Origin of the sequence: Leclercia sp. CFBP8987, from assembly GCF_034044995.2 — a bacterium.
GTDB classification, from domain to species: Bacteria; Pseudomonadota; Gammaproteobacteria; order Enterobacterales; family Enterobacteriaceae; genus Enterobacter; species Enterobacter tamurae.
On sequence record NZ_CM188255.1, the window covers coordinates 4,409,794 to 4,637,725 of the forward strand.

Here is a 227,932-nt window from a genome sequence, read left to right on the forward strand (position 1 = left end):
GGGGTACGATGTACCACCAGGCGAGTTGCACCCAGCTCTTTGAGCTTGCGGCGTGCGCGGGTCGCACGACGGATACGAGCAGATTTCTTATCCATAGTGTTACCTTACTTCTTCTTAGCCTCTTTGGTACGCACGACTTCGTCGGCGTAACGAACACCCTTGCCTTTGTAAGGCTCAGGACGACGGTAGGCGCGCAGATCTGCTGCAACCTGACCGATCAGCTGTTTATCAGCGCCTTTCAGCACGATTTCAGTTTGAGTCGGACATTCTGCAGTGATACCTGCCGGCAGCGGATGCTCAACAGGGTGTGAGAAGCCCAGAGACAGGCCTACTGCATTCCCTTTGATCGCTGCACGATAACCTACACCAACCAGCTGAAGCTTTTTAGTGAAGCCTTCGGTAACACCAACAACCATTGAATTCAGCAGGGCACGCGCGGTACCAGCCTGAGCCCATCCATCCACGAAACCATCACGTGGACCGAAGGTCAGTGCATTGTCTGCATGAGTAACTTCAACAGCTTTGTTGAGGGTACGAGTCAGCTCGCCATTTTTACCTTTGATCGTAATAACCTGACCGTCGATTTTTACATCAACGCCGGCAGGAATAACGACCGGTGCTTTAGCAACACGAGACATTCTTTCCTCCGATTAGGCTACGTAGCAGATAATTTCGCCACCAAGACCAGCTTGGCGCGCTGCACGATCAGTCATAACACCTTTTGAGGTAGAAACAACTGCGATACCCATGCCGGCCATAACTTTTGGCAGCTCATCTTTTTTCTTATAGATGCGCAGGCCTGGGCGGCTGACACGCTGAATGCTTTCTACAACAGCTTTACCCTGGAAATACTTAAGAGTAAGTTCCAGTTCCGGCTTGGTGTCGCCTTCAACTTTAAAATCTTCGATAAAACCTTCTTCCTTCAGCACGTTGGCAATTGCCACTTTCAGCTTGGCGGAAGGCATGGTGACCGCAACTTTGTTCGCGGCCTGACCGTTACGGATACGGGTCAGCATATCCGCGATCGGATCTTGCATGCTCATCTGTCTTTACTCCCGTGATTCAATTGGTAATTACCAGCTAGCCTTTTTCAAGCCTGGTACTTCACCGCGCATGGCGGCTTCACGCAGTTTGATACGGCTCAACCCGAACTTGCCCACGAAACCATGTGGACGACCTGTTTGACGACAGCGGTTACGCTGACGAGACGGGCTGGAATCACGCGGCAGAGACTGCAGCTTGAGAACAGCATTCCAACGATCTTCGTCGGAAGCGTTCACATCAGAAATGATCGCTTTCAGTTCAGCGCGTTTAGCGAAGAATTTATCAGCTAAAGCTACGCGTTTTACTTCGCGTGCTTTCATTGATTGCTTAGCCATTCAGTAACCCTACCTTACTTGCGGAACGGGAAGTCAAACGCAGCCAGTAGAGCACGGCCTTCTTCGTCAGAGTTCGCAGTAGTGGTAATGGTAATATCCAAACCACGCACGCGATCGACTTTATCGTAGTCGATCTCTGGGAAGATGATCTGCTCACGGACACCCATGCTGTAGTTACCACGACCGTCGAAAGACTTAGCGGACAAGCCACGGAAGTCACGGATACGAGGTACAGCAATAGAGATCAGGCGCTCAAGGAACTCCCACATGCGTTCGCCACGCAGAGTTACTTTACAGCCGATCGGATAGCCCTGACGGATTTTGAAGCCTGCAACAGATTTGCGTGCTTTGGTGATCAACGGCTTTTGACCGGAGATTGCTGTCAGATCAGCTGCTGCGTTATCCAGCAGTTTCTTGTCAGCGATCGCTTCACCAACACCCATGTTCAGGGTGATCTTCTCGACCCGAGGGACTTGCATGACAGAATTGTAGTTAAACTCAGTCATGAGTTTGTTAACTACTTCGTCTTTGTAGTAATCATGCAGTTTCGCCATCGTACTACTCCAAATTACTTGATAGTTTCGCTATTAGATTTGAAGAAACGGACTTTTTTGCCGTCTTCGAATCTAAAGCCTACACGGTCAGCCTTACCGGTTGCCGCATTGAAGAGTGCAACGTTAGAAACCTGAATAGCAGCTTCTTTTTCAACGATGCCACCTGGTTGGTTCAGGGCCGGAACCGGCTTCTGATGTTTCTTAACCAGGTTGATACCTTCAACAATGATCTTGCCGGAAGACAGAACATTTTTTACTTTACCGCGTTTACCTTTATCTTTACCGGTTAACACGATAACTTCGTCATCACGACGGATTTTCGCTGCCATGATTCGCTCCTTAGAGTACTTCTGGTGCCAGAGAGATAATTTTCATGAACTTTTCAGTACGAAGTTCACGAGTTACCGGCCCAAAGATACGCGTGCCGATAGGCTGCTCGCTGTTATTATTTAAAATAACGCATGCATTACCATCGAAGCGAATGACAGAACCGTCAGGGCGACGAACACCCTTCCTGGTGCGCACCACTACCGCTTTCAGCACATCACCTTTTTTGACCTTACCACGTGGAATTGCTTCCTTGATGGTGATCTTGATGATGTCGCCTACGCCTGCGTAGCGACGGTGCGAGCCACCCAGAACCTTGATACACATTACGCGACGTGCACCGGAGTTGTCGGCGACGTTCAGCATAGTCTGTTCTTGGATCATTTCAGTGCTCCGCTAATGTCAACTACTACCTGAGACTCTAAAATCAGAGCCGTTAAAAAGCCCCATATCGAGGGCGCGGCATTATAACACCGCTTCTACAATATGGGTAGAAAAAATAAACGGCTCATTGCTGAGCCGTTTATTCGTATCGAGAAGGCTACTCTATTACAGAACCGCTTTCTCTACAACGCGAACCAGCGTCCAGGACTTAGTCTTGGACAGTGGACGGCATTCACGGATTTCAACCTTGTCGCCGATACCACATTCGTTGTTCTCGTCATGTACGTGCAGTTTGGTCGTACGCTTGATGAATTTACCGTAGATCGGGTGTTTCACAATACGTTCGATAGCTACAACGATGGATTTCTCCATTTTGTCGCTAACAACACGACCTTGCAGAGTACGGATTTTATCGGTCATTACGCACCCGCCTTCTGAGTCAGTAAAGTCTTAACGCGTGCAACATCACGACGCACTTGCTTCAGCAGGTGAGTCTGTTGCAGCTGGCCACTTGCAGCCTGCATACGCAGGTTGAACTGCTCACGCAGCAGGTTCAGCAGCTCAGCGTTCAGCTCTTCTACGCTTTTTTCACGCAGCTCATTTGCTTTCATTACATCACCGTCTTAGTTACAAAGGTGGTTTTGATAGGCAGTTTCGCTGCTGCCAGACCGAAGGCTTCACGGGCCAGCTCTTCCGGAACGCCGTCCATTTCATACAGGACTTTGCCCGGTTGGATCAAGGCAACCCAGTACTCCACGTTACCTTTACCTTTACCCATACGAACTTCCAGCGGCTTCTCGGTAATTGGTTTGTCCGGGAATACACGGATCCAAATTTTACCTTGACGCTTAACTGCACGGGTCATAGCACGACGTGCTGCTTCGATCTGACGTGCAGTCAGACGACCACGGCCAACAGCTTTCAGACCGAAAGTGCCGAAGCTAACATCCGTACCCTGCGCCAGACCACGGTTGCGGCCTTTGTGCACTTTACGGAATTTTGTACGCTTTGGTTGTAACATCAGCGACGCTCCTTATTTACGGCCTTTACGCTGCTGCTTTTTAGGTTGCGCAGCCGGTTTTTCCGGTTGTTCAACAGCAGCCATACCACCCAGGATCTCACCTTTGAAGATCCATACCTTAACGCCGATTACACCGTAAGTGGTGTGCGCTTCAGAGGTGTTGTAGTCGATGTCAGCACGCAGAGTGTGCAGCGGTACGCGACCTTCGCGGTACCATTCGGTACGTGCGATTTCCGCGCCGCCCAGACGGCCGCTAACTTCAACTTTGATACCTTTAGCGCCCAGACGCATTGCGTTCTGTACAGCACGCTTCATAGCACGACGGAACATAACGCGACGTTCCAGCTGTGAAGTGATGCTGTCAGCAACCAATTTAGCGTCCAGTTCAGGCTTACGAACTTCAGCGATATTGATCTGTGCAGGAACGCCAGCGATATCCGCTACGACCTTGCGCAGTTTTTCTACGTCTTCGCCTTTCTTACCGATTACGATGCCAGGACGAGCAGTGTGAATGGTCACACGGATGCTCTTAGCTGGACGCTCGATAACGATACGAGATACAGACGCTTTAGCCAGTTCCTTAGTCAGGTACTGACGTACTTTAAAATCGCTGTCCAGGTTGTCAGCGAATTCTTTGGTGTTCGCAAACCAGGTTGAATTCCATGGTTTTACAATACCCAGGCGAATACCATTAGGATGTACTTTCTGACCCATTGCTAGTCTCCAGAGTCTCAGCGATCGGACACAACCACAGTAATGTGGCTGGTGCGCTTCAGGATGCGATCTGCACGACCTTTCGCACGCGGCATAATGCGCTTCATGCTTGGGCCTTCGTCTACGAAGATTTTCGCGACTTTCAGATCGTCAATGTCAGCGCCATCGTTGTGTTCAGCGTTAGCAATGGCAGATTCCAGTACCTTCTTAACCAATACCGCAGCTTTCTTGTTGGTATAGGTCAGGATGTCCAGGGCCTGCGACACTTTCTTACCGCGAATCAGGTCAGCAACAAGGCGAACCTTCTGAGCAGAAGAACGAGCATGGCGATGTTGAGCTAAAGTTTCCATCTCTTCCTCCTACCTTATTTCTTCTTCGCTTTTTTATCAGCAGCGTGGCCGCGATAAGTACGAGTCGGTGCGAATTCACCCAGTTTGTGACCGACCATTTCGTCGGAAACAAAGACTGGAACGTGCTGACGACCATTATGGACAGCGATGGTCAAACCGATCATGTTAGGAAAGATCGTTGAACGACGGGACCAAGTGCGCAGGGGCTTCTTGTCTCCGCTTTCCACCGCTTTCTCTACCTTCTTCAGCAAGTGCAGGTCAATAAAAGGACCTTTCTTGAGAGAACGTGGCATGGCTTATCCTCTAATATTATTTGCTACGGCGACGTACGATAAATTTATCAGTACGCTTGTTGCTGCGGGTCTTCTTACCTTTGGTCTGAACGCCCCACGGAGTTACCGGGTGCTTACCAAAGTTACGACCTTCACCACCACCATGTGGGTGGTCGACTGGGTTCATCGCAGTACCGCGAACGGTAGGACGAACACCACGCCAGCGTGCAGCACCTGCTTTACCCAGAACGCGCAGCATATGCTCAGCATTGCCAACTTCGCCCAGAGTAGCGCGGCAGTCTGCTTCGACTTTACGCATTTCACCAGAACGCAGACGCAGGGTGACATAAGCACCATCGCGCGCAACGATCTGAACGTAAGTACCAGCGGAACGTGCCAGCTGACCGCCTTTACCTGGTTTCATTTCTACGTTATGAACGGTAGAACCAACCGGGATATTGCGCATCGGCAGGGTGTTACCTGCTTTGATTGCAGCATCAACGCCAGACTGAATCTGGTCGCCAGCTTTCAGGCCTTTAGGGGCCAGAATGTAACGGCGCTCGCCATCTTTGTACAGAACCAGCGCGATGTTCGCGGAACGGTTCGGATCGTACTCAAGACGCTCAACAACAGCTGGGATACCGTCTTTGTTGCGTTTAAAGTCAACAATACGGTAAGCCTGCTTGTGACCACCACCGATGTGACGAGTGGTGATGCGGCCATTGTTGTTACGACCACCGGATTTGCTGTTTTTTTCAACCAGCGGAGCAAAAGGTTTGCCCTTGTGCAGCTCTGGGTTGACCACTTTAACGACGTGGCGACGACCCGGAGATGTCGGTTTACATTTAACAACTGCCATTGTATTACTCCTCCGACTTACTCAGCGCCGCCAACGAAGTCCAGGTTCTGGCCTTCTTTCAGGGTGACGTAAGCTTTTTTCCAGTCGCTACGACGACCGATACGCTGTCCGTGACGTTTAACTTTCCCTTTAACTACCAGGGTGTTAACGACTTCGACTTCGACTTCAAACAGTTTCTGCACAGCAGCTTTGATTTCTGCTTTGGTCGCGTCTTTAGCAACTTTGAGAACGATGGTGTTAGTTTTTTCCATCGCAGCAGACGCTTTTTCAGAAACGTGCGGTGCACGAAGCACCTTCAGCAGACGTTCTTCACGAATCATGCCAGCATCTCCTCAACTTGCTTAACAGCATCAGCAGTCATTACGACTTTGTCGAAGGCGATCAGGCTAACCGGGTCGATACCAGTCGCATCGCGTACGTCAACCTTGTGCAGGTTACGTGCGGCCAGGAACAGGTTCTCGTCCAGCTCACCGGTGATGATCAGCACATCTTCCAGAGCCATGTCTTTCAGTTTCTGTGCCAGCAGCTTAGTTTTAGGCGCTTCTACAGAGAAAGATTCGACAACGATCAGACGATCCTGACGTACCAGTTCGGACAGGATGCTTTTCAGCGCGCCGCGGTACATCTTTTTGTTAACTTTTTGACTGTGGTCCTGCGGGCGAGCAGCGAAGGTCACGCCACCGGAACGCCAGATCGGGCTCTTAACAGAACCTGAACGCGCACGGCCGGTACCTTTCTGGCGCCACGGCTTTTTGCCGGAACCAGTTACTTCAGCACGAGTCTTCTGAGCACGAGTACCCTGACGAGCACCAGCTGCATAAGCAACAACAACCTGGTGAACCAGCGCTTCGTTGAAATCACGACCGAAGGTAGTTTCGGAAACAGTCAGCGCGCTCTGCGCGTCTTTCAATACTAATTCCATTGCTATCCCCTTACGCCTTCACAGCTGGTTTAACGATCAGGTCGCTACCGGTTGCACCCGGAACAGCACCTTTAACCAGCAGCAGGTTGCGCTCAGCGTCAACACGTACTACGTCCAGGCTCTGAACGGTCACACGTTCGTTACCCAGCTGACCTGCCATTTTCTTGCCTTTGAACACTTTGCCCGGAGTCTGGTTCTGACCGATAGAACCCGGTACGCGGTGGGACAAGGAGTTACCGTGCGTAGCATCCTGAGTACGGAAGTTCCAGCGCTTAACGGTACCAGCAAAACCTTTACCTTTAGAGGTACCGGTTACGTCAACTTTTTTAACTTCTGCAAACAGCTCAACGCTAATGTCCTGACCTACGGTGAACTCTTCGCCTTCAGCAAGACGGAATTCCCACAGACCACGGCCAGCTTCAACGCCAGCTTTAGCGAAGTGACCCGCTTCCGGTTTGGTTACACGGTTAGCTTTTTTAGCACCAGTGGTAACCTGAACGGCACGGTAGCCATCGTTAGCCAGGTCTTTAACCTGAGTAACGCGGTTTGCTTCAACTTCGATTACGGTTACTGGGATAGATACGCCATCTTCAGTGAAGATGCGGGTCATGCCCACTTTTTTACCGACTAAACCAATCATTGTATCAACCTCTCAATCGCTCGATGACCTGATTAACCCAGGCTGATCTGCACGTCTACACCGGCAGCCAGATCCAGACGCATCAGAGCATCAACGGTTTTCTCGGTTGGCTCAACGATGTCAACCAGACGCTTGTGAGTGCGGATTTCGTACTGATCACGCGCGTCTTTGTTAACGTGCGGAGAGATCAGAACGGTAAAGCGCTCTTTGCGGGTCGGCAGCGGGATCGGACCACGGACTTGCGCACCAGTGCGCTTAGCAGTCTCGACGATTTCCGCGGTTGATTGATCGATCAGACGATGATCAAACGCTTTAAGACGGATACGGATTCTTTGGTTCTGCATGAGACCAGAGCTCCAATTATTTTATAAACGAAAATGATTACTACTCAAACCCATTACGATTGATGGGAGAGTGTAACCGTTCTTACGTAGCTCCCCAATTGGGAGCATTGTTAGGCAACGAAAAACAGTATTGCCTGGGTTCAGATTGAACCAGCTGTCAATTACGACAAGCCCGCGCATTATACGTAAATCTGAGCAGGACGCAAGCCCCGTTTAGGAAATAGACGGGACAGGTCAGTTTTGCATGGCGGCTCGTAAAAACGATGTAACGTTGCGACGGTAAGACGTTAGTCGGGAAGGCTTCACGCAGGGTTGAGTTTTGCGGTTTGTTTAACCCCAGGAATTGAGTGGAGTATGGCCGTACAGATTTCATAGAGGCCATTAACGATGCTCACTACCCTCCCCTTCCTTGTTGTCTACCTGGGTTTAACCTGCTTATTAGTTCGTGAGGATATCCGTTCGCATCTGCTTCCGGACAGATACCTCTGTCCACTACTCTGGGCAGGTCTGCTCTATCACCTCTGTCTTCAACCCGATTTTCTGGCCAGCGCGGTCTTAGGTGCAATAACGGGTTACGCCGGCTTTGCGATTATTTATTGGGCTTACAAACTGATACGTAAACGTGAGGGGCTGGGATACGGCGACGTGAAATATCTGGGGGCGCTGGGCGCATGGCATGGCTGGTGTGTGCTTCCTGCTCTGGCCTTATCGGCAGCTTTGCTGGCGATTCTCTATCTATTGATACGCTCCCTGTTTAAACCCGAAGAACAGATATTAAAAAACCCACTGCCCTTTGGACCTTTCATGGCGGCAGCAGGTTTAATTATGGGTGGGCCAAGCCTGATCAGCTTTCCACTTTAATCTGCGACTGGAGATAATTCTGCAGACCGATTTTACCGATTAGATCCAGCTCCGTTTCCAGCCAGTCGATATGTCCTTCTTCATCAGCCAGGATCTGAATCATCATATCGCGGCTGACGTAATCGTGAACGCTGTCCGCGTAAGCGATAGCTTCACGCAGATCTTTTGCGCCTTCGAGTTCCAGCGTCAGATCGGATCGCAGCATCTCTTCGACATCTTCACCGATACCCAGCTTGCCGAGATCCTGCAGGTTGGGGATCCCCTCAAGAAACAAAATACGCTCGATGTACTTATCGGCGTGTTTCATTTCATCAATGGATTCATGGTATTCGACGTCGTTGAGGCGAGTCAGACCCCAGTTCTTGAACATTCTCGCGTGGAGAAAGTATTGATTGATTGCGACAAGCTCATTTCCCAATAATTTATTGAGATAACTTATGATTTTAATATCACCTTTCATTATAGTCCCTCCGCTTCCACTTATTGAAGCGTAGATGGGGCTACAGAGATGTCAAAAAAAAGAATGAGCCTCAGGCAATCTCTTTGAATTCCGGGATCTGCATCAATTCGTCCTGCATGATCTCGCGGGCAGCGCGAACGCACTTACCGCATTGATTTCCCACCGGAACAAACTTACGCAGCTGCTGAAAAGATTGTGGTTGAAACTGGCGAACGGCCTGACGGATTTTTTTATCACTCACACCATTACATAAACAAACGTACATAACCACTCCCGTTCAAAATATGCGCAAAGTGTAAGTGAGAATAATTATGATTACAATAGCACAAGCACGAAGAGGCGGGGCGGGAGCCAACAAAAAATGCGAAAATTTGTGACAGGGAGAAATGTAAGACAACAAAAAAGGACGCCGAAGCGTCCTTTTTAATTCAGGGATAATTAATTAGCCCAGAACTTTAGCAACAACACCCGCGCCAACGGTACGGCCACCTTCGCGGATTGCGAAGCGCAGACCATCGTCCATCGCGATTGGGTGGATCAGGGTAACAACCATCTTGATGTTGTCGCCTGGCATTACCATCTCAACGCCTTCTGGCAGTTCGATGGTACCGGTCACGTCAGTAGTACGGAAGTAGAACTGTGGACGGTAGCCTTTGAAGAACGGAGTATGACGGCCGCCTTCGTCTTTGGACAGGATGTACACTTCAGATTCGAACTTGGTGTGCGGCTTGATAGAGCCTGGCTTAGCCAGAACCTGGCCACGCTGGATCTCTTCACGCTTGATACCACGCAGCAGAACGCCGCAGTTCTCGCCTGCACGACCTTCGTCCAGCAGTTTGCGGAACATTTCAACGCCAGTACAGGTTGATTTCGCAGTATCTTTGATACCAACGATTTCAACTTCTTCACCTACTTTGATGATACCGCGCTCTACACGACCGGTAACAACAGTACCACGGCCGGAGATAGAGAATACGTCTTCGATAGGCAGCAGGAACGGCTTGTCAATCGCACGCTCTGGCTCTGGGATGTAGGAATCCAGGTAGCCAGCCAGTTCGATGATTTTCTCTTCCCACTGTGCTTCGCCTTCCAGCGCTTTCAGTGCAGAACCACGAACGATTGGGGTGTCGTCGCCCGGGAAGTCGTACTGGGACAGAAGTTCACGAACTTCCATCTCAACCAGTTCCAGCAGCTCTTCGTCATCAACCATGTCGCATTTGTTCAGGAACACGATGATGAAAGGAACGCCTACCTGACGACCCAGCAGGATGTGCTCACGGGTCTGAGGCATAGGGCCGTCAGTCGCAGCAACAACCAGGATCGCGCCGTCCATCTGCGCAGCACCGGTGATCATGTTTTTAACATAGTCGGCGTGGCCCGGGCAGTCTACGTGTGCGTAGTGGCGAGTCGGGGTGTCATATTCAACGTGGGAAGTGTTGATGGTGATACCACGAGCTTTTTCTTCTGGTGCGTTATCGATCTGGTCGAATGCACGAGCAGAACCACCGTAGGTTTTAGCCAGAACGGTAGTGATTGCAGCGGTCAGGGTAGTTTTACCGTGGTCAACGTGGCCGATAGTACCAACGTTGACGTGCGGTTTTGTACGTTCAAATTTTTCTTTAGACACGGCTATATTCCTTACTATAGTGCCCCCTCACCGAAGGGGCACGGGACTTAGATTTTAACCCTACGGCTTATTTACCACGGGCTTCAATTACGGCCTGAGCAACGTTGTTCGGCGCATCATCATACTTCAGGAACTCCATGGAGTAAGAAGCACGACCTTTGGTCAGAGAACGCAGCTGAGTTGCATATCCGAACATTTCAGACAGCGGAACTTCAGCATGAATCTGAACACCAGTAGCGTTAGATTCCTGACCTTTCAGCTGACCACGACGACGGCTAAGGTCACCGATAACGTCACCGGTATTCTCTTCCGGAGTTTCTACTTCAACCTTCATGATCGGCTCAAGCAGAACTGGTTTCGCTTTCTTAAAGCCTTCTTTAAAGGCGATAGAAGCGGCCAGTTTAAACGCCAGTTCAGAGGAGTCAACGTCATGGTAAGAACCGAAGTGCAGACGAACACCCATGTCTACAACCGGGTAACCAGCCAGTGGACCAGACTTCAGCTGCTCCTGGATGCCTTTATCAACGGCAGGGATGTATTCACCAGGAATTACACCACCTTTGATGTCGTTGATGAACTCGTAACCTTTAGGGTTAGAGCCCGGCTCCAGTGGGTACATGTCGATCACAACGTGACCATACTGACCACGACCACCAGACTGCTTAGCGTGTTTACCTTCAACATCGGTAACTTTCTGACGAATCGCTTCACGGTAAGCAACCTGAGGTTTACCTACGTTAGCTTCAACGTTGAATTCACGCTTCATACGGTCAACGATGATGTCGAGGTGCAGTTCACCCATACCAGCGATGATGGTCTGGTTAGATTCTTCATCAGTCCATACGCGGAATGATGGGTCTTCTTTAGCCAGACGGCCCAGAGCCAGACCCATTTTTTCCTGGTCAGCTTTGGTTTTCGGTTCTACTGCGATGGAGATTACCGGTTCCGGGAATTCCATACGCTCAAGAATGATCACGTTATCCGGATCACAGATGGTGTCACCTGTAGTCACGTCTTTCAGGCCGATTGCCGCAGCAATGTCGCCCGCGCGAACTTCTTTGATCTCTTCACGCTTGTTAGCATGCATCTGAACGATACGGCCAAAACGCTCACGAGCTGATTTAACCGGGTTGTATACGGTATCACCAGAGTTAACCACGCCAGAGTACACGCGGAAGAACGTCAGGTTACCTACAAACGGGTCGGTAGCGATTTTGAATGCCAGTGCAGCAAACGGCTCGTCATCACTAGCATGACGCTCGGATGGGGTATCTTTACCGTCATCCAGCATACCGTTGATTGCAGGTACGTCAGTCGGAGCTGGCAGGTAATCAATTACCGCATCCAGCATCGCCTGAACACCTTTGTTCTTGAACGCAGAACCACAGGTTACCAGGATGATTTCGTTGTTCAGAACGCGCTGACGCAGAGCTGTTTTGATCTCTTCTTCAGTCAGTTCTTCGCCACCCAGGTATTTCTCCATCAGGTCTTCTGAAGCTTCTGCAGCGGACTCGATCAGGTTCTGGTGCCATTCGTCAGCCAGGTCCTGCATGTCAGCCGGGATATCTTCATATTCGAAGGTAACGCCCTGATCAGCATCGTTCCAGTTGATGGCTTTCATTTTCACCAGGTCGATAACGCCGGTGAAGCCTTCTTCAGCACCAATTGCCAGCTGCAGCGGAACAGGGTTCGCGCCCAGACGGGATTTGATCTGACCAACAACTTTCAGGAAGTTTGCACCCATGCGGTCCATTTTGTTAACGAACGCAATGCGTGGAACTTTGTATTTGTTTGCCTGACGCCATACGGTTTCAGACTGTGGCTGAACACCACCAACTGCGCAGTAAACCATTACCGCACCATCAAGAACACGCATGGAACGTTCTACTTCGATAGTGAAGTCAACGTGCCCCGGGGTGTCGATGATGTTTACGCGATGCGGTTCATACTGCTTAGCCATACCAGACCAGAATGCAGTAGTCGCTGCGGAGGTAATGGTAATACCACGCTCCTGCTCCTGCTCCATCCAGTCCATGGTAGCGGCGCCGTCATGAACTTCACCGATTTTATGGTTTACACCGGTGTAGAACAGAATACGTTCGGTGGTAGTGGTTTTACCGGCGTCGATGTGCGCACTGATACCAATGTTACGGTAGCGTGCGATGGGTGTTGTACGAGCCATTTGATTCCTCGTTTATCTTTTTAGGCGTTCAGTTAAGTAACCCAAAGCGGGCTGCTTCGCTGAAGCGCCCGCCTGGTGACTATGACTCCGAAGGGATTACCAACGGTAGTGTGCGAACGCCTTGTTGGCTTCTGCCATACGGTGAACGTCTTCACGTTTCTTAACTGCAGTACCTTTGTTGTCTGCAGCATCAGAAAGTTCGTTCGCCAGACGCAGAGCCATGGATTTATCACCGCGTTTACGAGCAGCTTCAACGATCCAACGCATTGCCAGAGCATTACGACGGACCGGACGAACTTCAACTGGAACCTGATAAGTAGAACCACCTACGCGGCGGGACTTAACTTCAACAGTCGGGCGAACGTTGTCGAGAGCGACTTCGAAAGCTTCCAGTGAGGTTTTACCAGAGCGCTGAGCCAGGGTCTCAAGCGCGCTGTATACGATTGCTTCTGCAGTAGATTTTTTACCATCTACCATCAGGATGTTTACAAATTTTGCCAGCAGTTCTGATCCGAATTTCGGATCTGGAAGAATTTTACGCTGACCAATGACGCGACGACGTGGCATGGGAATACTCCGTTGTTAATTCAGGATTGTCCAAAACTCTAAGAGTTTAGTGTGACATTAAGATAAATCAGTTTGGCCTTACTTAACGGAGAACCATTAAGCCTTAGGACGTTTCACGCCGTACTTAGAGCGAGATTGCTTACGGTCTTTAACGCCGGAGCAGTCAAGCGCACCACGAACGGTGTGGTAACGAACACCCGGAAGGTCTTTTACACGACCGCCACGGATCAGGATCACGGAGTGTTCCTGCAGGTTGTGACCTTCACCACCGATGTAGGAAGTCACTTCAAAACCGTTAGTCAAACGCACACGGCATACTTTACGCAGTGCGGAGTTTGGTTTTTTAGGGGTAGTGGTATACACACGAGTACATACACCACGTTTCTGCGGGCAGGCTTCCAGCGCAGGCACGTTGCTTTTTGCAACTTTGCGAGCGCGTGGTTTGCGTACCAGCTGGTTAACTGTTGCCATTAAATAGCTCCTGGTTTTAGCTTTTGCTTCGTAAACACGTAATAAAACGACCTCATACAATATGAGGACGCGAAATTTTAGGGCTACGTCGAAAAGGTGTCAAGAAATATACAGCGATCTCACATCACCAGTTCATTTGACCGGCGTGCTGGACGGCCAGATTAACGAAATCAGTATAGCTAACCACGTCAATCTTGGTTGAAATTTGACCAGTAAGACCGCGAGCATCGATATCATCTTTAAGCGCAGAGACTGAGATGGGGGCATTACTGAGAATATCAACAAAGCGGTTGCCTTCTACCGCCGCCAGAACGCCATCCTGGATCAGCAGCAGGGCATCACCTTCCCGCACCATTCTCATCAGGCTATCGATGTCGCAGTGCCAGGGGGAGCGGCTCAAAGTATGGAGCATGACGGCCTCAGAATGTCAGGATGGTATCGAAGTGGGAGAGATGTTCACGCAACACCTCCGGCACCACCACCGTAGCGTCGAGAACAAAGGGGGTGCTTTCACTCAGACCGCGCTCCTGCAGGGAGGCGGCACAGACGTAGAACGTCTCGATGTCATACAGCGGCAAGACCTTAAAGGTCGCGATGTAGTCGCGCGCCAGCACGGCCTGCGGTTGCTGGCCGGCCAGCAGCTGAAACACGCCGTCGCCGATAAAGAATACGCCGATCTCTTCTGTCAGCGCGGAGGTCGCCAGTAACGCATCCAGCCCTTCCCTGCCGGCGGCACTGCCATGCGGAGCAGAGGCAAAGACAAAAGCCACGCGGTTCATCAGAATTGCACCATTCTGTCGCAGGTTAATGCGGCTTGAGCCAGCGCCCCAAGGCCACTGAGTGAAAAGCCGTCATTAAGATTGGCGGCTGACAGGCCCAGACGCTGCGCTTCATTTGCATCGCTCACGCCGCGACGGAGCGCTGCCGCCACACAAATATGAAGCTCAACCCCGTGCTGCTGGTTCAGGGATTGCCATGCGCGCACCAGGTCAAACTCATCGGAAGCGGGGGACGTCAGCTGGTTGGCGTTATAAATGCCTTCACGATAAAAAAAGATACTGACCAGTTCGTGTCCGGCGCCCAGCAGCGCGCGCGCAAACTGCAACGCACTGCTGGCTTGCTGCGTACCGTAAGCCGGGCCTGTCACCATTAATGCAAAACGCATTACTTCTCGTGCCCCAGGAAGTCGCCGCTTTTGAACTGACGGATGTAGAGATACACCGTGTGCTTAGAGATATTGAGACGATCGGCCACCTGGTTAATCGCATCTTTGATATCAAAAATGCCTTTCTCGTAGAGGTTAAGCACGATCTGACGATTCTTGGCGTTGTTAGACACATTGCGATCGGCATTCACTTCTTCGATGGTGAACTCCAGCGTCTGGGTGACGAGGTCTTCTACCGAGGAGGCAAAGTTAACAGCGGATCCGACATCCGGCGTTTCTGGCGGAATAAAGGTGTTCATGATCTGGGAGAACGGCACATCGAGATTCATGTTGATGCACAGCAAACCAATTACCCGATGATCGCGGTTGCGGATGGCAATCGTCACGGACTTCATCAGGACACCGCTCTTGGCGCGGGTGAAATAACATTTCGAGACGCTGCTGTCCGCACCGGTCATGTCGTGCAGCATACGCAGTGCAAGGTCGGTGATTGGCGAGCCAATTTTACGGCCAGTATGCTCACCATTGGCAATGCGGATGGCAGAACATTTCAGATCTTGCAGGGAGTGCAATACGATTTCGCAGTGGGACCCAATGAGCATCGCTAACCCGTCCACTACCGCTTCGTAGGATTTCAGAATATCGAAATCGGTCTGATCGAAAGGACGTTGATCCAGCAGATCAAGTTCGCTGGTTTCGTTGGTTAAAAGCGACCTGGTCATGAAAAAAACACTCCTTTTCAGGAGCCTGTCGGTAGGTTTTCAGGGCAGGCTCATTATTTACACGGGCAACTAAATTAATACAGCGTAGGTAGCGCTTCCAGTGTTAATTATATCTGCACCATAATAAAAAAACCGCCGCTTCAGGAGCGGCGGTTGTTACCGATTTACTTCTTGGTGGCTTCAGCTGGCGCTTCTGGCTTCGCGTCCGGCTTAGCATCCGCCTTCGGTGCTGGTTTGATATCCAGCAGCTCTACGTCGAATACCAGGGTGGAGTTAGCCGGGATACCCGGGACGCCAGTTTTGCCGTAGGCCAGATCCGGTGGGATGACCAGCTTGATTTTACCGCCTTTCTTGATGTTCTTCAGGCCTTCAGTCCAGCCAGGGATAACACCATCCAGACGGAAGGAGAGCGGCTCACCACGGGTGTAAGAGTTATCGAACTCTTTACCGTCGGTCAGGGTACCTTTGTAGTTTACCACTACGGTATCGCTGTCTTTCGGTGCGTCGCCGGTACCTTCTTTCTCTATTTTATAGACCAGGCCAGTTGGAGAGGTTTTTGCGCCCTTCTCTTTAGCGAAAGCTTCACGGTAGGTTTTGCCTTTCGTTTCGTTTTCAGTCGCGTCTTTCTCCATCTTCTCCTGCGCTGCGCCTTTCACGCGCGCTTCGAAAGCCTGCAGAGTTTGCTCGATTTCCTGGTCTGACAGTTTGCTCTTATCAGCAAATGCATCCTGAACACCGGCGATCAGCTGAGCCTGATCCAGCTTGATGCCCAGTTTTTCTTGCTCTTTCAGAGAGTTTTCCATGTAACGGCCCAGAGATGCGCCCAGCGCGTAGGCTGACTTCTGGTCGTCATTTTTGAACGCCGCATTGCTGTCAGCAGTCGCAGCAGGCTTTGCTGCAGTATCGGCAGCGAAAGTCAGCGGCGCATGCAGAGCGACGGCCATCGTGGTCGCCAGCAGCGTTACTTTAAACAGTGATTTCATCCATTTCTCCAGGGCCGGGGACTCTCACCCCGTATTAAGCGTAATTGAGAAGCGTACTATAAAACGTTGAGGAACAAATCTACAGGTAGACACCCCTGATTCGCACCACATTTCAGACTATTTTTGTTTAAATTAGTTTCGCAGCAATGGGATGTTTACTGCGCGCGAAGATAATCTCGGGTAAAATTCGCCGCCGCCAGCCCCGGACGGGGCAACAGAGACCAACGAGGTGAATCATGCAGAATACAGATATGGAAGCACGACTGGCTGAACTCGAAAGCCGCCTGGCTTTTCAGGAGATCACCATCGATGAGCTGAATCAGACCGTAACGGCCCACGAGCTTGAAATGGCCAAGTTGCGGGATCTGCTGCGTCTGTTAACCGAAAAAGTGAAAGCGTCGCAGTCATCACACATTGCGTCGCAGTCGGAAGAGACGCCGCCGCCCCATTATTGAGACGTAAAAAAAGCGGGATATTCCCGCTTTTTTGAGCCTTAAGCCGTGAAGCTTAGTGGCAACCGCAACCGCCATTACCGCAACCACCTTTACCGTGGTCGTGACCATGGTCGTGATCGTGGCCGTGACCGCCGCAGCAACCGTCGTGACCGTGATCGTGGTCGTGGTCGTGACCGTTCGCACCGTGAACGTGGCCGTGAGCCAGCTCTTCTTCAGTGGCTTCGCGGATAGCTACCACTTCAACGTTGAACTTGAGGTTCTGGCCAGCCAGCATGTGGTTGCCATCAACCACAACGTGGTCATCTTCAACTTCAGTGATTTCTACTGGAACTGGACCCTGGTCAGTTTCAGCCAGGAAACGCATGCCAACCTGCAGTTCGTCAACGCCCATGAACACGTCTTTAGGAACGCGCTGCACCAGGTTGTCATCGTACTGACCGTAAGCGTCGTTTGCGCCTACAGCAACGTCAAATTTATCGCCAACTTCATGACCGTCCAGCGCGTTTTCCAGACCGGAAATCAGGGAACCGTGACCGTGCAGGTAGTCCAGCGGCGCACTCACCGGAGACTCATCAACCAACACACCGTCTTCTGTACGTACCTGATAGGCCAGGCTGACCACCAGGTCTTTTGCTACTTTCATGATATCTCCTGAGCGTGGGAAAATTGCTGGCGCAGATTGTAACGGAAATCTGCACCCGTGTACCCTTTAGCTTAAAAAAACTCAGGGCATATCGCTAGTCCGGATGAAAAATCCCGATCACTTGCTCTTCTTTGCGAACATGCTCGCGAGCCTCTTTATCCGCCTCACGCATCTGGTGTCCGCACTTAACACACTCAACAATATCGATATTGTTCTCTCGCCACATCGCCAGCGTGTCCTGAGCCTGGCAGGCCGGGCATTTCGCACCGGCGATAAAGCGTTTACGAATCGCCATCATCTACCTCTTTATTCAAATTCATCCCAGCCATCCAGCTGTCGACGCTCCTGCTGCATCTCGCGCTGGAAGATCTCTTCCAGCTCGCGTCGCGCCTCCCGCACCCGGGAAATTTGCACCGTGTCGGTATGCACCGGCATCAACTCGCGCAGCATCATCATATCCAGACGGCGAAAGTGTAACTGCGCGCGCTGGGCCTGATGCGGATGCATTCCCAACGTCACTAAGGTTTTGCGCCCCAGCTCCAGCGCACTGGAGAAAGTCTCACGAGTAAATTGCTTCACCCCGGCCTGGAGCAGTTCATGGGCCTCTACACGCCCGCGCGCCCGCGCCAGGATATGGAGATGCGGAAAATGCTGCTGGCAGATCTGCACCAGCTTCATGGTGTCTTCCGGATCATTACAGGTGATGACGATCGACTCCGCCGCCTCTGCCCCGGCGGAACGTAACAGTTCCACCTGGGTGGCATCACCGTAATACACTTTGTAGCCATATTTTCGCATCAGGTTCACCGCGCTGATATCACGCTCCAGAACGGTGACACGCTTTTTGTTCGCCATCAGCAGGCGGCCAATCACCTGACCAAAGCGCCCGAAGCCCACCACGATCACCTGCGGTTTGTCATCGTCCACCCAGGGCGCTTCATGCTCATCTTCCGGCGCATTGATGCGCCGGGAAAGCTGCCTGTCGATGAGCTTCATCAGCAGCGGCGTGGTCATCATCGACAGCGTGACGGTGACCAGTAGCAGCGCCATCTGGTCATGCTGGAACAATCTCTGGGACGATGCTGTGGAGAAGAGCACAAAAGCGAACTCTCCCCCCTGGCTCAGCACCCCGGCAAGCTGCGCGCGTTCCGGGTGACGCAGACCGTATACCCGCGCCAGCCCGTACAGCACCAGCATTTTGACGGTCACCAGCACCGCAACGCCCAGCAGCACGACCAGGATATGGGTATAAAGCACGCCAAGATTCAGGGCCATGCCGACCGAGATAAAGAACAGCCCTAACAGCAACCCTTTAAACGGATCGATGGCGATTTCCAGCTCGTGCCGGTACTCACTCTCTGCCAGCAGCACGCCGGCAATAAAAGTTCCCAGCGCCATCGACAACCCCAGCGCATCCATAAACAGCGCCGAGCCCAACACCAGCAGCAGCGTGGCGGCGGTAAACACCTCCCGCACCCCGGACGCCGCAATAAAGCGGAACACCGGACGCAGCAGATAGCGCCCGCCTACCAGCATGCCGGCAAAGGCCAGCACCTTCATGCCGATTTTCATCCAGTCGAAATGCTCGTCGCCCGACCCCGCCAGCAGCGGCACCAGGGCCAGGGCCGGGATCACCGCCAGATCCTGGAACAGCAGCACGGAGAAACCGAGCTGTCCCGTTTCGTTACGGTTCATGCCTTTGTCGCGCATTAGCTGTAACGCCATCGCAGTGGAGGACATCGCCAGCCCAATCCCGCCGACCACCGCCGCCTGCCATGAGAAATGGCCCAGCATCAGCAGGCCGCCGAGGATCACTGCGCTAAACAGCACCTGCGCGGCGCCCACGCCGAAGATGGATCGCCGTAGTTGCCAGAGCTTCGCCGGATTCAGCTCGAGGCCGATAATAAACATCAGGAAGACGACGCCCAGCTCCGAAAAGTGCAGGATTTCGTCCACATCGCTGATAAACCCCAGCCCCCACGGGCCAATGGCGATACCCGCCAGCAGATAGCCGAGCACCGCGCCGATACCCAGACGCGAAGCCAGCGGCACCGCCACCACGGCAGCGAGCAGAAACAGCACCCCCGCCAGCAACAGATCGGAACCTTCCATCAGCGACCTCCCGTCAGATTAGGCGCAGCCAGCCAGTCGCCGTAGGCTTTGGCATGGCTGGCCAGTTCACTCTGCTGCTGCCGACGCGCCCAGTAGACCACGATCGGTCTCAGCCAGTGCATGTGGCACATGGCCGCCGTCAGCTCGAACGGGCGTAAAATATCGTTCATCGAGTAGCGGTTAAGCCCGTCGTGACGATAGGCACTCTCCGGCTCGCCGGTGGTAATCACGTTCCGCCAGTACTTTCCCGCCAGCTGGTTTCCTCCCGGGCCACTGGCAAAACCGCGGCTCAGTACGCGATCCAGCCACTCTTTCAGCAGTGCCGGGCAGCTGTAAGTGTAAAGCGGATGCTGGAACACGATGACGTCATGCTGACGCAGCAGCTCTTGCTCATAAGGGATGTCGATAAAAAAATCGGGGTAGTGCGCGTAAAGATCGTGCACCGTCACATTACTGAGCCGTAATGCCGGCTGGAGCAAAACCCGGTTGGCGACCGAGTCCTGCGACTCCGGATGGGCATACAGCAGCAGCACTTTTGCTGTCTGGGACATCATTCCTCTCCCGGGTCGTCATCACTGTTATTTTGGGCTACCATGGCACACCCACGCGGCGCGTGGCGGCACATTTAACCTGATTATAATGACAACTTAACATAGTCGGAACACACGGCGCTCTATGATTGTTTTCTCCTCATTACAAATTCGTCGCGGCGTACGCGTCCTGCTGGACAACGCTACAGCCACCATTAACCCGGGCCAGAAAGTGGGCCTGGTGGGCAAAAACGGCTGCGGTAAATCCACGTTACTGGCATTGCTGAAAAACGAGATCAGCGCGGACGGCGGTAACTTTACCTATCCGGGCAACTGGCAGCTGGCCTGGGTAAACCAGGAGACGCCCGCCCTGAGCATACCGGCGATGGACTATGTGATTGACGGCGACCGGGAGTACCGCAAGCTGGAAGTCGAACTGCACGCCGCCAACGAACGCAACGACGGTCACGCGATTGCCACCGTCCACGGCAAACTCGATGCCATCGACGCCTGGACCATCCGCTCTCGCGCCTCCACGCTTCTGCACGGTCTGGGTTTCAGCAATGAACAGCTGGAACGCCCGGTCAGCGACTTCTCCGGTGGCTGGCGGATGCGTCTCAACCTGGCCCAGGCGCTGATCTGCCGCTCGGACCTGCTGCTGCTCGATGAACCGACTAACCACCTCGATCTGGATGCCGTCATCTGGCTGGAGAAGTGGCTGAAGAGCTATCAGGGCACACTGATCCTGATCTCCCACGACCGTGACTTCCTCGATCCGGTGGTGGACAAAATTATTCATATCGAACAGGAATCGATGTTCGAATACACCGGCAACTACAGCTCGTTTGAGCGTCAGCGCGCGGTGCGTCTCTCCCAGCAGCAGGCGATGTACGAAAGCCAGCAGCAGCGGGTGGCGCATCTGCAAAGCTTTGTCGATCGCTTCAAGGCCAAGGCCTCCAAAGCCAAACAGGCCCAGAGCCGCATCAAGATGCTGGAACGGATGGAGATGATTGCCCCGGCGCATGTCGACAACCCGTTCCACTTCAGCTTCCGGGCACCGGAGAGCCTGCCCAACCCGTTACTGAAAATGGAAAAGGTCAGCGCCGGTTATGGCGACCGCATCATTCTCGATTCCATCAAGCTCAACCTGGTTCCGGGTTCCCGTATCGGTCTGCTCGGGCGCAACGGCGCCGGTAAATCGACCCTGATTAAGCTGCTGGCGGGCGAGCTGGCTCCGGTCCGCGGCGATATCGGTCTGGCGAAGGGCATTAAGCTGGGTTATTTCGCCCAGCATCAGCTGGAATTTTTACGCGCGGATGAATCCCCGCTGCAGCACCTGGCGCGTCTGGCACCCCAGGAGATGGAGCAGAAGCTGCGGGATTACCTGGGCGGCTTTGGCTTTCAGGGCGATAAAGTCACCGAAAACACCGAGCGCTTCTCCGGCGGCGAGAAAGCACGTCTGGTGCTGGCGCTTATCGTCTGGCAGCGCCCGAACCTGCTCCTGCTCGATGAACCGACTAACCACCTGGATCTGGACATGCGCCAGGCCCTGACCGAAGCCTTGATCGAGTTTGAAGGCGCGCTGGTGGTGGTCTCGCACGACCGTCACCTGCTGCGCTCCACCACCGACGATCTCTATCTGGTCCATGACAGCAAAGTGGAACCTTTCGATGGCGATCTGGAAGATTATCAGCAGTGGCTGAGCGACGTGCAGAAGCAGGAGAGCCAGCCTGCCGAAGGCGCCAAAGATAACGCCAACAGCGCCCAGGCACGTAAAGATCAGAAGCGTCGCGACGCGGAGCTGCGCACCCAAACCCAGCCGCTGCGCAAAGAGATCACCCGTCTGGAAAAAGAGATGGAGAAGCTCAACGCACAATTGGCTACCGTGGAAGAAAAACTGGGTGACAGCGGACTGTATGACCAGACGCGTAAAGCCGAGCTGACCGAATGCCTGCAGGTGCAGGCCACGACCAAATCCAGCCTTGAAGAGTGCGAGATGGCCTGGCTGGATGCGCAGGAACAGCTCGAAGGGATGCTTCAGAACGAATAACCCGGTGGAGGAGCGATGATACCTGACCTGACCAGCGAGATTACCTTTCGCAAACTGAGCATCTTCATGACATTTATGGAGACGGGCAATATCGCCCGGGCCGCTGAGGTGCTGAACCTCAGCGGGGTCAGCGTCCATCGCGCCCTGCACACGCTGGAAGAGAACGTCCGCTGCCCGCTGTTCACCCATAAAGGCCGGAATCTGATCGCCCTGCCCGCCGCCTGGACGCTGCTGGAGTACTGCCAGGAGGTGATGCAGGTCATGGAGCGCGGGCTGGAAGAGGCGCGTAAAACGGCCGGTATCGGCCAGGGCCGTCTGCGGGTGGGGACGCTCTACTCCCTGACGCTCGAGACGGTGCCGCAGTTGATTATGGGCATGAAGCTACGCCGCCCGGATCTGGAGATGGATCTCACCATGGGCTCCAACGAGACCCTGCTGCATATGCTGGAAGAAGGCTTGCTGGATGCGATTCTGATCTCCATTTCTGAAAGCGAAATCGACCGCAACAACCTCGAAGTGCTGCCTCTGTTCCACGACGATATCTGTCTTGCCGCCCCCGCCTCGGCGCAGCTCAATACCGACGCGCTGGCGGATTTACGTGACTACAAAGACCAGAAGTTTGTCGCCCTGGCGGAAGGTTTCGCCACCTACGCTGGTTTCCAGGAGGCGTTTCATATCGCCGGATTTGAGCCGGAGATCGTCACCCGGGTTAATGATATTTTCTCGATGCTGAGTCTGGTGCAGGCGGGTGTCGGCTTTACGCTGATGCCGGGCAGGATGAAAAAAGTGTATGAAAACTCGGTGCAGCTGTTAAAGCTGGCCGAGCCGTATCAAATGCAGCAGATGATCGCCATCGTCTTTGCCCGCAACCGCGAGCAGGACCCGAGCCTGCGGGCGCTGGCGGCAGAAGGCCGCATGTACGCCCGCCGCCTTGAGCAGAACGCTACGCCTTAAGACGCCGGGCGAGATGCACCGCAACGTCAATGCCGCTGCGTTCCAGAGAGACAGACTCCCCTTCCCAGGCCGCCTGACGCGTCAGGCAGGTCAGCACCCCGCCGGGAGGCATCTCGATCGCCAGCCGCGCTTCACGCTCGTTCGCGGCAATCACCGCCTCCTGCCAGCGCACCGTCCGGGCCATGTTCATGGCCAGATCGTCGGCAATTTTCTCTGGCTGCCAGAGCACGCGCCCGGTGCTGCCGCTCAGGTATGCACAGCGGGGACGAGAGAGCGTAACCCGGCTGAACGCCTCAACCAGTTTTTGCGCCGGTTCCGCCAGCAGTTCGCAGTGCGACGGGACGCTGACCGTCAGGCGGCGGGCTTTATTGGCCCCTTTCGCCAGCGCGCGCGTCGCCACTTCTGCCATGCCATCATCGGCACCAGCGATCACAATCTGTGTCTCGGCATTCAGGTTGGCGATATAGGTGCCGGTGCCTTCCATCAGGGTTTCTACCTGGGGAAGCGTTAACCCCATAATCGCCGTCAGGCCGTAGCCCTGAGGATAAGCCTGCTCCATCAGATCGCCACGCAGGGCCACCAGTTTCAGGGCATCAGCAAAATCGAGCGCCCCGGAGATGACCGCCGCAGGATAGGCGCCGATTGAGAGGCCGCTGACGATATCCGCCGCGACGCCGCGACGCGCCAGTTCACGCCCCCAGGCGACACCCGCGATCAGCAGCGCGAGCTGTACCGCGCGGGTGTGTTGCAGCGCCGCCGGGGAGTCCAGCGCGTCCACCTCACTGGCGCCCAGCACTTCACGCGCCTGAGCCAGCTCGGTTCCCGGCAGGTTTTGCAGCATACCGGGATGCTGCGTCCCCTGCCCCGGAAAGGTAAACAGGATCTTCATTGTTCCTCCCATGCCCAGGGGTTGGCCGTCAGGCGCGGCCCCCGGTCGGTTTTCAGCAACGTTTTGCCATCACGTAGCCATTCGTTGAGCGCAAAGCCGCCCAGCGGCGTCTCGACCTGGGTATCGGCCCGACAAAGCGCCCCTTCAAGGTGCGACTGCCAGGTCAGCAAAACATCGGGAGAGAGGGGCTGCGGGACGCGGATCAGCAGATCGAGATCGCTGTCGGCGTGGATCACCGCAATGCCGGTCGCCAGCGCATAACCGATGCTGCCGGTAATACCCCAGGTCCAGGGCCAGGGTGTGCGGGAAAGTTGTGCAGCCACCTGAACCGGTGGCTGAGTGATAAAGGGCGAGCGCAGCAGATTTGCTTCTGCGCTCAGCTGTTCGGGGGAGATGACACGAACAATCTGGTCCGGGTTAACCCAGCCCGCCGCGCGCTGATCGCGCTTCAGGCCACGTACGCCCACCGGAATACGTCCGTTACCATCAACATCACGCCGCACCACCACTGGCAGGCCGGTGTGCCAGGCGCCATCTACCCAGGCGTCGGCAATCCCTTCCAGCGCGTCACGCGCATTAAGCCAGATAAGGTCGTGGGGGCGTAATGTTGTGGTCATGATTACATTCCTGAAGTCAGCGAGATAAACAGCGGCAGAGACAGGATACACAGGACGGAGCTTAACAGCAGCACGGCTTCTGCATCCGGCGACTGCACGCCAAAGCGGTTACCGAACACCACACCGAAGAAGCCGGCGGACAGGGCAATCATCAGGATCGCGGTGATCGCCACCGAACCGTGGAGACCAAACACCAGCACAATGCCCCAGGCAATCGCCGGCTGAATCAGCAGCTTGGTGATGGTAGCGCTAATCACCATGGTGTTGATCTGCAGCTTACGGGCCGACAGGATCACGCCGGTCAGGAACAGTGCCGCCGCGGTGGCCGACAGGCCCAGAGGCTTGATGGACGCCAGGACCAGGTCCGGCATTTTGATGCCAATCGCGGACAGAATCACACCCAGCAGTGGCCCCATCACAATCGGTTTCTTGATTGAGCGCCACATCAGAACCGGCAACATCGCCAGCGTAGACCCACTGTTTGTCCCTTCCGCACGGGCTTTTTCGCGTTCCAGAATCAGCAGACAGAACGGCGTCATCAGGACAGAACCACAGGCAATGGAGACCGCCACCGAGAGCGAGGTCGCCGGGCTTTCACCCAACACGCTGCCCAGAATCGGCAGACCCAGCGCCGCGTAGTTCGGCAGTGCCACGGTCAGGGTCAGCACGGCGGCATCCTGCGGGGATTTTTTGAAGACGTTAGTGGCGAGGAAGTAGATGGCCGCATAGGTGATCCACATCGCCAGGGTCAGGACGAGGATCAGCGGCGACTGGGCAATGATACCTGCCCAGGGCGTTTGCACCGTGGCGCTGAACAGCGCGGCGGGCAATGCAAAATCCATCACGAAGATATTAAGCAGAGAGACATTTTTGTTATCCACCATTTTGGCTTTACCGGCCCAGAAGCCGAGCAGCATGATGACAAAAATGGGTGCAAGGGCATGAACAATCACATAAGTCATAAATCACCTGTAAAAAAAGAAGTTTAAGCACTGACGCGATGGTTATTATTTTCAGGATGCAGGTTTCCGCGTGGGCGCAACGGGTGCGCCCACGGGGCGTGCATCTGGCAGGTCTTTTCTTTTTAGTATTACCAGCTGGCTCGCATACGTTCGCGTACAAGAGCTGAGCTATGGCGATTGTCGGCACCCAGACGGCTTTTCAGCGTCGGATCCCGGCGAGCGTCATCAATGGCCTGTTGTAAGGTGGTTTTCACCAGCGCCAGATCGAGAGAAGAAGGTGCGTCCGGATTGCTGATATCCAGCAGGTTTTCCAGCAGCCCCAGCGTGGCATAGTTACTGATGTCATACGCCATTGGCGGAATGGTTGCCGCCAGTTTTTCCAGTGCGTCCAAGGTACGCAGCGTGATGCGTGCGGCAGACTCTTTACCCATCGCGTGGATCAATACGCCCTGGTCGTTAAAGGCGATCAGCCGGTTGGCCTGATAACCGTGGGCCAGAAACGCCCCGGACATCGCTTTCCCGACGATAAGGCCAATCACCGGATGGCCCGCCAGACGCGCGTTAGCATAGGCCGCAGCAGCACCGGCCAGCGCCTGGTGAATACCAAAACCCTCTTCACGACGACCATAGGCCTGGCTCGGTACGTCGATGACCGCCACAATCGGGCGTTTCACCGCGTTGTCAGCATCGGCCGCGACGGTTTCGCTTACCACTTTGGCCAGGGTCCAGCCTTCCAGCAGACCCACTTCGCCACGTGCGGCACGCGGGTAGTGGTTATTAGCATCCGGCACCACCGCAACAAAGCGCACCGCTTCGCCATTCAGCTCGCCGTCTGCCGCCTGCACCGACGGGCAGAGCCCTTCCAGATGTTTGGCATGCGGCGCAAGGGTTTCCAGCCAGAGCTCACCACGGCTAATTGAAGTACTCATCATTTCACCTCCCGGGCAAAGAGCGCGTGAATCTGTTCGGTATCCGCCTGTTTGCGGGTGTCGAATTTGGTCAGGCGTTCGAGATACCAGTCGTAATTGTCGGTGCGGTGTTTAGCCGGCACGCCTTTCGCAATCGCGTCGTTCATCGCCGCTTTCACCGCGTTCACGCCGTCGCCCACCAGGGCGTCCACCAGCCCGCTTTGATAGCGAATTTCGCCCCCGGTCATGCTCCAGATAAACGGACGGTCGCGGGAGTCGTATTCTTCAATCCCGGCTTCCTGCTCGATAACCTGTGGGCCGTTGAGGCCGAGACGCGCTTCGCGGGTCACAATCAGATAGCTGCACAACGCGGCCGCAATGGACATCCCGCCGAAGCAGCCGACGGTACCCGCGACAATGCCGATGACCGGGGTATAGCGACGCAGATCGACAATCGCAGCGTGAATATCCGCAATCGCCGCCAGGCCAAGGTTAGCTTCCTGAAGACGGACGCCGCCGGTTTCCAGGCTCAATACTGCCTGGGTTGGAATACCGTTGCGGTTATCTTCCGCCGCCAGCTCCAGCGCTGCCGCCATTTTGGCCCCGGACACTTCGCCCATGCTGCCGCCCTGGAACGCCCCTTCGATGGCGACCACCACCGCGGGTTTGCCGTTGATGGTGCCTTTCGCCACCACCATGCCGTCATCAGCCTGCGGCACAATGCCCTGCGCGCCCAGCCACGGAGAGATAATCTCTTCGAACGGATCCAGCAGTTCGCGGAAGCTGCCCTCGTCGAGCAGAGCCTGCGCACGCTGGCGCGCTTTTAATTCGATAAAGCTGCTGTCATCACGCATGGCTCACCCCCTCAAAGACCTGTTCGATACGAATGCGTGCCACGCCCGGCGTGGCGCCAAAGTCGTGGATGGTCAGTTTGCCCGCCGGCAGGCTGCTGACGGTCTGCAATCTGTTGAACAGCGCATCCCAGCGGCCACGGCTGTTATCGACGGAGGTGGTGATTTCAATAGCCAGCGTCTGGCCCTGGTCGGCGGTAAATAACACCTCCATATCCCCGGAGCCAACAACGCCTGCCAGCGCTTTGCCGTTCAGGGTACGGCTGGCGGGCAGAGTTAATGTAATTTTTTCCATAACATCCTCTTAATTCGCTAAATAAGGCGTCTCTATGCGGTCAAGGAACAGCGTGGCGGCCAGCAGGTCGGCCGCGCCGCCCGGAGAGGCATTGAGCAAGAGCATCTGTTTGTCTAATACGGCTAAGATGCGTTGCCCCTCAGGGTGAGCGGTGCCGCCAGCGGCTAATACCGCCCGGGCGCCGTTCTGCATGGCGTCCAGCCCCTCCATACCGGCGCGGGAGAGCACGCAGGTATCGGTTAACGAGGTCATGATCGCCATTAACGCATCGAGCCGGGCGTGGGCTTCGGTACCGCCGTTAAGCCGGCTCAGGCGAAGCTGCGGCAGCGCCCGCTGCATAATGTGCGGAAACGCCTGCTGCGCCTCTTCGCGCGCGCCCGGCACCCGATAGCGGTGGGTGGCGCGCAGCCCTTTACTGAATACTTTCGGCGCGGCGTCATCCGGCAGTTTCGCCAGCTGCGCGGCGGTATCGGCTACCGTCCGGGCTTGCGCATTGCCGCCGAGCATCGCCACGGCGCTGACTAACAAGCCCAGCGCCCAGATAGCGCCCCGGTGGGTATTCACCCCGCCGGTGGCGGCCATCATCCGCTGCTCGCCTTCGCGGCCCAGCCGACCTACGGTCTGCCGTAGCGCGATATCGGCCGGACGCTGCCAGCTTTGCAGCGCCAGCGCCTGAAACGTGGGGGTCAGGCTGTGCGCCGAACGCTCCATCAGCGCGAGCGAGAGATCGTGATGCGCGCCATTCCCCCGACTGTCCACCAGACCGGGTTTCGGGCTCAGTCGCGCTTCGTCAATCAGACACTGCGTGGCGGTTCGCGCCAGCCATTCGGCACCGCCTTCAACCTGGATCCGGGGGAGTAGTTTCATTACCAGCTCCGGAATTTCGCAGGTGGGTTGTACAGACCGCCCGACCATTCCACCAGGTCAGACACGCTGCCAGCCGCCAGCAGAGAGCGGGTCGCGTCAGTGCGGCGAATCCCCATGTCTTCCGGGTAGACCACTTTGCCACTCTGGCGCAGCTCGGCGACGCGTTTGGCGTCCACACCCAGACCGATATCGGTGATCCCTGCTACCGCAGCGACCATGGCCCGACGTTCCTCAAGATCTTTGGCCCGGTAGAGGTAAGCAATCCCCTCTTCCGTCAGCACGTGAGTGACGTCATCCCCGTAAATCATGACCGGGGCCAGCGGCATACCGGAGGCTTTCGCCACCTCCACAGCGTCGAGTTTTTCCACGAAGGTCGGTTTCACGCCCGCCTGGAAGGTTTCGACCATCTGCACCACCAGCTTTTTACCGCGCTGCATCGGATCGGGTTCAGTGATCATGTTCAGCCAGGCCGGGGTGGCATGACGACGACCGTGCGGGTCGTGGCCCATATTTGGCGCCCCACCGAAGCCGGAAAGACGACCGCGGGTCACGGTTGAGGAGTTGGCATAGCCATCAACCTGCAGCGTAGAACCGATAAACATATCCACCGCGTACTGGCCTGCCAGCTGGCAGAAGGCGCGGTTAGAGCGCATGGAGCCGTCGGCGCCGGTAAAGAAGATGTCAGGACGGGCACGAATGTACTCTTCCATCCCCAGCTCACCGCCGAAGCAGTGCACGCTCTCGACCCAGCCGCTTTCAATTGCCGGGATCAGCGTCGGATGCGGGTTCAGCGTCCAGTGTTTACAGATTTTGCCTTTCAGGCCGAGCTGTTCACCGTAGGTCGGCAGCAGCAGTTCAATGGCGGCGGTGTTGAAGCCGATACCATGGTTCAGGGACTGAACCTGGTGTTCCGCATAGATGCCTTTGATGGCCATCATCGCCATCAGGATGTGTTCCTGTTTGATCAGGCGTGGGTCACGGGTGAACAGCGGTTCGATGAAGAACGGCTTATCGGCCACGACCACGAAATCAATCCAGGAGCCAGGGATATCCACGCGCGGCAGATCGCACTCATCGTCCACCAGCTCGTTGACCTGAGCGATAACGATACCGTCGTGGAAGGCGGCGGCTTCGACCAGCGCCGGGGTATCCTCGGTGCTGGCACCGGTATAGAGGTTACCTTTACGGTCCGCTTTAAAACCGGCAATCAGCGCCACGTTTGGCGACAGATCAACATACAGGCGGGAATAGAGTTCGATGTAGGTGTGGATGGCACCAATTTCCAGTTGCCCGTCTTCCAGCAGCTGCGAAATACGCAGGCTCTGGGTACCTGAGAATGAGAAGTCGAGTTTGCGGGCGATACCCTTCTCAAAAATATCCAGGTGCTCGCTGCGACCGACGCTCGGCATAATCATATGCAGATCGTGAACAATTTGCGGGTTCACTTCGGCCAGAGAACGGGAAAGAAAATCTGCCTGTTTCTGGTTATTCCCTTCCAGTACGACTTTGTCGCCTGGGGCGATCAGTTTTTCCAGCATGGCGACAAGGTCGCCTGTTGGCAGTACTTTGCCCTGCACCGGGACGGAAGCCAGGCGGCGCGCTTTTTCAGTGCGACGCGTGTTCCAGTTCCGGGCTGGCATTTGCCCTGATAACATTGTTAACCTCCTGATTCAGCTCATCTTTAGATTTGCTTAACGTTGAGTTAAGTGTGCCCCCTGGCGATAAAGTCATCAATTAAGCGTAGAGAGGAATCATTAGCATGAGAGTAATAATCAAGGTAAATATTTGTGATCGGGATCAGTTCATGTTTCGGAAAACTAGGCTAAACGGGGTACAATTCGGAAGGTATCGTAAATAACAGACAATAATTAGCATCACCTTTATGACCCAAATCATCCCCTCAGACTTCAACATTGCAGCCGACGAAAGCGCGGAATTTGTCCCCATGCGGGGCGTGTCGAACCGACACCTGCAGACCATGCTGCCGCGTCTCATCCGCCGTAAAGTGCTTTTTACCCCCGTCTGGCAGCGCCTTGACCTGCCGGATGATGACTTCGTTGATTTAGCCTGGAGCGAAGATCCGCAGCAGGCCCGGCACAAACCCCGACTGGTGGTCTTCCATGGTCTGGAGGGCAGCCTGCACAGCCCCTATGCGCACGGCCTGATTCAGGCGGCAAAAGCGCGCGGCTGGCTGGGCGTGGTGATGCACTTCAGAGGGTGCAGCGGCGAACCCAATCGCCAGAAACGCATCTATCACTCCGGTGAAACTGAAGATGGCACCTGGTTCCTGCGCTGGCTGGCAGAGACTCACGGCCCGGCCCCTACGGCGGCAGTGGGCTATTCGCTGGGTGGAAACATGCTCGCCTGCCTGCTGGCAAAAGAGGGCGATACCATCCCGCTGGATGCCGCCGCCATCGTCTCTGCCCCGTTCATGCTGGAGCACTGCAGCTATCATATGGATAAGGGCTTCTCGCGAATCTATCAGCGTTATCTGCTTAACTTGCTCAAAGCCAATGCGGCACGCAAACTTAAAGCTTACCCGGATACGCTCCCGGTCAGTCTGCGACAGCTGAAGAAAGTGCGCCGCCTGCGCGAATTTGACGATCTGATCACCGCCAAAATTCACGGTTTTGCCGATGCGATTGACTACTATCGCCAGTGCAGCGCCATGCCGGTGCTGAGCAACATCACCAAACCGGTACTGATTATTCATGCTAAAGACGATCCCTTTATGGATCATCACTCGATACCCGCGCAGGAATTTTTGCCCGCTAACGTACAGTATCAGCTGACCGAACACGGCGGACACGTGGGCTTTGTCGGTGGCACGCTGCGCCGCCCGCAGATGTGGCTGGAAACGCGTATCCCGGACTGGCTGACCACATACCTGGAACCGATAAGATGATTATTCCCTGGCAAGATCTGGCTCCCGAAACGCTGGATAATCTGATTGAAAGCTTTGTGTTACGCGAAGGCACCGATTATGGTGAACAGGAGCTTTCGCTTGAGCAGAAGGTCGCCGACGTCAGGCGCCAGCTGCAAAGCGGTGAGGTGCTGGTGGTATGGTCTGAGCTGCACGAAACCGTCAACATCATGCCTCGCAATCAATTTCGCGGTTAACCGCGACCTCTTTCCATTCAGGGAGTTGCTATGTCCGCCAGACATCCGGTTATTGCCGTTACAGGGTCGAGTGGTGCGGGTACCACTACCACCAGCCTCGCCTTTCGTAAGATCTTCTCGCAGCTGCATCTGCGTGCTGCGGAAGTAGAAGGCGACAGCTTTCACCGCTTCACCCGCCCTGAGATGGACATGGCCATCCGCAAGGCCCGCGATCTCGGCAAACACATCAGCTACTTTGGCCCGGATGCCAACGACTTCGGCCTGCTGGAGCAAACCTTCGCCGAATACGGGCGAAGCGGCACCGGCCAGGCACGCAAATACCTGCACACCTATGACGAAGCGGTCCCCTGGAACCAGGTGCCGGGCACCTTCACCCCCTGGCAGCCGCTGCCGGAACCGACCGACGTGCTGTTTTATGAAGGCCTGCATGGCGGAGTGGTGACGCCGCATCACGACGTGGCGCGCCATGTCGACCTGCTGGTGGGCGTGGTACCGATCGTCAATCTGGAGTGGATCCAGAAGCTGACGCGGGATACCAGCGAACGCGGTCACTCCCGCGAGGCGGTGATGGACTCGGTGGTGCGCTCGATGGAGGATTACATTAACTTCCTGACGCCACAGTTTTCCCGCACCCATATTAACTTCCAGCGCGTCCCGACCGTGGACACTTCTAACCCCTTTGCCGCAAAAGGCATCCCGTCCCTTGACGAGAGCTTCGTGGTGATCCACTTCCGCAATCTGGACAATATTGACTACCCCTGGCTGCTGGCGATGCTGCAGGGTTCATTTATTTCGCACATCAATACGCTGGTGGTGCCGGGCGGGAAGATGGGGCTGGCGATGGAGTTGATCATGATGCCGCTGGTGCAGCGGTTGATGGAAGGCAAGAAGATCGACTGAGGTTTTGTTGCCCGGTAAGCGCAGCGCCACCGGGCAAGGCGCTTAGGCCTCGATCACTTCATACGAATGCGTAATGTTGACCGCTTTCTCCAGCATCAGCGCCACGGAGCAGTACTTCTCCGCAGAGAGATCCACCGCGCGGGATACCGCCGCATCTTTCAGCGCTTTGCCGGTGACCACGAAGTGCAGGTTGATATGGGTGAACAGGCGCGGCGCCTCTTCACGGCGCTCTGAGGTCAGCTTCACTTCACAGTCGGTCACATCGTGACGCCCTTTTTGCAGGATCGACACCACGTCGATGGCGCTGCATCCGCCTGCCGCCATCAGGACTACTTCCATCGGGCTTGGCGCTTTATCACCGGAGTTGCCATCCATCAAAATCTGGTGCCCGGAAGCGGACTCACCAAGGAACGTTAACCCTTCTACCCATTTCACACGTGCTTGCATTTGTATTAACTCCAGGAGTGCATTTTTGCTGACAGATTACGCGTCAGTAACAATTCTGACAACGGAAGTCGACCTGCATCAAGCTGAAGCGAGACACCAGGAGACACGCGGCAAAAGCTATGCTAAAACAGTCGGGATGCTACAGTAATACATTGACGTTGCACATGTATGCAGAGGACATCACACATTCCAGGCTGCTAATTATTGTGCCAGCCAGACCCCAGGCAGGGGAAAGAATTCGATTGCAACCCCAGAGTACAGGTACATAGCCAGACTCTGGAGACAGCTTATAACAGAGGATAACAGCGCATGGTGCTTGGCAAACCGCAAACAGACCCGACTCTCGAATGGTTCTTGTCTCATTGCCATATTCATAAGTACCCATCGAAGAGCACGCTGATTCACCAGGGTGAAAAAGCGGAAACGTTGTATTACATCGTCAAAGGCTCAGTGGCAGTGCTGATCAAAGATGAAGAAGGCAAAGAGATGATCCTCTCTTACCTGAATCAGGGAGATTTCATCGGCGAGCTGGGCCTGTTTGAAGAAGGTCAGGAGCGTAGCGCCTGGGTGCGTGCGAAGACCGCGTGTGAAGTGGCTGAGATCTCCTATAAGAAGTTCCGCCAGCTGATCCAGGTTAACCCGGATATCCTGATGCGCCTCTCCTCGCAGATGGCTCGCCGTCTGCAGGTCACGTCCGAGAAAGTGGGTAACCTCGCCTTCCTCGACGTAACGGGCCGTATCGCTCAGACCCTGCTGAACCTGGCGAAACAGCCAGACGCCATGACCCACCCGGACGGTATGCAAATTAAAATTACCCGTCAGGAAATTGGTCAGATCGTCGGATGTTCGCGTGAGACAGTCGGTCGTATTCTGAAAATGCTGGAAGATCAAAACCTGATTTCCGCCCACGGTAAAACCATCGTGGTTTACGGAACACGTTAATTCCGCTCAAACGGCGTGGCATCGCAGGATGCCACGCCGTTTTTGTCTCTAGCATCCATGTGGCGCAGGCTCATTTATCACCCGGAAGTTAACTACGCACTGCGGCAAACCCTGGTGTTGTGTCTCCCCGTGGCTGTGGGTTTGATTTTCGGTCATCTGCAACAGGGACTCCTCTTTTCTCTGGTTCCAGCCTGCTGCAACATCGCTGGCCTGGACACACCGCATAAACGCTTTTTTAAACGTCTGACTATTGGCGGCTGCCTGTTTGCCGGATGTAGCCTGGCCGTCCAGCTGTTGCTGGCGCGGGATATTCCACTGCCGCTCATTCTGACGGTACTGGCAATGACCTTAGGCGTCACGGCAGAAATCAGCGCTCTCCATGCGCGACTCCTGCCCGCCTCGCTGATTGCGGCCATCTTTACCCTGAGTCTTGCCGGGAACATGCCGGTCTGGGAACCGCTGCTCCTCTATACGCTGGGCACCCTCTGGTACGGGCTGTTTAACTGGTTCTGGTTCTGGATGTGGCGCGAACAGCCGCTGCGCGAGTCGCTGAGCATGCTCTATCAACAGCTGGCGGATTACTGCGAAGCGAAATATACCCTGCTGACCCAGCACACTGACCCTGAGAAATCGTTGCCACCGCTGCTGGCCCGCCAGCAGAAGGTAGTGGATCTGATCAGCCTCTGTTACCAGCAGCTGCATATGCTGGCGGCCAACAGAAATCACGAATACAAACGCCTGCTGCGCACCTTCCAGGTGGGGCTGGATCTGCAGGAGCATATCTCCGTCAGTCTGCACCACCCGAAGGAGGTGCAAAAGCTGGTGGAGCGCAGTCACGCCGAAGCGGTGATCCGCTGGAACGCACAGACCGTGGCGGCCCGCCTGCGGGTGCTGGCTGATGACATCCTCTATCATCGCTACCCCACTCGCTTTAGCATGGACAAACCGCTCGGCGCGCTGGAAAAAATCGCCCGTCAGCACCCGGATAACCCGGTGGGACAGTTCTGCGCCTGGCACTTCAGCCGTATCGCCCGGGTGCTGCGCACCCAGCGTCCGCTCTACCCGCGCGACCTGATGGCCGACAAGCAGAAACGCCTGCCGCTGATCCCCGCCCTGAAAAGCTATCTGTCGCTGAAGTCTGCCGCCCTCCGTAATGCGGCGCGTATCAGCGTGATGCTGAGTATCGCCAGCCTGATGGGCATAGCGCTGCACCTGCCGAAACCTTACTGGATCTTAATGACCGTCCTGCTGGTAACGCAAAACGGCTACAGCGCGACGCGGGTGCGTATTTTCCACCGGGCGGCCGGCACCATGGTGGGGCTGATCATCGCCGGTGTCACCCTGCACTTCCACGTTCCGGAAGGCTATACCCTCGCCGGGATGCTGGTGATCACTCTGGTAAGTTACCTGTTTATTCGTAAGAACTACGGCTGGGCGACGGTGGGCTTTACGGTCACGGCGGTATATACCCTGCAACTGCTGACCCTGAACGGTGAGCAATTTATTATCGCCCGGCTGGCCGATACCCTGATTGGCTGTCTGATTGCCTTCGGCGGCATGGTCTGGCTGTGGCCGCAGTGGCAGAGCGGGCTGCTGCGGCAGAATGCCCACGACGCGCTGGAGGCCGATCAGGAGGCCATCCGCCTGATCCTCAGCGACGATCCGCAGCCGACGCCGCTGGCCTGGCAGCGCATGAAGGTCAACCAGGCGCACAACGCCCTGTTCAACTCGCTCAACCAGGCGATGCAGGAGCCGGGCTTCAATTCGGCGTATCTGGCGGATATGAAACTGTGGGTAACGCACAGCCAGTTTATCGTCGAGCATATCAACGCGATGACGACCCTGGCGCGGGAGCATACGATGCTGACGCCAGACCTGGCGCAGCGTTATCTGCAGTCGTGTGAAATTGCGCTTCAGCGCTGTCAGCAGCGTCTGGAGTATGATTCGCCGGGTGAAAGCGGCGATGAGAATATCCTGGAAGCTCCCGAAACCCTGACCTACGGGCCTATGAGCACCCTGGAGCAGCATCTGCAGCGCATCCTGGGGCATCTGAATACCATGCACACCATTTCGTCAGTGGCGTGGCGACAGCGTCCGCATCATGGGATCTGGTTGATCCGGCGTTTGAAACGGACGCCGTATTAGCTTTTGTGCCCGGCGGCGCTACGCTTGCACGGGCCTACGCCTGAACCACGCGCTTCACCGCGGCGGCAAAACGGCTCATCCCTTCGTCGATATCCTCGCTCTCCACCAGCAGCGACGGCGCAAAGCGCATCACATCCGGCCCGGCATTGAGCACCATCGCCCCTTCGCTGGCGGCGGCGTAGAGGAAATCGCGCGCCCGGCCTTTGTATTGCGGCTTCAGCTCGGCACCAATCAGCAGCCCCATGCCGCGAATATCACTGAAGAGATCGTACTGAGCATCGATCTGCTGAAGGTGCTTCACAAACTGCTCCCGCTTCGTGTTAACGCCGCTCAGCACTTCCGGGGTGTTGATAATATCGAACGCTGCCTCAGCCACCGCGCACGCCAGCGGGTTACCGCCGTAGGTGGAGCCGTGAGAGCCCACGTGGAACGCCGAAGCAATATCCTGAGTGGTCAGCACCGCGCTGACCGGGAAACCGCCGCCGAGCGCTTTAGCGCTGGTCAGGATATCCGGGGTCACGCCGTAGTGCATGTAGGCAAACAGATCCCCGGTACGCCCCATGCCGCTCTGCACTTCATCAAATACCAGCAGGGCCTGGTGCTGATCGCACAGCTCGCGGAGCCCCTGCAGGAACTCGGGGGTTGCCGCCATCACGCCGCCTTCACCCTGAATCGGCTCAACTACCACCGCGCAGGTGTGATCGTCCATCACCGCTTTTACCGCATGCAGATCGTTAAACGGGACGTGGATGATGTCGGCCGGTTTCGGGCCAAAGCCGTCGGAATATTTTGGCTGACCGCCCACGGTCACGGTAAACAGCGAACGACCGTGGAAGGCGTTGTGGAAGGCGATGATTTTGGTTTTGAACGGGCTGTGGCGAGTGGAGGCGTAGTAGCGCGCCAGCTTAAAGGCCGTTTCGTTGGCTTCGGTGCCGGAGTTCATGAACAGCACGCGCTCGGCAAAGGTGGCGTCGATGATTTTACGCCCCAGACGCAAAGCCGGTTCGTTGGTAAAGACGTTACTGGTGTGCCACAGGGTCTCCCCCTGGGTTTTGAGCGCCTCGACCAGCGCCGGGTGACAGTGGCCTAACGCCGTCACCGCAATGCCGCCCGCAAAATCAATATACTCTTTACCCTGCTGATCCCAGACGCGGCTGCCTTTTCCCTTCACCGGGATAAACTCGGCCGGTGCATAAATTGGCAGGATAACTTCATCGAATGTTGCGCGCGTAATTGCAGATTGTTCAGTTGCCATGTAACCCCACCCTTTTTTAAGCAAAAAGCAGAAGTGAAAATATAATCACGAAATATGCTTAAAAAATCACTTTATGGCAACTAAAAAACAACGATTGAGGAAATTAGCCAGCAGCTGGTGGCCCTGTTCGCTGAGAATGCTTTCCGGGTGGAACTGCACCCCTTCCAGATCCCATTCGCGATGGCGGATACCCATGATCTCCTGAGTCTCGCTCCAGGCGGTGACCTCAAAGCAGTCGGGTAAGGTGGGCGGGTCAATAACCAGCGAATGATAGCGGGTCACGGTGAGAGGATTATTCAGGCCAGAGAAGACCCCCGTGCCGTTGTGGGTCACCGGGGCGGTTTTGCCGTGCATCACTTTGGCGGCACGAACGATCGTTGCGCCAAAGACCTGACCGATGGCCTGATGCCCGAGGCAGACGCCGAGGATCGGCAATTTACCGGCATAGTGTTGGATCACCGCCAGCGAGATCCCGGACTCATCCGGTGTGCAGGGGCCGGGAGAGATAACAATTTTCTGGGGATTCAGCGCCGCGACATCCTCCAGAGAGAGCACGTCGTTGCGCCGGACCACCACCTCCGCCCCCAGCTCGCAAAAATACTGGTACAGGTTCCAGGTGAAGGAATCGTAGTTATCAATCAGCAGAATCATGGCGGCTCCTGAAAAAATGGCCGCCCTATTCTACTCAGTTTCCCGGGCTTCGCTTACCACTTTGCTGAAGATTGTGTTCAGCGCGCTCAGATCGCCCATCGCACCGCTCTGGTTGGCCTGGGCCCACTCCTCCGGGTCGATACCGCGCCAGTCGAGCTGATAGCCCGCATGGATCGCCAGCTGTTCAAAGAAGATGCGCTGAACAATACCATTGCCGATGCGGAACGGGTGCAGGACGTTGATTTCGCAGTAGTAATGGCTAAGGCGATTAATAAAATCCGCTTTCTCCAGTCCGACGAGATACCCCTCCTCCTCCAGATCCTGCATCAGGGCATTGCCCTCTTTTTCGATATAGGCGAAGTGACAGAACCGGGTATCCCCCTGATAAATATCCATTTCGCGAATATCGCCCGCCCAGTCAAAAATATCCTGGTAGAGATGCTGGTGGATGGCGCACAGGTGCGGCAGTCCGCGCAACAGCGGCCCCAGAGGCAAGGTCGCGGCGCGCAGCGCGGTGAATTCATATGCGGCCTGCGCAAGGCGTTCCGCCTGACGAATGCCCAGCCGGTTACGCATCACGTTCAGTTCCGGGTAGAGATAGGGGTCGCGATCGTTGCCGTATTTATCGCTCATGCTGCCTCCCTAACTCCTCAAGACGATGCTGCGCCTCATCTGCGCTGAGGGTGACTAATGGACTGTCGACCCCTTCAAGGCGGCGGCTGGCCTGAAAATTCGTGTTTCGCTGTTGTTCCCAGAGACGGGATTTTTGCTTATCAGTGAGTTTTTTCACCTGTTACCTCCCTGCTTGTGCCCGTGTTGCCACAAGTATAAGCAGCAAACTGCGGTTTCGCAGGGAGGTAAAGGTAACGCGGGCAAAACCTGCCCGCGCTATGAGGGATTAAGGCAGGACTTTCGCAGAGAGGATAACTACCGGTTTTGTCGGCACATTCTGGTACGGACCGACATCGTGAGTCTGCACCTGAGAAATTTTATCGGCCACATCCATGCCTTTCACAACTTTACCAAACACCGCATAGCCAAAATCACGCTGGCCGTGGTCGAGGAAGGCGTTATCCGCCACGTTGAGGAAGAACTGGCTGGTGGCGCTGTCTTTATCGGCAGTACGCGCCATCGAGATGGTGCCGCGGCTGTTGCGCAGGCCGTTATCCGCTTCGTTCTTGATTGGCGGGTTCGGCTGTTTCTGCTGCATCTGCTCGTTGAAGCCGCCACCCTGCAGCATAAAGCCCGGGATCACGCGGTGGAAGGTGGTGCCGTTATAAAAACCGCTGTTCACATAATCGAGGAAGTTTTTCACAGAAACAGGGGCTTTCTGACTGTTCAGTTCCAGCTCAATGTTACCGGCAGAGGTGGTCAACAGAACGTGCGGGTCTCCTTTTGCTGCCAGCGCAGCAGGAGAGAGGGCTGAGAGAGCGAGTACAGCCGCGACAGCCGCCAGAGTTGATTTGAGCATGAGAATTCCTTAACAAAGCGCAGTAAAGAAAGCGAATGGCTTGATTCTAAAGAGCAGTATGGATCCAGGCCAGCCATTTACCTAATTTTACGCATTTGAAACAGTTGTAACCGCCGGGCAAACTGACGACACCGATGTTAACGTGATCTAAATCACATCAAAAACTGCAATTTTTGTTTAATTAACCATAAAAGATTTAAATAGATCACATTCACGCTTAAAATCTGGCCGCCCGCAGCGCCGTCAACGCGCTTTACCTTTCTATTCACAGGCCAGTCATGACTAACAGCAATCGTATCAAGCTCACATGGATCAGCTTCTTCTCCTACGCCCTTACAGGTGCGTTGGTGATTGTCACCGGGATGGTGATGGGAAATATCGCAGACTATTTTAATCTGCCGGTTTCCAGCATGAGTAACACCTTCACCTTCCTTAACGCCGGGATCCTGATCTCCATCTTCCTGAACGCCTGGCTGATGGAAATCGTCCCCCTGAAAACCCAGCTGCGTTTCGGCTTTGTACTGATGGTCGCCGCCGTCGCTGGCCTGATGCTCAGCCACAGCATCGCCCTGTTCTCTGCCGCCATGTTTGTGCTCGGGCTGGTCAGCGGGATCACCATGTCGATCGGCACGTTCCTCATTACGCATATGTATGAAGGCCGCCAGCGCGGCGCGCGTCTGCTGTTTACCGACTCCTTCTTCAGCATGGCAGGGATGATCTTCCCGATGGTGGCTGCGGCTCTGCTGGCTCGCAGCATTGAGTGGTACTGGGTTTATGCCTGCATCGGCCTGGTCTACGTGGCAATTTTCGTCCTGACCTTCGGCTGTGATTTCCCGGTACTCGGCAAAAAAGCCCAGGCCACCAGCGAACCGGTGGCGAAAGAGAAATGGGGTATCGGCGTGCTGTTCCTCTCCGTTGCCGCCCTGTGCTACATCCTCGGCCAGCTGGGCTTTATCTCCTGGGTGCCAGAGTATGCCAAAGGGCTGGGCATGAGCCTGAACGATGCCGGTCAGCTGGTCAGTGATTTCTGGATGTCGTACATGTTTGGTATGTGGGCGTTCAGCTTTATCCTGCGCTTCTTCGATCTGCAGCGGATCCTCACCATACTGGCAGGTGCCGCCACCGTCCTGATGTATCTGTTCATCAACGGTTCGCCGGAGCAGATGCCGTGGTTTATCCTGACGCTCGGCTTCTTCTCCAGCGCCATTTATACCTCAATCATTACTCTGGGCTCCCTGCAGACCAAAGTGGCCTCGCCGAAACTGGTTAACTTCGTGCTCACCTGCGGCACCATCGGCACCATGCTGACCTTCGTGGTTACCGGCCCGATTGTGGCCCACAGCGGCCCGCTGGCGGCGTTACACACCGCTAACGGTCTCTACGCCGTGGTGTTCGTGATGTGCCTGGTGCTGGGCTTCGTGACCCGCCACCGCCAGCATAACGTGGCAGCAGCGTCTCATTAATCCCTCACGCCCCTTTGCTTCCTGCAGAGGGGCTGTTTCGGGTAAAGCTCACCTCTTCTCCCCCGTTATCCATCTGGATCCAGGTCTGCGCCAGCTGCGTGGTGGCAATCACCCGCCCCTGACGAATCGACCAGCGTACCGGCACCTGGCACCGCACCGCATCAAAGCCCGTCTCCGCAGGCAGGATCACCAGGTTAGCCGGGTTGCCCGGTTCGATACCGTAATCGGCCAGACCAAAGGTCCGCGCGCTGTTATGGGTGATCAGATTCAGCCCGCTGTCGATCTGCTGATAACCCATCATCTGGCAGACGTGCAGCCCCATATGCAGGACCTGCAGCATGTTGCCGGTGCCCAGCGGATACCAGGGGTCAAACACGTCGTCATGGCCGAAGCAGACGTTAATCCCCGCCTCCAGCAGCTCCTTCACACGGGTGATGCCCCGGCGTTTTGGGTAGTCGTCAAACCGCCCCTGCAGATGGATATTCACCAGCGGATTGGCGACAAAGTTAATCCCGGAGAGCTTCAGCAGGCGGAACAGCCGGGAGGTATAGGCCCCATTGTAAGAGTGCATGGCGGTGGTATGGCTGGCGGTGACGCGTGGGCCGATCCCGGCCTCATACGCCAGCGTCGCCACCGTTTCGATAAACCGCGACTGCTCGTCGTCGATTTCATCGCAGTGAATATCCAGCGGCCGGTCGTACTTCTTCGCCAGTTCAAAAGCGATATGCAGGGACTGCACGCCGTACTCGCGGGTGAACTCAAAGTGCGGGATAGCACCCACCACGTCAGCCCCGAGCCGTAACGCCTCCTCCAGCAGGGCGGCGCCGTTGGGATAAGAGAGGATCCCCTCCTGCGGGAAGGCGACGATTTGCAGCTCAACCCACGGGGCGACCTCTTGTTTCACCTCCAGCATTGCCTTCAGGGCGGTAAGCGTGGGGTCGGAGACATCCACATGGGTACGCACAAACTGGATGCCGTTGGCGATCTGCCACTTCAGGGTTTTCCACGCCCGGGCTTTGACATCCTCATGGCTGAGCAGCGCCTTGCGCTCTGCCCAACGTTCGATGCCCTCAAACAACGTGCCGGACTGGTTCCAGTTCGGCTCCCCGGCGGTCTGGGTGGTATCGAGATGAATATGCGGTTCGATAAACGGCGGAAGGGCCAGCCCACCGCGCGCGTTTAAGACTTCATGGCTCTCGTTCTGCCCTTCGCCCATCGGGGTGATTTCGCCAAAACGACCGTTCTCGATAGCCAGTTGCCATAACCCGTCCCGACCCGGTAACCGAACGTTCTGGATAAGCCAAAGCGGTGCTGTAGACATCGTATTCTCCCGAAAAAGAGCGCTGAAATTTAGGAGTAGCGGATCAATAAGATTAGCCCCCTAATTTGTACACAAAATCGGCTATCACGAAAAGCCTGCGATTTCCGTTACTTAGAAAAAACCTGACAAATCAGCAATCTACTCACTAAGGAGTAGTCTAAGGCGTATTTGATTTGCATCAATAAGTGCCGTTGCTGAATCGTTAAGGTAGGCAGTAATAGAAAAGAAATCGAGGCAAAAATGAGCAAAGTCAGACTCGCGATTATCGGTAACGGCATGGTCGGTCACCGCTTTATTGAGGATCTTCTTGATAAAGCCGATGCCGCCCAGTTCGACATTACCGTGTTCTGTGAAGAACCCCGTAAAGCGTACGACCGCGTACACCTCTCCTCCTACTTCTCTCACCACACCGCCGAAGAGCTCTCTCTGGTGCGTGAAGGTTTTTACGAGAAACATGGCGTGAAGGTGCTGGTGGGCGAACGCGCTATCACCATCAACCGTCAGGAAAAAGTGATTCATTCCAGTGCGGGACGCACGGTTTTTTACGACAAACTGATCATGGCGACTGGCTCTTACCCGTGGATCCCACCGATCAAAGGGTCAGAAACTCAGGATTGCTTCGTCTATCGTACCATTGAAGATCTCAACGCCATCGAATCCTGCGCCCGCCGCAGCAAACGCGGCGCGGTGGTTGGCGGCGGTCTGCTCGGCCTCGAAGCCGCTGGCGCACTGAAAAACTTAGGCGTTGAAACCCACGTCATCGAATTTGCCCCGATGCTGATGGCAGAGCAGCTCGACCACATGGGTGGCGATCAGCTCAAACGCAAAATTGAGAGCATGGGTGTGAAAGTTCACACCAGCAAAAACACCAAAGAGATTGTTCAGGAAGGCACCGAGGCGCGTAAAACCATGCGCTTTGCCGACGGCAGCGAGCTGGAAGTGGACTTCATCGTCTTCTCCACCGGTATTCGCCCGCGCGACAAGCTGGCTACCCAGTGCGGCCTGGCCGTTGCCCAGCGCGGCGGTATCATGATCAACGATAACTGCCAGACCTCCGATCCGGATATTTATGCCATCGGTGAGTGCGCCAGTTGGAATAATCACGTCTACGGTCTGGTTGCCCCTGGCTACAAAATGGCGCAGGTCACCGCTGACCACATCCTCGGTAATGATAACGCCTTCGCTGGCGCAGACATGAGCGCCAAGCTGAAACTGCTGGGCGTGGATGTGGGCGGTATTGGTGATGCACATGGCCGCACACCAAACTCCCGCAGCTACGTCTACCTCGATGAAAGCAAAGAGGTTTATAAGCGTCTTATCGTCAGCCCGGACAACAAAACCCTACTCGGGGCGGTGCTGGTGGGTGATACCAGCGACTTCGGCAACCTGCTGCAACTGGTGCTGAACGCCATCGAGCTGCCGGAGAATCCGGACGCACTGATCCTGCCAGCCCATGCGGCCAGCGGTAAGCCGTCGATTGGTGTCGATAAACTGCCGGACAGCGCGCAGATTTGCTCCTGCTTCGATGTCACCAAAGGCATGCTGATCTCCGCCATCAACAAGGGCTGCCATACCGTGGCGGCGCTGAAAGCCGAAACCAAAGCCGGGACCGGCTGCGGCGGCTGTATCCCGCTGGTCACCCAGGTGCTCAACGCCGAACTGGCGAAACAGGGTATCGAAGTGAACAACAACCTGTGCGAGCACTTCGCTTACTCTCGCCAGGAGCTGTACCACCTGATCCGCGTGGAAGGCATCAAATCCTTCGACGAACTGCTGCAGAAACATGGCCAGGGCTACGGGTGTGAAGTCTGTAAACCGACCGTCGGTTCTCTGCTGGCCTCCTGCTGGAATGAGTACGTGCTCAAGCCGCAGCACACTCCGCTGCAGGACACCAACGACAACTTCCTGGCTAACATCCAGAAAGACGGGACCTACTCGGTGATCCCACGCTCTGCTGGCGGTGAAATCACGCCGGAAGGTCTGGTGGCCGTGGGCCGCATCGCCCGCGAATTTAACCTCTACACCAAAATCACCGGTTCCCAGCGTATCGGCCTGTTCGGCGCGCAGAAAGACGACCTGCCGGAAATCTGGCGTCAGCTGATTGAAGCGGGCTTCGAAACCGGTCATGCCTATGCCAAAGCGCTGCGTATGGCGAAAACCTGCGTGGGCAGCACCTGGTGCCGCTACGGCGTGGGCGACAGCGTCGGCTTCGGCGTCGAGCTGGAAAACCGCTACAAAGGCATCCGTACTCCGCACAAAATGAAGTTCGGCGTCTCCGGCTGTACCCGTGAATGTGCCGAAGCGCAGGGTAAAGACGTGGGCATCATCGCCACCGAGAAAGGCTGGAACCTGTACGTCTGCGGTAACGGCGGGATGAAACCGCGTCATGCGGACCTGCTGGCGGCGGATATCGACCGCGAAACGCTGATCAAATACCTCGACCGCTTCATGATGTTCTACATCCGTACCGCGGACAAACTGACCCGTACCGCGCCGTGGCTGGATAACCTGGAAGGCGGCATCGACTACCTGAAGTCGGTCATCATCGACGACAAACTCGGCCTGAACGCAACGCTGGAAGAAGAGATGGCGCGCCTGCGTGACGCCGTGATTTGTGAATGGACTGAAACCGTCAACACCCCGGCGGCGCAGGTTCGCTTCAAACACTTTATTAACAGCACCCAGCGCGACCCGAGCGTGCAGGTGGTGCCAGAGCGCGAGCAGCATCGCCCGGCGACACCTTATGAACGCATTCCGGTCATGCTGGTGGAGGAAAACGTATGAGCCAGTGGGTCAACATCTGCAAAATCGACGAGATCCTGCCTGCCACCGGCGTGTGCGCGCTGTTAGGCCATGAGCAGGTCGCCATTTTCCGTCCACGCCACGACGAACAGGTCTTTGCCATCAGCAATATCGACCCGTTCTTCGAGGCCAGCGTGCTCTCCCGCGGGATCATCGCTGAGCATCAGGGCGAGCTGTGGGTTGCCAGCCCGCTGAAAAAGCAGCGTTTCCGCCTGAGCGACGGTCACTGTATGGAAGATGAGAGCCGCTCCGTGAAGCACTATGACGTTCGCGTCAAAGACGGCAAGGTGCAGCTGCGAGGCTAACAAATATGGGAGGTGCAATGCCTCCCATTGTTTTATCAAAATTGATTTAATTTATTTATTTTTTCTTTTTAATATTACGGGTAATCAAATGTTTACAGACACTATTAATAAGTGTGCGGCTAATGCTGCCCGCATTGCACGTCTCAGCAAAAACAGTCCTCTCGGCTTCTGGATCAGCTCCGCCATGGCGGGCGCCTATGTCGGCCTCGGGATCATTTTGATTTTCACCCTCGGTAATCTGGTCGATCCGTCCGTGCGTCCGCTGGTGATGGGCGCCACCTTTGGTATTGCCCTGACCCTGGTGATCATCGCCGGTTCTGAACTGTTTACCGGTCACACCATGTTCCTGACCCTGGGCGTCAAAGCGGGCACCATCACGCAGGGCCAGATGTGGGGCATCCTGCCGCAAACCTGGCTGGGTAACCTGGTGGGCTCGGTGTTTGTCGCCCTGCTCTACAGCTGGGGCGGCGGTAGCCTGCTGCCGGTGGATACCAGCCTCGTGCACACCGTCGCGCTGGCAAAAACCTCCGCACCGGCGATGGTACTGTTCTTCAAGGGCGCGCTCTGTAACTGGCTGGTCTGTCTTGCTATCTGGATGGCAATCCGTACCGAAGGCGCCGCGAAATTTATCGCCATCTGGTGGTGTCTGCTGGCCTTTATCGCTTCCGGCTACGAGCACTCCGTCGCCAACATGACCCTGTTTGCCCTCTCCTGGTTCGGTCACCACAGCGAAGCCTATACGCTGTCAGGTATCGGTCATAACCTGTTGTGGGTAACGCTTGGCAATACCCTTTCTGGGGTTGTATTTATGGGTTGGGGTTACTGGTATGCTACCCCTAAAGCGGAGCGTCCGACTCCGGCTACCATCGCAACCGTTCAGGCGAAAGCCAACCAGTAAGAAGAGGTAATGTCGTGGATCACCTGCCAATATTCTGTCAATTACGCAATCGCGACTGCCTGCTGGTAGGGGGTGGCGATGTAGCTGAACGTAAAGCCCGCCTGCTGTTAGAGGCAGGTGCCCGACTCACCGTCAATGCCCTCGACTTCGCCCCGCAATTCACCGTGTGGGCGCAGGAAGGGATGCTCACTCTCGTCGAGGGTGAGTTCCAGGAATCACTGCTCGATACCTGCTGGCTGACCATTGCGGCCACCGATAACGATGCGGTTAACCAGCGGGTCAGCGACGCCTGCGAAGCGCGACGGATCTTCTGCAACGTGGTGGATGCGCCGAAAGAGGCGAGCTTTATCATGCCGTCGATTATTGACCGCTCCCCGTTGATGGTCGCCGTCTCCTCCGGCGGGACCTCTCCCGTGCTGGCGCGTCTGCTGCGCGAAAAGCTGGAAGCGATCCTGCCGCAGCATCTGGGCCAGGTGGCTCACTACGCGGGGCAGCTGCGCTCCCGGGTGAAAAAGCAGTTCGCTACCGTAGGTGAACGCCGCCGCTTCTGGGAAAAATTCTTCGTAAACGATCGGCTGGCGCAGTCGCTGGCGAATCAGGATCGGAAAGCCGTGGAAGAAACCACCGAGCAGCTGATCAATGCCCCGCTCGATCACCGGGGCGAAGTGGTGCTGGTGGGTGCTGGTCCGGGCGATGCCGGGCTGTTAACCCTGAAAGGGTTACAGCAGATCCAGCAGGCGGATATCGTGGTTTATGACCGTCTGGTCTCCGACGACATCATGAACCTGGTGCGCCGGGATGCGGATCGGGTGTTTGTTGGCAAACGTGCCGGGTATCACTGCGTCCCCCAGGAAGAGATCAACCAGATCCTGCTGCGTGAAGCGCAGAAGGGCAAACGCGTGGTGCGTCTGAAAGGCGGGGATCCCTTTATCTTCGGGCGCGGCGGTGAGGAGCTGGAGACGCTGTGCGAGGCGGGCATTCCGTTCTCGGTGGTGCCAGGCATTACTGCCGCCTCCGGCTGCTCGGCCTATTCTGGTATCCCGTTGACCCACCGTGACTACGCTCAGAGCGTGCGCCTGGTTACCGGCCATCTGAAAACCGGCAGCGAGCTGGACTGGCATAACCTGGCCGCAGAGAAACAGACTCTGGTGTTCTATATGGGGCTAAACCAGGCGGCGACCATTCAGGCTAAACTGCTCGACCACGGTATGGATGCAGAGATGCCGGTTGCGCTGGTGGAGAACGGCACCTCGATTAAACAGCGTGTGGTCAGTGGCCTTTTAACCCAGTTGGGCGAGCTGGCCCAGCAGGTGGAAAGCCCGGCGCTGATCGTGGTGGGCCGGGTGGTGGCGCTGCGTGACAAGCTTAACTGGTTCTCAAACCACTAAGCCAGACTGAACATATTCCCCGCAAAATGAGTAGTCCTGTTATGGACTACTCCTCTCTTACCGCTATCGATAACATACCTTCCGCGAAAGCACATTCTCTATATATTCCCTCAAGTTACACACAAGGAAGCGTTATGTTCAAACTGGCAAAGATTGCCCTGGTTGCAGGCATCTTAACTACCCTGACGGCGTGCACCGGCCACGTGCAAAACACCAAAAATAACTGCAGCTACGACTACTTGCTGCACCCGGCGATCTCGATCTCCAAGATCATCGGCGGCTGCGGCCCGGCAGCAAATCAGTAAGCCTTTTTCAGGCATAAAAAAACCGGGAATTTCCCGGTTTTTTTATTGGCGAGAGCATCGCGGCCTGATGCCCTCACCCTGGCCCTCTCCCACAGGGAGAGGGTACAAACCCTAAAAACGGTAACCATGTTACCGTTTTACATTTACCTACGGCTTAGCTACAAACCCAATCGCTTCGTACACCGCTTTCAGCGTTTCAGAGGCGCGCGCGCTGGCTTTCTCGGCGCCGTCTTTCATTATCTTCTGCAGGAAGGCTTCGTCGTTACGGAACTGGTTATAGCGCGCCTGCAACTCGGTCAGCATGCCGGAGACCGCATCAGCCACTTCACCTTTCAGGTGGCCGTACATTTTGCCTTCGAAGTGCTGCTCCAGCTCAGGGATGCTCTGGCCAGTCACGCCCGAGAGAATATCCAGCAGGTTAGAGACGCCCGCTTTATTCTGCACGTCGTAACGCACCACTGGCGGCTCGTCAGAGTCGGTGACCGCACGCTTAAGCTTCTTCACCACCGCTTTCGGATCTTCCAGCAGGCCGATTACGTTGTTGCGGTTATCGTCCGACTTGGACATCTTTTTGGTCGGCTCCAGCAGGGACATCACGCGGGCACCGGACTTCGGAATGAACGGCTCTGGCACCTTGAAGACATCGCCGTAAATCGCGTTGAAACGCTGGGCAATATCGCGGCTCAGCTCGAGGTGCTGCTTCTGGTCTTCACCCACCGGGACCTGGTTGGTCTGATACAGCAGAATGTCCGCCGCCATCAGTACCGGATAATCAAACAGGCCAGCGTTGATGTTTTCAGCGTAACGGGACGATTTGTCTTTAAACTGGGTCATTCGGCTCAGTTCACCGAAATAGGTGTAACAGTTCAGGGCCCAGCCCAGCTGGGCATGTTCCGGAACGTGAGACTGAACGAAGATGGTGCTTTTCTCAGGATCGATACCGCAGGCCAGATACAGCGCCAGGGTGTCGAGGGTCGCTTTACGCAGTTTTTCCGGATCCTGACGGGCGGTGATCGCATGCAAATCCACGATGCAGTAGATGCAATGATAGTCATCCTGCATGCCCACCCACTGACGCAGCGCACCCATATAGTTGCCAATGGTCAGTTCACCTGAGGGCTGTGCGCCACTAAATACGATGGGCTTAGTCATTTTTCAATTCCTGATTTTCACTGTGCGAAAGCCCGAGAACGGGCAGTAAATCTTTGAAGTGGTCGAAGACGAAATCCGGCTCACTCAGCGTAATGGATTCACCGTAGTTATAGCCATAGGTCAGGCCAACGGACGGGCAACCTGCAGCCCTGGCCGCCAGAATATCATTGCGTGAATCCCCGACAAAGAGCAGCGCGTCCGGCGTTAAGGATAATTTTCCTGCCACCAGCAACAGCGGTTCGGGATGCGGCTTCTTATTCTGCACGTCATCGCCGCCGACAATTACCGAGAAGTATTTGGCGATATCCAGCGCTTCCAGCAAGGGTGCGACAAAGGCCGTCGGTTTGTTGGTCACCAGCGCCAGCGGCATGCCTTCAGCATGCAGCGCGCTCAGCGTGCCGGCCACATCCGGAAACAGGAAGCTGCCCTCTTCCACCGTCTCTTCATAGAAACGGTTGAACAGCTTACGCAGCACGCGAAGTTGCTCTTCCTGCGGAATATCCGCGTGATCGACGCCAGGTTTGCCCTGCGCTGCACGCTGAATGGCACGCTCCTGACGCGCCCAGGTCAGCGCGCGCTCCATCAGCACGTCTGCCCCGTTACCGATCCACGTGATCACGCGATCTTCGCCCGCTACCGGCAGCTCCAGCGCATACAGCGCCTGATCTACCGCCGCGGTTAAGCCTGGCGCGCTGTCTACCAGCGTGCCGTCGAGGTCAAACGCCACGCCCCGAATTGCCTGCAAATTATTCATGACTTACCTTCGCCAGTTCACTGCGCATTTCATCAATAACTTTTTTGTAGTCCGGCTGATCGAAGATCGCAGAACCGGCCACAAACATATCTGCGCCTGCCGCGGCGATTTCACCGATGTTGCTCACCTTCACGCCGCCGTCCACTTCGAGACGGATATCAAAACCGGATTCGTCGATGCGACGACGCACTTCGCGCAGCTTATCCAGAGTGTGTGGAATGAAAGACTGGCCGCCGAAGCCCGGGTTCACGGACATCAGCAGGATCACATCCAGCTTGTCCATCACGTGATCGAGATAGCTCAGCGGCGTGGCCGGGTTAAACACCAGGCCAGCTTTACAGCCGTGCTCTTTGATCAGCTGCAGGGTGCGGTCAACGTGTTCGGAAGCTTCAGGATGGAAGGTGATGATGCTGGCACCCGCGGCGGCAAAATCCGGCACGATGCGGTCGACCGGCTTCACCATCAGATGCACGTCAATAGGGGCGGTCACGCCGTAGTTGCGCAGTGCCTTGAGGACCATCGGGCCGATGGTCAGGTTAGGCACGTAGTGGTTATCCATAACGTCGAAATGAACGACATCCGCACCGGCAGCGAGGGCTTTCGCGGTATCTTCGCCCAGCCGGGCAAAATCAGCCGAAAGAATTGAGGGTGCAATCAAATACTGTTTCATCCGCATCTCCTTGAACTTTGTTTAACGGCGGGCGAAACGGCTCAGGGGAGATAGAGAGCCAGCAGTTCGTCCACCTTTTTACGTGTACCGCCGTTGCTGCTGATGCTGCGCCGGACTTTGACCTGATAATGATCTGCGGCCTTGTACCATTCGCGCGTATCAGGCGTGTCGTGATTCGAAATTAACACCGGAATTCTTTTGCTGACCAGCTTTTCCGCCATTTCCGCCAGACGTGCCTGCTCGGCAGGGCTGAAGCTGTTGGTGTGATAAGCGGTGAAGTTCGCCGTTGCCGACAGAGGGGCGTACGGCGGATCGCAGTAGACTACCGAGTCGGCGTCCGCTTTATCCATACACTCTTCATACGAGAGACAATGGAACTCCGCATTCTGCGCTTTTTCAGCAAAGTGATACAACTCGGCCTGAGGGAAATACGGACGCTTGTAGCGACCGAAAGGCACGTTGAATTGACCACGCAGATTATACCGGCACAGGCCGTTGTAGCCATGGCGGTTGAGGTAGAGGAACAGTAGCGCACGACGGAACTTATCCTCGCACTGATTAAACTCAGCGCGGAGCTGGTAGTAAACGTCCGGGTTGTTGTTCTCTGGGGTAAACAGCTTACGCGCCTCATCTACGTACTCGTCGGTACGCAGCTTTACGATGTTATAGAGGTCGATAAGGTCGCTGTTGATATCCGCAAGGATATAGCGGGAGTAGTCGGTATTGAGGAATACCGAGCCCGCGCCCACAAAGGGTTCGACAAGACACTCGCCCGCAGGCAGGCGTTGTTTAATATCATCGAGCAGGGGGTATTTCCCCCCTGCCCATTTCAGAAAAGCGCGATTTTTTTTCATGCTGACTAACTGATTACACCTTCTCCGGCTGTGGAGAAAGCTCCGACAGCATCCTGCGCTTCACAGATTACTTCAAATCGGACTGAACCTGACGGATCGGCTTCGCCCATGGGTTTTTCGCCTGAACATCGGCTGGCAGTGTGGCGACCGCGCGTTTTGCTTCATCTTTCGAAGCATACACGCCGCTTACCAGCACATACCACGGCTGACCGTTACGGGTGGTCTCATAGACGACAAAGTTCTTCAGGTTCGTCTTTTTCGCCCAGCTGTTCAGGTTGTCATAGTTGGAAGAACTGCTCAACTGCAGCGTGTAGTTGCTGGATGACGCAGACTTCAGTGAACTCACATTCCCTGACGATTTACCGGTGCTGGCAGTGGCCGCAGGTGCAGCTGCCGCTGGTGCCGCGGCTGTCGCCGTCGGTGCTGGCGTTGCGGTCGCTTTCGGTGCCGTTGCTGTCGCAGCAGGGGCTTTCGCTGGTGCGCTGGCTGCAGTTTCAGTGTGCTTCGGCTGGGCGACGGCTTTTGGCGTTTCCGCTTTCGCCACTGGTTGCGGCTTCACTTCACGCTTCGGCTCAATCACCGTCTGCTTACGTTCCTGATGCTGGGCAGGCTTAGTCTGACGTGGCGCAGTTTCTGTCGCCGCGGTCTGCTGTTGCCCGGTCGCACCACGGATTGGCGCTACGGTGGCAGGCTCGGTCGGCAGCGTGGAGTTGACCACCACGTTGTTAACCTGCTGCTGATTCTGCTGTTGCGTCAGCGCATTGTTCAGATCGCCCTGCACTTCAACACGCTGCTGGCCTTCCGGGGTTGCCGGTGCCTGGCCCTGGGTTGGTGTGGATGCGACCGGCGGCAGAGAGATCTCCTGCTGAGTATTCTCGGCGGAGGTGGTCCCTGGCGCAGGCTGGGTGCCGTTGGCCTGATCGGCAGCATTACCGGAAAGATCGACACTCTTCTCAGTAGAGGCGCGCTGATCGGCTGGATTGCTCGACGGGGCTTTAAGTGCGGAGCCGACGCCGATAATCAGCAGCAGCAGGACCAGCACCCCCAGCCCCATCATAATATACTGGCGGGAAGCGGGTTTCGCCGGAGCGGCTTTACGCTTACGCGGGCGGCGCTCTACGGGCGCTTCGTCCACTGAATCATCTTCAGACTCAAAATCTTCTTCACGCTCGTCGCGGGCAGCACGGCCACGCGAAGGACGAGGGTCGTCGTTTTCTACATCGACCTCGTCAAAGTTAATTTGCGGCTCGTTATCGCGTTCTGAAGCCTGGCGAGTACGACCAGTACGACGATCGCTGGGATCGGGTTTCAGCTCGTCTTCTGGTTTGAATTCATCCATTTAACACCCCACTAAAAGGCTTATGCCTACGACTTTGCACATCACCTGAAGCAAAATGGCTACGTTTACCGCAGCCGGACCTTTCTAATAGTTACGCCTGCTGACAATCAGCAATAGCGCCAAGAACTACATCGTGCGGCACACCGCCACGCACTTCACTCTTACCTATCGCAAGCGGGAGTACCAGACGCATCTCGCCTGCTAATACTTTTTTATCACGCATCATATGCGGCAGGTAGGCCTGCGCAGACATTTCACGCGGCCCCGTCACCGGTAACCCGGCACGCTCAAGCAGCGTGATAATGCGTTGCGTATCCGCCTTGCTGAACTGACCCAGACGTTCCGAGGTGCGCGCGGCCATTACCATTCCCGCCGCCACGGCCTCGCCATGCAGCCAGTTACCGTAGCCCATTTCGGCTTCGATAGCATGACCGTAGGTGTGCCCCAGATTCAGTAAAGCACGTAAGCCTGTTTCGCGCTCGTCTGCGGCCACGACTTCTGCTTTCAGCTCACAGCAGCGGCGAATACAGTACGCCATCGCCTGACCATCCAGGCGCAATAAGGCATCCATATTCTCTTCCAGCCAGCCAAAGAACGCGCCGTCCAGAATAATGCCGTACTTGATCACTTCCGCCAGGCCCGACGCCAGCTCACGCTGAGGCAGGGTTTGCAGACAGTCGAGATCCACCACCACCGAAGCGGGCTGGTAGAACGCGCCAATCATGTTTTTGCCAAGCGGATGGTTAACGGCTGTTTTGCCGCCAACAGAAGAGTCGACCTGCGACAACAGCGTGGTAGGAATTTGAATAAAACGTACGCCACGCTGATAGCTTGCCGCAGCAAACCCCGTAAGATCGCCAACAACACCGCCGCCTAACGCCAGCAGTGTAGTATCGCGACCATGCGGTTTTTGCAGTAATGCGGTAAAGACGGTATCCAGTACCGTCAGGCTTTTATACTGCTCGCCATCAGGCAGAATCACACTGTCGACCTTCACGCCAGCCTGTTCAAGGCGCTGACGCACAGAGTCGAGATAAAGCGGAGCCAGCGTCTCGTTGGTGACCAGCATTGCCTGATCACCCGCTTTCAGTGGTAAGAAGGAAGCTGGGTCGTTAAACAAACCAGCCGCGATAGTGATAGGGTAACTCCGTTCACCGAGAGTGACTGTAATCCTCTCCATAGCGCGACATCCACCTTAAATGCTTTTACCCGCAGGCGAGTGTATATAAAGCCAGAATCAGTTGCTTTCCAGCATATGAATAATCTGGTTTGCGACCACTTTAGCGCTCTGGTCGTCTGTGCGAATGGTGACGTCGGCAATCTCTTCGTACAGCGGATTGCGTTCACCAGCCAGGGCTTCCAGAACTTCGCGTGGAGGTGTCTCAACCTGCAGCAACGGGCGTTTTTTATCACGCTGCGTACGCGCCAGCTGTTTTTCGATGGTCGTTTCGAGATAGACCACGACACCGCGGGCGGAGAGACGGTTGCGAGTTTCGCGAGATTTTACAGAGCCGCCGCCAGTAGCCAGCACAATGCCCTGTTTTTCCGTAAGTTCATTAATGACTTTTTCTTCACGGTCACGGAAACCCTCTTCGCCTTCTACATCGAAGACCCAGCCCACATCAGCTCCGGTTCGTTTCTCAATCTCTTGATCAGAATCGTAAAATTCCATATTGAGTTGTTGAGCTAACTGGCGCCCAATAGTGCTTTTGCCGGCACCCATAGGCCCAACCAGAAAGATATTGCGTTTCTCTGCCATTTTTTCGGTACTACTAAGACTATTCGTTAATGGTAAACCCGCTGCACCGATATCGTGCGTAGCAGGACATGAACTGAAACCTCATATGCGATAGAGCGAGAGTCAGACTAAAAATTATCTCAATACTCTTGCTTGTTTGGCAACAGATTAAATCACCCTGCATGCCGCTTAAGTTATTAAGGAGTGAGATTGAGTAAGCTGATTCTCAAATCGGTACTCCTTGTATGCTAATTCATGCCCCACGTCAAACATCTGCAACAAACAGTATGCAAAATCACGCGGGGCATTGTGGGACATTAAGGCGTCGCAACCAGACGAGGCGTGATAAAAACCACTAACTCCCGGCGTTCGTTGTCTTTTCCCTGATGACGAAAAAGTTGCCCCAGTAAAGGAATACGGCTCAAGCCTGGCACAGTTTCGCTGCCGGTTTTATGCCTCTGAGAAAAAATTCCGCCTAAGGCCAGCGTTTCACCGCTTTTGACCTCGACCTGAGTTTCAATCTCCTGCTTATCGATCGCCAGCGTTTCGCCATCGGCCTGCTGTAGAACCTGGCCCGGGGCGTTCTCACTGATGCGCAGCTTCAGGCGTACCCGTCCGTTGGCCAGCACCACCGGCGTCACCTCCATCCCCAGCACCGCCTCTTTAAATTCAACCGACGTCGCGCCGCTCTCGCCGCTGGAGACCTGATAGGGGATCTCGCTGCCCTGTTTGATGCTGGCGGGCTGCATGTGCGACGCCAGCAGGCGCGGGCTGGCAATGATATCGACCTGCTGCTTCTGCTCCAGGGCGGAGAGTTCGAGATCCAGCAGGCGGCCGTTGATCCGCCCGATATTAAACCCCACCTGGGTAGTGGCATTGTTGACAGACAGATCGCTGCTGAGCATCGTCAGCTGTCCGGACTTACCGGGCTGCTGCCCCTGAGCCAGATTCCACTTCACCCCCAGCTCGCGCAGGCTTTTCTCACTCATGCTGACGATATGCGCGGCCAGCTCTACCTGAGCCACGGGGAGATCCATCTGCGCTATCCAGTGCTGGAGCGCCTCCAGTGCAGCCCGGGTATCACGCACCAGCAGGCGATTGGTGCGTTTGTCTACCGCCAGGCTGCCTTTTGGGCTGAGGAGCTTTTCGGCAGCCGCCTGTAAATCTCCTGCATCGGCATAAGAGAGGGGAAAACTCCGCGCCTCCAGCGGCGCGCTGAGCTGCCGTTTTGTTCGCTCGGCCTCTTTTCTGGCCTGCTGTTGCTGCTGCCAGTCGGCGGTATGGATATAAAAAATGCCCGCCTGCTGGCGCATGACCAGCCCGGCGCTGGTGACTACCGTCTGGATCGCCTGCTGCCAGGGCACCTCCTGCAGACGCAGAGAGACATTGCCGCTGACGCCCGGGGAGATAATCATGTTGCGGTTCTCCTGCTCCGCCAGCGCCTGCAGAAGCTGGGCGACCGGCACCTCATCCACCACCAGGCTCACCGGTGCTGGCTCCGCGGCCAGCGCCTGGCTGCCCACCAGCAGTAATGCTACGATCCCTGTTTTCATCCTGATTCGTTCCTTGTCGTTGCCATCGCCACTGCGCCGGTTCACACGTCCCGGGCATATCGATGACCAGTTCTGTTTCATCCAGCGCCGCCACCCGTCCGCCTTGCGCCAGCGTGTCGCCGTAACGAAGGCGCAGCCAGCGCGACCTTTCATCCCTGACGATCGCCACCGGCACCTTACCCAGCACCACCCCGACATAACGCCACTGCCGCAGCGTGGCAGTCGGGCAGCGTGATTCCGGGGCCTGAAAGGGATCGCGCAGGCCAAGAAGCAGCGGCAGTAATAGCAGCACTCCGCACTTAACCCGCATTCTGGCGCTCCAGCTGCATGACTATCTGTAACCTGTTCTGCCCGGGCTGAATGCTAAAACGCCCCACCGCAACGTCGCGCCGGGCGAGAGTGGCAAACAGGGAGGGGATCTGCGCCCACGTCGCCTCCATCACCAGTTCGCCCCCTGCTCCCCCGGGCTGCCAGCGAACCATCCGCAGCGCATCGGTATCAAACGCCAGCGGCGAAAATGGCTCTGCTGCCACGGCAGATTGTGCGTCGTCAGGGGGTGAGAGCTTACGCACGGCGGTCCACAGCCGGGCATGGGCCTCGACATTGCGCGTGTGCTGAGCCTGCTGCGCCGCGGTCTGCCGATCCTGCATTCGCCATTGCATTCCGGTGAGGCAGCTCAGCAGTAGCGCTGAACTGAGCCCCCAACACAGGCAGCGGCCGCGCGGCGTCATGGCATACCAGCTGTCAGGAGGGATCCGCATCACCACTCTCCTTACGGGTCAGCGTCCAGCTAAACTGCCAGCGGCCCTGGGCATCCTGTCGCATCTCCCCCGGAGCACCGGGGGTGAAGCCTGGTATCTGACGTAGAGCCGTCTCCAGCGCCGCAAGGGCGGACTGCGTGGCGGCGTAGCCGGTCAGCGAGAGGGTTGGATGCTGGAAGCGCAGCTGCGCCAGCCACGCCTGCTCCGGCAGGAGGCGGGATAAGGCGATTAATGCCGATTGCCAGGCTTCCGTCTTCGCTTTGTGAACTGCCCACCGCTGCTGTTGCTGCTGCCGGGCCTGTAACGCCGTCCACTGCTTTTGCCGCTGCTCCAGCCCCTGACGCAGGGCCAGATCGCTTTGTTGTCGTAGCGCGTAAGCGCGTGTCACCAGGGGATTGCTGGCCCGAATAGCGGCGCAGAGCATTAGCACCAGCAGCAGCGAGCCGGTAAACATCAGCCCCCAGAAGCGCAGGCAGCGACGCCGTTGCTGCTGACGCCACGGCAGGAGATTGGCGGTCCTCATCGGGAGTACTCTCCGGTCGCCAGCGCCAGCGCGACGCTGAAGTCCGCCCCGTTTTCCGGCAGCGGCGGCTGGGTGCGGGATAGCACGCTCCAGGGATCGAAGTTGCCCGCCCCACAGCAGGCGATTTCGTCGACCCTGAGCGCCAGCAGGGCGGCCAGCCGATCGACGTCCGGGGCCTCCGCCAGCCCGCGTCGGCCCCACTGGTGGCGCATCGCCCAGAGCCACTGGTCCCGGTCGCGCCAGGCAACGCACTGGGCCGGAGCTTGCACAAAGGGCAGCAGGTGCGCCAGCGCCCCGGCATCAGGTGTGACCGTTGCCAGCCGCAAACGCAGTACCCGGGCCAGCTCCAGCAGCGTCGCGATCTCCTTATTCTGCGCCGCCGTCACGTGATACGCCTGGCTGAAGGTATCTTCCGCATAGTCAAACCGCAGGGCATCGGGAGGCATCTCCAGCTCACGGCTTATCGCCGCGGCGATCCAGGCGGCCTGTTCGCTGTCCCGCAGGGTCATCGACGGGCGCGGCAGCGTGCGCTGTAGGGTACGGGCGGCTGGAAAGGCGAGAAAAATGTGATGTTGATGAGGCAGCATCTGGCGCCACTCGCGCAGCGCCGCAGCCAGTTGTTCGGGCTGAAGAATTTGCCCGTCGCGGATAATGCCCGCCGCCAGGGGGAGCTGCCACCAGCGGCGCAACCCCCACCCCGACTTTTCGCGCACCAGCGCGACGGCCAGCACCTTATCCTGTTGAATATGAACGCCTGTATGCCATGTTTTAAACGCCATGTTTCACGATCTCCTTATCGTCCCGGGGGATAACGGCTATATCAATGCTACAGGCTTGCCTTTATACTACCGCGCGATTGTTTAGAAACTGCCCAGTTCAAACTAAATGGGAAATCTCCAGTGAAGTTCGTAAAGTATTTATTGATCCTTGCAGTCTGTTGCATTCTGCTTGGAGCAGGCTCGATTTTTGGTTTGTACAAATATATTGAGCCGCAACTGCCTGATGTCGCCACGCTTCGTGATGTACGACTCCAGATCCCGATGCAGGTCTACAGCACGGATGGCGAGCTTATCGCCCAGTACGGTGAGAAGCGCCGTATCCCGCTGACCCTGGATCAGATCCCACCCGTCATGGTGAAAGCCTTTATTGCCACCGAGGACAGCCGCTTTTATGAGCACCATGGCGTCGATCCGGTGGGGATTTTCCGTGCCGCAAGCGTGGCGCTGTTCTCCGGCCATGCCTCTCAGGGTGCGAGTACCATCACCCAGCAGCTGGCACGTAACTTCTTCCTGAGCCCTGAAAAAACGCTGATACGTAAGGTGAAGGAAGTGTTCCTGGCGATCCGCATTGAGCAGATGCTGAATAAAGATGAGATCCTGGAGCTGTACCTCAACAAGATCTATCTCGGCTACCGTGCCTATGGCGTGGGTGCGGCAGCGCAGGTCTATTTTGGCAAATCCATTGAACAGTTAACCCTGAGTGAAATGGCGACCATCGCCGGTCTGCCGAAGGCGCCCTCCACCTTCAACCCGCTCTACTCGCTCAATCGCGCTACCGCCCGCCGCAACGTGGTGCTGTCGCGTATGCTGAGCGAAGGCTATATCAGCCAGACCCAGTACGATCAGGCGCGCAATGAGGCGATTGACGCCAACTACCATGCGCCGGAAATTGCCTTCTCCGCGCCTTATCTTAGCGAGATGGTGCGCCAGGAGATGGTCTCCCGCTACGGCGAGCAGGCCTACGAAGATGGTTACCGCGTCTATACCACCATCAGCCGCAACGTCCAGCAGGGCGCGCAGCAGGCGGTGCGTAACAACGTGATTGATTACGACATGCGCCACGGCTACCGCGGCCCGTCAAACGTGCTGTGGAAAGTGGGCGAGCCCGCCTGGGACAGCAAAAAGATCACCGATACCCTAAAACCGCTCCCGGGCTACGGGCCGTTTGTGGCGGCAGTGGTGACCCATGCCAATCCGCAGGAAGCGACCGCGATGCTCGCGGACGGCACCTCGGTGTCGCTGCGCATGGAGGGCATCCGCTGGGCGCGGCCGTATCGTTCAGATACGCAGCAGGGCGCAACCCCGCGCAAAGTGACCGATGCGGTACAGGCGGGTCAGCAGATCTGGGTCCGTCAGGTGAACGACGCCTGGTGGCTGGGGCAGATCCCGGACGTTAACTCCGCGCTGGTCTCCATCGACCCGCACAACGGCGCGGTGCTGGCACTGGTGGGCGGCTTCGATTTCAACCAGAGCAAATTTAACCGTGCCACTCAGGCGCTGCGCCAGGTCGGCTCCAATATCAAGCCGTTCCTCTACACCGCGGCAATGGATAAAGGCCTGACCCTCGCCAGTATCCTCAATGACGTGCCAATCTCCCGCTGGGACGCCGGGGCCGGTTCCGACTGGCGGCCAAAAAACTCACCGGCCGAGTACGCCGGACCGATTCGCCTGCGTCAGGGGCTGGGGCAGTCGAAGAACGTGGTGATGGTTCGCGCCATGCGCGCCATGGGCGTCGATTATGCGGCGGAGTATCTGCAACGCTTCGGCTTCCCGGCACAGAACATCGTGCATACCGAGTCGCTGGCGCTGGGCTCTGCCTCCTTTACCCCGCTGCAGGTTGCGCGCGGTTATGCGGTGATGGCGAACGGCGGCTTCCTGGTCGATCCGTTCTTCATCAGCAAAATCGAGAACGATCAGGGCGGCGTCCTGTTCGAAGCGAAACCGAAAATTGCCTGCGCAGAGTGTGACATTCCGGTGATTTATGGTGATACGCCAAAATCAGAATCCCTGAACAACCAGGACATGGAAGATGTCGCCATTTCTCAGTCGCAACAAAACGCGGCGGTGCCGATGCCGCAGCTTGAGCAGGCTAACCAGGCGCTGGTTGCGCAGACCGGTGCTCAGGAATACGCCCCGCATGTGATCAATACGCCGCTGGCGTTCCTGATCAAAAGCGCGCTGAACAGCAATATCTTTGGCGAGCCGGGCTGGCAGGGTACGGGCTGGCGTGCCGGTCGCGATCTGCAGCGCAAGGATATTGGCGGCAAGACCGGGACCACCAACAGCTCGAAAGATGCCTGGTTCTCAGGTTACGGTCCGGGTGCGGTGACCTCGGTGTGGATCGGCTTTGACGATCACCGCCGTGATTTAGGCCGTACCACGGCGTCCGGGGCGATTAAGGATCAGATTTCCGGTTACGAAGGCGGCGCCAAAAGTGCTCAGCCAGCGTGGGATGCCTTTATGAAGATGCTGCTGGACGGCGTGCCGGAGCAGCCATTAACGCCACCGCCAGGCGTAGTGACGGTCAATATCGATCGCTACAGCGGTCAGCTGTCCAATGGCGGCAGCAGTCGGGAAGAGTATTTCATCGAAGGCACGCAGCCAACGCATCAGGCGGTGCATGAGGTGGGTACAACACTGATTGATAACGGCGAGACACAAGAGCTGTTCTAAAACGTCTGCCCCCTTTCCCGTTGGGAAAGGGGGGATCCTGCTACAACCTGCCCTGCCCTTTCAGCCACTCCCGCACCAGAAACAGCGCGCTCACGTTCCGGGCTTCGTTAAAATCAGGCTCTTCCAGCAGGTCCATCAGATGCGCCAGCGGCCAGCGCACCTGCGGCAGCGGCTCGGGTTCGTCCCCTTCCAGCCATTCCGGATAGAGATCTTCCGCTAACACGATATTCATTTTGCTGGAAAAATAGGAGGGCGCCATGCTCAGCTTTTTCAGGAAGGTTAACTCCTTCGCACCAAACCCCACCTCTTCTTTCAGCTCACGGTTCGCAGCTTCAAACACCGATTCACCAGGATCAATCAGCCCTTTGGAGAAGCCGAGCTCGTAAGATTCGGTTCCCACCGCGTATTCGCGGATCAGGATCAGATGCTCGTCAACAATGGGCACAATCATGACGGCTTCGCGCGTGGAGGGACGCATACGCTCGTAGACGCGGCGCACGCCGTTACTGAACTCCAGGTCCACACTTTCAACATTAAACAGACGCGATTTAGCGACGGTTTCAACATTCAGGATGGTGGGCTTTTGTAAGGGTTTGCTCATTTTGACGGGTCTTTGCTGGGTGAACTGCCCTCATTGTGCGATACGCCGCACGGTTTCGGCAATGTCAATCGCGCTTTATTTACATTTATGTAACCTATGCAGATTCATTCCTTAATTCAGGTCAAAAGTCAAGAGCTTGAAATTATTCCAGGAATTTGCTGATATCCCGTCAGGTTTAGCTTTGCTATCATCAGCGATCACTGGGATGCGCTTCAATTTGCTCAAGTTCAACGCCTTACATGCCGATAGCCAACCACAGACACGCGTTCACTGTTAAAAAGGTGCTACTGACTACACCTGTAAGAAAAAGTAAGATGGGGAAAGCATGAGCACCATTTTGATTGTCATCGCTGCTGTGCTGGCCTGCGCATGCATTGCAGGGTGGTTGTACAGACGTCGGGCGCAGCGTCGATATCGCCTGCCTTATCATAATGCCTTTGCCGGGGCGAATACCCGCAAGCTCACCGCTGAAGAACGCAGCGCGATTGAGCAATACCTTGAGTCTTTCAACCGTATCCAGCAGACGCCGGCGACAGGTGCCAGCGCCGCGCCGGTCTCGTTAAGCCTCAATGCTGAGAGCAATACCGTGCTCTGCGTGACGCGCTCCATTACCCGCTACGGTATTACCACTGACGATCCCAATAAATGGCGTTACTACCTCGACTCGGCTGAGGTGCATCTCCCGCCGTCCTGGGAGCAGTACATCAATGATGAAAACAGCGTTGAGCTGATCCACACCGACTCCATCCCGCTGGTGATCGCCCTCAATGGTCACTCCATCGCGGAGTATGTTCAGGAAGCACCGAACTTTGTGCTGGAGCACGTCAGCTCAACCCAGGCCTCGATTCGTGGTGAAGAGACCGAGCAGATTGAGCTGCTGAATATTCGCCAGGAGACGCACGAAGAGTACGCCCTGAGCCGTCCGGACGGCATTCGCGAAGCGCTGCTGATTGTCACCGCATTCCTGCTCTTTTTCTTCTGCCTGATGAGCCCGGATGTGTTTGCCCCGTGGCTTGCCGGGGGTGGCGTGCTATTGCTGGCGGCCGGACTCTGGGGATTATTCGCCCCACCGGCTAAAAATGCGCTGCGTGAGATCCACTGCCTGCGCGGCACACCAAAACGCTGGGGCCTGTTTGGCGAAAACGATCAGGACCACGTCAACAATATCTCGCTCGGTATTATCGACCTGATCTACCCCCGCCACTGGCAGCCGTGGCTGGCCCAGGATTTAGGGCAAAAAACCGATATTGATATCTATCTGGATCGGCACGTCGTGCGTCAGGGGCGCTATTTATCCCTGCATGACGAGGTCAAAAACTTCCCGCTACAGCACTGGCTGCGCAGCACGGTAATTGCCGGCGGTGCCGGGCTGGTACTGGCGATGCTGGTTTTCCTCGTCCCGCTGGATATGCCGATCAAATTTACCCTGTCGTGGATTAAAGGCGCTCAGACCATCGAGGCCACCAGCGTCGGGGAGCTCGAAAGCGCGGGCGTACGCATTGGCGATACGCTGCGTCTGAAGGGGACCGGGATGTGTAATATCCATGCCCCTGGCACCTGGAATGCACGCCAGAGCTCACCCTTTACGCCGTTTGATTGCTCACAGGTGATCTGGAATGACGCAGCACCCCTGCCGCTGCCGGAATCCGATATCGTCAACAAAGCCACGGCCCTGACCCAGGCGCTGTCGAGCCAGCTGCACCCTAAACCGGAAGATAACTCCCGCGTCAGCCCGGCATTACGCTCCGCCATTCAGAAATCGGGCATGATCCTGCTGGATGACTTTGGCGATATCGTGCTGAAAACCCAGGAGCTGTGTGCCGAGCAGGATGAGTGCATCAGGCTGAAAAATGCGCTGGTGAACCTCGGTAACAGCAAAGACTGGGAGGCGCTGGTTAAACGTGCCGATGGCGGCCGTCTCGATGGCGTCAACGTCCTGCTGCGTCCGGTCAGCGCCGAGTCGCTGGAAAACCTGGTCGCCACTTCTACCGCACCGTTCGTCATGCGCGAAACCTCACGTGCCGCTCAGGCGCTTAACAGCCCGGCCCCCGGCGGCTTTGTGATCGTCAGCGACGAAGGCAGCGAGCTGGTGGATCAGCCCTACCCGTCGGTGGCGCTGTATGATTACCCGGCTCAGGAGCAGTGGGGCGAGTTTCAACGCCTGGCGCAGATGCTGATGCGCACGCCATTCAGCGCGGAAGGGATTGTGACGGGCCTCTTTACCGATGCCAACGGCACCCGCCATGTCGAGCTGCACAGCATGCCGGACAGCGCCGGACTATGGCGCTACATCGCCACCTCCCTGCTGATGCTGACGATGGTGGTGTGCATGCTCTGGAACGCCTTTATGGCCCTGCGCCGCTACCAGCGCTCGCGTACCCGCCTGGCCGATATTCAGCAATACTACGAAAATTGCCTCAACCCGAAGCTTATCCCCGCGCCTGAGAGCCTGATCGGATAACGCTCCCGCGCGGCAGGATATGCTACCCTGTCGCGCACGTTTCCTCTGGCTGGAGTATTCCCCGATGCATTTTGATATCGCCTGGCAGGAGGTCGATACCGTCCTGCTGGATATGGACGGCACACTGCTCGATCTCGCGTTTGATAATCACTTCTGGCAAAAACTGGTACCGGAAACCTACGGCGAGCAGCAGGGGATCTCCCCGGCAGAAGCGCAGGAATTCATCCGCCAGCAATATACCGCCGTACAACATACGCTAAACTGGTACTGCCTGGACTACTGGAGCGAACGCCTCGGTCTGGATATTTGCGCGATGACCACCGCTCAGGGCCCGCATGCCGTGCTGCGTGAAGATACCGTTCCCTTTCTCGATGCCCTGAAAGCGAGCGGCAAGCGGCGCATACTGCTGACCAACGCGCATCCGCATAATCTGGCGGTGAAGCTGGAACATACCGGACTGGCTTCACACCTTGATTTATTACTTTCCACCCACACATTTGGTTATCCGAAAGAGGATCAGCGTTTGTGGCAGGCGGTGGCAGAAGAGACCGGCCTGCAGCCAGAACGTACGTTGTTCATTGATGACAGCGAACCGATTCTGGATGCGGCGGCAACCTTTGGCATTCGTTATTGCCTTGGCGTCACCAATCCTGATTCTGGCCTGGCTGAAAAAAGCTATCTGCGGCATCCGGGGCTGAACGACTATCGCCGGATGATCCCCTCACTCACCGTGAAGGAGAAGCCATGAAAGAGAAACCCTCCGAAGGGGTAAGACTGGATAAATGGCTGTGGGCTGCCCGCTTTTACAAAACGCGCGCCCTCGCCCGGGAAATGATTGAAGGCGGCAAAGTGCATTACAACGGGCAGCGCAGCAAACCGAGCAAGCTCGTGGAGCTGAACGCCACCCTGACCCTGCGTCAGGGCAACGACGAACGGACGGTGATCGTGAAAAACATCACCGAACAGCGTCGCCCGGCAACGGAAGCCAGCACCCTGTATGAAGAGACGGCCGAAAGCGTTGAAAAGCGCGAGAAGATGGCGCAGGCGCGTAAGTTAAATGCCCTGACCATGCCGCATCCCGACAGGCGACCGGACAAGAAAGAACGTCGCGATCTGATTAAATTTAAAAATGGCGAGAATGAGTGATTCTTGCTGAACGAGAGATGACTATGGCCCAACACGACCAATTACACCGCTATCTGTTTGAACAATTTGCCGTTCGCGGCGAGCTGGTAACGGTATCCGAAACCTGGAAACAGATCATGGAAAACCACAACTATCCGCAGCCGGTGAAAACCGTGCTGGGTGAGTTGCTGGTAGCCACCAGCCTGCTGACCGCCACCCTGAAATTTGCCGGTGATATCACCGTGCAGCTGCAGGGCGATGGCCCGATGAACCTGGCGGTTATCAACGGCAACAACCAGCAGCAGATGCGCGGCGTGGCGCGCGTACAGGGGGAGATCCCCGAAGGCGCAGACCTGAAAACGCTGGTCGGTAACGGCTACCTGGTGATCACCATCTCTCCGGAAGAGGGTGAACGCTATCAGGGCGTGGTCGGTCTGGAAGGCGATACTCTGGCGGCCTGCCTGGAAGATTACTTCATGCGTTCCGAACAGCTGCCAACCCGCCTGTTCATCCGTACCGGTGAAGTGGATGGCCAGCCTGCAGCCGGCGGTATGCTGCTCCAGGTTCTGCCTGCGCAAGATGCTCAGACCAATGATTTCGAGCATCTGGCCACGCTGACCGAAACCATCAAAGCGGAAGAGCTGCTCACCCTGCCAGCGAACGACGTGTTGTGGCGTCTGTACCACGAAGAAGAGGTGACGCTGTACGATCCGCAGGACGTGGAGTTCAAATGCACCTGTTCCCGTGAACGCTGCGCGGGCGCGCTGAAAACCCTGCCGGATGAAGAGATTGACAGCATCATGGCGGAAGAAGGCGAGATCGACATGCACTGCGATTACTGCGGTTCGCATTACGTCTTCAACGCGATGGACATTGCCGAGATCCGCAATAACGCCTCCCCGGCCGATCCTCAGCTGCACTAAGTTGTTCCGTTAACTGCCCTCTCCCGGGGGCAGTTGACCTTTCTCTCCGCTCCGCTACCCTTTCATTTTACTCACTATTCCTTCCGCTCCTGCTGAATCGTTATCAGTAATGTAAGTCTTTCGTAATTTACTTTCATGTATGCGCTTACACTCACATTCTCGCAGTTAAATTTACCAGCAATTAACCTTTTCAGAACATTTTCACCAACCAAAAAGTGATTCCTGCCATAATCTGCTCCGCGAAGTGACAGGAGTCACAGCGTTTTCCGTCATAAAGGGTTTTTGTCCAGATACGCAAATCTATGAGCCCGGTCGCGGTTAACATTCGAGGAAAAACCCTACAATTTAAGGCAGTATATATTGGCTAAGGAGCAGTGATATGCGTGTTAATGGTTTAACCCCGCAAGATCTCAAGGCTTATGGTATCAACGATGCTCACGATATCGTCTACAACCCCGATTACGATACGCTGTATCAGGAAGAGCTCAATCCAGCACTGGAAGGATACGAACGCGGTATATTGACGACCACCGGCGCTATCGCTGTCGATACCGGTATCTTTACCGGCCGTTCGCCAAAAGATAAGTACATTGTCCGTGACGACACCACCCGCGACACCCTGTGGTGGGCGGATAATGGTAAAGGGAAGAACGACAACAAAGCGATCTCCCCGGAAATCTGGCAGCAGCTGAAATCCCTCGTCACCCAACAACTCTCCGGCAAGCGTCTGTTCATTATTGATGCTTACTGCGGCGCTAACGCCGACACCCGTCTTTCCGTCCGCTTCATCACCGAAGTCGCCTGGCAGGCGCATTTCGTGAAGAACATGTTCATTCGCCCCACCGATGAAGAGCTGCAGAGCTTCGAACCTGACTTTGTGGTGATGAACGGTGCGAAGTGCACCAACCCGAACTGGAAAGAACAGGGGCTGAACTCAGAAAACTTTGTCGCCTTTAACCTGACGGAACGTATCCAGCTGATCGGCGGGACCTGGTACGGCGGCGAAATGAAGAAAGGGATGTTCTCGGTGATGAACTACCTGCTGCCGTTACAGGGCATTGCCTCCATGCACTGCTCGGCAAACGTCGGCGAGAAAGGCGACGTGGCGGTGTTCTTCGGCCTGTCCGGCACCGGGAAAACCACCCTCTCCACCGACCCGAAACGCCGCCTGATTGGCGACGACGAACACGGCTGGGATGATGACGGTGTGTTCAACTTCGAAGGTGGCTGCTATGCCAAGACCATTCGTCTGTCGGCAGAAGCGGAGCCGGATATCTTCCAGGCGATCCGCCGCGATGCGCTGCTGGAGAACGTGACGGTGCGTGCCGACGGCTCGGTCGATTTTGACGATGCGTCAAAAACCGAGAACACCCGCGTCAGCTACCCTATCTATCACATCGACAACATCGTTAAGCCAGTGTCGAAAGCCGGCCACGCGACCAAGGTGATCTTCCTCACCGCCGACGCGTTCGGCGTGCTGCCGCCGGTTTCACGTCTGACCGCCAGCCAGACCCAGTATCACTTCCTCTCCGGTTTTACCGCCAAGCTGGCCGGGACCGAGCGCGGCGTGACTGAGCCGACCCCGACCTTCTCCGCCTGCTTCGGCGCAGCCTTTCTGTCGCTGCACCCGACCCAGTACGCTGAAGTGCTGGTGAAGCGCATGCAGGCCTCTGGCGCCCAGGCGTACCTGGTCAACACCGGCTGGAACGGCACCGGCAAGCGTATCTCGATCAAAGATACCCGCGCCATTATCGACGCCATTCTGAATGGTTCCCTGGATGATGCAGAGACCTTCACCCTGCCGATGTTTGATCTGGCAATCCCGACCGAACTGCCGGGCGTGGACAGCCATATCCTCGACCCACGCAATACCTACGGTTCACCGGAGCAGTGGCAGGAAAAAGCCACCCAGCTGGCGAAACTGTTTAAGGAAAACTTCGAGAAGTATACCGATACGCCAGCAGGTGCGGCGTTGGTGAGTGCGGGACCAAGGTAAAAGCAAAAAGGCAACGCAAGTTGCCTTTTTTAATGTGTGCGCCCTCTCCCTGTGGGAGAGGGTCGGGGTGAGGGCATCAGGCCGCACCCCTTTTTTTAACTCTCTTTCACCTGTCGCGTAAACGGAACCGGTAGCCACGCGCGGATGCATAACCCGCCCCGCTCGCTGGTACCAATCTCCAGCAGACCGTTATGGTTATCCACGATACGCTGAACAATCGCCAGGCCTAAACCGGTGCCGCTGGTGCTGCGCGCGCTGTCGCCACGCACAAAAGGCTGGAACAGATGTTTACGCTGCTCCGGCTTAATGCCCGGACCGTCATCTTCCACCTGGAACCAGGCGCGGTTCAGTTCAGACCCACTGCTGACCTTGATCCAGCCGTTGCCGTAGCGGGCGGCGTTAACCACCATATTCGCCACTGCACGCTTGATGGAGAGTGGATGCATGCGCACGGTGATATCCCCCGGCTGCAGATCGGTTTCGATCTCACGCTCATAACCGCTCTCGGCCGCCACCACTTCGCCCAGCACCGCGTTCAGCTCGGCGATCTCCATCGGCATCTCCTGCCCGGTGCGCAGGTAGTCGATGAACTGCTCGATAATGGCGTTGCACTCTTCGATGTCTTTATTGATGGACTCCGCCAGGTAGCCGTCCTCCTCGCCCATCATTTCAGTGGCGAGGCGAATACGCGTCAGCGGTGTGCGCAGGTCATGGCTGACCCCGGCCATCAGCAGGGTTCGATCGTCGGCCAGCTGTTTAACGCCTGCCGCCATATGGTTGAAGGCGCGGGTCACCGATCGCACTTCCGACGCGCCATACTCGCGCAGCGGAGGCGGGATAATGCCTTTACCGACCTGAAGCGCCGCATGCTCCAGGTCGACCAGCGGTCGGTTCTGGATACGGATAAACAGCCAGGCGCCGCCTATCGCCAGCAACATAATCGCCAGGGTGTAACGGAACAGCGGCGAGAAGTCGCCCTGATGGATTTCGGTCAGCGGCACGCGCACCCAGATGTTGGGTGACAGCCAGGTTTTCAGCCAGACCACCGGCGAGCTTTTGTTGACCTCAACGCGAACTTCCGTCGGGCCACCCAGCTGCTGCGCCATCTGCTGGCTGAGGAATTCGTAATGCTGTGCCCAGCGCAGGCCTGCGTCTTCCGCCGCTTCGTTGGAATAGAGCGATATCCCCAGCTCACGGTAGATTTCACGGCGAAACGCCGGTGGCACCACCAGCTGCGTGCCGTCCTCCAGCTGCAGTTTATCGGTCATCAGCATACGTACTTCGTAGGCCAGGACCTTATTAAACTGCTGGAGGCTCGGCAGGATCGCAAAGTTCAGCACCACCAGATAGGTCGTCACCAGGCTGACAAACAGCAGGGTGACGATCAGTAACAGGGTGCGGGCAAACGAGCTACGCGGCGAGAAACGCATTCGCCTCATGCTTTAGAGCCGTCCGGGACAAACACGTAGCCCAGACCCCAGACGGTCTGGATATAGCGCGGATGCGCCGGATCCTCTTCCACCATGCGACGCAGGCGGGAGATCTGTACGTCGATGGAACGCTCCATCGCGGAGTATTCACGGCCACGCGCCAGGTTCATCAGCTTGTCGCGGGAGAGCGGCTCACGCGGGTGGCTGACTAAGGCTTTGAGGACCGCAAATTCACCGCTGGTCAGCGGCATCGGCTCGTCTTCACGGAACATCTCGCGGGTGCCGAGGTTCAGCTTGAACTTACCGAAGGCGATCACCGCCTCTTCCTGCGACGGCGCGCCCGGCAGTTCGTTCGCCTGACGACGCAGTACGGCACGAATACGGGCCAGCAGCTCACGTGGGTTAAACGGTTTTGGAATGTAGTCGTCGGCGCCAATCTCCAGGCCCACGATACGGTCAACTTCTTCCCCTTTCGCCGTGACCATAATGATCGGCATCGGGTTGCTTTGGCTACGCAGGCGGCGGCAGATGGAGAGCCCATCTTCGCCCGGCAGCATCAGATCCAGCACCATCAGGTGGAAGGATTCGCGGGTCAACAGGCGATCCATCTGTTCGGCGTTGGCGACGCTACGAACCTGGAAGCCCTGCTCGGTCAGATAACGCTCGAGCAGCGCACGCAGGCGCATGTCGTCATCCACCACCAGAATCTTATAATTCTCTTGCATTGTCAGTACTCCCAAAGGTTCGGATAATCTTGAACAGCGTATTCTAAAAAAGTGGGCGTTCACGACCAGCTAATTCTGGTATAAATTCTAGTCGAAATTGTTACAAAGCATATTTTACAGCAGCTTATCTGCACAATTCGTCACATAACTCATTATTAATCTTGTCTGTTAAGCTAAGTGATACGTAATGTGCGCAAGGTATGCAACCAAAGTCGTAAGGCCAGAGAATGAAAACGCCCCTGATCACCCGCGAAGGGTATGAAAATCTGAAGAAAGAGATGGACACGCTGTGGCGGGAAGAGCGCCCGGAGGTGACAAAAAAAGTGACCTGGGCCGCCAGCCTCGGTGACCGCAGTGAAAACGCCGACTACCAGTACAACAAAAAGCGGCTGCGGGAAATCGATCGCCGGGTGCGTTATCTGACCAAATGCCTCGAGCACCTGAAAATTGTCGATTATTCCCCGCAGCAGGAAGGCAAAGTCTTCTTCGGCGCGTGGGTGGAGATCGAAAACGACGACGGCGATCTGAAGCGCTTTCGGATTGTCGGCTACGATGAAATTTTTGGTCGTAAGGATTACATCTCGATCGACTCGCCAATGGCCCGGGCGCTGCTGAAAAAAGAGGTTGGCGATCTGGCCGTGGTGCATACCCCCGCCGGGGAAGCGACCTGGTATGTGAACGCCATCGACTATGTGAAATAACCCGCCGGAACAATCCGAGAGCCTGGCGCGGCGGCTGGCATTTTGCCGTGTCAGTCCGTATAACTATCCCCTGATTTTTTCGACCCACAAGATGAAATAGCCATGATGAAAGATTCGCTCTGCCGCATTATTGCGGGTGAACTTCAGGCAAGGGCGGAACAGGTAGAAGCTGCCGTTCGCCTGCTTGATGAAGGGAACACCGTGCCGTTTATCGCACGTTATCGTAAGGAAGTGACTGGCGGTCTGGATGATACGCAGCTGCGTAACCTGGAAACCCGCCTTGGCTATCTGCGTGAACTGGAAGACAGGCGTCAGGCGATCCTGAAATCCATCGGTGAACAGGGCAAGCTGACCGACGATCTGGCCAAAGCCATTAACACCACCCTGAATAAAACCGAACTCGAAGACCTCTACCTGCCGTACAAACAAAAACGCCGCACCCGCGGGCAGATTGCCATTGAAGCCGGCCTCGAGCCGCTGGCGGATCTGCTGTGGACGACGCCGTCCCACGACCCGGAAACCGCAGCCGCGACGTTTATCGATGCCGATAAAGGCGTGGCCGACACCAAAGCCGCCCTCGATGGCGCACGCTACATTCTGATGGAACGCTTTGCCGAAGATGCTGCCCTGCTGGCAAAAGTGCGTGACTACCTGTGGAAGAACGCCCATATCGTCTCTACCGTCGTCGCCGGTAAAGAGGAAGAAGGGGCGAAATTCCGCGACTACTTCGATCACCACGAACCGATTTCGACCGCGCCGTCGCACCGCGCGCTGGCGATGTTCCGTGGCCGCAATGAAGGGGTGCTGCAGCTCTCCCTGAATGCCGACCCGCAGTTTGACGAGCCGCCGAAAGAGAGCCACGGCGAGCAGATCATTATCGACCATCTCGGCCTGCGCCTGAACAATGCCCCGGCGGACAGCTGGCGCAAAGGGGTGGTGAGCTGGACCTGGCGCATCAAGGTGCTGATGCACCTCGAAACCGAACTGATGGGCACCGTGCGCGAACGCGCCGAAGACGAGGCGATTAACGTTTTTGCCCGTAACCTGCACGATCTGCTGATGGCCGCTCCGGCGGGCCTGCGCGCCACCATGGGCCTCGATCCAGGCCTGCGTACCGGCGTAAAAGTGGCGGTCGTGGACGGCACCGGCAAGCTGGTGGCCACCGACACCATCTACCCGCACACCGGCCAGGCGGCCAAAGCGGCCGTCGCCGTGGCGGCGCTGTGTGAGAAGCACAACGTCGAGCTGGTGGCGATCGGCAACGGTACCGCCTCGCGTGAAACCGAGCGTTTCTTCCTCGATCTGCAGAAGCAGTTCCCGAAAGTGACGGCGCAAAAGGTGATTGTCAGCGAAGCGGGCGCCTCGGTGTACTCCGCCTCTGAACTGGCCGCACTCGAATTCCCGGATCTGGACGTCTCCCTGCGTGGCGCGGTCTCTATCGCCCGCCGCCTGCAGGATCCGCTGGCCGAGCTGGTGAAGATCGACCCGAAATCCATCGGCGTGGGCCAGTACCAGCATGACGTCAGCCAGACGCAGCTGGCGCGTAAGCTGGATGCGGTGGTAGAAGACTGCGTGAACGCCGTCGGCGTTGACCTGAACACCGCTTCCGTCGCCCTGCTGACTCGCGTGGCCGGCTTAACCCGCATGATGGCGCAAAACATCGTTGCCTGGCGCGATGAGAACGGTCAGTTCCAGAACCGCCAGCAGCTGCTGAAGGTGAGCCGTCTGGGGCCGAAAGCGTTCGAACAGTGCGCAGGCTTCCTGCGTATCAACCACGGCGACAACCCGCTGGATGCCTCCACCGTTCACCCGGAAGCTTACCCGGTTGTTGAGCGCATTCTGGCGGCCACCCAGCAGGCGCTGAAGACGCTGATGGGTAACAGCAGCGAGCTGCGTAACCTGAAAGCGGTCGACTTCACCGATGAGAAGTTCGGCGTGCCGACGGTGTCCGACATCATCAAAGAGCTGGAGAAGCCGGGCCGTGACCCGCGTCCGGAATTCAAAACCGCAACCTTTGCCGACGGCGTGGAGACGATGAACGACCTGCTGCCGGGCATGGTGCTGGAAGGCGCGGTCACCAACGTCACTAACTTTGGTGCCTTTGTCGATATCGGCGTGCATCAGGACGGTCTGGTGCATATCTCCTCTCTGGCCGACAAGTTCGTGCAGGATCCGCACACCGTGGTGAAAGCCGGCGACATCGTGAAGGTGAAAGTGCTGGAGGTGGATCTGCAGCGCAAGCGTATCGCCCTGACCATGCGTCTGGACGAGCAGCCTGGCGAGACCAACGCCCGTCGTGGCGGCGGGAACAGCGATGCCCGTCAGCAGCAACGTCCGGCGGCGAAACCGCGCGGGCGGGAAGCACAGCCATCCGGCAACAGCGCGATGATGGATGCGCTGGCGGCGGCGATGGGTAAAAAACGCTAACATATGTAATGTCCGGTGGCGCTTCGCTTACCGGGCCTACGGTTTGTAGGCCCGGTAAGCGAAGCGCCGCCCGGCAAGCAGACCGCAAGAATTAAAATAAAAACATACTCACCTATTTTATAAATATGAAACCGATTGCATATCCGTATTTAAACTAATAATTATCACTCCATTAACAATAAATCTTTTTATCTCTTACCATCATTGCCCGCAAATATTGAGCAAGGTCAATCAGGCCGCAAATTAATAGCCGTATCTACATTCCGTCACATATTAATTATTGATGACGGAAACCATTCTCATTACCATTGTGCCTGTTGATTATTTAACCGTCCGTTAAGTAGGCACTATGCAATTCACTCCAGACAGCGCGTGGAAAATTACCGGCTTCACCCGCGACATCAGCCCGGCCTATCGGCAGAAACTGCTCTCTTTAGGGATGCTACCCGGCTCCTCTTTCAATGTGGTGCGCGTTGCTCCACTGGGCGATCCGGTGCATATCGAAACCCGACGTGTGAATCTGGTTCTGCGTAAGAAAGATCTCGCCTTAATAGAAGTTGAAGCCCTGTCTCAATAACACGCCAGCTCCCGTAGCGAGTCGAAAAGAATGAAAAAATTAACCATTGGCTTAATTGGCAATCCCAATTCCGGCAAGACCACCTTATTTAACCAGCTTACCGGCGCGCGCCAGCGGGTCGGTAACTGGGCCGGTGTCACCGTCGAACGTAAAGAGGGTCAGTTCGCGACGACCGATAATCAGGTCACCCTCGTCGATCTGCCCGGCACCTACTCATTAACCACCATCTCCTCCCAGACTTCGCTGGATGAGCAGATCGCCTGCCACTACATTCTGAGCGGCGACGCCGACCTGCTGATCAACGTGGTGGATGCCTCGAACCTCGAGCGCAACCTCTACCTGACCTTACAGTTGCTGGAGCTGGGTATTCCCTGCGTGGTGGCGCTGAACATGCTCGATATTGCGGAAAAGCAGCAGATCCGCATCGACGTCGACGCCCTCTCCGCCCGTCTCGGCTGCCCGGTGGTGCCGCTGGTCTCTACCCGCGCCCGCGGGATCGACGCCCTTAAGCTGGCGATTGACCGCCACAGCCATAATGCCGACGTAGAGTTGGTGCATTACGCCCAGCCGCTGCTGCGGGAAGCCGGGATCCTCGCTCAGGAGATGGCGCACAGCATGCCGTTCAAACAGCGTCACTGGCTCGGCCTGCAGATGCTGGAAGGGGATATCTACAGCCGCGCCTATGCCGGTGACGCCGCCCAATATCTGGATGTCTCCCTCGCGCGGTTAAACGATGAGCTGGACGATCCGGCCCTGCACATTGCCGATGCCCGCTATCAAAGCATCAATGCCATTTGCGACGTGGTCAGCAACGCCCTCACCGCTGAGCCAAGCCGCTTTACCCGGGCGATGGACAGCGTGATCCTCAACCGTTTCCTTGGCCTGCCGGTATTCCTGCTGGTGATGTACGTGATGTTCCTGCTGGCCATTAACATCGGCGGCGCGCTACAGCCGCTGTTTGATGTCGGCTCGGTGGCGATCTTCATTCACGGCATTCAGTGGCTGGGCTACACCCTGCACCTGCCGGAGTGGCTGACCATTTTCCTCGCCCAGGGGCTGGGCGGCGGCATCAACACCGTCCTGCCGCTGGTGCCGCAGATCGGCATGATGTATCTGTTCCTCTCCTTCCTGGAGGACTCCGGTTACATGGCCCGTGCGGCCTTCGTGATGGATCGCCTGATGCAGGCCCTCGGCCTGCCGGGCAAATCGTTCGTGCCGCTGATTGTCGGTTTCGGCTGCAACGTGCCGTCGGTGATGGGTGCCCGCACCCTGGATGCGCCCCGTGAACGCCTGATGACCATCATGATGGCGCCGTTTATGTCCTGTGGCGCCCGGCTGGCAATCTTCGCGGTGTTTGCTGCGGCCTTCTTCGGCCAGGAGGGGGCGCTGGCGGTCTTCTCGCTGTACGTGCTGGGCATCGTGATGGCGATCCTCACCGGCCTGATGCTCAAACACACCATCATGCGTGGCGAAGCATCGCCGTTCGTGATGGAGCTGCCGGTCTACCACGTCCCGCATCTGAAAAGCCTGCTGATCCAGACCTGGCAGCGGCTGAAAGGCTTTGTCCTGCGGGCGGGTAAAGTAATTGTGGTGGTCAGTATCTTCCTCAGCGCCCTGAACAGCTTTACGCTCAGCGGCCAGGCGGCGGACAACATTAACGACTCGGCGCTGGCCTCCGTCAGCCGCGTCATCACCCCGCTGTTCAAACCGATTGGCGTGCATGAAGACAACTGGCAGGCCACCGTCGGGCTATTCACCGGCGCGATGGCAAAAGAGGTGGTGGTCGGCACACTGAACACCCTCTACACCGCAGAAAATATTCAGGACGAGGAATTCAACCCGGCGGAGTTCCACCTCGGGGACGAACTGTTCAGCGCGGTGGATGAAACCCGGCAGAGCCTGAAAGAGACCTTCAGTCTGAGCGTGCTGGCCAACCCGATTGAAGCCAGCAAAGGCGATGGGGAGATGGCAACCGGTGCGATGGGCGTGATGAGCGAGAAGTTTGGCAGCGCCTCGGCGGCCTACAGCTACCTGATCTTCGTCCTGCTCTACATTCCATGCATCTCGGTGATGGGGGCCATCGCCCGCGAATCGAGCCGCGGCTGGATGGGCTTTTCTGTCCTCTGGGGGCTGAATATCGCCTACTCGCTGGCAACGGTGTACTACCAGACGGTGAACTTCAGCCAGCATCCGCACTACAGCCTGGTCTGTATCCTGGTGGTAGTGCTGTTTAACGTGGTAGTGATGGGCCTGCTGCGCCGGGCGCGCAGCCGCGTGGACGTCAACCTGCTGGCGAAAGGCAGAACCGCAGCGGCCTGCTGCGACAGCCCGGCCAGCGACTGTCATTAGGAGGCGGCATGGCATCGTTAATTGAGGTTCGTGATTTACTGGCGCTACAGGGAAGAATGGAAGCCACCCAGCTCAGCCAGATGCTGCGCACGCCGCAGGCGATGATCGAGGCGATGCTGGAGCGTCTGGAGGCGATGGGCAAAGCGAAGCGCATCCAGGAGGATGCTGACGGCTGCTTATCCGGCAGCTGTAAAAGCTGTCCTGAAGGAAAAGCCTGCCTCAGGGAGTGGTGGGCGCTGCGTTAATCGTCAGTAAAGCCGGGCAAGTCTGCCCGGCTTTATCTCATTATTTGTAGACGTCTGCGGTCGCGCGGATGTCTTTCTGATCTTTGTTAGCGCTGGTAACGACATAGTACTTACCGCCCAGCTCATCAGCTTTCTTGGAAAGCTCTTTTCTCGCATCCATTGGCGCGGTGGTATCAGATGTAGAAATATCGCCAACCTTCGTCAAATTCATCTCTTTCACTTTATCTTTCTGGATCTCTTCTGCCGCCATCACGCCAAAAGAGAGTGAACCAATAACCAGAGAAGCAACAATACCTGTAACAAGTTTCATAGCCATGACTCCCAAAGAGGATTGTAGTTTTGATTATCGAAGGCGGGATACCCGCAACGATATATTGAGTATTGTTGCGGTACGTCACTTTTTCCAGCGGGAATGAAAAATAATCAGCCTAAACGCTGACTTAAGGCCATCAACGCCGCGCAAAACTCGGCAGGGTGCGAGATAAAGGGCGCATGCGCTGCTTTGGCGATGATCAAGGCTTCGCTCTGCGGCCATTGCTCATCCAGCAGCGGCACGATCTTGCGCGGTACCAGCCCGTCGAGATAACCATAAATACGCAGATGCGGCAGCGTCAGGGACGCCAGCGGCTCCCGCAGATCGGCCGTTTTCAGGATCTCCAGCCCGCCATTCAGCACTTCTACATCCGGCATCGGTAATGACAGCACCGTCGTCTTCAGCGTCCGGGCGTCCTGGCGCGCGGTTTCCGTCCCCATGGTCTGCAGAGCGAGGAAACGCTCCACCGTACGCTGGAAATCGTTGCTTAACTGCTGCTGAAAACCGGCCAGCACCTCGGATTTGATCCCCGGCCACTCCCCCTGGGCGCTAAAACAGGGGGAGGAGGCGACGGTCACCAGGGCCTGCACCCGTTCGGGATGGGTCAGGGCAATCTGGCTCGCTACCAGCCCGCCCAGACTCCAGCCCAGCCAGATCGCCTTATCCGGCGCCTGAGCCAGCACCTGCTCCGCCATATCGGCCAGCGGCATCGCACCAAAATCGCGGCTGCGGCCAAAGCCCGGCAGATCCACCAGGTGCAGCGTGAACTGCGAGGACAATTCCTCGCTGATGCAACGCCATACTTCGGCATTCAGTCCCCATCCGTGCAGCAGCACAAGATGACAATTTCCTGTCCCAACGGTCTGCCACCAAAGCGTGTTCATCGATTACTGTTCTCTTTTTTCACAAGGAGGTTGTCTATGCTAACAGTGCCCGGCTCGTGCTGGCTATGCCGGATGCCGCTTGCACTCAGCCACTGGGGGGTCTGTTCCGTGTGCGAAAAGGGGATTACACCCCGCGAGGGTATGTGTCCGCAGTGCGGCTTACCGGCCATTCATCCTCACCTGCCCTGCGGCCGCTGCCTGCACAGACCGCCGCCGTGGCAGGCACTGGTGGCGGTCTGCGACTACACCCCGCCGGTGAGCCAGCTGGTGCATCAGCTGAAGTTTTCCCGCCGCAGCCAGCTGGCAAAACCGCTGGCCAGACTGTTGCTGCTGGCGCTGCTGCGGGCCAGGCGCAGCCGTGGGTTGCCAAACGTTGATATGCTGGTCTGCGTGCCGCTGTGGTCCCGGCGTCACTGGCGCCGCGGGTTTAACCAGAGCGACCTGCTCTGTCGCCCGCTGGCCCGCTGGCTGAACTGCCGCTATGTTCCGGAGGCTATTCGCCGGATCCGCGCCACTCCGGCTCAGCATCAGCTCAGCGCCAGATTGCGGAAACGTAACCTGCAGCACGCTTTTACGCTTGAATTACCGGTCGCCGGGCGCCATATCGCTGTGGTGGATGATGTCGTGACAACAGGCGCTACCGTCGCGGAACTCTCCCGCCTGCTTTTGCGAAGCGGCGCGGCGTCGGTTCAGGTATGGTGTCTGTGTCGAACCTTGTAGCGCCCTCAGGTTGGGCGTATTATACCCAGGTATTTTAGTCAACTATTAGGCCAATGCTATGATCCGTATTTCCGATGCTGCACAAGCGCACTTTGCCAAACTGCTGGCAAATCAGGAAGAAGGGACCCAGATCCGCGTGTTCGTGATCAATCCAGGCACCCCGAATGCAGAATGCGGCGTCTCTTATTGCCCACCGGATGCTGTGGAAGCAACTGACACTGCCCTGAAATTTGAGCAACTCACTGCCTATGTCGATGAGCTGAGCTCCCCGTATCTGGAAGATGCGGAAATTGATTTTGTGACCGACCAACTGGGTTCTCAGTTAACCCTGAAAGCGCCAAACGCCAAAATGCGCAAAGTAACCGACGATGCCCCACTGATGGAGCGCGTTGAGTACCTGCTGCAGTCCCAGATCAACCCGCAGCTCGCGGGCCACGGTGGTCGTGTCTCCCTGATGGAGATCACCGAAGACGGTCTGGCGATTCTGCAGTTCGGCGGCGGCTGTAACGGCTGTTCCATGGTCGACGTTACCCTGAAAGAGGGGATCGAGAAGCAGCTGCTGAACGAGTTCCCGGAGCTGAAAGGCGTGCGCGATCTTACCGAACACCAGCGCGGCGAACACTCCTACTACTGATTGCCCGTCTGTTTGCCCGGGGGCGCTGCGCTTACCGGGCCTACAACCCTATCTCTCCTCGTTTACCCTGCCTCATAACATGACCTGCGTCTCAGAATTCACATTTTGCCCGCCAGGGTCATTCTCAACCTGACCATGTTACCCGTATCATTCTCGCGGGCACTTAAACACCTTTACGCCGACCGACTAAGCTTAATGATTTAGAAGGCAGCCTGTCTTAGTGCCGTAAGTACGCCGTTCCCAGTTGGGGCAACATTACTATGTCGTTGAAATAATGACGTTACCCATAACAATATTTAAGGCCAGATAATCATGCCATTAGTCATCGTCGCTATCGGTGTCGTCCTGTTACTGCTCCTGATGATCCGTTTCAAAATGAACGGCTTCATTGCCCTTGTCCTGGTGGCACTTGCTGTCGGCCTGATGCAGGGTATGCCGCTGGTAAAAGTTATCAGCTCGATTAAAGCCGGCGTGGGCGGTACCCTCGGTAGCCTCGCGCTGATCATGGGCTTCGGCGCTATGCTGGGCAAACTGCTGGCCGACTGCGGTGGCGCACAGCGCATCGCAACCACGCTGATTGCTAAATTCGGTAAGCAGCACATCCAGTGGGCCGTGGTATTAACCGGTTTCACCGTCGGTTTTGCGCTGTTCTACGAAGTGGGCTTCGTCCTGATGCTGCCGCTGGTGTTCACCATCGCCGCCTCTGCCAGCATTCCGCTGCTGTATGTGGGTGTACCGATGGCCGCGGCGCTGTCCGTGACTCACGGCTTCCTGCCGCCGCACCCGGGCCCGACCGCTATCGCTACCATCTTCCATGCGGACATGGGTAAAACCCTGCTGTTCGGTACTATCCTGGCGATCCCGACCGTCATTCTGGCCGGTCCGGTGTTTGCCCGCACCCTCAAAGGCATCGACAAGCCGATCCCGGAAGGTCTGTACAGCGCGAAGACCTTCACTGAAGCAGAAATGCCAAGCTTTGCCGTCAGCGTCTGGACCTCTCTGGTGCCGGTGGTACTGATGGCCCTGCGTGCGGTCTGCGAAATGGTGCTGCCGAAAGGCCATCCGGTTCTCGGCGTGGCTGAGTTCCTCGGTGACCCGGTCATGGCAACGCTGATTGCGGTCCTGATTGCGCTGTTCACCTTCGGTCTGAACCGTGGCCGCTCCATGGATCAGATCAACGACACCCTGAGCTCCTCGATCAAAATCATCGCCATGATGCTGCTGATCATCGGCGGTGGCGGTGCGTTCAAACAGGTTCTGGTTGATAGCGGCGTGGACAAGTACATCGCCTCCATGATGCATGATACCAACATCTCCCCCATCCTGATGGCGTGGTCTATCGCGGCGGTTCTGCGTATTGCTCTGGGTTCGGCCACCGTTGCGGCGATCACCGCGGGCGGTATTGTGGCGCCTCTGATTGCCACCACCGGCGTCAGCCCTGAGCTGATGGTTATCGCGGTGGGTTCCGGTAGCGTGATCTTCTCTCACGTCAACGATCCGGGCTTCTGGTTGTTCAAGGAGTACTTCAACTTGACCATCGGTGAGACCATCAAGTCCTGGTCGATGCTGGAAACCATCATCTCCGTCTGCGGGCTGATCGGCTGTCTGCTGCTGGGTATGGTTGTTTGATGTGACAGTTGCCACCGGGCAATAAAAAACCCGCCATCTGGCGGGTTTTTTTATCACTTCTTCGCAGCCGCTTTTCGCCGCTTATCGAGATCCTTAATCAGCTTATTTACCCCGTCATCGGCAAACATCGCCTCAAGAGAAGTTGAAAGCTTGCGACGCCAGTTCTTGTACTGATAGCTGGTCCCCGGGATGTTCACCGGCTCCGCCATATCAATCCAGTCTTCCGGCTGTAGCCCCAGCAGGGCGCTGTTGCTGTCGGCAATGTAGCGCTGCAACCCGCGGTTAAGTGTCGGAGTCATCGACATCAATGACGCCTTGTGCCCGGTGCGTTTCGGCAGGCAGCCGTGCTCGTGCAGTGCATCCAGCAGCCCCTGCTTGGACAGCTCGCGATCCTGATACAGCCCGCGCAGCATCACTTCGTCAGGGTAGAGCCCCAGCGTTTTGCCCAGGGTAAGGTCGCCGCTGTCCCACCAGCCACGAAGCGTAGGAAGGTCATGCGTCGTCGCGACTGCCATTGATTGTTCTGGATACGCCTCCGGCGCGCGGAAGTTCTTCTCAAGGTCGTTTTCAAAATAGAGCACTTTGTAGGAGTAAACGCCGCTGTCACGCAGCTTGCTGACAATTTCCACCGGGACGGTGCCGAGATCTTCCCCGATCACCATGCAGTTATGGCGCTTACTCTCCAGCGCAAGGATGGAGAGCAGATCGTCTACCGGATAGTGAACGTAAGCCCCATGGTCGGCGGTTTCACCGTACGGGATCCACCACAGACGCAGGACCGACATCACGTGGTCGATACGCAGCGCACCGCAGTTCTGCATGTTGGCACGCAGCAGCTCGATAAAGGGCTCATAGGCGCGGGCGGCGATGACGTGCGGGTCCATCGGCGGCAGGCCCCAGTTCTGACCCAGCGGGCCAAGGATGTCCGGCGGCGCCCCGACGGACGCTTTCAGGCAGTAGAGTTCGCGGTCACACCAGGTCTCCGCCCCGCCCTCGGCCACGCCGACCGCCAGGTCACGGTACAGGCCAATCGGCATGTCGTAGCCCTGACTCTCCTGCCAGCAGGCGGCAAACTGGCTGTACGCCAGCCACTGCAGCCAGAGGTAGAAATCGACCTCGTCGGTATGCGCTTCGCAAAACGCTTTTACCGCCGGGGAGTCAACGGACTGGTACTGCTCAGGCCACACCGGCCAGCCCCAGCGCATTTCGTCCTCTTTCACCTGATACGCATGCAGCGCATCAAACGCCGCCTGCCAGTACAGGCTCTCCCCTTCCCGGGCCACAAACGCCCGGAAGGCCGCCATCTGCTCGTCGTCACGCTGAGCAAAGCCTTTCCACGCCATGCGCAGCGCGGCCATCTTCAATGCGGTAACGGACGCATAATCGACCCACTCGGCATCGCGGGCGCGTTGCAGCGCCTGCCGGGTGGTGTCCATCTTCCACCAGGCCTGCGCCTCATCGCTGTTGCGGAAATCCTCCACGGCGTTCACGTCGATATAAATCACGTTCAGCCAGCGGCGGGATGACGGGCTGTACGGGCTGGCGCTCTCCGGGTTCGCCGGATAGAGGGCATGAATCGGGTTGAGGCCGATAAAGGCCCCGCCGCGTTTGCCGATATCGGTCAGCATCTTCTGCAGATCGCCGAAGTCGCCAATGCCCCAGTTCGCCTCAGAGCGCAGGGTGTAGAGCTGCACGCAGGCACCCCACAGCTTCTTGCCCTCTTTCAGCGCCTGCGGCTCGTAGCAGCGTTTTGGCGCGACGATCACCCGGCAGTGCCAGCGATGGGCATCCTGGGTCAACGTCAGGGTGTGATAACCCTCCGGCAGTTTTGCCGGCAGGTTGAGATTTTTGCCGCCCGTGGCGTGGCCTTTATGCTGATGCCCCTCTTCTGTGGTCAGCAGCCAGCTAAAGTCGCCGCTGCCTTCAATCATCAGCGGCATCTTTTTGCCCGCGGTATAGACCATCACGTTCGGGACGGCGGTAACCGCCGCTTTCGCGACGGGTTTGGCTTTGTGCATGGCATCCAGCAAACGCCTCTTGGTCTCAGCACCAATAGACTGCGGTTTACCATGAGCATTGATATAGCTGGGGCTGATCCCCGCCGCCAGGGCGGCATTATCGAGACGTTTACTTTCCATCGCGCTTCCTTAGCGTTTTGCCTGCCAGATACGGGCCTGGTAGTCGCGGATTGAACGGTCAGAGCTGAACATGCCGCAGCGCGCGGTATTCAGAATGCACGCCCGGGTCCAGGCTTCCCGATCGCGATACAGGACGTCGACCTGTTTCTGGGCCTCAACGTAGCCCGCAAAATCGGCCATCAGCAGGTACGGGTCGCCGCCCTGTTTGCCGATGCTGTGCAGCATCTGGTCAAACGCGTGCTTGTCGCCGTCGCTGTATTTGCCGCTCTCCAGCTCCTTCAGTACCGCATCCAGCAGCTTGTCTTTTTTACGCCATTTCACCGGGTCGTAACCTTTGGCTTTAATGGCTTTCACCTCTTCCACAGTATGGCCGAAGATAAAGATGTTCTCGTCGCCCACCTGCTCAGCAATCTCAACGTTAGCACCGTCCAGCGTCCCGACGGTCAACGCACCGTTCAGGGCCAGCTTCATGTTGCCGGTGCCGGAGGCCTCTTTACCCGCAGTGGAAATCTGCTCAGAGACATCCGCCGCCGGGATCAGCAGCTCCGCCGCCGAGACACAGTAATCCGGCAGGAAGACCACTTTCAGCTTGTCGCCCACTTGCGGATCGTTGTTTACCGCGTCGGCCACTTTATTAATGGCGAAGATGATGTTTTTTGCCAGGTAATATCCTGGTGCCGCTTTCGCACCGAACAGGAACACGCGCGGTACGCGGTCGGCCTGCGGGTTCTCGCGGATCTCTTTGTACAGCGCCAGAATGTGCAGCAGATTCAGGTGCTGACGTTTGTACTCGTGCAGACGTTTAATCTGGATATCAAAAATCGCGTTCGGGTTGATCTCAATCCCGGTACGGGTTTTGACGAAGGCTGCCAGACGCACCTTGTTGTCCAGCTTGATGGTGCGGTAGGTCTCGCGGAACGCCGCATCGTCGGCATATTTTTCCAGGTTGATCAGCTGGTCGAGATCGTTGGCCCACTCGTTATCCAGCGTCTTATCCAGCAGCTCAGCAAGCTGAGGGTTGCACTGTTTGATCCAGCGACGCGGCGTGATGCCGTTGGTGACGTTGTGGAACTTGTTAGGCCACAGCTGGTGATATTCCGGGAACAGATCTTTCACCACCAGGTCAGAGTGCAACGCGGCCACGCCGTTCACCGCAAAGCCGCTGACCACGCAGAGGTTAGCCATGCGAACCTGCTTGTCGAATACCACCGCCAGCTTCGCCCAGACGGCTTTATCGCCCGGCCAGGTTTTATCCACCAGTTTCTTAAAGCGGTTGTTGATCTCGTTGATCAGCTGCATATGGCGCGGCAGCAGGGTTTTAATCAGCTTCTCGTCCCAGCACTCCAGCGCCTCTGGCATCAGGGTGTGGTTGGTGTAGGCGAAGGTCTTGCTGGTGATCGCCCAGGCGTCGTCCCAGCTCATCTGATGCTCGTCGATCAGCACGCGCAGCAGTTCCGGGATGGCGATGGTCGGGTGGGTGTCGTTCAGCTGGATCACTTCGTAATCCGCCAGCTCAGACAGCTTGCGGCCCGCCAGATGATGACGACGCAGAATATCGGCCACGGAACAGGCGCACTGGAAGTACTGCTGCATCAGGCGCAGCTTTTTGCCCGCCAGATGGTTGTCGTTCGGGTAGAGCACCTTAGTCAGCTTGTCGGCGTCGATGCCCTGCTGCTCAGCACGCAGGAAATCGCCGTCGTTGAATCTGGTCAGGTTGAACGGGTGAGCATGTGTCGCCTGCCACAGGCGCAGCGGCTGTGCCACGCCATTACGGTAGCCCAACACCGGCAGATCCCAGGCCTGGCCGGTAATGGTAAAGCCCGGCTCCCACTGGCCCGCTTTCGTCACTTTACCGCCGATGCCAACCTGCACGTCCAGCGCTTCGTTGTGGCGGAACCACGGGTAGCTGCCGCGATGCCAGTCGTCCGGGGCTTCCATCTGCTGGCCGCCGGCAAAGGACTGGCGGAACAGGCCATACTGATAGTTCAGACCGTAGCCGGTGGCCGGCTGGCCCACGGTTGCCATTGAGTCGAGGAAGCAGGCCGCCAGACGACCCAGCCCACCGTTGCCCAGCGCTGGATCGATCTCCTCTTCCAGCAGGTCGGTCAGGTGGATGTTATGGGTGTTCAGCACCTCGCTGACCTCCTGATACCAGCCGAGGTTCAGCAGGTTGTTGCCGGTCAGACGGCCAATCAGGAACTCCATGGAGATATAGTTAACGTGGCGCTGGCCTTGCACGGGCTTCACCGCGGGTTGGGCGCTCAGCAGCTCGGCGAGCGCTCCGCTGACGGCCTGCCACCACTGGCGGGAGGTCATGTCTTCGGCGGCGTGCAAACCAAAACGCTGCCACTGACGCGTCAGGGCAGCCTGGAATTGAGCTTTGTTGAAAGTAGGCTGTGACATAGGGAATCTGCATCCTGTAGAGAGAAAATAAGGCGTTGGTGCTAGTGTGCCTGGCTCATCAGGGCTCTTCCTCCTCCTGCCGGGGATTAGACAGGGAGGAGTAGCAGGGATGAGCGATAAACTGTGATCGCGGCCACTTTCTGCAGCGGGAGTGTGGGGCATTCACCGGGAGATTTCCCGGAAGGGGTTCAAAAAAATGAAATGCGGTTTCGCCTGAAATATATACGCGCGGAAATAATTACTTACCCGAAGTAATAACACTCAGAATTTACTCTATCCTGGAATGTTATTTTACGCGCGCAACCATCCCGGGACTTAATTAACTTTTCACCGCCTATACGCTTCTCTGTTCCTTTTTATGCTTAACCTCCCGGAAACGCGCCATCCCAGTATCCATGCGCTTTCGAGGCCCATCGGAAAAGTTCCCTCACCCCTGCATATATTTTTGTGACCCAGTGCAAATTAAGGGACATAAAACCCCGACATAACTTGCAATAAAAGTCTTTCTGACCGACCTTATAAGGATTAATTACGAAGCGCAAAAAAAATCAAAAATCTCGATTTCCACACAGTGAAGTGAAACCTATGTTGATTCCGTCCAAATTAAGTCGCCCGGTTCGTCTTGACCATACTGTGGTCCGCGAACGCCTGCTGGCGAAACTTTCCGGCGCGAACAATTTTCGACTGGCGCTGGTAACGAGCCCTGCAGGCTACGGCAAAACCACGCTCATTTCACAGTGGGCTTCCGGCAAGACCGATCTCGGCTGGTACTCCCTCGATGAGGGCGATAACCAGCAGGAGCGTTTTGCCAGCTATCTGATCGCCGCCATTCAGCAGGCGACCAACGGACACTGTGTGACCAGCGAAGTGATGGTGCAAAAGCGCCAGTACGCCAGCCTCTCTTCCCTGTTTTCGCAGCTGTTTATCGAGCTCGCCGAATGGCATCGCCCGCTCTATCTGGTTATTGATGACTACCACCTGATCACCAACCCGGTTATCCACGAGTCGATGCGCTTTTTCTTGCGCCACCAGCCGGAAAACCTGACCCTGGTGATCCTGTCGCGCAACCTGCCGCAGCTGGGCATTGCCAACCTGCGGGTGCGCGATCAGCTGCTGGAAGTGGGCAGCCAACAGCTCTCCTTTACCCATCAGGAGGCAAAGCAGTTCTTTGACTGCCGCCTGAAATCCCCTATCGAGGTGGCTGAGAGCAGCCGCCTGTGCGACGACGTGGCAGGCTGGGCGACCGCCCTGCAGCTGATTGCCCTGTCGGCCCGGCATAACAACAACTCGACGCAGCAATCTGCCCGTCGTCTGTCGGGGATCAATGCCAGCCATCTCTCCGATTATCTGGTGGATGAGGTGCTCGACAGCGTCGATCAATCCACCCGTCAGTTCCTGCTGAAAAGCTCCCTGCTGCGCTCGATGAACGATGCGCTGATCGTGCGCGTCACCGGGGAAGATAACGGCCAGATGCGTCTGGAAGAGATCGAGCGTCAGGGGTTGTTCCTGCAGCGCATGGACGACTCCGGAGAGTGGTTCAGCTACCACCCGCTGTTTGGCAGCTTCCTGCGCCAGCGCTGTCAGTGGGAGCTGGCCACCGAATTACCGGAAATCCACCGCGCCGCCGCCGAGAGCTGGATGGCGCAGGGCTTCCCGAGCGAGGCCATTCACCACGCCCTGGCAGCGGGCGATGCCCATATGCTGCGCGATATTCTGCTCAATCACGCCTGGAGCCTGTTTAACCACAGCGAGCTGGCCCTGCTGGAGGAGTCGCTGCGCGCCCTGCCGTGGGAGAGCCTGCTGGAGAACCCGCGTCTGGTGCTGCTGCAGGCCTGGCTGATGCAGAGCCAGCACCGCTACAGCGAAGTGAATACCCTGCTGGCCCGCGCCGAGCAGGAGATGAAAGGCGAGATGGACGCCGCCCTGCACGGCGAATTCAACGCCCTGCGCGCGCAGGTGGCCATCAACGACGGCAACCCGGAAGAGGCTCAGCGCCTGGCCCTGGGTGCGCTGGAGGCGCTGCCGCTGGCGAACTTCTACAGCCGTATCGTCGCCACCTCGGTACATGGCGAAGTGTTGCACTGTAAGGGCGATCTTACCCGCTCCCTGTCGCTGATGCAGCAGACGGAACAGATGGCGCGCCGCCATGACGTCTGGCATTACGCCCTGTGGAGCCTGATCCAGCAGAGCGAAATTTTGTTTGCCCAGGGATTCCTGCAGGCCGCCTGGGAGACCCAGGAGAAAGCCTTCACCCTGATCCGCGATCAGCACCTGGAACAGCTGCCGATGCACGAGTTCCTGCTGCGCATTCGCGCTCAGTTGCTGTGGGCATGGGCCCGACTGGACGAAGCGGAAACCACCGCCCGTCATGGGGTGAACGTGCTCTCCACCTATCAGCCGCAGCAGCAGCTGCAGTGTCTGGGCCTGCTGGTGCAGTGCTCGCTGGCACGCGGCGATCTGGACAACGCCCGTAACCACCTTAACCGTCTGGAGAACCTGCTCGGCAACGGTCAGTATCACAGCGACTGGGTATCCAATGCCGATAAGGTACGGGTGATTTACTGGCAGATGACCGGCGACAAAAAATCGGCGGCCAACTGGCTGCGCCAGACGCCGAAGCCGGAGTTTGCCAATAACCACTTCCTGCAGAGCCAGTGGCGCAACATTGCCCGGGCGCAGATCCTGTTAGGCGAATTTGAACCGGCCGAGATGGTGCTGGAAGAGTTAAATGAAAATGCCCGCAGCCTGCGTCTGATGAGCGATGTGAACCGCAACCTGCTGCTGCAGAACCAGCTTTACTGGCAGGCCGGTCGCAAGAATGACGCCCAGCGCGTGCTGCTCGAAGCGCTGCAGCTGGCGAACCGCACCGGGTTTATCAGCCACTTTGTGATTGAAGGCGAGACCATGGCGCAGCAGCTGCGCCAGTTGATTCAGCTCAACACCCTGCCGGAGCTGGACCAGCATCGCGCCCAGCGCATCCTGCGGGAGATTAACCAGCATCACCGCCACAAGTTTGCCCATTTCGATGAGACCTTCGTGGAGCGTCTGCTGACCCATCCGGAAGTGCCGGAACTGATCCGCACCAGCCCGCTGACCCAGCGTGAGTGGCAGGTGCTGGGGCTGATCTACTCAGGCTACAGCAACGAGCAGATTGCCGGGGAGCTGGCCGTGGCGGCCACCACCATCAAAACGCATATCCGCAATCTGTATCAGAAGCTGGGCGTCGCCCACCGTCAGGATGCGGTGCTGCATGCGCAGCAGCTGTTGAAGATGATGGGGTACGGAGTGTAATTCATTGCCCGGCGGCGCTGCGCTTGCACGGGCCTACGGTTTTGTAGGTCGGGTAAGCGCAGCGCCACCCGACATGAATTCAGCACAATTCTAACTGCAAGTTATTATCTTTAATGACCTTCAACACACCCGCTGGCGGCATCACGTCGGTATAGACCGCGTTCACCATGCTGATGCTGCCCATATTGACCATCGCGTTACGGCCAAACTTCGAGTGATCCACCACCAGCATCACGTGGCGCGAGTTCTCAATGATCGCCCGCTTGGTGCGCACTTCATGATAGTCAAACTCCAGCAGTGAACCGTCGGTATCGATGCCGCTGATGCCGAGGATGCCGAAGTCGAGGCGGAACTGGGAGATAAAGTCGAGGGTCGCTTCGCCAATAATGCCGCCGTCACGGCTGCGCAGCTCGCCGCCTGCCAGGATGATGCGAAAATCCTCTTTCTGCATCAGGGTGGTGGCTACGTTAAGGTTGTTGGTGACGACCCGCAGGTTCTCATGGTTCAGCAGGGCGTGGGCCACCGCTTCCGGCGTGGTGCCGATGTCAATAAACAGCGTCGCGCCGTTCGGGATCTGGCTCGCCACCTTGCGGGCAATACGCTCCTTCTCGGAGGTCTGCGTCGCCTTGCGATCGTGCCAGGGGGTATTCACCGAGCTGGACGGCAGCGCCGCGCCGCCGTGGTGGCGCAGAATGCGGTTCTGGTCGGCCAGATCGTTGAGGTCCCGACGGATGGTCTGCGGGCTGACGGCAAACTGCTCCACCAGCTCTTCGGTGCTGACGTATCCCTGCTTTTTCACCAGATCAATAATGGCGTCATGACGTTGTGTTTGTTTCATCAGAGTTCCCTGCCAGAATTATGTTCGTTTTCGCGCATGTAGCGTATCGGCAAACGCCATCGCCAGCCCGACCGCCAGTCCGGCCATGTGGGCACCGTTGGCAATCGCCATTCCGAACAGATCAAACCATCCGGCAATAATCCAGATTAACGCAAAGGCCATTAACCCGCGCTGCAGGTAAATCCCGCTCTGCGGATCGCGCTCGCCGCGCAGCCAGACATAGCCCATCAGGGCGTAGACCACGCCGGAGAGGCCGCCAAACCACGGGCCGCCAAATTTATGCTGGATAAAGCCGCTGAGCAACGCGCTAATAAGGGTGAGGACGATGAGCTTGCCGCTGCCGAGTCGTTTCTCCACCGCCCCGCCGAGATACCACCACCACAGCAGGTTAAAGAGGATATGCATAATCGAGAAGTGCATCAGCGCGTGGGTGAAGTAGCGCCAGAATTCGAACTCAACGGAGGCGTCATACGGCCAGGCCAGCATCAGCAGCGTCGGCTGATCGCCTACCACACTCATCAGAATGAAGACCAGGATACAGGCCGCCATTAACACCAGGGTGAACGGACCCGCGCGTTCACGCAGGGTGGCCAGGAAAGGAAAGCGCTGGTAATGCAGCCCGCTGCCGGTATGGCCGGACTGCCAGCTTGCCGCCAGATAGCGCGCATCGCCGGGGTTTTCCAGAAAACGCGCCAGCTCGGCGTTAACCCGGGAAGCCTGGCTTTCATCCGCCAGCCAGACGTCGGTCTGGTTATGTTGTTGAATGGTGAGGATAACACCCTGCGTCGCCATGTAGTCGACAAACGCCTGGGCGACGCGCGGGTTGGTAAAAGAGGTAATCATCAGCATCGGCGACAGTCGCTTATTCCACACAAAAGGGGACAGTATATACCCTAAATGCCGGCGTGCTCGACTTCTGCCGGGAAATGACGGTGCCAGGCATCGAACCCACCGTCCACGCTGTAGACCGATTCAAAGCCCTGCTGGAGCAGGTATTGCGCCGCGCCTTTGCTGCTGTTGCCGTGATAGCACATCACCATCACCGGGGTCTCGAAGTCGTTATCGCGCATAAATTCACTCAGGGAGGCGTTGGTCAGGTGAAACGCGCCCGGCGTATGGCCCATGGCAAAACTTTGCGGATCGCGGATATCCACCAGCACCGCCAGTCCCTGGTGCATCTTCTGGTGGGCTTCTTCTACGTTAATACATTCAAATTGTTCCATGGTGCTCTCTGTTGTCTATTCAGGTGCAGTGCGGCCTGATGCCCTCACTATATTATCGGCTAGTGTACGTCCTGGCGGCGGGTAAACGCCATTATGTTAGCTGTATCACTCAAAATTGTTTTTTTGATGTTACTAAAATCCATTTCCTTTGCTAATATGAGCGATATCGAACATTTTTGAGCTTTAACGAAAGTGCGTGAGGATACAATGGAAACCAAAGATCTGATTGTTATCGGTGGCGGAATTAACGGGGCGGGCATTGCGGCGGACGCTGCCGGCCGCGGCTTATCTGTCCTGATGCTGGAAGCGCAGGATCTCGCCTGCGCCACCTCCTCCGCCAGCTCTAAGCTGATCCACGGTGGCCTGCGTTATCTGGAGCATTACGAGTTCCGCCTGGTCAGTGAAGCGCTGGCCGAGCGAGAAGTGCTGTTGAAAATGGCTCCCCATATCGCTACCCCGATGCGTTTTCGTCTGCCGCACCGCCCGCATCTGCGTCCGGCGTGGATGATCCGCATCGGTCTGTTTATGTACGATCACCTGGGTAAACGCACCAGCCTGCCCGCCTCTGCCGGTGTGCGTTTTGGCGCAGACTCGGTACTGAAGCCTGAAATCGTGCGCGGATTCGAATATTCCGACTGCTGGGTGGACGATGCCCGCCTGGTGCTCGCTAACGCGCAGATGGTTGAACGCAAAGGCGGTGAGGTGAAAACCCGCACCCGCGCGGTCTCCGCGCGTCGTGAAAACGGACTGTGGATCGTCGAGGCCGAAGATATTGATACCGCCGAGCGTTTCAGCTGGCAGGCGCGCGGTCTGGTGAACGCTACCGGCCCGTGGGTGAAGCAGTTCTTTGACCAGGGGATGCAGCTCCCGTCGCCGTATGGCATTCGCCTGATCAAAGGCAGCCATATCGTGGTGCCGCGGGTGCATACCCAGAAGCAGGCCTATATCCTGCAAAACGAAGATAAGCGCATCGTGTTTGTGATCCCGTGGATGGATGAGTTCTCTATCATCGGCACCACCGACGTGGAGTACAAAGGCGATCCGAAAAATGTCGAGATCGACGAGAGCGAAATCAGCTATCTGCTGAAGGTCTATAACGCCCACTTTAAGAAAACGCTGGGGCGTGACGATGTGGTCTGGAGTTACTCCGGGGTGCGTCCGCTGTGCGATGACGAGTCGGACTCACCGCAGGCCATCACCCGCGATTACACCCTGGATATTCACGATGACCACGGTAAGGCCCCGCTGCTGTCGGTGTTTGGCGGCAAGCTGACCACCTATCGTAAGCTGGCTGAGCACGCGATGGAAAAACTGGCTCCGTTCTATCAGGATATCGGCCCGGCGTGGACCAAAGGCGCAGTGCTGCCCGGCGGTGACATCGGCGGCAACCGCGATGACTACGCGGCGAAATTGCGCCGTCGCTATCCGTTTATCAGCGAATCCATGGCCCGGCACTTTGCCCGCACCTACGGCAGCAACAGTGAGCTGATCCTGCGTGACGCGAAGGATCTCAGCGATCTGGGGGAGCATTTCGGTCACGAGTTCTACGAGGCGGAGTTGCGCTATTTAGTCGACCACGAGTGGGTACGCCGCGCGGACGATGCGCTGTGGCGTCGTACTAAGCAGGGGATGTGGCTGAATGCGGAGCAGGAGTCCCGCGTGGCGCTGTGGCTGGCCCAGCGTGCGGGAAAGCGTGAGCTGTCGCTGGCATCGTGAAAAAAGCCGGGTGGCGGAGGTAAAAGCAAAACGGTAACGCATGTTACCGTTTTTTGTGTTTGCACCCTCTCCCCGTGGGAGAGGGTTGGGGTGAGGGCATCAGACCGCACCGATCCTTTTACAACCTAACCGGATCAATATGCCAGATGGTGTCGGCATACTCTTTGATGGTTCTGTCTGACGAGAAGTAGCCCATGTTGGCGATGTTGTGCATCGCTTTGGTGGTCCACTCTTCCGGCTTGCGATACAGCTCATCAACCCTGTCCTGACAGTCCACATAGCTGCGGTAGTCCGCCAGCACCTGGTAGTGGTCCCCGAAGTTAATCAGTGAATCCACCAGGTCGCGATAGCGGCCAGGCTCGTCCGGGTTGAACAGGCCGGTGCCGATCTGGGTCAGCACCTGACGCAGCTCTTCATCCTGCTCGTAATAATCCCGTGGCGAGTAGCCTTTGGCACGCAGCGCTTCAACCTCTTCCGTGGTGTTACCGAAGATGAAGATATTCTCTTCACCCACGTGCTCCAGCATCTCGACATTCGCGCCATCCAGCGTGCCGATGGTCAGCGCGCCGTTAAGGGCAAATTTCATGTTACTGGTGCCGGAGGCTTCAGTGCCCGCGGTGGAGATCTGCTCGGAGAGATCGGCCGCCGGGATGATCAGCTGGGCCAGACTCACGCTGTAGTTCGGGATAAAGACGACCTTCAGCTTGTCACCAATCTGCGGATCGTTGTTGATCACCTTCGCCACGTCGTTGATCAGGTGAATGATGTGCTTCGCCATGTAGTACGCCGAGGCGGCTTTACCGGCGAAGATGTTCACGCGCGGCACCCAGTCGGCATCAGGATCGGCCTTGATGCGGTTGTAGCGGGTGATCACGTGCAGCACGTTCATCAGCTGACGTTTGTACTCATGGATACGTTTGATCTGCACGTCGAACAGCGCTTTCGGGTTGGCCACCACGTTCAGGTGCAGCGCCATCCACACCGCCAGCCGCTTTTTATTCAGCAGCTTGGCATCACGCACCGCTTTATTCACCGTCGGGAAGTCAGAGTGCTGTTCCAGCTCGCTCAGCTGGCTTAAATCGGTACGCCAGTTGCGGCCAATGTTTTCGTCCAGCACCTCGGAGAGCGGCTGGTTCGCCAGCGCCAGCCAGCGACGCGGCGTCACGCCGTTGGTCACATTGCAGAAGCGCATCGGGAAGATTTTGGCGAAGTCGGCAAACAGCGACTGCACCATCAGGTTGGAGTGCAGCTCCGACACGCCGTTGACCTTGTGGCTGATCACCACCGCCAGCCACGCCATGCGTACCCGACGGCCGTTGGACTCTTCAATGATGGAGGTGCGGCTCAGCAGACCGGTGTCGTGCGGATACTGCTCCTGCAACGTTTTCAGGAAGAAGTCGTTAATTTCAAAGATGATCTGCAGGTGGCGCGGCAGGATTTTGCCGAGCATGTCCACCGGCCAGGTTTCCAGCGCTTCGCTCATCAAGGTGTGGTTGGTGTAAGAGAAGACCTGGCAGGTCACCTCAAACGCCTCGTCCCAGCTGAATTTGTGCTCGTCGATCAGCACGCGCATCAGTTCCGGGATCGACAGCACCGGGTGGGTGTCGTTGAGGTGGATCGCGGTTTTTTCCGCGAGGTTGGCGTAGGTTTTGTGCAGCTGGTAGTGGCGGCTCAGGATATCCTGGATAGTCGCCGAGACCAGGAAGTACTCCTGACGCAGACGCAGCTCACGCCCGGAATAGGTCGAGTCATCCGGGTACAGCACGCGGGAAACGTTCTCGGAGTGGTTTTTGTCTTCCACCGCCGCGAAGTAGTCGCCCTGGTTGAATTTACCGAGGTTAATCGCGCTACTGGCCTGGGCATTCCACAGACGCAGCGTGTTGGTCGCGTCGGTGTCGTAGCCGGGGATAATCTGGTCGTAGGCTACGGCAAGGATCTCTTCGGTTTCGACCCAGCGGACTTTTTTACCTTCCTGCTGGATACGGCCACCGAAGCGGACCTTATAGCGGGTGTTGTGGCGCTTGAACTCCCACGGGTTACCGTACTCGAGCCAGTAGTCCGGGGACTCTTTCTGCCGTCCATCGACGATATTCTGTTTGAACATGCCGTAATCGTAGCGAATACCATAGCCACGTCCCGGCAGGGCGAGGGTCGCCAGCGAATCGAGGAAGCAGGCCGCCAGGCGACCAAGACCGCCGTTGCCTAAGCCGGGGTCGTTCTCTTCGTCAATCAGCTCTTCTAAATCCAGCCCCATCTCTTCCAGCGCGGTTTTGACGTCGTCATAGATACCGAGCGACAACAGGGCATTGGAGAGGGTACGGCCAATCAAAAACTCCATCGACAGATAGTAAACCTGACGGGTCTCCTGTGAGAGCTGGGCGCGGTTAGAGCGCAGCCAGCGCTCAACCAGCCGGTCGCGTACCGCAAACAGGGTGGCGTTGAGCCATTCGTGTTTGTTGGCAATCACCGGATCTTTGCCGATGGTGAACATCAGCTTGTAAGCGATCGAGTGCTTTAACGCCTCAATGCTCACCGTGGGAGACGCATAGGAAAAAGGTGCATTCATATCTCTGATTCCAGCATTGTTACATCAAGCGTTGATAAAGATCGCGGTAGGACTGCGCCGCAACTTGCCAGCTAAAATCCATGGCCATCGCCTGGCGCTGAACAAAACGCCACAAAGAAGGACGAGACCACAATACAAAGGCACGACGAATCGCGCGTAACAGCGACCAGGCATTACTGTCCTCAAAGACAAATCCGCTGGCGATTCCGTCTGCCAGGTTCTCCAGCGAGGTGTCGGATACGGTATCCGCCAGCCCGCCAGTACGCCGCACCAGCGGCAGCGTGCCGTACTTCAGGCCATACAGCTGGGTTAAGCCGCAGGGCTCAAAACGACTCGGCACCAGGATAACGTCGGCACCCGCCATGATGCGGTGCGAGAAGGCTTCGTGATAGCCAATCTGCACCCCAACCTGGCCCGGATGCTCGGCGGCCGCCGCGAGGAAGCCCTCCTGCAATACCGGATCGCCCGCGCCCAGCAGCGCCAGCTGCCCGCCCTGCTCCAGCAGGCCCGGCAGCGCCTCCAGCACCAGATCCAGCCCTTTCTGGCTGGTCAAACGGCTCACCACCGCAAACAGCGGCACCTTGTCGTTGACCTTCAGCCCCATGGCGACCTGCAGCTGACGTTTGTTCTCGGCCTTATCTTCCACGGAATCACGGTTGTAGCGTGCGCCCAGCAGCAGATCGGTCTCCGGACTCCAGATTTTTTCATCCACGCCGTTGAGAATTCCCGACAGGCGCCCTTCCCGTTGACGTTGCGCGAGCAGCCCTTCCATGCCGTAGCCAAACTGCGGCTCGGTGATCTCCCGCGCGTAGGTCGGGCTGACGGCGGTGATGTGATCCGCGTAGTACAGCCCGGCCTTGAGGAACGAAATCTGCCCGTTGAACTCCAGCCCATGGATATTAAAGAACGACCATGGCAGATCGATGTCATCCATATGTTTGGCTAAATAGAGCCCCTGATAGGCCAGGTTGTGCACGGTAAAGACCGATTTTGCCGGATGGCCACGCGCCGCCAGGTACGCGGGTGCGAGCCCGGCGTGCCAGTCGTGGGCATGCACTATATCCGGGCGCCAGAACGGATCCAGCCCGGAGGCCATCTCCGCCCCGACCCAGCCGAGCAGCGCGAAACGCAGCACGTTATCGGTATAGGCAAATAAGTTGGTGTCGTGGTACGGGCTCCCTGGGCGGTCATACAGATGCGGCGCGTCAATCAGGTAGATGCCCACGCCATTGTAATGACCAAACAGTAATGTGATGCGCCCGGCAAAGGTATCGCGGCGGCTGACAATCTGGGCGTCAGGGATGCCGCGACGAATATCGGGAAAAGCGGGTAACAGCACGCGAGTATCGACCCCACCGGCAATTTGCGCCGCCGGTAGCGCACCAATCACATCCGCTAACCCGCCGGTTTTCAGCAACGGGAACATCTCAGAACAAACGTGTAAAACCTGCATCATCGCTCCTGTTTGATCTGCAGTTTACGCAGCATTTCACGCGTAACCAGCACGATGCCTTCTTCTGAGCGGTAGAAACGGCGCGCGTCCTCTTCCGCATTTTCTCCAATTACCATGCCTTCCGGAATGATGCAGGCACGGTCGATAACGCAACGACGCAGGCGGCAAGAGCGGCCAACCCAGACGTCGGGTAACAATACTGACGAATCAATATTGCAGAAGGAGTTCACCCGCACGCGCGGGAACAGTACCGACTGCACCACCACCGAGCCCGAGATAATGCACCCGCCGGAGACCAGCGAGTTCAGCGTCATGCCGTGGCTGCCCGAGCGGTCCTGGACAAATTTTGCCGGCGGCAGCGATTCCATATGGGTACGGATCGGCCAGTTATGGTCGTACATATCCAGTTCAGGGGTTACCGACGCCAGATCGAGGTTCGCCTTCCAGTACGCCTCCAGGGTGCCGACATCGCGCCAGTAAGGTTCTGAATTCGGATCGGACTGCACGCAGGACAATGGGAACGGGTGTGCATAGGCCATGCCAGATTTGGTGATTTTCGGGATGATATCTTTGCCGAAGTCGTGGCTGGATTTTTCATCCTTGTCGTCTTCTTCCAGCAGCTGGTAAAGGTAATCTGCATCAAAGACATAGATACCCATACTGGCCAGCGCTTTGGTGTCATCCCCTGGCATTGATGGCGGGTTCGCCGGTTTTTCAACGAACTCGATCACTTTGTCGTTTTCGTCTACTGCCATTACGCCAAAGGCCGTCGCTTCAGCAACGGGCACTGGCATACAGGCCACGGTGCAGCGCGCCCCTTTTTCGACGTGGTCGATGAGCATGCGCGAGTAGTCCTGCTTGTAGATGTGGTCCCCGGCGAGGATCACTACGTACTCGGCGTCGTAGCGACGAATGATATCGAGGTTTTGCGTCACCGCATCGGCAGTGCCGCGGTACCAGTTTTCACCGTGAACGCGCTGTTGGGCAGGTAACAGGTCGACAAACTCGTTCATCTCCTCACTGAAGAACGACCAGCCGCGCTGAATATGCTGCACCAGAGTGTGTGACTGGTACTGGGTGATCACGCCAATACGGCGAATGCCTGAATTCAGGCAGTTTGACAGGGCAAAATCGATAATACGGAATTTACCGCCGAAGTGAACGGCGGGCTTGGCGCGCTTAATGGTTAAATCTTTTAATCGGGTACCGCGGCCGCCAGCCAGAATCAGGGCAACAGATTTTAATGGCAGCTGGCGCGCCAACATTAGAGGGTCGTTCTTATCTAACCTAACCATGATCAACTCCTTTTATTATCATCTCTGGAATACACATACACCGTGCGCAGGCCCATGCCAGGCAGTCATAACGACCGGATTATCCTCTCCGGCAAATGGGGGGATAGCCCGCCACTCCCCTTCGGGTAAAACTATTTCTGCGACCTCATCTGTGGCGTTAAGCGTGATAAGCCAGCTATCCGAAAGCAGGATTTGCAGGCACGGCACGCCGCTTTGCCACTCACGCGCTTCCAACGGTTGCGCCTTTTTATTTAACCAGCGAACATTGCTGTCGCCCTCTTCCCACCACTGATTCAGGGTGAGCGCCGGGATCTGCTGACGCAGATGGATCAGCGCAGCGGTAAAGTCGGCTAATCCACTGTTGGCCTGTTGCCAGTCCAGCCAGGTTAACGGGTTATCCTGGCAATAAGCATTGTTGTTGCCGTGCTGGCTGTGGCCATGTTCATCGCCTGCCAGCAACATCGGCGTTCCTTGCGACAAAAGCAGCGTGGTGAGCAGCGCGTGCACGCTGGCGCGGCGTCGCTCAATCACATTCAGATTGCCACTTAATCCTTCTATACCATGGTTAAAACTGTGGTTATTGAAGGTACCGTCACGATTTTCTTCGCCATTGGCTTCATTGTGTTTCTGATTGAAACAAACGCAGTCACGCAGGGTAAAACCGTCGTGCGCCGTAACCAGATTGATCGACGCGGAGGGCAGACGCCCGTTGCGCTTGAACAGATCGCTGGAAGCGGCAAAACGCCCGGCAAACTGACCGAGTGACAGATCGCGTGCCAGCCAGAAGCGGCGCGCGGTATCACGATAGTGGTCGTTCCACTCGGCAAACGGCGGCGGGAAATTCCCCACCTGATAACCGCCAGGGCCGATATCCCAGGGCTCTGCAATCAGCTTCACGCCCGACAGCAGCGGGCAGTTCTTAATCGCCTCAAACAGCGGCGCCTGCTGGCTGTATTCCGGCGTGCGTCCCATCACTGACGCCAGGTCAAAACGAAAACCGTCTATGTGGAACGTCTCCACCCAGTACTTCAGGCATTCATACGCGTATTGCGTCACCGCCGGATGGCTGAGGTTGAGCGTGTTACCGCAGCCGGTCCAGTTGTGGTAATCGCCATCTTCCCTTAACCAATAATAGCTAGGGTTATCAATTCCGCGCAGGGAGAACGTCGGGCCTTCCAGATCCAGTTCCGCGCTGTGGTTCAGCACGATATCCAGAATGACCTCAATACCCGCTTCGTGCAGCGCCTTCACCGCATCACGAAACTCATCCCGCGCCTGCTCGGGATGCGAGGCGTAGCGCGGATCGAGGGCAAACATGGCCATCGGGTTGTAACCCCAGTAATTGCTCAAACCGAGGCGCTGCAAACGCGGCTCAGAGGCGAAATGGGCTACCGGTAATAATTCCAGGGCGGTGATCCCGAGATGCTTAAAATAGGCAATCATCACCGGGTGACCGAGCGCCCGGTAGGTGCCGCGGATCTCCTCCGGAATGCCGGGGTGCAGATACGTCAGCCCCTTAACGTGGGCCTCATAGATAACCGTCCTGCCCCAGGGAATATTGGGGGCGGCGTCCTCTTCCCAGTCGTAACGATCGTCGCAGACCACCACGCTTTTGGGTGCCACCGCGGCACTGTCCCGGTGATCGGGAGTATGTTTGCCGGCATGCAGCAGGACGTCATCGTCCAGCGTGCCTTCGACCTGATACGCGCAGGGGTCGAGCAGCAGTTTGGCCGGGTTAAAGAACAGCCCTTTTGCCGGATCCCACTGGCCATGAACCCGGAAGCCATACCGCGTGCCGGGTCTGGCATGTTCAAGGTAGCCATGCCAGATATCGCCACTGCGGGCCACCAGATCGTAGCGGTGTTCAATGCCATTGCCGTCAAACACGCAGAGTTCAACCCGATCCGCATGGGCGGAAAAGAGGGTGAAGTTCACCCCTTTGCCGTCATAGCGTGCGCCGAGCGGGGCCGGGTTACCTGCAGCGAGCTGCGTCATTCCCCCTCCCGCACCAGCCAGATCGTGGAGAGCGGCGGCAGAGTGAGGCTCAGGGACTGTGGTCGACCATGGCTCTCCTGCTCATCACTCTGCACCAGCCCGCCATTGCCCGCGTTGCTGCCGTGGTAATGCATGGAGTCGGTATTCAGCACTTCACGCCATTTGCCCGGCTGATTGATGCCGAAACGGTAGTGATGACGCGTGACCGGGGTGAAGTTACTGGCGACGATGATTTCGTTGCCCACCTTGTCACGACGGACAAAGATCAGCACCGAGCGCTCGTTGTCGTCCACCACCAGCCACTCGAAGCCGTAGTCGTCAAAGTCCAGCTCGTGCAGGGCCTTGTGGTGGCGATAGGTATGGTTAAGGTCGCGGACCAGGCGTTGCACGCCGTGGTGCCAGTTGTCGCCCCCTTCCAGCAGGTTCCAGTCGAGGCTGGTGTCGTGGTTCCACTCGCGGCCCTGGGCGAACTCGTTGCCCATAAACAGCAGTTTTTTGCCCGGGAAGGCGAACATCCAGCCGTAGTAGGCGCGCAGGTTGGCAAACTTCTGCCAGGCGTCGCCCGGCATGCGGTCGAGAATCGATTTTTTGCCGTGGACCACTTCGTCGTGGGAGAGCGGCAGAACAAAGTTTTCGGTGCTGTTGTAGAGCATCCCGAAGGTCAGTTTGTTGTGATGGAACTGGCGATGGACCGGATCCAGCTTCATGTAATCCAGGGTGTCGTGCATCCAGCCGAGGTTCCACTTGAACCAGAAGCCGAGGCCGCCCATCGAAGGTGGTCGGGAGACGCCCGGGAAGTCCGTGGACTCTTCCGCCATTGTCACCGCGCCAGGTGTCTGCTCCCCGAGAATACGGTTGGTGTTACGCAGGAACTCAATGGCTTCGAGGTTTTCACGCCCGCCGAATTCGTTCGGGATCCACTCCCCCTCTTTACGGCTGTAGTCGCGGTAGATCATCGAGGCGACGGCGTCCACGCGCAGGGCATCAATACCGAAACGCTCGATCCAGTAGAGCGCGTTGCCCACCAGATAGTTGGTCACTTCCCGACGGCCATAGTTGTAGATCAGGGTGTTCCAGTCCTGATGATAGCCTTCGCGCGGATCGCTGTGCTCATACAGGTTGGTGCCGTCGAACTCCGCCAGACCAAAGTCATCGGACGGGAAGTGGCCCGGCACCCAGTCGAGGATCACATTCAGCCCGGCGGCGTGGGCGGCGTTGATAAAGTAACGGAAGTCATCCCGGGTGCCGAAGCGGCGGGTCGGGGCATACATGCCGGTCGGCTGATAGCCCCAGCTGCCGTCAAACGGGTGTTCGTTAATTGGCAGCAGCTCCAGATGGGTAAAGCCCATCCATTTCACATACGGGATCAGCTGGTCGGCCAGCTCCCGGTAGCTGAGCCAGAAGTTGTTATCGGTATGACGACGCCAGGAGCCAAGATGGACTTCATAAATGGAGATCGGCATATCGAACTGGTTGGCCCGGATGCGCTCTTCGCTCTGGGCAACCTTCTCCGGCAGACCACAAATGAGTGATGCAGTTTCCGGGCGCATCTGCGCTTCGAAGGCATAGGGGTCAGCTTTGATCCGCAGCTTGCCGTGGGCATCGATCAGCTCGTATTTGTACAGCTGGCCGTTTTGCGCACCGGGGATAAACAGCTCCCAGATGCCGGTCTCGCCACGCAGGCGCATCGGGTGGCGACGGCCATCCCAGTAGTTGAACTGCCCCACTACAGAGACACGGCGGGCATTCGGTGCCCAGACGGTAAAGCGGGTGCCGGTCACGCCGTCCATGGTATCGGCGTGGGCACCGAGCGTCTCATAAGGACGCAGGTGTGTCCCTTCCGACAGCAGCCAGGCATCCATATCCTGCAACAGCGGACCGAAGCGATAGGGATCGTCGATCAGGTTTTGCTGGCCATGCCAGATGACGGCGAGCTGATAACGGAAGACATTTTTACGGCGGGCCATCACGCCAGCGAAGAAGCCGCGTGAATCAATACATTCGAGTTTACCGACCTTGCGACCGGTTTTGGGTTCGATGACCCACACTTCCGTCGCGTCAGGTAGCAGTGCCCGGACTTCCAGTCCAGCGTCAGTGCGGTGCATGCCAAGTACAGAAAATGGATCCGCAAAGTGACCCGCAATAAGCGCATTAATCACGTCTCTATCAATACGAACGGACATGGTATTCATCCTGTTTTTCTAGTTGCCGCCCCTGTCGCGCACCGGGTACGACCTTAATGTGACCTGAACGGAACAGCACCTTGTGCATCCTCTCTGTTCCATTCAACCTCCAGGCGGAATATGTGACATCCCGCATAAAGCATAGCCAACGCTTTATATGACTCCCGAAAAATAATGAATCATTTGCGTTTTCGTCCTTTAGTACGCAAAAAAAGGGGTGATAAATCACCCCTAAGTATTAAGTATTTATTACGCCAGTTGGCGTAGCATCCGGCGCAGCGGCTCGGCGGCACCCCACAAAAGCTGGTCGCCGACGGTAAAGGCGGAAAGGTACTCCGGCCCCATATTTAGTTTACGCAGGCGTCCTACAGGGGTAGATAATGTGCCGGTGACCGCAGCCGGGGTCAGTTCACGCATGGTGATGTCGCGGTCGTTAGGGATGACTTTTGCCCACGGGTTATGCGACGCGAGCAATTCCTCCACAGTTTGTATGGATACATCTTTTTTCATTTTAATTGTGAATGCCTGGCTGTGGCAGCGCAGCGCGCCGATGCGCACGCACAGACCGTCAACCGGGATCACCGAAGAGGTACGCAGGATTTTGTTGGTCTCGGCCTGGCCTTTCCACTCTTCGCGGGTCTGGCCGTTGTCCAGCTGCTTGTCGATCCACGGGATCAGGCCACCGGCCAGCGGTACGCCGAAGTTATCCACCGGCAGCTCGCCGCTACGGGTCAGCTGAGTAACTTTACGCTCGATATCGAGAATAGCGGACGCCGGGTTGGCCAGCTCTTCCGCCACGCTGTGCTGCAGCTGGCCCATCTGGGTCAGCAGCTCGCGCATATGACGCGCACCGCCGCCGGATGCCGCCTGGTAGGTGGCGACAGAAACCCACTCCACCAGATCCTGGGCAAACAGACCGCCCAGCGACATCAGCATCAGGCTGACCGTACAGTTACCGCCAACGAAGGTTTTCACGCCGTTATTCAGGCCGTGCGTGATGACGTCCTGGTTGACCGGGTCAAGAATGATGATCGCATCGTCTTTCATGCGCAGCGAAGAGGCCGCGTCAATCCAGTAGCCCTGCCAGCCGCTTTCACGAAGCTTTGGGTAAATTTCGTTGGTATAATCGCCGCCCTGGCAGGTGACAATAATGTCCAGCGCCTTCAACGCTTCCAGATCGTAAGCATCCTGCAACGTGCCTGTGGTACCACCAAAGGACGGTGCAGCCTGGCCGAGCTGGGAAGTGGAGAAGAAGACCGGGCGGATAGCGTCGAAATCGCGCTCTTCAACCATGCGTTGCATGAGTACAGAGCCGACCATACCGCGCCAGCCGATAAAACCAACGTTTTTCATAGCATTTTTTTCCTGCAGAGGGTGTGTGCTGTTTATGCAAGCCAGTATTGAACTGGGATATGCTTCACATTACAAAATGCTGCCAAAGTCGCAAGCGAAATTAATCGATGATTGCCCGGCTATCAGAAAAAGAGCTAATCATCGGGATAACCATACAAGTATCAGGGATAATCTACGATGAGTGAAATCATTTCCGCCGCTGTTTTATTGATCCTAATTATGGATCCACTCGGAAACCTGCCTATTTTCATGTCGGTACTGAAGCACACCGAGCCGAAGCGCCGTCGGGCGATCATGATCCGCGAGTTGCTCATCGCCCTGCTGGTAATGTTTATCTTCCTGTTTGCCGGCGAGAAAATCCTCGCATTCCTGAATTTACGCGCTGAAACGGTCTCCATTTCCGGCGGGATTATTCTGTTCCTGATTGCCATCAAAATGATTTTCCCGAGCAGCGAAGGGAGCAGCAGCGGCCTGCCTGCGGGTGAAGAGCCGTTTATTGTGCCGCTGGCGATCCCGCTGGTCGCCGGGCCGACGATTCTGGCAACCTTGATGCTGCTGTCGCATCAGTACCCGAATCAGATGAGCCATCTGGTGATTGCCCTGCTGATTGCCTGGGGCGGAACCTTTATCATCCTGCTGCAGTCGTCGCTGTTTTTACGCCTGCTGGGGGAGAAAGGGGTCAATGCGCTGGAGCGGCTGATGGGATTGATTCTGGTGATGATGGCGACGCAGATGTTCCTGGATGGGATCAGGGCGTGGATGAAGGGCTAGCAAGGTAAAAGCAAAACGACAACGAAAGTTGTCGTTTTTAGTGTTTGCACCCTCTCCCTGTGGGAGAGGGCCGGGGTGAGGGCATCAGGCCGCACAGACTTCCCAGCCCCCAGCCATGCCGGGTGGCGGCTTCGCCTTACCCGGCCTACGGTTCGAGGTTTTGTAGGCCCGGCAAGCAACGCGCCGCCGGGCACTGCTGCTAGCTCAGCAGCGTAAACGCAATCATCCCGACAATCGCCCCGGTGGTGCCGAGGATGGTTTCCATCATCGTCCAGGTCTTGAGGGTTTGCGCTTCGCTGGCGCCGGTGAATTTACCGAACAGCCAGAAGCCCGCATCGTTGACGTGGGACACCACAATCGACCCACCCGCGATACAGATAGACAGCGCTGCCATCTGCGCGCCGGAGTAATTCAGCTGCTCAATCACCGGCATCACCAGCCCGACGGCGGTTAAACAGGCCACGGTCGCGGAGCCCTGAATGATACGCACCGCCGCAGCCAGCACAAAACAGGTGATCGCAATTGGCAGGCCCATTCCGGTGAGCGCTTCGCCCAGTGCCGGGCCGACGCCGGAATCCACCAGCACCTGCTTGAACACCCCGCCCGCACCGATCACCAGCAGAATAATCCCTGCCGGTTGCAGCGCCGCGCCGCAGATCTCCATCACCCGATCCTTCGCCATACCCTGACGCATCGCCAGGCCATAAATGGCAACCAGACAGGCGACCAGGATCGCGGTGAACGGATGGCCGATAAACTCAAACCACTCGTAAGCGCTTGAACCGACCGGCACAAAGCGCGCAGCGATAGTTTTCAGCCCCACCAGCACCAGCGGGAGCAGGATCAGCGCGAGGCTAAAGCCAAACGACGGCATTTTGCCCTCGCCCAGGTGCGGCTCGGTGATGTCGTCAGGAATGTGCAGCTCAACGTAACGGCTGATAAAGTTGCCCCACAGCGGACCGGCGATCAGCATGCCCGGGATCGCGGCGCAGAGACCAATCAGGATCATCCAGCCGAAGTCAGCGTGCATCTGGGAAGCCAGCAGCATCGGCGCAGGCCCTGGCAGTAGAAAGGCCGCCGCTGCTGCCACACCGGCAAACAGAGGAATAACCAGCTTCACCAGGTTTGTACCGGTATGGCGCGCCATAGAGAAGGCCACGCTAATCAGCAGCACCACCGCCACCTCGAAGAACAGCGGCAGCGCGCAGATCAGACCGGCCAGACCAATCGCATAGTGCGCCCGGCTGTGGCCGAATGATTTCAACATTTTGACGGCGATCTGATCGACCGCGCCGGTTTCATGCAGGATTTTGCCAAACATCGCGCCAAGGGCGACGACAATGGCCAGGAAGCCTAGCGTGCCCCCCATCCCCTTTTCCATGGTCGCGGCGATTTTGTCGAGCGGCATTCCAGAAAAAAGACCTGCACCAATAGATACCACCATCAAAGCAACGAAGGCGTGCATACGGGCCTTCATCACCAAAAACAGCAGCAACAGCACGGAGCCGACTGCTGTTAAAACAAGCGTTAACGTACTCAAAACTTACTGCCTTTTATTAATGACCTCAATGGTGCTGGCAACAACACCGTCCAGCGGCTGATCGATATCCACGACCAGGACATCGCTTTCATCCGCGCCCGGTTCCTGCAGGGTTTCGAACTGCGTCACCAGCATCTGGGTTTTGAAGAAGTGGCCTTTACGCGCTTTCAGACGGGTTTCGATCACGTCGAAATCGCCCTTCAGGTAGATAAAGGAGAGATTAGCGTTGCCTTCACGCAGCTGGTCGCGGTAGGTCTTTTTTAATGCGGAGCAGACGATCAGCGACACTTTGTTGGTGCGCTGCATAGCAAAGGCGGCATCATTCAAAGCCTGCAGCCACGGCTTACGATCGTCGTCGTTCAGCGGCTCGCCAGAGGCCATCTTGGTGATGTTGCTGCGCGGATGGAGAAAGTCACCATCAAGAAACGCGGCATGAATTTGATGCGCCACTTCGCTGGCAACGGCAGATTTACCGCTACCGGAAACGCCCATCAGGACATAAACGTGGTGATCTGGATTTGTGGTGCTCAAGGTATGTCCCTCAGTCGATTGTTACGGGTAACAGTTATCGGTAACATTGTCCTGCCGGGGCTGACGAGAAGCAATATCCAAACGTGTGCGAAGTGAATAAGTGTGAGCTAGTTCAAACTTGTCAGGTTAAATCGATCCACCCGGTGACAATGTGAAACCTAAATCTAACATCTTAGGCGTCACCGCCTCACCACGAATGCGCGCCAGCAGGCGTTCTGCACCGATACGGCCCATGCGCTCACGCGGCGTCAGAACGCTCGCCAGACGCGGTTCCATGACCTGACCGATGTCGTGGCCGTGGAAACCGGCAATCGCCATATCACCTGGGATAGAAAGCCCCAGACGCTGGCACTCAAAGGCGGCGCCGACCGCGAGGTCATCGTTGGTACAGAAGATGCCGTCAAGCTGCGGGTACTCGCGACGGGCCTGACGCATCAGCTCAATGCCGGAGGTGTAGGAAGAGGACTGCTCTACCATCACGCTGTAGGGCGTTAAGTTGGCGTCGAGCATCGCCTGCTCGTATCCCTTCTGTTTGATGATAGTACGTTCATCCAGACGTGCGCCAAGATAGGCGATATGGCGATGACCGCGGGCGATAATCGCCGCCGTCATCTGGCGGGCAGCTTCGAAGTTATCGAACCCGACGGCGATGTCGAGGCAAGGCGACTGGCTGTCCATCAGCTCGACCACCGGAATACCTGCCACCTCGATCATCTTCAGCGTGCGGGCGGTGTGGGTGCGTTCGGTGAGAATCAGGCCGTCAATGTTCCAGGAGAGCATCGACTCCAGACGTTCCTCTTCCAGTTCCGGTTTGTAGCCGTAGTGAGCGAGCATGGTCTGATAGCCAAAGGCGTCGGTGACGCTTTCGATGCCGCGGAGCACTTCCGCAAAGACCTGGTTAGTTAAGGAGGGGAGCAGGACGCCTACCGCACGGCTGGTGGCATTGGAGAGAATATCGGGGGCGCGGTTGGGGATATAACCCAGTTCATCAAGAGCAGCGGCAATCTTGCCACGTAACGCCACGGAAACCTGTTCCGGGTTACGTAAGAAACGGCTGACCGTCATTTTAGTCACACCGACGCGATCGGCTACATCCTGAAGTACGGGTCTTTTCTTTTTCATCGTCCTGAGAGAAACCGGTAGTGATAGATTCCCTCAGTTTATCACGGACAAAGGCCAACCTTCCCCTGGGAATGGGGAAGGCTGGTTATTTATTTAGACCGGCGGCAGGTCGAACAGCAGAATCTCAGCGGCGCTGTCGGCATGCACGGAGATCGCCTGCTCATCCCAGATGGCCAGACCATCGCTGGTGGTCGCTTTGGTGCCGTTGATGGTCACTTCGCCTTTCACCACCTGGATCCACACTTTGCGGTTCGCGGCGATCTGATGCACAGACTGCTCGTCTTTCGCCAGCGCCCAACGGTAAAGCTCCATGTCCTGATGCACTTTCAGCGAGCCGTCACGGGCATCCGGTGACAGTACCAGCTGTTTCCCCTGCTCGGCGTCAAAACGACGTTGCTCGTAGCGCGGGGTAATGCCTTTTTCTTCCGGAATGATCCAGATCTGGTACAGACGCAGACGGTCGGTTTTGCTTGGGTTGTATTCGGAGTGACGCACCCCGGTACCCGCCGTCATAATCTGGAACTCACCCGCCGGAACCTGCTCTTTGTTGCCCATGCTGTCCTGGTGCTCAACAGCGCCTTCCAGCACATAGGTCAGGATTTCCATGTCTTTATGCGGGTGGGTACCAAAGCCCTGACCGGCATCGATCACGTCATCGTTAATGACTCGCAGTGCCGAGAAACCCATAAAGTTCGGGTCATAATAATCGGCAAACGAGAAGCTATGCCATGAGTCCAGCCAACCATGATTTGCGTGACCGCGGTCGTTTGCTTTGCGTAAGAAGATCATTGTTTTTACCCTCAGTTCGTTTCGATGGAGTAAGTGTGGACGCAATCGACCTGGGATCATAGAGGGTGAAAATTGACTCCTCTGTTCAAAATAACTGAACAAGCACAGAGGAGTCGTTCAGGCTTATCTGGCAAGGGTTACCGTGGCAGGTGAGGCCTGTTCAAAGGCCCGTTCAAGGATTTCCAGATTGGTCATCACTTCAATTTCCTTGACGTAATTAGGGGTACCTTTTGTGAGGGTCTCATACAGCGCATCGTAGACCTGTCCGTAGTCGCCGGTGCCCGGTTTGATCTCCTCTTTCACCGTCACCCCCGCGTCGTTGACATACTCCAGCACGCCCACGGATGCATCTGCCGCAAATCCTGGTTCACCCGGCATGATGTTGGCCTTCAGGCTGGTCTCCTGCTGGTCGATGCCGTACTTGATAAACGAGCCTCTGGTGCCATGGACGATGAATTTCGGGTAGTCGGTCTTCACCAGATGGCTGGTTTTGACGATCGCCTTGAGGTCGCCGTAGAACAGCTGAGCTTCAAAGGTATCGTCCGGGTTGGCTTTATTGCGCAGGCTGCGAATGTCGTAGGCCACATGGTCCGGACGGCCGAACAGGCTGATGACCTGATCCATAGTGTGCACACCCAGGCCATAGAAAGAGCCATCCTGCGGCAGGCCGGGTTTGGTCTCTGCCACCGGGCGGTAGTAATCGAAGTGGCTTTCGAACTCGACGATCTCGCCCAGCTTGCCGCTCTCAATCGCCTGTTTAGCAGTCAGGAAGCAGGTATCAAAGCGACGGTTCTGATACGGGCTGACGGTCAGCCCTTTGCTGCGGGCCAGTTCGAACAGCTCTTTCGCCTCGGCCATCGTCGGGGTGAAGGGTTTTTCCACCAGCACGTTTTTCCCGGCTTCCAGGGCGCGTTTCGCATACTCAAAGTGGCTGTCGGCGTGCGTGCAGACGATCACCAGCTTGACCTCAGGGTCGTTCAGCACCTCATCGAGATCGCTGGTGAAATGAATATGGGAGTACTGCGGTGACTGCTCTTCCGGCTTCGGGTGACGGCGGAAGATGTGCGCCACATGCCAGCTGGCTTTACGGGTGAGAACGTACGGAAGGTGATAGCGGGTGGTGCTTTTGCCAAATCCAATAAATGCGCAGTGTAGTGTCATAGTGGTTTTCCTGGCTTAGGTCTCTGCTTTCAACCATAGCGCAACCTGGCGGCGAAATATATTTCTATAACGAATCCTAAAATGGCGGTCGAAAGCTTGATCCTGGGTGAAATTACCAGGATAAGAAGACGGCCAAATCCCCCTGCTCGCGAAAGGAGTCGCGCTCATTTTCTATGGACAGAAAATATCTCGCGTTAAATAGCGCCCTTCTCTTCTGGCTGCTCGCGCTGGTCGCCTGGTGCTCAGGCGCCCTCTTCCTGACGTGGCTGTTCGCTGCAGTCTCTTTGCTGAGCTTTGGCATCTCCCTTCTACTCAATCAGGTTAAGACCATGTTTAAAAAGAGCAAAACCCCCGAGGCTGGCAAGCCAGAACTCATCCTTCCCCCGGTGCCCGTCATTGAAAAAGAGCCCACCGCTACGGAGAAACACGGCACCACCGTTATCGCCAGCGATGTGCGTTTTGAAGGCAATATCGTTTCCGGTGGTCATGTCTACGTTCACGGGACGCTTATCGGCAATATCGACTCCAAAGAGAGCCTGATAAAAATCATGCGTGGGGGTCAGGTGGAGGGAAATATCACCTGCCGGGAGCTGATCGTTGATGGCAAGGTGCTCGGCCAGTGCAGCAGCGATGTGATTGAAATCTGCGAGAACGGCCAGGTCACCGGAACCCTTGCCTACCGCACCCTGGCGGTGAAAAAAGGCGGGCTGTTTTCCGGCCAGGCAGAGGTGTTACCCGCCGTCGCGGAAAAGACCAACGTGGTGGGCCTGATGAAAGAGAGCGCGCCAGACCCGCTCGATCTCGTGCCGCTGCAAAAGCTGTAGGGCAAAAAAAAAGCCAGCGATAAGCTGGCTAAAATAATACTGGAAGCAATGTGAGCAATGTCGTGCTTTCAGGTTCCCGTGTCGGTTCTCCTGAAGGCAAGACAATAATAATCATTCTCATTCGCACTTGTCTACTGATTTTTTGCAAAAAATGCTTGTTGACTCACATTTCAAACTCATGGATGTTGAAAGGGAACCTAACTAACTGAGGAAGAAGGAATGAGTGAGATAGTGATACGCCACGTTGAAGCCGCCGATGCCGAAGCTTTACGCCTGCTGAATGCCCATCCAGGGGTTTATCACGACACTCTACAACTTCCTCATCCTGCGATGGATATGTGGAAAGAACGCGTGATGCAAAAGCCGGGCAGGCGTCATCTGGTGGCCTGCCTGGACGATAAGGTCATCGGTCACCTGGTGCTGGACGTGATGGAAAATCCACGCCGCAGTCATGTGGCGACGTTCGGAATTGGTGTGTCAGCCGAGGTGCAGGGCCGCGGCGCGGGCAGCGCGTTAATGCGCGAGATGATCAACCTGTGCGACAACTGGCTGCGCATCGAGCGTATCGAGCTGACGGTTTTTGTCGACAACGCCTCTGCCATTGCCCTGTATCGTAAATATGGCTTTGTGGTGGAAGGCACCGGGAAGAAGTTCGCCCTACGTAACGGTGAGTTTGTCGATGCGCACTTTATGGCGCGCATCAAGTAAGCATGGATACCTCTCCCCATTGGGGAGAGGTAAAAGGTTTAATATCCTGCCGTCAAATCATCCACCGACCGCGGATCCGATGCGCCATACAGCGCGCCATCCGGCCCCACCATAATGCTCTGGGTGCTGCCCATCGCCTCTTTCACCACCACTTTTTGCCCGCGCTGTTCCAGCAGCTTCAGGGTATCCGGGCTAAAGCCCTTCTCCACCCGCAGCTCATCCGGCAGCCACTGGTGATGGAAGCGCGGCGCGTTGGTGGCCTCTGCCACGTTCATCCCGTAGTCGATGCTGTTGACCACCATTTGCAGCACGGTGGTAATAATGCGGCTCCCGCCAGGGCTGCCGGTCACCAGCCAGGTTTTGCCGTCCTTCACCACGATGGTCGGTGACATCGACGATAGCGGACGCTTCTTCGGCCCGACAGCGTTGGCATCCCCGCCCACCAGCCCGTAGACGTTCGGCACGCCCGGTTTGGCGGAGAAATCATCCATCTCGTTATTGAGCAGAATGCCGCTGTTGCCCGCCACGATCCCGGTACCAAACACGGTGTTCAGCGTGTAGGTGACCGCCACCGCGTTACCGTCTTTATCCACCACCGAGAAGTGGGTAGTCTGGTTGCTCTCGTACGGGGCCAGTTTGCCCGGGCGGATCTCGCTTGAGGGTTTAGCTTTGTTGATATCGATCTGATCGGCCAGAGTTTTGGCATAGGCTTTATTGGTCAGCGCCTGCCACGGAACCTTGACGAAATCGGGGTCGCCCAGATACTCCGAGCGGTCGGCGTAAGCATATTTTTCCGCCTCGGCCATCACCTGCATGGTATCGGCACTGCCGAAACCAAACTTATGCAGATCGAAGTTTTCGAGGATATTGAGGATCTGCACGATGTGGATCCCGCCGGAAGACGGTGGTGGCATGGAGTAGACCTGATACCCGCGATAGTCCCCGCTAATCGGCGTGCGCTCCACCGCTTTGTATTCGGCGAGATCGGCTTTGGTGATCAACCCGCCGTTCTTACTCATCTCTTCGGCAATCTGGTCGGCAATCACCCCTTTATAGAAGGCATCCGGGCCGTTCTCGGCAATCATCTCCAGACTTTTGGCGAGGTTGGTCTGCACCAGCTTGTCACCCTTCTTCAGCGGCTCGCCCTCCTTCCAGAAGATCGCTTTGCTGTTCTCATGGTTGGGGAGCACTTCGCTGCCGTAGGTTTTCAGATCGTCAGCCAGGGCGTCGTTGACCTCAAAGCCGTCGCGCGCCAGCTTGATCGCTGGCTGCACCACTTTGTTCAGCGGCAGGGTGCCGTACTTATCCAGCGCCAGCGAGAAGCCCGCTACCGTACCCGGCGTGCCGGTCGCCAGATGGGAGGTGAGAGATTTTTTACTGTCTGCGTTACCCTGGTCGTCGAGGAACATGTCGCGCGTGGCCTGGGACGGCGCCATTTCACGGAAGTCGATCGCCGTGGTCACGCCATCTTTGGTCCGCAGCATCATAAAGCCGCCGCCGCCGAGGTTACCCGCCTGCGGGTGCGTCACCGCCAGCGCATAACCCACCGCCACCGCCGCATCCACCGCATTACCGCCCTGCTTGAGGATATCCACCCCCACCTGAGTGGCAAGGGCATCCACCGAAGAGACCATTCCCTTTTGCGCCCGCACGGGATGGAACACATCTTCCTCCACGCCATAGGATACCGGGGGTGCGGCAGGCGGATTTGCTGCCACGCCAAACGTACCGCCTGCCGTCAGGGCAGCAATCGCTACCCAGCGTAAAAACGTTGGTTTGATCATTCTTATTCTCCAGGTACAGGGACTCATGCTCCCGCTTAAGCCTGGTTCATAACTCTTAAAAAATCATCGTAGTGCGGGATTGGAGGTAAACTTAGAGGAGGCCTCAGAAGGAGGGAGTAACAATGAAACGACTAATTCTTGTTGCGGCGTTACTGCCGTTTGCCGTGCTGGCGCAACCCATCAATACCCTGAACAACCCAAACCAGCCGGGGTACCAGAACCCCAGCCAGCAGCGGATGCAAAATCAGATGATGATCCAGCAGCAGCAGCAGACAGGGATGCTCAATCAGCAGCTGCAGACGCAGACCCGCGTTCAGCAGCAGCATCTGCAAACGCAGATGAACAACGATACCCTGCGGGTTCAGCAGAGCCAGCCGGGCGTGCAGGTTCTGCCTAACACCAGCGGCGGGATGCTTAGCGGCGTAGAGTCGTCGGGCGGTGTGCAGCAGCAACATATGCTGCCGCAGCAGCAGAACGGCTCAATGCTGAATAACCCTTAGGGCTGGAAGTCCGGACCAATCAGGGCAATCGCATCGGTACAGATGCAGTCCACGCCCCAGCGCAGCAGTTCCGCTGCCCGCTGGGGCTGGTTAACGGTATAGACCAGAATATGCAGGCCGGCGGCCTTAATCGCCTTCACCCGCGCCTCATCCAGCAGACGATGGTTGAGATGCATCGACACGCAGCCCAGCCGGGTCGTTAACTCCCGCCAGTCTTCACGCCACTCATCCAGCAGTAAACCCCGCGGCAGCTCGGGCACTGCAGCCTGCGCCGCCTCCAGCGCGTCGATCTCAAACGACGACAGCAGTGGTGGGGTCATCCCTTCCCACAGTTCGCGTGCCGCCAGCGCGATGACTTTACCGGTGAGCGGCCCGGTGCCGGTGGTCGGTTTGATTTCGATATTGGCCATCATCCCGTGCTTCCTGCAGCGGTCGGCCACCTCGGCCAGCAGCGGCAGCGGCTCGCCTTTAAACTCCTTGCCAAACCAGCTCCCGGCATCCACCTTCAGCAGATCGCGCCACGGCAGTTGTCCTGCCACGCCCCAGCCGTTGCTGGTGCGCTCGAGGTTGTCATCGTGCAGGAGGAAGATCTCCCCGTCCTGAGAGAGCTTGGCGTCGAACTCGATCATCGTGTGGCCGTAGCGCGCCCCGACGTCAATCGCCGCCAGGGTGTTCTCCGGGGCCAGTTTACCGCCGCCCCGGTGGGCGACGATGCGGGGATAAGGCCAGTTACTCATACGCGTTGTCCTGTTTCACCATCGAATAAGTGCAGATGATTTTCCGGCAGATGCAGCCACAGCGTGCTGCCCGCTTGCGGGCGCTCCTGATGCGACATGCGCACCACCAGCTTCTGCTCGCCCCGGCGTCCGTGCGCCAGGTTATCGGCACCCAGCATCTCGAGGGTGTCCATCACCAGCGGCACCCCGCCTTCCGACTGGGAGCTTAGCGCAATATGTTCCGGGCGGATACCCAGCGTCATTTTGCGTCCGGCGTAGCCGCGATAGAACCAGTTGATCGGCAGCGCCATGCCGCTCTCCAGCTCAAAATGAGTACCCGCAGCGCTAATGCGCCCCTCCAGCAGGTTCATGGCCGGGCTGCCGATAAAGCTCGCCACAAAGCGGCTGGCGGGCTTTTCATACACCTCCACCGGGGTGCCGATCTGCTCGGCAATGCCTTTGTTCATCACCATCACCCGCTGGGCGAGGGTCATGGCTTCGACCTGATCGTGAGTCACGTACAGGGAGGTGGTTTTCAGGCGACGGTGCAGGTGCTGTAGCTCAAGGCGCATCTGCACGCGCAGTTTGGCGTCGAGGTTGGAGAGCGGTTCATCAAACAGGAACACCGCCGGGTCACGCACGATGGCGCGGCCCATCGCCACGCGCTGACGCTGGCCGCCGGAGAGTTCACGCGGCCGGCGCTTCAGCAGACCGTCCAGCTCCAGAATTCGCGCTGCCTCTTTGACGCGCTCGTCGATATGGCTTTTGCCCATCCCGCGAATTTTCAGTCCCCAGGCCATGTTCTCCTCCACGCTCATATGCGGGTAGAGGGCGTAGTTCTGGAACACCATCGCGATGCCTCTGTCTTTCGGTTCCATCTCGGTGACGCGCTGGCGGTCAATCCAGATATCGCCCGACGTGACGCGCTCGAGCCCGGCGACCATCCGCAGCAGGGTCGATTTGCCGCACCCGGACGGGCCGACCATCACGATAAATTCCCCGTCCGCCACGTCGAGCGTTAACGGCTGAATGACCTGGGTTTTGCCATCCCAGCTTTTGGTGACTGCCTGAAGTTTTAAACCTGCCATTTTATTTCTCGCTATCGACCAGGCCGCGGACAAATGCACGCTGCATGGCTAAAACAATGACTACGGGTGGGATAAGGGTAAGCAGCATCGCCGCCATCACCTGGTTCCAGAGGGTGGTGCCTTCGCCGGTTGAAATCATCCCTTTGATGCCCGCCACGGCGGTGCCGAGGTTGACGTCCTGCACGATCAGCAGCGGCCACAGGTACTGGTTCCAGCCGTAGATAAAGGTGATGACGAACAGCGCCGCGAGGTTGGTGCGGGACAGCGGCAGCACGATGTCGCGGAAAAAGCGCATCGGTGAGGCGCCGTCGATGCGCGCGGCTTCAATCAGCTCGTCCGGCAGGGTCATAAAGAACTGGCGGAACAGGAAGGTGGCGGTGGCCGAGGCCATCAGCGGCAGGGTTAAGCCCGCGTAGCTGTCGAGCATGCCGAGCCTGGCGATCACCTCCACCGTCGGAAAGATACGCACCTCCACCGGCAGCATCAGGGTGATAAAGATCATCCAGAAGAACAGATTGCGCAGCGGAAAGCGGAACCAGACGATAGCGAAGGCCGAGAGCATCGACACCGTAATTTTGCCGACGGTGATGCCAAACGCCATGATGAAGCTGTTGAGCATCATCAGCCAGAACGGCGCGCTGTTCACCCCTACGCCCTGGGTCCAGATGGTCGCCATGTTCTCGAAAAGATGACCACCCGGGATGAGCGTCATCGGGGTTTCAAAGATGGCGTTGCGGTCCAGCGTGGCGGCGACAAAAGCCACGTACAGCGGGAACAGGATCACCAGAATGCCCAGGATCAGCATGGTGTGGCTGAAAATCGTCAGCCCGCGACGGTTCTCAATCATTGGTAGCGCACCTTACTTTCAACATAGCGGAACTGCACCACCGTGAGGATGATGACGAGGAACATCAGCACCACCGACTGGGCGGCAGAGGCCGAGAGATCCAGACCGGCAAAGCCTTCGCGGTAGATCTTGTAGATCAGCGTGGTGGTGGCCTGCACCGGGCCGCCCGCAGTGGCGGCGTCGATCACCGGGAAGGTGTCGAAGAAGGCGTAGACCAGGTTGACCACCAGCAGGAAGAAACTCACCGGGGCGATCAGCGGTAGCGAAAGCTTAAAGAAGCGGCGGACCGGGCCTGCACCGTCAATCGCCGCGGCTTCCACCAGCGAACGCGGAATGGACTGCAGCGCGGCAAAGAAGAAAAGGAAGTTATAGCTGATCTGCTTCCACACCGAAGCGAACACCACCAGGAACATCGCCTGGCCGCTGTTCTGGGCATGGTTCCAGTCGTAGCCAAACTCGCCGAGGAAATGGGTGATCAGCCCGCGGCCGGGGTTAAACAGGAAGATCCACAGCACGGCGGCGACCGCGGGGGCCACGGCATAGGGCAGCAGCATCAGGGTCTGATAGAGACGGCTGCCACGCACCACGTAATCAACCAGCGCGGCGAAGAACAGCGAGGCGAGCAGGCCGCTGACGGTGACCAGGGTGCTGAATTTGATCGTCGTCCAGAAGGCGTCGAGGTAGTAGCTGTCGTGCCACAGGGCGGCGAAGTTATCCAGGCCGACGAACTGGCTGGAGAGCCCGAACGGATCGACGCTCTGCACCGAGTACCACAGCGCTTCGCCCGCAGGCCAGATAAAGAAGATAACGGTGATGACCAGTTGCGGCGCGACCAGCAGGTACGGCAGCCAACGGGAACGGAACACCGGACGGGAAGATGACATAGGTTAGCTCAAGTTGGTTTCCCCTCACCCCGGCCCTCTCCCCAAAGGGGCGAGGGAGAAAAGACGGCTCCGCGCAGTCCCCTCTCCCCTATGGGGAGAGGGTTAGGGTGAGGGGTAAGGTGTTAATTACGATTTGGTCGACTGCTCGAAGCGGCGCAGCAGTTGGTTGCCACGCTCTACCGCTGAATCCAGCGCCTGCTGTGGAGTTTTCTTACCGGTCCACACGCTTTCCAGCTCTTCATCCACGACGGTACGGATCTGCGGCATGTTGCCCAGACGCAGGCCTTTGGTGTACGGCAACGGTGGCTTGTTCAGCATCTGACGCGTGGCGATATCTGCCCCCGGGTTCTTGTCATAGAAGCCCTGCTCGCGGGTCAGGTCATACGCGGCTTTGGTGATCGGCAGGTAGCCGGTCTTCTGGTGCCATTCGGCGGCGTTTTCTGGTTTCGCCAGGAAGTCGAGGAACTCCGCCACGCCTTTGTAGGTGGTGTTGTCTTTGCCCTGCATCACCCACAGGCTGGCCCCGCCGATGATGGCGTTTTGCGGCGCGCCTTTCGAGTCGGCGTCGTACGGCATCATGCCCACGCCGTAGTTGAATTTGGCGTAGTGACGGATATCCGCCAGCGAGCCGGATGAAGCAGTAGTAATGGCGCAATCACCGCTGTAGAACTTCTCAGTGGATTCGTCTTTACGCCCGAAGTAGCTGAAATCGCCCTTCTTGTTCAGTTCCTGCAGCAGCGCGATGTGCTTCACCTGCTCCGGCTTATTGAATTCCAGTACCGCGTTGGTGCCGTTGAAACCGTTGTTCTCGGTGGCAACAGGCTGACCGTGCCAGGCGCTGAAGTTCTCGATCTGGATCCAGCCCTGCCAGCCGCTGGCGTAGCCGCACTTCATGCCCGCCGCTTTCAGTTTGGCGGTGTACGCGGCGAGATCCTGCCAGGTTTTTGGCGGCTGCTCAGGATCTAAACCAGCTTTCTTAAAGGCGTCTTTGTTGTAGTAGAGCACCGGGGTGGAGCTGTTAAACGGCTGAGAAAGCAGGTGCCCGGTTTTGGAGTCGGTGTAGTACCCGGAGACGGTCGGCACAAACTGGGATTCGTCGAAGTTGATGCCCGCGTCCTTGAACACTTCGTACACCGGCTTGATGGCTTTGGAGGCCATCATGGTAGCGGTGCCCACTTCGTAAACCTGCAGCAGCGCCGGGGCGTTGCCGGTACGGAACGCGGCGATACCGGCGCTCAGGCTCTGCTCGTAGTTACCTTTGTACACCGGCACAATTTTGTAATCCGGGTGGGTGTCGTTGAAACGCTGCGCCAGGGAGTCAACTTCTTTACCCAACTCCCCTTCCATGGAATGCCAGAACGGAATAGTGGTGACGGCCATTGCGTTGCCCGCAAAAACCAGACCCATTGCCAGACCCAAAGCTGTGTGTCGTAACGATGTCATTGTCATCTCTCTTATTGTGCCGGATGCGCGATATCACGCGTTTTCTGCTCGCGAGGTAACATGACATGCGCGAATTACAGAAAAATAACCGTTTGTTTACAGAGATGTGACAACAAGGCGTCAGGGGGATGATGGAAATATGAAGGGGGGCGGCCAAAAAAAGCCGGGTGGCGGCTTCGCCTTACCCGGCCTACTCCGATCCCGTAGGCCCTGTAAGCGTAGCGCCACCGGGCAATACAGACGGCTCAACCGCCTAAATACGCACTCCGCACCGCTTCGTTAGCCAGCAGCGCGTCGCCGGTATCTTCCAGCACCACGCGGCCGTTCTCCAGCACGTAGCCGCGATCCGCGAGCTTCAGCGCCTGGTTGGCGTTCTGCTCCACGAGGAAGATGGTCATCCCTTCACTACGCAGCTGTTCGATGGTGTCGAAAATTTGCTGAATAATGATCGGTGCCAGTCCGAGCGAAGGCTCGTCCAGCAGCAGCAGACGCGGCTGGCTCATCAGCGCGCGGCCGATCGCCAGCATCTGCTGCTCCCCACCGGACATGGTGCCCGCCCGCTGAATACGACGCTCAAACAGGCGCGGGAACAGATCGTATACACGCTTGATGCGGGTCTGGAACTGCTCGCGCTCGGCAAAGAAGCCGCCCATCGCCAGGTTCTCTTCCACCGTCATCCGTGAGAAGACGCGACGCCCTTCCGGGACAATCGCCACCGCTTCGCGCATGATTTTCGCCGTCTGCCAGTCGGTAATGTCTTTACCATCAAAGACGATACGCCCGCTGCTGGCGCGCGGGTCGCCGCACAGGGTACCGAGCAGGGTGGTTTTCCCCGCGCCGTTGGCCCCGATCAGGGTCACAATCTCCCCCTGATTGATGTGCAGGCTGACGTCGTGCAGAGCCTGGATCTTGCCGTAATGCGCATTGACCTTGTCGAACGTTAACATCGCTTTTTCCATCTTATGCCTCACCAAGGTATGCGCGGATCACGTCCGGGTTGTTGCGAATCTCTTCCGGCGTACCGTTCGCCAGCGGCGTGCCCTGGTTTACCACGTAGATGCGGTCAGAAATGCCCATCACCAGCTTCATATCATGCTCAATCAGCAGGATGGTGGTGTCGTGATGGTTACGCAGCTCGACAATCAGCTCGTCCAGCTCTTTGGTCTCTTTCGGGTTCAGCCCTGCCGCCGGTTCATCAAGCATCAGGATCTGCGGCTGGGTCACCATACAGCGAATGATCTCCAGACGACGCTGGTCGCCATAGGCCAGGTTGCTGGCCTGACGGTTGGCGTGCTGGAGCAGGCCGATACGGTCGAGCCAGGTGGCGGCGCGATCTAATGCTTCATCCTGCGCCCGGCGAAACGCCGGGGTTTTCAGCAGGCCGGCGAAGAGCCCGGTTTTCAACTGCTGATGTTGCGCCACCAGTAGGTTCTCAATCACCGTCATCTCGCGGAACAGACGCACGTGCTGGAAGGTACGCACCACGCCCATGCGGGCAATCTGCTGGCCCGGCAGCCCTTCCAGATGTTTGTCACCCAGCATGATGGTGCCGCCCGTCGGCTTATAGAAGCCGGTCAGGCAGTTGAACACCGTAGTTTTACCCGCGCCGTTCGGGCCGATCAGGGAGACAATCTCTTTTTGATGCAGATCCAGCGACACGTTGTTGACCGCCAGCAGGCCGCCAAAACGCATCATCAGGCCGTTAACGGATAATAATGGCTGACTCATGCCTGCTCTCCTTTCGCCTGAGTGCGTTTCAGCTTCAACTGTGGACGGGTCATCGGCAGCAAGCCCTGCGGACGCCAGATCATCATCAGTACCATCAGACCACCCAGCATCAACATGCTGTATTCGTTAAAGTCACGCATCAGCTCACGGGAGACCACCAGCAGGATCGCCGCGAGAATCACCGCGAACTGCGAGCCCATCCCGCCGAGGACCACAATCGCCAGCACGAAAGCGGATTCCGCAAAGGTGAAGGATTCCGGGCTGACGAAGCCCTGGCGCGCGGCAAACAGCGTCCCGGCGAAACCGGCAAACGCGGCGCTGATGGTAAAAGCGGTCAGCTTGATGCGGGTCGGGTTCAGGCCCAGAGAGCGACAGGCGATCTCATCTTCACGCAGCGCTTCCCACGCACGGCCCAGCGGCATACGCAGCAGACGGTTAATCACGAACAGGGTGAGGACCACCAGCAGCAGGGCCACCAGATAGAGCCAGATCACGCGGTCGGACGGGTCGTACTTGATACCAAAGAAGTTGCTGAAGGTATCCCAGCCGCCTTCACGGGCGGAACGGCTAAACTCCAGACCAAAGAAGGTCGGTTTCGGGATCTGGCTGATACCGTTCGGCCCGCCGGTCACTTCGGTATTGTTGAGCAGCAGGATACGGACGATTTCGCCGAAGCCTAAGGTCACAATCGCCAGATAGTCGCCGCGCAGGCGCAGCACCGGGAAGCCAAGCAGGAAACCCGCTGCGGCAGAGACCAGTCCCGCCAGCGGCAGACAGGTCCAGAAGCCGAGGCCGTAATAGTGGTTCAGCAGGGCGAAGGTGTAAGCGCCGATGGCATAGAAACCGCCGTAGCCCAGCACCAGCAGGCCGGACAGGCCCACCACCACGTTCAGACCAAGACCGAGGATCACATAAATCATGGTCAGGGTGGCGATATCCACCGTCCCGCGTGAAACCATGAACGGCCAGGCTACGGCCGCCACCAGCAGCGCCACGAGGAACAGCTTCTGTTTGATGGTCGAGCCGTCGATGGCCGGCAGCACAAACTTCGGTCCGGAGACGTTTTTCAGTGTCTTCTGGAAAATCGGACGCAGCAGCTGGAAGAAGAAGACCACCGCCGTACCGACAAACACCCACTGCCAGCGGATATCAGACGCGACATCCACTACCAGTTTGGTGCCGCTCAGCTCCAGCTGAACGCCCATAAAAACGCCCGCCAGCACGAAGAACATGACCGCCGAGAGCAGCGCCATTGCAAAATGCATCGGTTTCATACTTTCTCTACCTCCGGACGACCCAGGATCCCGGTCGGCATCACCAGCAGCACCAGAATCAGCAGCGCGAAGGAGACCACGTCTTTATATTCGGTACTCAGGTAGGCAGAGGAGAGGGCTTCGGCCACGCCCAGAATCAGGCCGCCGATCATCGCCCCCGGAATACTGCCGATCCCGCCCAGCACCGCGGCGGTAAAGGCTTTCATCCCGGCCATAAAGCCGATGTACGGGTTGATTACGCCGTAGAACTGACCGAGCAGCACGCCCGCAACCGCCGCCATCGCCGCACCAATCACAAAGGTCAGGGCGATCACGCGGTCGGTGTTAATGCCGAGCAGGCTCGCCATCTTCAGATCTTCCGCGCAGGCGCGGCAGGCGCGACCCATGCGGGAGTAACGGATGAAAATGGTCAGGGCCAGCATGGCGAGGAAGGTCACAATCCAGATCACCAGCTGCATGGTAGTAATCGACGCCGAGAAGTTCTCGCTGGCGCCAACAATCCACTGGCCGTTGAACAGGCTTGGCAGCGCCACGTCGCGCGACCCTTCGGTCAGGCTGACGTAGTTTTGCAGGAAGATGGACATCCCGATGGCGGAGATCAGCGCGATCAGGCGCTTAGAGCTACGCACCGGGCGATAGGCCACCCGCTCGATGCTCCAGCCGTAGGCGCTGGCAATGATAATCGCCCCGACAAACCCGGCGGCCACCAGCAGCCAGCTGCTGTCGATCCCCATCATCATCAGCGCGGCGATAATCATAAAGGAGACATAACTGCCGATCATGTACACCTCGCCGTGGGCGAAGTTGATCATGCCGATAATGCCGTACACCATCGTGTAGCCGATGGCGATCAGTGCATAGGTGCTTCCCAGCGTGACGCCGTTAAACATCTGCTGCAGGAAATAGAGAAACTGCTCGGACATAAGGTAACCTTTCTATTCCCGCCCGGTCATGCCGGGCGGTGGGATAATGATTATTTGGCGACCGAGGATGAACCGTCGGCGTGCCACTTAAAGACACCAAACTCAAATCCCTTCAGATCGCCTTTCTCATCCCAGTTCAGCGGCCCAATCACGGTGTTTGCCCCGTGTGCTTTTAAATCTTTAATCAGATCCTGCGGTGCTTTGCTGCCGGTACGATCCATTGCGGTCGCCAGAGATTGCACGGCGGCATAGGTGATCCACACGTACGGACCACTCGCGTCTTTCTTCTCTGCTTTCAGGGCATCGACGATAGCAGCGTTGGCCGGATCCTGGTCATAGCGTTTTGGCATCGTCACCAGCATGCCTTCGCCCGCGTCGCCGGCAATGTTCGACAGCGAGGCGTTACCCACCCCCTCCGGCCCCATAAACTGGGTTTTCAGACCGACAGCGCGGGCCTGACGCAGCATCTGACCCATTTCCGGGTAGTAACCACCGTAGTAGACGAAGTCGATGTTCTCTTTCTGCAGACGTGCCAGCAGCGCGGAGAAGTCTTTCTCGCCCGCGGTGATGCCGTCGAAGAAGACCACGTTGGCGCCGCCTTTTTTCAGGCCATCCTGCACCGAGCGGGCCAACCCTTCGCCGTACTGCTGCTTATCGTGAATGATAGCGATACGCTGCGGCTTGACGCTGTCGATGATGTACTTCGCCGCGGTCGGCCCCTGAGAGGAGTCGAGCCCGGCGGTACGCATGATGTACTGGTAGCCGCGCTGGGTCAGCTCCGGGTTAGTGGCGCCTGGCGTGATCATCAGGATGCCTTCGTCTTCGTAGATGTCAGACGCAGGCTGGGTGGAGGAGGAGCAGAGATGGCCAATCACATACTGAATGCCATCGTTAACAATTTTGTTGGCGACGGCGACGGCTTGTTTCGGGTCACAGGCATCGTCATATTCCACGCCGACCAGTTTGTCGCCTTTAATGCCGCCTTTGGCGTTGATGTCTTTAATGGCCTGGCGCGCGCCGTTGAACTCCATATCGCCCCACTGGGCAACAGGGCCGGACATCGCCCCTACAACAGCAACTTTAATATCTTCCGCCGCAGCGGTATGGGTGATCGCCAGTGCAACCATCCCCGCGATGATAGTTTTCGCGTTCCTTTTCATCTGTGAATCCCCATTCGTGACGTGGTGTATATATTTTGTTTTATTATGGTTAAAAAGCATTCTGTACTTTTATTAAACAACGCAACTTTTGCTATTGCCTTTAATGGTTTAGCGAGGTTTTTTGCCTAAAACCAGACTAAAATCTCTATATTTCAGGCTATTAAGCAAAGATAATATTCTGAAATCTGGCAGAGATAAACAAATAAAAGTGCAGTTTGCAGCATAAAATAACGGACGAATAAGCGGAATAAATCACTGCCATTTAGGTTAATATTCTGCTTATTTTTCGATCCCTGCGTTTTCTGGCTGCGCTTTTCTCTGCTAAAAAAGCAATCACCTGGGGAATGGATTTAAAAAGTGGAAGCGTCTGGCTAAATAAATTGAGTACACTGCCCCTACTCTTTTTGATTTGGACACGCGGCTAATGAAACTGACTATCCACCGTCTGGAGAACTTTAGCGACCAGGATCATATCGACCTCAACAAGATCTGGCCGGAATATTCCCCTTCCTCACTCACCGTTGATGAAACACACCGTATTTATGCAGCGCGCTTTAATGAGCGACTGTTAGGGGCGGTGCGGGTGACGCTGAGCGGTACGCAAGGGGCGCTGGACTCTCTGCGCGTGCGCGAGGTCACCCGCCGTCGCGGCGTAGGGCAATATTTGATTGAAGAGGTGATGCGCGATAACCCGAGCGTAGCCTCGTGGTGGATGGCGGATATCGGCGTGGAAGACCGGGGCGTGATGGCGGCGTTTATGCAGGCGCTGGGATTTGCAGCGCAGAGTAACGGGTGGGAGAAGCAGTAAAAAACCACGGGTGCGGCCTGATGCCCTCACCCCGGCCCTCTCCCACAGGGAGAGGGAGCACACATTAAAAAAGGCAACTTACGTTGCCTTTTTGCTTTTATTTGGCGTCGGTCGCGGTACCGTTAGCATGCCAGTCGAATACGCCGAACTCGAAGCCTTTCAGATCGCCCTTCTCATCCCATGACAGCGGCCCCATCACGGTCTCAACGGAGTTGGCTTTCAGCCAGGTCGCAATCTCAGCCGGTTCAGCAGACTGATTCAGACCCGCCTGCAGGGTTTGCAGTGCGGCGTAGGTGGTCCAGACGAATGCGCCGCTTGGATCCTGTTTCTTGGCTTTGATCGCATCTACGATCGGTTTGTTGGCTGGAACCTGGTCGTAGTTCTTCGGTTTGGTGACCAGCAGGCCTTCAGCCGATTCACCAGCGATATTAGACAGCGACACGTTTGCCACCCCTTCCGGGCCCATAAACTGGGTTTTCAGACCGGCAGCACGCGCCTGACGCAGGAGCTGGCCCATCTCAGGGTGGTAACCACCGTAGTAGACGAAATCGATGTTCTCTTTCTTCAGACGCGCCACCATGGTAGAGAAATCTTTCTCACCGGCGGTAATACCGTCGAAGAACACCACGTTGGCGTTGGCTTTCTTCAGGTTGTCCTGCACGGAACGCGCCAGGCCTTCACCGTACTGCTGCTTGTCATGGACAATAGCGATACGCTGCGGCTTCACTTTATCAACGATATATTTCGCGGCGGTTGGGCCCTGGTCAGAGTCCAGGCCAGTGGTACGCATTACCATCTTGTAGCCACGGGCGGTCAGTTCCGGCGCGGTGGCAGCAGGGGTGATCATCAGAATGCCTTCGTCTTCGTAGATGTCAGACGCAGGCTGCGTGGAAGAGGAGCACAGGTGGCCGATCACGTATTTGATGCCGTCGTTGACCACTTTGTTGGCTACCGCAACCGCTTGTTTCGGGTCACAGGCATCATCATATTTTACGATCTGCAGCTTTTCGCCTTTGATACCGCCCTTGGCATTAATGTCGGCAACCGCTTGTTCTGCGCCGGTAAACTCCTGGTCGCCGTACTGCGCTACCGGACCGGACATGGCGCCAACCACGGCCACTTTAATATCAGCCTGAGCCATGGTGCTGAATGCCAGCGCGATACATCCTGCCAGTAAGGCTTTGCCCTTCATATTCATCCTGAGAATCCCCATTGTGATGGTTATTGTGTTTGTTGTGATGTTGTTTTATGGCGCTTTATTTCGATTATGCGTCTGCCGTGCGCGCCTTTTCAGCATACTCTGCTAAAACATACCCCATTTTTATCTATTTGGAATAGCTATTTTGAAATGTATATAAGGTAAGGAAGGCTTTAACGAGTCAGCGCACAACACAGGGGTAAGTGTTTGCCGGCAGGGGGGAAAACGCCCGGCGGGCGCTAAAAAAACAAAACCCCCGAATTTGCATTCGAGGGTTATCGGGGTACTTCGCGGGGATTAGGCTTCGATAGCGGCGCGAAGTTTTTTCATGGCGTTCTTCTCAAGCTGACGCACACGTTCAGCGGAGACGCCGTAGCGGTCGGCCAGCTCCTGCAGGGTGGACTTGTTGTCTTCGTCCAGCCAGCGGGCACGAATAATATCCTGGCTACGCTCGTCCAGGCCTTCCATTGCGAAGGTCAGCTTGTTGGCGGCCTGCTCTTCCCAGTTGTCATCTTCGATGCCGTCGGCAAAGTTGGACGACTTATCCTGCAGATACAGGACCGGGGCCATCGGCTGGCTGTCGGACGCATCATCGTCAGAGGACATATCAAAGGTCATGTCCTGCGCGGCCATACGGGATTCCATCTCGCGCACATCTTTGCTGGAGACGCCCAGCTCGCGGGCAACCATTTCCACTTCATCCTGGTTAAACCAGCCCAGACGCTGCTTGGTTTTACGCAGGTTAAAGAACAGTTTACGCTGAGCTTTAGTGGTCGCGACCTTCACGATACGCCAGTTACGCAGCACATATTCGTGGATTTCCGCTTTAATCCAGTGCACGGCGAAGGAGACCAGACGCACACCCACTTCCGGGTTGAAGCGACGCACCGCCTTCATCAGGCCGATGTTGCCTTCCTGAATCAAATCCGCCTGCGGCAGGCCGTAGCCCGCGTAGTTACGAGCAACGTGAACAACAAAGCGCAGGTGTGACAGGATCAGCGTCTTAGCTGCTTCCAGATCGCCCTGGTAATGCAGCTTTTCAGCGAGCTCCTTTTCTTCCTCGGCCGTCAACATCGGCCAGGTGTTCGCAGCCCGGATGTAAGACTCCAGGTTACCAACAGGGGCTAAAGCTAAAGTTTGCATTTCTTTGGTCATTCATTCCTCTCAATCGATTCTTTCTGGCGGCGGTTTGTCCCCATCAGGCAACGAACATGCCAGAATTAATGAGCAACGAGAATATCATTCACTCTTTTATCAGACAGTGATTTTATCCACAAGTTCCGAGTGAAACTGTGAATAAATTACGCACAAAATGTGACACGGGGATGATTATGCGGGACAGAGTCAACAGGGGACTCTTTCCCTGCACGGTGATTCTCAATGCAGGGAAAGATTATACCAGAGATTTTTTAGTCAGGGGTAAAGTGACGTAAATGTTGCACGGTTGCTAACCATGCTGCGATCCAGCCGATCATCGAGCACACCAGCAGCAATAACAGGCACTCATCGAAGGCTAAGCCACTGATATTAAACTTCGTTCCAAATACCTGCGCCACATCGGTGACGGCCGCAGAAAGTCGCATCACCAAAATTTCTGACAATATCAGTGAAAGAAATGCGCCGGAAAAACCGAGCAATGCGCCGCCATACAGGAAGGGACGCAGGATGAAACCGTCGGTGGCACCGATCAGCTTCTGTACGTTAATGGTGTCGCGACGGGCGAAGATACTCAGCCGCACGCTGTTGCCGATAACGAGGAACACTGCCGCCACCATCAGTACGCCAATCATGGCTGCGACGCGCCCGACCAGGCCGGTCAGCGCCGTCAGACGGGCGAACCAGCTGTCGTCCATCCGCACTTCATCGATACCGTTGATGCGGGAGACGCGATCGCGCAGGGTGTTCAGCGACTCGGTGCCCTGAAAATCCAGTTTCGGGATCACTACCGCCACCGCGGGCAGAGGGTTCTCCTCCAGCATATCCAGCGCGCCGCCAAACCCGGACCAGTTACGGAACTCGCCTAACGCCTCATCCCGTGACAGGTAGTTTACCTTCTCAACGCCCTGCTCTGCCTGCAGCTGCCCCACCACCTGCGCCGCCGCGTTATCGTCGAGCGCTTTGTCGAGATAGACGGTGATCTGCGGGGAAGGATAGTACTGCGACGCCGCCTGGTTTACGTTTTTGTAGACCATGTAGCAGACGCTGGGCAGGGTCAGGGAGATGGCAATCACCATCACCGTCAGGAAGGTGGCCAGTGGTTTGCTTTTCAGATCCTGCAGCGCGCCCTGGAAGGCGTACCGCACCTGTTCGTTAAAGACGTTGGTTTTGCGCGAGTTGGGTTTTGGCGCGGATTTGCTGCGCTTCGGCGCATGGCGGTTACCGTCACCCGGGCCGCCCGCCGATTTACGAAAACGGTCGAGCTTGCTGCCAAACTGCCGCATCTGGTTCATTGCATCACGCTTATTCACCGAGGCCTCCGTGCAAATGACCGTCGCTCAGCGTCAGCATGCGGTACGACCGACGGGAGATAAGCCCCATGTCGTGCGTCGCCATCAGTACTGTCACCCCAACGCGGTTAAACTCCTCAAACAGACGCAGGATCCCTTCGGAAAGGGCGTCGTCCAGGTTACCGGTAGGTTCATCCGCCAGCAGCACCGCCGGTTTGTTCACCACCGCGCGGGCAATGCCCACGCGCTGCTGTTCACCGCCGGAGAGCTGAATCGGAAAGTTCTTCGCTTTGTCCAGCAGCCCGACCTTATCCAGCGCCGCGGACACGCGACGACGAATATCATCCCCGCTGGCACCCGCAATAATCAGCGGGATCGCCACGTTGTCGAATACCGTGCGGTCCATCAGCAGATGGTGATCCTGGAAAATCATGCCGATCTGCCGACGCAGGAACGGCACTTCACGGTTTTTCAGGCGGCTAATGTCGTGGCCGCTAAACCAGATTTTCCCGGCGCTGGGCCGTTCGATCCCACAGATAAGCTTGAGCAGGGTACTTTTCCCGGCGCCGGAGTGACCGGTCAGGAATGCCATCTCGCCCGGCTGCAGATGGAAGTTAATCCCCTGCAGCGCTTGTCTCCCACCGAGATAGGCCTTGCTGACGTGTTCAAAGCGAATCATTGTTAATCCTCTCGGGCAAAAAGTGCCTCAATAAAGTCGCCCGATTTAAACGGACGTAAATCTTCGATACGTTCGCCAACACCGATGTAACGGATAGGGATCCCGAACTGGTCCGCCACCGAGAAGATCACCCCGCCTTTCGCGGTGCCATCCAGCTTGGTCAGCGTGATCCCGGTCAGTCCTACCGCTTCATGGAACAGCTTCGCCTGACTGATGGCGTTCTGCCCGGTGCTGGCATCAATAGTCAGCATAATTTCATGCGGTGCATCTTCGTCCAGCTTCTTCATTACGCGGACGATCTTCTTCAGCTCTTCCATCAGGTGCGATTTATTCTGCAGGCGCCCGGCGGTATCGGCAATCAGCACATCCACGTTACGCGCTTTCGCGGCCTGGATGGCGTCGAAAATCACTGATGCAGAGTCGGCGCCGGTATGCTGGGCAATCACCGGAATGTTGTTGCGCTGGCCCCACACCTGCAGCTGCTCAACGGCGGCGGCACGGAAGGTATCCCCCGCGGCCAGCATCACCGATTTGCCCTGCTGTTCGAACTGACGCGCCAGCTTGCCGATGGTGGTGGTTTTACCCACGCCGTTCACGCCGACCATCAGAATAACAAAGGGCATTTTGCCTTCAATATTAAGCGGTTCGTCAACTTTTGCGAGGATTTCACCCATCTCTTCTTTCAGCAGGCCGTACAGCGCCTCGGCGTCGCGAAGCTGTTTACGGCTGGCGCTCTCGGTCAGACTGGTGATGATTTTGCGGGTAGTCTCCACGCCAACGTCAGCAATCAGGAGCTGTTCTTCCAGCTCTTCAAAGAGATCATCGTCGATTTTCTTGCCGCGGAACAGACTGATAAATCCGGAACCGAGGTTCTCTTTGGTTTTGACCAGGCTGCGTTTCAGGCGGGCGAAGAAACCTTCTTTGGTTGGTTTTTCCTGCTCCTGGGCAAGCTCTTCAACCGGCTCTTCCTCTTCAGCTACCGGGACGACAAGCACCGCTTCTTCCGCGGCTGCGGCCGCCAGCGCCTGAGCTTCGAGCTCTTCATCGCTAATGGGCTCTTCAACGTCGGTCTCTGGCAGGTACTCTTCCGGGATCGCTTCCTCAATTTCGTCGAGGATCTCTTCCGGCAGCGGTAATTCTTCATGCTCAACCGCCTGCGGAGGTTCCACCTCAGCCACCGGCTCGACAATTTCTTCCACTACCACAGGTTCCGGCTCAACGGCGACAGGCTCGGGCTCAACCGGCTGTGGTTTTTCGCTCTCCTGGACCTGCTCAGTAACCTCAACCACCTCTTCGGCAAAGGCTTCTGTCTCTTCTTTGCTGTGGGCAGGCGTTTCTGCTTCTACGTCAGCGACGGTCTCAACAGGGGTTTCAGGCTGCGGCTGTTCAACAACCGCCGGCTGTTCAGCGATCTGTTGTTCTTCGTTCTGCTGCTCGGTTTCCTGCTCTTTTTGACCAAAGCCCAGCCAGGAAAAGAAGCCACGTTTTTTCTCTTTTGCCATCTGCGACTACACCCCTCGCGGTTAATTACTGGCGCTATATACATGGAAGCTAAAAAAATGATGAAATAGTTTATCACTTAACTTAACGCACATCACCGCCTGCAAGCGCAGGCCGTCGGTGTACCCGAGCAAAGATATGAAGAAACCCAACCGTGCCGCAGCGGGCCAGATACGTATTATCGGCGGTCAGTGGCGAGGCCGTAAACTGCCGGTACCGGATAGCCCCGGTCTGCGCCCGACCACCGACCGCGTTCGCGAGACGCTGTTTAACTGGCTGGCACCTTCAATGGTAGATGCCCGCTGTCTGGACTGCTTCGCCGGAAGCGGGGCCCTTGGCCTCGAAGCCCTGTCGCGCTACGCCGCCAGCGCCACGCTGCTGGAGATGGACCGCAGCGTTTCTCAACAGCTTCAGCAAAACCTGGCCTCGCTGAAAGCGACACACGCCAACGTGGTCAATACTAACGCTCTCGCCTTCCTTGCGCAGGCGGGCACGCCGCACGATGTGGTGTTTGTCGATCCACCGTTCCGCAAAGGGCTGCTGGAAGAGACGCTGACGCTGCTGGAAAACAACGGCTGGCTGGCGAATGATGCGCTAATCTACGTCGAGAGTGAGGTAGAAAACGGTTTACCGCCGGTGCCTGCCCACTGGGATCTGCACCGGGAAAAAGTGGCCGGACAGGTCGCCTATCGCCTTTATCACCGTCAATCTCAAGGAGAGACCGATGCCGGTACTGATTAATCTGGGTCGTTTGCTGATGCTGGGGGTCTGGGCGTTTCTGATCCTCAACCTCGTCCATCCCTTCCCGCGTCCGATGAATATTTTCGTCAACGTGGCGCTGATTTTTACCTCATTTATGCATGCCCTGCAGATGGTGATGCTGAAAAACGGTATGCCAAAAGATGGCCCGAAAATGACCGGCTGGCAGCAGCTGCGGGTATTTATTTTTGGCGTGTTTGAGCTGCTGGTGTGGATGAATAAGTTTAAGGCGCAGGCGAAGAAATAATTTTTCCCCTCACCCCGGCCCTCTCCCCAAAGGGGCGAGGGTGAAAAGACGGCTCCGGGCGATCCCCTCTCCCCTGTGGGGAGAGGGTTAGGGTGAGGGGATATCACGGCGTCGGACTAAACCCCTCAAACTGCGATCCCTTGTAACTCAACGTCCCTTTATCCCCCACCGTCAGCTGATGGTACTGCTTCTCGTCCAGACGAAACGTCATCTCCAGACCACCGCTTTCCGGCTTAAAGCTCGCTTCATAGCGCATGGCGGTGCCGGCGGGCGTCACCTGCTGCTGGCGGGAAAGGCGGTCGTTAATCGGTTTTTCCCGTTTATTGCTCACCACCACCCGCTTTTGCAGGAGCGGGGCGGCGTCGTTATCCGCCTTTTCACGGCGCTGCTGCACGAAGCGGAATGAGGCCGCAATGACGATAATCGCCAGTACGATAATAAAAAAAAGCGGCATCTTGCTCATTGAACCATCCTTTAAGACCAGGCTGAAATCAGGATAGCGTGCCACGCTGTGCATTGCTATTGGCCCGTCTGCACCACTACACTGAAGTGAAACTGTTTATCCAACAATAACAGATACAGGGACTTAATATGCTTTGGTCATTTATCGCTGTCTGTTTCTCCGCATGGCTGTATGTCGATGCGTCCTACCGCGGCCCTGCCTGGCAGCGCTGGCTGTTTAAACCCGTCACCTTGTTGCTGCTCCTGCTGCTGGCCTGGCAGGCGCCGATGTTTAACGCCATCAGCTACCTGGTGCTCGCCGGGCTCTGCGCGTCACTGGCCGGTGATGCCCTGACCCTGCTGCCGCGCCAGCGATTGCTGTATGCCGTGGGGGCGTTCTTCTTATCGCATCTGCTCTATACCATCTATTTCGCCAGTCAGATGACGCTGTCGTTCTTCTGGCCGCTGCCGCTGGCGCTGCTGGTGATTGGCGCGCTGTTGATCGCCGTAGTCTGGACACGACTGGAGGAGCTGCGCTGGGCGGTGTGTACCTTTATCGCCATGACCCTGGTGATGGTCTGGCTGGCGGGCGAGCTGTGGTTCTTCCGTCCGACGGCGCCGGCTCTGTCGGCCTTCATCGGCGCTACGCTCCTGCTGCTGGGTAATATCGTCTGGCTGGGCAGTCACTATCGCCGCCGTTTCCGCGCCGATAATGCCATTGCCGCCGCGTGCTACTTCGCCGGGCACTTCCTGATTGTGCGCTCGCTGTATATTTAAATAGCGCTTGACTCTGGAGTCGACTCCAGAGTGCATACTGCGGCTAATGAGAAAATTATCATTACCGGAGAGTGCCATGTCGACTCCAGAAACACCTAAAAAAGTGCCGCAATTTTCGGCACTTAAGCTCGCCCCTCTTCCCGCCAAAGAGACCTGCTGCGCTGCGGATCACGCCCCGGTGCAGGCCGAGCCTGTGCCTCCCGTTCAGGGCCAGCGTTATAGCTGGGTGGTAAACGGCATGGACTGTGCCGCCTGCGCCCGCAAAGTAGAAACCGCCGTCAGACAAGTGGCGGGCGTTAATCACGTCCAGATCCTGTTTGCTACCGAAAAGCTGCTGGTGGATGCGGGGAGCAACGTCAGCGCTCAGGTCGAAGCGGCGGTGATCAATGCGGGCTATACGCTGCGCAATGAGAACGTCCCGGCAGAAAAAACGTCCCCGCTGCGCGACAACCTGCCGCTCATCACGCTTATCCTGCTGATGGCCCTGAGCTGGGGGTTGGAGCAGTTCAACCATCCGCTCGGCAACCTCGCCTTTATCGCCACTACCCTCGTCGGGCTCTGGCCGGTGGCCCGTCAGGCGCTGCGCCTGATGAAAAGCGGAAGCTGGTTCGCGATTGAAACCCTGATGAGCGTGGCCGCCATCGGAGCGCTGTTTATCGGTGCCACGGCGGAAGCGGCGATGGTTCTGCTGCTGTTTTTGATTGGCGAAAGGCTCGAAGGCTGGGCGGCAAGCCGGGCGCGGAAAGGGGTCAGCGCGCTGATGGCGCTGAAGCCGGAAACCGCCATCCAGGTCATTCACAATGAGCGCAAAACCGTACCCATCGCCGCGTTGCGTCCGGGAGATGTGATTGAGGTTGCCGCCGGGGGACGTCTGCCTGCCGACGGGACGCTGCTGACCGCGACGGCCAGCTTTGATGAAAGCGCCCTGACCGGGGAATCCATCCCGGTCGATCGTTCGGCGGGGGAAAAAGTCCCGGCCGGGGCCACCAGCGTCGATCGTCTGGTGCAGCTGACGGTCCTGTCCGAACCGGGCGACAGCGCCATCGACCGCATCCTGAAGCTGATTGAAGAGGCAGAAGAGCGCCGTGCGCCGGTGGAGCGTTTTATCGACCGCTTCAGCCGGATCTATACCCCGGTGATTATGCTGGTCGCGCTGCTGGTGGCCGTGGTACCGCCACTGCTGTTCAGCGCTGCATGGGAAGGCTGGATCTATAAAGGGCTGACCCTGCTGCTGATTGGTTGTCCCTGTGCGCTGGTGATCTCCACCCCGGCGGCCATCACTTCCGGGCTGGCGGCCGCCGCACGCCGTGGAGCGCTGATTAAGGGCGGCGCGGCGCTGGAGCAGCTGGCGCAGGTACAGCAGGTGGCGTTCGACAAAACCGGCACCCTGACGGTGGGCAAACCGCAGGTGACGGGCATTTATCCGCATGAGATCCGCGAGCAGGACCTGCTGGCGCTGGCCGCCGGGGTGGAGCAAGGTTCGACTCACCCGCTGGCGCAGGCGATTGTGCGTGAAGCGCAGTCTCGCGGGCTGACCGTTCCGGCGGCTACTGCCCAGCGTGCGCTGATGGGGTCGGGGATTGAAGCCGAGGTTGCGGGCAGCAAGGTGCTGATTTGCGCCGCGGCTACCTTCCCTGCCCCGCGCTTTACGGCGCAAATCGAGACCCTGGAGCAGGCCGGACAGACGGTGGTGATGGTGGTTCAGGACGGCGAGGCAAAAGGCCTGATCGCGCTGCGGGATACTCTGCGGGACGACGCGAAAGAGGCCATAGCCGCACTGCATCAATTGGGCATCAAGGGAGCGATCCTGACCGGCGATAACCCGCGCGCTGCCGCGGCCATTGCCGGGGAGCTGGGGCTGGACTTCCGGGCGGGCCTGCTGCCGGCGGATAAAGTGCAGGCGGTGACGACCCTGAATGCGGAAATGCCGCTGGCGATGGTCGGGGACGGGATTAACGACGCCCCGGCGATGAAGGCGGCGACGATAGGTATTGCGATGGGCAGCGGCACCGACGTGGCACTGGAGACCGCCGATGCGGCGCTCACCCACAACCGTTTGACCGGGCTGGCGCAGATGATCAGTCTGGCCCGCGCCACCCGCGCCAATATCCGGCAGAACATCGCCATTGCGCTGGGGTTGAAGGGGATTTTCCTGGTGACCACCCTGCTGGGAATGACCGGATTGTGGCTGGCGGTACTGGCAGATACCGGGGCGACGGTGTTAGTGACGGCGAACGCGCTTCGGCTATTGCGTCGAAAATAAAAGCAAAACGGCAACCAGGTTGCCGTTTTTAGTGTTTGCACCCTCTCCCTGTGGGAGAGGGACGGGGTGAGGGCATCAGGCCGCACACATCACTGCATCCCCAACATCCGCGGTAACCACAGCGATATCGCCGGGATGTAGGTCACTAACCCCAACACCACCAGCAGCATGCCGTAGAACGGCAGCATCGCGCGCACCACGGTTTCGATCTTCTGCTTACTCACCGCACTGGCAACAAACAGCACCGATCCCACCGGCGGGGTAATCAGCCCCATTCCGAGGTTCACCATCATGATCATCCCGAAATGCACCGGATCGATCCCCAGCGCATTGGTCACCGGCAGCAGCACCGGGGTCAGGATCAGAATGATCGGCGCCATGTCCATCAGGGTGCCAATCAGTAGCAGCATGATGTTGATGTACATCAGGATCACATACTTGTTGTCCGACAGCGAGGTGAAGAACTCGGTGATGCGCATCGGCAGCTGCATGTAGGTCATCACCGCGCCAAACGCCGCCGCAAAGCCGATCAGGATCATCACGATCGTTACCGTCTTCACCGTGCGGCACATCAGCTTCGGCAGTTCGTTCCACTTGTAGTCACGGTAGATAAACATGGTGACAAAGAACGCCCACAGACAGGCGACCGCCGCAGATTCGGTGGCGGTAAAGATCCCCGACAAAATGCCGCCGAGAATAATCACTACCGTCATCAGCCCCCACAGGGCATCGAAGAAAATCTTCAGCGCCTGCTTAAAGGGGATCCTTTCGCCTTTTGGATAACCCCGCTTATGGGCAAAGCCCAGGCACAGCACCATCAGACAGACCCCGAGCAGCAGGCCCGGCAGGACGCCCGCGATAAACAGCGTCGCAATCGACACCGTACCGCCTGCTGCCAGGGAGTAGATCACCGAGTTGTGGCTGGGCGGGATCAGGATCGCCTGCACCGAGCCGCTGGCGGTCACCGCCGCCGCGTACTCACGCGGATAACCCTTCTTCTCCATCTCCGGGATCATCACGCTGCCGATGGAGGCAGTATCCGCCACCGACGAGCCCGAAATCGCACCGAAAAAGGTCGAGGCGACGATATTCACCAGCGACAGCCCGCCGCGAATAAAGCCGACAAAGATATAGGCAAAGTTCACCAGTCGGCGGGCAATGCCCCCTTCCGCCATGATCGCCCCCGCCAGGATAAAGAACGGGATCGCCAGCAGGGTAAATTTATTCACCCCGCTGGTGATCTGGATCATCAGCGCCTCCAGCGGCAGGTCAATCCACAGCGCACCAGCCACCGCACTTAACCCGACGGCAAAGGCCACCGGCATCCCCAGCGCCAGTAAAATGGCGAGGGTGAAGAGCAAAACAAACGCATCCATGATCCACCCCTTAACCGTGGTTGCCGATCATCACGACCGGGCGATGTTCCTGAGAGCCAAACATCAGGCGCTCGAGGACGAACAAAATGAGGATCGCCGAGCCGATAGGCAGCGGCAGGTAGCTCTCACCCGAGGTGAGGACCGGGAACTCGGCCACCGGCTGTTCCCACAGTTCGATGCAGAGCAGGTAGCTGTACCAGAAGATGATCAGCGAGATCAGCAGCATCAGCACATCCACCACCTTCGCGCAAAGCGCTTTCAACGCCGCAGGCAGGCGGTCGGTGAGCATGTTCACCGCGATATGCGATCCGGCGCGATATCCCACCGCTGCGCCGATAAAGGTAAAGGTCACCATGCAGATAATGGCTATCGGCTCTGGCCACGACTCGCCGCGGTTAAGGACGTAGCGGGAAAAAATCCCAATCGGGATCACGATGGTCATCACCAGCAGCGAAATGCCCGCCACCGCCATGGCGAGCAGGTACAGGCGATCCATCCATTTCAAATAGCGTTCGGACATACGTCCTCCACAACGAGGGGGTTACTGAACGTCAGCGATGGCTTTCATCAGATCCTGATGCTTGTTGCCATACTGGGCGCGCACCGGCTCTGTCGCCTTCACGAAGACCGCTTTATCAATGTCGTGGAACTGCACGCCGCCCGCCTTCATCTTCTGCAGCGCTTCGTCGTTATAGGCCTGCCACAGCTTGCGCTGCTCGAACTGCGCTTCACGGGCCAGGGTCAGGATTTTTTGCTGTTCGTCGGCGCTCAGCTTGTCCCATTTCACTTTGGAGTAGAGCAGCATTTCCGGGGTGATAAAGTGGCCGCTGAGGGTGTAGTTTTTGGCGACAGGCATGTAGTTGTGAGCGATGTAGGTTGGCGGGTTGTTTTCGGCTCCGTCGATAACGCCGGTCTGCATGCCGCTGTAGACTTCACTTACCCCCATCGCCACGGAGTTGGCCCCCATATCTTTCAGCGTGGCCAGCGCCACCGGGCTGCCCTGAACGCGGATTTTCTTACCTTTCAGATCTTCCGGTTTCACAATCGGATCTTTGGTGATCAGGTTACGGGTGCCGGAGTCCATCCAGCCGAGGAACACCAGCCGCGATTTCGGGTTGGCGGTGAGTTTGTCGCCGATGGATTTACCGATATCACCGTCGATGACTTTGTGCATGTGGTCTTCGTCACGGAAGACGTAGGGCAGCGTAAAGACCTCGATATCCGGCAGGATGGCGGCAACCGGGGCCATGGAGACGCGAATCATGTCAATCGCCCCCATCTGCGCCTGCTCAATCATCTGCTTTTCATCGCCCAGCACGCCGCCCGGGAAGACTTTGATATCCAGCTTGCCGTCGGTTTGTTGTTTGAGTTTTTCACCCATGTGCTGCACTGCCACCACGTTCGGATAGCCTTCAGGATGCACATCGGCAGCTCTGATGGTTTGCGCGGAAACAGAGCAGGCAAAAGCAGACAGGCACAGAGCGGCCAGCAACGGCTTGAGGGTCGTTTTCATTGAGTCAACTCCAGGGTAGTGAGGTAAGTATCGGAACGTTGTTTTAGTTTTGAACGTTTAAAAACTAGCCCAATGCCTGGAAAGCGTAGGTGAAGCGCCTCACAAAAAGCGCTAAATAATGAAATGGTGGTTCAGATTTGTGCGGGATGTCATGCCTGATGCCCTCACCCCGCATACAAGCATTAGCCTTTGCGTAACAGGTAACGGTAAGGCAAAGCGTCAGTCTCCTGCGCCAGCAGCTCATGTTCCATAAAGGTACAGAAGCCCGGAATATCGCGGGTCGTGGCCGGATCGTCGGCAATAATTAACAGCGTTTCACCGGATTGCATATTGCGCACGGTTTTGCGCACCATCATCACGGGTTCCGGGCAGCGCAGGCCCTGAGCATCAAGGGTATGGTCCGGGTGGGTAAGCAGATCGGTCATCTCGGTCTCGTCCAGATAAAAACGGCAGTAGTTTACGCCGCAGGCGGAGCAAAGCAAACCAGGTTAACGATTGCGTGAAAATTAGCCATTGCAAACTGTCGTTAAAGCAGTATGATGCGGCGGCTTTATTGGGTTCCCTCACCCCAAATACTAATCAAAAAGGTCACAATATGACGCAGTTCTCTCAATCGCAGCGCGTAAAAGCGTTGTTCTGGCTTTCGCTTTTCCATCTGTTGGTGATCACCTCCAGTAACTACCTGGTGCAGCTACCGATCTCCATCTTTGGTTTTCATACCACCTGGGGCGCGTTCAGTTTCCCGTTTATCTTCCTTGCGACCGATCTCACCGTCCGTATCTTTGGCGCCCCGCTGGCCCGACGCATTATTTTTGCCGTCATGCTTCCGGCGCTGTTTGTTTCGTACGTGATCTCCTCGCTGTTCTATATGGGCAGCTGGCAAGGCTTTGAGGCGCTGACGCACTTCAACCTGTTCGTCGCCCGTATCGCCGCCGCCAGCTTTATGGCCTATGCGCTGGGGCAGATCCTCGACGTGCATGTGTTTAACCGCCTGCGACAGAACCATCTCTGGTGGATGGCACCCACCGCCTCCACGCTGTTCGGCAACGTCAGCGATACGCTGGCCTTTTTCTTTATCGCCTTCTGGCGCAGCCCGGATGCGTTCATGGCGCAACACTGGATGGAAATCGCCCTCGTGGACTACGCCTTTAAGGTGCTTATCAGCCTGGTGTTCTTCCTGCCGATGTACGGCGTGCTGCTGAATATGTTGCTGAAAAGATTCGCGGATAAATCTGAAATCCCGGGATTGCAGGCTGGTTAAAGGTTCCCCTGAACAGTTGTGATAAGATGGATTGATGCGCCGTTATGGCCGTTTATCGAAAGGAAGAATGTAATGCGCAATCTGGTTAAATATGTCGGGATTGGCCTGCTGGTGATGGGGCTGGCAGCCTGTGATAACAGCGACACCAAAACGCCTGCTCAGGCTGCGTCTGCTGAAAGCAACGCGACGGGTCAACCGGTCAGCCTGATGGATGGCAAACTCAGCTTCTCTCTGCCAGCCGATATGACCGATCAGAGCGGCAAGCTGGGCACCCAGGCGAACAACATGCACGTCTATTCCGATGCCACCGGGCAAAAAGCGGTGATTGTGATCGTCGGGGATGACACCAATGAAGACCTGGGCGTGCTGGCAAAACGTCTGGAAGATCAGCAGCGCAGCCGTGACCCGCAGCTGCAGGTGGTGACCAACAAATCCATCGAGCTGAAAGACCACAAAATGCAGCAGCTGGACAGCATTATCTCTGCCAAAGGCCAGACCGCTTACTCCTCCGTGGTGCTGGGCAAAGTGGACAACAAGCTGCTGACCCTGCAGATCACGCTGCCTGCTGACGATCAGCAGAAAGCGCAAACTGCCGCAGAGAACATCATCAATACCCTCGTGATTCAGTAAGTTCTCACGATGACATGGCCTCCGCTGGAGGCCATTTTTTTAGCCGCCACGTCAGCAGTAACGCCACCGCCACCAGCCCCGCGGCCGCCAGATAGATAACCGGCACCCCGGCCCACGCCATCACCAGCCCGGCCAGCGGCCCGGTAATCCCCAGCGACATATCCATAAACACCGTGTAGGTCGCCAGCGCCGCGCCCTGGTTCTGCTGCGGCACCGCTTTGACCGCCACCACCCCCAGCGCCGGGAACACCAGCGAGAAACCCGCCCCCGCGAGGAAGACGCCGATCCGCGCCATCCACGGCGCATCGGCAATACCGGTCAGCAGCAGGCCGATAATCTCAACGCCAAAGCAGATAATGGCCACGTTCAGCCCGCCCAGCCGATTGATACCGTTCGGGAACAGCAGCCGCGTCCCGACGAAGGCACAGCTAAATAGCGTTAACGCAAAGGCTGCGCCGTCCCAGCCTTTATCGGCGTAAAACAGCGTAATGAAGGTGGCGATCACCCCAAAGCCTGCCGAGCCGAGGGCCAGCGCCATGCCGTAGGGCCAGACCCGCCCCAGCACCGCGCGAAACGGCATCGGCTTGCCTTTGCTGGCTTTGACTTTTGGTCGCGGCAGCGCAAATAAAATCGCCAGTAGCGCCACCACCATAATGGTGAGCGCCAGCCCGCTCAGGCCGGTGTAGCGATAGCAGAGCACCCCCAGCGGAGCGCCCATCGCCATCGCGCCGTAGGTCACAATCCCGTTCCAGGAGATCACCCGCCCGATGTGCGATGCCCCTACCACTCCCACGCCCCACAGCGTGGAGCCGGTTCCGGCGAGACTTTGCCCGACGCCGAGGATCACCCGGCCCAGACAGAGCAGCACCAGGCTCACCATCGGCCAGGCGCTGGTTAACCCGGCGAGAAAATAGCTCACCCCGCTCAGGAAGCAGCCGCAGAGTCCCAGCACCACAATGCTTTTCGGGCCAAACAGGTCGGCATAGCGTCCGGCATAAGGGCGACTTAACAGGGTGGCGAAGTATTGCAGGCTGATCACCAGGCCTGCCCAGAAGGCGCTAAAGCCCATGATGTCATGGACATAGCCCGGCAGGACGGCGAGCGGCAGACCGATGGTCAGGTAGCTGGCAAAGTTGAAAATAACGACGGAAACAATACGCAGGTTGAGGCGTAATCCACTCAGTGCCGGTTCGGCGGCGGGTTCGGGCATCAGGTTCACCAGAATTTTTACAACAGTGTTTCACTATTACCATGCCAGGGGCAGAAATGCAGCAGCGACTTTAAGATTAACGGCCTCCGCCGAAGCGCTGCGCGCGCACTACACTTATGAGCATCTTAGAAGAGGAAACACTATGTTAACCACCCCACCCGCTAAACCGGGTCTTACACAGCCTGATAAATCCGGTCTGCACATTCTGCTCAAACTGGCCTGCCTGGTGGTGATCCTCGCCGGCATCCACGCCGCAGCGGATATTCTCGTGCAGCTATTGCTGGCGCTTTTTTTCGCCATCGTCCTTAACCCTCTCGTCACCTGGTTTTTGCGCCGCGGGGTGAGCCGCCCGCTGGCCATCACCATTGTGGTGGTGGTGATGCTGATTGGCCTGACGGCGCTGTTTGGGGTGCTGGCGGCTTCGCTCAATGAATTTGCCGCCCTGCTGCCGAAATACAATAAAGAGCTGACGCGCAAACTGGTCGATCTGCAGGAGATGTTCCCGTTCCTCAACCTGCATATCTCCCCCGAGCGAATGCTACGACGGATGGATTCGGAAAAGGTGATGACCTTTGCCACCGCGTTAATGACCCAACTCTCAGGGGCGATGGCCAGCGTTCTGCTGCTGGTGATGACGGTGGTCTTTATGCTGTTTGAAGTCCGCCACGTGCCGTACAAAATGCGTTTTGCCCTCAATAATCCGCAGATCCACATCGCTGGCCTGCACCGGGCGCTGAAGGGCGTCTCCCATTATCTGGCGCTCAAGACGCTGCTCAGCCTGTGGACGGGTGCCATTGTCTGGCTGGGGCTGACCCTGCTGGGGGTGCAGTTCGCGCTGATGTGGGGCGTGCTGGCCTTCCTGCTCAACTACGTGCCCAACATTGGCGCGGTGATCTCCGCCGTCCCGCCGATGATCCAGGCGTTTCTGTTCAATGGCCTCTATGAGTGTGCCATGGTGGGGGCGCTGTTCCTGATCGTCCATATGGTGCTGGGCAATATCCTGGAGCCACGGATGATGGGCCACCGGCTGGGGATGTCCACCATGGTGGTGTTCCTGTCGTTACTGGTCTGGGGCTGGTTGCTTGGGCCGGTGGGGATGCTGTTGTCCGTTCCGCTTACCAGCGTCTGTAAGATCTGGATGGAGACCACTCAGGGGGGCAGCAAGCTGGCGATCCTGCTCGGGCCGGGCCGACCAAAAAGCCGCTTACCGGGGTAACGCTGCACATGTACGAAAAGGACACCCTCAGTGCGCTTGAGGCCATCACCGAAGCGCAACGCATCGCCTTTGCCCCGATGCTGTTTCAGACCGCGCTCTGTCTGCGTAACACCGGCGTTCTCGCCTGGCTGGACCAACAGGGAGAGCGCGGCGCTTCAGTTGATGAGATCGTGGCGAACAGCACGCTCAGTGAGTATGGCGTGGGCGTATTGCTGGATATGGGATTGAGCGGGCGAATAGTGACGCGCCGGGAGGGGCGCTATTATCTGGCCAAAATTGGTCATTATCTGCTGCATGACAGCATGACCCGCATCAATATGGATTTCACCCAGGACGTTTGCTATCAGGGCCTGTTTCATCTTGCCGATTCACTGAGCGCGGAGAAACCGGCTGGCCTGGCAGTCTTTGGCGAATGGCCGACCATTTATCCGGCCCTGTCGGCGTTGCCAGAGCAGGCGCAGCGGAGCTGGTTTGCGTTCGATCACTTCTATTCCGATGGCGCATTCGACGCCGCATTGCCCCTTATATTCGCAAGCTCGCCGACAAAATTGTACGATGTCGGCGGCAATACGGGTAAATGGGCGCTACGCTGCTGCAGATACGATGAAAACATCGCCGTGACGCTGCTCGATCTGCCGCAGCAAATTGCACTGGCCGAGGCAAATATCGCAAATGCAGGATTATCTCATCGTATTGGATTCTATCCTGTCGATATGCTTAGCGACGCTGCTCTGCCGGTTGAGGCTGATATCTGGTGGATGAGCCAGTTCCTGGACTGCTTCTCACCCGATCAGATTGTTACCCTGCTGGGCAAGGTAGCGAAGGTAATGAAGCCCGGTGCCCGTTTGTGCATTCTGGAACCGTTCTGGGATGCGCAAAAATTCGAAGCGGCCTCCTTCAGCCTGAACGCCACCTCGCTCTATTTCACCTGTATGGCGAACGGCAACAGCCGTTTTTATAGCGTAGAGAAATTTTACCACTATCTGGAGAGCGCAGGCTTCCGGGTAGAACAACGGCATGACAATCTCGGGGTGGGCCATACCTTACTGATTTGTCAGAAAAATGAACAATAACGCGGTCTGATTGTTGGCGGCGTTACCGAAAGACGGATTGATCGCGGACGCGCGCAGATGAAATTTGCACTTAACATTCTCGACTGGCATGCAAGAGCGCCAGGCCTTTGCGATGCCAGTCAATGGCAGGCATGGTCGCAGGGCTTGCACGCTATCGATCCTGCTGCGCCGCAGGCCAAACTGACCGATCTGCCGATGATGACCGCCCGCCGCCTCAGTTCCGGCAGTAAGCTGGCGGTGGATTGCGGCCTGGCGCTGGTGCGAAAACACGCCGTTGATGCCGTGGTCTATACCAGCCGTCACGGCGAGCTGGAGCGGAACTATCGCCTCCTGCATGCGCTGGCCACCGGGCAGGATGTTTCCCCGACCGACTTTGCCATGTCGGTCCACAACTCCGCGGTGGGCAATCTGACTATCGCCGCGCGTCAGCCGATTGTTTCGTCGTCCCTTTCCGCCGGCATGGATACTTTTCAGCAGGGTTTGTGCGAGGTGCTAAGCCTGCTGCACGCCGGGTATTCCCGGGTGTTAATGGTCGATTTTGATGGCGCCCTGCCCGATTTTTACCGCCCCGCGCTTCCGGCTCAGATGCCGACCTGGCCCTATGCCCTGGCGCTGGTCATCGAAGCCGGTGACACCCTGCGCTGCGAAACCCAGCCCGTCGGTGGCAACCAGGAGCCGTCCCTGCCGCAGAGCCTGCAGTTTCTGCGCCACTATCTGCGTGACGATCGGCAGTTTGCGGTGCCCGGCGAGCGCCTGCGGTGGCAGTGGACGCGTGCATGACAGGGCTTATGACAATCTTCAACCGCGGCTGGCGACGGCTGATGACCGGCTTGTGCTTCGTACTGTTTGGCGTGGGCGGGCTGCTGCTGTCGCTGGTGTGGTTCAACCTGTTGAACTTGGTCCAGCGCGATCGCGCGCGTCGTCGTCGCCTCGCCCGACGCAGTATTGCCGCCAGCTTCCGGGCATTTTTAACCGTCGCCCGTGCTCTGGGCGTGCTGGATTATCGCGTCGATAATGTCGACGCGCTGCGCCACGAGCGCGGTTGCCTGGTGGTGGCGAATCATCCGACGCTGATTGATTACGTGCTTATCGCCTCGGTGATGCCGGAAACCGACTGTCTGGTGAAAGGTGCCCTGCTGCGTAACCCCTTTGTCAGCGGGGCGATCCGCGCGGCGGATTACCTGATCAACAGCGAAGCCGATACCCTGTTAAGCACCTGTCAGCAGCGGCTGGCGCAGGGTGAGACGTTACTGATTTTCCCGGAAGGCACGCGCACCCAGGTGGGAAAAGCCATTAAGCTGCAACGCGGTGCGGCCAATATTGCCGTGCGCTGCGGCAGCGATCTGCGGGTGGTCATTATCCACTGCAGCGAGCATCTGCTCGATAAACAAAGCCGTTGGTATAACATACCGCCGAACAAACCGTTCTTTACGGTCGATGTCCGGGAGCGAATAGGTATTCATGATTTTTACGATGCAGCAGTACATGAACCGGCTCTGGCGGCAAGAGAACTCAACCGGCACCTGCAGCATCGCTTAACTGCCGGTCTTCAATCTTTGTCAGGAATTAATGATGCAAGCGCTCTACCTTGAAATTAAAAATCTAATCATTACTACCCTCAATCTGGACGAATTGACCGCAGAGGATATCGATACGGATGCCGCGCTGTTTGGCGATGGGTTGGGCCTTGACTCGATCGATGCCCTTGAGCTGGGCCTGGCAGTAAAAAACCAGTACGGCGTGGTGTTATCTGCCGAAAGCGAAGAGATGCGTCAGCATTTCTACTCCGTCGCCACCCTGGCCTCTTTTATCACCGCTCAACGCGCCTGAGATCGAATTTAAAATGACTACAGAACACAACGCCGTTTATCAGGAAGTCTCCACTCTCCTGATCACCCTGTTTGAAGTTGCCCCGGACGCCATCACCCCTGAAGCGCGCCTGTATGAAGATCTGGAGCTGGACAGCATCGACGCCGTCGACATGGTTGTTCACCTGCAGAAGAAAACGGGTGCCCGGATCAAACCGGAAACCTTCAAGTCGGTACGTACCGTTCAGGACGTAGTGGACGCGGTAGAAAAACTCCTGCGCGAAGCGTAAGAGACCATGCGTGGCGGACGGTCGTTTCCGGCGCTTCCCCTGCTGACAGGGTTGATGCTGGTCGCATGGCCCTTTCTGATTGGCTTTGGGCTGACCCATAACAGCCTGCACTGGCTGCTGCCGCTGCTGGCGGTCCTGCTGCTGTTCCGTTTTCGTCAGGCGCGGCATAACGCCGGGCCCATGCGCTATGCGGTACAGGGCGTCGCGCTGGTGGGCATCGCCCTGTGTACGGCAAGTTACCTGCTGAAAGCGCATCAGTGGCTGCTGTTCTACCCGGTGGTGGTCAACCTTGTGATGCTGGCCGTCTTTGGCGGATCGCTGTGGACGACGATGCCCATCGTCGAACGGCTTGCCCGGCTGCGCGAACCGAATTTACCCCCTTCCGGGGTGCGCTATACCCGCGTTGTTACCCGGATATGGTGCGGCTTTTTCATCCTGAACGGCGGGATAGCGCTGTTCACCGCGTTGCGGGGCGATATGCGACTCTGGACGCTGTGGAACGGCATGATTGCCTACCTCCTGATGGGCACGTTAATGGCCACCGAATGGCTGGTGCGTCAGCGAATGATTAAAAAAGAGCAGCACGATGCATAAGCCTCTCCCTGTGAGCCAGTGGCTGAACGCCCCTCGTCCGGACGACACCCCTGTCGCCTGGTCTGGCGATCGCGGCTGGACGCTCGGGCAGTTGCGCGATGACGTCAGCGCCCTGACGGCCTGTTTACAGCAGCAGGACGGCGATCGCTGGGCGCTCTGTTTTGACAACAGCTATCTGTTTATCGTCGCCCTGCTGGCAACGCTGCATGCGGGCAAAACTCCGGTGCTGCCCGGCCACAGCCGCGAGTCGCTGCTGGATGAGCAGCACGCGCTGTTCAGTGGCGTGCTGAGCGACAGAATGCTGAACGTCCAGGGCCGTCTGATTGTGGTCGACGCTGCCCGCCGCAGTACCACTCGCTTTACGACGCTGCCCGCCATTCCTGACACCCAGGTTATCGAGCTGTTTACCTCCGGCTCGACCGGCAAGCCTGAGCGTATCATCAAGCATATTGCCCAGCTCGACCAGGAGGCCATGCTGCTGGCGGCACGGTTTGGCGAGCGCCTGAGCGGCTGCCGCGTGGTGGCCTCTGTGGTGCCCCAGCATCTGTACGGCCTGACGTTTCGTATTGTGCTGCCGATGGCACTGGGGCTGCCGCTGCATGCGGAGATGCTGACCTATGCCGAACAGGTGGCGGCGCTGGATCACACTCAGCGTTACCTGTTTATCACCAGCCCGGCGTTCCTCAAGCGGCTCGATACCCGGCTCGTGCCGCCGCCCGTCGCCGTGCTGGTCTCGGCCGGTGGCGTGCTGACGTTGGAGTCGGCCTGCGTTACCCATCGCTGGCTGGGGCTCTGGCCGGATGAAATATATGGCAGCAGCGAAACCGGGGTGCTCGCCTGGCGTCATCGTCAGGGGGACGCCGTTCTCTGGCACCCCTTCCCGGGGGTGAAGATGAGCCCCATCGATGACGCCGTGCGCGTTATTTCTCCCCTGATCCGCGAGCCTGAAGGTCTCCTGCTCGACGACATCCTGCACCTGGAGGATAACGGCCAGTTCAGCATCATCGGTCGCCGGGGTCGGGTGGTGAAAATCGAAGACAAACGCATCTCGCTGACCGAAATCGAACAGCGCCTGCTGGCGCTGGAGGGCGTTTGCGAGGCGGCGGCGCTGCCGGTAACGCGCGACGGACGCCAGACCATTGGCGTGCTGCTGGTACTGAATGACGCCGCGCGTCAGCAGCTCTGCCAGCGCGGGCGTAACGCGCAGATCCTTGCCTGGCGACGCGCCCTGCAGCCGTGGCTCGAGCCGGTCGCCCTTCCCCGTCACTGGCGCATCCTTGATGAAATGCCGGTGAACAGTATGAACAAGCGTGTCTATGCGCAGTTACAGGAGTTATTTCATGAGAATCCATGAAATCGGGCGCCATCAGGCACAACCGCAGCAGCTTGAGATTGTCCTGCACCTCGATCCGGCGCTGTTCTGGTTCCAGGGCCATTTTGCCGTACAGCCCCTGCTGCCCGGCGTCGCCCAGCTCGACTGGGTGATGCACTACGCCACCGGGGTACTGGCACCAGACCACCGTTTTCACAGTATCCAGAATGTGAAATTCCAGGCACCGCTGCTCCCGGGGGCCACCGTGACGCTCGCCCTCGACTGGAACGCGGAGCGCGAGATGCTGATGTTTAGCTATCAGTGCCATGACGGCGAACACCGCCACACCGCCAGCAGCGGGAAGATTCGCCTATGTCGCTAACCTTCCGTCCCTGCATCCTGATCCCCTGCTACAACCATGGGGCGATGATGGCGAACGTGCTGGCGCGTCTGGCCCCGTTTCAGTTGCCCATTATTGTGGTCGACGATGGCAGCGATGCCGATACCCGGCAGACGCTGGACCAGCTGGCCAACGAACATCCCCATGTGACGCTGGTGCGGCTGACGCACAACAGCGGTAAAGGCGGGGCGGTGATCCGCGGGCTGAAAGTCTGCGCCGGGGCGGGGTTTACCCATGCGGTGCAGGTGGATGCCGACGGACAGCATGCCATTGAGGACATTCCGCAGCTGCTGGCGCTGGCAGAGCGCCACCCGCAGGCGTTGATCTCCGGCCAGCCGGTTTATGATGACTCCATTCCCCGCTCGCGCCGGTATGGCCGCTGGGTCACCCATGTCTGGGTGTGGATCGAAACCCTGTCATTGCAGCTCAAAGACAGCATGTGCGGCTTTCGGGTCTACCCGGTGGCGCCGACGCTACAGGTCATCAACTCTGCGTCGCTCGGCAAGCGGATGGATTTTGATACCGAAGTGATGGTGCGCCTCTACTGGCAGGGCAACCCCAGTTATTTTCTGCCGACCCGGGTGACCTATCCCCGGGATGGCATCTCCCATTTCGATGCCCTGAAAGACAACCTGCTGATCTCCTGGATGCACACCCGGCTGTTCTTCGGCATGTTACCGCGCATCCCTTCCCTGCTGTTTCGCCGCCGCAGTCGGCACTGGGCGCAGCAGGAGGAGGTGAAAGGGCTGTGGGGAATGCGCCTGATGCTGCGGGTCTGGCAACTGCTGGGCCGCAGGGCTTTTAACCTGCTGCTGTGGCCGGTGATTGGTATCTACTGGCTGACAGCCACCACCGCCCGCCAGGCCTCGCGACAGTGGATCACCCGGGTGAGCGAGACCCTGGAACAACGCCACCAGCCTAAGCCCGCGCGCCTGAACAGCTTTTTCCACTTCATGCGGTTTGGCAACGCGATGCTCGATAAAGTGGCCAGCTGGCGGGGTGAGCTCAAGTGGGATCGCGATGTGGTGCTTGCACCGGGCGCACGGGAGGCCCTAGCGATCGACGCTCCCGCCGGGAAACTGCTGCTGGCCTCGCACCTTGGCGACGTGGAAGCCTGCCGGGCGCTGGCGCAGCTGGAAGCAGGCCAGGTCATTAATGCGCTGGTGTTCAGCGATAACGCCCGTCGCTTTAAACAAATTATGGATGAGATGGCTCCCCAGGCCGGGCTGAATCTGATCCCGGTGAACAATTTCGGACCAGAAACAGCCATCGATCTGGTCGAGAAGCTGGACCGGGGGGAGTGGGTGGCCATTGTCGGCGACCGTATCGCCGTGACCCCGCAGCGTGGCGGAGACTGGCGCGTCACCTGGAGCCCGTTTATGGGCCAGCCCGCGCCGTTCCCACAGGGGCCATTTATTCTGGCCTCGATCCTGGCCTGCCCGGTGGTGTTGATATTTGCTCTGCGCCAGCACGGGAAGCTCACTGTTCACTGCGAACCCTTCGCCAACCCGCTGACGCTGCCGCGCGGCGAACGCCAGCAGGCGCTACAGGAGGCGGTGGATCGCTATGCGCAGCGGCTGGAGCATTACGCCCTGCAGGCCCCGCTCGACTGGTTCAATTTTTTCGATTTCTGGCGTCTGCCGGATGCAAAAGAGAAGGAGTAAAGGGTGCTGACCGATCCCCGCTTTACGACCGAAGTAGAGCTGACCGTACCGTTTCACGACGTCGATATGATGGGCGTGGTCTGGCACGGCAACTATTTCCGCTATTTTGAAATTGCCCGCGAGGCCCTGCTCAACCAGTTCGATTATGGCTATCGCCAGATGAAAGCCTCCGGCTATCTCTGGCCGGTGGTCGATACCCGGGTGAAATACCGCGATGTCCTCACCTTTGAGCAACGGATCCGCGTCCGGGCCCATATCGATGAGTTTGAGAACCGCCTGCGTATCGCCTATCAGATTTTTGACGCCACCAGCGGCAAACGGACCACCACCGGCTACACCATTCAGGTGGCGGTGGAGGAGAAGAGCCGCGAGCTCTGTTTTGTCAGCCCGGCGATCCTGTTTGAACGTATGGGAGTCACGCCATGAAAGGGTTACTGCTGCTTGCCCTGCTGATAAGCCCGTTCGTCAGCGCCGTCACGCTGGACGAACTCCAGCAGCGCTTTACCGAACAGCCAGTGGTGCGCGCCCACTTTGAGCAGACCCGCACCATTAAGGATATGCCGCAGCCGCTGCGATCCAACGGCGAGATGCTGATCGCCCGCGACAGCGGGCTGCTGTGGGATCAAAAGGCCCCCTTCCCGATGACGCTGCTGCTGGATGACAGCCGGATGGTGCAGACCATCAACGGCCAGCCGCCGCAGACCATCACCGCCGACACCAATCCGCAGATGTTCCAGTTCAACCACCTGCTGCGCGCCCTGTTCCAGGCGGATCGCAAGGTGCTGGAGGAGAACTTCCGCATCGACTTTAAAGACCTCGGCAATGGCCGCTGGTCGCTGGTGTTGACCCCCACTACCACCCCGCTGGACAAGATTTTCGCCTCGATGGATCTGGGTGGCGCGACCTATCTGGAATCCATCGTGCTAAACGACAAACAGGGCGACCGGACCGATATCGCCCTCTCCCGCCACCAACTGACGCCCGCCAGCCTGACCGATGCCGAACGCCAACGCTTTGCCGCGCCATAATCGCCGCCCGGCGCTGCTGTGGGCGCTGATCTGCGCGATCCTGCTGGGTGTGCTGCTGTCGCTGCTGCCCAATGCACGGTTGAACAGCAGCGTGCTGGCGATGCTGCCGAAACAGAGCCTCGGGGCGATCCCCCCGGCGCTGAACGACGGCTTTATTGAACGCCTTGACCGCCAGCTGGTGTGGCTGGTCAGCCCCGGTAAACAGCCCGATCCGCAGGTGGCGCAGCAGTGGCTGAGCCTGCTGCAAGGGTCGGGGTCGCTGCACGAGGTAAAAGGGCCGATGGACGCCGCCGGGCAAAAAGCCTGGGGAGAATTTTTCTGGCAGCACCGCAACGGCCTGATCGACCCGGACACCCGGGCACGTCTGCAAAACGGCGGCGAGGCACAGGCGCAGTGGATTTTGTCCCAGCTTTATTCGGCCTTCTCCGGCGTCAGTGGCAAAGAGCTGCAAAACGATCCGCTGATGTTGATGCGCGGTTCCCAGCTGGCGCTGGCGCAAAACAGCCAGAAGCTGCGGCTGATAGACGGCTGGCTGGTGACCAAAGACGAGGCGGGCAATTACTGGTATCTGCTGCACGGCGAGCTGGCCGGTTCGTCGTTCGATATGCAACAAACCCACCGGCTGGTCACGACGCTGCACGGGCTGGAAGGCCAGTTGAAAACGCAGTATCCGCAGGCGCAGCTGCTGTCGCGCGGGACGGTGTTTTACAGCGACTACGCCAGCCAGCAGGCGAAGCGGGATATCTCGACCCTCGGCGTGGCCACTATTCTGGGGGTGATCCTGCTGATTGTGGCGGTGTTCCGCTCCCTGCGTCCGCTGCTGCTGTGTCTGATCTCCATCGCCACCGGCGCGCTGGCAGGCACGGTGGCGACCCTACTGCTGTTTGGTGAACTGCATCTGATGACCCTGGTGATGAGCATGAGCATCATCGGTATTTCAGCGGATTACACCCTCTACTACCTGACCGAGCGGATGGTTCACGGCGGGCAGAGCTCGCCGTGGCAGAGCCTGGCGAAGGTGCGTAACGCCCTGCTGCTGGCGCTACTCACCACCGTGGCGGCGTATCTCATTATGATGCTGGCCCCGTTCCCGGGCATTCGCCAGATGGCGGTATTTGCCGCCGTGGGGCTGAGCGCCTCCTGCCTGACGGTGATCTTCTGGCACCCGTGGCTGTGTCGTGGCTTACCGGTGCGTCCGGTTCCGGCGATGGTGCTGATGCTGCGCTGGCTGGCGGCATGGCGACGAAATAAAACGCTGTCAGTGGGGCTGCCGGTGTTGCTGGCCCTGCTGGCTGTGGCGGGCATGGCCACGCTGCGGGTGGATGACGATATCGCCCAGCTTCAGGCCCTGCCGCAGGATATCCTGGCCCAGGAAAAACGCATCACCGCCCTGACCGGGCAGAGCGTCGATCAGAAGTGGTTCGTGGTGCATGGCACCTCGGCCCAGCAGACGCTGGAGCGGCTGGAGGCCTTTACCCCGGCGCTGGCGCAGGCGCAGCAGGCGGGTGACCTGAAATCCTGGCGCACCCTGCCGCTGAACTCGCTGGCACGGCAGACAAGCGATCTGGCCCTGCTGAAAAATGCGACCCCGGCGGTAACGAAGGTGCTGCAAAATGCCGGGCTGACAACGGTGTCGCCGGATCTCAATGCGACCCCGGTGCAGGTTGAGACCTGGCTTGCCAGCCCGGCCAGCGAAGGCTGGCGGCTGTTGTGGCTGACGCTGCCCGACGGGGAAAGCGGCGTCCTGGTACCGGTCAATGGGGTAAACAACAGCCCGGCCCTGGCGGCGCTGGCCGACAAGCATCCGGGGGTGGTGTGGGTGGATCGCAAGGCCAGTTTCGACAGCCTGTTTGCCCTCTACCGCAGCGTGCTCACCGGTTTGCTGGCGGTCGCGCTGGCGACGATCGCCAGCGGTGCCATGCTGCGCCTCGGCTGGCGTAAGGGACTGATCACTCTGGTACCCTCGTTGCTGTCGCTGGGCTGTGGCCTGGCGGCGCTGTCGGTCACAGGACACCCGGTTAACCTGTTCTCGCTGCTGGCGCTGGTCCTGGTGCTCGGCATTGGTATCAACTACACGCTATTCTTCAACAACCCGCGCGGTACGCCGTTGACCTCCATGCTGGCCATCACCCTGGCGATGATGACCACCCTGCTGACCCTCGGCATGCTGGTTTTCAGCGCCACGCAGGCGATCAGCAGCTTCGGGATTGTGCTGGTCAGCGGTATTTTCACCGCCTTCCTGCTGGCGCCGCTGGCGATGCCGGCTAAAAAAGAGAGAAAACGATGATCGCCCCTTTTTACCACGCTGCCGTGCTGATCGGCGCGCTGCTGTTGGCCGGTTGCAGCCACACCACGCAAAACAGTGACAGTACGCGCCCGCAGGCCTGGCTGCAGCCGGGCACCAAAGTGACGCTGCCTGCGCCGGGCATCACTCCGGCGTTGAACTCGCAGCAGTTGCTGACCGGGAGCTTCAACGGCAAGACTCAGTCGCTGTTGGTGATGCTGAATGCCGATGCGCATAAAATTACCCTTGCCGGGCTGTCCTCGGTGGGTATTCGGCTGTTCCTCGCCACCTACGATGAAACGGGCATCCATACTGAACAGTCGATTGTTGTGCCGCAACTGCCACCAGCCAGCCAGGTGCTGGCGGATGTGATGCTCAGCCACTGGCCGATCGACGCCTGGCTGCCGCAGCTGCCGAAGGGCTGGACGCTGAAGGATAAGGGCGACCGGCGCGAACTGCGCAATGCAGACGGCGAGCTGGTGACGGAGATCGTCTACCTGCAACGCAAGGGCAAACGCGAGCCGATCAGCATCGAACAGCACGTGTTTCACTACCACATCACCATTCAATATCTGGATGACTGAGATGATCTACATTTCTGCCGTGGGCCTGGTCAACGCGCTGGGCAATTCGCCTGATGAGATAGCCGCTAACCTGACGCGGGGCGTGGCCCCGGGGATGCGTCTGCGCAGCGGCTGGCTGCAGGGTCAGGACGCGGTGCTCGGCGGCGTCGACGGCGAGCTGCCTGCGATCCCGGATAGCGCTGCCGTGCATCGCTCGCGCAACAATCAGCTGCTGCTTGCCGCGCTGGCGCAGATCCAGCCTGTCGTCGATGAGGCCATTGCCCGTTACGGCCGCGACCGGGTGGCGGTGGTCATGGGCACCAGCACCTCCGGGCTCGACGAGGGCGACGCGCATGTGCGCCTTACGCATAACGGTGAAACCAGCGTTAACTGGCGGTACGCGCAGCAGGAGCTGGGCGATCCGTCGCGCTTTCTGGCGAACTGGCTGGATCTGCAAGGCCCGGCTTATACCCTGTCGACCGCCTGCTCCTCCAGCGCGCGGGCGATCATCAGCGGGCGTCGGCTGATTGATGCCGGGCTGGTGGATATCGCCATCGTTGGCGGGGCAGACACGCTGAGCCGGATGCCGGTGAATGGCTTTAGCAGCCTCGAATCGCTCTCCACCACGCTGTGCGAGCCGTTTGGCCGTGACCGACGGGGGATCACCATTGGCGAAGCGGCAGCCCTGATGGTTCTCACCCGCGAGCCGCAGCCGGTGGCGCTGCTGGGAACCGGTGAGTCGAGCGATGCGTATCATATTTCTGCCCCGCACCCGCAAGGTGAAGGGGCGATCCGCGCCATTACCCAGGCGCTGAACGACGCCGGATTAACCCCGGATGAGGTGGGCTACATCAATCTGCACGGCACCGCGACCCCGCTTAACGATCAGATTGAATCCCGGGTGGTGCATGATCTGTTTGGCGAGGCGGTGCCCTGCAGCTCAACCAAACATTTGACCGGCCACACGCTGGGCGCGGCGGGGATCACCGAGGCCGCGCTGAGCTGGCTGATCCTGACCCGCGACCTGCCGCTGCCCGCCCAGGATTTTGATCGCTATGCGCCGGATCCGACCCTCGCAGCCTGCGGCGTGCTGCATCAGCCCATCGCGCTGAAAAAAGCGGTGATTTTGTCCAATTCATTCGCCTTTGGCGGCAATAACGCCAGCATCCTGCTGGGGAGAGTGTCATGAATTATTTATCACCGGTGGCCTACCTGCCCCATGACGCGCCGATGCTGCTGCTGGAGTCGGTCGAACACATCACCGAAGAATCGGCGGTCTGCCGGGTGACCGTCAACAGCCAGGGCGTGTTGGCCCCGTTCCTCAATGCCACAGGCGATCTGCCGGGCTGGTACGCGCTGGAACTGATGGCCCAGACCGTGGGGGTTTGGTCTGGCTGGCATCGTCAGCAGCAGGGCCAAAGCACCATCACACTCGGCATGGTACTGGGTGCCCGCGAACTGGTATGCGCCGCAGGCCAGTTTGCGGCCAACAGCCTGTTGACCGTCACCGTTAAATTATTGATGCAGGATGAACGCTTTGGCAGTTTCGAGTGTGCGATATCTGCCGATGATGCCATTCTGGCGACCGGTCGGGTGAATACCTTTCAGCCCAGCCAGGAAGAATTAACCTCGCTTTTCAATCAGGGAGCACGCGCATGAGTCGTTCCGTTCTGGTCACCGGTGCCAGCAAAGGCATTGGCCGGGCCATCGCCATGAAACTGGCTGCTGACGGATTTACCGTCGGCGTACACTATCACCGTGATGTCGCAGGCGCGCAGGACACCCTGAGCGCCATCGAACAGGCGGGGGGGAACGGGCGCGTGCTGTCGTTTGATGTTGGTAACCGTGAACAGTGCCGCGAGGTGCTGGAGCAGGAGATCGCCACCCACGGTGCCTGGTATGGCGTGGTCAGTAACGCCGGGATTGCCCGCGATGGCGCGTTCCCGGCGCTCAGCGACGATGACTGGGATAGCGTGATCCATACCAACCTCGACAGCTTTTACAATGTCATTCACCCCTGCATGATGCCGATGATAGGTACCCGTAAGGGTGGACGTATTATTACCCTGTCGTCCGTTTCCGGAATGATGGGCAATCGCGGCCAGGTGAACTACAGCGCAGCGAAAGCGGGCATTATCGGGGCCACCAAAGCGCTGGCGATTGAGCTGGCGAAGCGCAAAATTACCGTCAACTGCATTGCGCCCGGGTTGATTGATACCGGGATGATCGAAATGGAGGAAGCCGCGCTGCAGGAGGCGATGGCGATGATCCCGATGAAACGTATGGGTCAGGCGGATGAAGTCGCCGGGCTGGCCAGTTATCTGATGTCTGATATCGCGGGCTATGTCACCCGCCAGGTCATTTCCATTAATGGAGGAATGCTATGACACGTCGCGTGGTGATTACAGGCATGGGCGGCGTCACCGCCTTCGGTGAAGACTGGCAGTCGGTTTCGGCCCGCTTACTGAACTATGAAAACGCGGTGCGCAAGATGCCGGAGTGGACGGTATATGACGGTCTGCACACCCTGCTGGGCGCGCCGATCGACGATTTTACCCTGCCGGAGCACTACACCCGCAAGCGTATCCGCGCCATGGGTCGCGTGTCGCTGATGTCGACCCGTGCCACCGAACTGGCGCTGGAGCAGGCCGGATTGATTGGCGATCCGGTGTTAACTAACGGCGAAACCGGGATTGCCTACGGCTCGTCCACCGGCAGTACCGGCCCGGTGAGCGAGTTCGCCACCATGCTCACCGAGAAGCACACCAACAACATCACCGGCACCACCTACGTGCAGATGATGCCGCACACCACAGCGGTTAATACCGGGCTGTTCTTCGGCCTGCGCGGTCGGGTGATCCCGACCTCCAGCGCCTGTACCTCCGGCAGCCAGGCGATCGGTTATGCGTGGGAAGCCATTCGTCACGGTTATCAGACGGTGATGGTCGCGGGAGGCGCAGAGGAGCTGTGTCCGTCAGAGGCCGCGGTATTCGATACCCTGTTCGCCACCAGCCAGCGCAACGAGGCCCCTAAAACCACCCCTTCGCCGTTCGATACCCAGCGCGACGGGCTGGTGATTGGCGAAGGCGCCGGGACCTTGATCCTGGAGGAGCTGGAGCATGCGAAGGCACGTGGGGCCACCATCTACGGGGAAATTGTCGGCTTCGCCACCAACTGCGACGCGGCACATATTACCCAGCCGCAGCGGGAGACAATGCAAATCTGTATGGAGAAGTCGCTAAAGATTGCCGGGCTGGGTCCGCGGGATATGGGCTACATTTCCGCGCACGGTACGGCGACCGATCGGGGTGATATTGCCGAAAGCCTGGCGACTGCAGCGCTGTTTGGCGACAACGTGCCGATTTCATCCCTGAAGAGCTATTTCGGTCATACTTTGGGGGCCTGCGGGGCGCTGGAAGCCTGGATGAGCCTGGAAATGATGCGCGAGGGCTGGTTCGTTCCGACCATCAATTTAAGACAACCAGATGAGCAATGCGGTGCATTAGATTATATTATGGGAAAAGCCCGTCATATTGACTGCGAATATCTACAAAGCAATAACTTCGCGTTCGGCGGCATCAACACTTCTATAATCATTAAACGCTGGGCGTGACTATGTACCAGTTTGTACTGGGAAAAATTTCTACCCTCAGCACTGACCCTCTGGCGTCAGTGCTGGCCGAACAGGCGCCCCAGGGGGCGCGTCGCAACCCCTGGCTGGCCGGGCGAACTCTGCTCGCCCGGGCCTTGTCGCCCTCCCCTGTGCCGGAAATCATCTTCGGAGAACAGGGGAAACCCGCGTTCGTTGATGCCCATCCGTACTGGTTTAACCTGAGCCACAGCGGGGATGATATCGCCCTGCTGTTAAGCGATGAGGGGGAAGTGGGCTGCGACATCGAAGTGATCCGCCCCCGGGATAACTGGCAGGCGCTGGCGAATGCCGTCTTTAGCGTCGCGGAACATGACGAGCTGGAGCGGGAGGCGCCGGAGGCAAAACTGTCGGCTTTCTGGCGCATCTGGACCCGCAAAGAGGCGATTGTTAAACAGCGCGGCGGCAGCGCCTGGCAGATTGTCAGCGTCGACAGCACCTTTACCTCTGCGCTGAGCGTCAGCCATTTCCAGCACGGCGAACTCAGCCTCGCCGTCTGTACGCCAACGCCCTTCACTCTTCATAACGGTGCACTTCAGGTTCTGTAACCCGCTTATTTCAAATTATTCGGAAAGTCTGCCGGCAGCTCGCTGGCAGCACAGTCAATGACAGCATCGTTATTGGCACCGCAGTCGCGCACAAAGGTAATGGTGGCGAACTCATCAATGACCTCGGTTGGGTAGGCCGGGCCCGCCTCGCGATAAGAGACCATCAGCGGAATATGATCGTTCTGAAAACAGTGCCCCTGAACCACGGCACGCGCCGAGCCACACCGCTGCATCTGATTGTAAAACGCACGCTCGCCCCGCTCGACGAACAGGTTGAAACCTTACTGCACCTCTTCAGCCAGCCGTCGTAAAGGTGAACTGCTACGCTTAACGGTCTGAACTTCAACTATGACATGGAGCAGACCATGAAAATCGATCTTACGGGGAAAGTGGCGCTCGTAACCGCCTCCACCGGCGGCATTGGCTTCGCCATCGCCAGAGGGCTGGCGGAAAGCGGCGCAGAGGTGATTGTTAACGGACGCAGCATCGACTCGGTCAACCGGGGCATCCAGGAGCTGCAGCAGGCGATACCCGGCGTGCAGGTGCGGGCGGCGATGGCCGATCTCAGCACCGCTGACGGCGTGGAGGAACTGCTGAAGGTCGCCTCTGGCGTCGATATTCTTGTGAACAACGCCGGAATTTACGGGCCGCAGGATTTTTACGCCACCGACGACGAGACCTGGAATAACTACTGGCAAACCAACGTGATGTCCGGGGTACGTCTGTCCCGCGCCCTGCTGCCCGGCATGGTGCAAAAAGGCTGGGGCCGGGTGGTGTTTATCTCTTCAGAGTCGGCCTGCAATATTCCGGCAGACATGATCCACTACGGCGTGACGAAAACCGCCCAGCTGTCACTGGCGCGCGGGCTGGCCAAATTTGTCGCCGGCAGCGGTGTCACCGTGAACAGCGTCTTGCCAGGCCCGACGATGTCGGACGGCTTCGCGGAGATGATGAAAGACGAGATAGAGAAAACCGGGAAATCGCTGGAGACGCTGGCGAAAGAGTTCGTCATGGCTCACCGCCCAAGCTCGGTCATTCAGCGGGCTGCCACGGTAGACGAGGTGGCGAACATGGTGGTCTATGTCTGTTCCCAGCAGGCGTCTGCTACCTCCGGCGCGGCGCTGCGCGTCGATGGCGGCGTGGTGGACGATATTATCTAGCCGTGCCAGTAGCCGCCCGTCCGCTGGCGGGTGGCATCTGCTGCTAAAGCAGGTAAACTGGGGGCAGAATCTATATTTCAGCTAAGACTTCGTTATGACCAATATGATTGCCGATGAGGCAGTGGCAAAATCCAGCGTGCTTTCCGTATTTGATTTCGACGGCACGCTGACGCATCACGACAGCTTTATCCCTTTCTTACGCTTTGCGTTCGGCAAACGCTATTTTGCCGGTCGCCTGGTGCGAATGGCCTTACCGACCATTCACTGTGTGCGCCGCAAGCTGACCCGTGACGAGCTGAAAGAGGTGCTGATTCGGACCTTCCTGACCGGCGTGGATGAGCGCTGGCTGCGTCAGCAGGCAGAACTGTTCTGCGAGAAATACTGGAACAAGCTGATGCGCCCGCAGGGCGTACTGGCGGTGGCCGCGGAAGTGAACTCCGGTGCGGAAGTGACGATTTGTTCGGCATCACCGGCGCTGGTATTGCAGCCCTGGGCCGACAAGCTCGGCATTAAGCTTATTGGCACCCAGCTGGAAGTGAAAGACGGCAAGCTGACCGGGCGGATCACCGGGCATAACTGCCGCTGTGCGCAGAAAGTGGCGCGGCTGGAGAACGTCTACGGCAGCCTGAACAATTACCATGTGCGCGCCTGGGGCGATACCCGCGGCGATCATGAACTGCTGGCTGCTGCGCAGGATCCGCACTGGCGCCATTTCCACCCGCCGCGTGCGCGCCGGAATTCACCCATTAAATAAAAGCAAAAAGGCAACGTAAGTTGCCTTTTTTAATGTTTGTGCCCTCTCCCCGTGGGAGAGGGGCAGGGTGAGGGCAACAGCCCGCACGTTTCCCTTGTAGGCCCGGCAAGCGCAGCGCCGCCGGGCAATAGCACTCAGGCTTCCCGTTTCCCCGGGAACAGCAGGCTCGCCACAATCCCCATCGCCAGCACGCCCAGCACCACTAACAGACTCGCCGTGGCCCCGATGCCATAGCCGTGATGCCAGAAGTGATCCGTAGCGTTCAGGCCGAGCTTAAAGGCCACGAAGAACAGCAGCGCGATCACCGCTTTCTCCAGATGCACCAGGTACTGCTTCAGCGCCTCAAGTACAAAATAGAGGGTACGCAGGCCGAGGATCGCAAACATCATCGCGCTGTAGATGATCAGCGGCTCGCGGCTGACGGCGATGATCGCCGGTACCGAGTCAAAGGCGAACATCACGTCGGAAAGCTCCACCACCGCCACGCAGAGCAGCAGCGGCGTGGCATAGCGCTTCGCCTTCTTCACCCGTCCGACCATCACATCCTGGTTCTCCGGTTTTTCCAGCTCGGCATCCACCTCTTTCTGGCTCAACAGGAAAGCGTTGCCGGTGATTTTCGGCCAGATCGGATAGAAGCGTTTGACCGCCCGGTAAGCCAGGTGCTGAGAGTAATCTTCGATCGCGTCCTGCTCTTCGCCGCGCTTGAGCATCATTACCGCCGTCCAGGCCACAATCAGGGCAAAGACTACTTCCACGTACGGCCCGAGGCTCAGCAAGCTGGTGCCGATGGCGACGAAGATCCCGCGGAAGACGATAGCGCCAATCACCCCCCAGTAGAGCACCCGGTGACGATACTGATCCGGCACGCCGAACCAGGCGAAAATCGCCATCATCACGAACAGGTTATCAACGGAGAGCACCTCCTCCAGCGCATAACCGGTGAGGAACAGGCTCGCCACTTCGGCACCGTGATGAACGTACAGGAACCCGGCAAACGCCATCGCGGTCATTACCCAGAAGATCGACCAGAGCGCGGCACTTTTCAGTGAAATCGGTTTGTCATGGCGATGCATGAAGAGGTCGATAAACATCGCCCCGACAGCCATAACCACAAATACAACAACGGTTTCCGTCGGGAAACCGAGATGAGCAGATGACATACACAACCCTTTTTGAAGACAAAATACAAACCATGCAGACTGGCGAAGCCAGTAAAGAAAAAGGGGGGACCGTTAACGACCTTCTCCCCTTAAAAAGTAAACCGCCGTATTTTACCTTACATTAACGTAGTTCTGCGTTTTTATTCACCCGCTGCCAGGGCTTCAGCACAGGCCCAGGCGCTGGCCCACGCCCACTGGAAGTTATACCCGCCCAGCCAGCCGGTCACGTCCACCACCTCCCCGATAAAATAGAGTCCCGGCACATTGCGGGCCTCCATGGTGCGGGACGAAAGCTCGTTAGTGTCGACGCCGCCGAGGGTCACTTCCGCGGTGCGATAGCCTTCGGTGCCGTTGGGCTGCACGCGCCAGGCGGTTAAGGTTTCCACCAGCGCCTGCTGGTCACGGCTGTTGAGTTGCTTCAGCGACACATCGGGAATCTGCCCCAGCAGCTGCAGGCACTCCACCAGCCGCTTCGGCAGCTGCATGGCTAAGGTGTTTTTCAGGCTCTGGTTAGGGTGCGCCGCGCGCTGTTCGTCGAGGAAATTCTGAAGATCGCAATCCGGCACCAGATTGACGGTGACGAACTCCCCCGGCTGCCAGTAGCTGGAGATTTGCAGTACCGCCGGGCCGGAGAGACCGCGGTGGGTAAAGAGCAGGTTCTCACGAAATACGGTGCCGTCTTCAGCGGCAATCACCGAAGGTACCGAGACGCCGGAGAGCGTTTGCAGCTGCTCCAGTAAGGGTTTATGCAGGGTGAACGGCACCAGACCGGCACGGGTCGGGAGCACCTTCAGGCCAAATTGTTCGGCAATTTTATAGCCAAACGGCGACGCGCCCAGCCCTGGCATTGAGAGCCCGCCGCTGGCGATCACCAGCTTTTCCGCACTCACCGTTTCACCGTTCAGCTGCAGGGTATAACCCGTCTCATCGCGGGCAACTTCCAGCACTTCGCTGCGCAAACGCAAGGTAACCTGGCCTTTTTCGCACTCGGCTACCAGCATATCGACAATCTGTTGCGCCGAGTCGTCGCAAAACAGCTGGCCGAGAGTTTTCTCATGCCAGGCGATACCGTGTTTACCTACCAGGTCAATAAAGTCCCACTGGGTGTAGCGTGCCAGTGCAGATTTGCAGAAATGACGGTTCTGACTCAAATAAGCCGCGGGTTCGATATAAAGATTAGTAAAATTACAGCGGCCCCCGCCAGACATCAGGATCTTACGACCTGGTTTTTTGCCGTTATCGAGCAGCAGAACCCGGCGCCCTGCCTGTCCGGCCATCGCCGCACAGAATAAACCTGCCGCACCGGCGCCAATAATAATGGCATCATACTTTTCCACGTCTCGATTCTCCTGATTTTGAGGGCGCGAATTGTAAAGTTTCCTCAAGAAGCGTTCCAGCTTAAATATCCGCGATCTCATTCATTTAATTGAAATTTAATAAATAATTCTTTTACTGCTACGCTTATGTCAGTAGGCAAATCAAAAAAAGTCTATATTTCACTTTGCCCGTTGCGCATTTGTCCTGGATAATGCGCCGCGTTCATGTCCTCAAGATGGCGTAACGTCCTATGCTACATTTGTTTGCTGGCCTGGATTTTCATACCGGGCTTTTACTCTTGCTTGCTCTGGCCTTTGTATTGTTCTACGAAGCGATTAACGGCTTCCATGACACTGCGAACGCAGTCGCAACGGTTATCTACACTCGTGCTTTACGATCGCAAGTTGCGGTTGTGATGGCCGCGGTGTTTAACTTCTTTGGTGTTCTTCTGGGAGGTCTGAGCGTAGCCTACGCCATTGTGCATATGCTGCCAACGGATCTGCTACTCAATGTCAGTTCCGGCCATGGCCTGGCCATGGTGTTCTCGCTGCTGTTTGCTGCAATTATCTGGAACCTCGGTACCTGGTATTTCGGCCTGCCAGCATCCAGTTCTCACACACTGATCGGCGCCATCATCGGTATTGGTTTAACCAATGCGCTGATGACCGGTACGTCTGTGGTGGACGCGCTGAATATCCCTAAAGTCATAGGTATCTTCGGTTCACTGATTATTTCTCCGATTGTCGGTCTGGTTGTCGCGGGTGGTTTGATCTTCCTGCTGCGTCGTTACTGGAGCGGCACCAAAAAACGTGCCCGTATCCACCTGACGCCAGCCGAGCGTGAAAAGAAAGACGGTAAGAAAAAGCCGCCATTCTGGACGCGTATTGCCCTGATCGTCTCTGCTATCGGCGTGGCCTTCTCTCATGGCGCGAACGACGGTCAGAAAGGGATTGGTCTGGTAATGCTGGTGCTGATCGGCGTGGCACCGGCGGGCTTCGTGGTGAATATGAATGCCACCGGCTACGAAATTACCCGTACCCGTGACGCAATCAACAACGTCGAAACCTATTTCCAGCAGCGTCCTGACCTGCTGAAAAAAGCGACCGGCGTTGATCAGCTGATCCCTTCTCCGGAAGCAGGCGCAACCCAACCGGCTGAGTTCCATTGCCATCCGGCCAATGCGATCAACGCGCTGGAGCGGGCGAAAGGCATGCTGACCGATGTTGAAAGCTACGACAAGCTCACGCCTGAGCAGCGTGGCCAGATGCGTCGTATCATGCTGTGCATCTCCGACGTGACCGAAAAAGTGTCCAAACTGCCGGAAGTTTCTGCTGACGACAAACGTCTGCTGAAGAAGCTGAAAGTCGACATGTTGAATACCATCGAGTACGCACCGATCTGGATCATCATGGCGGTGGCGCTGGCGCTGGGTCTCGGTACGATGGTCGGTTGGCGTCGCGTGGCGACAACGATTGGCGAGAAGATCGGTAAGAAAGGCATGACCTATGCCCAGGGGATGTCTGCTCAGATGACGGCAGCGGTCTCTATCGGTCTGGCAAGCTACACCGGTATGCCGGTATCCACTACCCACGTTCTCTCCTCGTCCGTGGCGGGTACCATGCTGGTTGATGGCGGCGGTCTGCAGCGCAAAACCGTGACCAGCATTCTGATGGCCTGGGTGTTTACCCTGCCGGCTTCCATTCTGCTGTCTGGCGGTCTGTACTGGACCTCCCTGCAATTCCTCTAATCGCAGGCAGATAACAACGCTAAAAGCGGGTCAGGTAACTGGCCCGCTTTTTTTGCGCTCAATGCCAGATGAGGAGAGCCACCATGCTCACCACCACCAGGCCGCACAGCGCGCTGGTCAGAATGAACTGACGGCGCAGGCGCTCGCAGCGGCGGATAAACTCATCATCATGATGATCGCGATAACGCTGGGCATAGATATACCACACCAGGCGCATCTGTTTACTGGGTTGCCCATGCGAGGTGAAGAAGCCCCCACCGTCGACATACTGATAAAGCAACGGATCGCAGCCACGAAGTACTACTAATAGCGCGCGTAAGGACGAGAAATAACGCGCCATATTCACGATGCAAACCACACATAACGCCCAAAACAATGCGACGGTGCTAATCATACTTCCTCCCCGGCGTCCGCCCGCGAAGCAATGCTTCGGGACTACCGCACCCATGCCCTGACAGACGGTTCAGTGAAAGAGAGACTCAAAAGCCGATCGGCTTCACATTTTAGTATCCGAACGGCTTATTCATAGTGTAGGAGATCCGCTAATTTTTTTGCCACAAGGTTAATCGTTATCAACACCAATGCTTGAAAATTTTGTTTAACTGGGCCGTAATGAAAGCAGGTAGACGACTGCTAAACGCATTGGTCATCGATAACTTAAGGAAGGAGTAACACTATGGCTTATAAACACATTCTTATCGCGGTTGACCTCTCCCCGGAGAGCAAGGTGCTGGTTGATAAAGCGGTATCCATGGCGCGTCCGTACAATGCGAAAGTTTCCTTAATTCACGTGGACGTTAACTACTCCGATCTCTATACCGGCCTGATTGATGTGAATCTGGGCGACATGCAGAAGCGTATCTCCGAAGAGACTCACCAGGCGCTGACCGAGCTCTCCACCAACGCGGGCTATCCAATCACCGAAACCCTGAGCGGCAGCGGCGACCTGGGTCAGGTGCTGGTCGATGCAATCAAGAAATACGATATGGATCTGGTGGTCTGCGGCCATCACCAGGACTTCTGGAGCAAGCTGATGTCCTCAGCGCGTCAGCTGATTAACACCGTGCACGTAGATATGCTGATTGTGCCGCTGCGCGACGAAGACGACGAGTAAGTGCGAAATGCCCGGTGGCGCTAACGCTTACCGGGCCTACAAAACCAAACCGTAGGCCGGGTAAGGCGAAGCCGCCACCCGGCTTTTTTATTCCGGGGTACCGGAATAAATATCAAACCGGTGCCCTTTGGTCACCACCGCATTGGTCGTCGCGACCTCCGCCAACGGCGGGGCATAGTCCGGACGTTTAACCACTACCCGCTTCGTTGCCAGCAGGCGAGCAGGTTCCAGCAGACCATCTGCGTCTAAGTCCGGCCCCACCAGCGACTGAAACACCCGCATCTCTTTCTTCACCAGCGCGCTTTTCTGCTTATGCGGGAACATGGGGTCGAGATAGACCACCTGCGGACGCGGGGTGATATCCGTCAGCGCCGTCAGGCTGGAGGCATGGATCAGCTGTAACCGCTCCTGCAACCATGAACCAATCTCCGGATCGGCATAGCCGCGGGCCAGGCCGTCATCCAGCAGGGCGGCGACCACCGGGTTACGCTCCAGCATCCGCACCCGACAGCCCACCGAGGCCAGCACAAACGCGTCGCGCCCCAGTCCGGCGGTGGCATCCACCACATCCGGCAGATAGCTGCCTTTGATCCCTACCGCTTTGGCGACCGCTTCACCGCGACCGCCGCCAAACTTGCGCCGGTGGGCCATTGCGCCACCGACGAAATCAACAAAAATGCCGCCGAGTTTCGGTTCGTCGCGTTTACGTAATTCCAGATGCGCTGTCGTCATCACCAGCGCCATCAGGTTTTCTTCATCGTGTTCCAGCCCCCAGCGGGCCGCCAGAACAGATAAGGCGCCGTCTCCGGCGCCTGTCTCATCTACTAAGTGAATCTTCACGAATCAACTAACCCTTGATGCCGTAATGCTCAAGCATCGCATCCAGCTGTGGCTCGCGACCACGGAAGCGTTTGAACAGCTCCATTGGCTCTTCGGAACCGCCGCGGGTCAGGATGTTATCGAGGAACGACTGACCGGTTTCGCGGTTGAAAATCCCCTCTTCTTCGAAGCGGGAGTATGCGTCTGCCGCCAGCACGTCGGCCCACAGGTAGCTGTAGTAACCCGCCGCATAACCACCCGCAAAGATGTGGCTGAACGCATGCGGGAAGCGACCCCAGGCCGGGCCAGGGATCAGGGCAACCTGCTTCTTGATCTCCGCCAGGGTTTCGAGCACCTTCGCGCCCTGCTCCGGGCTGAACTCAGCATGCAGACGGAAATCGAACAGGCCGAACTCCAACTGACGCAGGATAAACATCGCCGCCTGGTAGTTTTTCGCTTCCAGCATTTTATCCAGCAGCGCTTTTGGCAGCGGCTCGCCGGTCTCGTAGTGGCCGGAGATAAAGGCCAGCGCGTCCGGCTCCCAGCACCAGTTTTCCATAAACTGGCTTGGCAGTTCGACCGCATCCCACGGCACACCGCTGATACCGGCCACGCCTGCGGCTTCGATACGGGTCAGCATATGGTGCAGACCGTGACCGAACTCGTGGAACAGGGTGATCACTTCGTCATGGGTGAAGAGCGCAGGTTTGCCGCTGACCGGACGGTTAAAGTTACAGGTCAGGTAGGCCACTGGCTTTTGCAGCGAGCCGTCGGCTTTACGCATCTGGCCCACGCAGTCGTCCATCCAGGCGCCGCCGCGTTTGTTTTCGCGAGCATAGAGGTCGAGATAGAAGCTGCCGCGCAGTTCGTTTTTATCGTCATACAGTTCGAAGAAACGGACATCGTCGTGCCACACTTCCACATCGTTGCGCTCTTTGGCGGTGATGCCGTAGATGCGTTTCACCACTTCAAACAGGCCGTTAACGGCTTTGTTTTCCGGGAAGTACGGGCGCAGCTGTTCATCGCTGATGCTGTAAAGATGCTGCTTCTGTTTCTCGCTGTAATACGCGATATCCCACGGCTGCAGCTCATCGACGCCGAACTCCGCTTTGGCAAAGGCACGCAGCTGGGCCAGCTCTTTCTCGCCCTGAGGACGGGCGCGTTTGGCCAGATCGGTTAAGAAGTCCAGCACCTGTTGTGGATTTTCCGCCATTTTGGTGGCGAGGGATTTATCCGCGTAGCTGTCAAAGCCCAACAGCTGCGCCAGCTCGTGACGCAGGGCGAGGATTTCCGCCATCACCGGGGTGTTATCCCACTTACCGGCATTCGGACCCTGATCGGAGGCGCGGGTGCTGTAGGCGCGGTACATCTCTTCACGCAGGGCCTGGTTGTCGCAGTAGGTCATCACCGGCAGATAGCTCGGGATATCCAGGGTCAACAGGTAACCTTCCTGCTCTTTCGCCTCGGCCTGGGCTTTCGCCGCCGCCAGTGCGCTCTCAGGCATACCTGCCAGTTCGGCTTCGTCGGTAATCAGCTTCGTCCAGCCCATGGTGGCGTCCAGCACGTTGTTGCTGTACTGATTGCCCAGCTCGGACAGGCGGGTGGCGATTTCGCCGTAGCGCTGCTGTTTGTCTTTCGCCAGACCGATGCCAGACAGTTCAAAATCGCGCAGGGCGTTATCAACCGCCTTTTTCTGGGCAATGTTGAGGGTGGCATAGTTATCGCCCTCACGGAGATCGCGGTACGCCTGGTACAGCCCTTCGTGCTGCCCAACCCAGGTGCTGTATTCCGACAGCAGCGGCAGGGTTTGTTCGTAGGCTTCGCGCAGCTCCGGGCTGTTTTTCACTGAGTTCAGGTGGCTGACCGGGGAGAAGATGCGGCCAAGCACATCATCCACTTCCGCCAGCGGCTGACACAGGTTTTCCCAGCTGTAAGGGCCCCCCTGCGCAACCACGCTTTCGACGGCGGTACGGCAATCGTCCAGTGCTTTGGTGACAGCGGGAACAACGTGTTCAGGCAGAATGGAGGAAAACGGTGGCAACGAAAAAGGCGTCAGTAATGGATTGGTCATTAGCACTGTCCTGTTAAATGAGTGAATGAAGCGCGCATCCTGCGCGAGCATATTGTTTCCAGGATGGGGTTAAGTGTAGTGAATTTCAATGGCTGAGGTGACAGAAAAACGCCCGCCAGGGCTGCGCTTACCAGGCCTGCGGGTAATCTGCACCTTTCTGCTGTAAACTGTGGCCAATCGACATTATCGGAACACATTTACCCATGCTCAGTTATCGCCACAGCTTTCACGCGGGCAACCACGCCGACGTTCTTAAACATACCGTTCAGAGCCTGATTATCGAGGCCCTTAAAGAGAAAGATAAACCTTTTCTCTATCTGGATACCCATGCTGGCGCGGGCCGCTATCAGCTGAGCAGTGCACACGCCGAGCGTACCGGGGAATACCTCGAGGGCATCGCCCGTATCTGGCAGCAGAACGATCTGCCGGCAGAGCTTGAGCCGTACATCAACGTGATTAACCACTTCAACCGCAGCGGCCAGCTACGTTACTACCCGGGCTCACCGCTGATTGCCCGCCAGCTGCTGCGCGAGCAAGACAGCCTTCAACTGACCGAACTGCACCCGAGCGATTTCCCGCTGCTGCGCTCTGAATTCCAGAAAGACAGCCGCGCACGCGTGGAAAAATCGGACGGTTATCAGCAGCTGAAAGCGAAGCTCCCGCCGGTATCCCGTCGCGGCCTGGTGCTGATCGACCCGCCGTATGAGATCAAAAGTGACTATCAGGCGGTGGTCGCGGGCATCCACGAAGGTTACAAACGCTTTGCCACCGGCACCTATGCCCTGTGGTATCCAGTGGTGCTGCGCTCGCAAATCAAGCGCATGATCAAAGACCTGGAAGCGACCGGCATCCGTAAGATCCTGCAAATTGAGCTGGCGGTTCTTCCGGACAGCGATCGACGCGGCATGACCGCCTCCGGCATGATCGTGGTTAACCCACCGTGGAAGCTGGAAGCGCAGATGAATAGCGTCCTGCCATGGCTGCACAAAAAGCTGGTTCCGGCCGGTACCGGCCACGCCACCGTCAGCTGGATCGTGCCTGAGTAATTACAGCAATCGGTGGAAGCTATTGATTTCAGGTATACAATCGCGGCAATTAACGATTAAGGATAAGACCATGACTAAGCATTATGACTACATCGCTATCGGCGGCGGCAGCGGCGGCATCGCCTCGATTAACCGTGCGGCCATGTATGGCCAGAAGTGCGCCCTGATTGAAGCGAAAGACCTCGGCGGCACCTGCGTCAACGTCGGTTGTGTACCGAAAAAAGTGATGTGGCATGCGGCGCAGATCCGTGAGGCCATCCACCTGTATGGCCCGGACTATGGTTTTGACACCACCATCAATAACTTCGACTGGGATCGTCTGATCGCCAGCCGTACCGCCTACATTGACCGCATTCACACCTCTTACGACAACGTGCTGGGTAAGAACAACGTCGATGTGATCCGCGGTTTCGCCCGTTTCATTGATGCGAAAACGATCGAAGTGAACGGCGAAACGATCACTGCCGATCATATCCTGATCGCCACCGGCGGCCGTCCGAGCCACCCGTCTATTCCAGGGGCGGAATACGGCATCGACTCCGATGGCTTCTTTGAACTGCCTGCTCTGCCAAAACGCGTTGCCGTTGTGGGCGCGGGTTATATCGCCGTAGAGCTGGCAGGCGTGATTAACGGCCTCGGCGCAGAAGCGCATCTGTTTGTGCGTAAACACGCTCCGCTGCGCAGCTTCGACCCGCTGATCGTTGATACGCTGGTGGAAGTGATGAATGCAGAAGGTCCGCATCTGCATACCGAATCTATTCCAAAAGCAGTCGTCAAAAACGCCGACGGTAGCCTGACCCTGGAGCTGGAAGATGGTCGTAGCCAGACCGTTGATTGCCTGATCTGGGCCATTGGCCGCGAACCGGCAAACGACAACTTCAACCTGGCCGCCACTGGCGTGAAAACCAATGAGAAAGGCTACATCGTTGTCGATAAGTTCCAGAACACCAGCGTGCCGGGCATTTACGCGGTGGGCGATAACACCGGTGCGGTTGAGCTGACGCCGGTCGCCGTTGCCGCGGGTCGTCGTCTCTCCGAGCGTCTGTTTAACAACAAACCGGACGAGCATCTGGACTACAGCAATATCCCGACCGTGGTCTTCAGCCACCCGCCAATCGGCACCGTCGGTTTAACCGAACCGCAGGCGCGCGCGCACTATGGCGATGACCAGGTGAAAGTGTATAAATCCGCCTTCACCGCCATGTATACCGCCGTAACCGCTCACCGTCAGCCGTGCCGCATGAAGTTAGTCTGCGTCGGGCCGGAGGAGAAGATCGTCGGTATTCACGGGATTGGCTTCGGTATGGATGAGATCCTGCAGGGCTTTGCGGTGGCGCTGAAAATGGGTGCGACCAAGAAAGACTTCGATAATACCGTGGCGATCCACCCGACGGCGGCAGAAGAGTTTGTCACTATGCGTTAATGCAAAGTAATAAGCCCGGCGCCTTGCGCATACATGAAAACTGGCAGTTTACTGCCAGTTTTTCATTTACGATCTCAGTAAAACGTTAATTCACCGGGTCGACACGTCATTATAAAAAATTATTACGACTCGTTAAAACGTATTATTTAATAAAACAAAGAGTTCTGAATCAGTTTGTACCCCGAGTTTACGCATTGCATTACATTTATGCGCGCTGATAGTTTTGATACTTAATTGCTTCATACTGGCAACTTGCTGCAAATCCATTCCGTTAAACAGATGCTTTAGCACATCCGTTTCACTTGGCGTTAATCTGGATAACACTGTCTCATTTTTCTGATTAATACGGCTGAGATCGCTGCAGATTACAGGGCTTAATACCCGCTTGTGGGCAAACGCTTTTTTGAAGAACCCTTCTGTATCTTCCATTGACTCACCGCGCGCGATCACGCTGAAGTTTTGTTGATTGAGTAACTTCCACAACGCGTTGCAGTCATGGCAGAACGTGTATACCACTACGTTCAAGTCGGGATAATGCGACCCCAGACGTAAGAGAATATCCAGGCCTTGCTGCAGATCTTCTTCTGCGCTTTGAAGATCGGTAACGAGAATATCCACGGACTGATACATCATTGCTTCTGCGATTTTGCCCAGGCTCGACTCTTTGATCTGGATATCGCATGTCGAATCAATGGTCTGAATGAGTGTCGATAGTCCGAAAAGTGACAGAGGTTGGCTATCCATCAATGCGACCGTTCGCGCAGGTGAGTAAGATAAATTCATAATGTCGTTACTCCTGACTGAGCCGGAGTTTCCCCCACAGGTTCATATGCACAATCTTTAATGGCAAACAACGGGGCCAACTTTTGCCATCCAGGTGCCCTGAGCAAAGAGTTCGCTGTCATTGTGAAAACCCAGTTTCACCATTGCATTACGCTTATGTGTGCTCACAGTTCGAATATTGCGATGCATCGTCTGTGCCACTCGAGAAACACTCTGACCTGAAAAAAGACAGGCAAGCACGTCCAGCTCCCGGGCGGTCAGCGACGGATAGGCTGGGGTCGCTTTAGAGAGCAGCAGTTTTGCTCTTGGGCTCAGCCACTGAGGTTTTCCGGACAACGCGTTGGTGACACACTGTGCCAGAGCCAGTACTGGCTCTTGCTTCAATAAAATGCCGCTGACCTTCGATGACACCAACAGTTCAAGAACACGATGATCGCTAAAATCAGTACAAACTATAATTTTCATTAAAGGATGTGAGTCGTGCAGATGGGCTAACAAACGCAACCCATCAAGCATAAGTTCCTTTTCACCACAGAGATCCATGATAAGCAACTTTGGCAACATGCTGTCGATGCAATGCGGGATCCCGGCAAGATTTTGGACATAGCTTACAGGCTCTGTGATCCCACAGGACTGCGTCAATACGCGTTTGATACCCATTGCAGTGACGGGACATGCGTCCATGATCAATACGCCTTTCCTTACTGTATCGAAGGGTGAGGTGCATGATGCAAAAGGGTCAGATGTTGAGCTATCTACACTGCTCATCTTACTTTCCTTGAATTCGTAGTAGCGTTCCGCGCGGAAGTTTGACCGAGAATGCTGCTTTAATTTACGTGCGGAAACGTCCTGTTTCCGCACTGACTTCTTTTACTGGTATACAAAGCTAAGCTGTACGACACCGTTGATGTCACCTGGTGTCGCTTTACCCGCCGAGCTGTAAGCACGGGCTTGCATATTAAAGGTTGTGCCATTGGTCTTGGAATCAATGTCCTGAACCATCGTCGAGCCATTTCCCAGGGATGCACCTGCAGCGCTTTGCAGCTCGATTTGCACCTCAGTTGCTGATCCGGTGTTCTTGTACATTTGGGTTTCGGTGTTATCCGGCGTACCGTTCAGCGTCATGGTGGCTGACGTCGTCGTTGCAGGGCAACTATTCACTTCAATTGCAATAGGTTTCCAGGCAGTTGCCGAGCCTGCCGTAATCAGGGATGAAGCTTCAATACTCTGCCCCAGATCCACATTTACCCCGCCAGTAGGTACGTTGATAGTGCACGGCGAGGCTTTAATGGTACCTGTAATGTTCAGCTGAGTATCAGCAATAGCTGAATGCGACGCTATAACGGCCACCAGACCCAGAAGTAACGCTGGCGCTTTTCGCTTGTTCTTCAATAAAAACGTTGATTCCTTCATCATTTTCCCTTACCGGTTTTCCGGGTTTATTGTATTTCAGCACGGATAGTGGCTGTTGCGGTGAAGTCACCCGTCTCAGGGGCTTTACCAGTGGTATTAAATGGAAATAAGCTGATCGCCGATGTTCCCACCTGACTGCTGTAGTCCATTGTCAGCGGTAGTTCCCCGCTCTGAGGGGCGACAGGCGCTCCGGCAGGGTCCTGAATTCTGACACCAACATCTTTATTGGTTGTGGCCAGCGCAGTGGGGTCGGTCGCATCTGGGGTGCCCTGGAAAGTGAGGCTGACTTTCACCCCGTCTGAAATGTTGGTGCACGCAACATCAAAGTTGACGGTTTTTGGTGTGAAGTTTTTGGCCTTTTCCCCTTTAGTGGCAATATTCCCGGACAGGATGTCGCCGAACGGCACGTTAATTACGCCACCGCCATTAATGACGCACGACTGAGGCACTGTCACCGTTCCGCTCATCCAGACGACTGAGACTGGTGTAGACGATTGCGATGTGGGGTCAGTGGCAACATACACATCAACCACTTTGGTCAGAGGAATAGTTTGTACCCCTACAAATGGTCGTATGAAGTAAAGGGATACAGACCCTTTCGATCCCGTACCGTAAACAGCGAAGCTACAGTTTTGCGCTACCGTTTGTTGATTACTGAAGCTTTGGAACGGCGTTGCTTTAGATCTTTTATACTCCCCTGCGATATATACCGAAGTGGCTGCCGCCAGATAATCGTTAATACGGAAATAATGGAGATTACCATCGCTATAGACCTCCCCGGTATCCGGCACTTTTGCCGTAATATAAGCTTCGGTATATTGGCCAGCACAAGCACAGATGACGCCGTAGCTCCCGTTTAGATTCCATTGATAGGCATCCTGGACCGTCCTTCCTGCGGTGTTTTCCGTCGGATTGTCTAACCTGTAGTCCATTATGAAATTAAAGGCTTTTGTTCCTCCTTGCGCCTCACACGTTCCCGCCCTGGCGGCCGTGCTTAACATCCCACCCGCCAGCATCAGGCAGATCAACGCACCGTTTTTTCCACCCAGATAACGGCGAAATAGATTGCGGCGTGAAGTTGCCTCTGCGAAAAATTGATTCGTACAATCGTTCATTTCCATATCCCGCCTTACCGGCAGTCTCCGTTGATAAGTTGAATTCCCGGTGTGGTTGATACGCTGTAGCTCACCCGGCAGGTCTGATCCGCTCTGCTGCCCCATGTCACCTTAAGCGTTCCGCTATCGGACATACCCGACAGATAAACCTGTCCACCATCGCCGACAATGCTGCCATCGTTCTTTTTGTCGTCTTCACGACTCACGGTTGCACCAAAAGGAACAGCCTCACCGTTAGCACGGATCAGCGTCATCAGTGCACGTTGACCAACGTTCGGATTAAAGTCTGCACGCACCACCGCCCCGCGGGTTGGGATCACCGACGCACTGGTCAGGGTCATATCCACATCGTCTGGCAAGGTTGCGGTATCGAGAGAAATTTGGTTACGACGGTACGCCGTGACGTAAGGGACAACTGCATAGCCACGCCAGTCCGTTTTCACACCGGTATTGCTGGTGATACTTACATCGTCTGCACCCGGAGCCTTAACTAATGCCACCGTTTCGCTCAAGGGTTGTGAAAGGGTCACGCCGTTTTCATGCAGCAGAATGCCGCCTTGCAGGCCGTAATCCATGCGTTGCTGGCTGCGGTCATATCCATAACCCACATTCACTTCACCGTAGCCGCCTTTATAATCTGCACTGGCGTAACCGTTAGCACCTTCCCCTTGAGAGGTGTATCCCTGACTGATGCTGTAATTCAGGTTGTTATCAGGCAGCGCCGTACCACTGAGGCCGATGTTTTGTGAAGTGTTACCATTTTCACTGCTATTGAGGTTGTAGGTGGCGTAACTGCCTGGTAACCATTGGTCTAATGAGACACTGACGTTTACCGCTACAATTTGATCGGTGTAGTAAGTCCGTTTGTTTCTGCTATCCAGACCATTGCGGTTATAGGTGTAGTTAATTCCATAAGCGATCCCTTTCCAGGAGTTGTTGTAACCCACACCGGCAGATTCGGTAGAACGGTTGTTGTTCCAGTATTCTTCTTTCACCAGATTCAACGAGAGTGCCCCTCCCTCTTTCCACAGGTTCTGGCTAAGGGTCAGTTCAGCACGGCTCTTTTTATGATCGCTGGAATAATTGTTTCCTCCGGCATAGCTATCCAGCGCCTCTTGCAGGGTATAAAACCCGGAAGTGGAATAGCGATAGCTGGCAAGACTGAAGTTAGTACCGGTTTCAACGAAGCTTTTGCCATAGCGCAGTCGGTAAGATTGTCCGCTGTCTTTGGCCATATGCTCTTGCTTGGCCCACGCCTGCGTGATATCGGCAGACAGTGCACCGATAATGCCAAGGTTTTTACCAAAACCCATTGCCAGCGACTGGTATTTACTCGCGGCCTGCGCCCCACCATAGATAGTGACACCGTGCGGCAAACCGTAAATTGCAGTCCCTTGGGTAAACATGGTCTTTTCGACATCATCGTTATATGAGCGGTACTGGCCACTGGTGATACTGTATTTCAGATGTCCTTCACGCTGAAGTACTGGCACGGAGGCAAAAGGCACGACCATGGTGCGTTCGGTACCATCGGCTTCTTTAATTGTTACGTTAAGGTCACCACTGCCCGCCGTCGGATAGAGGTCAGAAATGGCAAATGCGCCGGCAGGAACGTAGCTTTGGTAGATGACGTAGCCGTTCTGGCGAATGGTGACTTGGGCGTTGCTCTGGGCAATACCACGAACCACGGGCGAATAGCCCTTCATGCTATCTGGCAGCATGTCATCGTCAGAGGCCAGCTGCACGCCGCGGAATGGCACAGTATCGAAAATATCCGTGGGTGAGTTGCTGTCGCCCAGGGTCAGCTGAGCTCTTAATATCTGAATGTCACGCTGGAGATAGGTATTGATTGAATCCCAGTGCTCATTGCCCTTGCTGTCACGGTTCCAGGTTGAATAATTTCGAAGGCGCCAGGCACCCAGATTCGCCCCTGAACGCAAGTTCAGGTAATAGGTATCAGAGTCACTACCGTCACTATTTCGCGCATCCGTGTTTGCGCCGCTGAAGCTGTAATTCATCAGCAAGGCAGGGATCCCTGAATCCCATTTATCAGGAGAAACGTAACCGCGGGCCTGAGAGCTTAGCGCCGCCTGAGGTATGCTCAGATCCAGGCGTTGCTGGTTGAAGCGGAAATCAGCAGAGGATTTCGCTATCGCGCCGGTAAAATCGGCGCATTCATCAGAAGCCTTCAGGCTGCGGAACATCCCTATTCTTACGCCCATATTCTGAAGCAACTCACCGCTCAGACATGGCTGGAGACTTTGTTTCCCGGAAGCATCTGTCGCCAGAACAAATTTTACATCCCGACTGTCGACTTCCATCCCATTAAGGTAAATATCGACACGGTAGGTACCCGGAGGCTGCACCGCCCCGTCTTCAAATATAGATAAATCCGCATTGCCCTAGTTTGGATTATCAATTTCAAGTAAAGCGGGGTTAAAATAGCCCGCAGCGTTAGCCAGCCCCGTCCCGCTCATTAACATGGCTATCTGGCATGTTACCAATAAGGCAAGACGAGAACGTGAAAAACCTCTCGAAGTATGGCTCTTCGTTATATTGTTCATTTTTATTTTTCCATTTGTTAACGCAGTTTGGATGACTAACGTTTTACTGACTTCCTTGTTTAATCAACGAAACAGAATTCCGACAATGGAGATCAGAGACTGGCAGACAGAACTTTACTGATGCCACCGTAATCATTGATAAACTGCCAACTCAGCGAACCTCCCGCAATATTGGCTGGTAAATCAAAACTGGCATCCGATTGCGGCGCCACCATGGTGACGTTTTTCAGCGTAGAACCATTGATTTTAACGTTGAAAAAAGTGATGTAATGCGGAGAGGGATTGGTTACCTGAAGCCGGTTCCCTGCCCGTTTCCAGGTCAAGCTTTTCGCTGACTCATCCAGCGTGCTTTTAACCCCGGCAGGACGGAAAATAAGTTTGATACGGGTTTTCACCGCAATTTGCAGCGTGTTTTCTCTCTTCTCTGCTGAAGGAATCGATTTGATGTTTAACCAGAACAGAGATTCTTTATTCTCTGGTAGATTGCCCCCGGCACGCACTACACGCAAAATATTTTGCTGGTTAGCGTCCAGTCGGAATAAAGGTGGAGTAACAACAAAGGGAGCGTTTGCCGCTCGTGTGCCCTGCGGTGTATCCCCACTATCCACCCATGATTGAATGAGATAGGTATTATTATCAGGATTACCGACATTAATGGATGACTCTTTCTTTCCGCCGTCATAGACCAGACGTGTGCCACCTACGACAATACCAGCCTGCGCCGTTGTACCAAAGGCGATTAATAATGCTGCCGCTACTGTAGCGCGCCATGTTTTCATGCTGTCCCTGCCTGTCTTAACCGTTTAAAAAAGACCAGAGGCAGGAAATGCCCCCGGTCTGATTTAGCTCAGCGGAAATTACTGATAATCGATAGTGAACTGAGTTACAGCGTTCGCTTTACCTACTGTAACGCTGTCAGTCAGGGAGATATAACGTGCGGTGAAGTCCAGTTTGTTTTCGCCAGTGCTCACCAGGGTATAAACGGATGAGTCTTCGTACAGTGGCATCACTTTGTTCTGGTTGTCAGAAATCTGGATACCCACGCCAGTTGCAGTATCGGCACCAGCAGTCAGTGCCAGTACGCTGTTATCACCAGGGACCTGGTTACCGTCGAAACGCACGGTCGCGCCGGTCACGGATTCTGGGCAGTTTTTCAGTACCAGTGTGAATTTCTTAGCAGCTGCCGTAGCACCCGCAACAGGGAATTCGAGACGATCAATATTACCCATCTGAACGTCCTGGTTTTTTGACGCAGCATCAACCACACAGACGTTATCGGTGATGGTACCGATGAAATTCACAGAACCACTAGCAGCAATAGCAGAAGAAGCAAATACAGAGGTAGCCATCAGTGCAACAGCAAGAAGATTCTTTTTCATTAAATGTATCCCTATTAACAATGTATATCGATGTGCCTGAAACCGGATATCGAATTACTTTTGACAAAGCCGTATGTCATTCCTTTTATTTAGCTCATGAAGCTTCCGACTTCATTCAATAAATTCAATGTATGGAATTATCCAAACACACAATCCATTTTGAACTAAATTGGCGCTAAATGTAGTGAGCTGGATAATTGATGTCAATACTGACTCCCGCAACCCGGATTAATTTATTTTTAAGATATAAACTTCAATGCGTTACAGCACTCCACTGTATCGTGTCATTATTAACCCTCTCGGTTATTTCTTATATTCACCAAGCTTATTTATCCATTAAAATTCAAACCACTCGCCCTTCAAGATAACTACCCGCACATCATCACTATACATGCTCTACATTTTTACTTTCCTTTCGTATATCCACTACACTCTGAACATTTCGATAATATATAGCGCTGTATTATATATGAATTATCCTTCGTCTTTAAAACCTGTCAGCTTAGTGAAAATCATCTTCACACAGGAACCGTTTAACCCGATGACCTTACACACCTGCCGGTGTCAAAAGTGAAAAATAACAACCATGCTATTACTGTCTGTCACATAGTAAAAGCATTAATAATCCCCCCTGGTTATAGATATAACGGAATTTAAAAATCCATTATTTTAATCAATGGCTGGAAATAGTACTTTCTACTACATTATCTAACAGCGCTACCGCTGGTCTCACAGACGCAATATTCACTTTAAAATCCCATTAAAATCAATAGAAAAAACAACTTCAAAGGGTGTTTTGCACCATAACATTACGCAATCCCGTGACCGCAGATGGAGCCGGATGGTATAGATTTTTTTCGTTTACCTGATGATTTAGAAAAATGCTTAATATTACTTTTGCGCAATGGAGTTTTAAGATCTTAGTATTGCTATTACCCTCTCTGCTCAGCCGCTTTCTAAACCTCCCTTTGAAGAGAAACAAAAAATCATCTACGTTACATATTAATACTTATCAAGGTCGTGTAAAAAAATAAAACAACCAATGACGATGAAAACTGTTAATCAACCTGTACGAAACAGGATTGCTAATTACAATAAAAATATGATTTTAAACTTCTTAAATTTAAGATAGAGAGATTTGGTGGTGTTAACAGCCTGGTTAAAACATCAAATAACAATCAAACCACCTCTTTATCTTCCATACTGCAAACAAATAGATGGTATTTACTCCTTATGAATGGCGCGTTACGCAAGGAAATTTCTTAGAGGTTTGCTGCTTTTTTTGTGATTCAGCAGCTTATTTTCTTCAAATTAAGGCGGTTTTCGCAGGCAGGGACTTTACACATCAGTAAAAAAAGGACGCATAGCGTCCTTTTTATGAAAAATATTCTGTCAAGGTCCGGATCAGGCGGAAAGACCCCCGTCCAGAATAAGCGTTTGCCCGGTCATATAAGTACTGTCATCGCCGACCAGCCACGCCACCGCCCCGGACACTTCTTCTACTTTTCCGAAGCGTTTCATTGGAATGGTCTGACGCAGCGCTACCCGCTTTTCTTTGGGCATATCGGCCATAATTTCAGTGTCGATATAACCGGGCAGCAGGCAATTGACCCGCACGCCAAAACGCCCTAACTCCACCGCCATTGTCCGTGCCAGACCAATCATTGCTGCTTTGCTCGCCCCATAGGCGCTTTGCCCACTGTTACCTTTCACACCGGTAACGGAAGACATCATCACCACAGAACCTCTGCCCTGCATCATCATCGGTTCGATCAGCTGATGGTTCCAGTAGAAGATGGCGTTCAGGTTGGTATCCAGCACTTTGCGCCAGTTATCGGAGTTTTGGTGGATGTGCAGAGCGTCGAGCGTGATACCCGCATTGTGCACAATCGCATGAGGCGCACCATATTGCACCAACAACTCGCCAGAAAGACGAAATACGGCCTGTTCGTCACTTCCGTCACATTGATAGCTTTCTACCCTGCCCGGTAATCCCGCGCAGGCCTGCTCTACTTCCAGGGCCGCATTTTCATTCTGACACCACGTGAACACCACGTTCCACTCTTTTGCCAGGCGCAGCACCGTGGCACGCCCGATCCCCCGGCTTCCACCGGTCACTAAAACCCATTTATTGCTCATGATTTAGTGACTTTTATCGCTGAGGTACTGGCATAACTCACGCAGCGTCATGTTGATGTTATCCACGAACAGCTCGGATTCCACGGTGACACCAAACTCTTTTTTGGCCAGCACCATCAGTTCCACATAATCCAGGCTATCGAGTTTCAGTTGATAGAGCGGCATATCCGGATTCAGATCGTCCATCTCCAGGTCCTTCGCGTCGCATAACATCTCACAAACCTTGCTGTAAACTTCATCAAATTGCGTCATGTTTTATTCCTTTAATTCAGACATCTCAGATGTATGTTGAGATTGATTGTTTTTTGTTGAAGATCCGGGTCGGTTAACCCACCAGCGGACTGGCTTTTAAGGTAACTGTGACAGACATGAGCGGCTCACCGGCGCTCCAGGCCTGAATGTTGGCCAGTAAAACCAGCCCAGTGTTTTTTTCACCCATCACCAGCGTCGGCTGGATACAGTAATCCAGGGATTCAAGTCGCTGACTTTCCTGCCACGGGCTCAACAGACGTGGAGAGAAATGCGTTTCATGGTGGGTCTGTACGACCTGTACCTGGCTGAAAACGTCACTCAAACTGGCAGCCTCAGACTGAGGGATAATACTGTGCACGGTTTCCAGCGTAGCCGGGTCATTTACCATCTGGCGGAACAACAGCGCGTCAAGAAAGTTCCACAGGGGTGCGGCCTGGCTCTGCACGGCAAGAAAGGGGGCGTAAAGCGCTGCCAGTGTTTCTCCATCGAGCGTTTTCACCTGCGTGATGGGCGATAAATCCAGTGCATGGTTACTGGTCAGTTTGCTGCTCATACCGATCTGCTGCGTATGAGCATTCAGCAATTTCCCGCTAACCTGCACCTGTTCATTGCGGCATGTTTCACCGACGGATAATTGATAGGGCGTTCCGCACGCCACCGGCTCACGCAAACGACAGCTAAACACCAGGCCGCAGGATGCTGACGCGTGTTTTTCCAGCGAAGCACTGAGCGCAGATTTTACATCCAGCATCGCGCGCATACCGTGTACGCATAATCCGTCCATGCCAAGTTGCTTCGCCTTCGCAACGTCAAAATGAATCGGATTATAGTCACCGGAAAATTCCGCCCAGCGTTCGGCATCACGCAGACTGTAGTTCAGGAACATTATTTTCCTCGCCCGATAACCAACGCCGCGTTTGCCCCACCAAACCCAAAACTCAGATTGAGCGTGGTATTGAGTTTCGCCGGACGATGCACATTCGGGACATAATCCAGATCGCATTGCGGGTCGGACGCATCAAGGTGACAGGTCGCAGGCACTATCTGATGTTCCATGGCCTGAAGGCATAAAATCGATTCAAAACTGCCTGCTGCTGCGATCAGATGGCCAGTGTAGGATTTGGTGCTCGAACATGGCGTCACATAGGCCGCCTCACCCAGGGCAATCTTGATCGCCTCAGTTTCATTAAGATCGTTGAGCGGTGTTGAGGTGCCGTGAGCGTTGATGTAATCCAGATCGCTCGCAGTAATGCCGGCCTGTTTAAGCGCATTGCGAATAGTCTGTACCCGCGCAATTTTATCCTCAGCCGGTGCGGTAAAATCACAGGCATCAGAGAAACTTCCGTAACCCAAAATTTCGCCCAGAATATTAGCCCCGCGCGCGATAGCAGATTCACGCTCCTCCAGACACAACACCGCCGCGCCCTCACTCAGCACAAAGCCGTTGCGATGGGGGCTGAACGGGCAGCAGGCACGCGTGATGTCCTCCTGCTCGCTGGCCAGCGCGCCCAGCACATCGATATTCCATACTGCTGAATCGGAGCGTAGAGATTCACCCGCGCCAGCCAGCATCATGCTTGCGCGGCCATTGCGGATCACTTCGAATGCATCGCCAATCGCGATCGTGCCCGTCGCGCAAGCCGCCACCGGTGTATTTTGATAGCCACGCAGCCCCCAAAGAAGGCTGACCGCTGCCGTGGATACGTTAGGCATCGAGAAAAAACAGCCAAAGGGTGAACCGACACCGGTACGCAGGTAGTCATCGTAGTATTGCTGCGTCTCGTCCTGGCCAGCCCAGCCGGTGCCCATGATGACGCCGCAGTCGCGCAGATCGTAATGCTGCTCTGGCTTCTCATCGCCAAACGCCATCTGCATGGCTTCACGCGCAGAGGCCAGAGTCAACCGCGCATAGCGAGGCAGCCGACGTCTGATCGCGGCAGGTACGCCTTTGAGCGAAGGCTCCTCATCAATGAGGCCATAAAAACGGGATTTAATCCCGGCGGCTGATTTATCGCAGTAACGATAACCAACCTGGTAATCCATGATGGCTGCCCAGCTCTGGGTGGAATTCATACCCAGCGGCGTCACCGCACCATAACCGGTGACCACAACCCGACGCGGCGCGCCCCTTGTCTGTGAAACGTCGATGTCCATAACTTATCCTTGTTTCTTCATCGTACTATTTTCCCCGCCACCCAGCGCCAGCCAGAGTTTCATCGTGGAATACAGATAGTTATATTGAATTTGTACCAGCGTGTTCTCGCTGTTCAGTAATGCATTCTGTGCATCAAGCAGCGTCTGATACGCCACGGAACCATGACGATACTGGCTTTCCACCAGCGCCAGACGTTGCTTGCTCAACGCCAGATCCTGCCATTGCCGCAACTTTTCCTGCTGCCAGGTCAGGCGCTGTGACATCGCGTTGTCGATGTCCTGCAGTGCACTGTAAGAAGCACTTTTGAACTGAATCGCCGCAGTTTGTACATCCAGACCAGACTTTTCGATGTTCATCTGCACCTGATTCCACTGAATAAAAGGCAGATCGAGTGCAGAACCGAGCGTTCTGGCCGGATTGCTGAACCATTGCTGGAATATTGCGGCTCCCGCATTCAGGGACGCATTCAGCGTCAGGGACGGATAAAAACTCAGTCGCGCAACATCAGAACCCGCCAGCGCAGCACGCAGTCTCATTTCAGCCGACTGCACATCCGGCCTTTTAGCGATAACCTCCAGCGGCAAACGCTGCGCCACCGGCACGCTTTGTTGAAGATCCAGCGCCTGCCGCTCCGCAGGATATTGCCCTGGGGGGCGGCTGAGTAAGATTGCCAGCGCATTACGCGTCTCATCACGCTGTTGAGATAAATCACGAAGGCTATTTTCACGGCTCAACACCGTCTGCTGCGCCTGCAAATAATCAAGCTGCCCCAGGTCGCCCGCCTTCCAGCGGGAGGTCACCGCGACCAGGGTTTCCCTGGCAATAGCCACACTTTGCTGAAGATTACCGATCTGTTGATTCAGGCTTGCTATCTGCCAGTACAGTTGCGCAGTGGTGCCAATAAGCGTTAATGCAGTAGCGTGTAAATCCTGTTCGGATGCTTTTGCCAGCCACTCGGACTGCTCACGCGTGCGGGCCAGTTTTCCCCACAGATCCAGCTCATAAGAGGCCGAAAGTGAGCTATCGTAGCTTTCCGTTGGGGTTGTGGCGTGATCCAGATTTTTGCTGTTGCGGGCCGCGCCACTGACAGCAAAATCAGGCGTCAGATTAAGGTTGGATAACCCCGCAGTCAGCCGCGCCTGGCGCAGTTTTATGCCTGCCAGCGCCAAATCGTTATTGCTTTGCAAGGTGGCTACGATCAGCCGCGACATCTGCGGGTCGCCAAAATTATCCCACCAGTGCGGGGAAAATTGCGCAACGCCCTCGCCAGTATCCGGTACCCGCCAGCCGTCCGGTATCGACAGCAACGGCTGTTGATAGTCACTTTTCAGCGCCTGACCACATCCGGTCAAAATAAGTGCCGTCGCCACCAGTGAAAGTACATGTCGTTTTTTCATTCGCGAGCCAGCGCCTCTGTCGGATGCAGACGTGCAGCATTGCGCGCCGGGAAAAAACCAAATCCGAGGCCGATCAACGCGGAGAACCCGCAGGCCAGAAGGATGGGCGGCCAGGTGAAAATCATGGTGAATTCCTGGGTAACCTGAGAAAAAATCAGCCCCGCGACACCGGATCCAATAATGCCGATCACGCCGCCAAGCGTACAAATCACCATCGCCTCAATCAGAAACTGACGCATTATGTCTGCAGGCCGGGCACCGACCGAGAGGCGAATACCAATCTCATGCGTCCTTTCCGTCACCGACACCAGCATAATGTTCATCACGCCCACGCCGCCCACCAGCAGCGAAATACCTGCAATCGCGGTGATCAGCAGCGTCATGGATTCCGACGCCTTGCGGATCGTCTTCGTCAGTTGATCGTTGGTCATAGTGAAGAAATCTCGCTTGCCGTGTACTGAATCCAGCAGTTGCTCGACGTTCCGCTGGGCGAGCTCTATCGGATAGTCTTCGGCGATGCGTAAGGTGATGGACTGCAACGGCATATCACCCGACATACGCTCCAGCATTGAGGTGTAGGGGATCCAGGCGCCGGGCTGCTCACCGATATGCTTCGGTCCTTTTTTAGCCGCCACACCGATAACCCGGTAAGGCACGCCGGAAAGTTGAATAATTTCGCCCACGGACGCCTTTCCATCAGGAAACAGCGTGCTGCTGACGTTCGGATCGATGATGATCACCGGCTCACGTTCGTCCAGATCGCGGGAGGAAAACGAATTTCCACTTATGAAATTCAGCCCCTGCACGCGAAAGAATCCGTTGCTGACACCCGACAGGGAGACAAGAACCTGCTTCCCTCCCTCAACCACCACTACCCTTTTACTTACCACCGGCGAAAGGCTGTCGATGTACGCCTGCTTGCTAAGCAGATCCACATCATCCAGGGTCAGCGAACGCTCAAAATCCGGACGAGGTTTATCCCAACCCTGGCCAGGCCGAATTTCGATGGTGCTGGTGCCGAGCTGACTTATCTGACTGAGAATGCTTTGCCGCGCCCCCTCGCCCACGGCCATGGAAGACACCACGGAAGAGATGCCGATAATGATGCCGAGCATAGAAAGAAAGGCGCGGACTCTGTGTCCAAGTAAAGAGCGCCACGCCATGCGCACCGCTTCTTTTATACTCTCCCCGACAGGCGTTCGCCCGGTAGTGGCAATCGCCGGTAATCCCTGAGATTTCACCTGGGTCATGACGGGATTAATGTGGTCAGCGACAATCTTGCCGTCGTGGATTTCGACAATGCGCTGGCACTGTTCGGCGATACTGCGGTCATGGGTCACGATGATCAGCGTGTGTCCGGCCTGATGCAGGCCATGCAAAATGGTCATCAGTTCCTGGCCGCTCGTACTGTCGAGCGCGCCAGTCGGCTCATCCGCCAGAATCACCGACGCGCCGTTCATCAGGGCGCGAGCAATACTGACGCGCTGCTGCTGTCCGCCGGACAGCTGGGCAGGCCGGTAATGCATACGTTCACCGAGACCCAAACGCGTCAGCAGGTATTCCGCGCGCGCTTGCCGAGCAGCGGCGGGCATGTCGGTATACAGCGCAGGAATAGTGACGTTTTCACTTGCCGTCAGATAGGGCATCAGATGATATCGCTGAAAGATAAAACCCAGATACTGACTGCGCAGCTGCGCCAGCTGCTCGCTGCTCGCCACCTGCGCAGGGATACCCATGATGCGCATTTCGCCTTCCGACGGTTGATCCAGACAGCCGAGAATATTCATCAAGGTGGATTTACCGGAACCCGATGCGCCGATGATGGCCACCATTTCACCGGCATCCACGCGCAGGGAGATATCGTTCAGCACAGTGACCGCCGCGTTGCCCGAACCAAAATGGCGTGAGATATGTGAAAGTTCAATGACCGGGGAATTAGCCATTTGCCGTCCCCGCCTCATTTTGCACGATCACCACATGCTCACCTTCGCTGAGGCCATCCTTCACTTCAACAAACTGACGATCGTTGATACCTACCTGGATCAACCGCTTCTCGATCGCATCACCTTTTATGACCTGCACATAATAGCTATCGCGCCCTTGCGGCTGGCCAAGCGCTATCATCGGCAGACGCAGCACATTTTTTGCCTGCTCGGTAACAATAAAGACCTGCGCCGTCATTGACGTGCGCAGTAGATGCTCCGGGTTGGGCACGCTGAAAACACCATTGTAATAGACGGCAGAAGATTGCTGCGACTGAGCACGGGTGTTGTCGTCCTGCAGAGCCTCGTTCGGCGCATCCTGCAGGATACCCATTACGCTTTGGTAGCGACGTTTAGGATCGGCGACAACGTAAAACCACAGCGGCTGGCCGGGACGTACTTTCAGAATGTCCGTTTCTGAAATTCGCGTTTGCACGGTCATCGTATCGACATTCGCCAGAACCAGAATGGTCGGGGCAGTCTGTGAGGAGACGACGGTTTGCCCCTCTTTGGTCACGATGCCCAGAACCTGCCCGTCCACGGGCGCCAGGATCCGCGTATAGCCGAGATTGGCTTTTGCCGTTTCCAGCGCCATCTGCGCCTGTATGATCTGTGACTGGTTAACCTTAATCTGCGCTTTCTGGGTATCGACCTTGGTTTGCGCATCCTCGAGATTGCTCTTTGTCCCCGAACCGTCGCGATCCATCCGCAACTGGCGTTTCAGCTCAAGTTGATACTGGATAAGCGTGAATTGTGCGGCCTCTTTTTGCGCGACCGCGCTGACCAACGCGGCTTCAGATTTCCGCAGTTCACTCTCTTGCAGGGTCGGGTCGATTTCAGCCAGTAACTGACCTTTGGTGACACGATCGCCAGCGTTAACATACAGTTTTTTTAACTGACCGTTGACCTGCGCCCCGACATTCACTTGCACAGAAGGTTTGAGGATCCCGGTTGCCAGTACGGTCTTTTCAATATCGCCACGCTCAATCACCACGGACGCCTGAGGGGCAGCGGTACTGGACACCCTGACGTACAGAGCAACTGCGCCAGCAACCAGCAGAATAAGCACCAGCGTCGCCAGTGCATAGAATCCCTTGCGGTGGCGGGTGACCATCAGGAGTATCCGCTTGATTGAGTCGTTCACGCCGGTACTCCGTCAGGCACGGTAGCGGAGATAAACGCATCCTGCGCCGCGTGTACACGGCCATTTTTCATTGTGAAAACACGGTCAAACAGGGGGAGCGCAGTTTCACTGTGAGTAACAGTGATCAGGGTTTTTCCGTATTCATGGCAATGGTCAATCAGGGTTCGCAACACCTGCTGCGCAGTCTGCTCATCCAGATTCGCGGTCGGCTCATCCAGCACCATCACCGGGCAATCGCTATACATCGCGCGCGCCAGCATCAGGCGCTGACGCTGACCCAGGGACAGCGCGGGATGGCTTTCGCGGATCAACGCATTTTGTTTCCCTGGCAGACGGTCAATCACCTCTGTCAAATTCAGCCCGTGCAATGATTTATCGATACGCAGCTGCTTTTTCGCATCGTACTCACGATCGAACAACGAGATGTTTTGCAGCACGCTGGCGTTAAATAAGATGTCCTCCTGACTTTGCAGGAAGAACAGCTTCTGCGCCTGACGGCTGGTGACGGGATGCCCATCCACACGGATTTCGCCTGCCTGAGGTTCGATCAACCCGGTGATGACTTTCAGTAACGTACTCTTCCCGGCGCCAGACTCACCGACAATAGCCAGGGTTTCCCCCCGGTGCAGCATCACTGACACCTGGTCGAGAACCGGTTTACCGGGATCGTAAGCAAACTGCAGGGCACGGTAGTTGAGCTGCTGACTAAAGTGCACGGGCTGCAGGACGGGGTCGTGACCCTCTTCTTTAACCGGCGGGAACAGATCGGCCGCGCGCGTATCGATCACGTGCAGCTGATTTTTGCGCAGTACCGAAAAGAAAATTTGCGTGATGTAAGCCGTGAAAATCTGGCGTACGAAGCTATAGGCAAAGAACTCGCCTAGTGAGATGAGGTTTTCTTTCAGCAGTGGCAACGCCAGCAGCATGAAGAAGACCATCTCAAGACTGCCGATTAACTGATACAGACTGCTCTTAACCTGCTCATACACTTTCTGTCTCTGACGGCAGTCAAACAGGGATAACGCATACTGAGCAAAGACGGTTTGACGATAGCTGTGTAATCCGGCGGATTTCAGCGTGGCGAAACCCTGAATGGTTTCCAGAAGAAAGTCGCTTTGTTCGGCACTCTTTACCTGGATTTGCTGGGTGTAATAGCGGTCACGGAAAATCGCCCATACGCTGACTAATCCCATCAATGTCACACCAATGGCGGAAATGCCTGCAAGCAACGGACTGATGTAACACATCACCGCCAGCGCAATCACGCCAACCACCCAATCCACGCGCAGGCCATTATCCAGCTCAATTTTTTGGGCTGCCGCTAGTTGCCAGTTCGAGAAGCGACTGTAGATCTCGCCGGGACTGCGCTTTTCGAAGTAAGACAGTGAGTTAGTCAGAAGACGAGCAAAACCACTTACGCTTTGCATGACCACAAAACGTTTGATAACGCGTTCGGTTACGCTGCGGACAATGAAGGCCAGCAGCGTCGAGACGACGAAGGCCAGCAGATAATAAAAATACGGAAAGTCTATTTTACCGGCGGAAGAAAAAACGTTGTTAATCGCAGAACTGACCATCACCGGCATAATGAATAAGGTCAGCGAGACCAGAAATGCCAGCATCATTAACCGGTAAATGCCGGGAATGTCTGCCGTCTGCTTCAGGCTCATGCACTCCAGCGCACGAAAACGCCGCGTACGTTTATCTTTCTCAACGGAGGGAGTAGCGATCCCGGCTTCCCTGTCGAGCACCAGCGCATAACCGCTGATTTCAGATTTCAGCGCGGCAACAGGTAATAGCTGTTCGCCAATAGCTGGATTCATCACACACACGTAGCTCCCCTGGCGATAGGCCAGCAGAACATAATGGCTCGCACCGTAGTGCAGAATGGCGGGTAAAGGGATTTCGGCGAGTTCATGCAGATCGAAAGCCACCGGACAGGCAGGGATCGCCAGCTCAGACAGGATGTCGCACATGGTGGAGAGCGCGGTACCGTGGGCAGATGCCGGGAAACTTTCGCGTAGCGTTTCAAGAGGGGCATTGATGCCCTGGGTTTCCGCCAGCATAGAAATACAGGCCAGCGCACATTCGTTGGTTTCTGCCTGATAAACCATTTTAGGAATAATATTGTCCATAATCGACATCTCAGAACGCCCTGTTCTCTTTAGTAATATCTCAGCACTGCTTTTTATTCATATTCAATCATTAATGAAAAACAGCGAGTGTGAATGCCATAGCATCCAGTCAGTTGAATGATCACGAATGCTTTGTTCGATAATGCGCGGCATTTCATCTTTTAATTTTTTAGCCGAAACAGGCTCATGAATATAAATCTTCAAACCTTTATCATAATAAAGATGATAAAAGACTACCTTTGCTGACATTATTCTCGCCAGACGGATAATACCGCTGTGTAAACTGGCTGCGCGATCAAATAGCTGACAGCTTAATTTCTCTGCTTTATCTTTGCTGGCAAACTGCGTAAAGTCCGGGGTAATATCCGGAAATAAAATAATATTCCGCTGGTTATCCGCCGCGTCCATTACCGAAGCCATCAGGTTTCCGGCAATGTTCTTGTTGCCTTCATGAATTGAACAATAGGTGATATCCAGACCACCCAGCTGACGTTCGGCCGCCGAATGGGCGTCGGCACTGCGTGACGTAATAACCGTTGCTTTCCCCGGGAAAGTCGAAGCACCGACCATCGTACTCAGAATATCCGAAACCATGTGCAGCGGCGCGAGGATCACTGGCTGGCCTGCGCGTTGCAGGGGTTCGACGATAGCATTGAGCTGTGCAGAACAGTCGGCAAGCTCTTGCAATGCCCGTTGATTCTGCCCGTACGTCACCGCCTGCACCAGCAGCTGCCGTCGCTGAGTCAGCCAGATGTAGTCAAATTTCTTGTTATCATTCAGCAGGCAGTGTCGGTTAGACTGCGCAACGATAGCCCGCAATTTCAGATCGCGTGATGTTAGCCCCAGAAAACGGCTGACATGTGAGAAGGCAAAAACGACGCGATAATGCAGGTGCCGGAATAATAAACAATGTCCCCTGTAGGCAATTACTTTGAGTTTATAAAAACACCACTGACATCTGACAGTGATGTTTTTCCAAAACATGGCGCACCACAGGGCGAAGAATTTCATTATTCCTCCGGCACCTGATGGGTTTCTAACATGGAAATTAATTTATCAGCGAATGACGGAAAGTCCGTATCCTGAAGAGCAACCCATTTTTTATCCACAATGTATGCCGGAGTGGCATTCACATTATAATATTTGGTAACGCGAGTCATATAATCAAGAAGGTTTTTTACCTTCTCGGATTGGCTCACTTTGTTATATTCATCGATATTTATTTTATTGTCTTCCAGCCACGCCGTGCGTTTTTCCGGATCGCCTAAATCAATCTTTTTCTTGATAACCGCATCATAAGCGCTTTGGCGATACGTCTCTTCAATACCCATTACCTGCAAGGTGGCAAAGACCGGTGCAAAGCGCGCTAACCCATTTTGGGTATCGAGGCTGTAATGAAGGCGTACCAGCTTCGTGCCTGCTGGCATACGTTTTTCCAGCGCGTCCACATTCTTTTCATTGCGTTCGCAAAAATGGCAACCATAAGAGAATATTTCAATAATATCCTCCCCGGCGCCGATCGGGCTCGCGTCGACCTCTTTCGCTGACAGTGACACCAGTGAATTCTGGCTGGAATCATTTGTTTGATTTAATACAAAATTTTGGAACCAGGCAGTGGTAATCAGCGCTGAAATAACCGCGACAAAAACAGTATAAAGCAGAATGGGAAGTATTCTTTTTTTCATAGAAGGTTGTTCGCTCTGAAAACAATATTACGATTCACTCAATGAAATGATTAAACAGGCGTTGCACAATGATGCAACGCCCTGACAGAATAAATATGGTTTACTCTGCCCTAATTAAAAAAATACTTCTTAGTTTTCACCACCGCAATCACCCAGCGTGGCCGGGGTATAGGTCTTAGACTCTACGCCATTTTTATCAGTACAGGTTTTAACGGCGAAGCAGGCATTCTGACCGTTTACTAATGCTAATGCATAGGTATCAACACAAGTTTGAAAAGTACCACCAACGATTGAACTTGCTTCTGTCATTGTCATCTTTTTCATCTTATATATCCTTATTTAGAATGAATATTTGGAAATAACATCCACTGGAATATTTCCAGTGTTATGTCACTTAGAGAGGGTTTAAGCAACACATCCCTAAATACCGTAACAATAGCCCACGCAAAAGATGCTCAGGCTGCTATTATCGGATTCGTCGCATTGTAACGAGGGTTTTTTAATAGAGCAATACATACAAAAAAAGGCAGGTTAATTTACATATGCCAACACAATGGATATATCGCGGGACTTTTCTTAGAAAAATATAAGATATTAATTAGCGCACTGAATATTATCTTCTTCTTCACTCAATTTACGCATCGATATATCAGGATTATTCTTAGGAAAATCTTGGATAACAGGTTTGCGTAATAGCATTTATTTTTAATAAAATGAGAAGAAAGACTTTCGAAAAGGTGGGGCCTGGTTAACGCTATGACTCACATGTTACTTCTGTTTATGCACAGAAGTGACAGTCTGTTGCACCGATGAGTACAAGCCGATGATTCGACAACACATCACCTGACATTGCTGCAGAGCCCACGTGAGAGTGATAAATCGCTGCTAAACGAATGCTCTGAATTTTATTCTCACTCGGTTACGTATCAGTCTCCTTTTTTTGCCACGAAATCATAACGATGTTGGCAGTTCATGTGATTTTGCTCTGACGTTAAATGTGATCTTCCGCACGTTTCCCTCCGCGGAGACCGAAGCGAGTGTCTACGCTTATAGATACCGGGAAACACCCTTATTAGAGATAACGCTAACCGGAGGTCCTGACCACCATGTTCAACCAGAATATACGCACTGTAGAGACCGTAGAGTTCGATATAGAACAAGAACTTCTCTACGAAATCGATCCCTGCGAGTTAAAACTGGATGAAATGCTCGAGGCGGAGCCGGAACCTGAAATGATTGAAGGGCTGCCCGCATCCGATGCGCTCACCCCTGCCGATCGCTACCTTGAACTCTTTGAGCATGTTCAGTCGACGCGACTGTTTGCTGACAGCAAAACCTTCCCCGACTGCGCACCAAAGATGGATCCGCTGGATATCCTCATCCGCTACCGTAAGGTGAGACGCCATCGGGATTTTGACCTGCGCCAGTTCGTAGAAAATCACTTCTGGCTGCCGGAAGTCCTGTCGAGCGAGTATGTTTCCGATCCATCCCTCTCGCTCAAGGAACATATCGACAACCTGTGGCCGGTGCTGACCCGCGAGCCGCAGGATCACATCCCCTGGTCGTCGCTGCTGGCGCTGCCGCAGGCCTATATTGTGCCCGGCGGGCGATTCAGCGAAACCTACTACTGGGACTCCTACTTCACCATGCTGGGGCTGGCCGAAAGCGGGCGCCACGACATGCTCAAATGCATGGCGGATAACTTTGCATGGATGATTGAGCGCTATGGCCATATCCCCAACGGGAACCGCACCTACTATCTGAGCCGCTCTCAACCACCGGTGTTTGCCCTGATGGTTGAGCTGTTTGAAGAGGACGGCGTGCGCGGGGCCAAGCGCTATCTGGATCACCTGAAAATGGAGTACGCCTTCTGGATGGACGGCGCGGAGTCGCTGCTGCTCAATCAGGCCTACCGTAGCGCGGTGCGTATGCCGGATGGCTCGCTGCTCAACCGTTACTGGGATGACCGCGACACGCCGCGGGATGAATCCTGGATAGAGGACGTCGAAACCGCTCGTCACTCCGGTCGTCCGCCCAACGAGGTCTATCGCGATCTGCGCGCCGGAGCCGCATCCGGCTGGGACTACTCCTCCCGCTGGCTACGGGATCCGAGCCGGCTGGCGAGTATTCGCACCACTCAGTTTATCCCTATCGATCTCAACGCTTTCCTGTTTAAGCTGGAGAGCGCCATCGCCAATATCTCGGCCTCGAAAGGGGACAAAGAGACGGCAGAGATCTTCCGCCAGAAGGCGAGCGATCGCCGCGCGGCGGTAAACCGCTATTTATGGGATGACGAAAACGGCTGCTATCGCGATTACGACTGGCGTCGGGAGGAGCTGGCACTCTTTTCTGCCGCCAGTATCGTGCCGCTGTATGTCGGTATGGCGACCCACGAGCAGGCTGAACGTCTGTCGGATGCGGTAAAAGCCCGTCTGCTGACGCCGGGGGGTATTCTGGCCACCGAGTACGAAACCGGCGAGCAGTGGGACAGACCCAACGGCTGGGCGCCATTGCAGTGGATGGCGATCCAGGGGTTCAAGCAATACGGCAACGACTCGCTGGGGGATGAAATCGCCTGGAGCTGGCTGCACACCGTGAATCATTTTTACAAGACGCACTATAAGCTGATTGAGAAGTACCACATCGCCAGCAGCCAGCCTCGTGAAGGGGGCGGGGGTGAGTATCCCCTGCAGGACGGATTTGGCTGGACTAACGGCGTGGTACGCCGCCTGATTGGTCTGTACGGGGAGCCGTAGCTCCCCGCTCTGTCAGCGGATCACTTCATAAATCGCCGTCTGGATCGACTGCCATTTTTTGGTGCTGTCGTTCGGCTGCGCCTGTGCCCGCCGCTTCGCCTGGTCCATCTCGCGTCGCTGGCGTTCGACTACCGCCGGGACGGTACAAAATGCCTGAAGATACTCCTTACGCAGGCCCGTCAGGGATTGGCCTGCTGACATTGCGTGGCCGAGGTTGGTAATAAACTGCCGACATGGCTTCTCCTGCGTCATTTGCAGACGATAGCGCATCAGTAAATCCAGCACCTCACGATGGTTGACGGCGAGCGCATGCTCCGTCCAGGAGAGCTTCCAGTCCATTCCCGCTTTCAGGAACAGCAATGCCACCCGGGTATCGTTGCGGTCTATCGCCGCGCGGAAGTTATTCTCATCCCAGGTGACCCCCATCCGCGTCAGCGTCTCGCGGGAGGAAGGCGTCTCACGCATCTCTTCCGCCACCGTCTGGACGGGCGCTACGGTGCTGGCCGCCTGGGTCGGGGTGCTGCTTTCAATGAGCAGCCAGGTGCCCATCATCAACATCCCCATCACCATGACCCCCACCGCGCCCCACAGCACCACCGAAATCAGGTGATCGCGTTGCTCCGGGGTACGCACAGGCCGACGGTTCGGTTTATCGATGGTGTCACGCACCTCAAAAATGTCGTCGCCGGTGGCGTTGTTTTTTTTCCGCGCGCTCTCCCAGAAGAGATTCAGCTCGTTAAGATCCTCTGCCATCAACCCCGCCGGGTTGACGGTGGTGCGGCCTTCATTAAATGCGCGCTGCACGGGGCTGGCGATCTGGGCGTAATAGTTGTCCAGAAGCAGGATCTGCGTGGAGGTCAGCGGCTGTTGGGCAATAATTTTATTACGGATCAGCCGGATATCATCAAGGAAGGTCTGGAGCGTTTTGCGCGGTTCCACCATCAGCGTCAGCAGGGTCGGATCGCTGAACAGCGCCGAATAGGAGCGGGAGTACTCTTTTTTATCCACCAGCATCAGGGCCAGCTCGCTGAACATCATCCCGCCGAGGGCGTCGTTACGTTCACCCTGCTGCAGCCAGCCGCGCACCCGATCGGCGTTGAACAGCGTTTTCAGGTGATTGTTCAGGCGCGTCGGATCCGGCCACGCCTGCATAATCAGCCCTTTAATCATCAGCTCGAGCGTGCGCACCTGCTTTTGCGCCTGCTGCTGGCGAAGCTCATCGCTGGGGCCCATTTCGGTGCTGTAGGTCAGTAGCGGCTGCTGCAGGCGGAGATGTTCAAGCGCCGTCACAAAACGCGTCGCGGCGATCAGCTGGTTGTCGCTCACCTCCTGCCCGCTCTCATACTGCGGCACCCGCTGCTGTAACAGCCGCAGTTGCAGGGTGAACTGCGACAGCTCAGCATCATTCAGATTGAGCCGCTTAGCCACCCTCGCCCAGCCCCCCAGCGCCAGCCTGGCGGAATCAAGCTGCTCAAGGAACCAACGGGGATCTTTGCCTTCGGCAACATGCACCTTTAACAGGAGCAGGATTTCCACGGAGGCCTGACGAATAATTCCCAGACAGCGTTCAAACTGCTCGCGGATCAGGTGCGATTTACTGAGGGTCATCATATTCCTTTAAATGCTGCGCACCCAGGCAGGGGCTGCTGTCGGAGAGTGTTTTTTATTTCAAGTGGTTATACCAGATTAAACATACCCGATAACGGGTACTATTTCAGTGATAATGTTAAAACCATTTACAAAAGTTCCCGGAGATCTGGCATGCCCGTGTTGCACACCCCGCGTTTAACCTGCTCCCCGCTGCAGGACGAAGACTGGCCCTTTTTTCTCTCGCTTCAGCAGCACCCCGACGTGATGCGCTACGTGGCCGAAGCCCGCCCGGAGGCCGCCATCCGTGAGGCTTTTACCGCGCGTCTGCCGGCGTGGACGCCGGGCAGCGACCACTGGCTGTGCCTGGTAGTGCGCGATACCACCAGCCAGATGCCGCTCGGGGTCACCGGGTATATTCATCATGATGATGATTGCGCCGAAGTCGGGTTTTTATTCGCCCCGCAAGCCCAGGGAAAAGGCTACGGCTATGAGTCTTTACAGGCGGTATGTGATTACGCTTTCGGCCAGGGCGGCATTCGCCGCTTAACCGCCACGGTAACGGCAGGCAATGTGGCCTCGAAACGCCTGCTGGAAAAAGTGGGGTTTGTGCTGGAGGGAGAACTGCGCGAAAGCTACTGGCTGGCAGGTCAGTGGCATAACGACTGGCTGTTTGGACTGTTAAAAAAAGAGTACCCCTGAGCGTGCCGCGGGGATCCCTCCCCGGCACCGTCTTACAGGAACATCCCTCCGGAGACTTCAATCCGCTGCGCATTCATCCAGCCAAGCTCATCGCTGAGCAGAGCTGCAATCGCATCGCCAATGTCGTCCGGCAAGCCGACGCGCCCCAGCGCCGTCTGGGAGGCAATATGCTGATTGATCTCCTTGTTATCACGCACGCGCCCGCCGCCGAAGTCGGTTTCAATAGCACCGGGGGCAATGATATTGGCGGTGATGCCGCGTGCGCCCAGCTCCTTCGCCTGATAGCGAGTGAGCACTTCCATCGCCCCCTTCATCGCCGCGTAAGTGCTGGAACCCGGCTGAGCAAAACGCGCGAGGCCGGAAGAGACATTCAGGATTCGCCCGCCGTTTTTCATCAGCGGTAACAGGCGCTGGGTCAGGAAGAAAGGGCCTTTAAAATGGATGTTCATTACCTCGTCAAATTGCGCTTCGGTGGTATCAACGTAGGGAGCATATAAACCGACGCCCGCGTTGTTCAACAAATAATCGAAGCTGTTGCGTTGCCATACCGCATGCAACTTTTCTTCCATCTGCCTGGCAAACAGTTTGAAGCTGGCAATATCCCCGACGTTTAACTGTAATGCCGCCGCCTTTACCCCTTTTTGCTCAATTTCGCGCACGACATCCAGCGCCTCCTGCTGGCTGCGGTTCCAGGTCAGGAGGATCCCGACACCTTTGTCTGCCAGCTTCAGCGCCGCGTTTTTACCGAGCCCGCGGCTACCGCCAGTCACTAATGCAATACGTTCAGTCATAAGAAACCTCGTTTCGGCTGTGGTGGTGATTGAGAAAGAGCTTATTAGGTGATAGAAAATCAATAAATATGGCAAACAACGCTTCACTGTTTCATAGATAACAACAATGAGCGCTCCCTATGGATAAAATTCAGGCAATGCAGCTGTTCATTCGCGTCGCGGAACTGGAGAGTTTTTCCCGCGCTGCGGACTCTATGGGCCTTCCTAAAGGTAGCGTATCCCGTCAGATCCAGGCCCTTGAGAACGGGCTGGGCACTCAACTGCTGCACCGCACCACGCGGCGCGTCAGCCTGACGCAGGACGGGATGGTCTATTACGAGCGGGCCAAAGATCTGCTGGCTAACATGGATGAACTGGATGGTCTTTTTTTGCACGATCCCACCAGCGTCAGCGGAAGAATTCGGGTGGATATGCCCACGGGCGTTGCGCGAAATTTAGTCATCCCCCGACTGCCGCTTTTTTTACAGCAGTATCCTGGAATTGAACTGGAGCTGAGCAGCAGCGATCGTCTGGTGGATGTGGTGCGGGAAGGGTTTGACTGTGTGGTGCGCGTCGGCATGCTGAAGGATTCTGGCTTAATCGCCCGTCCGCTCGGCCGGCTGTCGGTGATCAACTGCGCCAGCCCGGATTATCTGTCGCGTTTTGGCTATCCCGACGGGCTGGATGATTTATCTTCCCATGCCGTGGTGCACTACGCGACGCATCTCGGCACCCGGCCACAGGGGTTCGAATATTACGACGGCGAGTCGACCCAATGGATCAAGACCGGCGGGGTACTGACGGTCAACAGCACTGAGACCTACCACGCCTCTGCGCTCGCCGGGCTGGGAATTATTCAGGTCCCACGGGTGGGCGTGCGTGACGCGCTGCGCGCCAAAAAGCTGCTGGAGATCCTGCCCCAGTACCGCGCCCGACCGATGCCGGTATCGCTCATCTATCCCCACCGCCGCAACCTCTCCCGCCGGGTGCATCTGTTTATGGCCTGGCTCACAGATATCATGAAAGCGTACGTTGACTGAGTGCAGGCTATAATTTTAAGGACCTCCCGCTAATTAATAAGGAAAGTGCGCGTGACGCCGGAAAATAGTGAGCAACGCCCCACCCATGATCTGGACTTCGAACCGATTAAAAAACTGGAAAACAGTCCGCCTCCGGCGGCTGAACCTAAAGTCACCTCTATACGTAAAACGGGGAGCCTGCTGGACAAAGCGAAGGACGCCTTCCAGCTGATTCAGCAGCAGCCGGTCATTGCCCACCTGCTGCGTGCCACCGAGCGGTTTAACGATCGGCTGGGCAATCAGTTTGGCGCGGCGATCACCTACTTCTCATTTTTATCGATGATCCCGATCCTGATGCTCTCTTTTGCCGCAGCGGGTTTTTTTCTGGTCTCCAACCCGACGCTGCTCCAGGATATCTTCAATAAAATACTGCAGAACGTCAGCGATCCGACGCTGGCCACTACCCTGAAAAGCACTATCCGTACCGCCGTAGAGCAGCGTACTACCGTGGGAATTGTCGGGCTGTTCGTGGCGCTCTACTCCGGGATTAACTGGATGGGTAACCTGCGGGAGGCGATCCGCGCCCAGTCGCGTGACGTCTGGGAGCGTAAGCCCCAAGATGAGGAGAAGATCTGGATGAAATATTTCCGCGACTTCATCTCGCTGATTGGTCTGCTGGTGGCATTGGTTATCACCCTTTCCATTACCTCCGCGGCAGGTTCGGCGCAGCAGATGATCATCTCCGCCCTCTATCTCGACACCATCGAGTGGCTGAAACCGGTCTGGCATCTGGTGGGATTATGTATCTCAATGCTGGCGAACTATCTGCTGTTCTTCTGGATCTTCTGGCGTCTGCCGCGCCACCGGCCACGACGCAAGGCGCTGATCCGCGGTACCTTCATTGCCGCTATCGGGTTTGAGGTAATCAAAATCGTGATGACCTACACCCTGCCGTCGCTGGTCTCCTCGCCGTCCGGGGCGGCATTTGGTTCCGTGCTGGGGCTGATGGCCTTCTTCTACTTCTTCGCCAGACTGACGCTGTTCTGCGCGGCGTGGATCGCCACCGCCGAGTACCCGGATGACCGGAGAATGCCCGGTAAATCACACCGTTAAGCACCCCATCGGGCTGAACAGGAATGCAATATTTCAGCCCGATTCATCATTTCAGCATATAAATCCAGCCTGTAACTTTTATTTAACCAAAAAGCAGTTTTATCCTCTAAGTATTAATTTCTGTGAAGCATTTCATAGATGTGATTTTCCTGGTCTGAAAATTATTCGCTTTTTGCTGGCTTTTTCGCCATCCGCTACGTTTGTTACAGATTGAAATGTCGCTTTTGCTGTGCGTAATATGGCCTTTCGTTCGCCAAAAATAAGAAAAGTTTATGCAAGCCACAGCCACAACACTCAATTCAGAGCAGGAAAACGTCCCGGTTAACTCGCGCAATAAAGTCGTCGTCGCATCGCTGATTGGCACCGCCATCGAATTCTTCGACTTCTATATTTACGCCACCGCGGCGGTCATCGTTTTCCCGCATATCTTCTTCCCGCAGGGCGACCCGACGGCGGCCACGCTGCAATCGCTGGCGACCTTCGCCATCGCCTTTATCGCGCGTCCTATTGGTTCGGCGGTGTTCGGCCACTTCGGCGATCGCGTCGGGCGTAAGGTGACGCTGGTCGCCTCGCTGCTGACCATGGGGATCTCCACCGTCGCCATCGGCCTGCTGCCGACCTACGAGACCATCGGTATTCTGGCTCCGGTGCTGCTGGCGCTGGCCCGTTTTGGCCAGGGTCTGGGTCTGGGCGGTGAATGGGGCGGTGCGGCGCTGCTGGCGACCGAGAATGCTCCGCCGCGCAAGCGTGCGCTGTATGGCTCCTTCCCGCAGCTGGGCGCACCGATTGGCTTCTTCTTTGCCAACGGCACCTTCCTGCTGCTCTCCTGGCTGCTGACCGACGAGCAGTTCATGACCTGGGGCTGGCGTATACCGTTTATCTTCTCGGCGGTGCTGGTGTTGATCGGCCTGTATGTCCGCGTCTCCCTGCATGAGACCCCTGTGTTTGCCAAAGTGGCCGCAGCGAAGAAACAGGTAAAAATTCCGCTCGGTACGCTGCTGACTAAACACATTCGCGTGACGGTGCTTGGCACCTTTATCATGCTGGCGACCTATACGCTGTTCTACATCATGACCGTCTACTCCATGACCTACAGCACTACGCCAGCGCCGGTGGGCCTGGGTCTGCCGCGTAATGAAGTACTGTGGATGCTGATGATGGCGGTGATTGGCTTTGGCGTGATGGTGCCGATTGCCGGGCTGCTGGCTGACCGCTTTGGTCGTCGCCCGAGCATGATTGTCATCACCTCGCTGATCATTCTGTTTGCGCTGTTCGTCTTCCCGCCGCTGCTCGGTTCCGGTAATCCGGCGCTGGTGATGGCTTATCTGCTGATTGGTTTGAGCCTGATGGGGCTGACGTTCGGCCCGATGGGCGCCCTGCTGCCAGAGCTGTTCCCGACGGAAGTGCGTTATACCGGAGCGTCATTCTCCTATAACGTCTCCTCGATTCTTGGCGCCTCGGTAGCACCCTATATCGCCACCTGGCTGCAGGCGAATTACGGTCTGGCGTATGTCGGGTTTTACCTGGCGGCAATGGCGGCGCTGACGCTGATTGCCCTGTTAATGACTCACGAAACCCGCCATCAGTCGCTGTGATCTTTAACGCCGGGTGGCGCTGCGCTTACCCGGCCTACAACTACAACTTCCGTAGGCCGGGCAATACCTCCGTACTATTTCTTCATCTGCGACAGAATGACCTGACACTGATTGGCCTGCCCCTCGGACGGGGAAATAAGCGCCAGCAGTGCCGCTGCTGGCGTCACCAGGGTTGCCAGCGCTGCCGCCACCGCACCACGGGCAATTAACGGCCCCGCCTTCACCCCCGCATCCGGATCTTTAAAGCTGCCGCGTACGTACAGCGGCGATCGCAGCGTCACGATGCGAATACCTTTACTTTCCGGATTGATGGTGAGATCCAGCTGTTCCGAGGCCATGCTGGCCGTGCCGGTGATGTTAATGACGGCATTTTCAGTATCAAAGGCAAAGATCTGTGGACGGGCGACACCGTTTACCAGGTCGATATTGGCCGCCGCACAGTTAACCCGCACCTCATCGTCACCAAAAATCTGCCCAACCAGGAAGTTACCGACGTTAAGGCCCAGGATCTCCATCAGGTTGCGGCTGACCAGCCCATCGTTCATCAGCAGCTTCAGGTTACCATTACCGTTGCCCAGCAGGGCTGCCACGGAATTACCCGTACCGCGAATGGTTGCATCACCGCTCATCTCGCCGAGGGTTTTCTGCATCAGCTCCACATCGGGCATCAGCTGTTTAAGCTTCAGTCGTCGGGCCTGAATGTCTGCCTCGCCGCGCATCGGTTTCTTATCCCCTTCCAGCTTGATGTTGGCCGAGATCGTCCCGCCCGCCATGCCAAACTTCAGCGGCTTCAGCTGCAGGTCAGCATTTTTAAGAATGATGTGGGTCGAGAGGTCGCTGAGCGGCAGGCTGCTGCCATGCTCGATTCGGCGTCCTTTGAAGCGCACGTCGGCATCCATCACATCCCATTTATCGGTTTCGAAGCGGTCGTTAGGCAGCACTTTCCCGGACGGCGGCGCCTCTTTTCTGACTTTCTGCGCCTTGGTACCTTTGCCGGAGTCAACGCCAATCAGTGGCCCCAGGTCGGCCAGGCGCAGCTGCTTAGATTCCATGTCGCCTTCCAGCTTCGGCCGCGGTTTACCGGTGCTGTAGGTCAGCGAGCCATGAATATCGCTGTCCCCGATCCGGCCATTAAAGTCACGGTAATCATAGACAGACGATTTTTCTGGGTCGATCTTCGCCACCAGATGACCGTCGGTTTCAAACGGTGGGGTATCCGGGAGCAGGACGCCGGTCAGATCGTACAGCTCACCCAGCGAATCGCCGGAAAACTTGAGGCGCAGATCGACCCCGCCCATCTTCATGGGATCGCTCACCGTGCCGACAAAGGCCACACGGGTATTACCAGAGCGGAAATCGGCCTGCACCGGGAACGGCGTGCCTTCCCCGCGCAGCGCCAGCATGCCGCCAATTTTTCCGCTACCCTTCAGAGGCTGTTCGTTGTAACGCCCTTCGGCTTTCAGGCCAAAGACGTAATCGCCCACTTTGCCCTTCTCATCTTTGCCCTTCGCGCCGGTCACTTCGCTGAAAGGCAGCGCTTTACCCAGCGGATCGACGAAGATCTCAAGATTGGCTTTGCTCACCGCATCGTCAATGGCGATACGCCCGCGATCGAAAATGATGTTGTCGAGACGGAACGACCAGGTCGAGGGTTTAGCATCAGCCTCTTTATCTTTGCTGTCGGCGAAATCAAAGGTCCAGTTGTTGGTCTTTTCCGACAGGCGGATCAGCCGGGCATCGGGTTTCTGCAGTTTGATCCACGGTAGATAGACCGTTTTGGTCAGCAACGCCAGCGGAGCCAGTGTGGCTTCGACGCGTGGCAGATGTACCATGGTGATTTCGGGAATATCGGGCGGATTGCCGAGCACAACGTCATCGGCATGCACGTGCGGCCACGGGATCCAGCTGCGCCAGCCCGTTTCATCCTTCTGACGCGCCCACACGACGCCCAGATCGCCGCGAATGGCGAACGGACGGTTGAGTTCAGTTGAGACTTTCTGGTTGATGGTCGGTTTGAGGCGGTTCCAGTCAAATGTCGCGATCACGACAATAAGCACCACAATCAGCAACAAGAAGACCCCCCCGGACCAGGTGATAATCTTCGCTGTTTTTGTCATCCCATAATTCCTTTTTTACCTTGCCAGTCATGAATATAGTTCAGACAAAGAAAAAAGGGGCGGCAGCGTCCGGTAATAACGCGTTAGCCACGCGCTATTATGGGAAGCAGCCGGGGTTACAGGGTGACGATAACGTTGTCGAGCATCTCCATCGGCACCGGACGGGAGAGGAAATAGCCCTGTGCGGCGGCGGCAGGTGAGTTTTGCACATCGCGCCACTCTTCCAGCGTCTCAACGCCTTCGACGATCACGCCCTGACAGTAGCGGTTCATCAGCTGCAGCAACAGGGTAAACAGATTGCGACCTTCCGGGGTCTGACGCAGCATAATGAACAGATCCCGCGCCACTTTGATGTAGTCGTAACGCACCTCGCTCAGGGCGGAGAAGTTCGCCATGCCGGTGCCAAAATCGTCCAGCCACAGCGGGCCAAATTCGCACATGGTGGCAAAGGAAGAGTCCTGCGGCAGACGCACGTGCTCCACCAGCTCAAAGCGCAGCCAGGGCAGGCAGTGGATCAGCTTCTGCAGGCTCTCATCCTGACGGACCGCCAGCAGGGTTGGGCCATCGACGTTAACCGAGGCCAGAATAGTGTTGTCGGCAAAGAAATCCTGTTTTGCCGTCAGCATGCTGAGCTGCTCTTCAAGGATATCCAGACGATGGCGCACGGGCAGCTCCGCAAAATAGCGATCCGGGGCGATCCGCTGTGCTGGGTTTGAAGGATGGGTCACGACGGTCAGGATCTCGATCGCCATCAGTTTACCGTCGGTGCGGTAAATGGGCTGATAAGTATAAGCACGCTCACATTGCAGCCAGTAGCGATGTTCCTGCAAGTTCTCAATACTTGCCTCAGGGATGCTCAGCAGCTGGATGTCCTGCCTTAACTTCATTTCAGATATCCTGTTGATTGGGGAAGAACCTGTCGGGACTGGTCAAAGGATTATCGGCCCCAGGTATGAGAACTTTATGTTCGGTTGCGGACGAAAATGAAAATCTGAGATCTGAAACTTACCCGGAACTTGTCCTGGTTCAAAAAAATAATGGAACGTCGTTTTAATACAGTTGACCACTCCCGGGCTGCAGCGCACACTAGCGCTAATTTAACTGTTCAGGTTCACGACTATGTCTAAGAAAATTGCCGTGATCGGCGAATGTATGATCGAACTCTCCCAGAAAGGCGCGGAAGTGAACCGTGGCTTTGGTGGCGATACGTTAAACACCTCGGTGTATATTGCCCGTCAGGTTGATGCTGACGCGCTGGCGGTCAACTATGTGACGGCCCTGGGCACAGACAATTTCAGTCAGCAGATGCTGGACGCCTGGCAGAGTGAAAATGTCGATATTTCCCTGACCCAGCGGATGGAAAACCGCCTGCCGGGCCTCTATTACATTGAGACCGACAGTACCGGCGAGCGCACCTTCTACTACTGGCGCAACGAAGCTGCCGCCAAATTCTGGCTGGAGAGCGACAGCGCGGCCCACATCTGCGAAACGCTGGCCCAGTTTGACTACCTCTATCTGAGCGGCATTAGCCTGGCGATCCTCAGCCCTGACAGCCGTGAAAAATTGTTCTCCCTGCTGCGCGAATGCCGCGCCAACGGCGGGAAAGTGATTTTCGACAACAACTACCGTCCACGTCTGTGGGCCAGTCGCGAAGAGACGCAGCAGGTCTATACCCGGATGCTGGAGTGCACCGATATCGCCTTCCTGACCCTCGATGACGAAGATGCCCTGTGGGGCGAAAAGCCCGTTGATGAGGTGATCGCCCGTACTCAGGCTGCTGGTGTAACGGAAGTTGTGATTAAGCGCGGGGCAGACTCCTGCCTGGTGGCCGTTGCCGGCGAAGCGATTATTGATGTGCCTGCGGTGAAGCTGGCAAAAGAAAAGGTGATTGATACCACTGCGGCGGGTGACTCATTCAGCGCCGGGTATCTGGCTGTGCGTCTGACGGGCGGTACGCCGGAAGCCGCAGCCCAGCGCGGCCACCTGACCGCCAGCACGGTGATTCAGTATCGTGGCGCGATCATCCCGCGGGAAGCGATGCCGAGGTAAAAGCAAAACGGCAACCCTGAGGTTGCCGTTTTTAGTGTTTGTTCCCTCTCCGTGTGGGAGAGGGCCAGGGTGAGGGCATCAGACCGCACTCCCCACAGATTTACTGCCCCTGCGATGCCGATTTCATTGGCGCCATAATTCCGTCCCACGTCGCCTGCAGATCCTTCATGTCATATTCTGGCTCACCTTTCGGCTGCATCAGAATCAGCGACATATCCTGTGAAAGCTGCTGACGCAGATCCTGGCTCAGCATCTCTGCAGTCAGGCTATTGAGGAAATCCTGACGCAGTTTCTGATACTGTTCCGGCGCAATATCCACCACCTGGTTTTGCAGAGAGCGAATACGCTGGCTGATCAGAATATCGGTATCGGTACGGGCATAGGTGGCGAACAGTTTTTGTAGCTCGAGGTTTTTCTGCGCCACCAGCGCGTTAAACTCCTCTTCGCTCAGGCCGCTCTCACGCACCTTCGCCAGCTCTTTGGCGACCAGCGCCATATTGGCGTTCAGCTTGTCGCCCGGCGACTCCACGTTAATGGCGCACTGGGCGCGCTGGAACAGCACCCGGCAATCAAAGCCCAGACCAATGTCCTTAGCGTTGTTTTTGCTGAGGTTTTGCTGAACATGCCAGAACAACGCCTCCCGGGCTAAATCGGCGCGCCAGTAGCGCAGCAGCGCGGCAGATTCACGAATTGGCTGCCATGGGCTATCCCACATAATAGAGAGTCGGTCCTGGCGCACAGCATCGGTCATGATGCTGACCGGCTCTGCGCGCAGCGGCGACAGAGTGGGTACTGGCGCAGGGGTGGTGCGTTTGCCCTTCAGTTCACCAAAGGTTTTACCGATCTGCTCGATCACCGCCCGGCTATCAATGTTGCCGACCACAATCAGGGTCATGGCGTCCGGGGTGTACCAGTTCTGGTAGAACGACTTCACCTGCTCAATATCAACCGGCTGCTTCAGCGGCTCCGCCGGATCGTGACCCAGCAGCGCAGAGCCTTTCAGGCGATAGCGCCACCAGCCCTCTTTGGTATCAGCAGGCCAGGTCGCCACCATATCGCTGTTGCTCAGAGCGTAATTCACGGTTTCAGGCGTAATCGAGACGTTACCGGCGGTATCAGACAGCCAGGTCAATGCCTCTTTGAGCAGATCGTTACGGTTGTTTGGCAGGCTGAGGTTAAACATGGTGTAGTCATAGGAGACGACGGCAGGCGGCAAAGGACGTTTAGGATCGATACCCTGTTGCCACAATGAACGGACCTGTACGGCCTGCAGGCTACCGCTTTGGGTCAGCGCCAGACGGGGAATAAAATGGCTGAAACCGCTCTGTTGCGTACTCTCGGTCAGGGAGCCGGTATTGACGGAAAGGCGAATTTCAATGCGGTCGCTGGGGCGTTGCGGCGTGGCTAAAACCTGCCACTGAAAACCGTTCGCCAGCGTACCCTGTTGCCAGGCTGGGTCAGGCTGGAGCGCGTCAGCCTGCACATAACTGGCTGCTGCCATCATGAGCAAACCGCCGGTTAAGAGTCGAATTTTTGTGCCCTGCATGTGAACCCCTGATCAACATTCCTGGTTACAAAGAGTGCCACACGCCCTGTCGCACTCTAAAGATAATGTTCAAAACACTCCGATTAGACCGCGCGTGAAGCGAAACGTCACGGCAAGAAGTGAAATATACCCGAAATAAATCTTGTCCGTTTATGACAAGTATTCAGGGCCATTATGCGCAGGAGCCCGCACGCCGACAAGGGAATGCGGGCCAGAGAGAAGATTTTATGAGGATAAACCGTGCGTTTTGCCGTCTGGCGCACGATTATTCAGCGTATCGTCGAGTTTTTTGTGGTCCAGCTCTTTCACCCACTTCGCCACCACGATGGTTGCTACACCGTTGCCCACCAGGTTAGTCAGGGCGCGGGCTTCGGACATAAAGCGGTCAATACCGAGGATCAGGGCCAGTCCGGCTACCGGCAGATGTCCGACGGCAGAGATGGTCGCCGCCAGCACGATAAAGCCGCTGCCCGTCACCCCTGCGGCGCCTTTCGAGGAGAGCAGTAGCACCACCAGCAGCGTGATCTGATGGAAGATATCCATATGGCTGTTGGTGGCTTGAGCGATAAACACCGCCGCCATGGTCAGGTAGATCGAGGTGCCATCAAGGTTAAAGGAGTAGCCGGTCGGGATAACCAGCCCCACCACCGATTTACGGCAGCCCAGCTTCTCCATCTTATCGAGCATACGCGGCAGCGCCGATTCTGACGAGGAGGTACCCAGTACAATCAGCAGCTCTTCACGGATATAGCGGATGAACTTGAAGATGTTGAAGCCCGTGGCACGAGCAATGCTGCCCAGTACCACCACCACAAACAGGATGCAGGTAATGTAGAAGCAGATAATCAGCTGGCCGAGCTGCACCAGGGTGCCGACACCATATTTGCCGATGGTAAAGGCCATCGCCCCGAATGCCCCGATGGGTGCCAGGCGCATAATCATATTGATGATGCCGAAGATGACCTGCGAGAAGCTTTCAATCACGTTGAATATCAGCTGGCCTTTGCTGCCAAGGCGATGCAGGGCAAAGCCAAACATCACGGCGAACAGTAGCACCTGCAGGATGTTACCGCTGGCGAAGGCGCCAATCACGCTGCCGGGGATCACGTCCAGCAGGAAGGCGACCACGCCCTGGTCTTTCGCCTGATCGGCGTAAACCGCCACCGCTTTTGCATCCAGCGTGGAAGGGTCAACGTTCATGCCTGCGCCCGGCTGAACCACGTTCACAATCACCAGGCCAATGATCAGCGCGAGGGTGCTGACCACTTCAAAATAGAGCAGCGCAACCGCACCCGTGCGGCCCACGGCTTTCATGCTTTCCATGCCTGCGATGCCGGTCACGACGGTACAGAAAATAACCGGAGCGATCACCATCTTAATCAGCTTAACGAAGGCATCGCCAAGCGGTTTCATTTGGGTGCCTAATTCAGGGTAGAAATGGCCAAGCAGAATACCGATGGCGATGGCGGTTAAGACCTGAAAATAAAGACTTCTGAAGAGAGAGGTTTTCATAAGATGTCCTTGGGAAGAAAAACCGCAGGCAGTGTAGGGTTACTGCTCACCTGCGGCCTTAAAATAGCACCCAATAATCAGGACAAATAGAAGCTCAGGCCGAATTTGAAACACAAATGTTAAGAAATTTGAGCTGGCTCGCACAAACCAGCAACAATTCAGTCATCAGTGTGATGGTCATTCGGCTGAAGGTAACGGCTTTCAAAAACATCGCGCGGCACGGCTTTAGCAAACAGGAAACCTTGTCCGCACTCAACCCCGGCATTAGCCAGCCAGCTCCGCTGGGCTTCGGTTTCAACACCCTCGGCGATAATTTCCAGCTTCAGGCTATGCGCCATCTGGATAATCGCCTCTACCATGCTGCTGTCATCAGGCAGGCCCTCAACAAAGGCCTTATCGATTTTCAGCACGTTTACCGGCAGGGTTTTCATATGTTGCAGTTGACGCAGCCCGGCGTACCCCATGCCGAAATCGTCCAGCGCAATGCGCACGCCGGCATTACGCAGCGGGCGGAGTATCGCCACGGCTTCGTTAGGATCGTCGATCCGGCGGCTCTCGGTTACTTCCAGAATCAGGGTATCAGGCTGGATGCGGTAGCGAGTAATCAGCGCCAGCAGCTCCGGAACCATGTTCGGGTGCATCAGCTGCAGCGCCGACAGGTTAACCGACAGCGGCATCATCTTCCCCCGCGACTGCCAGACCGACAGCAAGCGGCAGGACTCTTCCAGCACCCATTGGCCCACCGTCACAATCAGGCCGCAGTTCTCGATGCGGTCGATCAGCCCTTCCGGGAGCTCCCAGCTACCATCGGCCTGACGCATCCGCAGCAGCGCTTCGGCACTCTTTATCTTACCGGTATGCAGATCGACCTGCGGCTGCAGCCAGAGGGCGAAGTGGTTTTGGTCCAGCGCGGTCAGAATATCGTTCTCTTCTGACAGCCGCTGCTGCGCCTTCTCCATCTGCTCGGGTTCGAAGAACTGGATCTGGTTCTTACCCTTCTGCCGGGCAGTAAAGGCAGCCGAGAAGGCCCGACGGAAGAGCTGCTCGGCGGTCAGGTTACCGTTAAACATGGCGATGCCGATACTGGCGCTCGGGCGCAGCTGGATCCCCTGTACCGGCAGCCGTTCGTTAATAACAGTGAGTACTTGCTGACCCAATGTGATGGCGTGCCATGGCTCATTGACGCCGGTAGCGATAATCACAAAGTCATAGGCGCTCACCTGGGTCAGCACCATCCGCGGCGCCAGTACAGATTTGAGCTTTTCAACCAGCGTCAGCAGTACCATTTCCCGCTGGCTCTCTTTTAGCACCCCAGCGGTGTCCTGCAAGGTTTCACAGGCCACTACCATCAGGGCGATGGGCTGCTGGCGTTTCACCGCCTGCTCCAGCAGTGCCATCAGAAACGCCTTGTTGGGCAGATCCGAAACCGCGAAGCGAGTGGCATTATGGTTCAGCTCTTCATGCTGACGCATCATGCGCTGCTGGTTCAGGTTATAGCTGCGTATCAGCATGCCGATTTCGTCGTCATGATGCAGGCGCGGGACGGGTAGCTGATGCCCCACCTGTTGCTGCGGAGAAATGGTATCCAGCTCGCGGGCAATCCGCCGCAGCGGATGGACGATCAGTCGGTTGATGCACCAGGTCAGCGCCACGGTCAGCATCAGCGTCAATAATAAGTAAGTGGTTACCAACGTCGAGACCCAACTGATAACGAATTTGTACATCCGCCAGGAGTCAGATTGCAGCACCAGATAGGCCAGCGGCTGCGGGTTCGCCGGGCGCTGCAGGGAATAGACCGGCAGGGAGATTTGTACCGGCATCTCAAACAGGCGTTTGACCATCACCGGCACCGGACGCTCCGGGATAAAGTTCATGCGCAGAGCCTGGAACTGATTGGGCAATACCACATCTGCCTGGCTGACGACGCCTGCCGGCTTAATGCTCTTAATAATGGATTCCGCCTGCGGAATATCGCCTTTCAGAATGGCAGAAGAGAGAGGCTCACGGATGGAGCGGGCGATGCTTTCGAGCTGCGTAGCCGTGTTGTAGCGATTCTGCTGAATGGCATGAAACAGCAGAATGACGCAAAAGACGAAGACAAACACCATGGTGACGGCAGTTACCATCGCCATTTGTTTGATAGTTAAAGAGCGGCTGACACGCAAAATGAATCTCCAGAAACGCGAAACGCAGGTTAATCAACTGTTACCCCGCTGCTTTCAGAGTATACCTTATCGTGATGTGTTTAAGAGAGTGTAACCAACCGTTTAGGGATTATTCTGGTTCCCGCTCCGTACAGAGTATGGAGCGGTTGTTCAGGGCGGTTACAGGCCCGAATAACGGGGGCTGCGGCCTGATACCTTATTCGGCGCTACGCAGTGAAATCTCTCCGCCTACCCAGGGTTTGATAACCCCATCCTGCTCAAGCATCAGTGCGCCCTGCTCGTTTATACCGCGCGACGTGCCGTAGATCTCTTTATCGCCAATGATCAGCTTCACCGGACGGTGAACAAAATTATCGAGCTTCTCCCAGCGAGGAAGGAACGGTGCCAGCCCCTCCTGCTCGAAGATCCTCAGCGAGTGGCGCAGCTCATTGATGACCTGTACCGCCAGCACGTTACGATCGATGGCGATCCCCGCTTCCTGCAGATTGATCCACCCCTGGTTAATATCATCCGCCTGCACGTTGCGCATCACCAGATTGATCCCGGCACCCATCACGATCTGTGCCGCATCGCCAGTTTTACCCGTCAGTTCGACTAAGATCCCGGCCAGTTTACGATCCTTCAGATAGAGATCGTTCGGCCACTTAACCCGTACGTCGTCGGCGCCGAGAGATTGCAGAACCTCTGCCAGCACAATGCCAATCACCAGGCTTAGGCCGATGGCGGCTGCAGGTCCCTGCTCCAGACGCCAGTACATAGACAGGTAGAGGTTGGCGCCAAAAGGCGAAAACCATTTACGCCCCCGGCGACCGCGTCCGGCCTGCTGATACTCAGCCACACAGCTGTCGCCAGACTGCAGTTCGTTGAGCCTGTCGAGCAGATACTGATTGGTGGAGTCAATGACTGGCAAAACAGCGACGCTGTTGTCAGCGATCTGGCTATGGATAAAGCTTTCGTTCAACAGCTGAACCGGCTCCGGCAGGCTGTAGCCTTTGCCCGGCACGGTAAAGACATCCACACCCCAGTCACGCAGGGTCTGAATATGCTTGTTAATAGCGGCACGGCTCATTCCCAGATGTTCACCGAGCTGTTCACCGGAATGAAAATCGCCGTCGGCCAGAATGGCGATCAGCTTCAGGGGGACGGTATGGTCTTTCATGCAATGGTCTCCACCGCGTTCACTTCACCGTGATGGCCGATAAAGCGCACTTCCGGCTCCAGCCAGACGTTAAACTTCTCACCCACGCGCTGACGCACCTGATGGGCCAACTGCACGACATCATCGCTGGTAGCATTATTTTCATTGATGAGTACCAGCGCCTGCTGGCGATGAACCGCCGCGCCGCCGCAGGTAGTCCCTTTAAGTTGACACTGATCGATCAACCAGCCGGCAGCCAGCTTGACGCTACCATCCGCCTGCGGATAGTGCGGCGCGTTCGGCCATTCAGCAAGCAGTGTTTGCGCGTTTTCAGCGGAGATCACTGGGTTTTTAAAGAAACTGCCGGCATTACCGTTCACTTTCGGATCGGGCAATTTGCTCATTCGCATCTGGCAAACCGCCGCAAAAATCTCTTTCGCGGTCACCGTCGCGGGATCCAGACGGGTTAAATCACCGTAGGAGAGAACCGGCTGCCAGTTTTTTGTCAGGCGCAGACCGACCGCGACGATGACGTATTTATCCTGATATTCATGTTTGAAAATGCTGTCGCGGTAGCCGAAACGGCACTCATCGGCTTGTAAGCGACGCGCTTCACCGGTCGCCAGTTCGATACAATCAACATACTCGCAGACATGCCTGATCTCGATGCCATAGGCACCGATATTCTGAATTGGGGATGAACCGGCGCAGCCAGGGATCAGGGCAAGGTTTTCCAGCCCCGGCATGTTGTGTTCAAGGGTATATTGCACCAGATCGTGCCAGTTTTCGCCGGCACCTACGTGCAGACGCCAGCATTCCTGCGTCTCTTCAACCGTGATCCCGCGGATGCGGTTCACGATCACCGTCCCGGAAAAGTCTTCCAGAAAGAGAACGTTACTCCCCTCGCCCAGAATAAGAACGGGTTGGTGGTGTTGCGTGGCATGATTCCATGCAGCCAGCAGCTGCTGCGCATCGTCGGCTCGCACGATCTGTCGGGCATTTCGGTCGATACCGAAGGTATTCCAGGACTTAAGGGAGTGATTCATAGACGCTATCCAGATGCAAAAACCGGGATAGTTTACCCCATCGAGGGATCTTTGTCGGCTGGAATTGCCAGGCTTGGAGGGTGTTGCAGGCCGGGTAAGGCGCAGACGGCAAAAAAACCCCGCACCTTCCGGTACGGGGTTTCTTTAATTGATGCCTGGCAGTTCCCTACTCTCGCATGGGGAGACCCCACACTACCATCGGCGCTACGGCGTTTCACTTCTGAGTTCGGCATGGGGTCAGGTGGGACCACCGCGCTACAGCCGCCAGGCAAATTCTGTTGTTCACCCCGCCCTCAGGCGTGATGAGTAATCTGTAATCAGCTGAAAATCGTCTTCAAATCCGCCGAAACAGCTTCGGCGTTGTAAGGTTAAGCCTCACGGTTCATTAGTATCGGTTAGCTCAACGCATCGCTGCGCTTACACACCCGACCTATCAACGTCGTCGTCTTCAACGTTCCTTCAGGACCCTTAAAGGGTCAGGGAGAACTCATCTCGGGGCAAGTTTCGTGCTTAGATGCTTTCAGCACTTATCTTTTCCGCATTTAGCTACCGGGCAGTGCCATTGGCATGACAACCCGAACACCAGTGATGCGTCCACTCCGGTCCTCTCGTACTAGGAGCAGCCCCCCTCAATTCTCCAGCGCCCACGGCAGATAGGGACCGAACTGTCTCACGACGTTCTAAACCCAGCTCGCGTACCACTTTAAACGGCGAACAGCCGTACCCTTGGGACCTACTTCAGCCCCAGGATGTGATGAGCCGACATCGAGGTGCCAAACACCGCCGTCGATATGAACTCTTGGGCGGTATCAGCCTGTTATCCCCGGAGTACCTTTTATCCGTTGAGCGATGGCCCTTCCATACAGAACCACCGGATCACTATGACCTGCTTTCGCACCTGCTCGAGCCGTCACTCTCGCAGTCAAGCTAGCTTATGCCATTGCACTAACCTCCTGATGTCCGACCAGGATTAGCTAACCTTCGTGCTCCTCCGTTACTCTTTAGGAGGAGACCGCCCCAGTCAAACTACCCACCAGACACTGTCCGCAACCCGGATTACGGGTCCACGTTAGAACACCAGCCATTAAAGGGTGGTATTTCAAGGTTGGCTCCACGCAGACTGGCGTCCACGCTTCAAAGCCTCCCACCTATCCTACACATCAAGGACCAGTGTTCAGTGTCAAGCTATAGTAAAGGTTCACGGGGTCTTTCCGTCTTGCCGCGGGTACACTGCATCTTCACAGCGATTTCAATTTCACTGAGTCTCGGGTGGAGACAGCCTGGCCATCATTACGCCATTCGTGCAGGTCGGAACTTACCCGACAAGGAATTTCGCTACCTTAGGACCGTTATAGTTACGGCCGCCGTTTACCGGGGCTTCGATCAAGAGCTTCGCGTTGCCGCTAACCCCATCAATTAACCTTCCGGCACCGGGCAGGCGTCACACCGTATACGTCCACTTTCGTGTTTGCACAGTGCTGTGTTTTTAATAAACAGTTGCAGCCAGCTGGTATCTTCGACTGATTTCAGCTCCACGAGCAAGTCGCTTCACCTACCATCAGCGTGCCTTCTCCCGAAGTTACGGCACCATTTTGCCTAGTTCCTTCACCCGAGTTCTCTCAAGCGCCTTGGTATTCTCTACCTGACCACCTGTGTCGGTTTGGGGTACGATTTGATGTTACCTGATGCTTAGAGGCTTTTCCTGGAAGCAGGGCATTTGTTGCTTCAGCACCGTAGTGCCTCGTCATCACACCTCAGCGTTAGTAAGGTTCCGGATTTACCTGGAACCTCCGCCTACATGCTTAAACCGGGACAACCGTCGCCCGGCCAACATAGCCTTCTCCGTCCCCCCTTCGCAGTAACACCGAGTACAGGAATATTAACCTGTTTCCCATCGACTACGCCTTTCGGCCTCGCCTTAGGGGTCGACTCACCCTGCCCCGATTAACGTTGGACAGGAACCCTTGGTCTTCCGGCGAGCGGGTTTTTCACCCGCTTTATCGTTACTTATGTCAGCATTCGCACTTCTGATACCTCCAGCAGACCTCACAGTCCACCTTCAACGGCTTACAGAACGCTCCCCTACCCAACAACACATAGTGTCGCTGCCGCAGCTTCGGTGCATGGTTTAGCCCCGTTACATCTTCCGCGCAGGCCGACTCGACCAGTGAGCTATTACGCTTTCTTTAAATGATGGCTGCTTCTAAGCCAACATCCTGGCTGTCTGTGCCTTCCCACATCGTTTCCCACTTAACCATGACTTTGGGACCTTAGCTGGCGGTCTGGGTTGTTTCCCTCTTCACGACGGACGTTAGCACCCGCCGTGTGTCTCCCGTGATAACATTCTCCGGTATTCGCAGTTTGCATCGGGTTGGTAAGCCGGGATGGCCCCCTAGCCGAAACAGTGCTCTACCCCCGGAGATGAATTCACGAGGCGCTACCTAAATAGCTTTCGGGGAGAACCAGCTATCTCCCGGTTTGATTGGCCTTTCACCCCCAGCCACAAGTCATCCGCTAATTTTTCAACATTAGTCGGTTCGGTCCTCCAGTTAGTGTTACCCAACCTTCAACCTGCCCATGGCTAGATCACCGGGTTTCGGGTCTATACCCTGCAACTTAACGCCCAGTTAAGACTCGGTTTCCCTTCGGCTCCCCTATACGGTTAACCTTGCTACAGAATATAAGTCGCTGACCCATTATACAAAAGGTACGCAGTCACCTGACGAATCAGGCTCCCACTGCTTGTACGTACACGGTTTCAGGTTCTTTTTCACTCCCCTCGCCGGGGTTCTTTTCGCCTTTCCCTCACGGTACTGGTTCACTATCGGTCAGTCAGGAGTATTTAGCCTTGGAGGATGGTCCCCCCATATTCAGACAGGATACCACGTGTCCCGCCCTACTCTTCGAGTTCACAGCAAGTGTATCTTCGTGTACGGGAGTATCACCCTGTACCCTGCGACTTTCCAGACGCTTCCACTGACACACATGCTGATTCAGACTCTGGGCTGCTCCCCGTTCGCTCGCCGCTACTGGGGGAATCTCGGTTGATTTCTTTTCCTCAGGGTACTTAGATGTTTCAGTTCCCCTGGTTCGCTTCGTTAAGCTATGTATTCACTTAACGATAGTGTGACGAATCACACTGGGTTTCCCCATTCGGAAATCGTCGGCTATAACGGTTCATATCACCTTACCGACGCTTATCGCAGATTAGCACGTCCTTCATCGCCTCTGACTGCCTAGGCATCCACCGTGTACGCTTAGTCGCTTAACCTCACAACCCGAAGCTGTTTCACTTCTGATTGCGAAAATTTGAGAGACTCGAACACACCTACCATCTGCTCTTATTACGGAGAGCAGACACAGTGTGTCGTTTCAATTTTCAGCTTGATCCAGATTTTTAAAGAGCAAAACTTCGCAGCGCACCTTCGCAGGTACACTCTGAAGTTTTTGTGTTGTCGCAGTAAAGGATGGTGGAGCTATGCGGGATCGAACCGCAGACCTCCTGCGTGCAAGGCAGGCGCTCTCCCAGCTGAGCTATAGCCCCATCGCAAAATGCTAATCTCTGTACCGCTCATCCTTACAAGAAGGAGTTTGGTAGGCCTGAGTGGACTTGAACCACCGACCTCACCCTTATCAGGGGTGCGCTCTAACCACCTGAGCTACAAGCCTGCAGAGATTTTTTACTGCTTACTTTTCATCAGACAATCTGTGTGAGCACTGCAAAGGCAGGTTCTTTAAGGTAAGGAGGTGATCCAACCGCAGGTTCCCCTACGGTTACCTTGTTACGACTTCACCCCAGTCATGAATCACAAAGTGGTAAGCGCCCTCCCGAAGGTTAAGCTACCTACTTCTTTTGCAACCCACTCCCATGGTGTGACGGGCGGTGTGTACAAGGCCCGGGAACGTATTCACCGTAGCATTCTGATCTACGATTACTAGCGATTCCGACTTCATGGAGTCGAGTTGCAGACTCCAATCCGGACTACGACGCACTTTATGAGGTCCGCTTGCTCTCGCGAGGTCGCTTCTCTTTGTATGCGCCATTGTAGCACGTGTGTAGCCCTACTCGTAAGGGCCATGATGACTTGACGTCATCCCCACCTTCCTCCAGTTTATCACTGGCAGTCTCCTTTGAGTTCCCGGCCTAACCGCTGGCAACAAAGGATAAGGGTTGCGCTCGTTGCGGGACTTAACCCAACATTTCACAACACGAGCTGACGACAGCCATGCAGCACCTGTCTCAGAGTTCCCGAAGGCACCAAAGCATCTCTGCTAAGTTCTCTGGATGTCAAGAGTAGGTAAGGTTCTTCGCGTTGCATCGAATTAAACCACATGCTCCACCGCTTGTGCGGGCCCCCGTCAATTCATTTGAGTTTTAACCTTGCGGCCGTACTCCCCAGGCGGTCGACTTAACGCGTTAGCTCCGGAAGCCACTCCTCAAGGGAACAACCTCCAAGTCGACATCGTTTACGGCGTGGACTACCAGGGTATCTAATCCTGTTTGCTCCCCACGCTTTCGCACCTGAGCGTCAGTCTTTGTCCAGGGGGCCGCCTTCGCCACCGGTATTCCTCCAGATCTCTACGCATTTCACCGCTACACCTGGAATTCTACCCCCCTCTACAAGACTCTAGCCTGCCAGTTTCGAATGCAGTTCCCAGGTTGAGCCCGGGGATTTCACATCCGACTTGACAGACCGCCTGCGTGCGCTTTACGCCCAGTAATTCCGATTAACGCTTGCACCCTCCGTATTACCGCGGCTGCTGGCACGGAGTTAGCCGGTGCTTCTTCTGCGAGTAACGTCAATCACCAAGGTTATTAACCTTAATGCCTTCCTCCTCGCTGAAAGTACTTTACAACCCGAAGGCCTTCTTCATACACGCGGCATGGCTGCATCAGGCTTGCGCCCATTGTGCAATATTCCCCACTGCTGCCTCCCGTAGGAGTCTGGACCGTGTCTCAGTTCCAGTGTGGCTGGTCATCCTCTCAGACCAGCTAGGGATCGTCGCCTAGGTGAGCCATTACCCCACCTACTAGCTAATCCCATCTGGGCACATCTGATGGCAAGAGGCCCGAAGGTCCCCCTCTTTGGTCTTGCGACGTTATGCGGTATTAGCTACCGTTTCCAGTAGTTATCCCCCTCCATCAGGCAGTTTCCCAGACATTACTCACCCGTCCGCCACTCGTCACCCGAAGAGCAAGCTCTTCTGTGCTACCGTTCGACTTGCATGTGTTAGGCCTGCCGCCAGCGTTCAATCTGAGCCATGATCAAACTCTTCAATTTAAGTTTGATGCTCGTGAATTAAACTTCGTAATGAATTACGTATGTTCACTCAGAGACTTTGGTATTCATTTTTCGTCTTGCGACGTTAAGAATCCATGTCACTTTGAGTGCCCACACAGATTGTCTGATAAATTGTTAAAGAGCAGTGCAACGCGGCTTTCGCTCACCGTTGCGAGGTCCCGTATAATACGTTTTCCCCTTTCAGAGTCAAGCGATAATTTCACGCTTTTCTCTGCTGACCCGGCGGCTTGTAATCCGTTGTTCCGTGTCAGTGGAGGCGCATTATAGGGAGTTCTTCGGCGGTGACAAGCATAAATCTCAAAAAGTTTTCCGTTCGCTTATTTTTCACGCTTTACGTTTATTAAAGCCGCGAACTGCGGGTTAATTGCGCGATTTCCCGGGCGAAACTGGCCACCTGCGACCAGTCGGTGTAGACCACTTCTTTGCGTGTATCCGTTTCGCCGCCGGTCATCTTCATAATAAGACGGATCATAAAGCGATCGTACCAGCGATAGCGTGGGTAACGCAGAGCACCGGCAAAGACGGCACAGGCCGCTGGCTTCCAGGGCGAGTTCAGCAAGAACTTACGCGTGTAGCTATTGGTCTGCGGGGTACGCTTTTCTGCTTTACGCGCCACCAGGTTCACCGAAAAGAAAGCGCCCGGCAGGCTGTTCAGCGTTGCCGTATGCTTTTTCACAAAGCGATCCACCGCTGGATGAAAATGGCCGTAGCGGATAGAGGCGCCGATCACCACGCGGTCATACTCCTGCCACGCAATCTCTTCGGTGCGGTTCAGGTTGATGACGTCGGCATAGATGCCCTGCTCTTTTAACTCAGACGCCAGGAAAGCAGCAATCTCGCGCGTTTGTCCGTCGCGGGTCGAAAATAGAATTAATGTTTTCATAAATGGCTCCCTTTATTCGCGCCAGAATGTTGGCGTAAAGAGGACCAATAACGTAAAGACCTCAAGACGCCCGAACAGCATGTTGGCAATCAGGATCCACTTCGCGGTCGGATTCATGCTGGCAAAGTTATCTGCGACCACGCCAAGGCCGGGTCCCAGGTTATTCAGTGTGGCCACAACAGAGGCAAACGCCGAGAAGTCATCCACCCCCGTCGCGATAATCGCCAGCATGCTGACGATAAAGACCAGTGCGTAGGCGGAGAAGAAACCCCACACCGCTTCGAGAATACGTTCCGGCAGCGCGCGGTTACCCAGCTTGATGCTGTAGACCGCATTCGGGTGCACCAGACGTTTAAGCTCGCGGTTGCCCTGCTTGAACAGCAGCAGGATGCGGATCACTTTCAAGCCACCGCCCGTCGAACCGGCACAGCCGCCGATAAAGGCCGAACAGAGCAGCAGGACCGGCAGGAAGAGCGGCCAGCGCGCAATGCTGTCGGTGGTAAAGCCTGCGGTCGTCGCCATCGATACCACCTGGAAGAAGGCCTGGTTCAGGGTGGTAACTGCCGAAGCATAGACATCGTGTAACCACAGCACCAGGGTACAGATCACCACCAGCGTCAGCTGCACGCCGATAAACATGCGGAATTCCGGATCGCGCCAGTAGACCTTCAGGTTACGGCCACTGAGTAAAGAGAAGTGCAGACCATAGTTACAGCCGGAAATCAGCAGGAAGATTGCAATAATGGTGTTGATGGTCGGGCTGTCAAAATAGCCGATGCTGGCATCATGAGTGGAGAACCCGCCAATCGCGATGGTGGCGAAGCTATGGCCGATGGCGTCAAAGGCCGGCATTCCGGCAAACCACAGCGCCAGCGCACAGGCGACGGTCAGCAGCACATAGATGAGCCACAGCGTTTTGGCCGTCTCGGCGATACGCGGACGCATCTTGTTATCCTTCAGCGGCCCCGGCATCTCTGCCCGATAGAGCTGCATCCCCCCGACGCCCAGTATCGGCAGGATCGCCACGGCTAATACGATGATCCCCATCCCGCCGAACCACTGCAGCATCTGCCGGTAAAAGAGGATGGCATGGGGGAGCGAATCCAGCCCCACCAGCGTGGTAGCCCCGGTGGTAGTCAGCCCTGAGAAAGATTCAAAGAACGCATCGGTGATGGTCAGGTTGGGCTGTTCAGAAAAGATGAAGGGTAATGCCCCCACGCTGCCCAGCACGGTCCAGAACAACACCACGATAAGGAAGCCTTCGCGGGATTTCAGCTCCCCCTTCTCACGGCGGTTAGGCCACCACAGCAGGGAGCCAATCATCAGCGCGACGAAAAAGGTCTGCGTAAAGGCCCGGCCCGCACCATCCCGATAAATAAGCGCCACCAGTCCGGGGAGGATCATCGTCCCGGAAAAGAGTATGACCAGCAATCCAACGATTCGGGTTATGGCACGAAAATGCATCTCTGCCGCTTCCTTAGGTATTCAAAAAGTAAGGTGGGGATTATTCTTCAATCGGCCGTAATTGCAACGAACCACGACTAAAATCAGCCAGTTTTGCTGAGAATGCCGGAAGCGATGCCTGGGGTAGCGCCACACGTAATTGCACCGCCGCCTGGTAATCACTGTGCACGATCAGGCCCTGATACAGCTTCAGCAACGATTCGATGCCGGATAACTGGGCGTAATCGCACAATAAAGTATATTCGGTAAGTGGCGTTTTGCGGATCGTTGTCAGTTGATTCAGCGCCTGCTGGACGCCGCCGCCATAGGCCTTAACCAGCCCGCCCGTTCCCAGTAATACGCCGCCGTAGTAACGCACCACGACGGCGGTGATTTCTCCCACGCCGCTGCCCATTAACTGAGAGAGCATCGGTTTGCCCGCCGTGCCCGCCGGTTCACCATCATCCGAGAACCCCAGCTTCTGTGAATCGTCAGGCGGCCCGGCCACCCACGCCACGCAGTGGTGGCGGGCGTCAGGATGTTCTGCCCGTACTGACTCAACAAAAGCCTTTGCCGCCTCCACGCCGTCGGTATGCGCCAGCAACGTGATGAAACGGCTTTTTTTGATCTCTTCCGTAAAGGTGACCGGCGCTGCCGGTATGAGCCAGCTTTCCATTACGCCAGCTTCAGATCTCGCGTCATGTTTTCAGTACCGTTTTCATGGATCACCACGTTATCTTCGATACGGATGCCACCAAACGGCTTCAGCGCCTCAATTTTCTGCCAGTTGAAGTGCTTGCTGAACTGCCCTTCACGCCACGGCGCCAGCAGGGACTCAATAAAGTAGATCCCCGGCTCGATGGTCAACACCATGCGCGGCTGCAGAATGCGGGTGCAACGCAGGTAAGGATATTTGGACGGCGCGGCCAGATGCGTACCGGTGTCATCCTGCATAAAGCCTGCGGTGTCGTGCACCTGCAGACCCAGCGGGTGGCCGATACCGTGCGGCATAAACGGCCCGGTCAGGTCGTTTTCCACCATCGCTTCTTCGCTCATATCGCTGACGATCTGATGCTTACGCAACAGCTTCGCAATACGCTGATGGAACTGAACGTGGTAATCCACGTAGCTCACGCCAGCCTTCATGGTGGCGATCAGGGCCAGCTGCTCGTCATTGACGTCTTTGATCAGCTGGGCGAATTCGGTATCGCTGTTCCCGGCCCAGGTACGGGTCAGGTCCGCGGCATAGCCGTTGTACTCCGCACCGGCATCCAACAGGAAGCTGCGCATTTCGGACGGCGCACGGTGATCGAGTTTAGTGTAGTGCAGCACCGCCGCGTGCTCATTCAGCGCCACAATGTTGCTGTACGGCACGTCAATATCACGATGGCCGGTAGCCGTCAGGTAAGCCAGGTTAATATCGAACTCACTCATGCCGGACAGGAAAGCTTCATGCGCCGCACGATGGCCGTTGACCGCCGTTTTTTGCGCTTCACGCATGCACGCCAGTTCATAGTCGGTCTTATAGGAGCGATAGTAGTGCAGATAGTCGATAACGCCTTTCGGGTTGATGTTATCCGCTGAGATCTCCAGACCGCGCGCACGTTCTGGCACCGGGCCAATATAGCCGATGTTGCCGCGGGCAGCAGGTAACTGGCTGCCAATGCCGTCGGCTTTCGGCAGGGCAATCACCTCGATCTCTTCTGTCCAGAAGGAGGTCGGCAGCGGTTCCACGTTGTGCCAGTAATCCACCGGCAGATAGAACCACAGTTTTGGCTTGTTCACGCCATCCACCAGCAACCAGCAATTGGGAACCTGGGTTACCGGCACCCAGGCTTTAAATTGCGGGTTCACCTTGAAGGGATAAGCGTGATCGTCGAGAAAGACATTGAACAGTTCGCCGGAGTGGATGAGTAAGGCATCCAGCTTGAAGCGAGCCAGTACGTCGCGGGTACGTTCCTGCAACGTAACAATGTGATTTTTATACTGCGCGGCCAGTGAATCCATCATTCATCCTTTTGTTTTGACCTCAAGTCACCGCATCTTAGCACACCTCAGAAAGGCTGCGTGATCTCCGCCGAGCGTGATCAGACCTACAATTATTTAATGACTAATTTGCATTTCATTAACACAAAACCCACACTCCGAATCATCTGGTATGACCAGATCCAATTACTGGATTCAGGAGACCGACATGCTCTACAAAGGCGACACCCTGTACGTAGACTGGCTGGAAGGTGGCATTGCCGAACTGGTGTTCGACGCCCCCGGCTCAGTGAATAAGCTGGACACCGCAACCGTTGCCAGCCTTGGCCATGCGCTGGACGTGCTTGAAAAAGAGTCCGACTTAAAAGGTCTGCTGCTGCGTTCTGAGAAAGCGGCATTTATCGTCGGCGCAGACATTACCGAATTCCTCTCCCTGTTCCTGGTCCCTCAGGAGCAGCTGAGCCAGTGGCTGCATTTTGCCAACAGCGTCTTTAACCGTCTGGAAGATCTGCCGGTCCCGACGATCTCTGCCGTTAATGGCTATGCGCTGGGCGGCGGCTGCGAATGCGTGCTGGCCACCGATTACCGTCTGGCCACCCCGGATCTGCGCATCGGCCTGCCGGAAACCAAACTGGGCATTATGCCGGGCTTTGGCGGTTCAGTCCGTCTGCCGCGCCTGCTGGGTGCCGACAGTGCCCTGGAGATCATTGCTGCCGGTAAAGACGTGGGTGCCGATCAGGCGTTAAAACTCGGTCTGGTGGATAGCGTGGTTAAGCCTGAAAAACTGCATGAAGGGGCATTGGCCATTCTGCGTCAGGCGATCAACGGCGACCTCGACTGGAAAGCGAAACGTCAGCCGAAGCTGGAGCCGCTGCACTTAAGTAAAATTGAAGCCACCATGAGTTTCACTATCGCCAAAGGCATGGTGATGCAGACGGCGGGTAAACACTATCCGGCGCCGATCACCGCGGTGAAAACCATCGAAGCGGCCGCACGACTGGGCCGTGACGAAGCACTGAAATTAGAAAACCAAAGCTTCGTCCCGCTGGCTCATACCAATGAAGCCCGCGCGCTGGTCGGTATTTTCCTCAACGATCAGTTCGTTAAAGGCAAAGCGAAGCAGCTGACCAAAAATGTCGAGACGCCAAAACAGGCGGCGGTACTGGGCGCAGGCATTATGGGCGGCGGCATCGCCTACCAGTCGGCCTGGAAAGGCGTGCCGGTGGTGATGAAAGACATTAACGAGAAGTCACTGACACTCGGCATGACCGAAGCCGCCAAACTGCTGAACAAACAGCTCGAACGCGGCAAGATCGATGGCCTGAAGCTCTCCGGCGTGATCTCCACGATTCATCCGACCCTGGATTACAGCGGTTTCGATCGCGTGGATGTGGTCGTCGAAGCGGTGGTCGAAAACCCGAAAGTGAAAAAAGCGGTACTGGCAGAGACGGAAGACAAGGTGCGCCCGGATACCGTGCTGGCGTCCAACACCTCCACCATTCCAATCAGCGAACTGGCCAGCGTCCTCAAGCGCCCGGAAAACTTCTGCGGCATGCACTTCTTTAACCCGGTGCACCGTATGCCGCTGGTTGAAGTGATCCGCGGGGAGAAAACCTCTGACGAAACCCTCGCCAAAGTCGTGGCCTGGGCCAGCAAGATGGGCAAAACCCCGATTGTGGTAAATGACTGCCCGGGCTTCTTCGTCAACCGCGTGTTGTTCCCGTACTTTGCCGGCTTCAGTCAGCTGCTGCGCGACGGGGCGGATTTCCGCAAGATCGACAAAGTGATGGAAAAACAGTTTGGCTGGCCGATGGGCCCGGCATATCTGCTGGACGTGGTCGGGATTGATACCGCGCATCACGCCCAGGCGGTGATGGCGGCAGGCTTCCCACAGCGGATGCAGAAAGATTACCGCGATGCCATCGACGCCCTGTTTGAATCGAACCGCTACGGTCAGAAAAATGGCCTCGGCTTCTGGCGTTATAAAGAAGACAGCAAAGGCAAACCGAAGAAAGAGGAAGACGCTGCCGTGGATAGCCTGCTGGCAGAGGTTAGCCACGCGAAGCGCGATTTCAGCGACGAAGAGATTATTGCCCGCATGATGATCCCGATGGTCAACGAAGTGGTGCGCTGTCTTGAAGAGGGCATCATCGCCAGTCCTGCGGAAGCGGATATGGCGCTGGTCTACGGCCTGGGCTTCCCTCCGTTCCACGGCGGCGCGTTCCGCTGGCTGGATACGCAGGGCAGCGCCCGCTATCTGGATATGACGCAGCAGTATGAGCATCTCGGCGCGCTGTATCAGGCTCCGGAAGGTCTGCGTACCAAAGCGCGTAATAATGAAGCGTACTATCCCCCGGTTGAGCCTGCCCGTCCGGTTGGCGCACTGAAAACGGCTTAAGGAGTCACAATGGAACAGGTTGTCATTGTCGATGCAATTCGCACCCCGATGGGCCGTTCGAAGGGCGGCGCATTTCGTAACGTGCGCGCGGAAGATCTCTCCGCACATTTAATGCGTAGCCTGCTGGCGCGCAACCCGGCGCTGGACGCCACCGCGCTGGACGATATCTACTGGGGCTGCGTGCAGCAGACCCTGGAGCAGGGCTTTAACATCGCCCGTAACGCGGCCCTGCTGGCGGAAATCCCGCACTCGGTACCGGCTGTCACCGTCAACCGCCTGTGTGGTTCGTCAATGCAGGCCCTGCACGATGCGGCACGCATGATCATGACCGGCGATGCGCAGGTGTGCATGATTGGCGGCGTGGAGCACATGGGCCACGTGCCGATGAACCACGGCGTCGATTTCCACCCCGGCATGAGCCGCACGGTGGCGAAAGCCGCGGGCATGATGGGCCTGACGGCAGAGATGCTCTCTCGCCTGCACGGTATCAGCCGTGAAATGCAGGATAGCTTTGCCGCCCGCTCTCACGCCCGTGCCTGGGCCGCGACGCAGTCCGGCGCGTTTAAAAATGAGATTCTCCCCACCGGCGGTCACGACGCCGATGGCGTGCTGAAGCAGTTCTATTTCGACGAAGTGATCCGCCCGGAAACTACCGTTGAAGCACTCTCGACGCTGCGGCCGGCTTTTGATCCGGTAACCGGCACCGTGACGGCGGGCAGCTCTTCCGCCCTGTCTGATGGTGCAGCGGCGATGCTGGTGATGAGCGAAAGCCGCGCCCGCGAGCTGAGCCTGACGCCGCGCGCCCGTATCCGCTCGATGGCGGTAGTGGGTTGCGACCCGTCAATCATGGGTTACGGCCCGGTGCCGGCCTCAAAGCTGGCACTGAAAAAAGCCGGGCTCTCCACCAGCGATATCGACCTCTTCGAGATGAACGAAGCCTTCGCCGCACAGATCCTGCCGTGCATTAAGGATCTGGGGCTGATGGATCAGATCGACGAGAAGATTAACCTCAACGGCGGTGCCATTGCGCTGGGTCACCCGCTGGGTTGTTCCGGGGCGCGTATCAGCACCACCCTGATTAACCTGATGGAACGCAAGGATGCCCAGTTTGGTCTGGCGACCATGTGTATCGGGTTGGGCCAGGGGATCGCGACGGTGTTTGAGAGAGTGTAATAAAAAGCCGGGTCGCAGAGCGGCCCGGCGAAGATTTAGTTGCCGTTTTCCCGCCTGTCAGGGGCGGGTTTTTTTATTCTGAACGGTGTATTCTGAGGACGCGCATTCAATGACGAATGCCTTTCAATTAAGGATGATAAAGATGAAAAAAAGCGTATCTGCGCTCGGCCTTTCACTACTTTTCTGCGTATCCCACACGTTTGCTCAACAGCCCGTCGCAGACGATCGTCTGATGGCAAATCACTGTCTGAGCGAAATCCAGGCCCTGTACAAAACGAACCCGGAAGTCATGGCATTACTTGAAGGGACGCGCGTGAAAGACAATAGCGTTGCGCTCGATCGCTACGATGCGAAGGTTGGCAGCCAGCACATTGCCTCAGAACTGAAAGCCACCGTCGAGCGCCGCGATCGGGTCGTCGGGCAGATCCTGTGCCTGCTCGACGAGGATAAAATTCTCTACAAAACCTTCTTTAACACCGAACAGCACTAAGTGATGCGGCGGCGCGTCAGATAAACGCAAACGCGTCGCCAAACAGACGATCTTCCCGCGCACCGCGCTCATTACAGAACAGGTCCCGGGCAATTTTTGCCATTTCGAAACGACCGGCAATGTAGATGTCGTGATTGACCAGCGTGCCATGATCCTGCAGTACCGCCGTTAACACGGTGCCACTGCGCCCGCGCCAGCCCTCTTCCGGCTGCTCAACCACCGGCTCAACGCGCAGGTTCGGGTGGGTCACACTCAGCGCTTCCAGCTCAGAGAGATCGTAGAGATGCTTCGCCTCGCGGCCACCCCAGTAGATGGTGATGTCGCGGTCCGGATTACGCGCCAGCGCCGTCAGCAGAATGGAACGCACGTAGGAGAAACCGGTGCCGCCCGCAATCAGGATCAGCGGACGCTCTTCGTCATCGCGCAGCCAGGCTTCGCCGTGAGGAATATCAATCTCGATCTCATTCTCTTTCAGGATGCGATCCATTACCGCCATCGCATACAGGTTAAGCTCTGACGCCCCAATGTGCAGCTCGATAAACTCTTGCTCGTCCGGCGTCGAGGCCATTGAGAAAGGGCGCTTATCCCGCTCATCCATCACCACCATTAAATACTGGCCAGCGCGGAAGGAGAACGCCGATTCAGGTACTAAACGGACGCGATATACGGTGTCGGTGATAGCGTCTACCGAAGTCACTTTACAGCTTAAGGTTGTCATTCGCTCTCTCTGTCGGGAAGTCTAAAGGGCATAACGGCGCATTCAGGCGTCTTTACCGTTATTCATTATGGCCAGTTCATCCCAGATCGCGTCAATTCGCGCAGTCACCTCAGGATCCTTTTTGATCGGACGACCCCATTCACGTTGGGTTTCGCCGGGCCATTTATTGGTGGCATCCAGTCCCATTTTTGAGCCAAGACCGGAAACCGGCGAGGCAAAATCCAGATAATCAATGGGCGTGTTTTCAACTAACACGGTATCGCGTGCCGGATCCATACGGGTGGTAATGGCCCAGATCACGTCGTTCCAGTCACGGGCGTTGACGTCATCATCGCAAACGATCACAAACTTGGTATACATAAACTGGCGCAGGAAAGACCATACGCCCATCATCACCCGTTTAGCGTGACCCGCATACTGCTTCTTAATGGTTACCACCGCCAGGCGATAGGAGCAACCTTCCGGCGGCAGATAGAAATCAACGATTTCCGGGAACTGCTTTTGCAGGATCGGCACAAACACTTCGTTCAGCGCCACGCCGAGCACCGCAGGTTCATCCGGCGGACGGCCCGTGTAGGTGGAGTGGTAAATGGCATCTTCACGCTGGGTAATGTGCGTCACGGTAAACACCGGGAAGCTGTCGATTTCGTTGTAATAGCCGGTGTGGTCGCCATAGGGCCCTTCCGGAGCCATCTCACCCGCCTCGATATAGCCTTCGAGTACGATTTCAGCGCTGGCGGGCACTTCCAGATCGTTCGATACGCACTTCACCACTTCGGTTTTTGTGCCGCGCAGCAGCCCGGCAAAGGCGTATTCCGACAGGGTGTCTGGCACCGGGGTGACCGCACCGAGAATGGTGGCCGGATCGGCGCCCAGCGCCACGGCGACCGGGAAACGTTCGCCCGGATGGGCCGCGCACCACTCCTGGAAATCAAGCGCGCCGCCGCGATGCGACAGCCAGCGCATAATCAATTTATTCTTACCAATCAGCTGCTGACGATAGATGCCGAGATTCTGCCGCTCTTTATGCGGACCGCGCGTGACGGTCAGACCCCAGGTGATCAACGGGGCCGCGTCTTCAGGCCAGCACTGCATGATCGGGATACGCGTCAGATCGACCGCGTCGCCTTCCAGGATTTTCTGCTGGCAGGGTGCGCCGCGCAGACGTTTGGTCGGCATGTTCAGGACTTGCTTAAACTGCGGCAGCTTATCGAAGAGATCGCGAAATCCTTTAGGTGGCTCAGGCTCTTTTAAAAAGGCCAGCAGCTTACCCACTTCACGCAACGCGCTGACATCTTCCTGCCCCATTCCCATCGCCACACGTTTTGGTGTGCCAAACAGGTTGCAGAGCACCGGCATGGTGTAGCCTTTCGGATTTTCAAACAGGAGTGCTGGCCCACCCGCACGGAGTGTGCGGTCAGCAATTTCTGTCATTTCCAGATAAGGATCGACAGGAAGGGTGATGCGTTTGAGTTCGCCCTGCTTTTCCAGCAGTTCCAGGAAGTCGCGTAGATCGTTGTATTTCATGCAGTTAGTCAAGCTCTCTCTGTAAGCGTTTCATTATACGGCGTAAGACTGCCTGATGCTGTATTTTTGTTAAATAAGCGTGAAGATTCACGGCTTCTTCTGCGTACGGCCATTATAATCAGCTTAGCGATCCCGCCAGGGTTTTGATATGCTTGCCGGCATAACAAGCGGAAAAGAGTCATTATGCAGGCCTGGTATTTACTGTATTGCAAGCGTGGGCAACTTCAGCGTGCTCAGGAACATCTGGAACGCCAGGCGGTGAACTGTCTGACGCCTGCGATCACGCTGGAAAAAATGGTCCGTGGTAAACGCACCACCGTCAGTGAACCACTGTTCCCTAACTACCTGTTTGTTGAATTCGACCCCGAAGTGATCCACACCACCACCATCAATGCGACGCGCGGTGTCAGCCACTTTGTGCGCTTTGGCGCGCACCCGGCTACGGTGCCCTCTTCCGTGATCCACCAGCTCTCGGTCTACAAACAGCCCGAAGGCATTACCGATCCCGATACCCCCTTCTCCGGCGACGATGTAGTGATCACCGAAGGGGCCTTTGAAGGACTGGTGGCCATTTTCGCTGAGCCGGACGGGGAAGCCCGCTCCATGCTGCTGCTGAACTTACTGAATAAAGAAGTGAAGCAGAGCGTCAAAAATACCAGCTTCCGCAAAGTTTAAAATTCGACGCCAAACAGACGACGCACGTTGTCATCCGTCTGCGCTGCCAGCCACTGCACCTCTTCGCCGCGCCAGTGGGCGATCCGCTCAATAATATGTCCCAGATAAGCCGGTTCATTGCGTCGCGATGCCGGTTTTGGACGGAGATCGCGCGGCAGCAGATAAGGTGCATCGGTCTCCACTAACAGTCGATCGGCAGGAATAACCGGCAGCAGCTCGCGCAGTTCCAGCCCACGTCGTTCATCGCAGACCCAGCCGGTGATCCCCAGATACAAACCACGATCCAGACAGGCTATTGCCTCCTGCCGCGTGCCGGTAAAACAGTGCAGCACTGCGCCAGGGAGTTTATCCAGCCAGGGTTCCAGCAATGCCAGAAAGCGTTCGTGAGCATCACGGCAGTGCATAAATACCGGCATGCCCAGCTCCGCCGCTAACGCCAGTTGGGCGCTAAAGGCATGTTCCTGTTCGGCGGGGGTGGAAAAGTTGCGATTAAAGTCGAGACCACACTCGCCAATCGCCACTACCTCAGGGGAGGCGGCTAAGGCCCGGAGCGTGTCGGCACTCTGCGCCGTCCACTGGCTACTGTCGTGCGGATGGACGCCCGCCGTTGACCAGCAGCGGTCATAGCGCTGCGCCAGCTGCCGCGCCTGCTCGCTTTCGTGCAGGTTGGTACCCGTCAGCAGTAAGCCGTTGACCCCGGCGGCGACGGCTCTGGCCACCACCTCGTCACGATCCTGGGCAAACTGCGGGCTGGTCAGGTTCAGACCGATATCAAACATACTGGCTCCCATATGAC

The 227,932-nt window shown here is 56.4% G+C and carries 217 protein-coding genes, 2 tRNA genes, 3 rRNA genes and 4 pseudogenes (1 of these 226 cut by a window edge); 78 read left to right on the forward strand and 148 right to left on the reverse strand.

Translation table 11 applies throughout. The features are described 5' to 3' along the window. The 18 genes from rplR to rpsJ form a co-directional block, all read right to left on the reverse strand. Window positions 1-95 carry the beginning of a 50S ribosomal protein L18 gene (rplR, locus tag SOM40_RS21220; protein WP_032614694.1) on the reverse strand. Its footprint begins 259 nt before the window's first position, so the window shows 95 of its 354 coding nt (coding positions 1-95); the start codon lies at window positions 93-95; its stop codon lies beyond the left edge, outside the window. Between the two features lie 9 nt (window positions 96-104). Beyond that, window positions 105-638 carry a 50S ribosomal protein L6 gene (gene rplF, locus SOM40_RS21225; RefSeq protein WP_312080286.1) on the reverse strand — a complete coding sequence of 178 codons (534 nt, stop codon included), beginning with the start codon at window positions 636-638 and terminating at the stop codon, window positions 105-107. Window positions 639-650: 12 nt separating this feature from the next. Then, window positions 651-1,043 (reverse strand): 30S ribosomal protein S8, encoded by a 393-nt coding sequence (gene rpsH, locus SOM40_RS21230; protein ID WP_032614699.1) that lies wholly within the window; start codon window positions 1,041-1,043, stop codon window positions 651-653. A gap of 30 nt (window positions 1,044-1,073) precedes the next feature. Continuing rightward, a complete protein-coding gene (gene rpsN, locus SOM40_RS21235; protein WP_032614701.1) occupies window positions 1,074-1,379 on the reverse strand; it encodes a 30S ribosomal protein S14 in 306 nt (101 codons plus the stop codon). A 14-nt stretch (window positions 1,380-1,393) separates the two neighbouring features. Next, window positions 1,394-1,933: a 50S ribosomal protein L5 gene (gene rplE / locus SOM40_RS21240; RefSeq protein WP_032614703.1), complete on the reverse strand. Its 540-nt coding sequence runs from the start codon at window positions 1,931-1,933 to the stop codon at window positions 1,394-1,396. 14 nt (window positions 1,934-1,947) lie between these two features. Beyond that, on the reverse strand, window positions 1,948-2,262 hold the full coding sequence (gene rplX / locus SOM40_RS21245; protein ID WP_016538464.1) for a 50S ribosomal protein L24: 315 nt from the start codon (window positions 2,260-2,262) through the stop codon (window positions 1,948-1,950). Between the two features lie 10 nt (window positions 2,263-2,272). Further along, window positions 2,273-2,644: a 50S ribosomal protein L14 gene (gene rplN / locus SOM40_RS21250; RefSeq protein ID WP_004160583.1), complete on the reverse strand. Its 372-nt coding sequence runs from the start codon at window positions 2,642-2,644 to the stop codon at window positions 2,273-2,275. Window positions 2,645-2,809: 165 nt separating this feature from the next. Further along, window positions 2,810-3,064 carry a 30S ribosomal protein S17 gene (gene rpsQ, locus SOM40_RS21255; RefSeq protein ID WP_008503489.1) on the reverse strand — a complete coding sequence of 85 codons (255 nt, stop codon included), beginning with the start codon at window positions 3,062-3,064 and terminating at the stop codon, window positions 2,810-2,812. Continuing rightward, entirely contained in the window at window positions 3,064-3,255 is a 192-nt protein-coding gene (gene rpmC, locus SOM40_RS21260) for a 50S ribosomal protein L29 (protein WP_032614707.1), read from the reverse strand. Before rpmC ends, rpsQ begins: the two co-directional genes overlap by 1 nt. Continuing rightward, the gene (gene rplP / locus SOM40_RS21265) at window positions 3,255-3,665 is read right to left on the reverse strand and encodes a 50S ribosomal protein L16 (protein WP_002919759.1); all 411 of its coding nucleotides are present in this window, start codon (window positions 3,663-3,665) and stop codon (window positions 3,255-3,257) included. Before rplP ends, rpmC begins: the two co-directional genes overlap by 1 nt. A 12-nt stretch (window positions 3,666-3,677) precedes the next feature. After that, window positions 3,678-4,379: a 30S ribosomal protein S3 gene (rpsC, locus tag SOM40_RS21270; RefSeq protein ID WP_000529945.1), complete on the reverse strand. Its 702-nt coding sequence runs from the start codon at window positions 4,377-4,379 to the stop codon at window positions 3,678-3,680. Window positions 4,380-4,396: 17 nt separating this feature from the next. After that, entirely contained in the window at window positions 4,397-4,729 is a 333-nt protein-coding gene (gene rplV / locus SOM40_RS21275) for a 50S ribosomal protein L22 (protein WP_002919773.1), read from the reverse strand. 14 nt (window positions 4,730-4,743) lie between these two features. Then, the gene (rpsS, locus tag SOM40_RS21280; protein ID WP_001138115.1) at window positions 4,744-5,022 is read right to left on the reverse strand and encodes a 30S ribosomal protein S19; all 279 of its coding nucleotides are present in this window, start codon (window positions 5,020-5,022) and stop codon (window positions 4,744-4,746) included. A gap of 16 nt (window positions 5,023-5,038) precedes the next feature. Continuing rightward, entirely contained in the window at window positions 5,039-5,860 is an 822-nt protein-coding gene (gene rplB / locus SOM40_RS21285; RefSeq protein ID WP_000301869.1) for a 50S ribosomal protein L2, read from the reverse strand. Window positions 5,861-5,877: 17 nt separating this feature from the next. Then, entirely contained in the window at window positions 5,878-6,180 is a 303-nt protein-coding gene (gene rplW, locus SOM40_RS21290; protein WP_004868363.1) for a 50S ribosomal protein L23, read from the reverse strand. Next, window positions 6,177-6,782 (reverse strand): 50S ribosomal protein L4, encoded by a 606-nt coding sequence (gene rplD, locus SOM40_RS21295; RefSeq protein ID WP_106996077.1) that lies wholly within the window; start codon window positions 6,780-6,782, stop codon window positions 6,177-6,179. Before rplD ends, rplW begins: the two co-directional genes overlap by 4 nt. Window positions 6,783-6,792: 10 nt before the next feature. Further along, window positions 6,793-7,422, reverse strand: coding sequence for a 50S ribosomal protein L3 (gene rplC, locus SOM40_RS21300; RefSeq protein ID WP_016538466.1), 630 nt, complete (start codon window positions 7,420-7,422; stop codon window positions 6,793-6,795). A gap of 32 nt (window positions 7,423-7,454) precedes the next feature. Next, on the reverse strand, window positions 7,455-7,766 hold the full coding sequence (rpsJ, locus tag SOM40_RS21305; protein WP_001181005.1) for a 30S ribosomal protein S10: 312 nt from the start codon (window positions 7,764-7,766) through the stop codon (window positions 7,455-7,457). 387 nt (window positions 7,767-8,153) lie between these two features. Here rpsJ and SOM40_RS21310 point away from each other — a divergent pair, with 387 nt between their 5' ends. Next, window positions 8,154-8,627 carry a prepilin peptidase gene (locus tag SOM40_RS21310; RefSeq protein ID WP_166184328.1) on the forward strand — a complete coding sequence of 158 codons (474 nt, stop codon included), beginning with the start codon at window positions 8,154-8,156 and terminating at the stop codon, window positions 8,625-8,627. On the opposite strand, the gene bfr is transcribed toward SOM40_RS21310, so the two are convergent. The 11 genes from bfr to fkpA form a co-directional block, all read right to left on the reverse strand. Next, window positions 8,611-9,087, reverse strand: a complete 477-nt coding sequence (gene bfr, locus SOM40_RS21315; RefSeq protein ID WP_106996079.1) for a bacterioferritin — start codon at window positions 9,085-9,087, stop codon at window positions 8,611-8,613. The two genes, SOM40_RS21310 and bfr, sit on opposite strands and share 17 nt — an antisense overlap. Window positions 9,088-9,157: 70 nt before the next feature. Continuing rightward, the gene (gene bfd / locus SOM40_RS21320) at window positions 9,158-9,352 is read right to left on the reverse strand and encodes a bacterioferritin-associated ferredoxin (RefSeq protein WP_003863268.1); all 195 of its coding nucleotides are present in this window, start codon (window positions 9,350-9,352) and stop codon (window positions 9,158-9,160) included. 177 nt (window positions 9,353-9,529) lie between these two features. Continuing rightward, window positions 9,530-10,714 (reverse strand): elongation factor Tu, encoded by a 1,185-nt coding sequence (tuf, locus tag SOM40_RS21325; protein ID WP_166181223.1) that lies wholly within the window; start codon window positions 10,712-10,714, stop codon window positions 9,530-9,532. Window positions 10,715-10,781: 67 nt separating this feature from the next. Beyond that, a complete protein-coding gene (fusA, locus tag SOM40_RS21330) occupies window positions 10,782-12,896 on the reverse strand; it encodes an elongation factor G (RefSeq protein ID WP_106995161.1) in 2,115 nt (704 codons plus the stop codon). Window positions 12,897-12,992: 96 nt separating this feature from the next. Beyond that, a complete protein-coding gene (gene rpsG / locus SOM40_RS21335; RefSeq protein WP_106995162.1) occupies window positions 12,993-13,463 on the reverse strand; it encodes a 30S ribosomal protein S7 in 471 nt (156 codons plus the stop codon). Window positions 13,464-13,559: 96 nt separating this feature from the next. Further along, window positions 13,560-13,934 (reverse strand): 30S ribosomal protein S12, encoded by a 375-nt coding sequence (gene rpsL, locus SOM40_RS21340; protein ID WP_003023654.1) that lies wholly within the window; start codon window positions 13,932-13,934, stop codon window positions 13,560-13,562. Between the two features lie 124 nt (window positions 13,935-14,058). Continuing rightward, window positions 14,059-14,346, reverse strand: a complete 288-nt coding sequence (tusB, locus tag SOM40_RS21345; RefSeq protein ID WP_166184332.1) for a sulfurtransferase complex subunit TusB — start codon at window positions 14,344-14,346, stop codon at window positions 14,059-14,061. Between the two features lie 7 nt (window positions 14,347-14,353). Continuing rightward, window positions 14,354-14,713, reverse strand: coding sequence for a sulfurtransferase complex subunit TusC (tusC, locus tag SOM40_RS21350; RefSeq protein WP_320530932.1), 360 nt, complete (start codon window positions 14,711-14,713; stop codon window positions 14,354-14,356). Continuing rightward, the gene (gene tusD, locus SOM40_RS21355) at window positions 14,713-15,099 is read right to left on the reverse strand and encodes a sulfurtransferase complex subunit TusD (protein ID WP_106995165.1); all 387 of its coding nucleotides are present in this window, start codon (window positions 15,097-15,099) and stop codon (window positions 14,713-14,715) included. The genes tusC and tusD overlap by 1 nt, the downstream gene beginning before the upstream one ends. Further along, window positions 15,099-15,821: a helix-turn-helix transcriptional regulator gene (locus tag SOM40_RS21360; RefSeq protein WP_106995166.1), complete on the reverse strand. Its 723-nt coding sequence runs from the start codon at window positions 15,819-15,821 to the stop codon at window positions 15,099-15,101. Before SOM40_RS21360 ends, tusD begins: the two co-directional genes overlap by 1 nt. Before the next feature lie 164 nt (window positions 15,822-15,985). Then, a complete protein-coding gene (fkpA, locus tag SOM40_RS21365; protein WP_106995167.1) occupies window positions 15,986-16,804 on the reverse strand; it encodes an FKBP-type peptidyl-prolyl cis-trans isomerase in 819 nt (272 codons plus the stop codon). Between the two features lie 236 nt (window positions 16,805-17,040). On the opposite strand from fkpA, the gene SOM40_RS21370 reads away from it, so the two are divergent. Next, complete coding sequence (locus SOM40_RS21370; protein ID WP_156264763.1) at window positions 17,041-17,259, forward strand: protein SlyX; 219 nt, start codon at window positions 17,041-17,043, stop codon at window positions 17,257-17,259. A gap of 52 nt (window positions 17,260-17,311) precedes the next feature. Here the strand turns inward: SOM40_RS21370 and slyD are convergent, their stop codons facing one another. The 4 genes from slyD to kefG form a co-directional block, all read right to left on the reverse strand. Beyond that, window positions 17,312-17,902, reverse strand: a complete 591-nt coding sequence (slyD, locus tag SOM40_RS21375) for a peptidylprolyl isomerase (protein ID WP_106995169.1) — start codon at window positions 17,900-17,902, stop codon at window positions 17,312-17,314. A 94-nt stretch (window positions 17,903-17,996) separates the two neighbouring features. Continuing rightward, entirely contained in the window at window positions 17,997-18,197 is a 201-nt protein-coding gene (locus SOM40_RS21380) for a YheV family putative zinc ribbon protein (protein ID WP_106995303.1), read from the reverse strand. A gap of 11 nt (window positions 18,198-18,208) precedes the next feature. After that, window positions 18,209-20,014 carry a glutathione-regulated potassium-efflux system protein KefB gene (kefB, locus tag SOM40_RS21385; RefSeq protein ID WP_320530931.1) on the reverse strand — a complete coding sequence of 602 codons (1,806 nt, stop codon included), beginning with the start codon at window positions 20,012-20,014 and terminating at the stop codon, window positions 18,209-18,211. Further along, window positions 20,014-20,565 (reverse strand): glutathione-regulated potassium-efflux system ancillary protein KefG, encoded by a 552-nt coding sequence (gene kefG / locus SOM40_RS21390; RefSeq protein WP_181247320.1) that lies wholly within the window; start codon window positions 20,563-20,565, stop codon window positions 20,014-20,016. The genes kefB and kefG overlap by 1 nt, the downstream gene beginning before the upstream one ends. Before the next feature lie 124 nt (window positions 20,566-20,689). Here kefG and SOM40_RS21395 point away from each other — a divergent pair, with 124 nt between their 5' ends. Continuing rightward, entirely contained in the window at window positions 20,690-22,594 is a 1,905-nt protein-coding gene (locus SOM40_RS21395; protein ID WP_320530930.1) for an ABC transporter ATP-binding protein, read from the forward strand. Between the two features lie 15 nt (window positions 22,595-22,609). After that, window positions 22,610-23,548: a LysR family transcriptional regulator gene (locus SOM40_RS21400; protein ID WP_261645128.1), complete on the forward strand. Its 939-nt coding sequence runs from the start codon at window positions 22,610-22,612 to the stop codon at window positions 23,546-23,548. Here the strand turns inward: SOM40_RS21400 and mdcH are convergent. The 8 genes from mdcH to mdcA form a co-directional block, all read right to left on the reverse strand. Continuing rightward, window positions 23,538-24,437, reverse strand: coding sequence for a malonate decarboxylase subunit epsilon (gene mdcH / locus SOM40_RS21405; RefSeq protein ID WP_320530929.1), 900 nt, complete (start codon window positions 24,435-24,437; stop codon window positions 23,538-23,540). The two genes, SOM40_RS21400 and mdcH, sit on opposite strands and share 11 nt — an antisense overlap. Further along, entirely contained in the window at window positions 24,434-25,054 is a 621-nt protein-coding gene (locus tag SOM40_RS21410) for a malonate decarboxylase holo-ACP synthase (RefSeq protein WP_320530928.1), read from the reverse strand. Before SOM40_RS21410 ends, mdcH begins: the two co-directional genes overlap by 4 nt. Window positions 25,055-25,056: 2 nt before the next feature. After that, window positions 25,057-26,016: an AEC family transporter gene (locus SOM40_RS21415; protein ID WP_225760076.1), complete on the reverse strand. Its 960-nt coding sequence runs from the start codon at window positions 26,014-26,016 to the stop codon at window positions 25,057-25,059. 128 nt (window positions 26,017-26,144) lie between these two features. Continuing rightward, window positions 26,145-26,945 (reverse strand): biotin-independent malonate decarboxylase subunit gamma, encoded by an 801-nt coding sequence (gene mdcE, locus SOM40_RS21420; protein ID WP_320530938.1) that lies wholly within the window; start codon window positions 26,943-26,945, stop codon window positions 26,145-26,147. Then, entirely contained in the window at window positions 26,945-27,778 is an 834-nt protein-coding gene (locus SOM40_RS21425) for a biotin-independent malonate decarboxylase subunit beta (protein WP_106995178.1), read from the reverse strand. The genes mdcE and SOM40_RS21425 overlap by 1 nt, the downstream gene beginning before the upstream one ends. Then, a complete protein-coding gene (gene mdcC, locus SOM40_RS21430; protein ID WP_106995179.1) occupies window positions 27,771-28,070 on the reverse strand; it encodes a malonate decarboxylase acyl carrier protein in 300 nt (99 codons plus the stop codon). The genes SOM40_RS21425 and mdcC overlap by 8 nt, the downstream gene beginning before the upstream one ends. A 9-nt stretch (window positions 28,071-28,079) precedes the next feature. Then, window positions 28,080-28,937, reverse strand: a complete 858-nt coding sequence (locus SOM40_RS21435) for a triphosphoribosyl-dephospho-CoA synthase (RefSeq protein WP_320530927.1) — start codon at window positions 28,935-28,937, stop codon at window positions 28,080-28,082. After that, window positions 28,937-30,592, reverse strand: coding sequence for a malonate decarboxylase subunit alpha (gene mdcA / locus SOM40_RS21440; RefSeq protein ID WP_320530926.1), 1,656 nt, complete (start codon window positions 30,590-30,592; stop codon window positions 28,937-28,939). Before mdcA ends, SOM40_RS21435 begins: the two co-directional genes overlap by 1 nt. Before the next feature lie 227 nt (window positions 30,593-30,819). Here mdcA and SOM40_RS21445 point away from each other — a divergent pair, with 227 nt between their 5' ends. Genes SOM40_RS21445 through SOM40_RS21455 form a run of 3 tightly spaced genes read left to right on the forward strand, consistent with a single transcriptional unit; the run spans window position 30,820 to window position 32,957 of the window. After that, window positions 30,820-31,842: a hydrolase gene (locus SOM40_RS21445; protein WP_261645124.1), complete on the forward strand. Its 1,023-nt coding sequence runs from the start codon at window positions 30,820-30,822 to the stop codon at window positions 31,840-31,842. After that, entirely contained in the window at window positions 31,839-32,057 is a 219-nt protein-coding gene (locus tag SOM40_RS21450; RefSeq protein WP_106995183.1) for a YheU family protein, read from the forward strand. The genes SOM40_RS21445 and SOM40_RS21450 overlap by 4 nt, the downstream gene beginning before the upstream one ends. A gap of 30 nt (window positions 32,058-32,087) precedes the next feature. Continuing rightward, window positions 32,088-32,957: a phosphoribulokinase gene (locus tag SOM40_RS21455; protein WP_166184357.1), complete on the forward strand. Its 870-nt coding sequence runs from the start codon at window positions 32,088-32,090 to the stop codon at window positions 32,955-32,957. A gap of 42 nt (window positions 32,958-32,999) precedes the next feature. On the opposite strand, the gene SOM40_RS21460 is transcribed toward SOM40_RS21455, so the two are convergent. Next, window positions 33,000-33,404, reverse strand: a complete 405-nt coding sequence (locus SOM40_RS21460) for an OsmC family protein (protein ID WP_142487354.1) — start codon at window positions 33,402-33,404, stop codon at window positions 33,000-33,002. 309 nt (window positions 33,405-33,713) lie between these two features. Between SOM40_RS21460 and crp the strand changes: the two genes are divergently transcribed. Beyond that, window positions 33,714-34,346, forward strand: coding sequence for a cAMP-activated global transcriptional regulator CRP (gene crp, locus SOM40_RS21465; RefSeq protein ID WP_000242758.1), 633 nt, complete (start codon window positions 33,714-33,716; stop codon window positions 34,344-34,346). 57 nt (window positions 34,347-34,403) lie between these two features. Continuing rightward, complete coding sequence (locus SOM40_RS21470; RefSeq protein ID WP_320530937.1) at window positions 34,404-36,491, forward strand: YccS/YhfK family putative transporter; 2,088 nt, start codon at window positions 34,404-34,406, stop codon at window positions 36,489-36,491. Window positions 36,492-36,525: 34 nt separating this feature from the next. Here the strand turns inward: SOM40_RS21470 and argD are convergent, their stop codons facing one another. The 5 genes from argD to ppiA form a co-directional block, all read right to left on the reverse strand. Further along, a complete protein-coding gene (gene argD, locus SOM40_RS21475; RefSeq protein ID WP_320530925.1) occupies window positions 36,526-37,746 on the reverse strand; it encodes a bifunctional acetylornithine/succinyldiaminopimelate transaminase in 1,221 nt (406 codons plus the stop codon). Window positions 37,747-37,812: 66 nt separating this feature from the next. Further along, the gene (gene pabA, locus SOM40_RS21480; protein ID WP_320530924.1) at window positions 37,813-38,397 is read right to left on the reverse strand and encodes an aminodeoxychorismate synthase component 2; all 585 of its coding nucleotides are present in this window, start codon (window positions 38,395-38,397) and stop codon (window positions 37,813-37,815) included. Between the two features lie 30 nt (window positions 38,398-38,427). Further along, a complete protein-coding gene (locus tag SOM40_RS21485) occupies window positions 38,428-39,030 on the reverse strand; it encodes a putative adenosine monophosphate-protein transferase Fic (RefSeq protein ID WP_166184365.1) in 603 nt (200 codons plus the stop codon). Then, window positions 39,020-39,187, reverse strand: a complete 168-nt coding sequence (gene ficA / locus SOM40_RS21490; protein ID WP_166184367.1) for a FicA/YhfG family antitoxin — start codon at window positions 39,185-39,187, stop codon at window positions 39,020-39,022. Before ficA ends, SOM40_RS21485 begins: the two co-directional genes overlap by 11 nt. Window positions 39,188-39,295: 108 nt before the next feature. Continuing rightward, the gene (ppiA, locus tag SOM40_RS21495; RefSeq protein ID WP_032614775.1) at window positions 39,296-39,868 is read right to left on the reverse strand and encodes a peptidylprolyl isomerase A; all 573 of its coding nucleotides are present in this window, start codon (window positions 39,866-39,868) and stop codon (window positions 39,296-39,298) included. 278 nt (window positions 39,869-40,146) lie between these two features. Here ppiA and tsgA point away from each other — a divergent pair, with 278 nt between their 5' ends. After that, a complete protein-coding gene (tsgA, locus tag SOM40_RS21500; protein ID WP_320530923.1) occupies window positions 40,147-41,331 on the forward strand; it encodes an MFS transporter TsgA in 1,185 nt (394 codons plus the stop codon). 4 nt (window positions 41,332-41,335) lie between these two features. On the opposite strand, the gene SOM40_RS21505 is transcribed toward tsgA, so the two are convergent. After that, window positions 41,336-42,652 carry a cytosine deaminase gene (locus tag SOM40_RS21505; RefSeq protein ID WP_320530922.1) on the reverse strand — a complete coding sequence of 439 codons (1,317 nt, stop codon included), beginning with the start codon at window positions 42,650-42,652 and terminating at the stop codon, window positions 41,336-41,338. A 240-nt stretch (window positions 42,653-42,892) separates the two neighbouring features. Here SOM40_RS21505 and nirB point away from each other — a divergent pair, with 240 nt between their 5' ends. The 5 genes from nirB (at window position 42,893) to SOM40_RS21530 (ending at window position 48,350) form a co-directional block, all read left to right on the forward strand. After that, window positions 42,893-45,436, forward strand: a complete 2,544-nt coding sequence (gene nirB / locus SOM40_RS21510; protein ID WP_320530921.1) for a nitrite reductase large subunit NirB — start codon at window positions 42,893-42,895, stop codon at window positions 45,434-45,436. Continuing rightward, window positions 45,433-45,759, forward strand: a complete 327-nt coding sequence (gene nirD / locus SOM40_RS21515) for a nitrite reductase small subunit NirD (RefSeq protein ID WP_032614780.1) — start codon at window positions 45,433-45,435, stop codon at window positions 45,757-45,759. Before nirB ends, nirD begins: the two co-directional genes overlap by 4 nt. 88 nt (window positions 45,760-45,847) lie before the next feature. Beyond that, on the forward strand, window positions 45,848-46,657 hold the full coding sequence (gene nirC, locus SOM40_RS21520; protein ID WP_166184376.1) for a nitrite transporter NirC: 810 nt from the start codon (window positions 45,848-45,850) through the stop codon (window positions 46,655-46,657). A 14-nt stretch (window positions 46,658-46,671) separates the two neighbouring features. Further along, window positions 46,672-48,045: a siroheme synthase CysG gene (gene cysG / locus SOM40_RS21525; protein WP_320530920.1), complete on the forward strand. Its 1,374-nt coding sequence runs from the start codon at window positions 46,672-46,674 to the stop codon at window positions 48,043-48,045. A 134-nt stretch (window positions 48,046-48,179) separates the two neighbouring features. Then, window positions 48,180-48,350: a YhfL family protein gene (locus SOM40_RS21530; protein ID WP_032614785.1), complete on the forward strand. Its 171-nt coding sequence runs from the start codon at window positions 48,180-48,182 to the stop codon at window positions 48,348-48,350. 147 nt (window positions 48,351-48,497) lie between these two features. Here SOM40_RS21530 and trpS read toward each other — a convergent pair whose 3' ends face one another. The 12 genes from trpS to SOM40_RS21590 all read right to left on the reverse strand — a co-directional run bounded on the left by trpS (window position 48,498) and on the right by SOM40_RS21590 (window position 58,473). Continuing rightward, window positions 48,498-49,502, reverse strand: a complete 1,005-nt coding sequence (trpS, locus tag SOM40_RS21535; RefSeq protein ID WP_106995196.1) for a tryptophan--tRNA ligase — start codon at window positions 49,500-49,502, stop codon at window positions 48,498-48,500. After that, window positions 49,495-50,256, reverse strand: coding sequence for a phosphoglycolate phosphatase (gph, locus tag SOM40_RS21540; protein ID WP_106995197.1), 762 nt, complete (start codon window positions 50,254-50,256; stop codon window positions 49,495-49,497). The genes trpS and gph overlap by 8 nt, the downstream gene beginning before the upstream one ends. Further along, complete coding sequence (gene rpe / locus SOM40_RS21545; protein WP_106995198.1) at window positions 50,249-50,926, reverse strand: ribulose-phosphate 3-epimerase; 678 nt, start codon at window positions 50,924-50,926, stop codon at window positions 50,249-50,251. Before rpe ends, gph begins: the two co-directional genes overlap by 8 nt. Window positions 50,927-50,967: 41 nt before the next feature. Beyond that, complete coding sequence (gene dam / locus SOM40_RS21550) at window positions 50,968-51,780, reverse strand: adenine-specific DNA-methyltransferase (protein WP_106995199.1); 813 nt, start codon at window positions 51,778-51,780, stop codon at window positions 50,968-50,970. Window positions 51,781-51,847: 67 nt separating this feature from the next. Further along, window positions 51,848-53,119 carry a cell division protein DamX gene (gene damX, locus SOM40_RS21555; RefSeq protein WP_225760068.1) on the reverse strand — a complete coding sequence of 424 codons (1,272 nt, stop codon included), beginning with the start codon at window positions 53,117-53,119 and terminating at the stop codon, window positions 51,848-51,850. 91 nt (window positions 53,120-53,210) lie between these two features. Further along, window positions 53,211-54,299, reverse strand: a complete 1,089-nt coding sequence (aroB, locus tag SOM40_RS21560; RefSeq protein ID WP_320530919.1) for a 3-dehydroquinate synthase — start codon at window positions 54,297-54,299, stop codon at window positions 53,211-53,213. 57 nt (window positions 54,300-54,356) lie between these two features. Beyond that, entirely contained in the window at window positions 54,357-54,878 is a 522-nt protein-coding gene (aroK, locus tag SOM40_RS21565) for a shikimate kinase AroK (protein ID WP_010436374.1), read from the reverse strand. Between the two features lie 296 nt (window positions 54,879-55,174). Next, the gene (gene hofQ / locus SOM40_RS21570) at window positions 55,175-56,410 is read right to left on the reverse strand and encodes a DNA uptake porin HofQ (RefSeq protein ID WP_320530918.1); all 1,236 of its coding nucleotides are present in this window, start codon (window positions 56,408-56,410) and stop codon (window positions 55,175-55,177) included. Then, window positions 56,325-56,720, reverse strand: a complete 396-nt coding sequence (locus tag SOM40_RS21575) for a HofP DNA utilization family protein (RefSeq protein ID WP_106995202.1) — start codon at window positions 56,718-56,720, stop codon at window positions 56,325-56,327. Before SOM40_RS21575 ends, hofQ begins: the two co-directional genes overlap by 86 nt. Beyond that, entirely contained in the window at window positions 56,710-57,171 is a 462-nt protein-coding gene (locus SOM40_RS21580) for a HofO family protein (RefSeq protein WP_146145542.1), read from the reverse strand. The genes SOM40_RS21575 and SOM40_RS21580 overlap by 11 nt, the downstream gene beginning before the upstream one ends. Next, window positions 57,155-57,694, reverse strand: a complete 540-nt coding sequence (locus SOM40_RS21585) for a PilN domain-containing protein (protein WP_320530917.1) — start codon at window positions 57,692-57,694, stop codon at window positions 57,155-57,157. Before SOM40_RS21585 ends, SOM40_RS21580 begins: the two co-directional genes overlap by 17 nt. Further along, window positions 57,691-58,473, reverse strand: a complete 783-nt coding sequence (locus SOM40_RS21590) for a type IV pilus biogenesis protein PilM (RefSeq protein WP_261645118.1) — start codon at window positions 58,471-58,473, stop codon at window positions 57,691-57,693. The genes SOM40_RS21585 and SOM40_RS21590 overlap by 4 nt, the downstream gene beginning before the upstream one ends. Before the next feature lie 120 nt (window positions 58,474-58,593). Between SOM40_RS21590 and mrcA the strand changes: the two genes are divergently transcribed. Then, window positions 58,594-61,146 (forward strand): peptidoglycan glycosyltransferase/peptidoglycan DD-transpeptidase MrcA, encoded by a 2,553-nt coding sequence (gene mrcA, locus SOM40_RS21595; RefSeq protein ID WP_166184399.1) that lies wholly within the window; start codon window positions 58,594-58,596, stop codon window positions 61,144-61,146. A 40-nt stretch (window positions 61,147-61,186) separates the two neighbouring features. On the opposite strand, the gene nudE is transcribed toward mrcA, so the two are convergent. Beyond that, window positions 61,187-61,747 (reverse strand): ADP compounds hydrolase NudE, encoded by a 561-nt coding sequence (gene nudE / locus SOM40_RS21600; protein WP_106995207.1) that lies wholly within the window; start codon window positions 61,745-61,747, stop codon window positions 61,187-61,189. A gap of 325 nt (window positions 61,748-62,072) precedes the next feature. On the opposite strand from nudE, the gene SOM40_RS21605 reads away from it, so the two are divergent. The 5 genes from SOM40_RS21605 to pckA all read left to right on the forward strand — a co-directional run bounded on the left by SOM40_RS21605 (window position 62,073) and on the right by pckA (window position 68,252). Then, window positions 62,073-64,208, forward strand: a complete 2,136-nt coding sequence (locus SOM40_RS21605) for an intracellular growth attenuator family protein (protein WP_166184401.1) — start codon at window positions 62,073-62,075, stop codon at window positions 64,206-64,208. Window positions 64,209-64,272: 64 nt separating this feature from the next. After that, window positions 64,273-64,956, forward strand: coding sequence for a GMP/IMP nucleotidase (gene yrfG / locus SOM40_RS21610; protein ID WP_106995209.1), 684 nt, complete (start codon window positions 64,273-64,275; stop codon window positions 64,954-64,956). Continuing rightward, on the forward strand, window positions 64,953-65,354 hold the full coding sequence (gene hslR / locus SOM40_RS21615) for a ribosome-associated heat shock protein Hsp15 (protein WP_032614815.1): 402 nt from the start codon (window positions 64,953-64,955) through the stop codon (window positions 65,352-65,354). Before yrfG ends, hslR begins: the two co-directional genes overlap by 4 nt. Before the next feature lie 23 nt (window positions 65,355-65,377). Further along, the gene (gene hslO, locus SOM40_RS21620; protein WP_106995210.1) at window positions 65,378-66,256 is read left to right on the forward strand and encodes an Hsp33 family molecular chaperone HslO; all 879 of its coding nucleotides are present in this window, start codon (window positions 65,378-65,380) and stop codon (window positions 66,254-66,256) included. A gap of 379 nt (window positions 66,257-66,635) precedes the next feature. After that, the gene (pckA, locus tag SOM40_RS21625; RefSeq protein WP_106995211.1) at window positions 66,636-68,252 is read left to right on the forward strand and encodes a phosphoenolpyruvate carboxykinase (ATP); all 1,617 of its coding nucleotides are present in this window, start codon (window positions 66,636-66,638) and stop codon (window positions 68,250-68,252) included. 95 nt (window positions 68,253-68,347) lie between these two features. Here pckA and envZ read toward each other — a convergent pair whose 3' ends face one another. Then, window positions 68,348-69,691 (reverse strand): two-component system sensor histidine kinase EnvZ, encoded by a 1,344-nt coding sequence (envZ, locus tag SOM40_RS21630; protein ID WP_106995212.1) that lies wholly within the window; start codon window positions 69,689-69,691, stop codon window positions 68,348-68,350. Beyond that, complete coding sequence (ompR, locus tag SOM40_RS21635; protein ID WP_001157751.1) at window positions 69,688-70,407, reverse strand: osmolarity response regulator transcription factor OmpR; 720 nt, start codon at window positions 70,405-70,407, stop codon at window positions 69,688-69,690. The genes envZ and ompR overlap by 4 nt, the downstream gene beginning before the upstream one ends. 227 nt (window positions 70,408-70,634) lie before the next feature. Between ompR and greB the strand changes: the two genes are divergently transcribed. The 5 genes from greB (at window position 70,635) to feoC (ending at window position 76,706) form a co-directional block, all read left to right on the forward strand. Next, entirely contained in the window at window positions 70,635-71,108 is a 474-nt protein-coding gene (greB, locus tag SOM40_RS21640; RefSeq protein WP_166184406.1) for a transcription elongation factor GreB, read from the forward strand. A gap of 102 nt (window positions 71,109-71,210) precedes the next feature. Beyond that, window positions 71,211-73,535 (forward strand): Tex family protein, encoded by a 2,325-nt coding sequence (locus SOM40_RS21645; RefSeq protein WP_320530916.1) that lies wholly within the window; start codon window positions 71,211-71,213, stop codon window positions 73,533-73,535. A gap of 349 nt (window positions 73,536-73,884) precedes the next feature. Next, a complete protein-coding gene (gene feoA, locus SOM40_RS21650; RefSeq protein WP_106995215.1) occupies window positions 73,885-74,112 on the forward strand; it encodes a ferrous iron transporter A in 228 nt (75 codons plus the stop codon). Window positions 74,113-74,142: 30 nt separating this feature from the next. Next, window positions 74,143-76,461: a Fe(2+) transporter permease subunit FeoB gene (gene feoB / locus SOM40_RS21655; protein WP_320530915.1), complete on the forward strand. Its 2,319-nt coding sequence runs from the start codon at window positions 74,143-74,145 to the stop codon at window positions 76,459-76,461. An 8-nt stretch (window positions 76,462-76,469) separates the two neighbouring features. After that, window positions 76,470-76,706: a [Fe-S]-dependent transcriptional repressor FeoC gene (feoC, locus tag SOM40_RS21660; protein WP_106995217.1), complete on the forward strand. Its 237-nt coding sequence runs from the start codon at window positions 76,470-76,472 to the stop codon at window positions 76,704-76,706. A 40-nt stretch (window positions 76,707-76,746) separates the two neighbouring features. Here feoC and SOM40_RS21665 read toward each other — a convergent pair whose 3' ends face one another. Further along, complete coding sequence (locus SOM40_RS21665) at window positions 76,747-77,016, reverse strand: YdgH/BhsA/McbA-like domain containing protein (RefSeq protein ID WP_106995218.1); 270 nt, start codon at window positions 77,014-77,016, stop codon at window positions 76,747-76,749. A gap of 113 nt (window positions 77,017-77,129) precedes the next feature. Further along, window positions 77,130-77,903: a pimeloyl-ACP methyl ester esterase BioH gene (gene bioH, locus SOM40_RS21670; protein WP_320530914.1), complete on the reverse strand. Its 774-nt coding sequence runs from the start codon at window positions 77,901-77,903 to the stop codon at window positions 77,130-77,132. 36 nt (window positions 77,904-77,939) lie between these two features. Between bioH and gntX the strand changes: the two genes are divergently transcribed. The 3 genes from gntX (at window position 77,940) to gntT (ending at window position 80,886) form a co-directional block, all read left to right on the forward strand. Next, window positions 77,940-78,623, forward strand: coding sequence for a DNA utilization protein GntX (gntX, locus tag SOM40_RS21675; protein ID WP_320530913.1), 684 nt, complete (start codon window positions 77,940-77,942; stop codon window positions 78,621-78,623). Between the two features lie 58 nt (window positions 78,624-78,681). Further along, window positions 78,682-79,257, forward strand: coding sequence for a Fe-S biogenesis protein NfuA (nfuA, locus tag SOM40_RS21680; protein ID WP_039031502.1), 576 nt, complete (start codon window positions 78,682-78,684; stop codon window positions 79,255-79,257). A 312-nt stretch (window positions 79,258-79,569) separates the two neighbouring features. Beyond that, complete coding sequence (gene gntT, locus SOM40_RS21685) at window positions 79,570-80,886, forward strand: gluconate transporter (RefSeq protein WP_166184421.1); 1,317 nt, start codon at window positions 79,570-79,572, stop codon at window positions 80,884-80,886. Window positions 80,887-80,939: 53 nt separating this feature from the next. Here the strand turns inward: gntT and malQ are convergent, their stop codons facing one another. After that, window positions 80,940-83,024: a 4-alpha-glucanotransferase gene (gene malQ, locus SOM40_RS21690; protein WP_320530912.1), complete on the reverse strand. Its 2,085-nt coding sequence runs from the start codon at window positions 83,022-83,024 to the stop codon at window positions 80,940-80,942. Window positions 83,025-83,033: 9 nt separating this feature from the next. Continuing rightward, on the reverse strand, window positions 83,034-85,427 hold the full coding sequence (gene malP, locus SOM40_RS21695) for a maltodextrin phosphorylase (protein ID WP_320530911.1): 2,394 nt from the start codon (window positions 85,425-85,427) through the stop codon (window positions 83,034-83,036). Between the two features lie 585 nt (window positions 85,428-86,012). On the opposite strand from malP, the gene malT reads away from it, so the two are divergent. Continuing rightward, window positions 86,013-88,718, forward strand: coding sequence for an HTH-type transcriptional regulator MalT (gene malT, locus SOM40_RS21700; RefSeq protein WP_166184430.1), 2,706 nt, complete (start codon window positions 86,013-86,015; stop codon window positions 88,716-88,718). Window positions 88,719-88,797: 79 nt separating this feature from the next. Here malT and SOM40_RS21705 read toward each other — a convergent pair whose 3' ends face one another. Genes SOM40_RS21705 through glpE form a run of 3 tightly spaced genes read right to left on the reverse strand, consistent with a single transcriptional unit; the run spans window position 88,798 to window position 90,779 of the window. After that, the gene (locus SOM40_RS21705; protein ID WP_106995225.1) at window positions 88,798-89,556 is read right to left on the reverse strand and encodes a DeoR/GlpR family transcriptional regulator; all 759 of its coding nucleotides are present in this window, start codon (window positions 89,554-89,556) and stop codon (window positions 88,798-88,800) included. Window positions 89,557-89,574: 18 nt separating this feature from the next. Continuing rightward, entirely contained in the window at window positions 89,575-90,405 is an 831-nt protein-coding gene (gene glpG, locus SOM40_RS21710; RefSeq protein ID WP_320530910.1) for a rhomboid family intramembrane serine protease GlpG, read from the reverse strand. A gap of 44 nt (window positions 90,406-90,449) precedes the next feature. Continuing rightward, window positions 90,450-90,779, reverse strand: a complete 330-nt coding sequence (gene glpE / locus SOM40_RS21715; RefSeq protein ID WP_320530909.1) for a thiosulfate sulfurtransferase GlpE — start codon at window positions 90,777-90,779, stop codon at window positions 90,450-90,452. A gap of 207 nt (window positions 90,780-90,986) precedes the next feature. On the opposite strand from glpE, the gene glpD reads away from it, so the two are divergent. Further along, complete coding sequence (glpD, locus tag SOM40_RS21720) at window positions 90,987-92,495, forward strand: glycerol-3-phosphate dehydrogenase (protein ID WP_320530908.1); 1,509 nt, start codon at window positions 90,987-90,989, stop codon at window positions 92,493-92,495. A 118-nt stretch (window positions 92,496-92,613) separates the two neighbouring features. On the opposite strand, the gene glgP is transcribed toward glpD, so the two are convergent. The 6 genes from glgP to asd all read right to left on the reverse strand — a co-directional run bounded on the left by glgP (window position 92,614) and on the right by asd (window position 103,340). Continuing rightward, window positions 92,614-95,061, reverse strand: coding sequence for a glycogen phosphorylase (gene glgP / locus SOM40_RS21725; RefSeq protein WP_261645101.1), 2,448 nt, complete (start codon window positions 95,059-95,061; stop codon window positions 92,614-92,616). Window positions 95,062-95,080: 19 nt separating this feature from the next. Continuing rightward, the gene (gene glgA, locus SOM40_RS21730) at window positions 95,081-96,514 is read right to left on the reverse strand and encodes a glycogen synthase GlgA (protein WP_320530936.1); all 1,434 of its coding nucleotides are present in this window, start codon (window positions 96,512-96,514) and stop codon (window positions 95,081-95,083) included. Further along, window positions 96,514-97,809, reverse strand: coding sequence for a glucose-1-phosphate adenylyltransferase (gene glgC, locus SOM40_RS21735; protein ID WP_106995231.1), 1,296 nt, complete (start codon window positions 97,807-97,809; stop codon window positions 96,514-96,516). Before glgC ends, glgA begins: the two co-directional genes overlap by 1 nt. Window positions 97,810-97,827: 18 nt before the next feature. Then, the gene (gene glgX / locus SOM40_RS21740; RefSeq protein WP_320530907.1) at window positions 97,828-99,804 is read right to left on the reverse strand and encodes a glycogen debranching protein GlgX; all 1,977 of its coding nucleotides are present in this window, start codon (window positions 99,802-99,804) and stop codon (window positions 97,828-97,830) included. Further along, entirely contained in the window at window positions 99,801-101,987 is a 2,187-nt protein-coding gene (glgB, locus tag SOM40_RS21745; RefSeq protein WP_166184448.1) for a 1,4-alpha-glucan branching enzyme, read from the reverse strand. Before glgB ends, glgX begins: the two co-directional genes overlap by 4 nt. Before the next feature lie 249 nt (window positions 101,988-102,236). Then, entirely contained in the window at window positions 102,237-103,340 is a 1,104-nt protein-coding gene (gene asd / locus SOM40_RS21750; RefSeq protein WP_106995234.1) for an aspartate-semialdehyde dehydrogenase, read from the reverse strand. 177 nt (window positions 103,341-103,517) lie between these two features. Between asd and SOM40_RS21755 the strand changes: the two genes are divergently transcribed. After that, the gene (locus SOM40_RS21755; protein WP_032614883.1) at window positions 103,518-104,111 is read left to right on the forward strand and encodes a YhgN family NAAT transporter; all 594 of its coding nucleotides are present in this window, start codon (window positions 103,518-103,520) and stop codon (window positions 104,109-104,111) included. Between the two features lie 199 nt (window positions 104,112-104,310). Here SOM40_RS21755 and gntU read toward each other — a convergent pair whose 3' ends face one another. The 5 genes from gntU to SOM40_RS21780 all read right to left on the reverse strand — a co-directional run bounded on the left by gntU (window position 104,311) and on the right by SOM40_RS21780 (window position 109,254). Continuing rightward, complete coding sequence (gene gntU / locus SOM40_RS21760) at window positions 104,311-105,651, reverse strand: gluconate transporter (protein WP_225760051.1); 1,341 nt, start codon at window positions 105,649-105,651, stop codon at window positions 104,311-104,313. Between the two features lie 3 nt (window positions 105,652-105,654). Further along, the gene (gene gntK, locus SOM40_RS21765; RefSeq protein ID WP_039032525.1) at window positions 105,655-106,182 is read right to left on the reverse strand and encodes a gluconokinase; all 528 of its coding nucleotides are present in this window, start codon (window positions 106,180-106,182) and stop codon (window positions 105,655-105,657) included. Between the two features lie 126 nt (window positions 106,183-106,308). Then, window positions 106,309-107,304: a gluconate operon transcriptional repressor GntR gene (gntR, locus tag SOM40_RS21770; protein ID WP_106995236.1), complete on the reverse strand. Its 996-nt coding sequence runs from the start codon at window positions 107,302-107,304 to the stop codon at window positions 106,309-106,311. A gap of 93 nt (window positions 107,305-107,397) precedes the next feature. Continuing rightward, complete coding sequence (locus SOM40_RS21775) at window positions 107,398-108,093, reverse strand: pirin family protein (RefSeq protein WP_106995237.1); 696 nt, start codon at window positions 108,091-108,093, stop codon at window positions 107,398-107,400. Between the two features lie 123 nt (window positions 108,094-108,216). Continuing rightward, a complete protein-coding gene (locus tag SOM40_RS21780; RefSeq protein ID WP_262661710.1) occupies window positions 108,217-109,254 on the reverse strand; it encodes an oxidoreductase in 1,038 nt (345 codons plus the stop codon). A 173-nt stretch (window positions 109,255-109,427) separates the two neighbouring features. On the opposite strand from SOM40_RS21780, the gene SOM40_RS21785 reads away from it, so the two are divergent. Both SOM40_RS21785 and yhhY read left to right on the forward strand, forming a co-directional pair. Further along, the gene (locus SOM40_RS21785) at window positions 109,428-110,078 is read left to right on the forward strand and encodes a bactofilin family protein (RefSeq protein WP_225760049.1); all 651 of its coding nucleotides are present in this window, start codon (window positions 109,428-109,430) and stop codon (window positions 110,076-110,078) included. Between the two features lie 219 nt (window positions 110,079-110,297). After that, window positions 110,298-110,786, forward strand: a complete 489-nt coding sequence (gene yhhY, locus SOM40_RS21790; protein WP_320530906.1) for an N-acetyltransferase — start codon at window positions 110,298-110,300, stop codon at window positions 110,784-110,786. 38 nt (window positions 110,787-110,824) lie between these two features. Here the strand turns inward: yhhY and ggt are convergent, their stop codons facing one another. Further along, window positions 110,825-112,570 (reverse strand): gamma-glutamyltransferase, encoded by a 1,746-nt coding sequence (ggt, locus tag SOM40_RS21795; protein WP_225760047.1) that lies wholly within the window; start codon window positions 112,568-112,570, stop codon window positions 110,825-110,827. A gap of 122 nt (window positions 112,571-112,692) precedes the next feature. Between ggt and SOM40_RS21800 the strand changes: the two genes are divergently transcribed. Beyond that, a complete protein-coding gene (locus SOM40_RS21800) occupies window positions 112,693-113,070 on the forward strand; it encodes a DUF2756 family protein (RefSeq protein WP_320530905.1) in 378 nt (125 codons plus the stop codon). Here SOM40_RS21800 and ugpQ read toward each other — a convergent pair. The 10 genes from ugpQ to livK form a co-directional block, all read right to left on the reverse strand. Further along, window positions 113,067-113,807, reverse strand: a complete 741-nt coding sequence (gene ugpQ / locus SOM40_RS21805) for a glycerophosphodiester phosphodiesterase (protein WP_320530904.1) — start codon at window positions 113,805-113,807, stop codon at window positions 113,067-113,069. The two genes, SOM40_RS21800 and ugpQ, sit on opposite strands and share 4 nt — an antisense overlap. Continuing rightward, the gene (locus SOM40_RS21810) at window positions 113,804-114,874 is read right to left on the reverse strand and encodes a sn-glycerol-3-phosphate import ATP-binding protein UgpC (protein WP_320530903.1); all 1,071 of its coding nucleotides are present in this window, start codon (window positions 114,872-114,874) and stop codon (window positions 113,804-113,806) included. The genes ugpQ and SOM40_RS21810 overlap by 4 nt, the downstream gene beginning before the upstream one ends. A 1-nt stretch (window position 114,875) precedes the next feature. Beyond that, window positions 114,876-115,721, reverse strand: a complete 846-nt coding sequence (ugpE, locus tag SOM40_RS21815; protein ID WP_225760044.1) for a sn-glycerol-3-phosphate ABC transporter permease UgpE — start codon at window positions 115,719-115,721, stop codon at window positions 114,876-114,878. Continuing rightward, the gene (gene ugpA / locus SOM40_RS21820) at window positions 115,718-116,605 is read right to left on the reverse strand and encodes a sn-glycerol-3-phosphate ABC transporter permease UgpA (RefSeq protein WP_106995245.1); all 888 of its coding nucleotides are present in this window, start codon (window positions 116,603-116,605) and stop codon (window positions 115,718-115,720) included. Before ugpA ends, ugpE begins: the two co-directional genes overlap by 4 nt. A gap of 126 nt (window positions 116,606-116,731) precedes the next feature. Next, a complete protein-coding gene (gene ugpB / locus SOM40_RS21825; RefSeq protein WP_261645092.1) occupies window positions 116,732-118,048 on the reverse strand; it encodes a sn-glycerol-3-phosphate ABC transporter substrate-binding protein UgpB in 1,317 nt (438 codons plus the stop codon). 245 nt (window positions 118,049-118,293) lie between these two features. Then, window positions 118,294-119,007: a high-affinity branched-chain amino acid ABC transporter ATP-binding protein LivF gene (gene livF / locus SOM40_RS21830; RefSeq protein ID WP_106995247.1), complete on the reverse strand. Its 714-nt coding sequence runs from the start codon at window positions 119,005-119,007 to the stop codon at window positions 118,294-118,296. A 1-nt stretch (window position 119,008) separates the two neighbouring features. Beyond that, entirely contained in the window at window positions 119,009-119,776 is a 768-nt protein-coding gene (gene livG, locus SOM40_RS21835; protein WP_320530902.1) for a high-affinity branched-chain amino acid ABC transporter ATP-binding protein LivG, read from the reverse strand. Beyond that, complete coding sequence (locus SOM40_RS21840) at window positions 119,773-121,050, reverse strand: high-affinity branched-chain amino acid ABC transporter permease LivM (RefSeq protein ID WP_106995249.1); 1,278 nt, start codon at window positions 121,048-121,050, stop codon at window positions 119,773-119,775. Before SOM40_RS21840 ends, livG begins: the two co-directional genes overlap by 4 nt. Further along, window positions 121,047-121,973, reverse strand: a complete 927-nt coding sequence (livH, locus tag SOM40_RS21845) for a high-affinity branched-chain amino acid ABC transporter permease LivH (protein ID WP_106995250.1) — start codon at window positions 121,971-121,973, stop codon at window positions 121,047-121,049. The genes SOM40_RS21840 and livH overlap by 4 nt, the downstream gene beginning before the upstream one ends. Before the next feature lie 50 nt (window positions 121,974-122,023). Beyond that, window positions 122,024-123,133 carry a high-affinity branched-chain amino acid ABC transporter substrate-binding protein LivK gene (livK, locus tag SOM40_RS21850; protein WP_225760042.1) on the reverse strand — a complete coding sequence of 370 codons (1,110 nt, stop codon included), beginning with the start codon at window positions 123,131-123,133 and terminating at the stop codon, window positions 122,024-122,026. A 424-nt stretch (window positions 123,134-123,557) separates the two neighbouring features. Between livK and panM the strand changes: the two genes are divergently transcribed. Next, a complete protein-coding gene (gene panM, locus SOM40_RS21855) occupies window positions 123,558-123,941 on the forward strand; it encodes an aspartate 1-decarboxylase autocleavage activator PanM (protein ID WP_313824158.1) in 384 nt (127 codons plus the stop codon). Between the two features lie 97 nt (window positions 123,942-124,038). Here panM and SOM40_RS21860 read toward each other — a convergent pair whose 3' ends face one another. The 5 genes from SOM40_RS21860 to ftsY form a co-directional block, all read right to left on the reverse strand. Continuing rightward, window positions 124,039-125,139 carry a branched-chain amino acid ABC transporter substrate-binding protein gene (locus tag SOM40_RS21860; protein ID WP_312077906.1) on the reverse strand — a complete coding sequence of 367 codons (1,101 nt, stop codon included), beginning with the start codon at window positions 125,137-125,139 and terminating at the stop codon, window positions 124,039-124,041. A 297-nt stretch (window positions 125,140-125,436) separates the two neighbouring features. Then, on the reverse strand, window positions 125,437-126,294 hold the full coding sequence (gene rpoH / locus SOM40_RS21865) for an RNA polymerase sigma factor RpoH (RefSeq protein ID WP_106995256.1): 858 nt from the start codon (window positions 126,292-126,294) through the stop codon (window positions 125,437-125,439). A gap of 254 nt (window positions 126,295-126,548) precedes the next feature. Next, the gene (ftsX, locus tag SOM40_RS21870; protein WP_106995257.1) at window positions 126,549-127,607 is read right to left on the reverse strand and encodes a permease-like cell division protein FtsX; all 1,059 of its coding nucleotides are present in this window, start codon (window positions 127,605-127,607) and stop codon (window positions 126,549-126,551) included. Beyond that, window positions 127,600-128,265, reverse strand: coding sequence for a cell division ATP-binding protein FtsE (gene ftsE, locus SOM40_RS21875; protein ID WP_106995258.1), 666 nt, complete (start codon window positions 128,263-128,265; stop codon window positions 127,600-127,602). The genes ftsX and ftsE overlap by 8 nt, the downstream gene beginning before the upstream one ends. Before the next feature lie 2 nt (window positions 128,266-128,267). Beyond that, entirely contained in the window at window positions 128,268-129,767 is a 1,500-nt protein-coding gene (gene ftsY / locus SOM40_RS21880) for a signal recognition particle-docking protein FtsY (RefSeq protein WP_262671473.1), read from the reverse strand. A 136-nt stretch (window positions 129,768-129,903) separates the two neighbouring features. On the opposite strand from ftsY, the gene rsmD reads away from it, so the two are divergent. Continuing rightward, window positions 129,904-130,506, forward strand: coding sequence for a 16S rRNA (guanine(966)-N(2))-methyltransferase (gene rsmD / locus SOM40_RS21885; protein ID WP_262671472.1), 603 nt, complete (start codon window positions 129,904-129,906; stop codon window positions 130,504-130,506). Beyond that, the gene (locus tag SOM40_RS21890) at window positions 130,490-130,771 is read left to right on the forward strand and encodes a DUF1145 family protein (RefSeq protein ID WP_106995261.1); all 282 of its coding nucleotides are present in this window, start codon (window positions 130,490-130,492) and stop codon (window positions 130,769-130,771) included. Before rsmD ends, SOM40_RS21890 begins: the two co-directional genes overlap by 17 nt. Before the next feature lie 103 nt (window positions 130,772-130,874). On the opposite strand, the gene SOM40_RS21895 is transcribed toward SOM40_RS21890, so the two are convergent. Then, window positions 130,875-131,234 (reverse strand): DUF2500 domain-containing protein, encoded by a 360-nt coding sequence (locus SOM40_RS21895; protein ID WP_320530901.1) that lies wholly within the window; start codon window positions 131,232-131,234, stop codon window positions 130,875-130,877. Window positions 131,235-131,362: 128 nt separating this feature from the next. Between SOM40_RS21895 and SOM40_RS21900 the strand changes: the two genes are divergently transcribed. Further along, window positions 131,363-131,989 (forward strand): lysoplasmalogenase, encoded by a 627-nt coding sequence (locus SOM40_RS21900; RefSeq protein WP_106995263.1) that lies wholly within the window; start codon window positions 131,363-131,365, stop codon window positions 131,987-131,989. A 76-nt stretch (window positions 131,990-132,065) separates the two neighbouring features. Further along, window positions 132,066-134,252 (forward strand): Zn(II)/Cd(II)/Pb(II) translocating P-type ATPase ZntA, encoded by a 2,187-nt coding sequence (gene zntA / locus SOM40_RS21905; RefSeq protein WP_320530900.1) that lies wholly within the window; start codon window positions 132,066-132,068, stop codon window positions 134,250-134,252. 89 nt (window positions 134,253-134,341) lie between these two features. Here zntA and SOM40_RS21910 read toward each other — a convergent pair whose 3' ends face one another. The 4 genes from SOM40_RS21910 to tusA all read right to left on the reverse strand — a co-directional run bounded on the left by SOM40_RS21910 (window position 134,342) and on the right by tusA (window position 137,566). Beyond that, window positions 134,342-135,628: a TRAP transporter large permease gene (locus SOM40_RS21910; RefSeq protein ID WP_106995265.1), complete on the reverse strand. Its 1,287-nt coding sequence runs from the start codon at window positions 135,626-135,628 to the stop codon at window positions 134,342-134,344. Window positions 135,629-135,638: 10 nt separating this feature from the next. Next, window positions 135,639-136,148, reverse strand: coding sequence for a TRAP transporter small permease (locus SOM40_RS21915; RefSeq protein WP_262661682.1), 510 nt, complete (start codon window positions 136,146-136,148; stop codon window positions 135,639-135,641). Window positions 136,149-136,169: 21 nt separating this feature from the next. Continuing rightward, entirely contained in the window at window positions 136,170-137,141 is a 972-nt protein-coding gene (locus SOM40_RS21920) for a TRAP transporter substrate-binding protein (protein WP_320530899.1), read from the reverse strand. Between the two features lie 182 nt (window positions 137,142-137,323). After that, complete coding sequence (gene tusA, locus SOM40_RS21925; RefSeq protein WP_320530898.1) at window positions 137,324-137,566, reverse strand: sulfurtransferase TusA; 243 nt, start codon at window positions 137,564-137,566, stop codon at window positions 137,324-137,326. A 170-nt stretch (window positions 137,567-137,736) separates the two neighbouring features. Here tusA and SOM40_RS21930 point away from each other — a divergent pair, with 170 nt between their 5' ends. Both SOM40_RS21930 and SOM40_RS21935 read left to right on the forward strand, forming a co-directional pair. Continuing rightward, window positions 137,737-138,402: a 7-cyano-7-deazaguanine/7-aminomethyl-7-deazaguanine transporter gene (locus SOM40_RS21930; protein WP_312190506.1), complete on the forward strand. Its 666-nt coding sequence runs from the start codon at window positions 137,737-137,739 to the stop codon at window positions 138,400-138,402. A gap of 72 nt (window positions 138,403-138,474) precedes the next feature. Next, a complete protein-coding gene (locus SOM40_RS21935) occupies window positions 138,475-139,032 on the forward strand; it encodes a DcrB family lipoprotein (protein WP_106995270.1) in 558 nt (185 codons plus the stop codon). 4 nt (window positions 139,033-139,036) lie between these two features. On the opposite strand, the pseudogene SOM40_RS21940 reads toward SOM40_RS21935, so the two are convergent. Then, window positions 139,037-140,285: pseudogene (locus tag SOM40_RS21940) on the reverse strand (MFS transporter). Between the two features lie 99 nt (window positions 140,286-140,384). On the opposite strand from SOM40_RS21940, the gene SOM40_RS21945 reads away from it, so the two are divergent. Genes SOM40_RS21945 through acpT form a run of 19 tightly spaced genes read left to right on the forward strand, consistent with a single transcriptional unit; the run spans window position 140,385 to window position 156,671 of the window. Beyond that, entirely contained in the window at window positions 140,385-141,458 is a 1,074-nt protein-coding gene (locus tag SOM40_RS21945) for an AI-2E family transporter (RefSeq protein WP_320530897.1), read from the forward strand. Between the two features lie 8 nt (window positions 141,459-141,466). After that, window positions 141,467-142,531, forward strand: a complete 1,065-nt coding sequence (locus SOM40_RS21950; protein ID WP_225760034.1) for a methyltransferase — start codon at window positions 141,467-141,469, stop codon at window positions 142,529-142,531. A 57-nt stretch (window positions 142,532-142,588) separates the two neighbouring features. Beyond that, complete coding sequence (locus SOM40_RS21955; protein ID WP_320530896.1) at window positions 142,589-143,311, forward strand: beta-ketoacyl synthase chain length factor; 723 nt, start codon at window positions 142,589-142,591, stop codon at window positions 143,309-143,311. Window positions 143,312-143,319: 8 nt separating this feature from the next. Beyond that, window positions 143,320-144,123 carry a lysophospholipid acyltransferase family protein gene (locus SOM40_RS21960; RefSeq protein ID WP_414672297.1) on the forward strand — a complete coding sequence of 268 codons (804 nt, stop codon included), beginning with the start codon at window positions 143,320-143,322 and terminating at the stop codon, window positions 144,121-144,123. Beyond that, the gene (locus SOM40_RS21965) at window positions 144,104-144,361 is read left to right on the forward strand and encodes a phosphopantetheine-binding protein (RefSeq protein ID WP_106995276.1); all 258 of its coding nucleotides are present in this window, start codon (window positions 144,104-144,106) and stop codon (window positions 144,359-144,361) included. Before SOM40_RS21960 ends, SOM40_RS21965 begins: the two co-directional genes overlap by 20 nt. A 13-nt stretch (window positions 144,362-144,374) precedes the next feature. Further along, the gene (locus SOM40_RS21970; protein ID WP_106995277.1) at window positions 144,375-144,629 is read left to right on the forward strand and encodes an acyl carrier protein; all 255 of its coding nucleotides are present in this window, start codon (window positions 144,375-144,377) and stop codon (window positions 144,627-144,629) included. A 6-nt stretch (window positions 144,630-144,635) separates the two neighbouring features. Beyond that, on the forward strand, window positions 144,636-145,223 hold the full coding sequence (locus tag SOM40_RS21975; RefSeq protein WP_106995278.1) for a COG4648 family protein: 588 nt from the start codon (window positions 144,636-144,638) through the stop codon (window positions 145,221-145,223). Next, complete coding sequence (locus SOM40_RS21980) at window positions 145,216-146,577, forward strand: AMP-binding protein (protein WP_320530894.1); 1,362 nt, start codon at window positions 145,216-145,218, stop codon at window positions 146,575-146,577. Before SOM40_RS21975 ends, SOM40_RS21980 begins: the two co-directional genes overlap by 8 nt. Further along, window positions 146,564-146,917 carry an ApeI family dehydratase gene (locus SOM40_RS21985; protein ID WP_320530893.1) on the forward strand — a complete coding sequence of 118 codons (354 nt, stop codon included), beginning with the start codon at window positions 146,564-146,566 and terminating at the stop codon, window positions 146,915-146,917. Before SOM40_RS21980 ends, SOM40_RS21985 begins: the two co-directional genes overlap by 14 nt. Next, entirely contained in the window at window positions 146,908-148,599 is a 1,692-nt protein-coding gene (locus SOM40_RS21990) for a glycosyltransferase family 2 protein (RefSeq protein WP_225760028.1), read from the forward strand. The genes SOM40_RS21985 and SOM40_RS21990 overlap by 10 nt, the downstream gene beginning before the upstream one ends. A 3-nt stretch (window positions 148,600-148,602) precedes the next feature. Continuing rightward, window positions 148,603-149,025, forward strand: a complete 423-nt coding sequence (locus SOM40_RS21995; protein WP_320530892.1) for an acyl-CoA thioesterase — start codon at window positions 148,603-148,605, stop codon at window positions 149,023-149,025. Further along, window positions 149,022-149,627: an outer membrane lipoprotein carrier protein LolA gene (locus SOM40_RS22000; RefSeq protein ID WP_320530891.1), complete on the forward strand. Its 606-nt coding sequence runs from the start codon at window positions 149,022-149,024 to the stop codon at window positions 149,625-149,627. The genes SOM40_RS21995 and SOM40_RS22000 overlap by 4 nt, the downstream gene beginning before the upstream one ends. Beyond that, window positions 149,596-151,914, forward strand: coding sequence for an MMPL family transporter (locus SOM40_RS22005; RefSeq protein ID WP_320530890.1), 2,319 nt, complete (start codon window positions 149,596-149,598; stop codon window positions 151,912-151,914). The genes SOM40_RS22000 and SOM40_RS22005 overlap by 32 nt, the downstream gene beginning before the upstream one ends. Continuing rightward, on the forward strand, window positions 151,911-152,495 hold the full coding sequence (locus SOM40_RS22010) for a DUF3261 domain-containing protein (protein WP_320530889.1): 585 nt from the start codon (window positions 151,911-151,913) through the stop codon (window positions 152,493-152,495). The genes SOM40_RS22005 and SOM40_RS22010 overlap by 4 nt, the downstream gene beginning before the upstream one ends. Before the next feature lies 1 nt (window position 152,496). Then, window positions 152,497-153,663, forward strand: coding sequence for a beta-ketoacyl-[acyl-carrier-protein] synthase family protein (locus SOM40_RS22015; protein WP_320530888.1), 1,167 nt, complete (start codon window positions 152,497-152,499; stop codon window positions 153,661-153,663). Then, window positions 153,660-154,133 carry a hotdog family protein gene (locus tag SOM40_RS22020; RefSeq protein WP_320530887.1) on the forward strand — a complete coding sequence of 158 codons (474 nt, stop codon included), beginning with the start codon at window positions 153,660-153,662 and terminating at the stop codon, window positions 154,131-154,133. The genes SOM40_RS22015 and SOM40_RS22020 overlap by 4 nt, the downstream gene beginning before the upstream one ends. Then, complete coding sequence (locus SOM40_RS22025) at window positions 154,130-154,861, forward strand: 3-ketoacyl-ACP reductase FabG2 (protein ID WP_312190538.1); 732 nt, start codon at window positions 154,130-154,132, stop codon at window positions 154,859-154,861. Before SOM40_RS22020 ends, SOM40_RS22025 begins: the two co-directional genes overlap by 4 nt. Then, the gene (locus SOM40_RS22030; protein WP_320530886.1) at window positions 154,858-156,087 is read left to right on the forward strand and encodes a beta-ketoacyl-ACP synthase; all 1,230 of its coding nucleotides are present in this window, start codon (window positions 154,858-154,860) and stop codon (window positions 156,085-156,087) included. Before SOM40_RS22025 ends, SOM40_RS22030 begins: the two co-directional genes overlap by 4 nt. Window positions 156,088-156,089: 2 nt before the next feature. Beyond that, window positions 156,090-156,671, forward strand: a complete 582-nt coding sequence (gene acpT, locus SOM40_RS22035) for a 4'-phosphopantetheinyl transferase AcpT (protein WP_320530885.1) — start codon at window positions 156,090-156,092, stop codon at window positions 156,669-156,671. Between the two features lie 5 nt (window positions 156,672-156,676). On the opposite strand, the pseudogene SOM40_RS22040 reads toward acpT, so the two are convergent. Continuing rightward, window positions 156,677-156,862 (reverse strand): annotated as a pseudogene (locus tag SOM40_RS22040) (phenolic acid decarboxylase); the annotation flags it as partial. Here SOM40_RS22040 and SOM40_RS22045 point away from each other — a divergent pair. The 3 genes and pseudogenes from SOM40_RS22045 to SOM40_RS22055 form a co-directional block, all read left to right on the forward strand. Then, window positions 156,797-156,982: pseudogene (locus SOM40_RS22045) on the forward strand (LysR family transcriptional regulator); the annotation flags it as partial. The pseudogenes SOM40_RS22040 and SOM40_RS22045 sit on opposite strands and share 66 nt — an antisense overlap. 54 nt (window positions 156,983-157,036) lie before the next feature. Then, window positions 157,037-157,831, forward strand: coding sequence for an SDR family NAD(P)-dependent oxidoreductase (locus SOM40_RS22050; protein ID WP_262661640.1), 795 nt, complete (start codon window positions 157,037-157,039; stop codon window positions 157,829-157,831). 94 nt (window positions 157,832-157,925) lie between these two features. Further along, entirely contained in the window at window positions 157,926-158,585 is a 660-nt protein-coding gene (locus SOM40_RS22055) for an HAD family hydrolase (protein ID WP_106995294.1), read from the forward strand. Window positions 158,586-158,719: 134 nt separating this feature from the next. Here SOM40_RS22055 and SOM40_RS22060 read toward each other — a convergent pair whose 3' ends face one another. Together SOM40_RS22060 and SOM40_RS22065 are read right to left on the reverse strand one after the other, a co-directional pair. Then, entirely contained in the window at window positions 158,720-159,745 is a 1,026-nt protein-coding gene (locus SOM40_RS22060; RefSeq protein WP_320530884.1) for a TerC/Alx family metal homeostasis membrane protein, read from the reverse strand. A gap of 140 nt (window positions 159,746-159,885) precedes the next feature. Next, window positions 159,886-161,082 (reverse strand): BaiN/RdsA family NAD(P)/FAD-dependent oxidoreductase, encoded by a 1,197-nt coding sequence (locus SOM40_RS22065; protein WP_106995296.1) that lies wholly within the window; start codon window positions 161,080-161,082, stop codon window positions 159,886-159,888. A 230-nt stretch (window positions 161,083-161,312) separates the two neighbouring features. Here SOM40_RS22065 and pitA point away from each other — a divergent pair, with 230 nt between their 5' ends. Continuing rightward, a complete protein-coding gene (gene pitA / locus SOM40_RS22070; RefSeq protein WP_106995297.1) occupies window positions 161,313-162,809 on the forward strand; it encodes an inorganic phosphate transporter PitA in 1,497 nt (498 codons plus the stop codon). A gap of 58 nt (window positions 162,810-162,867) precedes the next feature. Here pitA and uspB read toward each other — a convergent pair whose 3' ends face one another. After that, entirely contained in the window at window positions 162,868-163,203 is a 336-nt protein-coding gene (gene uspB, locus SOM40_RS22075) for a universal stress protein UspB (RefSeq protein ID WP_106995298.1), read from the reverse strand. A gap of 282 nt (window positions 163,204-163,485) precedes the next feature. On the opposite strand from uspB, the gene uspA reads away from it, so the two are divergent. Next, window positions 163,486-163,923, forward strand: coding sequence for a universal stress protein UspA (uspA, locus tag SOM40_RS22080; protein ID WP_032615029.1), 438 nt, complete (start codon window positions 163,486-163,488; stop codon window positions 163,921-163,923). Window positions 163,924-164,010: 87 nt separating this feature from the next. On the opposite strand, the gene rsmJ is transcribed toward uspA, so the two are convergent. Continuing rightward, entirely contained in the window at window positions 164,011-164,763 is a 753-nt protein-coding gene (gene rsmJ / locus SOM40_RS22085; protein ID WP_106995299.1) for a 16S rRNA (guanine(1516)-N(2))-methyltransferase RsmJ, read from the reverse strand. A 7-nt stretch (window positions 164,764-164,770) separates the two neighbouring features. Further along, window positions 164,771-166,813, reverse strand: a complete 2,043-nt coding sequence (prlC, locus tag SOM40_RS22090; RefSeq protein WP_106995300.1) for an oligopeptidase A — start codon at window positions 166,811-166,813, stop codon at window positions 164,771-164,773. A 203-nt stretch (window positions 166,814-167,016) separates the two neighbouring features. Here prlC and SOM40_RS22095 point away from each other — a divergent pair, with 203 nt between their 5' ends. After that, a complete protein-coding gene (locus SOM40_RS22095) occupies window positions 167,017-167,859 on the forward strand; it encodes a 23S rRNA (adenine(2030)-N(6))-methyltransferase RlmJ (RefSeq protein ID WP_320530883.1) in 843 nt (280 codons plus the stop codon). Window positions 167,860-167,929: 70 nt separating this feature from the next. Continuing rightward, the gene (gene gorA, locus SOM40_RS22100) at window positions 167,930-169,282 is read left to right on the forward strand and encodes a glutathione-disulfide reductase (protein ID WP_320530882.1); all 1,353 of its coding nucleotides are present in this window, start codon (window positions 167,930-167,932) and stop codon (window positions 169,280-169,282) included. A gap of 132 nt (window positions 169,283-169,414) precedes the next feature. On the opposite strand, the gene SOM40_RS22105 is transcribed toward gorA, so the two are convergent. From SOM40_RS22105 to SOM40_RS22190, 18 genes and pseudogenes are all read right to left on the reverse strand, one after another. Then, a complete protein-coding gene (locus SOM40_RS22105) occupies window positions 169,415-170,065 on the reverse strand; it encodes a LuxR C-terminal-related transcriptional regulator (protein WP_320530881.1) in 651 nt (216 codons plus the stop codon). A 57-nt stretch (window positions 170,066-170,122) separates the two neighbouring features. Further along, window positions 170,123-170,833, reverse strand: a complete 711-nt coding sequence (locus SOM40_RS22110) for a LuxR C-terminal-related transcriptional regulator (protein ID WP_261645072.1) — start codon at window positions 170,831-170,833, stop codon at window positions 170,123-170,125. A gap of 102 nt (window positions 170,834-170,935) precedes the next feature. Continuing rightward, complete coding sequence (locus tag SOM40_RS22115) at window positions 170,936-171,481, reverse strand: fimbrial protein (protein ID WP_261645070.1); 546 nt, start codon at window positions 171,479-171,481, stop codon at window positions 170,936-170,938. 23 nt (window positions 171,482-171,504) lie between these two features. Next, window positions 171,505-172,599 carry a fimbrial protein gene (locus SOM40_RS22120; protein WP_261645069.1) on the reverse strand — a complete coding sequence of 365 codons (1,095 nt, stop codon included), beginning with the start codon at window positions 172,597-172,599 and terminating at the stop codon, window positions 171,505-171,507. Between the two features lie 8 nt (window positions 172,600-172,607). Then, window positions 172,608-175,157, reverse strand: a pseudogene (locus SOM40_RS22125) (fimbria/pilus outer membrane usher protein). Between the two features lie 92 nt (window positions 175,158-175,249). Beyond that, window positions 175,250-175,936, reverse strand: a complete 687-nt coding sequence (locus SOM40_RS22130; RefSeq protein WP_261645067.1) for a fimbrial biogenesis chaperone — start codon at window positions 175,934-175,936, stop codon at window positions 175,250-175,252. A gap of 78 nt (window positions 175,937-176,014) precedes the next feature. Next, window positions 176,015-176,536, reverse strand: a complete 522-nt coding sequence (locus SOM40_RS22135; protein WP_225760009.1) for a fimbrial protein — start codon at window positions 176,534-176,536, stop codon at window positions 176,015-176,017. 1,404 nt (window positions 176,537-177,940) lie between these two features. Further along, complete coding sequence (locus SOM40_RS22140) at window positions 177,941-178,675, reverse strand: SDR family NAD(P)-dependent oxidoreductase (RefSeq protein ID WP_225760007.1); 735 nt, start codon at window positions 178,673-178,675, stop codon at window positions 177,941-177,943. 3 nt (window positions 178,676-178,678) lie between these two features. Then, window positions 178,679-178,927, reverse strand: coding sequence for an acyl carrier protein (locus SOM40_RS22145; protein WP_166184609.1), 249 nt, complete (start codon window positions 178,925-178,927; stop codon window positions 178,679-178,681). Between the two features lie 73 nt (window positions 178,928-179,000). Further along, window positions 179,001-179,813, reverse strand: a complete 813-nt coding sequence (locus SOM40_RS22150) for a MaoC/PaaZ C-terminal domain-containing protein (protein ID WP_261645066.1) — start codon at window positions 179,811-179,813, stop codon at window positions 179,001-179,003. Beyond that, window positions 179,813-181,081, reverse strand: a complete 1,269-nt coding sequence (locus SOM40_RS22155) for a beta-ketoacyl-[acyl-carrier-protein] synthase family protein (RefSeq protein ID WP_261645065.1) — start codon at window positions 181,079-181,081, stop codon at window positions 179,813-179,815. The genes SOM40_RS22150 and SOM40_RS22155 overlap by 1 nt, the downstream gene beginning before the upstream one ends. Window positions 181,082-181,084: 3 nt before the next feature. Next, window positions 181,085-182,479, reverse strand: a complete 1,395-nt coding sequence (locus SOM40_RS22160; RefSeq protein ID WP_261645064.1) for an efflux transporter outer membrane subunit — start codon at window positions 182,477-182,479, stop codon at window positions 181,085-181,087. Beyond that, on the reverse strand, window positions 182,476-184,422 hold the full coding sequence (locus SOM40_RS22165) for an ABC transporter permease (RefSeq protein ID WP_320530880.1): 1,947 nt from the start codon (window positions 184,420-184,422) through the stop codon (window positions 182,476-182,478). The genes SOM40_RS22160 and SOM40_RS22165 overlap by 4 nt, the downstream gene beginning before the upstream one ends. Continuing rightward, window positions 184,415-185,575, reverse strand: coding sequence for an efflux RND transporter periplasmic adaptor subunit (locus SOM40_RS22170; RefSeq protein ID WP_320530934.1), 1,161 nt, complete (start codon window positions 185,573-185,575; stop codon window positions 184,415-184,417). The genes SOM40_RS22165 and SOM40_RS22170 overlap by 8 nt, the downstream gene beginning before the upstream one ends. Before the next feature lie 26 nt (window positions 185,576-185,601). Beyond that, entirely contained in the window at window positions 185,602-187,740 is a 2,139-nt protein-coding gene (locus SOM40_RS22175; RefSeq protein WP_320530879.1) for a peptidase domain-containing ABC transporter, read from the reverse strand. A gap of 63 nt (window positions 187,741-187,803) precedes the next feature. Then, window positions 187,804-188,751 (reverse strand): ABC transporter, encoded by a 948-nt coding sequence (locus SOM40_RS22180; protein ID WP_261645062.1) that lies wholly within the window; start codon window positions 188,749-188,751, stop codon window positions 187,804-187,806. Then, entirely contained in the window at window positions 188,751-189,425 is a 675-nt protein-coding gene (locus tag SOM40_RS22185) for a DsbA family protein (protein ID WP_106995979.1), read from the reverse strand. The genes SOM40_RS22180 and SOM40_RS22185 overlap by 1 nt, the downstream gene beginning before the upstream one ends. A 129-nt stretch (window positions 189,426-189,554) precedes the next feature. Next, complete coding sequence (locus tag SOM40_RS22190) at window positions 189,555-189,749, reverse strand: DUF4762 family protein (protein WP_106995978.1); 195 nt, start codon at window positions 189,747-189,749, stop codon at window positions 189,555-189,557. A 782-nt stretch (window positions 189,750-190,531) separates the two neighbouring features. Here SOM40_RS22190 and SOM40_RS22195 point away from each other — a divergent pair. Further along, window positions 190,532-192,181: an alpha,alpha-trehalase gene (locus SOM40_RS22195; protein ID WP_166184635.1), complete on the forward strand. Its 1,650-nt coding sequence runs from the start codon at window positions 190,532-190,534 to the stop codon at window positions 192,179-192,181. Between the two features lie 12 nt (window positions 192,182-192,193). On the opposite strand, the gene SOM40_RS22200 is transcribed toward SOM40_RS22195, so the two are convergent. Then, window positions 192,194-193,789: an STY4199 family HEPN domain-containing protein gene (locus SOM40_RS22200; RefSeq protein ID WP_320530878.1), complete on the reverse strand. Its 1,596-nt coding sequence runs from the start codon at window positions 193,787-193,789 to the stop codon at window positions 192,194-192,196. 153 nt (window positions 193,790-193,942) lie between these two features. Here SOM40_RS22200 and SOM40_RS22205 point away from each other — a divergent pair, with 153 nt between their 5' ends. Further along, on the forward strand, window positions 193,943-194,470 hold the full coding sequence (locus tag SOM40_RS22205; protein ID WP_166184638.1) for a GNAT family N-acetyltransferase: 528 nt from the start codon (window positions 193,943-193,945) through the stop codon (window positions 194,468-194,470). Between the two features lie 32 nt (window positions 194,471-194,502). On the opposite strand, the gene SOM40_RS22210 is transcribed toward SOM40_RS22205, so the two are convergent. Next, window positions 194,503-195,261 carry an SDR family NAD(P)-dependent oxidoreductase gene (locus SOM40_RS22210; RefSeq protein WP_320530877.1) on the reverse strand — a complete coding sequence of 253 codons (759 nt, stop codon included), beginning with the start codon at window positions 195,259-195,261 and terminating at the stop codon, window positions 194,503-194,505. A 119-nt stretch (window positions 195,262-195,380) separates the two neighbouring features. Here SOM40_RS22210 and SOM40_RS22215 point away from each other — a divergent pair, with 119 nt between their 5' ends. The 3 genes from SOM40_RS22215 to SOM40_RS22225 all read left to right on the forward strand — a co-directional run bounded on the left by SOM40_RS22215 (window position 195,381) and on the right by SOM40_RS22225 (window position 198,967). Further along, on the forward strand, window positions 195,381-196,280 hold the full coding sequence (locus SOM40_RS22215) for a LysR family transcriptional regulator (protein ID WP_320530876.1): 900 nt from the start codon (window positions 195,381-195,383) through the stop codon (window positions 196,278-196,280). Window positions 196,281-196,331: 51 nt separating this feature from the next. Beyond that, entirely contained in the window at window positions 196,332-197,372 is a 1,041-nt protein-coding gene (gene yhjD, locus SOM40_RS22220) for an inner membrane protein YhjD (protein ID WP_312997211.1), read from the forward strand. 272 nt (window positions 197,373-197,644) lie between these two features. After that, the gene (locus tag SOM40_RS22225; RefSeq protein WP_320530875.1) at window positions 197,645-198,967 is read left to right on the forward strand and encodes an MFS transporter; all 1,323 of its coding nucleotides are present in this window, start codon (window positions 197,645-197,647) and stop codon (window positions 198,965-198,967) included. Between the two features lie 74 nt (window positions 198,968-199,041). Here SOM40_RS22225 and SOM40_RS22230 read toward each other — a convergent pair whose 3' ends face one another. Together SOM40_RS22230 and pdeH are read right to left on the reverse strand one after the other, a co-directional pair. Continuing rightward, window positions 199,042-201,084: an AsmA family protein gene (locus tag SOM40_RS22230; RefSeq protein WP_166184654.1), complete on the reverse strand. Its 2,043-nt coding sequence runs from the start codon at window positions 201,082-201,084 to the stop codon at window positions 199,042-199,044. Between the two features lie 116 nt (window positions 201,085-201,200). Then, complete coding sequence (pdeH, locus tag SOM40_RS22235; protein WP_106995969.1) at window positions 201,201-201,971, reverse strand: cyclic-guanylate-specific phosphodiesterase; 771 nt, start codon at window positions 201,969-201,971, stop codon at window positions 201,201-201,203. Window positions 201,972-202,203: 232 nt separating this feature from the next. Here pdeH and kdgK point away from each other — a divergent pair, with 232 nt between their 5' ends. Continuing rightward, window positions 202,204-203,133: a 2-dehydro-3-deoxygluconokinase gene (kdgK, locus tag SOM40_RS22240; RefSeq protein WP_320530874.1), complete on the forward strand. Its 930-nt coding sequence runs from the start codon at window positions 202,204-202,206 to the stop codon at window positions 203,131-203,133. A gap of 100 nt (window positions 203,134-203,233) precedes the next feature. On the opposite strand, the gene SOM40_RS22245 is transcribed toward kdgK, so the two are convergent. From SOM40_RS22245 to pepQ, 14 genes are all read right to left on the reverse strand, one after another. Next, the gene (locus tag SOM40_RS22245; protein ID WP_320530873.1) at window positions 203,234-204,679 is read right to left on the reverse strand and encodes a M16 family metallopeptidase; all 1,446 of its coding nucleotides are present in this window, start codon (window positions 204,677-204,679) and stop codon (window positions 203,234-203,236) included. Between the two features lie 225 nt (window positions 204,680-204,904). Then, on the reverse strand, window positions 204,905-206,191 hold the full coding sequence (gene dctA, locus SOM40_RS22250; protein WP_106995966.1) for a C4-dicarboxylate transporter DctC: 1,287 nt from the start codon (window positions 206,189-206,191) through the stop codon (window positions 204,905-204,907). Window positions 206,192-206,349: 158 nt separating this feature from the next. After that, entirely contained in the window at window positions 206,350-208,356 is a 2,007-nt protein-coding gene (gene hmsP, locus SOM40_RS22255; protein WP_320530872.1) for a biofilm formation regulator HmsP, read from the reverse strand. 196 nt (window positions 208,357-208,552) lie between these two features. Next, window positions 208,553-209,515 carry a bifunctional biotin--[acetyl-CoA-carboxylase] ligase/biotin operon repressor BirA gene (gene birA / locus SOM40_RS22260; RefSeq protein WP_320530871.1) on the reverse strand — a complete coding sequence of 321 codons (963 nt, stop codon included), beginning with the start codon at window positions 209,513-209,515 and terminating at the stop codon, window positions 208,553-208,555. After that, the gene (murB, locus tag SOM40_RS22265; protein WP_225759992.1) at window positions 209,512-210,540 is read right to left on the reverse strand and encodes a UDP-N-acetylmuramate dehydrogenase; all 1,029 of its coding nucleotides are present in this window, start codon (window positions 210,538-210,540) and stop codon (window positions 209,512-209,514) included. The genes birA and murB overlap by 4 nt, the downstream gene beginning before the upstream one ends. Window positions 210,541-210,693: 153 nt before the next feature. After that, window positions 210,694-210,809 (reverse strand): 5S ribosomal RNA (gene rrf / locus SOM40_RS22270). A 95-nt stretch (window positions 210,810-210,904) separates the two neighbouring features. Continuing rightward, window positions 210,905-213,811: ribosomal RNA gene (locus tag SOM40_RS22275) — 23S ribosomal RNA — on the reverse strand. 197 nt (window positions 213,812-214,008) lie between these two features. Next, a tRNA-Ala gene (locus tag SOM40_RS22280) sits at window positions 214,009-214,084 on the reverse strand. A 48-nt stretch (window positions 214,085-214,132) separates the two neighbouring features. Further along, window positions 214,133-214,209 (reverse strand) — tRNA-Ile (locus SOM40_RS22285). Window positions 214,210-214,280: 71 nt separating this feature from the next. After that, window positions 214,281-215,822: ribosomal RNA gene (locus tag SOM40_RS22290) — 16S ribosomal RNA — on the reverse strand. The 16S, 23S and 5S rRNA genes sit together here with 2 tRNA genes alongside, the layout of an rRNA operon. Window positions 215,823-216,183: 361 nt before the next feature. Beyond that, the gene (gene hemG, locus SOM40_RS22295) at window positions 216,184-216,726 is read right to left on the reverse strand and encodes a menaquinone-dependent protoporphyrinogen IX dehydrogenase (protein WP_166184670.1); all 543 of its coding nucleotides are present in this window, start codon (window positions 216,724-216,726) and stop codon (window positions 216,184-216,186) included. 12 nt (window positions 216,727-216,738) lie between these two features. Then, window positions 216,739-218,190 (reverse strand): Trk system potassium transporter TrkH, encoded by a 1,452-nt coding sequence (gene trkH, locus SOM40_RS22300; RefSeq protein WP_106995894.1) that lies wholly within the window; start codon window positions 218,188-218,190, stop codon window positions 216,739-216,741. A 40-nt stretch (window positions 218,191-218,230) separates the two neighbouring features. Continuing rightward, a complete protein-coding gene (locus tag SOM40_RS22305; protein WP_106995895.1) occupies window positions 218,231-218,845 on the reverse strand; it encodes an IMPACT family protein in 615 nt (204 codons plus the stop codon). Further along, window positions 218,845-220,176 (reverse strand): Xaa-Pro dipeptidase, encoded by a 1,332-nt coding sequence (gene pepQ, locus SOM40_RS22310; RefSeq protein ID WP_261645437.1) that lies wholly within the window; start codon window positions 220,174-220,176, stop codon window positions 218,845-218,847. Before pepQ ends, SOM40_RS22305 begins: the two co-directional genes overlap by 1 nt. 187 nt (window positions 220,177-220,363) lie before the next feature. Here pepQ and fadB point away from each other — a divergent pair, with 187 nt between their 5' ends. The 3 genes from fadB (at window position 220,364) to SOM40_RS22325 (ending at window position 224,216) form a co-directional block, all read left to right on the forward strand. Then, complete coding sequence (gene fadB, locus SOM40_RS22315) at window positions 220,364-222,553, forward strand: fatty acid oxidation complex subunit alpha FadB (protein WP_320531141.1); 2,190 nt, start codon at window positions 220,364-220,366, stop codon at window positions 222,551-222,553. A gap of 9 nt (window positions 222,554-222,562) precedes the next feature. Then, on the forward strand, window positions 222,563-223,726 hold the full coding sequence (gene fadA / locus SOM40_RS22320) for an acetyl-CoA C-acyltransferase FadA (protein ID WP_320531140.1): 1,164 nt from the start codon (window positions 222,563-222,565) through the stop codon (window positions 223,724-223,726). A gap of 142 nt (window positions 223,727-223,868) precedes the next feature. Continuing rightward, window positions 223,869-224,216: a hypothetical protein gene (locus tag SOM40_RS22325; RefSeq protein WP_166184676.1), complete on the forward strand. Its 348-nt coding sequence runs from the start codon at window positions 223,869-223,871 to the stop codon at window positions 224,214-224,216. Window positions 224,217-224,232: 16 nt separating this feature from the next. Here SOM40_RS22325 and fre read toward each other — a convergent pair whose 3' ends face one another. Beyond that, entirely contained in the window at window positions 224,233-224,934 is a 702-nt protein-coding gene (gene fre / locus SOM40_RS22330; RefSeq protein ID WP_106995900.1) for an NAD(P)H-flavin reductase, read from the reverse strand. A gap of 42 nt (window positions 224,935-224,976) precedes the next feature. Continuing rightward, a complete protein-coding gene (gene ubiD / locus SOM40_RS22335; protein ID WP_262660750.1) occupies window positions 224,977-226,461 on the reverse strand; it encodes a 4-hydroxy-3-polyprenylbenzoate decarboxylase in 1,485 nt (494 codons plus the stop codon). Window positions 226,462-226,644: 183 nt separating this feature from the next. Between ubiD and rfaH the strand changes: the two genes are divergently transcribed. Next, window positions 226,645-227,136: a transcription/translation regulatory transformer protein RfaH gene (rfaH, locus tag SOM40_RS22340; protein ID WP_106995902.1), complete on the forward strand. Its 492-nt coding sequence runs from the start codon at window positions 226,645-226,647 to the stop codon at window positions 227,134-227,136. Here rfaH and tatD read toward each other — a convergent pair. Further along, window positions 227,133-227,915 carry a 3'-5' ssDNA/RNA exonuclease TatD gene (gene tatD, locus SOM40_RS22345; protein WP_261645429.1) on the reverse strand — a complete coding sequence of 261 codons (783 nt, stop codon included), beginning with the start codon at window positions 227,913-227,915 and terminating at the stop codon, window positions 227,133-227,135. The genes rfaH and tatD overlap by 4 nt on opposite strands. Window positions 227,916-227,932: the final 17 nt, after the last annotated feature.

Bases quoted from the DNA above. Each gene is read 5' to 3' on its own strand.
- rplF (WP_312080286.1), bottom strand. From the start codon at position 638: ATGTCTCGTGTTGCTAAAGCACCGGTCGTTATTCCTGCCGGCGTTGAT.
- rpsH (WP_032614699.1), bottom strand. From the start codon at position 1,043: ATGAGCATGCAAGATCCGATCGCGGATATGCTGACCCGTATCCGTAAC.
- rpsN (WP_032614701.1), bottom strand. From the start codon at position 1,379: ATGGCTAAGCAATCAATGAAAGCACGCGAAGTAAAACGCGTAGCTTTA.
- rplE (WP_032614703.1), bottom strand. From the start codon at position 1,933: ATGGCGAAACTGCATGATTACTACAAAGACGAAGTAGTTAACAAACTC.
- rplX (WP_016538464.1), bottom strand. From the start codon at position 2,262: ATGGCAGCGAAAATCCGTCGTGATGACGAAGTTATCGTGTTAACCGGT.
- rplN (WP_004160583.1), bottom strand. From the start codon at position 2,644: ATGATCCAAGAACAGACTATGCTGAACGTCGCCGACAACTCCGGTGCA.
- rpsQ (WP_008503489.1), bottom strand. From the start codon at position 3,064: ATGACCGATAAAATCCGTACTCTGCAAGGTCGTGTTGTTAGCGACAAA.
- rpmC (WP_032614707.1), bottom strand. From the start codon at position 3,255: ATGAAAGCAAATGAGCTGCGTGAAAAAAGCGTAGAAGAGCTGAACGCT.
- rplP (WP_002919759.1), bottom strand. From the start codon at position 3,665: ATGTTACAACCAAAGCGTACAAAATTCCGTAAAGTGCACAAAGGCCGC.
- rpsC (WP_000529945.1), bottom strand. From the start codon at position 4,379: ATGGGTCAGAAAGTACATCCTAATGGTATTCGCCTGGGTATTGTAAAA.
- rplV (WP_002919773.1), bottom strand. From the start codon at position 4,729: ATGGAAACTTTAGCTCAACATCGCCATGCTCGTTCTTCTGCTCAGAAG.
- rpsS (WP_001138115.1), bottom strand. From the start codon at position 5,022: ATGCCACGTTCTCTCAAGAAAGGTCCTTTTATTGACCTGCACTTGCTG.
- rplB (WP_000301869.1), bottom strand. From the start codon at position 5,860: ATGGCAGTTGTTAAATGTAAACCGACATCTCCGGGTCGTCGCCACGTC.
- rplW (WP_004868363.1), bottom strand. From the start codon at position 6,180: ATGATTCGTGAAGAACGTCTGCTGAAGGTGCTTCGTGCACCGCACGTT.
- rplD (WP_106996077.1), bottom strand. From the start codon at position 6,782: ATGGAATTAGTATTGAAAGACGCGCAGAGCGCGCTGACTGTTTCCGAA.
- rplC (WP_016538466.1), bottom strand. From the start codon at position 7,422: ATGATTGGTTTAGTCGGTAAAAAAGTGGGCATGACCCGCATCTTCACT.
- rpsJ (WP_001181005.1), bottom strand. From the start codon at position 7,766: ATGCAGAACCAAAGAATCCGTATCCGTCTTAAAGCGTTTGATCATCGT.
- SOM40_RS21310 (WP_166184328.1), top strand. From the start codon at position 8,154: ATGCTCACTACCCTCCCCTTCCTTGTTGTCTACCTGGGTTTAACCTGC.
- bfr (WP_106996079.1), bottom strand. From the start codon at position 9,087: ATGAAAGGTGATATTAAAATCATAAGTTATCTCAATAAATTATTGGGA.
- bfd (WP_003863268.1), bottom strand. From the start codon at position 9,352: ATGTACGTTTGTTTATGTAATGGTGTGAGTGATAAAAAAATCCGTCAG.
- fusA (WP_106995161.1), bottom strand. From the start codon at position 12,896: ATGGCTCGTACAACACCCATCGCACGCTACCGTAACATTGGTATCAGT.
- rpsG (WP_106995162.1), bottom strand. From the start codon at position 13,463: ATGCCACGTCGTCGCGTCATTGGTCAGCGTAAAATTCTTCCAGATCCG.
- rpsL (WP_003023654.1), bottom strand. From the start codon at position 13,934: ATGGCAACAGTTAACCAGCTGGTACGCAAACCACGCGCTCGCAAAGTT.
- tusB (WP_166184332.1), bottom strand. From the start codon at position 14,346: ATGCTCCATACTTTGAGCCGCTCCCCCTGGCACTGCGACATCGATAGC.
- tusC (WP_320530932.1), bottom strand. From the start codon at position 14,713: ATGAACCGCGTGGCTTTTGTCTTTGCCTCTGCTCCGCATGGCAGTGCC.
- tusD (WP_106995165.1), bottom strand. From the start codon at position 15,099: ATGCGTTTTGCATTAATGGTGACAGGCCCGGCTTACGGTACGCAGCAA.
- SOM40_RS21360 (WP_106995166.1), bottom strand. From the start codon at position 15,821: ATGACCAGGTCGCTTTTAACCAACGAAACCAGCGAACTTGATCTGCTG.
- fkpA (WP_106995167.1), bottom strand. From the start codon at position 16,804: ATGAAATCACTGTTTAAAGTAACGCTGCTGGCGACCACGATGGCCGTC.
- SOM40_RS21370 (WP_156264763.1), top strand. From the start codon at position 17,041: ATGCAGAATACAGATATGGAAGCACGACTGGCTGAACTCGAAAGCCGC.
- slyD (WP_106995169.1), bottom strand. From the start codon at position 17,902: ATGAAAGTAGCAAAAGACCTGGTGGTCAGCCTGGCCTATCAGGTACGT.
- SOM40_RS21380 (WP_106995303.1), bottom strand. From the start codon at position 18,197: ATGGCGATTCGTAAACGCTTTATCGCCGGTGCGAAATGCCCGGCCTGC.
- kefB (WP_320530931.1), bottom strand. From the start codon at position 20,014: ATGGAAGGTTCCGATCTGTTGCTGGCGGGGGTGCTGTTTCTGCTCGCT.
- kefG (WP_181247320.1), bottom strand. From the start codon at position 20,565: ATGTCCCAGACAGCAAAAGTGCTGCTGCTGTATGCCCATCCGGAGTCG.
- SOM40_RS21395 (WP_320530930.1), top strand. From the start codon at position 20,690: ATGATTGTTTTCTCCTCATTACAAATTCGTCGCGGCGTACGCGTCCTG.
- SOM40_RS21400 (WP_261645128.1), top strand. From the start codon at position 22,610: ATGATACCTGACCTGACCAGCGAGATTACCTTTCGCAAACTGAGCATC.
- mdcH (WP_320530929.1), bottom strand. From the start codon at position 24,437: ATGAAGATCCTGTTTACCTTTCCGGGGCAGGGGACGCAGCATCCCGGT.
- SOM40_RS21410 (WP_320530928.1), bottom strand. From the start codon at position 25,054: ATGACCACAACATTACGCCCCCACGACCTTATCTGGCTTAATGCGCGT.
- SOM40_RS21415 (WP_225760076.1), bottom strand. From the start codon at position 26,016: ATGACTTATGTGATTGTTCATGCCCTTGCACCCATTTTTGTCATCATG.
- mdcE (WP_320530938.1), bottom strand. From the start codon at position 26,945: ATGAGTACTTCAATTAGCCGTGGTGAGCTCTGGCTGGAAACCCTTGCG.
- SOM40_RS21425 (WP_106995178.1), bottom strand. From the start codon at position 27,778: ATGCGTGATGACAGCAGCTTTATCGAATTAAAAGCGCGCCAGCGTGCG.
- mdcC (WP_106995179.1), bottom strand. From the start codon at position 28,070: ATGGAAAAAATTACATTAACTCTGCCCGCCAGCCGTACCCTGAACGGC.
- SOM40_RS21435 (WP_320530927.1), bottom strand. From the start codon at position 28,937: ATGAAACTACTCCCCCGGATCCAGGTTGAAGGCGGTGCCGAATGGCTG.
- mdcA (WP_320530926.1), bottom strand. From the start codon at position 30,592: ATGTTATCAGGGCAAATGCCAGCCCGGAACTGGAACACGCGTCGCACT.
- SOM40_RS21445 (WP_261645124.1), top strand. From the start codon at position 30,820: ATGACCCAAATCATCCCCTCAGACTTCAACATTGCAGCCGACGAAAGC.
- SOM40_RS21450 (WP_106995183.1), top strand. From the start codon at position 31,839: ATGATTATTCCCTGGCAAGATCTGGCTCCCGAAACGCTGGATAATCTG.
- SOM40_RS21455 (WP_166184357.1), top strand. From the start codon at position 32,088: ATGTCCGCCAGACATCCGGTTATTGCCGTTACAGGGTCGAGTGGTGCG.
- SOM40_RS21460 (WP_142487354.1), bottom strand. From the start codon at position 33,404: ATGCAAGCACGTGTGAAATGGGTAGAAGGGTTAACGTTCCTTGGTGAG.
- crp (WP_000242758.1), top strand. From the start codon at position 33,714: ATGGTGCTTGGCAAACCGCAAACAGACCCGACTCTCGAATGGTTCTTG.
- SOM40_RS21470 (WP_320530937.1), top strand. From the start codon at position 34,404: ATGTGGCGCAGGCTCATTTATCACCCGGAAGTTAACTACGCACTGCGG.
- argD (WP_320530925.1), bottom strand. From the start codon at position 37,746: ATGGCAACTGAACAATCTGCAATTACGCGCGCAACATTCGATGAAGTT.
- pabA (WP_320530924.1), bottom strand. From the start codon at position 38,397: ATGATTCTGCTGATTGATAACTACGATTCCTTCACCTGGAACCTGTAC.
- SOM40_RS21485 (WP_166184365.1), bottom strand. From the start codon at position 39,030: ATGAGCGATAAATACGGCAACGATCGCGACCCCTATCTCTACCCGGAA.
- ppiA (WP_032614775.1), bottom strand. From the start codon at position 39,868: ATGCTCAAATCAACTCTGGCGGCTGTCGCGGCTGTACTCGCTCTCTCA.
- tsgA (WP_320530923.1), top strand. From the start codon at position 40,147: ATGACTAACAGCAATCGTATCAAGCTCACATGGATCAGCTTCTTCTCC.
- SOM40_RS21505 (WP_320530922.1), bottom strand. From the start codon at position 42,652: ATGTCTACAGCACCGCTTTGGCTTATCCAGAACGTTCGGTTACCGGGT.
- nirB (WP_320530921.1), top strand. From the start codon at position 42,893: ATGAGCAAAGTCAGACTCGCGATTATCGGTAACGGCATGGTCGGTCAC.
- nirD (WP_032614780.1), top strand. From the start codon at position 45,433: ATGAGCCAGTGGGTCAACATCTGCAAAATCGACGAGATCCTGCCTGCC.
- nirC (WP_166184376.1), top strand. From the start codon at position 45,848: ATGTTTACAGACACTATTAATAAGTGTGCGGCTAATGCTGCCCGCATT.
- SOM40_RS21530 (WP_032614785.1), top strand. From the start codon at position 48,180: ATGTTCAAACTGGCAAAGATTGCCCTGGTTGCAGGCATCTTAACTACC.
- trpS (WP_106995196.1), bottom strand. From the start codon at position 49,502: ATGACTAAGCCCATCGTATTTAGTGGCGCACAGCCCTCAGGTGAACTG.
- gph (WP_106995197.1), bottom strand. From the start codon at position 50,256: ATGAATAATTTGCAGGCAATTCGGGGCGTGGCGTTTGACCTCGACGGC.
- rpe (WP_106995198.1), bottom strand. From the start codon at position 50,926: ATGAAACAGTATTTGATTGCACCCTCAATTCTTTCGGCTGATTTTGCC.
- dam (WP_106995199.1), bottom strand. From the start codon at position 51,780: ATGAAAAAAAATCGCGCTTTTCTGAAATGGGCAGGGGGGAAATACCCC.
- damX (WP_225760068.1), bottom strand. From the start codon at position 53,119: ATGGATGAATTCAAACCAGAAGACGAGCTGAAACCCGATCCCAGCGAT.
- aroB (WP_320530919.1), bottom strand. From the start codon at position 54,299: ATGGAGAGGATTACAGTCACTCTCGGTGAACGGAGTTACCCTATCACT.
- aroK (WP_010436374.1), bottom strand. From the start codon at position 54,878: ATGGCAGAGAAACGCAATATCTTTCTGGTTGGGCCTATGGGTGCCGGC.
- hofQ (WP_320530918.1), bottom strand. From the start codon at position 56,410: ATGAAAACAGGGATCGTAGCATTACTGCTGGTGGGCAGCCAGGCGCTG.
- SOM40_RS21575 (WP_106995202.1), bottom strand. From the start codon at position 56,720: ATGCGGGTTAAGTGCGGAGTGCTGCTATTACTGCCGCTGCTTCTTGGC.
- SOM40_RS21580 (WP_146145542.1), bottom strand. From the start codon at position 57,171: ATGCGGATCCCTCCTGACAGCTGGTATGCCATGACGCCGCGCGGCCGC.
- SOM40_RS21585 (WP_320530917.1), bottom strand. From the start codon at position 57,694: ATGAGGACCGCCAATCTCCTGCCGTGGCGTCAGCAGCAACGGCGTCGC.
- SOM40_RS21590 (WP_261645118.1), bottom strand. From the start codon at position 58,473: ATGGCGTTTAAAACATGGCATACAGGCGTTCATATTCAACAGGATAAG.
- nudE (WP_106995207.1), bottom strand. From the start codon at position 61,747: ATGAGCAAACCCTTACAAAAGCCCACCATCCTGAATGTTGAAACCGTC.
- SOM40_RS21605 (WP_166184401.1), top strand. From the start codon at position 62,073: ATGAGCACCATTTTGATTGTCATCGCTGCTGTGCTGGCCTGCGCATGC.
- yrfG (WP_106995209.1), top strand. From the start codon at position 64,273: ATGCATTTTGATATCGCCTGGCAGGAGGTCGATACCGTCCTGCTGGAT.
- hslR (WP_032614815.1), top strand. From the start codon at position 64,953: ATGAAAGAGAAACCCTCCGAAGGGGTAAGACTGGATAAATGGCTGTGG.
- hslO (WP_106995210.1), top strand. From the start codon at position 65,378: ATGGCCCAACACGACCAATTACACCGCTATCTGTTTGAACAATTTGCC.
- pckA (WP_106995211.1), top strand. From the start codon at position 66,636: ATGCGTGTTAATGGTTTAACCCCGCAAGATCTCAAGGCTTATGGTATC.
- envZ (WP_106995212.1), bottom strand. From the start codon at position 69,691: ATGAGGCGAATGCGTTTCTCGCCGCGTAGCTCGTTTGCCCGCACCCTG.
- ompR (WP_001157751.1), bottom strand. From the start codon at position 70,407: ATGCAAGAGAATTATAAGATTCTGGTGGTGGATGACGACATGCGCCTG.
- greB (WP_166184406.1), top strand. From the start codon at position 70,635: ATGAAAACGCCCCTGATCACCCGCGAAGGGTATGAAAATCTGAAGAAA.
- SOM40_RS21645 (WP_320530916.1), top strand. From the start codon at position 71,211: ATGATGAAAGATTCGCTCTGCCGCATTATTGCGGGTGAACTTCAGGCA.
- feoA (WP_106995215.1), top strand. From the start codon at position 73,885: ATGCAATTCACTCCAGACAGCGCGTGGAAAATTACCGGCTTCACCCGC.
- feoB (WP_320530915.1), top strand. From the start codon at position 74,143: ATGAAAAAATTAACCATTGGCTTAATTGGCAATCCCAATTCCGGCAAG.
- feoC (WP_106995217.1), top strand. From the start codon at position 76,470: ATGGCATCGTTAATTGAGGTTCGTGATTTACTGGCGCTACAGGGAAGA.
- SOM40_RS21665 (WP_106995218.1), bottom strand. From the start codon at position 77,016: ATGAAACTTGTTACAGGTATTGTTGCTTCTCTGGTTATTGGTTCACTC.
- bioH (WP_320530914.1), bottom strand. From the start codon at position 77,903: ATGAACACGCTTTGGTGGCAGACCGTTGGGACAGGAAATTGTCATCTT.
- gntX (WP_320530913.1), top strand. From the start codon at position 77,940: ATGCTAACAGTGCCCGGCTCGTGCTGGCTATGCCGGATGCCGCTTGCA.
- nfuA (WP_039031502.1), top strand. From the start codon at position 78,682: ATGATCCGTATTTCCGATGCTGCACAAGCGCACTTTGCCAAACTGCTG.
- gntT (WP_166184421.1), top strand. From the start codon at position 79,570: ATGCCATTAGTCATCGTCGCTATCGGTGTCGTCCTGTTACTGCTCCTG.
- malQ (WP_320530912.1), bottom strand. From the start codon at position 83,024: ATGGAAAGTAAACGTCTCGATAATGCCGCCCTGGCGGCGGGGATCAGC.
- malP (WP_320530911.1), bottom strand. From the start codon at position 85,427: ATGTCACAGCCTACTTTCAACAAAGCTCAATTCCAGGCTGCCCTGACG.
- malT (WP_166184430.1), top strand. From the start codon at position 86,013: ATGTTGATTCCGTCCAAATTAAGTCGCCCGGTTCGTCTTGACCATACT.
- SOM40_RS21705 (WP_106995225.1), bottom strand. From the start codon at position 89,556: ATGAAACAAACACAACGTCATGACGCCATTATTGATCTGGTGAAAAAG.
- glpG (WP_320530910.1), bottom strand. From the start codon at position 90,405: ATGCTGATGATTACCTCTTTTACCAACCCGCGCGTCGCCCAGGCGTTT.
- glpE (WP_320530909.1), bottom strand. From the start codon at position 90,779: ATGGAACAATTTGAATGTATTAACGTAGAAGAAGCCCACCAGAAGATG.
- glpD (WP_320530908.1), top strand. From the start codon at position 90,987: ATGGAAACCAAAGATCTGATTGTTATCGGTGGCGGAATTAACGGGGCG.
- glgP (WP_261645101.1), bottom strand. From the start codon at position 95,061: ATGAATGCACCTTTTTCCTATGCGTCTCCCACGGTGAGCATTGAGGCG.
- glgA (WP_320530936.1), bottom strand. From the start codon at position 96,514: ATGCAGGTTTTACACGTTTGTTCTGAGATGTTCCCGTTGCTGAAAACC.
- glgC (WP_106995231.1), bottom strand. From the start codon at position 97,809: ATGGTTAGGTTAGATAAGAACGACCCTCTAATGTTGGCGCGCCAGCTG.
- glgX (WP_320530907.1), bottom strand. From the start codon at position 99,804: ATGACGCAGCTCGCTGCAGGTAACCCGGCCCCGCTCGGCGCACGCTAT.
- glgB (WP_166184448.1), bottom strand. From the start codon at position 101,987: ATGTCCGTTCGTATTGATAGAGACGTGATTAATGCGCTTATTGCGGGT.
- asd (WP_106995234.1), bottom strand. From the start codon at position 103,340: ATGAAAAACGTTGGTTTTATCGGCTGGCGCGGTATGGTCGGCTCTGTA.
- SOM40_RS21755 (WP_032614883.1), top strand. From the start codon at position 103,518: ATGAGTGAAATCATTTCCGCCGCTGTTTTATTGATCCTAATTATGGAT.
- gntR (WP_106995236.1), bottom strand. From the start codon at position 107,304: ATGAAAAAGAAAAGACCCGTACTTCAGGATGTAGCCGATCGCGTCGGT.
- SOM40_RS21775 (WP_106995237.1), bottom strand. From the start codon at position 108,093: ATGATCTTCTTACGCAAAGCAAACGACCGCGGTCACGCAAATCATGGT.
- SOM40_RS21780 (WP_262661710.1), bottom strand. From the start codon at position 109,254: ATGACACTACACTGCGCATTTATTGGATTTGGCAAAAGCACCACCCGC.
- SOM40_RS21785 (WP_225760049.1), top strand. From the start codon at position 109,428: ATGGACAGAAAATATCTCGCGTTAAATAGCGCCCTTCTCTTCTGGCTG.
- yhhY (WP_320530906.1), top strand. From the start codon at position 110,298: ATGAGTGAGATAGTGATACGCCACGTTGAAGCCGCCGATGCCGAAGCT.
- ggt (WP_225760047.1), bottom strand. From the start codon at position 112,570: ATGATCAAACCAACGTTTTTACGCTGGGTAGCGATTGCTGCCCTGACG.
- SOM40_RS21800 (WP_320530905.1), top strand. From the start codon at position 112,693: ATGAAACGACTAATTCTTGTTGCGGCGTTACTGCCGTTTGCCGTGCTG.
- ugpQ (WP_320530904.1), bottom strand. From the start codon at position 113,807: ATGAGTAACTGGCCTTATCCCCGCATCGTCGCCCACCGGGGCGGCGGT.
- SOM40_RS21810 (WP_320530903.1), bottom strand. From the start codon at position 114,874: ATGGCAGGTTTAAAACTTCAGGCAGTCACCAAAAGCTGGGATGGCAAA.
- ugpE (WP_225760044.1), bottom strand. From the start codon at position 115,721: ATGATTGAGAACCGTCGCGGGCTGACGATTTTCAGCCACACCATGCTG.
- ugpA (WP_106995245.1), bottom strand. From the start codon at position 116,605: ATGTCATCTTCCCGTCCGGTGTTCCGTTCCCGTTGGCTGCCGTACCTG.
- ugpB (WP_261645092.1), bottom strand. From the start codon at position 118,048: ATGACATCGTTACGACACACAGCTTTGGGTCTGGCAATGGGTCTGGTT.
- livF (WP_106995247.1), bottom strand. From the start codon at position 119,007: ATGGAAAAAGCGATGTTAACGTTCGACAAGGTCAATGCGCATTACGGC.
- livG (WP_320530902.1), bottom strand. From the start codon at position 119,776: ATGAGTCAGCCATTATTATCCGTTAACGGCCTGATGATGCGTTTTGGC.
- SOM40_RS21840 (WP_106995249.1), bottom strand. From the start codon at position 121,050: ATGAAACCGATGCATTTTGCAATGGCGCTGCTCTCGGCGGTCATGTTC.
- livH (WP_106995250.1), bottom strand. From the start codon at position 121,973: ATGTCCGAGCAGTTTCTCTATTTCCTGCAGCAGATGTTTAACGGCGTC.
- livK (WP_225760042.1), bottom strand. From the start codon at position 123,133: ATGAAAAGGAACGCGAAAACTATCATCGCGGGGATGGTTGCACTGGCG.
- panM (WP_313824158.1), top strand. From the start codon at position 123,558: ATGAAACTGACTATCCACCGTCTGGAGAACTTTAGCGACCAGGATCAT.
- SOM40_RS21860 (WP_312077906.1), bottom strand. From the start codon at position 125,139: ATGAATATGAAGGGCAAAGCCTTACTGGCAGGATGTATCGCGCTGGCA.
- rpoH (WP_106995256.1), bottom strand. From the start codon at position 126,294: ATGACCAAAGAAATGCAAACTTTAGCTTTAGCCCCTGTTGGTAACCTG.
- ftsE (WP_106995258.1), bottom strand. From the start codon at position 128,265: ATGATTCGCTTTGAACACGTCAGCAAGGCCTATCTCGGTGGGAGACAA.
- ftsY (WP_262671473.1), bottom strand. From the start codon at position 129,767: ATGGCAAAAGAGAAAAAACGTGGCTTCTTTTCCTGGCTGGGCTTTGGT.
- rsmD (WP_262671472.1), top strand. From the start codon at position 129,904: ATGAAGAAACCCAACCGTGCCGCAGCGGGCCAGATACGTATTATCGGC.
- SOM40_RS21890 (WP_106995261.1), top strand. From the start codon at position 130,490: ATGCCGGTACTGATTAATCTGGGTCGTTTGCTGATGCTGGGGGTCTGG.
- SOM40_RS21895 (WP_320530901.1), bottom strand. From the start codon at position 131,234: ATGAGCAAGATGCCGCTTTTTTTTATTATCGTACTGGCGATTATCGTC.
- SOM40_RS21900 (WP_106995263.1), top strand. From the start codon at position 131,363: ATGCTTTGGTCATTTATCGCTGTCTGTTTCTCCGCATGGCTGTATGTC.
- zntA (WP_320530900.1), top strand. From the start codon at position 132,066: ATGTCGACTCCAGAAACACCTAAAAAAGTGCCGCAATTTTCGGCACTT.
- SOM40_RS21910 (WP_106995265.1), bottom strand. From the start codon at position 135,628: ATGGATGCGTTTGTTTTGCTCTTCACCCTCGCCATTTTACTGGCGCTG.
- SOM40_RS21915 (WP_262661682.1), bottom strand. From the start codon at position 136,148: ATGTCCGAACGCTATTTGAAATGGATGGATCGCCTGTACCTGCTCGCC.
- SOM40_RS21920 (WP_320530899.1), bottom strand. From the start codon at position 137,141: ATGAAAACGACCCTCAAGCCGTTGCTGGCCGCTCTGTGCCTGTCTGCT.
- tusA (WP_320530898.1), bottom strand. From the start codon at position 137,566: ATGACCGATCTGCTTACCCACCCGGACCATACCCTTGATGCTCAGGGC.
- SOM40_RS21930 (WP_312190506.1), top strand. From the start codon at position 137,737: ATGACGCAGTTCTCTCAATCGCAGCGCGTAAAAGCGTTGTTCTGGCTT.
- SOM40_RS21935 (WP_106995270.1), top strand. From the start codon at position 138,475: ATGCGCAATCTGGTTAAATATGTCGGGATTGGCCTGCTGGTGATGGGG.
- SOM40_RS21945 (WP_320530897.1), top strand. From the start codon at position 140,385: ATGTTAACCACCCCACCCGCTAAACCGGGTCTTACACAGCCTGATAAA.
- SOM40_RS21950 (WP_225760034.1), top strand. From the start codon at position 141,467: ATGTACGAAAAGGACACCCTCAGTGCGCTTGAGGCCATCACCGAAGCG.
- SOM40_RS21955 (WP_320530896.1), top strand. From the start codon at position 142,589: ATGAAATTTGCACTTAACATTCTCGACTGGCATGCAAGAGCGCCAGGC.
- SOM40_RS21960 (WP_414672297.1), top strand. From the start codon at position 143,320: ATGACAATCTTCAACCGCGGCTGGCGACGGCTGATGACCGGCTTGTGC.
- SOM40_RS21965 (WP_106995276.1), top strand. From the start codon at position 144,104: ATGCAAGCGCTCTACCTTGAAATTAAAAATCTAATCATTACTACCCTC.
- SOM40_RS21970 (WP_106995277.1), top strand. From the start codon at position 144,375: ATGACTACAGAACACAACGCCGTTTATCAGGAAGTCTCCACTCTCCTG.
- SOM40_RS21975 (WP_106995278.1), top strand. From the start codon at position 144,636: ATGCGTGGCGGACGGTCGTTTCCGGCGCTTCCCCTGCTGACAGGGTTG.
- SOM40_RS21980 (WP_320530894.1), top strand. From the start codon at position 145,216: ATGCATAAGCCTCTCCCTGTGAGCCAGTGGCTGAACGCCCCTCGTCCG.
- SOM40_RS21985 (WP_320530893.1), top strand. From the start codon at position 146,564: ATGAGAATCCATGAAATCGGGCGCCATCAGGCACAACCGCAGCAGCTT.
- SOM40_RS21990 (WP_225760028.1), top strand. From the start codon at position 146,908: ATGTCGCTAACCTTCCGTCCCTGCATCCTGATCCCCTGCTACAACCAT.
- SOM40_RS22000 (WP_320530891.1), top strand. From the start codon at position 149,022: ATGAAAGGGTTACTGCTGCTTGCCCTGCTGATAAGCCCGTTCGTCAGC.
- SOM40_RS22005 (WP_320530890.1), top strand. From the start codon at position 149,596: ATGCCGAACGCCAACGCTTTGCCGCGCCATAATCGCCGCCCGGCGCTG.
- SOM40_RS22010 (WP_320530889.1), top strand. From the start codon at position 151,911: ATGATCGCCCCTTTTTACCACGCTGCCGTGCTGATCGGCGCGCTGCTG.
- SOM40_RS22015 (WP_320530888.1), top strand. From the start codon at position 152,497: ATGATCTACATTTCTGCCGTGGGCCTGGTCAACGCGCTGGGCAATTCG.
- SOM40_RS22020 (WP_320530887.1), top strand. From the start codon at position 153,660: ATGAATTATTTATCACCGGTGGCCTACCTGCCCCATGACGCGCCGATG.
- SOM40_RS22025 (WP_312190538.1), top strand. From the start codon at position 154,130: ATGAGTCGTTCCGTTCTGGTCACCGGTGCCAGCAAAGGCATTGGCCGG.
- SOM40_RS22030 (WP_320530886.1), top strand. From the start codon at position 154,858: ATGACACGTCGCGTGGTGATTACAGGCATGGGCGGCGTCACCGCCTTC.
- acpT (WP_320530885.1), top strand. From the start codon at position 156,090: ATGTACCAGTTTGTACTGGGAAAAATTTCTACCCTCAGCACTGACCCT.
- SOM40_RS22050 (WP_262661640.1), top strand. From the start codon at position 157,037: ATGAAAATCGATCTTACGGGGAAAGTGGCGCTCGTAACCGCCTCCACC.
- SOM40_RS22055 (WP_106995294.1), top strand. From the start codon at position 157,926: ATGACCAATATGATTGCCGATGAGGCAGTGGCAAAATCCAGCGTGCTT.
- SOM40_RS22060 (WP_320530884.1), bottom strand. From the start codon at position 159,745: ATGTCATCTGCTCATCTCGGTTTCCCGACGGAAACCGTTGTTGTATTT.
- pitA (WP_106995297.1), top strand. From the start codon at position 161,313: ATGCTACATTTGTTTGCTGGCCTGGATTTTCATACCGGGCTTTTACTC.
- uspB (WP_106995298.1), bottom strand. From the start codon at position 163,203: ATGATTAGCACCGTCGCATTGTTTTGGGCGTTATGTGTGGTTTGCATC.
- uspA (WP_032615029.1), top strand. From the start codon at position 163,486: ATGGCTTATAAACACATTCTTATCGCGGTTGACCTCTCCCCGGAGAGC.
- prlC (WP_106995300.1), bottom strand. From the start codon at position 166,813: ATGACCAATCCATTACTGACGCCTTTTTCGTTGCCACCGTTTTCCTCC.
- SOM40_RS22095 (WP_320530883.1), top strand. From the start codon at position 167,017: ATGCTCAGTTATCGCCACAGCTTTCACGCGGGCAACCACGCCGACGTT.
- gorA (WP_320530882.1), top strand. From the start codon at position 167,930: ATGACTAAGCATTATGACTACATCGCTATCGGCGGCGGCAGCGGCGGC.
- SOM40_RS22105 (WP_320530881.1), bottom strand. From the start codon at position 170,065: ATGAATTTATCTTACTCACCTGCGCGAACGGTCGCATTGATGGATAGC.
- SOM40_RS22110 (WP_261645072.1), bottom strand. From the start codon at position 170,833: ATGAGCAGTGTAGATAGCTCAACATCTGACCCTTTTGCATCATGCACC.
- SOM40_RS22115 (WP_261645070.1), bottom strand. From the start codon at position 171,481: ATGATGAAGGAATCAACGTTTTTATTGAAGAACAAGCGAAAAGCGCCA.
- SOM40_RS22120 (WP_261645069.1), bottom strand. From the start codon at position 172,599: ATGGAAATGAACGATTGTACGAATCAATTTTTCGCAGAGGCAACTTCA.
- SOM40_RS22130 (WP_261645067.1), bottom strand. From the start codon at position 175,936: ATGAAAACATGGCGCGCTACAGTAGCGGCAGCATTATTAATCGCCTTT.
- SOM40_RS22135 (WP_225760009.1), bottom strand. From the start codon at position 176,536: ATGAAAAAGAATCTTCTTGCTGTTGCACTGATGGCTACCTCTGTATTT.
- SOM40_RS22140 (WP_225760007.1), bottom strand. From the start codon at position 178,675: ATGAGCAATAAATGGGTTTTAGTGACCGGTGGAAGCCGGGGGATCGGG.
- SOM40_RS22145 (WP_166184609.1), bottom strand. From the start codon at position 178,927: ATGACGCAATTTGATGAAGTTTACAGCAAGGTTTGTGAGATGTTATGC.
- SOM40_RS22150 (WP_261645066.1), bottom strand. From the start codon at position 179,813: ATGTTCCTGAACTACAGTCTGCGTGATGCCGAACGCTGGGCGGAATTT.
- SOM40_RS22155 (WP_261645065.1), bottom strand. From the start codon at position 181,081: ATGGACATCGACGTTTCACAGACAAGGGGCGCGCCGCGTCGGGTTGTG.
- SOM40_RS22160 (WP_261645064.1), bottom strand. From the start codon at position 182,479: ATGAAAAAACGACATGTACTTTCACTGGTGGCGACGGCACTTATTTTG.
- SOM40_RS22165 (WP_320530880.1), bottom strand. From the start codon at position 184,422: ATGGCTAATTCCCCGGTCATTGAACTTTCACATATCTCACGCCATTTT.
- SOM40_RS22170 (WP_320530934.1), bottom strand. From the start codon at position 185,575: ATGGTCACCCGCCACCGCAAGGGATTCTATGCACTGGCGACGCTGGTG.
- SOM40_RS22175 (WP_320530879.1), bottom strand. From the start codon at position 187,740: ATGGACAATATTATTCCTAAAATGGTTTATCAGGCAGAAACCAACGAA.
- SOM40_RS22180 (WP_261645062.1), bottom strand. From the start codon at position 188,751: ATGAAATTCTTCGCCCTGTGGTGCGCCATGTTTTGGAAAAACATCACT.
- SOM40_RS22185 (WP_106995979.1), bottom strand. From the start codon at position 189,425: ATGAAAAAAAGAATACTTCCCATTCTGCTTTATACTGTTTTTGTCGCG.
- SOM40_RS22190 (WP_106995978.1), bottom strand. From the start codon at position 189,749: ATGAAAAAGATGACAATGACAGAAGCAAGTTCAATCGTTGGTGGTACT.
- SOM40_RS22195 (WP_166184635.1), top strand. From the start codon at position 190,532: ATGTTCAACCAGAATATACGCACTGTAGAGACCGTAGAGTTCGATATA.
- SOM40_RS22200 (WP_320530878.1), bottom strand. From the start codon at position 193,789: ATGACCCTCAGTAAATCGCACCTGATCCGCGAGCAGTTTGAACGCTGT.
- SOM40_RS22205 (WP_166184638.1), top strand. From the start codon at position 193,943: ATGCCCGTGTTGCACACCCCGCGTTTAACCTGCTCCCCGCTGCAGGAC.
- SOM40_RS22210 (WP_320530877.1), bottom strand. From the start codon at position 195,261: ATGACTGAACGTATTGCATTAGTGACTGGCGGTAGCCGCGGGCTCGGT.
- SOM40_RS22215 (WP_320530876.1), top strand. From the start codon at position 195,381: ATGGATAAAATTCAGGCAATGCAGCTGTTCATTCGCGTCGCGGAACTG.
- SOM40_RS22225 (WP_320530875.1), top strand. From the start codon at position 197,645: ATGCAAGCCACAGCCACAACACTCAATTCAGAGCAGGAAAACGTCCCG.
- SOM40_RS22230 (WP_166184654.1), bottom strand. From the start codon at position 201,084: ATGACAAAAACAGCGAAGATTATCACCTGGTCCGGGGGGGTCTTCTTG.
- pdeH (WP_106995969.1), bottom strand. From the start codon at position 201,971: ATGAAGTTAAGGCAGGACATCCAGCTGCTGAGCATCCCTGAGGCAAGT.
- kdgK (WP_320530874.1), top strand. From the start codon at position 202,204: ATGTCTAAGAAAATTGCCGTGATCGGCGAATGTATGATCGAACTCTCC.
- SOM40_RS22245 (WP_320530873.1), bottom strand. From the start codon at position 204,679: ATGCAGGGCACAAAAATTCGACTCTTAACCGGCGGTTTGCTCATGATG.
- dctA (WP_106995966.1), bottom strand. From the start codon at position 206,191: ATGAAAACCTCTCTCTTCAGAAGTCTTTATTTTCAGGTCTTAACCGCC.
- birA (WP_320530871.1), bottom strand. From the start codon at position 209,515: ATGAAAGACCATACCGTCCCCCTGAAGCTGATCGCCATTCTGGCCGAC.
- murB (WP_225759992.1), bottom strand. From the start codon at position 210,540: ATGAATCACTCCCTTAAGTCCTGGAATACCTTCGGTATCGACCGAAAT.
- hemG (WP_166184670.1), bottom strand. From the start codon at position 216,726: ATGAAAACATTAATTCTATTTTCGACCCGCGACGGACAAACGCGCGAG.
- trkH (WP_106995894.1), bottom strand. From the start codon at position 218,190: ATGCATTTTCGTGCCATAACCCGAATCGTTGGATTGCTGGTCATACTC.
- SOM40_RS22305 (WP_106995895.1), bottom strand. From the start codon at position 218,845: ATGGAAAGCTGGCTCATACCGGCAGCGCCGGTCACCTTTACGGAAGAG.
- pepQ (WP_261645437.1), bottom strand. From the start codon at position 220,176: ATGGATTCACTGGCCGCGCAGTATAAAAATCACATTGTTACGTTGCAG.
- fadB (WP_320531141.1), top strand. From the start codon at position 220,364: ATGCTCTACAAAGGCGACACCCTGTACGTAGACTGGCTGGAAGGTGGC.
- fadA (WP_320531140.1), top strand. From the start codon at position 222,563: ATGGAACAGGTTGTCATTGTCGATGCAATTCGCACCCCGATGGGCCGT.
- SOM40_RS22325 (WP_166184676.1), top strand. From the start codon at position 223,869: ATGAAAAAAAGCGTATCTGCGCTCGGCCTTTCACTACTTTTCTGCGTA.
- fre (WP_106995900.1), bottom strand. From the start codon at position 224,934: ATGACAACCTTAAGCTGTAAAGTGACTTCGGTAGACGCTATCACCGAC.
- ubiD (WP_262660750.1), bottom strand. From the start codon at position 226,461: ATGAAATACAACGATCTACGCGACTTCCTGGAACTGCTGGAAAAGCAG.
- rfaH (WP_106995902.1), top strand. From the start codon at position 226,645: ATGCAGGCCTGGTATTTACTGTATTGCAAGCGTGGGCAACTTCAGCGT.
- tatD (WP_261645429.1), bottom strand. From the start codon at position 227,915: ATGTTTGATATCGGTCTGAACCTGACCAGCCCGCAGTTTGCCCAGGAT.